Here is a 230686-nt window from a genome sequence, read left to right on the forward strand (position 1 = left end):
TAATAATGAGTTTAATGACAATTTTATCCTTGTTGGTTAGTTCAATGTTGATTTACGCAACACCTCTCATTTTGACAAGTATCGGTGGAACTTTCTCTGAACGTTCTGGTGTTGTCAATGTTGGTTTGGAAGGTATCATGGTAATGGGTGCTTTCTCTGGTATTGTATTTAATCTAGGATTTGCCGATGTTTTTGGAAAAGCAACTCCTTGGGTTGCAACAATTGTAGGTGGTCTGGTTGGGATTTTATTCTCATTGATTCACGCGGTTGCAACTGTTCATTTCCGAGCTGACCATATTGTTAGTGGTACGGTACTTAACTTAATGGCTCCAGCCTTATCAGTTTTCCTTGTCAAAGTATTTTATGGTAAAGGACAAACAGACAATATCGCACAAGCGTTCGGTAAATTTGACTTTCCAGTTTTAGCTCATTTTCCTATCATTGGAGAAATCTTTTTCAAACGAACGAGCCTTGTTGCTTATGTTGCCATTTTGATATCATTGATTTCATGGTATATTCTTTACAAAACCAAGTTTGGACTTCGTTTGCGTTCAGTAGGGGAACATCCTCAAGCAGCAGATACCTTAGGAATTAATGTATACCGAATGAAATACTATGGTGTCATGATCTCAGGTTTTCTTGGAGGAATGGGTGGAGCTGTATATGCCCAATCTATTTCGGTTAACTTTGCTGGAACAACCATTCTTGGCCCAGGGTTTATCGCTCTAGCAGCTATGATTTTTGGTAAATGGAACCCAGTAGGGGCGATGTTATCGAGTCTCTTCTTTGGTGTTTCTCAAAGTTTAGCTGTTATTGGTAATCAGTTACCATTCTTATCAAAAATTCCGACTGTTTACCTTCAAATTGCGCCATATGTTCTTACCATTATTGTTTTAGCAGCCTTCTTTGGACAAGCAGTTGGTCCAAAAGCTGGTGGTAAAAACTACATTAAGTCAAAATAAAGTAACTAAGAGAGAAAGATTTCTCTATCAGGTTGAAGAAAAAGTCTATTTGGACGTATTTTCTTCAGCCTTTTTAATTCGATTTCGCTCTCAACTGTAATGGGAAGTAAAAAGTGCTCAAAAAGATAGTAAATCAGTATCGTCAACGGCTAGTGTTATTGATATTCAATTTTTATCTTCTCAATGTCTCTAGCATTTAGATGAAAGTCTGAGGTCTGAAGATCTTAATGATGTTTATTTTAATTTGACAGTGAACAGTGGTCAAAGACGGTATTTTTTGGTAAAATAGTAACCGTTATCATACAAGTGGTTATATGCTTTCTGTGTGGTTTAACGAGCAAATAAATTGGTGTATAATACGCTTTGTGTTATACTTAACAAGTAAAAAAATATATTGGAGATTTTTATATGTCTAAAATTGTTGTTGTAGGCACTAACCACGCTGGTACAGCTGCCATTAAAACAATGTTGTCAAACTATGGTTCTGAAAATGAAATCGTAACCTTTGACCAAAACTCAAACATTTCTTTCCTAGGATGTGGAATGGCTTTATGGATCGGTGAGCAAATCGATGGTCCTGAAGGTCTTTTCTATTCTGACAAAGAAGAACTTGAAAGCATGGGGGCAACTGTATACATGGAATCACCTGTCACTCATATTGATTATGCTAAAAAAGAAGTGACAGCCATCGTTGACGGTAAAGAACATGTTGAATCTTATGATAAATTACTTTTAGCAACTGGTTCTCAACCAATCGTACCACCAATCAAAGGTGTTGAAATCAAAGAAGGTTCAACTGATTTTGAAGCAACGCTTGAAAATCTTCAATTTGTTAAACTTTATCAAAATGCTGAAGATGTTATTAATCGACTTGAAAAACCTGAAATCAACCGAGTAGCAGTTGTTGGTGGTGGTTACATTGGTGTCGAACTTGCTGAGAGCTTCAAACGTAAAGGTAAAGAAGTTGTTCTTGTCGATATTGCAGAAACTGTTATGGGTGCTTACTATGACCGTGACTTTACTGCAATGATGAATCAAAACCTTGAGGAAAATGGTATTAAACTTGCCCTTGGTCAAGCTGTTCAAGCCGTTGAAGGTGACGGAAAAGTTGAACGTCTTGTAACGGATAAAGAAACCTTTGACGTTGATATGGTTATCATGTGTGTTGGTTTCCGCCCTAACACAGCACTTGGAAATGGCGAACTTGAAACTTTCCGTAACGGTGCTTGGTTGGTCGATAAAAAACAAGAAACTAGCATGAAAGATGTTTATGCGATCGGTGACTGTGCAACTATCTACGATAATGCTCGTGATGATAACAGTTATATCGCTTTGGCATCAAATGCTGTTCGTACAGGTATTGTAGCTGCTCATAATCTTGCAGGGCATGAACTTGAAGGAGTTGGTGTGCAAGGTTCAAATGGTATTTCCATCTTTGGACTTAACATGGTTTCAACTGGCTTGACTGAAGAACGTGCTAAAGAAGCTGGATTCAACGCTGCAGTGGCATCTTTCAATGATAAACAAAAACCTGAATTTATCAAACACAACAATCATGATGTAGCTATTAAGATCGTATATGATAAAGACACGCGTGTTGTTCTTGGTTGCCAAATGGTTTCCCGTGAAGATATGTCAATGGGTATCCATATGTTCTCACTTGCTATCATGAAAAACGTGACTATTGAAGAACTATCACTCATGGATATCTTCTTCTTGCCACACTTTAATAAACCATACAACTACATTACAATGGCTGCTCTTGGTGCAGAATAACCATCAAAAATCGAAGATTGTTATAATCTTCGATTTTTTCTTAATTATTTTAACTTGACAAAAGATGAAATCCCTTGCATAATAAATGTAAGCAATGAAAATGCATTGAAAGGGGACCTCTTATGCAAATTATCAAACGTGATGGACAAGTTGCAGAATTTGATCCTGAGAAAATCTACCAAGCTATTGTGAAAGCAGCCCAAACGGTCTATGTCATCGATGAAACTTGGCGATCAAATCTTGCCCAAGTAACAAAGAAGGTTGTTCTTGATTTGGAAGAAGCGCAGGTTGAGCGTCCAACGATTAACATGATTCAATCTTTGGTAGAAAATCGTCTAATGGATGCAGGCTTTATTAACATTGCAGAGCATTATATCGCTTACCGTTTACAACGTGATTTGGAGCGTAACGGCTATGACGATAGAGTGATTGTGCACCTTCATTTTGAACAAATTAAGTAAATATCAAAAAAGTTGGAATGGCTTCCAACTTTTTTTAATAAAGACTTTGAAACTTAGGTTTTAAGCTCTTAGAGATGGCAATACGATGATCTTGTGTGATAATAATCCCTTCAATGCCAGGGGTTGATTCAATTACCATCATGGCTTCAACTATTGGAAGTCCAAAGAGCTTTGTTGTCCAAATTTCGCAATCAACAGATAAGTCAGCGACGATGGTTATACTGGCCATTTCAGTTTCAATGGGGTAACCAGTATTAGAATCAAAAATATGGTGATAGGTACGGCCATTATGAACTAGTTTTCGTTCATAAATGCCAGAGGTGACTACTGATTGGTTCTCAATTTTGATAATACCGAGATTCTCTCCCCGTTTTAATTCTGGATTTTGAATGCCAATATACCATTTAGAATCAGGTCTTTTTTGATTTGGACCATAAACCAAGACATTGCCACCAAGATTAATCATAGCAGAATTAACCTTTTGTGATTTGAGATAATCTATAATACGGTCTGCAATGTAGCCTTTGGCTATCGCACCTAAATCGATCCGCATCCCTTTTTTTACCAAGAATACGGTGCCGTCATGAGGGTTAATTTGGATGTGCTGAGGATCGATTAAGGCTAAAGCATCTTGAATGGCAGAAGGGTCTGGAACATGAGCATCAGAAAAGCCAATTCTCCAAGTATTAATTAGGGGACCGATGGCAATATTGAGATGGCTAGGTTGCGTTAAACTATGCTTTTTACCTAAAGTGATTAAATCAAGCAACTCAGGATGTAGCTTCATCGGTTTAATGCCAGCATTTAAGTTAAGAGCCATCAATTCAGAAGTGTCATCGTTGGCGCTAAATCTTTTATTGTAGAGGTGTAGAAGGTCAACACAGTCATTAATAAGCTTTTCAGCATTGTCACTATCAATAAGAAGATCAATCGTCGTTCCCATTAGTCGTAAAGAGTGGGATGTTATAGTCATGATAATTAGTTTTTCTTTTTGATATCACCATGAGGGAAGTAAGTTCCTTCTGGCATGTCATTAATAAAAACGTGAATAGCCTCTTTGGGAGCTTTGGCAACTCGAGAAACAACTTCCGTTACTTCACGTGCAAGTTGAGCTTTTTGTTCATCCGAACGACCTTCAAATAAATCAATTTTGACAAATGGCATAAGATGTCTCCTTAAAATTAGTTTATAGTATTAGGGTAAATGACTAACTCAATCAAGAGCTTTGTTTGCCAATATTCTAGCATAAATATGGACAATTGTCAGATTTTTAGAGGTGCTTTTTTTAGCATATCTTCAGTCGCCATAGCCTTTGTTTTGTGGTAAAATAGATAGGATATTGAAGGAAGAGGTCGGTATTTTTGGCACAGTTATATTATCGCTATGGCACTATGAATTCAGGGAAATCCATTGAGATTTTAAAGGTTGCCTATAACTACGAAGAGCAGGGAAAACCCATTGTTCTAATGACTAGCTCTCTTGATAATCGTGATGGATTTGGGTTCGTTTCAAGTCGTATTGGGGTGAAGCGACAAGCAGAAGTGATTACGCCTGAGACTGATATATATGGCTTCATTCAAAAACAGGCCATTAAACCTTATTGTGTGCTGATCGATGAATGTCAATTTTTGACTAAGGCTAATGTCTATGATTTGGCACGAGTCGTTGATGAATTGGATATTCCAGTCATGGCTTTTGGGCTGAAAAATGATTTTCGAAATGAATTATTTGAAGGATCAAAGTATTTTCTGTTATTAGCAGATAAGATTGATGAAATCAAAACGATTTGCCATTATTGTTCCAAAAAAGCCACAATGGTTTTGCGAATCGAAAATGGAAAACCTGTTTACGATGGGGATCAAATTCAAATTGGCGGGAATGAAACCTATACCTCAGTTTGTCGAAAACATTATTTCAATCCCAATTTAAATCAATAAGAAGCGTAGCTATTTAACAAAGGAGAAAGAAAATCAATGAACATCTATGATCAATTACAAGCCGTTGAAGATCGATATGAAGAACTAGGCGAACTTCTCTCAGACCCGGCTGTGGTGTCTGATACCAAACGTTTTATGGAATTGTCAAAAGAAGAAGCTAGTACACGTGACACGGTAACTGTCTATCGAGAGTATAAACAAATCATTCAAAACATTTCTGATGCGGAAGAAATGATTAAAGATGCTGCTGGAGACGCTGACTTGGAAGAAATGGCCAAAGACGAATTGAAAGAGTCTAAAGCATCCAAAGAGGAGTATGAAGAAAAATTAAAAATCTTGCTCCTACCAAAAGATCCTAATGATGATAAAAATATCCTTTTGGAAATCCGTGGAGCAGCTGGTGGTGATGAAGCAGCGCTTTTTGCTGGAGACCTATTACAGATGTACCAAAAATATGCTGAGACTCAAGGCTGGCGATTTGAAGTCATGGAGGCTTCTTATAATGGTGTTGGGGGTATCAAAGAGGTAGTTGCCATGGTTTCAGGGCAATCCGTTTACTCTAAATTAAAATACGAATCTGGTGCTCACCGTGTGCAACGTGTCCCTGTAACCGAAAGTCAAGGGCGTGTCCACACCTCAACAGCGACGGTCTTAGTTATGCCTGAAGTAGAAGAAGTGGAGTACGAGATTGATCCAAAAGATCTTCGCGTTGATATTTACCACGCTTCTGGTGCTGGTGGTCAGAACGTCAATAAGGTTGCGACTGCTGTTCGTATGGTTCACATTCCAACGGGAATCAAGGTTGAAATGCAAGAAGAACGTACTCAGCAAAAAAATCGTGATAAAGCTATGAAAATTATTCGTGCACGTGTGGCAGACCATTTTGCTCAAATCGCACAAGATGAACAGGATGCTGAACGTAAATCAACTGTTGGTACAGGTGATCGTTCAGAACGTATTCGTACTTATAACTTCCCTCAAAACCGGGTGACAGACCATCGTATCGGATTGACACTTCAAAAATTGGATACTATCTTATCAGGAAAAATGGATGAGGTAATCGATGCTTTGATTATGTATGATCAAACTCAAAAACTGGAAGCCTTAAATAACTAATGACTTATAGACAGTTGATTAATGAACTTGGCGATATTCTTGACCATTTTGGAGAAGAAAAAGACGCTTTGATTTTCGCCTTTAAGGAAAAAAAAGGCTGGTCTACAACAGATTTTGCCTTAAAGCAAGCTAAGGAAGTCACGCTAGAAGATCAGACCCTCTTAGAGGATATTTTTGAACACTTAAAAGCGCACAAACCTGTCCAACATTATCTTGGTTATGCTTACTTTAAAGAATTAACCTTGGCCGTTTCTGCAAATGTTTTGATTCCGCGTCCTGAAACAGAAGAACTAGTAGACCTTATCCTCTCTGAAAATGATTCTCAACCTTTGAGGGTGTTAGACATCGGAACAGGGAGTGGGGCCATCGCTTTAGCCCTCAAAGCCGAACGCCCTGAGTGGGATATCACGGGAGTTGATATTTCAGAAGCAGCTTTAGAGATTGCTCGGTTTAATGGCAAAAAACTAGGACTCACCATTGACTGGCTTCGATCTGACGTCTTCTGTCAAGTTTCAGGAAAATTCGATGTTATCGTCTCAAATCCGCCATATATTTCTGAGAAAGACTGTGATGAAGTGGGGATTAACGTGCTTTCACATGAACCGCATCAGGCTCTTTTTGCGGATAACGATGGTTATGCTATTTATCAGCAAATTATTCAAGGGGCGCCAGATTTTCTTGTTGAAACGGGACAAATATACTTTGAAATCGGCTATAAACAAGGCCAAAAAGTTAAAGAAATGTTAGAGAAAAGATTCCCTAAGCGTCAAGTATCTGTCCTAAAAGATATTTTTGGTAAAGATAGAATGGTGGTATTAGATAAATGACAAGTATAGAAAAGCTGTCGCAACAATTGAATAAAGGACAAGCTGTAGTTCTACCAACGGAAACAGTTTATGGTCTTTTTGCCAAAGCTTTGGAAAAGCCATCGGTGGATTTGGTTTATGACTTAAAAAAGCGTCCAAGGGACAAGGCTATGAATCTTAATGTGACTTCTTATGAAGATATTTTGCATTTTTCAAAAAATCAGCCTATCTATCTCGAAAATTTAGTTAACCATTTCTTACCAGGACCTCTGACCATTATTTTACAGGCCAATGAAAAGGTACCAGTATGGATTAATTCTGGGCTTGATAGTGTGGGGTTTCGCTTACCAGATCATCCTGTTACACAGAAATTGATTGCAACACATGGACCGCTTATCGGACCTTCTGCCAATAAATCCGGAGAAGAAAGCGGAAAGTTTTTCAAGACTATCATGCAATCTTTCGATAACCAAGTTTTGGGATATGAAGATGATTCTTTCTTAACTGGGATGGACTCCACTATTCTTGATTTATCATCTGACAGGGCTAAGATTCTAAGACAAGGAGCTATTTCAAAAGAAGACTTACTAGCAAAAGTTCCAGAACTTAACTTTTAAAAGGAGAGTGTTTATGCTTCGTTCTTTAACTATGGCAGACATGCCAGCCATTCGTGAGCTTAATGCTATCTCATTGGGCTATCCAGTGACATTAGAAATGGCACAAAAGCAATTTAAAAAGATTTCAAAGAATCCTGAACATCTTTTGATTGGTTTTGAAGACCATTTGTCGCATCAACTTGTTGGTTATGTACATGCTGAAGTTTACGAGAGTCTGTATTCTAAGCCTGGGTTAAATATTTTAGCTTTGGCTGTATTACCAGATTTTCAAGGACAAGGAATCGGCAAAGAATTACTATTGGCACTAGAAAAACAGGCTAAAGAACAAGGATTTTCCTTTATCCGCTTGAATTCAGCTAGTCATCGGGAAGAAGCACATGCGTTTTACCGTAAAATGGATTACAGGGGTGATAAGACCCAATTACGCTTTATTAAAGAATTGTGAGGTAATGATATGATATTTGATCAAAAGGATTTTAAGGCATATGATGCTGAGTTATGGGAGGCTATCCAAGCTGAATCTGATCGTCAGGAAAATAATATTGAACTAATTGCTTCTGAGAATGTGGTTTCAAAAGCTGTTATGGCTGCGCAAGGCTCCTTATTGACTAACAAATATGCCGAAGGTTACCCTGGAAATCGTTATTATGGTGGAACGCAGGCAGTTGATGTGGTTGAAAAGTTAGCCATTGAACGGGCCAAAACATTATTTGGTGCCAAGTTTGCTAATGTTCAACCTCATTCTGGAAGTCAAGCTAATGCAGCTGCCTATATGGCCTTGCTTGAATCGGGTGATACTGTTTTGGGGATGGACTTATCAGCTGGAGGGCACTTGACGCATGGGTCTCCAGTTAACTTCTCTGGTAAGACTTACCACTTCGAAGCCTATGGGCTTAATGCCGACACAGAAGAATTGGATTACGAGGCTATTTTAGAAAAGGCTAAAGCCGTAAAACCTCAGTTAATTGTTGCAGGAGCATCAGCCTATTCAAAGCTTATTGACTTTAAGAAATTTCGTGACATTGCTGATCAAGTTGGTGCTAAACTTATGGTTGATATGGCACATATCGCCGGTTTAGTGGCAAGTGGACTTCACGATAATCCTGTGGCTTATGCTGATGTTGTAACCTCAACAACCCACAAAACACTTCGTGGTCCACGTGGGGGCTTGGTTTTGACGAATGATGAAGCTTTGGCTAAAAAAATCAATTCAGCCGTTTTCCCTGGACTACAAGGGGGACCTTTAGAGCATGTTATTGCTGCGAAAGCTGTTGCTTTTAAAGAAGCACTTGACCCAGCCTTCAAAGATTATAGTCAACAGGTCATCGCCAATGCTAAAGCAATGGTAGCTGTTTTTCAAGAAGATCCAGACTTTCGTATCATCTCAGGTGGCACAGATAATCACCTCTTTTTAGTGGATGTGACAAAAGTTGTTGAAAATGGTAAAGTAGCGCAAAATCTATTGGACGACGTCAATATCACTCTCAACAAAAACGCCATTCCAAACGAACAATTATCTCCGTTTAAAACATCTGGTATCCGTATTGGAACTCCTGCCATTACCAGCCGTGGCATGAAAGAAGAGGAAGCAAGAACGATTGCTGAATGGATTATCAAAGCCCTAAAGAATACTGATAATGAAGCCGTTTTAGATGAGATTAGAAATGATGTTAAAGCATTGACAGATGCTTTTCCTCTATATGAGAAGTAGCAATCATGTTAGATTTATATTTAAAACAATTAGTTATTCATCAGTTCAGTCCCAATGATACTGAACTGGTTTTGGCGAAAGCTCCCGTTCCATTGACACCACGCTTAGACGACTATTTTCGTAAGAAAATTGCTAAGGTTTTCTCTGATGATGCCAAACGTGGACAGTTTACTGAGGATCATCCTTTTTTGGGCAATCTGACTAATGATTTATTAGAATCATCTATTAAGATAGCCCAACTTTGGAAGGAAGAATTTGTCATTGCTGAGGATCAAAAGACGAATGACCTTGTCTTTATTGAGTTTGATAAGGATGGTCAAGCCTATTTTGCTTTCTTAAGAATTACTCTCCGTGAGAATTTGGCACACCTGGCTGATGGAGACACTCCGATTTCTTTGACACAGAACAACCTACCAAGTGCTGCTCAGACACCTGATGAAGCTTTGATTATCAATCGGGAAAGTAATCGTTATTATTTGATTGAAAAGCGAATTAAGCATAATGGTTCATTTGCCAATTATTTCTCAGAAAATCTCCTTCAAATTGAACCCGAACAATCGGTTAAAAAATCTATCAAAATGATGGAAAATACAGCTCAAAAGATTGCAGAACAGTTTAATAAAGATGATTTCCAATTTCAATCAAAAATGAAGGCAGCAATTCATAAAAATATTGAAGAAGAGCAACAGTTATCACCAGAAAAATTGGCAGATCAGCTTTTTGATGATAATCTAACAGCTCGGTTAACTTTTGTTGATCAATTAAAAGAAACGGTGCCAGAACCGATTTCGGTAGCCGATATTGACCATAGCCGTCAGTCTAAAAAATTAGAGACCCAAAAATTATCTTTATCTAACGGTATCGAACTGTTAGTACCAAATAATGTTTATCAGGATGCTGAATCGGTTGAATTCATCCAAAATCCAGATGGAACTTACTCAATCTTAATCAAAAATATTCAGGATATTATCAATAAATAATGTTTAAATTTATTAAGAGAGCGATTATAATCATTGTAATCCTCATTCTTTCCTTTCAACTTTTTAAAATACATCGGGACGTTTCTCATGTCCTGTCCTACCGTCCAATGATTGAGGAGATTTTGGCTGAACACGACTCGACAACAAATGAGGACTTGATTTTAGCCATGATTTATACCGAAACCAAGGGACAAGAAGTCGATTTAATGCAGTCCAGTGAGAGTTCAACAGGCGTTGCTAATTCTATCACAGATAGTCGAGAGAGCGTTAAGCAGGGTGTTACTGTCTTGTCTGCGAATTTAGAGAAGGCTTACGATTATGATACGGATGCTTGGACGGCTGTGCAGGCTTATAATTTCGGGAATTCCTATATTCATTATGTTGCCAAACATGGAGGGGAGAACTCCATCGATTTAGCCAAAAACTATTCTAAAACAGTAGTAGCGCCAAGTCTTGGAAATAAATCAGGTGAAACGTATCGCTATTACAATCCTGTTGCCCTTTTTTATGGTGGCGGGAAATTGTACAAAGACGGTGGTAATATTTATTACGCTAAACAAGTTCAATTTAACTTGTTCTTGATTAAACTTATGAGTCAATTCTAGAAAGAGTATTATGTCGGCCTTATTTTACTATTTTAAAGGGTATCTTAAAGAGACCATATTGGGACCCTTATTCAAATTATTAGAAGCTTCTTTTGAATTACTGGTCCCCCTCATTATCGCCCGAATTGTTGATCATATTATCCCACAAAGCAATGAAAATCATCTACTTATGATGATTTTTCTGCTATTTGGGCTTGCTTTTGTAGGAGTAGTCGTGGCTATTTCGGCTCAGTATTTTTCGGCTAAAGCAGCTATTGGATACACACAATCACTATCTGATGATCTTTTTGAAAAGATTATGAGTTTGCCCAAGGAGAGACGAGACAAACTTGGAACCTCTAGCTTGGTCACACGAATGATCAGTGATACTTACCAAATGCAAACAGGAATTAATCAATTTCTTCGGCTTTTTTTGAGATCACCTTTTATTGTTTTTGGAGCTGTTATAATGGCCTTTACAATCAGTCCAAAGCTAACGAGTTTTTTTCTGATAATGGTAGCAGCTCTCTTTTTGGTGGTTTTTGTCATGAGTCGCCTGCTTAATCCCATTTACGGAAAAATCCGTCGCTCTATCGATCACCTCGTTGATCTAACCAGGGAACAACTAGAGGGCATTCGTGTTATTAGGGCCTTTGGTAGGATAGATAGTGAATTGAGCTCCTTTCAGAACGAAAATTTGCAATACAAGCACCATCAATTATCAGCCAGTGTATTGTCAAGCTTAGTTGGTCCTGTAACCTTTATCATTGTTAATCTAACCTTGATTGTGGTTATCTGGCAAGGGAATCTTTTAATTAACGACTCTATTTTGACTCAGGGGATGTTGGTTGCCTTAATCAATTATCTTTTACAAATTCTAGTAGAATTGCTGAAGCTGACCATGTTGCTCACCTCACTCAACCAGAGTTTTATCAGTGCCAAACGAGTGCAAGAAGTTTTTGATCAAGTTAGTGAACCACTAGAAGCACCTTTTGAATTTACAACACTAAAAAGCCAAGACAAGGTGTCCATCTTGGCTGAAAATCTTACGTTTACCTATCCCAATGCTGCTAAGCCTGCTTTAGAAAATATTTCTTTTACTCTGCAAAAAGGAGAATGTTTAGGCATCATCGGTGGAACAGGCTCTGGAAAATCAACTTTGGTCAACCTACTGGCTAACCTTTATCAAGCGCAATCAGGACGATTAGCTATTTATGATAACGGCAAAACTCCCAATCATTTAAAAGAATGGCGTGATTGGACAGCAGTTGTTCCACAAAAAGCTCAACTGTTCAAAGGAAGTATTCGCAGTAATTTAAACCTTGGTAGTGACAGTGATTATACTGATGAAGATTTAAAAGAAGCTTTGAACATTGCCCAAGCTAGGGAATTTGTCGAGAATAAGGAAGGACAGTTAGATACTGAAGTCGAGCCTTTCGGTGGTAATTTTTCTGGCGGTCAGCGTCAGCGTTTGACGATTGCACGTGGCCTGATAAAAAAAGCACCATTTCTCATTCTTGATGATTCTAGTTCAGCCTTAGATTTCCTAACGGAAAGTCGCCTTCTAGCTGCCCTCCATGAAGAACGACGTAGAAACAACGGTCAATTAGTTATGGTTTCTCAGAGGACGCGCAGCTTAAGATCTGCTGATAAGATTTTAGTTTTGGATCAAGGACATCTGATTGCCCAAGGGAAGCATGAAGAGCTGCTTGAAACTTGCCAACTCTATCGCGATATTCACTCTTCTCAAGAAAGTCAGGAGGCCAAATGAAAGCAAAAAACCAGCAAACAACTCGCCAACGTTTAGCCTCAGATATGCTAGAGTATCACTGGCTGTTAATCATTATTTTTCTTGGTACTATTCTACAAGTTGGGCTAACGGTCTATCTACCTGTTCTTATCGGTCAAGCAGTGGATGGAGTCATTAGTTCTCAGCGTCTGAGTATTATCCCACCAATTTTGGCTCAAATGGCTTTAATTATCGCCTTAAATGCCTTTGTTCAATGGCTAAATCCCCTTTTAACCAATCGATTGATTTTTTCTTACATTACTGATTTACGTGAAGCAGTGAATCAGCATCTTAATCAGCTATCTATTTCAAATATAGAGTTTTTTGGTGTCGGAGATTTAGTAAGCCGAATGACGGCTGATTCTGAGCAGCTAACTAATGGATTACTGATGGTTTTCAATCAATTTTTAGTTGGCATTTTAACCATAATGGTAACGATTTTAACTATGGCTAAACTGGATTTACTGATGGTTCTGATCGTTTTACTATTAACACCTCTGTCCCTCTTAGTAGCTCGATTTATTGCCAAGAAAAGTTATACTTTTTTTCAAGAACAAACCAAGGCTCGCGGAGCACAAACTCAATTTGTTGAAGAAGCTTTTAATCAAGAAACTTTAGTTCAGGTATTTAATGCCCAGTCTCAGATGGTTGATACCTTCAAAAGTCTCAATCACCATTATGCTCATGTTTCTCAAAAGGCTGTCTTTTACTCTTCTACCGTCAATCCAATCACTCGATTTGTTAACGCTCTCATTTATGCCTTGCTGGCAGGAGTAGGGGCTTTTCGAATCATCAATGGTAATGTTACTGTTGGACAATTGGTAACATTTTTGAATTATGTTAACCAATACACTAAACCTTTCAATGATATTTCTTCAGTGATGTCAGAATTACAAAGTGCCTTAGCCTGTGCTGAGAGACTTTATACCATTTTAGATCTTCCAGTCCAAGAGGAAAATCCGAAACACTCCTTTCATAATCAACTGGCTGGTCAAGTGACTTTTACGCATGTTGCCTTTGGTTATGAGCCAGGTAAACCCTTGATCAAAGATTTACATTTAAGCGTTGAAGCTGGTAGTCAGATTGCCATTGTTGGTCCAACAGGTGCTGGAAAATCAACCCTCATCAATCTTTTGATGCGTTTTTATGATATTGATAAGGGAGAAATTACTATTGACGGCATTCCTATTTCTCAGGTCACACGCCAAGATTTACGTAACCAGATTGGTATGGTTCTTCAAGAAACTTGGTTAAAAACAGCCACTGTTCATGATAATATCGCCTATGGAAAACCAAACGCCTCAAGAGAAGAAGTGATTGTTGCCGCTAAGGCCGCTAACGCTCATTTCTTTATCGAGCAATTACCTAAAGGCTATGACACTTATCTGACGGATGGCGGCTCTTCTTTATCTCAAGGGCAACGACAATTGTTGACGATTGCTCGTGTTTTCTTGAAAAATCCTAAATTATTAATTTTAGACGAAGCAACCTCGTCTATTGATACAAGAACAGAATTACTGGTACAGGATGCTTTTGAGAGTTTGATGGAAGGAAAAACGAGCTTTATCATCGCTCATCGTTTATCAACCATTCGCAATGCCGATATGATTTTGGTGATGGTTCAGGGAGATATTGTCGAATATGGTAATCATAAAGACTTAATGGCTAAAAAAGGCTTCTATTACCAAATGCAGACAGCGCAAGAATAATATAAAACCAGCAATTCGGGACTTTGAATTGCTGGTTTTATGATTGTCGTCATTATCTTTCGGGTCAGGATAGTGAATACAACCAATTAATGATTTTATTTAAAAGGCTCTTTGTCAACTGTAGTGGGTTGACTTATAGCTAACACCGAGAGAGGACCAGTTTGGTCTTCTCTTTTGTTGTGTTCAAAGCAAGATAAATCCGTTTTTTGAAGTTTTCGAAGTTCCTAAAGCCAAAAGCATTTCGCTTAATGACTTTAATAAGGTTGTTGGTGGCCTCTAGTTTGGCATTGGAATAAGGTAGTTTCAGAGCATTAATAATCTTCTCTTTGTCTTTTAGAAAGGTTGACAAGACGGTCTTGAAGATGGGATGGACCTGTTTGATGGTATCAGAAATGAGTTCAAAGAAGTGTTTCTCCTGCTTTTCTTGGAAATGAAAGAGAAGGCATTGGAAGAGTTCATAGTGGTGACGTAGCTCATCAGAGTAGTTCAAAAGACGTTGCACAATCTCTTGATTGGTCAAGTGCATGCGAAAAGTTGGACGATAAAACCGTTTATCGTTTAGGTTACGACTATCTTGTTGGATGAGTTTCCAGTAACGTTTCAAGGCCTTATAGTCGTGAGATTGACGCTCAAATTGGTTCATGATTTGGATACGGAGACGGTTCATAGCACGAGATAACTGTTGAACAATGTGGAACCTATCGAGAACAATCTTCGCCTTAGGAAACAGTTGCTTAGCGATGTCATAATAGGGACTAAACATATCCATGGTGATGACTTTGACACGACTGCGCACCTTGTGAGAATACCGCATGAAATGATTTCTGATGACAGCTTGCGTCCGCCCATCAAGGATAGCGATAATCTTGTTAGCATCGAAATCTTGGGCAATAAAGCTCATCTTTCCCTTCTTGAAAGCATACTCATCCCAGGACATGTTCTCAGGTAACCAGGTTAAATCGGTCTTGCACTCAAAGCGGTTGAGTTGCCGATAGACAGTTGACACAGAGATAGACAGGTCTTCAGCGATTTTTGTCATTGCTTCACGGCTCATGAGTTTGTCGGTGATTTTGTGGTTAATGATGTTGGGAATCTGATGATTTTCTCTGACTAGAGAGGTCTTAGCGACAGCCATTTTCCCACACGCTTGACATTTGAAGCGACGCTTTTTGAGACGAATCAGTACTTTACAACCCGCCATTTCCAGATAGGGAATTTTGCAAGGCTTTTGGAAATCGTACTTTGTCATTTTTCCTTGACAATCAGGGCATTGCGGGGCATCATAATCTAACTTGGCATGATACTCTCTGTGAGTGAAGAACTTGTCAAATGTCTTTTCAAAAGTGATGTTAGGGTCTTTAATGTCAAGCGAATCTTTGATATAATCTAATTGTTCCATATGAGTCTTTCTAATGAGTGGTTTGGTTGCTCTTCATTATAAGTCATATGGGACTTTTTTGCTATATTCAAAAAGACTCCATAATCTCCGAGAAGAATTTACCCACTACAGAAATTATAGAGCCATTTAAAATGGTTCATAATTTATTATTTCTTGTTTTAGAGGAGTAATGGTGTATAAGATTTTAGCTATTGATGATGATCAAGAAATTTTAAAGCTCATGAAGACAGCTTTGGAGTAATCGCTAGAATGGGCACTATTCAGCCAACGGCACATGGCTGACATGCTGTATTTGTCCTTGTTAACAGTGATGACTTCTCTTCTCGGGCCATAATCAGCGAATACCTCGCCCAAACTGCTTCTATATTGATGATAAATGACTCTTCGTCTATACTTAGGGGTAAACACATTGTGGTAGAACACATCCACTTTTTGGCTGATAAACTAGTATGCCTTTTGTGCCATATTATGATCTCCTTTCGCTTTACAGTAGGTTTAAACACCCTTGTTGTATCGCGTTTGGAGATTTTTTGTATAACAGTCGATGCGCACCCGCATAGCGGGTGGTTTATTTGTCTCGCACCTATCGGAGTGAGACTGGGCTTAAAGCCACACAAATAGAAAAGATTCCAAAGTCACTACAGATTTTGGAATCTTTTTTAATATACCTTGTTATTGAACGTCTACCTTTTCATTAGAAGTCATATGGAACTTTTTGATGTTGAAAAAGCCTTATCATTTCTGCGGTGGCATTACCTACTACAGAAATGATAGGGCTAAAAATTCGAATGCCGTAATTTTGTGGTTACTTTATTTTACGAAGTCATTAATTTCTTTTTCGATATTAGCAACTTTTTCGTTGGCTTCATCTAAGGTTTCACCGACAGTTGCGATATAGAATTTGATTTTTGGTTCTGTTCCTGAAGGACGAACGGCAAACCATGAATCATCTGTCAACGTGTATTTAAGAACATCTGACGGAGGAGTTGTCAGCTTCGTTGTTGTGCCATCAAGGGCAACAGCTTTTTGTTCTGCGAAGTCTTCAAAGAGTGCAATGTCAGTTTTATTGAACTGGTCAGGAGCATTGTCACGGAATTTAGACATAATGGCTTTAATCTGTTCAGCACCATCTTTACCAGACAAAGTGACAGAAATGGTTTTTTCTGCAAAGTAGCCGTATTCTTTGAAAATCTCATCAATACCATCGGCGAGAGTCAAACCACGAGAGCGATAGTAAGCAGCGATTTCAGCGACCATAAGAACAGCTTGAATGGCATCCTTATCACGCACGAATGGTTTAATAAGGTAACCAAAGCTTTCTTCAAAACCGAACATGTAAGTGTGGTTGCCAGTTTCTTCAAACTCTTGGATTTTTTCAGCGATAAATTTGAACCCTGTTAAGACGTTAAACATGGTTGCACCGTAACTTTCGGCGATTTTAGTAACCAATTCTGTTGATACGATTGACTTAGCAAGGGCAGCATTAGTAGGAAGTGTGCCAGCTGTTTTGTGAGCTTCAAGCACATACTTGGCTATAAGCGCACCAATTTGGTTTCCAGAAAGATTCCAATAAGAACCGTCGGCTTGACGCACTTCAACCCCAACACGGTCAGCATCTGGGTCTGTCGCAAGGAGAACATCAGCATCAATGCTGCGTCCTAATTCTTCAGCAAGCGCAAAAGCTGCTTGGCTTTCTGGGTTTGGTGAAGCAACAGTTGTGAAATCAGGATCTACAGTTGCTTGGCTTTCGACAATTTGAACGGATTCAAATCCAGCTTCGGCAAGGGATCGACGAGCCAACATTTCTCCAGTTCCATGAAGTGGTGTGTAGACAATTTTCATGTCTTTGCCATATTGTTCAATCAAGTCGCGGTTGATATTGATTGTTTTTAACTCATCAAGATAGAGACGGTCTGTCTCTTCCCCAAGAACAGTGATAAGGCCAGAGGCTTTGCTTTCTTCTAAATCCGCTAATTCAACAGAGAAAGGATCTTCGATACCACGGATGTAATCGGTCAGTGCAGAAGCATCTGCAGGTGGCATTTGACCGCCATCTTCACCATAAACTTTATAGCCGTTAAATTCTTTAGGGTTGTGACTTGCAGTCACCATAATGCCAGCGATGGCATTGTAGTGGCGCACAGCAAAAGATAACTCAGGTGTCGGACGTAAACTCTCAAAGACATATGACTTGATACCATGAGCTGCCAAAACTTGAGCCGACTCAAAAGCAAATTCTGGAGAGAAGTGACGTGTATCGTACGCAATGGCTACACCACGTTTTTTAGCCTCTTCGCCTTTGGATTCGACCAATTTGGCTAAGCCTTCTGTTGCCTGACGAACAACAAAGATATTGATACGATTAGTACCCGCACCAATATAACCGCGCATCCCTGCCGTACCGAATTCCAAATTTGTATAGAAAGCATCTTCTTTTGTAGATTCATCCATTCCTTCTAACTCTTGGCGAAGGTAATCAGGAAGCTGGTCAGAGGCTAGCCATTTGTCGTAAGTGTCTTGATAAGTCATAAGCAACTCCTTTTAATGTTCTTTCAATTGTTTTTAAATTATTCTAAACGCTTTCAATTATACCATGTTTGCAGAAAAAAAACTATGAGATTTACATGGTTCTATCTATTTTTTAAATCGCTCCAGTCTAGGCACCATAACAGAGACAAGAACTGCAGAGATAATCATTTCAGCGATAGCATTTGATGAAACAATAGCAGCAAGTAGTGCCTGAATATTGCCTCCGTAAATCGTTGAGAAAAAGACAAAAATTCCTGAAAGAACGAATACGGTATTGGTTAAGGAACCAACTAGCCCTGAGAGTGCTAAACCAATTCGATTATTGAGGCACTTATAAACGAAAAATGGAGTAATACCGATTAAAATACGGGGAACAAGTGCTATGAGAGCAGACGTTAAATTTCCATTTTCGACAAAGGGCGAGAAAAGATAACTAGTAGGTAGTATGATGATACTATTTGTGACAAGACTCATTAGCCCCATTAAAAACCCTAAACTAGCTCCAACTTTGGGACCGTACAAGATGGCAGCGATAATGACCGGAATCTGTACAAGTGTTGGCTTGATAGGGATAGGCCAAATACTAAAAATCATATTACTTAATAGTTGAATAATAAGCATGACAGCGAAGAAAATAGCAATCGTTGCTGTTTGGCGAGCTTTATTTGTTTTCACAGAGTGTCTCCTCAATGGTTTTTATAATAATATCGATATCAGCAAGAGCACCGCGTCCAATATCACCGCAAGCCAGAATGGCTAATTTTGGTTCTATCTCACGATAGCCGTAAGATTTCAACCGTTTGATATTGGCTTGTGTTGCAGGATGATCATACATCTTAGTATTCATAGCAGGTGCAAACAGTTTTGGAGTGGAAGATGGTAAGGCTAAAGCCGTTGAGGTTACCATATTATTTGCCATCCCATTTGCCAATTGAGCAATCGTGTTAGCAGAAGCTGGCGCAAGAATGAACAAATCAGCTTCCTTACCAAGGTCAATATGGTTAATGCGATCGGCTATTTTTTCCTCCATAACATCCAGATGTACAGGATTTTTAGAAAGAACTTGCAAGGTTAAAGGGGTTATAAATGCTGTGGCAGCTTCAGTCATGATGATATGGACCTTATATCCTAATTTCCCCAATTGACTAGTTATATCAGCTGCTTTGTAAGCTGATATGGAACCTGAAACAGCTAATAAAATGGTTTTAGTCATCTTTGGTTACCTCTTTATAGATTAATTGAGCAATTTCCCTTTTAGTGCTAGCTTCTTGAATAATATCATGGCCAACCAGCCAAGCTTGGTGAGCATCAGCAGTAATCTGACTCAAATCATTAGCTACAATCAAGTCTGCCCTATTTTTTCTAAGACTCTCACGCGCAACCGATACTAACTCTTCCTTAGAAACATCGACTAATAGCTTAAAACCAATCAACTGAATAGATGGATTCCACTGTTTAACCTGCGAAATCAGTTTGGGTGTTTTTTTTAAGAATAACACCTGATAATCAGATTTTGAAGAAATCTTGGTTTCAGTATTGTTTTTTTCTAACAGTTGATCAACATTAGATGTCTGCTTCAATTCTTCTAGGTCAGTCATATAAACTGGCGTATAATCAGATACAGCCATGGCATGGATTAACACATGATGTTTAGGCACCAAGCTTTCTAAAGCTTTCTGTAAACTAGTAACAGAAGAAATGAGGTTAAGTGATAAATGAGGATGGCTATCGGGCTTTAAGGCCTGCTTTGTTGTCACCAAGGTTACTTCGTGACCTTGATTTAGAAACGTTTCGGCAACGACTTTCCCCAATCTTCCAGTTGAATGATTGGTAATGCCACGAACAGAATCGATAGCTTCAGTTGTTCCACCAGATGTAATCAAAATTTTCATAAGCATATTGTACTAAAAAAGCCTTAATTGGTAAACTTTTTGCTTAGTTCACAAAAGATAATGTGTTGAGTTCTTCAATAACTTGATGTATCATAGATAAAGTTAGAAATCGAGAAAAGGAGTCAACTAGTGTCCAAGTCTTTAGAGTTGCTCAGCCCCCTGAAGCTAAATGTGTTTGGTCTTTATGAAGATCCCAGTAAACAAACAGTCCAACCTTTTGCTTGGGCAGACACTTTCTTACGTTACATTAGTCAGCAACCTGACAGTATGATCCTGCACTTTTGGCCAATGGAAAACATTGTCATTTTGGGAATGCTTGATCGACAAGTCCCCCATTTTGAAGATGGTTTGCAAGTTATTAAAACTCTTGGGTATCAACCGATTATTCGAAACATTGGTGGGCTAGGAGTGATTTCAGATGATGGTGTTTTGAATTTTTCATTGATTTTACCCAATGCCAATCAATTATCTATAAACGATGCCTATCTGCTTATGGTAGAGTTAATTCGTGATATGTTTAGTGATTTTGAAGCGATTATTGAACATTTTGAAGTGCCACAATCCTATTGTCCCGGAACTTTTGATTTGAGCATTATGGGAAAAAAATTTGCGGGGATTGCTCAAAGACGCATTAAAGATGCCGTCGTTATTTCGATTTACCTCAGTGTCTACGGAGACCAGGAATTTCGTGGTCATTTGGTGAAATCCTTCTATGAAAGTGGGATTCAAGAAGAGCAGACTACTGTGAAATATCCTGATATTGATCCAGAGTGTATGGCTAATCTCTCAGACCTACTTGATACTTCATTTACGATTGAGGATATTCAAAACAGGGCTATTCAAAGTCTTGAAAAATTAGGCATGATCAAACATCAACTGCATTTAAATCAAGACTTGATGACAACTTATGAAAAATATTTAAAGCAACATTTAAATCGTAACATAAGCACTTTAAGCTGATTTTTAACCTAAATCTTGTTATAATAATATCATTTGAAAGAATAAAAAGAGGCAAGGAGAACTCATGACAAAAGTAGCAAATTCATTACTCATTACAAAAGAAGAAGATCTTTACAGAATTAGTATGACTCCAGAATTACAAGAGGTTCTTGGAGACATTGCCTACATTGACTTTACAGAAGAAGACGCCGTAGAGGTGGATGATAGCCTATTAAATCTTGAAAGCTCAAAAGCTGTGATGGAGCTAGCAAGTCCTCTAGCAGGGACGATTGTTTCTCGCAATGAGGAGGCTGGTGCTAATCCTGATTTATTAAATCAAACGGATGCCTCTAAAAATTGGATTGTCACTTTATCAAATGTTGACGAGGCTGCTTACGAGGCTTTAGAAGATCCTAAAAATTAAGGGAACAGAGATTTCCATCTGTTTCCTTTTTTAATCCAACATAAAAGCGAACGTTTTTCGTTCAAAACATTAACAACATGCATATTATTGATTCGCTGTGATATAATGCCATTATTAACCAGAAAGGGTGTCTCATGAAATCTGATATTGAAATTGCTCAAAGTATTGAACTGAAACCAATTGCGGAAATTGCTGAAAAAGTTGGTATTAGCCCTGATGATATGGAACTGTATGGCAAATACAAGGCGAAATTATCGTTTGACAAAATCAGGGAAGTCCAATCAGATGAACTTGGAAAATTGATCTTGGTGACAGCTATTAACCCTACACCAGCAGGTGAGGGAAAATCAACTATGTCTATTGGTCTTGCAGATGCCCTCAATAAGATTGGTAAACAGACGATGATTGCTCTACGTGAGCCCTCACTTGGTCCGGTTATGGGGATTAAAGGTGGTGCAGCTGGTGGCGGTTATGCGCAAGTTCTTCCTATGGAAGACATCAATCTACATTTTACAGGTGATATGCACGCTATTACAACAGCTAATAACGCCTTATCTGCGCTTTTGGATAACCATCTCCAACAAGGTAATCCCCTTCAGATTGACCAACGTCGTGTTATCTGGAAGCGTGTGGTAGACCTTAATGATCGTGCACTCCGTCAAGTCATTGTTGGTTTGGGGAGCCCAGTTAATGGTATTCCTCGAGAAGATGGTTTTGATATTACTGTTGCCTCAGAAATCATGGCTATTCTCTGCCTAGCGACCGATCTCAAAGACCTCAAAAAACGTCTTTCTAACATTGTGGTAGCTTATGACATCAACCGTAAGCCTGTTTATGTGCGTGACCTCAACATCGAAGGGGCCTTGACGCTCATTTTAAAAGATGCCCTGAAACCAAACCTGGTACAAACCATTTATGGAACACCAGCCTTGGTTCATGGAGGACCATTTGCCAATATTGCTCATGGTTGTAACTCAGTTTTAGCCACAACAACAGCTTTACATTTGGCAGACTATACCGTGACGGAAGCTGGCTTTGGAGCAGACTTGGGGGCTGAAAAATTCCTTGATATTAAGACACCAAATCTTCCTAAATCACCAGATGCCGTTGTTATCGTAGCCACTCTTCGTGCGCTAAAAATGCACGGAGGAGTTGCTAAGTCTGATTTATTGGAAGAAAACGTTGAAGCCGTCCGTGCGGGCTTTGAAAATCTAAAACGACACGTTGAAAACATTCGTCAATACGGCATCCCTGCTATTGTAGCTATCAACGCATTTGTAGCAGATACAGAGGCTGAAGTCACTGCTTTAAAAGAGCTCTGCCACGATCTTAACGTGCCAGTTGAATTGGCAAGTGTTTGGGCTGACGGAGCCGATGGTGGCGTTGAACTGGCTAAAACCCTTGTTGAAACAATTGACAAAGGAGAAGCCAATTACCAACGTCTTTACAACGACGAGGATAACTTGGAAGAAAAAGCTCGTAAAATTGTGACTAAGGTCTACGGAGGAACATCAGTACAATTTGGACCAAAAGCCAAAGCGCAACTCAAACAGTTTGCTGAATTTGGCTGGGATAAACTGCCAATCTGTATGGCTAAAACCCAATACTCTTTCTCAGATAATCCCGCTTTAGTTGGCGCGCCAGAGGGCTTTGACATTACTATTCGTGAATTCGTTCCCAAAACAGGGGCAGGCTTTATTGTTGCTTTGACAGGTGATGTCATGACTATGCCTGGCTTACCTAAACAACCAGCTGCGCTGAATATGGATGTCTTAGAAGATGGAACTGCAATCGGTTTATTCTAATCAAAAAGGAACCTATCTAAAAAGACTGATATGGCATATCTTCAAATCTTTCTAAAAATAGAAGTCGTAAAGACACAAGATCTGAATGCTGTGAATGACACGTTTGATCATTTTGATGGTGTCATCTTTTGCTCCATAATAACCTAGAAAGGTTGATATGCTCCCCTTCTACTGACTTGCAAACGCCAACAGTCACTAGAAACAATAAAAGAGGTTTTTGTATATCTCAGAAACGTCTGCAATTGCTAGACAAACACTCGAGAAGTGTCATCACATCATTAAAAGAATCCCTTTCTTGAGATGTGGCACAGGATGACTCCTCTGTTTCTTCTTTCTTCACTGCCTCATCGGCAGGAAGGAGTACCTTTTACTATCTGCGCTGGGATGACATAACATTTTTTGAGAGTTTTCATTAATATATTAGGACGGAGCTAGCTATGTCTATAAAAATCATTGAAACCAAACGTTTAGTTTTGAGACCTTTTACCCTTGAAGACACAGAGTCTATGTTTCATCACTGGGCTAGTCATCAAGATAATGTCACATACGTTACTTGGCCAGCACACGACAATCAAGAAATCACTAGGAAGATAATATCTTCTTGGATAAAAGAGGAACGTGCTGGATACCATCATTGGGCCATTGTCGAAAAAGACCATCAGACACTGATAGGAAGCATTTCTATTGTGGATCACAACGAAGATACTCAAACAGCTGAAATTGGTTATATTTTAGGTAAAGAATACTGGGGTGCTGGCTTTATGACAGAAGCCCTGAAAGCTGTGATTGCAAGCTTGTTTGAAAAAACGAGCATCAATCGTATTCAAGCGGTATTTGATACGGAAAATCCAGCTTCAGGAAAAGTTATGGCTAAAGCAGGTATGATCTATGAGGGGACACTGCGCCAAGCCTCTATCAATAATAGAGGCCTAGTTGACATTGCTATCTTTGCTATTTTAAAATCAGATTATCTAAAGGAAAAGACAGATGATCATTAGACGTGCGAAAAGTTCTGATGCTGAAGAACTCTTGAACATTTATGCTCCTTATGTAGAGAAAACGGCTATTACCTTCGAGTATACTGTTCCAAGTGTATCCGAATTTAAACATCGCATCCACCAGACTTTGACGAGTTTTCCTTATTTGGTCTTCCAAGAAGATGAAGCGATTTTAGGTTATGCCTATGCCAGCTCTTATAAGGATCGCGCAGCCTATGATTGGGCTTGTGAAGTGTCTATTTATGTTGCAGAAAAAGCGCGTGGTAAGCAGATCGGAACAAGGTTGTATGATGCCTTAGAAAACGAATTAGAAAAAATGGGAATAAAAACCGTTTTAGCTTGTATCACTTATCCTAATGAGGTCAGCATTGGTTTTCATCAAGATCGTGGTTATGAAAAAGTAGGTCATTTTACCAAAATGGGCTATAAATTTGAACGGTGGCACGATATCGTCTGGATGCAAAAACGTTTGGAGGACTAAGATTGGCAAAGCTTTATGAGTATCAATCAAAGATTTATTCTGCTGCACAAAAAGGTGGTGCCTATACCATTTTTCCTTATAATATTCGCACAGAATTCGGTAAGGGACGCGTGAAAGTTCATGTGACTTTTGATGGACATCCTTATGACGGATCTATTGTCAACATGGGCGTCAAAGATGACCAAGGTGACATTGCTTATATTATTGGTATTCGCAAGGACATTCAAAAAGCTATTGATAAAACAATAGGTGATACGGTGACAATAACCGTTCAGGAAAGAGATTAACTCGTTACTAAGGGGTGCAGTTTTCTGAAATATTCCCTTTTAGAAAAAGTGAAAAAGTAATCAATTTAAAATCTCTTTTTGCCTATTTTTCTGCTATAATATTTTATAATTAATTCTAGATTGAGAGGAAAGAAACATTTACGAAAAAGAAAAAATCATAACCTTATTAGATCGTGGTAAACGAGGTTTTTTACGAGGAATCTTTAGTCGGACAACAGTTATTGCTATCTTGCTAATTTTACAGATTCTTTTTTTTGTTGCTTCATATCGTTGGTTCCAAACTTATAAGGTTCAATTTGAGATTTTTGAAATCATTTTATCTATTGTGACAGTTTTGTATCTTATCAATAGTGATATGGATTCAACAGCCGTTATCACTTGGTTGTTGATTTTGGTGCCTTTCCCACTGATCGGTAGTTTATTCTTGCTTTACACTAAACGCGATTTTGGCTTTAAAGCTATGAAAGCGGGAATTCAACGGACAATTGATGCGACCCAACCCTACCTTATCCAAGACGCAGAAGCCGTTTTGGAGTTGAAAAATCGCCATTCTAGCAACTATAATCTCATTTCGTATTTAGAACATTCGAGCGGTCACTTTCCAGTTTATCGCCAAACCGATGTGACCTATTTTGCCTCTGGAGAAGAAAAGTTTACAGCCCTCAAAGAAGAACTCCGCAAAGCTAAAAAATATATTTTCCTCGAATACTTTATCATCGGTGAAGGCCTGATGTGGGGGGAAATACTAGCCATTCTTGAACAGAAAGCAGCAGAAGGAGTTGAAGTTCGTGTCATGTATGATGGAATGATTGAATTTTCAACACTAAGTTTTGATTATACTAAACGTTTAGAAAAAATCGGTATCAAAGCCAAATCGTTTGCACCACTTTCCCCATTTATTTCAACATATTATAACTACCGTGACCATCGTAAAATTTTAGTCATTGACGGTAAGGTAGCTTTCACGGGTGGAATCAATCTATCAGATGAATACATCAATCACGTTGAACGCTTTGGCCATTGGAAAGACACAGCAATCATGCTAAAAGGTCGTGCGGTAGATACCTTTACTATCTTGTTCTTACAGATGTGGAATATCGATCAAGACGACGTTGAAGTTGAACCTTATCTTGCCTTACACGAGCACCGTCATAATAATGGGTTTATCGTGCCTTACGGAGATTCACCTTTAGATGATGACAAAATCGGTGAGAATGTCTACATTGATATTTTAAACCAGGCTAGAGACTACGTTCATATCATGACCCCTTACTTAATACTTGACGGTGAACTAGCTCATGCTTTAAAGTTTGCTGCCCAACGTGGTGTTGATGTGAAAATCATCATGCCAGGTATTGCAGATAAGAAGATTGCCAATGCCCTTGCTAAAACCTACTATGCTTCTTTGATCAAGGCAGGCGTCAAAATCTACGAGTACACCCCTGGTTTTATCCACGCTAAAGTGTTTGTCAGCGATCGCTACAAGGCAGTTGTAGGAACGATTAATTTAGACTATCGCAGTCTTTACCATCATTTTGAATGTGCCACTTACATGTATCAAGTATCATGTATTCCTCAAATCGAGAATGACTTCCAAGCGACACTGCTTCAAAGTCATCTGGTTAGCTTAGAAGAGGTTCAGGATCGACCATTCATCACAAAAGCTGTCGGTACATTAGCCAAAACAATAGCCCCATTGATGTAGATTCAAAATAGTGGGTGTTGTCATATCACTCAAGGGCCTGAGAGCTATACAGATCTTTAAACAGTTTAAAAAGTTCTGTATAGCTCTCTTTTTGATATAATAAAAGATAGTTTATCTGTTAAAGGAGAAGCCATGGCTAAACGTCGTTCTGGTAAGAGACTCCCCATCACGCGACTCTTGCCTAAAAACCACTCGAGTATTGGTCGAGCTATATTCAGCCGAGGGGCTATTATTCTTTTGGCTATTTTATTAGAACTTATCTTCATAGGACTTGGATTTTTATGGTTTAATCGATTGTCTTTAAGAGTTGTTTATCTAGAACATCTTGTCGGGGCTTTAGTGGTTATTTATCTGTTCAACAGTAAAATGGATGCTGTTTCTAAGAATACGTGGCTTATGCTAATGATGCTTTTTCCTATCTTCGGGTCTCTCTTTTTTCTTTACACTAAAACAGACATTGGTGTTAGAGATTTAAAACGTAAAGTGATCCAGTATACAGATGAAGCAGCTAAGCATCTCAATCAAGACACTGAATTGCTCACAACCATTAAAGACAATCATCCCCATACCTATCAATTAGTGACTTATCTCAATAAAAGTCCTGGCCATTTTCCAACCTACGAAGGTAGCCGTATAACCTATTATGCTTTAGGAGATGATTTCTTCCCAGCTTTTAAAGAAGCCCTATTAAAAGCCCAATCTTATATTTTTTTAGAATACTTCATTATTGAAGAAGGCATCATGTGGGGAGAGATTCTGACCATTCTAGAACAAAAAGTTAATGAGGGTGTTGAGGTTCGAGTCCTCTATGATGGTATGATTGAATTAAGTACACTTAGCCACGACTACGCAGATCGAATGAAAGCCTTAGGGATTGACGCGCGTGCTTTTGCTCCAATACGACCATTTTTATCCACTTATTATAACTATCGTGACCATCGTAAAATCACTGTTATTGATGGACAAGTGGCCTTTACAGGAGGCGTTAACTTAGCCGATGAGTACATCAATCAAATTGATCGATTTGGTCGATGGAAGGATAATGCTATTAAAATCGAAGGGCAGGCTGTGCAGACCTTTAAAGCACTCTTTTTAACCATGTGGTCGACAACGAGCGATGAAGATGATTTTGGAAACTTTCTGTTGGATTCCCCTTTGAGTGTTGAGTCTCCTGGTTATGTTGCCCCCTATGGAAATTCTCCAATGAATTACCACCATATTGCTGAAAATGTCTATATTGATATTTTAAATAATGCGAAAGACTACGTTCACATCATGACACCATACCTTGTGATTGATAGTGAGATGATGCATGCTCTTACCTTTGCCGCTGAACGAGGAGTAGAAGTGTCCCTTATCATGCCTGGTATCCCTGATAAGCCTTACGCCTTTATTTTGGGTGAGACCTATTTTAAAGAATTGCTTGATGCCGGCGTTTCTATTTACCGTTATTCTCCTGGATTTGTTCATTCTAAACTCTTTGTTAGCGATGATATCAAAGCCACTGTCGGAACAATTAATCTAGACTATCGGAGCTTGTACCACCATTTTGAGTGTGGTGTCTACATGTATCGTTCTGAAGCTGTTAAGGACGTTGAAAAAGATTTTCAGGAAACGTTAACCAAGTGCCAACGTGTAAATTACCTTAGTCTAAAAGCAAGACCACCTTTACGAAAAATCAGTGGTTATTTACTCAAAACAATAGCACCCCTCTTGTAATATGACACCTTTCATGGTAAGATATGTAGTATGCGATGAGTCGATTGTGGTTTTAACCACTATTGCGCTGGGAGGTCATTAAGGCAGGAAGCCGACCTTGGTAAGTTGTGTGAACCTTCTTACCTCACTATTAAGTGCCCTAGTCCTCTGTCTATAGACAGGGGATTTTTTATTTTCCAAATATTGCAATTTAACTGAAAAATAGTATAATGAAAACTAAGAAATTTTTAGAAAATTAGGACGATAGTTTTCTAAAAGAGAAAAAGAGGTTTACTATGGGATATACAGTTGCAGTCGTCGGTGCCACAGGTGCTGTCGGTACACAGATGATCAAGATGTTAGAAGAATCAACGCTGCCAATCGATAAGATTCTTTACCTCTCGTCTAATCGTTCAGCAGGTACGATACTACCATTCAGGGGACAAAATGTAACTGTCGAATTGACTACCGAAGAGTCTTTTGATGGTGTAGATATTGCACTCTTTTCTGCTGGAGGCTCAACATCTGCTAAGTTTGCGCCATACGCTGTCAAAGCAGGAGCTGTGGTCGTTGATAATACGTCGTATTTTAGACAACACTCTGAGGTTCCTTTAGTGGTTCCAGAAGTCAACGCCCACGCTATGAAGAACCACAAGGGTATTATTGCTTGTCCAAATTGCTCAACTATTCAAATGATGGTTGCTCTTGAGCCTATCCGTCAAAAGTGGGGCCTAAATCGCATCATCGTTTCAACCTATCAAGCTGTTTCAGGAGCAGGGCAATCAGCTATCAATGAAACTGAGAATCAACTACGTCAAGTTTTAAACGATGGTATTGACCCTAAAGATGTGACGGCTACGGTCCTTCCTTCTGGTGGTGATAACAAACATTACCCCATTGCTTTTAATGCACTTCCGCAAATCGATGTTTTCACAGATAATGATTACACCTACGAAGAAATGAAAATGACAATGGAAACTAAGAAAATCATGGAAGATGATACGATTGCAGTTTCAGCAACTTGTGTCCGTATCCCAGTTCTTTCAGCCCATTCTGAGTCAGTCTATATCGAAACAAAAGAAGTAGCAGCCATTGATCAGGTAAAAGAAGCTATCGCCGCCTTTCCTGGTGCTGTTTTAGAAGATGATGTAGCTCACCAAATTTACCCTCAAGCTGTCAATGCGGTTGGCAGTCGTGATACCTTTGTCGGGCGGATTCGTAAAGATTTAGATCAAGAAAATGGTATTCATATGTGGGTTGTTTCCGATAATCTTCTCAAAGGCGCTGCTTGGAATTCTGTCCAAATCGCTGAAACACTGCACAAAGAAGGACTCGTGCGTGCAACTAATGACCTTACATTTGAATTGAAATAAGCACCAGTTCTCATTTGGGCAACCTAGCTATTTAGTGATAAGATATTATCTAAATACTCACCCCCTTAGCCACTATTGAGATAATATCTAGTTTTAAGCTTCCTATGTTAAAGAGAGGGAAAATATGTCAATTGAACAATTGCGAAACGCCAAAATCATCACCGCAATGGTGACACCATTCAAAGAAGATGGTTCGATTCACTATGATGCTCTACCAAAATTAATAGAACACTTACTTGAACATCATACAGAAGGTCTGTTATTAGCCGGAACAACAGCCGAAAGCCCAACCTTAACACATGAAGAAGAGTTAGACTTATTCGCAGCTGTTCAAAAAATTGTCAATGGGCGTGTCCCCTTGATTGCTGGTATTGGGACCAACGACACCCGTGATTCTGTTGAATTTGCTAAAGAAGTGGCAGAATTTGGCGGCTTCGCTGCAGGTTTAGCGATTGTTCCATACTACAATAAGCCTACCCAAGAGGGACTCTATCAACATTTTACAGCGATTGCAGATGCCAGTAACTTGCCAATTATCATTTACAATATCCCAGGTCGTGTCGTTGTCACGCTGGAGCCTGAAACCATGTTACGTCTTGCTCAACATCCCAATATCATCGGTGTTAAAGAGTGCACAAGCCTTGAAAACATTGCCTATCTCGTTGAGCAGTCACCAGAAGATTTCCTAATATATACTGGTGAAGATGGCGAAGCTTTCCATGCCTTAGCTCTAGGAGCAGATGGAGTTATTTCTGTCGCATCTCACACCAATGGCGATGAGATGTATGAGATGCTAGACGCACTTGAGCGAGGTAATCTTAAAAAAGCAGCCCAAATGCAACGTCACTTTATTCCAAAAGTCAATGCTTTGTTCTCGGTTTCCAGTCCAGCGCCAGTCAAAGCCGTCCTAAATCACCAAGGATTTGAAGTAGGACCATTACGTTTGCCGCTAGTTTCTTGTACCAACCAACAAGCCAACGACATTATTCAAGTTGTTTTAAGCCAAGAACCATCACAACCTATTAGAGGCGTGTTAAGACCAACCGAGTACTAGGGGATTAATAGAGCGCTAGCATTGAGCAGCTTACCTCTACGTCGACGGTTCTCATTAAAAAGTAGAGAATAGTCGAGTAAATGGCTACCTCTCAAATAAACAGCAACTTACTAAAAGTTTAGGTTATAATCTTGGCAATGCTCTAAAAAGTCACTCAGATGTTTGCCTTTACTGTTCGAAAGAAGAACGCCTGTAAAGTAATATCCTTTATCATAAACAAAGAACCTACCATGTTAATAGTCATTAAAAGTAGCTAAGTATTGATCGCAATATGAAACAAAAACGTACAATCATGGTAGCTATTGTTTTGGCATGTTTACTAAATTTCCATCAGTGCTTCAAGAACAGTATCGCCATTAAGCAATACTGTTCTCGAGGCACTTTTTATTCAGATGTGGTTTCAGTTCATTATGCTTAGATTCAAATGACAGTACTATATAGTATTTTGAATTAAGGTTGGTACATCATCGCTTTCGTCTTGCCCTACTCAAGTGCTGCCCGTATCTCAGTTCTTTGTCTCAAAGTTAATTCATTCAACTATAACATCACAAAATCAACTTCTGTCAAACTGGAAATTTTAGATTGGACACACCCTTTTCTAAATGACAGAGGGGTGGAGATTAAGAGTTTAATGTTGATTGACTCACTTTTCTGAGCAGTTTCTTTTTTAAATCAAACTAAAAAGGTTGAAGAAAGTTATCCAATATGGATGTTTCTTCAACCTTTTTATTATGGTTTAGTTTTTTGAAGCTTCTTGGAATTCAGGGTTTTTCCAAGCTTCTGTAATGATAGCTTTAAGCTCGTCGGCAGAAGCTTTCATTTTTTGTTGTTCAGCATCATTCAATGGAATGTTAATTGGACGTACAATACCGTGTGCACCGATGACGGCTGGTTGACCGATGAAGACATCTTCAACACCTGGGTATTGACCTTCTTGGAACACTGAAAGTGGTAGTACTGCATTTTCATCATCAAGAATAGCTTTTGTAATACGAGCAAGTGCTACAGCAATACCGTAAAATGTTGCGCCTTTTTTGTTGATGATTGAGTAAGCAGCGTCACGAACACCTTCAAAAAGTTCAACCAATTCAGCTTCATCAACGTTGCGAACATCTTTAAGGAAGTTTTCAAGGTTAACACCAGCAACGTTAGCATGTGACCAAACTGCAAATTCAGAGTCACCGTGTTCACCCATGATATAAGCGTGAACTGAACGAGCATCAAGGTCAAGTTTTTCAGCAAGTGCTTGACGGAAACGAGCTGAGTCAAGTGAAGTACCTGATCCGATAACACGTTCTTTAGGGAAGCCAGAGAATTTCCATGTTGAGTAGGTTAGGACATCAACTGGGTTAGCAGCTACAAGGAAGATACCGTTAAATCCTGATTCAACAACTTGGGTAACGATTGATTTGTTGATTGCAAGGTTTTTACCAACAAGGTCGAGGCGAGTTTCACCTGGTTTTTGTGGTGCACCTGCAGTGATAACTACGAGATCAGCATCAGCACAGTCTGAGTATTGAGCTGCGTAGATTTTTTTAGGTGATGTGAAGGCAAGAGCGTGGCTGAGGTCTTCCGCATCTCCAACAGCTTTATCGAATAATTGTGGGATCTCAATGATACCAAGCTCTTGTGCGATACCTTGGTTAACAAGTGAGAAAGCGTAAGATGAACCTACGGCACCATCGCCGACAAGGATAACTTTTTTATGTTGTTTAGTTGCAGTCATTATCTAAACATCTCCTTAATTTTTTTGGGGCGTCTCCCCATACAATTGTATTTTATCATTTTAGGTGATTGATGTCACGTATTTCTTAAGCATTCTAAGAAAATAGATGAAATATTTCTTGATAAGTTGCTTCGAATTTCTGAAAATATAGTGAAAACTATAATTAACAAACTTTCTAATAACAAGTAAAGTGTCTATGATTCACGAAAATTATGGTATAATAGTAGAGATAAAGACTTATAGAAAGAGATGAAAATGGAAGATAAAAATCTTATTAGTGTCAATCTGACTAGCGAGATGAAAACTAGCTTCATTGACTATGCCATGAGTGTTATCGTGGCGCGTGCCCTTCCAGATGTTAGAGATGGTTTAAAGCCTGTTCATCGTCGTATCCTTTATGGAATGAACGAACTAGGCGTTACACCGGATAAACCACATAAAAAATCAGCTCGTATCACTGGTGATGTCATGGGTAAATACCATCCTCACGGTGATAGTTCTATTTATGATGCCATGGTGCGTATGGCACAGTGGTGGTCATACCGCTATATGCTTGTTGATGGCCATGGTAACTTCGGTTCTATGGATGGTGACGGCGCAGCCGCTCAACGTTATACCGAGGCACGTATGAGCAAAATTGCTCTTGAAATGCTTAGGGACATCAATAAAAATACAGTTGATTTTCAGGACAACTATGATGGCAGTGAGCGTGAGCCATTAGTATTGCCAGCTCGCTTTCCCAATCTGTTAGTTAATGGGGCAACAGGTATCGCTGTGGGAATGGCGACCAATATTCCTCCTCATAATTTAGGAGAAACGATTGATGCTGTTAAATTGGTCATGGATAATCCCGATGTCACGACACGTGATCTTATGGAAGTTCTTCCTGGTCCTGACTTCCCAACAGGTGCTATGGTTATGGGAAAATCAGGTATTCATCGTGCCTACGATACTGGTAAAGGATCCATTGTTCTTCGTTCCAAAACAGAGATTGAAGTCACTAAGACTGGGCGTGAACGCATTGTGGTCACCGAGTTTCCATACATGGTCAATAAAACCAAGGTTCATGAACATATTGTTAAACTAGCTCAAGAAAAGCGTATCGAAGGCATCACAGCTGTCCGTGATGAATCAAGCCGTGAAGGGGTACGCTTTATCATTGAAGTGAAACGAGATGCTTCAGCCAATGTTATCTTGAATAACCTCTTTAAAATGACTAGCTTACAAACTAATTTTAGTTTTAACATGTTGGCCATTGAAAAAGGAGTTCCTAAGATTTTGACACTCCGCCAAATCTTAGATAACTACATTGCTCACCAAAAAGAAGTCATTGTTAGACGTACTGAATTCGACAAGGCCAGGGCTGAAAGCCGTGCTCATATCTTAGAAGGTTTGCTGATTGCGCTTGATCATTTGGATGAAGTCATTGCTATTATCCGTAATAGTCAAACTGACAGCGAAGCCCAAGCTGAATTGATGGCTCGATTTGAATTAAGTGAACGTCAAAGTCAGGCTATTTTAGACATGCGTCTTCGTCGCTTGACAGGATTGGAACGAGATAAAATCCAATCGGAATACGATGAACTCTTGAAGCTTATTGCTGATTTGGCTGATATTTTAGCTAAACCAGAGCGCGTTATTACTATCATCAAGGAAGAGTTAGACGAGGTTAAACGTAAATTTAACGATGACCGTCGTACAGAATTGATGGTTGGTGAAGTTCTATCTCTTGAAGATGAGGACCTAATTGAAGAGGAAGATGTGCTTATCACACTTTCTAATAAAGGCTATATCAAACGTCTTGCTCAAGACGAATTCCGTGCTCAAAAACGTGGTGGTCGTGGCGTCCAAGGAACTGGGGTTAATGATGACGACTTCGTTAGTCAGTTAGTATCAACCAGCACGCACGATACGATCTTATTCTTTACTAACTTGGGCCGTGTCTATAAACTAAAAGGATATGAAATTCCAGAATATGGTCGTACTGCCAAGGGTCTACCTGTTGTCAATCTCTTGAAGCTAGACGATGGTGAGTTTATTCAAACCATGATCAATGCTCGTAAGGATGATATCAAGGATCATTATTTCTTCTTTACAACCTATGCTGGTATCGTCAAACGCGTTTCCACTTCCGAATTTGACAACATTCGTCAAAATGGTCTCAAAGCTCTAACACTTAAAGACAATGACCAATTAATCAATGTTCAGGTAACAACTGGTCATGATGATATTATCATTGGGACAACAGCTGGCTATTCTGTTCGTTTCAATGAGTCGGTTGTTCGTAGTATGGGACGTTCCGCAGCTGGTGTCCGAGGAGTAAAACTTCGTGATGAGGATTATGTTGTAGGTGCTTCAACCATTACTGATGAGCAAGAAGTACTTGTTATTACCGAAAAAGGATACGGCAAACGGACATCTGCTCAAGAATACCCAACCAAGGGACGTGGTGGTAAAGGTATCAAAACAGCTAATATCACTGATAAAAATGGGGCTTTATCCGGTCTTGTTACTGTCTCTGGTGACGAAGATGTCATGTTAATCACCAATAAAGGGGTTGTCATCCGCACTAATGTTTCGAACATTTCTCAAACTGGGCGTTCAACAATGGGCGTTCGACTCATGCGTCTTGAAAAAACATCAACATTAGTAACTTTTGCATTAGTCGATGCCGAAAATGTTGAAGAAACAGCTGAAACCTTAGAAACAGAGGATTAAGATGACTCAAAAAAAGAAACATAAACTAGGTGGTTTCCTAAGAAATCTAATCGTTATCCTACTTATGCTTGTAGGGATTGCTTTAATTTTTAATAAATCAATTCGTAATACTGTTATTGCTTGGAATACTAACAAATATCAAGTTGAACATGTAAGTCGAAAAACGATTAAAAAGAATCAAAAGGCAGAAACTAGCTATGATTTTGATGGTGTAGACTCCATCAGTACCGAGTCAGTCTTATCTGCCCAAATGAATGCTCAACAGCTACCAGTTATTGGAGGCATTGCCATTCCTGAGGTAGGCATCAACTTACCCATTTTCAAAGGTCTGGGCAATACCGAATTAACTTATGGTGCTGGAACGATGAAAGAAAATCAAGTCATGGGGGGCAAGAATAACTATGCGCTTGCCAGTCACCATGTCTTTGGAATGACCGGCTCATCTAATATGCTTTTTTCACCACTTGATCGTGCTAAAAATGGCATGAAGATTTACTTAACAGATAAAGAAAAGGTCTACACCTACAAGATTACTAATGTACATGTTGTAGCGCCTACAGAAGTGGCTGTGATAGATGACCATGCTGGAAAAAGTGAATTAACCCTTGTAACTTGTACAGATGCTGAAGCCACGGAACGCACGATCGTTAATGCTGTTCTTGAAGGAGAAACAAGTTACGGTGATGCTTCTGATGACATTCATAAAGCCTTTAACACGTCTTATAATCAGATTGTGCTCTAAGGTTATTCAAAAAGAACTTTGTTACGACAAGGTTCTTTTTGTTATATAATTGATGCTAATGCTATTTTTTTGAAATCTTATTTTAAGATTAACATGCTATAATGATGATAGCAATTGCTCCTTAACTAATTAACACCATTAACTAGTCAAGGAGCCCATGGAGGAAAGTATGTCTATCAAAAAACACTTAACAAAAGCTGGGATTATCCTTGCTTCACTCTCTTTTTCAGGTAGTGTTCTGGCTGACAGTCAGGTGCAGAATGTCATCGACGAAAGTTATGTGCAACCTGATTATGTCCTTGGTTACTCTTTATCAGACTCTCAAAAACAAGAAACACTTCGTTTGTTGAACTACCAAGAAGGAAAAGATACGGATTTAAAAACCTTGAACACAAGTAGCTACGCCAAAATCATGGACGTTGCTGATGATCCTAGTTTACAACTTTATTCATCTGTTAAAATTAAGAAATTAGGGGCTTCTAAAACTTTAAATGTTAATATTGTAACTCCAGAGAATATTACTAAGGTCACTGAAGACATGTATCGAAATGCTGCCGTTACCTTAGGCATCCAACATGCAGACATTGAAATAGCAGCCCCAATCCCAGTAACGGGAGAGTCAGCTTTAGCAGGCATCTATTATTCCCTAGAAAAAAATGGTGCTCAGGTGCCTGATGAAAGTAAGGATTTGGCACAAGAAGAATTAAACGCTTTATCAGATATTAATCAGGAAAATCAAGGAAAAGAAGGCTTCGACGCTGATAAACTTAATGTTGCTCTGACTGATATCAAAGCAGCAATCGCGCAATCAGGAAAAAATCTAACCAAGGAAGATGTTCAAAAGATTGTTGAAGATACTTTGGACAATTATAATCTTAAATCCAGTATGACTGAGAATCAGATTAATTTAATTGTTAATTTCGCAGTTAACTTATCTAACAGTGGTGTCATCAGCAACGGTGATTTTGTTAAGACCTTATCAGATTTGAAAGATAGTATTATTTCTAAGGCTAATGGCAATTTTAAAGGTATCGATGTTAATTTTGATGCCAATAAAGCGATTGAACAAGGAAAAGGCATTTGGCAACAAATCGTTGATTTCTTTAAAAAATTAATTGGATAAGCAGATCACATCAGGAAGTTGTTGAACAATTTTCTGATGTTTTTATTTTTTTGAAAATTACTTTGATTTCTATTTCTAAATGTCCTATAATGGCAATTACAACTTATCAGAACTATCTGATAATGCTGTAAGAAGCTCGTCTATGGCTGAAAATGTTAATTGGAAAAATTGTTTTAAAGCAATTGGACCTGGTATTTTGTTGCTACCGCTATGGATTAGCGGTTCACCTATCGTATCACCAACCCAAGCAGGTGCTAAATACGGCTGGCAACTGGTGATTGTTATTTTACTAGTCAATTTATTCAAATACCCTTTCTTTCATTTTGGCTCACAATATATCTTGCAAAATAATGAAAGTTTGATTGAGTACTATTCTAAAACAGGAAGAGATCCAAGGTTATAGGGTTAGTTTAACTAGCAAAGAAGCACAGCGGATGTTTGACTTCAAGGAGCCATTTTATGGACAAGAAACGGTGACGCAGTTCATTCAAGGTCCCGCAAGCTTATCGCTATCAGGTTTGTTAGAACCCTTGATTGAGATCGAGTTGGTTTTCGTGCTAAGGCATATTTATCTATTGACGACTCACCAGAAGACCTTCTTGAAAAATGAACTATCGCTCTTGGTATTGAAGTACCAGATGCATGCTTTAAAAACTGGTTTCCTAAACTCAATAAGTATCTGGTTGTTTCTGATTATGCCGTAGATGGCCGAATCATCTATGGACAAGAACAGGATGTCAAAGGCAACTTTACTGTTGAAGAGTTAGCCAATAGCTTAGGTATTTTAAGCAGAAATGAGCAAAAAATTGATCGAGAAACCTCGGTAGAGGTACTAGGAAATCCTTTAAAATCTGTTACTTGGTTGATCAAAAAACTAGCTAGTCATGGAAAAATTTTCAAGAAAGGACAACAAGTATCAAGTGACACCCTTATTATTCCACCACATTTAGAAAAAAGGATTTATCGTGTTGGTTATGGTCGTGGGGTTGATTCTTTGGAGTTAAGAGGTGACTAGTAGCCCAAAGATAGATTAGAGAGTTCTGGTCTCAAAAAGTCGACAGGCTCTCTCGAACATGAAAATATCTAGTAATTGACCTTTACATCTTTAAACAAAAAGAAAAATGATTGAAAAAATGGTTCAAAATAAACTTTTTCTTCAATCTGTGATCAGAGATATTTCAGAGAAGTTCTGGTCTATTTACTTTTTACAAAAGCTTTTGATTGACTTTAGTTCTCATGGGAACTATAATAGATTTCAAATAGTTTTTATGAGAACTATTTGAAATTCAGTTAGTAAAGGAAGTTCACTATGTTTCTAGCTTTAAATGAAATCAAACACGCTAAATTGAGGTACGGTCTTATATTAGGTCTACTTTTTCTAATCGCCTATCTCATGTTTTTTCTGACAGGATTAGCCTTTGGATTGATGCAGGATAATCGTTCTGCTGTCGATAAATGGCAGGCTAACACCATCTTTTTAAATAAAGAGTCCAACGATCTTTTATCCGCGTCTAATATCCCAGCTGACACAGCAGATAAGGTCAAAGCAGACGATATAGCCCCCCTAAGTCAAACGGCCAGTTCAGCATGGACCAAGGAAAATCCCAAAGATGATGATAAAGAAAAAGTTTCACTCTTCGGGATTGAAAGATCTAGCTTTTTAGCACCAAATATTACTGAAGGTCGTCTCTTCAAAAATGATAAGGAAGTAGTCGTTGATCAATCACTAGCCCAAGATGAAGAGTTTAAGATTGGGCAAACCTTACATGTGGCAAGTAGTGACCATACTTTAAAAATCGTAGGTTACACTGACAATGCTATGTTCAGTGTAGCACCGGTACTTTATATGAATCAAAAAGCTTTTAATCAAGTGAAGTTTGGCAAAGATAGTTCTGACGGTCCGATCAATGCACTCGTCGTCAAAGGAGATGTTTCTCAATATCCCAAAGACTTAAAAAAATTAGCCATAGCCGACTTTATCAAAAAATTGCCTGGTTATAATGCTCAAAATCTAACCTTCGGTTTTATGATTGGTTTTTTGATTATCATTGCTTCAGTGGTTATCGGAATCTTTATGTATGTTTTAACCATTCAAAAAGCACCAGTTTTCGGTGTCATGAAGGTTCAAGGGATTTCTAACGGCTATATTGGTAGAGCGGTGATGTCACAAACTGTCTTGTTGAGTATTATCGGGACAGTATTGGGTCTGCTTGGAACATGGCTCAGTTCTCTTATTTTACCAGCTGCAGTTCCTTTTCAGAGCAATTGGCTGTTATATGGTGCCATCGGTCTAGCCTTAGTGCTATTTGCGCTATTAGGCACCTTATTCTCTGTCAGATCTGTATCGAAAATTGATCCTCTTGTTGCCATTAGTTAGAAAGGAAGAGTATGTCAGTATTAACCTTAAAAGGAGTCACCAAGTCTTTTAAAGATGGCTCTAAAACCATAACTGCATTAAAAGAAACAAACATTCAAGTAGAAGCTGGAGAATTTGTTGCTATTATTGGGCCATCTGGCTCTGGAAAATCAACGTTTTTGACCATATCAGGCGGTCTGCAAACACCAAGTAGCGGTGATGTGTTGATTAATAACCATTCTTATTCAGGATTATCTGAAAAAAAACGTTCTAAGAGACGCTTTCAAGATATTGGATTTATTTTACAGGCTTCTAATTTAGTTCCCTTTTTAACCGTTAAACAGCACCTGCAATTGGTTGATCAGATTAATAAGTCAACCCGTCGTGGGGTAGCAGAGGACCTCTTAGAAGACTTGGGTATTTCTCAGCTAGCCGATAAATTGCCTGAAGAACTCTCAGGAGGAGAACGCCAACGCGTGGCTATTGCACGCGCCTTGTACAACGACCCAGCCTTGATCTTAGCCGATGAGCCGACTGCGAGTTTGGACACAGAGCGAGCATATGACGTGGTCAAGTTATTAGCTAAAGAAAGTAAAGAAAAAAATAAAGCTATTATTATGGTAACCCATGATAAGCGTATGATTACGGAATGTGATAAGGTTTATGAGATGCAAGATGGCGTTTTACGAGATGTTAGTGATGCGCATTAAGAAGTGGTTTGACGCCACTTTTTTGAACTGTTTTAAATATAACGTTTGCATAAAAGCAGTTGGCTTTCACAACGTATCCTAGTATCGATAAGACCATACGAAGCAGGCTTATCGATAAGAATGAGGTTTCGCTAAGTATAATCAAGTCAACCTGCCCTGATAAAGTAGTAGGTAATATCCATTAGCTGCTTTATGCTCAAAATTCGCTTTGAGCAGTGTTAGCCACTTAAAAAAAGATATGGAAAAGGCTTTCAAAAAAAGTTAGACAATTCACATGCCCTGTGATATAATTTAGTCATAGAAAGTTTTGGAGGATTTTTTTATGAAAAAGAAATTGGTTTACGGAACATTACTGTTTGGTTCGTTATTAACACTTGCTGCTTGTGGAAGTGATACAGCAAAAGACGCTTCAAAAACAGCTAATACTGCTAAATCTGAAGTAAGTAAAAAAGCTAAAGATACTAAAAAAGCAGTCAATGAAGCTACTTCAGCTGACCTCAAAGATGGTACTTACAAAGCTGAATCAGACTATGATTCACGCGGTTGGAAAGTTGTTCACACGATCACAGTAAAAGATGGTAAAATTACAGAATCAGACTTTGGTTATGAAAATAAAGATGGCATGAAAAAGGCTGATGATGAAGAATACAATAAAAACATGAAAGCCAAATCTGGTGTTTCTTCTAAAGAAGCTACAGAGCAGTTGAACAAAGAACTTGTTGAAAAACAAAATGTTGATGAAGTGGAAGTTGTTTCAGGTGCAACACACACATCAAGTAACTTCGAACTATCAACTAAAGAATTGCTCAAAGCAGCAGAAGAAGGGAATACTGAAACAGTAACAATCGAATTGCCAGCAGAGTAATTGACACAAAAGTCATATCAGTTAGAGTGAGACAAGTCTTCATTTCGGTAAGAAAGACCTTGTTTCACTCTTTTTCTTGTGATATCTTACTATGTAGAAAGGAAAGTAGACATTATGAAACGTAATATCCGGCCATTTCTTACCCTCTTTATCTCAGTATTGACCTTGTTAGGATGTCAGAAAGTTGTAAATGATAAAAACAGTTTACCGATTGTTAAGAATCCTGAAACACGAACAGAGGCACTTTTACACACGGTCGTTCAATTGAGTATCTATCATGAACACCAAGAAAAAGCGATGGATGAAGCCATTGATTATATCAAAGAGATGGAAAAACTATTGTCGACCAATCTAGAAGGTTCTGATATTAATAACATTAATCAAGCAGCCGGAAAAAAAGCAGTCAAGGTAGATCCCAGAACTTTTGAAATCATCGAAGCAGCACAGGCGATGTCCCGAGAAAGCAATGGAAAATTTGATATTTCCATTGGTGCTGTCACCAACCTTTGGCGTATTGGAGATGATGCCGCTAGAGTTCCCAGTGATGACGAAATCAAAAAGGCACTACCGTATATTAACTATAAGGATATCCAGCTAGATAAAGAGAAGAAAACAGTCTATATTAACAAAGGAATGACTCTGGAATTAGGAGCTATTTCAAAAGGCTATATTGCGGATGGCGTCAAAAAACGGTTTAAAAAACGCCACATCACAACAGCTATTATCAATCTAGGCGGCAACGTCTTAACCATGGGGGAATCGCCTAAGAATTCCAAAGGCTGGAATATCGGAGTTCAAAACCCTGATGAAGTTCGTGGAGAGACTGTGGGATCTGTTTACGTTAAAGACAGCTCCGTTGTGACATCAGGCGTCTATGAGCGTTATATTGAAAAAGACGGTCAAAAATACCATCATATCATGGATCCTAAAACAGGTTACCCAGTTGATAATGATATTTCCGGAGTAACGGTGTTTACCAAAACGTCGCTTCAAGGCGATGAATTATCCACCTCCTTATTTCTTCTTGGTATCAAAGACGGCCTTAAGCTAATCGATAGCATGGATGGTGTTGAGGCGGTCTTCATCGACAAGGAAAATGGCATCCATAGTAGTAACGGACTAAAAGATAAATTGACATTAAGAAATGAGGATTACCATCTTGTCACCGAAAAATAAGCCACTAACCTTATCTATCTTTTTTGAATTTGTCGAATTACGGACCAAAGTAGCCAGCGTTTTTCCAATGCTTTTGGGTATCCTATGGTCTATCTACCATTATCAGCAATTTGATCTGATTAATACCCTGTTATTTGTCTTAGCAGTGCTTAGCTTTGACATGTGTACCACGGCTATCAATAACACCATGGACTATAAAAAAGCTATCGATACGGCCTATCAACATGAAGATAATGTTATCGGTAAATACCACTTAGATGATAAACAGATGGTTCGTATCATTTTTTGGCTGCTGCTGTTCGCTTCACTTGTCTCTCTAATGCTTGTCTATCGAACGGATATCCTCCTACTTCCCATCGGTGGCCTGTGCTTTCTAATCGGAATTTTTTACACTTTCGGCCCCCTCCCCTTATCCCGCCTACCCTTGGGAGAGCTTTTTTCCGGCATCACTATGGGATTTGGTATTTTCTTCTTAGCTGTTTTTGTGCAACATCCTGACAGTTTGCTCAGTAGCCATTGGACAGGTGCCATGATGAGTATTGATTGGTTTTGGCTTGAGACTATTATGATATTCTGGCTGAGTTTCCCCCTTGTCTGTCTTATTGCTAATATCATGCTAGCAAATAACCTTTGTGATTTGGAACAAGATCTTAAAAATGAACGCCACACAGTCGTATACTATATTGGTAAAGAAAATGGCATAAGACTTTATAGCTTATTAAGCTTTATGCCATGGGCTGTCTGGTGTTCAGCCCTTTTCCTAGGACAAATGCCACTGGTTGGTGCAGCAGGATTAGCCATCATGCCTTTATACCTTAAACACCTTAAAGCTTTTCAAAGAGAACAAATCAAGCGTCAGACGTTTGTCTTGTCCATTAAAAACTTTGTTCTCTTTTCAATGATGTATCTTCTAACGATACTCATAGCGCTCATTTTCCATATTTAAATAAAAAAGACACTGACTTCAAAAAATCGGTGTCTTTTGATTCTATAAAGGAAGAATGAGATCGTCTTCTGTTTCTTCATGATCTGATGAGTCTCTGGTCGATTGAATTTCAATGATCAAATCATGAGGGAGACAGACAGACAATTGGCCTTCTCGATCAATCCAACCTGTTTTAACAGCAATTTGGTCGGGACTATTATCTTTTCTGACACGAATACGCTCTCCGTCAACTTCCACAATATTATACTGCCCTTTATTGGGGTGGTAGGTCTTTTCAAAATGTGGCCCATTTTCTTTAAGGGCATAATTATCTACAACTTTACCATGAATTTTAACCACAGCAACTAAGGCAGATGATGGAGGTGCTGTCCTTTTTTGATAGATTGTCCAGATAGTTGGCATAAAAGAAATGATAATAGCGAGTGTTATCAACAAATAATCAAATGGCTTAAAGTAAGCTAGAATTTGTCTTGCTTTTGTTTTTTTCGTTTCCACAATCATTATTCTAAAAGAAAATAATAGCTTTGTAAACTGTTTAAAAAATAAAATAGTGTCAGATGATTGGCTTTTGCCTAAGATTGTTTGACAACAACAGTTTAGTAAGAAATGATATACTAATGATAAGGTTATAGAAATATACAGGAGGTTAATCATGTCCTATAAAACTGTTATCAAATCACTGGATTCCATCAAAGATTGGCAAGAAGAGGCTTATCAATTCCTGCATCGAAACCCTGAATTATCAATGCAGGAAACTAAAACGGTAGCCTTTCTTAAAGAGGAACTTATCAAACTTGATTATGATGTTCAAGAAATTGGTGGAGGTCTTGTTGGCGTACTAGCAAATGGAGAAGGTCCAACCATTCTTTTTAGGGCTGATATGGACGCTTTACCAGTCCAAGAAGAGACACATTTAGACTATGCCTCAGAGATTGACGGCGTGATGCATGCTTGTGGTCATGATATGCACATGACTGCTAGTCTAGGTGCTGCCTGGGCGCTTGCCAACAATAAAGAGGCTTGGTCAGGAACATACGTGGCTCTTTTTCAACCAGGCGAAGAGATAGCAGCAGGAGCCAAAGCCATGTTAGAAGATGGTCTTCTTGAAAAAATACCGAAGCCTGATATTGCCTTGGCTCAGCACGTCTTAACAACCCCAGAAGCCGGCCACCTTGGAACTAAAGAAGGACCATTTTTATCAACGGCAGCATCTCTAAAAATAAGGATCAATGGCCGTGGGGCGCACGGATCCATGCCGAATCTTAGCATTGATCCTATTGTTATCGGTTCAGCCATTGTCTCAAAACTTCAAACTATTGTGGCGCGTGAGGTGGATCCTTTCCAATTCGCTGTTGTGACCGTGGGCTCTTTCCAATCAGGAAATCAGGCTAATATTATCCCTGAAACGGCAACATTACGTTTGAATATTCGAGCCTATGATGAAACTGTCAAAAAACAGCTGATTTCAGCTATTAAACGCATCGCTATCGCAGAATGTAAAGCAGGAAATTGTGACAAAGAACCAGATATTGATGTTTACGATAGTTTCCCGTTAACCGATAACGATGCAGAGATTACAAAACATGTTACTAAAGCTTTTAAAGATTACTTTAGTGACGACAAGGTGGTTGATTACAAACCAATGACAGCATCTGAAGATTTCTCCGCTATTCCTAGAGCTTTTGGTACTCCCTATTTATACTGGGGATTTGGTGGTTTCACTGCTGATCAAGATATCTACGCCAACCATAATCCGAAATTTGCGCCAGCAATTCAACCAACTTTGAAAACAGGGACAGAGGCTGCCTTAGTGGCTATCTTAAGTTATCTTGGAAATAAATAATATGGAAGAGAATCAATACAAAATGCTAGTTAAGGTGGCAACCTTAGCTGGTATCATTATGTTAGAATCTAATGCGGAGTCCTATCGTGTTGAAACAACGGTAGAACGTATTTTGTCTGTTAGTCAGCTACCAACAGTTGACGTTTTTGCCAATACCACGGGACTGTTTATCACACTGGATGGGCCTGATTTTCCAGAACCCATTACCTACATCAAGCGAATTTCGCAGCGCTCAACCCATTTGACCAAAATCCATGATGTCAACCAGATTTCAAGGGATATTACTAACGACCAATTATCTCTTGCGGAAGCCTATCAAAAACTTAAGAAGGTTAATCGTAAAACTTATTCTTCCAAAAGTACCTACTTTGCTACTGTGTTGTTGGTTGTAGCCTTCGCACTACTATTAGGAGGAAGTCTAGATACCTTTTTACTATCTGCCATTGCTTCTTTATTACTAATAGCAACTTATCCTGTCCGTGATTGGCTAAATCTCAATGACTTTATCTACGGTGTCTTTGCAACCATGGTAGTAGCCATCTTGATGTCTTTGATAACCCAGTTTGTTGGAGCATCTGAGCGTACCTTAGATATTACTATCATCTCTGTTCTGATGCCACTTTTCCCAGGGACAGCCTTTACCAACGGTTTTCGTGATTCCTTTAAAGGCGATTATGGAGCAGGAGTAGCTAAAATTGTAGAAGCCTTGACCATAGCAATTAGTTTAGGTGTCGGGGTTGCTGTTGGTCTCTTTATTGCGAAAGGAATCTTGTCATGATCTTGAATTTTCTTCTTCAAATTCTAGGAGCCTATGTTGCTACCGTAACAGCAGGAGTCTTGTTAGAAGCCCCTAAACATTTGATTTATCATACAGGATTTATTGGGGCATCTGGCTATGCTGTCTATCTTTTCCTTTTAGATAAAACAGACAAGGCAGTAGCAACGCTTCTAGGCGGTATGGTTATTGCTCTCTTATCGCAGATTTCAGCAAGAAGATTAGCTTCCCCAGTAACTGTTTTTTACATTCCTAGTTTCTTTCCCTTAGTGCCCGGTGTTGGTGTCTATCGAATTGCCTATTATTACATCCAAGATAATCCGCAATTAGCTGGTGAGAACTTAATGGAATCTATTCTTGTTTCCGGCGCCATTGCCTTATCGATTTTTATTGTGGATTCTTTTTTAGAAGTCTACAACCATCTCAAATATCCAAAACCTTAACTGTAACTCACGGAGGAACCCTATTGTTATGAAACTTATGAAATCAATTCCAGGTGGAACCCTTTTGATTCCCATGCTGATTTCGGCCATTATCCATACCTTCTCACCAACCTTTTTCAATATTGGCGGATTAACCCAAGCCATGTTTTCAGGTGATGCCATCAATTTTATTCTGGGAGCTGCTGTCTTTATATCAGGGTGTACCCTGAAATTGCAAACCTTAACCCAAGTCTTTAAACGCTATGGTGTCCTATTAGCTGCTCGTTTCATCATCAGCACTGTAGCCAGTCTTATTTTCATTAAACTCTTTGGACTTGATGGTATCTGGGGTCTTAGTGCCATCGCTTTTATCTGTACACTAACCTCAATGAACCCGACCCTCTTTCTAGCCTTAATGAAGGATTATGGCGACGAGAGTGATCAAGCTGCTTTTGGTTTGGTCGCTGTCATGGCCTTGCCCATTATCCCAATGTTCATTTATGGATTGACTAGCCCAACAAGACTTGATTTTATGCCAATCCTTTCAACCTTGATTCCACTGGTACTTGGTATCATAATCGGTAACCTTGACCATGAGTTGAGCCAACACATGGCGCCTGCCATGGGCTTCATCATCATTATGTTAGGCTGGGGAGTAGGAGCAAATATCAACTTATTTGAAGCTGTGAAAGCAGGATTGCCAGGAATTCTTATGGCCATCTTATATTATCTCATCGGCGCTTTACCACTTATTTTAATTGAAAAATATATTCTAAAAAGAAGTGGGGCATCAGCAACAGCCCTCTCAACTGTTGCTGGCTTATCAGCATCTGTTCCATTATTGATGATAGCAAGCAATCCAGAATTGAGAGCCTATGCTTCACAATCGGCAGCTATCACCTCTTTGGTTGTAATCTGCACAGCTATCATTGCACCAATTTTGTGTCAACAATTAGCTGGCAAACCAAACAAAGAAAATTAACCATAACTCCTCAGAAACTTCTGAGGAGTTTACTTGTTTTTATCGCCTAACAAACTACAAATTAGCCCAAAAAGCGATAATAATCACAAACAACAGCCCACAAATCATTGTTATCATCGATAGCCATATAAGTCTTTGGAGAGAGATTCAAAATAAGCTCTGAATCGATGGCCTTAACAAATTTGAAATGTCTAGGACTCAAGTAGATTATCGGTTTATTAGGGACCAGAAACTTTAATCACAAAGATAGACAAGTCAAAGTGATATAAAAAAGCCAAACTATATCAAGAAAGGTTGATACAACTGTAAAATCTCTAATTTTTGAAAGTTAAAATATAAAGTAAACGTGCATCGATTTGCTTCCTTAGACTAACGAATCTGAGCAGTTTCTGCGACATATTGTTCGTAGTAAACTTTCTTTCCGTTGATTTGTTTAACTTGCCTGACAGTTCCACGCTTGAGTTCACGGTAGATGGTAGAGCGACTCCGGCTCAAACGTTTCGCAATTTCAGCTGGTTTCAATCCTTCTGAAAGATAGGCTTCCATTTTCCCACGTTCTGTTTCAGAAAGATGGTGATAGGTTTGTTTTGTGGTAGAATGATTAGTGGACATGTTCATATTTCCTTTATACTTTGTTTGGCGACTTTAGTATATCAGAGGAACATGTCTTTTCTGTTGCACTTCATTTTACAACGCGAGGATAAATAATATTTCAAAAAACAAATAAAATGAACATTACATTTTGTATTCTGTTATGTATTTTATGTTAGAATATTATAGTTGAAGAACTTCTTATGAGTTAAATATCAATATTGAAATAAATTTTGATACGTGTTCACATTTATAAAACCTCATTTACCATAAAATAAAGTTAGAAAGAGAACATCTTAATGGAAAAATTGAGCGTGGTCATTCCATGTTTTAATGAAGAACAGACCATAAAACCATTTATCAAAGCAATGATGAAGATTGAACAGGTAATGTCAAGGGAACTAATATTTGAGTATCTTTTTGTCAACGATGGTAGTAGCGATAAAACATTAGACGTCTTAAAGTCAGAAGCTAATTCAAAAGATAATATTAATTATTTATCGTTCTCTCGTAATTTTGGAAAAGAGAGCGCCCTATTAGCTGGTTTAGAAAAAGCAACTGGTGATTATATAACGGTTATGGATGTCGATCTCCAAGATCCACCAGAACTGCTTCCTAAAATGTACAACAAAATCAAAGAAGGTTACGATATTGTTGGTACATATAGAAAAGATAGAGTAGGAGAGCCGCCTATTAGGTCATTCTTTAGTAAAATGTTCTATAAACTCATTAATAGCGTCTCAGATACTAAGATGGTTGAGGGTGCTAGAGATTATCGGTTAATGACGAGGCAAGTAGTGGATAGTGTGTTGGAGTTAAAGGAAGTCAATCGCTTTTCAAAAGGTTTATTTTCTTGGGTTGGCTATGATACAACTTATATCAGCTTTGACAATCGTGAGCGTGTTGCTGGTGAAACTTCATGGAGCTTTTGGTCTTTACTAAAATACTCACTTGAAGGATTTATTAATTTTTCTGAAGCACTTTTAAATATAGCGACTGCAAGTGGCATTATATCTTTTATATCATCTATTGTTGGGATTGTATTTATCATCATTCGTAAGCTAACGATTGGTGGTAGTGTTAATGGTTGGGCCAGTATGGTTGTGATGATGTTATTCATTGGAGGTATTCAACTACTTTGTTTAGGAATATTAGGGAAATACATTTCAAAAATCTTTCTTGAAACGAAGAAAAGGCCAAGCTATTTCATCAAGGAGACAAATTTAGATGATTAAAAAAATCGCTACAAATCCTGTACTAAGGTTAATTACTTTTTGTATATTGTCTCTGATTCCATTGCTTCCTTTTATTTCAAAAGGTGTTTTTCACATGGATTGGGATGCTTGGTTTCATTTCTCTAGAATTTATGAAATCGCTCAGAATATACAACATGGTAAGTTAATTCCTGATGTTTCCTATTTTTCGTTTAATAATCATGGTTACGCTGTTAATTTTTTCTATCCTTATTTCGTTAACTATCCTATAGCTTTATTATGGATGATTACAGGAAAGCCCGTAACAGCAGTTTTTATTTTTAATATACTATTTCATCTATTGGGACTTGAGATAGCCTACAAAACATTTTATAAGCTAAGAAAAGATGATATTACTTCGTTTATATTTTCCATCATTTATATTTTTGGAATGAGTTCCTTCAATGTTCGATTGTTAAACATGGGGACTTACAATCAGCAAATTGCCTTCTTATTTTTACCTGTAGCAATTATAAGCATTTACGAAATGATTGCTGGAGACTATAAAAAGTGGGGTAAATCTGTTGTTACGAGTGTCTCTATAATAACGCTTACTCATCTCTTAACAACCTATCTTTTGGTGATTTATACATTACTATTATTACTATTCACTAGTTTATTTAAATATAAAACTTTTAATTTAAAAAGAACGTTTAATTGGCTTATTAGCACTATTATTATAAGTTTACTGACATTATTGTTTATCGTACCTCTAATTGAACAGAAAAAAGCAAATGATTGGTTAGATGTTCCTGCTATGAATTTAGGTTCAAATGGTATTATTAGCAATAGTGCTAGTAAAGTAACTCTTTTTAGTCGTTTAACAGCAGCACTTAATTTTGAAGACATAATCATTTTTGTTTTTATAGTCGTCTTGATTTTTGCGGTTTATAATCGATTGATTGATTCTCAAAGCAAGATCTTACTGTGGGGAATTGCTGGTGTTGCTATTTTACAATCGAATTTGATTCCATATTATTATATTGAAAAATTTAGTTTCATTGATATGATTCAATTCCTGAATCGTTTTGATATTTTTTTCTATACTTTTATTGCCTTATTCATAGCTATAATTTTTCAAAACACATCTATTCACCACACGATTGACCATAAAAAACTAGTCATGTTAACATTGTGTCTATATTTGCTATTTTGTAGTCAAAACTTTAACAAAGAAAAAAATATTTTAAGTGGTGACATTTCTGAGTTTGATAAGATAAGCTATTTTGGAACAAATGATAATGTTCTGAAAGGTCTATCTAATAGTAATTTTGGTTATTTTGACGCTGATGCGGGGAAAGGCTATTATCGTATTAATGGTTTCATGGACTATCGTACAAAGCAACAAATTAAACGCATACCTAGTCCTAACGAAAAACATAAGTTCAATATTGATAGTAGCAGTTATAAAATAAAAAATAAAGACTCATATGCACCTATTATAAATTTTGGAGCTGACTATCTTGTATCTACTAACGATCTCATCGAGAACGCTGTTTATTTTGATGGTAGTAGGAGTTTTAAAAAATTCAATCAAAAGAATCTTAAATTTATTGTCAAAGATATTCCTAGAGATACTAAAATAGTTCGTACTCCAATTACATATTTAAAAGGTTTTAAAGTAGAAGATACCAAAGGGAATAACTTAGTTAGTTATAAAGATCAAGATGGCTGGTTAGCTATTAAAAAACCAAATGACTCTAAAGTAATTATCACTTACGAAAAAACGCTATTGCATAAAATGTCAATTATTATTTCAGGTGCAACATGGTTAGTATTGCTAATTGCAAATTTAAAATTGAAGAGAAAATCAATATATAAAAGAACTCAAAGGGACTAGAGATTAGTGGCTCATTGTCAACTGTAGTGGGTTGACTTATAGCTAACACCGAGAGAGGACCTGTTTGGTCTTCTCTTTTGTTGTGTTCAAAGCAAGATAAATCCTTTTTTTGAAGTTTTCATCTTCCTAAAGCCAAAAGCATTTCGCTTAATGACTTTAATAAGGTTGTTGGTGGCCTCTAGTTTGGCATTGGAATAAGGTAGTTTCAGGGCATTAATAATCTTCTCTTTGTCTTTTAGAAAGGTTGACAAGACGGTCTTATAGATAAGATGGACCTGTTTGATGGTATCAGAAATGAGATCAAAGAAGTATTTCTCTTGCTTTTCTTGGAAATGAAAGAGCAGGCATTGGAAGAGGTCATAGTGGTAGCGTCGTTCATCAGAGTAGCTCAAAAGACGTTGCACAATCTCTTGATTGGTCAAGTGCATGCGAAAAGTCGTAGGTACTGAACATATCCATGGTGATGACTTTGACACGACTGCGCACCTTGTGAGAATACCGCAAAAAATGATTTCTTGAGTGGTTTAGTCGCTTTTCATTATAAATCATATGGGACTTTTTTGCTATATTCAAAAAGACTCCATAATCTCCGAGGGGAATTTACCCACTACAGAAATTATAGAGCCAGATTAGTTTACTCTAAACCCTTTGAGTTCTTTATTTTCAAGACATGTTGAAAGACATTTATATTGTAATAAACGTCTACCTATACCTAATGAATCGGTTACACTAAACTAGACAGAATTTATAAAGTGTTCTATAGTAATCAAAAACAGGAGAAATGTATGTCTAGAAGAGTACGTCGTCAATTCACTTTAAATTTAGTTCTAAAATAAGCGATAGACAAGAAAATGATAATGCTGTCCATAGTTAGTGTTGTCTCTACAAACATCTTTCCGAAAAACTGTAATTTTCTTGAAAAATGTCTAGGAATGTGTTATACTCCTATTTATAGAAATAAAGGAAATAATGCTGTCTATGAAACGTGAATTGTTACTAGAAAAAATTGAAGAACTTAAAAATATCATGCCTTGGTTTGTCTTGGAATATTATCAATCAAAATTAGCGGTGCCTTATAGTTTTACGACTCTATACGAATATCTCAAAGAATACCGTCGGTTTTTCGAGTGGTTAATAGAATCCGGGATTTCGGATGCTGATCAATTGGCTAATATTGAGTTATCTGTTTTAGAGCATTTAACCAAAAAAGATATGGAGTCCTTTGTTCTGTATTTGCGCGAACGTCCCTCTCTTAATACTTATTCAACAAAACAAGGCGTCTCACAGACTACTATAAACCGCACTTTGTCAGCCTTATCCAGCCTTTTTAAATACTTGACTGAGGAAGTTGAAAACGATCACGGAGAACCTTATTTTTATCGAAATGTGATGAAAAAGGTTGCCACAAAGAAGAAAAAAGAAACTTTGGCCTCCAGGGCAGAGAATATTAAACAAAAACTTTTTCTTGGCGATGAAACCATGGCATTTTTAGAATATGTAGATTGTGAATATGAAAACAAACTTTCTAATCGTGCCAAATCATCTTTCCGAAAAAATAAGGAACGAGATTTAGCCATTATAGCACTACTTCTAGCTTCTGGCGTCCGTCTATCAGAAGCTGTTAATCTTGATTTAAAGGATTTGAACCTCAATATGATGGTTATCGAAGTGACCCGAAAAGGCGGTAAACGTGATTCAGTCAATGTCGCTGGATTTGCTAAGCCGTACCTTGATGCTTATCTTAACGTTCGTAAACACCGCTATAAAGCTGAAAAACAAGATACTGCCCTATTTCTGACGGAATATCGGGGCATTCCTAACCGAATCGATGCTTCAAGCATTGAAAAAATGGTCGCCAAATATTCCCAAGACTTTAAAATAAGGGTGACACCTCATAAACTGCGTCATACCCTCGCTACACGATTATACGAGACTACTAAATCACAAGTTTTGGTCAGTCATCAGCTGGGCCATGCCTCGACCCAAGTCACCGATCTTTATACACATATCGTTAATGATGAGCAAAAAAATGCTTTAGACAAATTATAGTGACACAAAATAAAAAACAAACTGACATCTATTTTTTAACAGGCTGTTAGTTTGTTTTTTCAATGAATAATTTTACGTAATTTTATTTATGTAAATTTACTTCAACTGTCACCATTATGAAATACACATTGATATCAAGTTAGCTGCAAACACCACAGAAAGTCAATTTTTTTGACAACTGCTTCTTCTCTTTTCAATACTCAAATAGCCGTTTCAGCAATATTTGTCACCATTGATCATAGCATTTTTAAGAAAGATCAACATCTATTCCTCAAAAATGCTATACCAAACAAGGTCAATGACCTAAAACATTAGCGATAGTCTTATGATTGACTAATGTTTTAAGGACCAATAGATTAGCTAGTAACTGCTGATGCTTCATATTCTTTAACCTTTCATGGCTATAATCTTTCTTTTAAGAACAATGAAATGAAGCGACATTCGCCAAACATGATAGCATTCCTACATACAATATTCACTAAACGGTCGTAATGCAACTCAAAAAAGTAGGAAGTCCTAAAGACCATGATAGAAGCTGATTCTAAGATGCTTAATAGTTTACATAATTATATTTACGTAAACTATTTATTTTTTGTTAGCAACACCGTGGTGCCTTGATCAATTTGACTACTTATCTCGATATCAAAACTTAATTTATCTAAAATCTGCTTGGTCATGTACAGACCTAGCCCAGTAGCTTTTTCATGCTCATGACCATTAAAACCTGTAAACCCCTGTTCGAATAAACGTGGAACATCTTCTGGGAGTATTCCTATACCAAAATCTTGTATTTCAATACTTTGTTCCTTTATAATGATTCTTATTTCAGATTCGGATGTGCTATACTTTATGGCATTATCGATCACTTGAGATAAACAAAAGCCTAACCACTTGATATCAGTGATAACTTCTGAATCACCCATCAGACTAATCTGTATTTTTTTAGCAATACATTGGCTGCTAAATGTCTTAATAACGGAGCTAACACAGGCTTTTAATGATACCTTGGTAAAACGATAATCATCATTTTCTCGCTTATATTTAAGATATGACAAGAGATTATTGAGGTCATTTTCTAAACGAAAAACTTGCTCTTGAAGTTCTTGCTTGTTCATTTGATTGGTTTGAAACATTAAAGACATTGCTGATATAGGGATTTTCATTTGATGTGACCACATCTTAATCAAACCTTCTAAATCATCTTGCTCTCTTTTAATGTCCAGGACTTGCTGCGCTTCTGCGGCTACCATACGATTGACAAGAGCAGTATAAGCTTCATCCAATGGCAATTGAGCTTTTGGTAAATCCTCAACAGCTTTTAAGGTTTCTAAAGTCAATACTTTGCGCTTGAATGACTGATAGCTTATAATTATCCAAGACACTAGAAACACTAAATTAATAGCTAAACTAAGAAGAAAATAAGTCTGGGGTAGATGGTAAAGGTAAAACATGAGGTGGTAGGTAAGAGTTGTCTGAAAATACAGGGCATACCAAGGCCAATACTCTCTAAAATAGCTTAGTATCATTTAAGAAAATACCCCACACCTCTAGCCGTATGAATATGATCAAAACCAATACTCTTTAGCTTTTTACGAAGACGAGTCATATTGACATTTAAGGTATTGTGATCAATAAAACTGTCATCTTGCCAGAGTCTTTCTAGAAAATCTTCCTTAGCGATCACTTGCTGATCATGGGTCATTAGGATTCGTAAAATTTTAGCTTCTGTGGGAGACAGGTCGATACTTTCATGTTGTTCTGACACAACTGTGCCATCTGCCAATAACTCATAGCCAGCGAAGGAGAGCTCTTCTTGGTTGAATTGTTTGCTTCTTCGTAAAAAAGCTGAGATTTTTGCCTCTAAGATGTTTAATGAGAATGGTTTTGAGATAAAATCATCACCTCCCATATTAAGCGCCATGACAGCATCCATATCATCATTACTAGAAGAAATAAAAATAATAGGTACCGTCATGCTTTTACGGATTTCGCTAGTCCAATAAAAACCATTAAAAAATGGCAAAGTGATATCCATCAGAATGACATCCGGCTGTATGCTCTCAACTTCCTGCTTGATATCTCGAAAATTGGTAACTGCATAGACTTGATAATAATTTGAAAAATGCTGTTTGAGAAGAGTGACAATGGTCATGTCATCCTCAATAATATAAAGTTTATCTTGCTTGTCCATAGGATTATTTTAGCAAAAAAGCGGCGAAAAATCGCCACTTTGCCTACCTTTCAATTAAGTGATAATAAGTTCGTCCTGTCAATCGATAAATGAGATAGTAAATGATGATAATTGCCAGAATAACTCCTCCGGAAATTTGATAAATAAGGAGATCATTGACAACACCAAAGAGTAAGAGCATTTGCTTGAGCATGATCATGGCTACAAGAAAATGACAGATTGCCATGATTAAAGGCATAAAGAAGACCATAAGTGTTTGAGAACCAATGATTTTTTTGACCTGTGTCTTGGACATCCCCACTTCTTGTAAGATATGGTAAGATTTTTGATCTTCGACACCTTCTGAATAGCGTTTATAGTAGATAATCAAAGCTGCTGCTAAAAGAAAAGCTGTTCCTAGCAATAGACCGGTGAAGAGAAAACCGCCGGTAAGGGCATAGACTTCATTTTTAAAATGACCTTCTCGTGTTAACTCAACAACTGCTTTTTCCCCCTTGTCATTAGTCCAGATACCTTTTTTATTAGTTAACCTTTGATAGTCTTTTGCTGTTAAATCCGCAAATATCTTATAAGTTTCATGGAAGCCCAAACCATCGGTGTTTTCAAACTGCTTTTTGATAGCTGACAGCTCACTTCGACCACTAACAACCAAGACGCCAGGATTATAGGTATTAACAACATCAGGCACCTTAACAGACTTAAAGTTTTTAATATTGTCATAACGTTTACCAAACATTGTGAGTTTTTCCAATTGGCTATCGCCTTTTTGTTTGAAAAAAGCAGTCTGATTGGCTTTTAATTTGGGTAAGTCGTTACCAAGTTTTCTAAACTCATTCTGTTCGATGAGGTAAACAAATCCTAACTGACTTAATTTTGGTTGATCCAAAGTCTTTTGATTAATGGTTATTTCCTTATCACGCGACATTGGAATAGAAATCAGGGCCGTCTGATAAGCCACAAGAGTTTTATCGTTTTTATGTAATTCTGGAATAATGGTTTTCTTAGCAAATTCTTCAAAACTCATTTTTCCTTCAACTTGATGAATCTGTAACTCAGTATTTTTTGGAAAGAGTTGATTAACCATCGTTTCGGTATTTCCAAAGATCGATGACGTCGTCGCAATCGTAACGAAACTCATGACCGCTAAAATGGTGATATTAGCTAGTCCTACAGCATTCTGCTTCATCCGAAATAGCATTTGAGAAACTGTGATGAAATGCTCCGTTTGATAGTAATATGCCTTATTTTGACGTCTTCGTTTCAAGTACCAGGTCGTAAAGGCTACATAGAATAAATAAGTTCCTAGAATAACCAAAACGACTGCAATCAAAAAACGATAAAGCAAGGCTAAGGCTGCAATCTTAGTCGATGTAAAAGATAAAGCGTAACCAATTCCCAGTAAAACCACAGAGAGGATAGCCATAACAACATTTCCTTTAGGTTCTTGTTCTGCTTTGGCTGATGTTCTAAATAAATCTAGCGGTGATGATTTACGGATAGCAAGTAAGTTAATTATCAATAATAGTATAAAAATACCAGAAAAGATAGCACTAGCTAAGAGGAATGATATTGGAGTAAAGGTCAATAGCAATTTATCATAATGAATGAGATTGACAAAAATAAGATAAAGTAGGTTTGAAAAGATTGCTGAAAGACTGCTTCCGAGAAAAATTAGCCCTAAAAATATGATTAGTATTTCAATACTTGATATCAAGGATACTTTTTTCTTACTCATCCCCAGTACATTATAAAGTCCAAACTCTTTACTACGTTGTTTTAAAACAAAACGATAACTATAAATAACCAAAATAGTTGATAGTAACGTTAAGACACCCACTCCAAATCCTAAAATCATTTTCCCATACGACATGTCATCAGAAATTGGGCTAAAAAGTATCAACAAGGTTGAACATAGAGTAACATAGAGAACTGTACTGGTAAGCAGAAAGGGGCCATAGATGTTTTTGGTTTTTAGCAAATTATTCCAAGCCATTTTAAGATAAAACATGCTCATCACCTCCTAAAAGGGCAGTCATAGCTAATGAAATATCCTTACTAAAGGTTTGAGGATTCTTATTTCCCCTGTAAAGTTGGTGGAAAATCCGACCATCTTTAATGAAAAGAACTCTCTTAGCATGACTAGCAGCCATAGCCGAATGGGTTACCATTAAAATTGTTTGACCAAATGCATTGATTTCTTCAAAGAGTGATAATAGGTCTTCTGAATTTCGAAAATCAAGCGCAGCAGTCGGTTCATCAGCCAAGAGAAGATCAGGTTGATTAATCAAACTTCTAGCTACTGCTACTCTTTGCTTTTGCCCACCAGAAATTTCCATAGGTCGTTTGTCTAACAGGTCTTTAATGTGTAGCTGTTCCGCTAGGGGAAGAAGGGCTTTTTCCATTTTCGAATAGGGTTTTCGGTCTAGAACTAGCGGCAAAAAGATATTATCTTTAACTGTTAAGGTATCTAAAAGATTAAATTCTTGAAAGACAAAACCTAAGTGCTTGAGTCGGAAATCAGCTAATTGATTTTCTTTGATTTTGGTAATATCTTGCCCTTTCAAGTGGACAGAGCCAGAACTTGGTTTTTCCAAAGTGGCTAAGATATTCAAAAGTGTCGTTTTCCCTGAGCCAGATTCTCCCATAATAGCGATAAATTCGCCCTCATTGACCTTGAAGTCAATATCTTGTAGAGCGCGCGTTTCTGTTTTGGCAAAACGTGTGCGAAAAACTTTTTTTAGATGATTAATTTCTAGTAGCATTTGTTATACTCCTTTTTCTATTATAGCTTAATTCATTTTCGATTTTAGCCAATTTTTTGATTCTCTAATTGGATTTTCAGACCAGGTATCTGGTTGTAGCGGATCATTTTCATAACGTTTTCCTTGCCGGTCCATTAAGATTGACGTTGTTAGGTTAACTTGTGTACCGTCATAAAGCCAAAAAACCATATTTCCTGTCGTATAACCTGCTGAATGTTGTCCGAAATAATGGACATTTTCCAATCCTTTAAAAGAGAGTCCGACGACCTCACCAGAAGAAGCCGTTCGGTTGTTCATAATGATAGCAACAGGGACCTTCTTTTTATGAATTGGATCCGTTAGCGCAATGGTTTCTTGATTATCAATTCTATTATTAGTCAAATCAAAGGCCGTTCGTTGATTATATTTATTAATTAACGAAAATAATCTACCATTTGGTAAGATGGAGGATAAACCGATAAGCATCGGTGCCATATTTCCTCCTGTATTATCTGATAAATCTAGAATGACGCCTTGATATTCTTTCTGTGATAAGAAATGGTTCAAGGCATCAGCGTATTTTTTCGATTGCTTTTTATCAACCGAAGTAAACGGCGGTAGTTTAATATAGATAATGCCATTATCAAGCCGTTTAATGTTAGGCGTAGACTGTTTTACTGCACGACTAGAAGTCTCTTTTTGAATAAATTGAGAATGTTTACCTCCTGCTAACTTTAAAACAGGAGTCAGTACATCTCTTGCTTGTCCATAAGAACTGACTTTCTTTAGTTTTTTTTGAGCTTTAATCTTATTTTCTTCCCAAGTTTCACCACTTGCATAAAGACCAAGGTCATCCATTTTTTTCAGAGCTATTTTGCCATACCTTTCAGGACTGGGTGGTATAAGATAAAGGTTAAAGTTAGGTCCATAAATATAAATAATAATACATAGTCCGATTAATAATGGAATGATGGACACTGCTCCTATCATTATCTTTTTCATAGGTTTTCCTCTCTTTCTGATATCAAGTTTACCACTTCTACTTAGTATACTCACTTACATTTTTAACTTACTACCTTACAATTTTGTAAGGCTGGAGGGATAGGTTTTCACCAGTTTTTGGTATAATAAAGTATATTAAAATTAGACCTCTAGGAGCATGAATATGTCAAAAAGAAAACTAAAAATACCCAGAAAATTAGGTTCAGTTGGTCGTTTATTTTCCATTATTCCTGACACAACTGCGATCATCAACAAAACCATTGAAAATGGACGTCCAATTATTGAAAAGCATATGGACCAACGTCACCAACGTCAAATGGCTTTAGTTAAGATTGATAACGTGGTTCATTTAACTCTCGATGAAGCAAGCCAACACTTGAAAAATCAAGGATTTGTAGTTTCTAGTATTCCAGCTAGACCTGCTAAAAAATATGCAAAGGCGCGTGAATACGAAGTTGTACAAATGTCTCCAAAATCTGGCAAGCAACCCAAAGGTTACCTGGTTAAACTCTACTACGTTGATTTAGATATTATCAATGCTAGTCAGGAACTAATCGATGAGGAAACACGACGAACTGTTGAGCGAAATCAAGCAATCTCTGATACATTTGAAAACGTCAAAAATGTGATACCTTTTAATCGTAAAAAAGATTAGCATATAAGAAAAAGGTGATGAATCCACTTGGTTCATCACCTTTTTTGTTTATGTGACTTTAAACCCCGGTTCAAACCACCCGTTAGACGGGTGGTCATGACTTTACCACACTGGTTCATCAAGACCTTCTGAACTTTCTTTGATAATTTTCTTCACTTCATCAGTCTGATACGCGTCTAAAACCGCTTGAATAGCATCAGCGTTTTGAGCTTTTTTCCAGTCTTTCTTAGCTGCAATTAGATTATACCATTGTTTAGCATTATCCCCCTTAGGTTCAATGAAAATAGCTTTACTAGGGTCAATACCAGCTTCTACAACAAAGTCATTGTTGATTACGGCTGCATCTGCGGACTGTAATTGACGCGCTGTTTGCGCTGCATCAACCTCTACAATGTCTAAATTCTTGTCATTTTTAGTCACATCGTCCAGCGTCGCAAAAGTGTCTCCTGAAACACCTAATGTAATTAAGCCAGCTGATTGTAAGAGGTAAAGAGCGCGGCTTTCGTTGACAGTGTCGTTAGGTATAACGATTGTCCCTTTATTGGGGATATCTTTAACATCAGTGTATTTATTCTTACCTCCTTCTGTTCCAGAATAAAGGCGAAAAGCGGTGATATAGGTTTCAGCAATACCTACAAGGTCTGTCTTATGCTTCTTATTCCACTCATTTAAGAAATTATAATGTTGGAAGGCATTAATGTCAATTTCACCATTTTCAAGCGCTTTATTAGGTTGGGAGTAATCCGTAAATTCAGTGTATTTGACCGTTACATGCTTATCTTTAAGTAATTCTTCAACCTTATTCCAACGAGCTTCTTCAGAATCACTTTTTGCCATTGTTCCTACTTTTACTACAACATTATCATCAGCAGCTTTTGAACCACAACCTGTCAGAAGGACGACTGAAGCTAGTGCTATTGTTCCAATGCTTAACCATTTTTTCAATGTCATCATCTCATCTCCTCTAAATTTAAGATATATCTAGTCTAACATGAGAAATGATTTCTGAAAAATTCTTAATATTTAAGCAAATATATAGTTAATAACTATATCAATGACCTTTTTATCTATTTAAAACCATTAGCTCTCTATGGTTTTTTCAAAGAATCTTAAACAGATAAGAATGCTTCAATATCTGTTAACGCACGTTCAGCAATGGCTTCATAGCGTGCTTTCTTATCGCGGATACGTGGACCATCTAATTCTTTAATGATACCAAAGTTAACATTCATCGGTTGGAAATGTTTACTTTCTGTATGCGTAATGTAGTATGGTAAGCTGCCGATAGCTGTTGTGCGTGGAAAAATCACTTCTGCTTCTTCCTTAAAGCGTTTCACTGCATTGATACCAGCTACTAAGCCAGCAGCGGCTGATTCCACATAACCCTCAACACCTGTCATCTGACCAGCGAAGAAAAGGTCTGGATTATGACGAGATTGGAAAGTTTGATTAAGCAAATTTGGAGAATCCATATAGGAATTGCGATGCATAACCCCGTAACGCACAAAGGTAGCATTTTCAAGACCTGGAATCATTTGGAAAACACGCTTTTGCTCGCCCCATTTAAGGTGTGTTTGGAAACCAACTATATTATAAAGGCTACCTGCAGCATTATCTTGACGCAGCTGAACCACAGCATAAGGCGTCTTAAAGTCCCCATCTCGTGGTCCCTCGTAGTCATCAGGGTATTCCAAACCAACGGGCTTCATCGGTCCATAAAGCATCGTTTTGATGCCACGTTTAGCCATAACTTCAATGGGCATACAAGCTTCAAAATATTTTTCTTTTTCAAAAGCATTAAGTGGTGCCTCTTCTGCCGTTGTCAAAGCTTCGTGGAAGGCTAAAAATTCTTCCTTGGTCATGGGACAATTCAGATAAGCAGCTTCACCTTTGTCATAACGTGATTTGAGGTAAACCTTACTCATATCAATAGTTGATTTATCAACGATGGGTGCCGCAGCATCATAGAAGTAAAAACCATCACCGCCATTGAGTTTATGAATTTTCTCAGCTAGCATATCTGAAGTCAAAGGCCCCGTTGCGATAACAGTAATGGCATCATCAGGAATATCAGTGATTTCTCCTCGAATGACTTCGATAAGAGGATGCGCTTCTAATTCAGTAGTGACTGCTTGGGAGAAACCATCACGGTCAACCGCCATAGCTCCTCCAGCCGGTACACGGCTAGCTTCGCCCTTACGCATGATGATAGAATCCAAGCGACGCATTTCTTCCTTGAGAAGCCCTACTGCGTTGGTCAAAGAATCCCCACGAAAGGAATTAGAGCACACTAATTCCGCAAAACCGTCTGTTTTATGTTGAGGCGTTGGCTTAACACCACGCATTTCATAGAGTTTTACGGGAACGCCACGTTTGGCAATTTGATAGGCTGCTTCTGAACCAGCCAAACCAGCTCCGATAACATTGATGTAATTTGCTTTAGATTGAGACAAGAACTAATACCTCTTTGAGAACAATCAAAACATCATTCTCACAAATCTTTCTATATATGATGAAACATTATTATATCATAAGTTTTCTATTGTCTAAACTCTTTTGGTAAATACAACTGGCAGGGTTATAAAAACCATTCTACAAATTTCCCTAGAAACTTTTTTAGGCTAGTAAAAGGGAGCCAATAACGATTGTTAAGCCTAACATTTCTCTGACTGATGCTTTCATAAGAGTTTATCATTGATCCATAAGTGATGAATAGGCTAAGATCGAAACTACTTAAAGGCTAGACTAAAATGTTTTACGTAATATTAATTATGTAAAACATTCGATGTAGCTACTACCTATCCGCATTCCGTAACAACTTTTTCAGTTGTATTCTATTCCTTTCTGATAAGTTTTTTTGACAACTTGATTGTTGCAAGATGCTAGTAGTATAGCAAGCAACTTCTATTCCTTTACTCACAATAGATTCATAATCATCCATTTCAATCACGGTAATTCTATCTTTTTTTAATAGTTATATATCATCAGCAAGTGAGAACACGAAAAACATTGACTGAAATCCCTACTTGAGATGGAACAAAAACTTTATTTTGACCATTTTTATTTATGTTTGAAAACAAATACCCTCTTAGAAACACTGTCATATCAATATTTCTAAGAGGGATATTATTTAAAAATGTAAAGGTCAACTCCTCGATATTTTCATGTTCGTGAGCATTTGCCTACTTTCTCAGATATTGATTGAAAGTTAATGGTTTTATTTATTATTTAACCACTGCTTCTTTGTAGTCACAGTCATCACTGCTACAGATCACCTGTTTGCCTCCGCCACGAACTTTTTTCTCAACTAAGAAATCACCCGATTTAGGGCAAGCACGTCCTACCGGCATATCCCAAGAGGTAAACTCACATTCTGGATAACGATCACATCCATAGAAAATACGGTTGCGTTTCGTTTTACGCTCAATAACTTGACCTTTTTCACAAACAGGACAAGTCACACCAATCTCTTTTGTAATAGCTTTGGTATTACGACATTCTGGGAAATTGCTACAAGCGTAGAATTTACCATAACGCCCTAACTTAATCACCATTGGTGAGCCACAGACGTCACAGTCAAATCCAGCAGGCTCATCTTTAATTTGGATTTTTTCCATTTCGTCTTCGGCCTTAGCTAATTCTTTCTCAAAAGGTTTGTAGAATTGGTCAATGACTTTTTGCCATTGTTCTTTACCGATTTCAACTTCATCCAGACGACCTTCCATTTCTGCTGTAAAAGCAACGTCAACAATATCTGGGAAAAATTCTACAATCAAAGAATTGACAATTTCACCTAACTCAGTTGGTTCAAAACGCTTGGCGGCTAATTTGACATAATATCGTTTTTGAATAGTTTCAAGTGTTGGCGCATAGGTTGACGGACGACCAACGCCATTTTCTTCTAGTGTTTTGATTAAGGTCGCTTCTGAATAACGCGCTGGTGGTTGTGTGAAATGTTGTTCGGGTGTCGTAAGAACTTTCTTAACAGTATCTCCTACTTCCATTTCTGGCAACATTTTGTTCTTGTCAGAGTCATTATAGACAGCCATATAACCATCAAATTTCACTTGGCTACCATTAGCTGTGAACATCACACCATTTTGAGATAAATTAACTTTCACAGTGTCAAATACAGCTGCTGTCATCTGCGAAGCTACAAAACGATTCCAAATCAAAGTATAAAGTTTAAGCTGATCCTTATCAAGGTACTTGGCAATAGCGTCAGGTGTGTGATGAACAGACGATGGACGAATAGCTTCGTGAGCATCTTGAGCACCAGCGGCATTCTTCACTTTAGCACCGTGCTTAGCATATTGACTACCAAAACGTTCCGTAATAAAACCAGCCGCTTCATTTTGGGCTACAGGACTAATACGTGTGGAATCAGTACGCATGTAGGTGATTAACCCTTGGTGTCCTGCTTTACCTAAGCTAATTCCCTCATAAAGCTGTTGGGCAACCATCATAGTCTTACGAGTACGGAAGTTGATTTTGTTAGCCGCATCTTGTTGCATCGATGAGGTTGTATAAGGAAGAGGAGCATTACGACGACGGTTCTTTTTCTCAACCTTATCAACATTAAAATCATCACCATTGATACGAGTTAAAACAGCCTGAACATCATCTTGGGTTGATAATTTTAGCTTTTTACCATCTAATCCATAAAAAGAAGCCTGGAATTTTTTGGTTCCCTTTTTAAAAGCACCATCAATAGTCCAATATTCTTCTGGTTTAAAGGCTTTAATTTCATTTTCACGATCAATGATGAGCTTCAGTGCGACAGACTGAACACGCCCTGCTGACAACCCTTTTTTAACTTTTTTCCATAAAATAGGACTAATAGAATACCCCACAATCCGGTCGAGAACACGACGAGCTTGTTGGGAATCAACCAAGTCCATATCGATTTCTCTTGGCTCCACAAAAGCATTTTTAACAGCATCTTTGGTAATTTCATTAAAGACAACACGATTTTTAGCTTTTGGATCCAAATTAAGAATATGAGCCAAGTGCCAAGAAATAGCTTCTCCTTCTCGGTCCGGGTCACTTGCCAAAAAGACTTCTTTAGCGTTTTTAGCTTCTTTTTTTAGTGAATTAATCAGAGGTCCTTTACCGCGGATGTTGATATATTCGGGTTCATAATTATTATCAAAATCAATGGACATACTGGACTTTTTAAGATCACGAATATGACCAACAGATGCCACAACCTTGTAATTGCGACCCAGATATTTCTCAATAGTCTTCGCCTTAGCAGGCGATTCCACAATGACTAAATTTTTCTTTGGATTTGATTTCTTTTTACTAGTTTTTTTAGTACTAGTTTTCTTTTTTGTTTTTGTTGCCGTAGCAGTTGCCATAAACACACTTCCTATACAAGAATTATCAAGGGTTACATTTTCTGACCCTTTGAAACTTATAACATGATAACCCTCTTTTATCTATGTGTCAATAAAAAACTTTTCCTATAGGAGAACAGCCTCTAAAGTTGATAGTCATTAATGATGTCAAATCCTGATATAATGCACTTGGCACCCTCTTGTATCAAGTGTAAGCAACCAGATGATTTCCCATCTAAAATATTACCAGGAAGGGCAAAAACATCTCTTCCTTCTTCTAATGCACGCTCACAAGTAATCAAACTCCCCGATCGCAATTTGGCCTCGGCCACAACAATGCCTTGGCACAGTCCTGCAATAATACGATTTCTCTCTGGAAAGTGATACTTAAGCGGCTGCTCACCTGGTCCATACTCTGAAAGAACTAAATGATTTTGCATCATGAAATCCTGTAAGCGTTGATTTTCTTTAGGATAATAGACATCTAGCCCCGTTCCTATCACTCCGATGCTAGCGCCACCCATTTTCAAAGCAGATAGATGAGCTGCTGTATCAATGCCACGCGCTAGCCCACTAACAATCACAAAACGATTTTCTAATTCCGTAATAATTTTATGAACAGATTTTGTTCCAATGTCACTGCATTTTCGAGCACCTACCACCGCTAATTTAGCTTTTTCCAGTAGTTCAATATTTCCTTTATAGAATAGAAGAACTGGAGGATTATAGATTTCCTTGAGTTCTAATGGGTATTCATCATCTAGTATAGAAATACTAGGAAATGTTAAAAATTCTTGTCGTAGTGTTTTACTATCTAATGCCTTGTAATGCTCTATAAAGACAACAGGATTCTGACATTTAGAAACCACTGCTCGATCTCTCAGAGACAAGGATTTTTGGTATTTGGCTTCATAGTCTAAGATATTTAAAATGTGCTGGTTCTTTAAGCCAGCTTTTTTTAGTTTGTACAATTCGAAATTATTCATGTTAAGCCTCCACTTACTAATTCGAAAAAAAACATGAAAAAGTCTTAGCCAAACCAAATTTTTCTTACGTTAAATAATCCTATCAGGATTTTATTTGAACACTTTTTTCAGAAAAGGACTTACTCGCAGAGCTACTTGCTCCAGGATCAACATAGTTTACTCAAAAACTCACCAAGTTAAATCATAACACAGCCAGATAGACGAATGGTATCAGGACAGTGGAGTTCCATACCTATCCCTACACATTTATTAGCGTCAAGTGGATACAGCAACATCAAGAGTTAACAATTCGGAGCAATCATCCTATGCCGCTCGATCACTATCATCTCTTAAAAAAGCTATGACAAGCATTGTATCATAGCCCTGTTTTTTATAATAATTTTAGAGTATTTAAGATTTGTCGTAACTCTCCTACTGGAACCTGACCAGGCGCAGACGCTTGTTTAGCAGCTCCAAACGTTGCTGACGAACCGAAGACCTCTCCTGATACACGACTCACCATACCCAAAGCACCCATGGACATTGTAATTAAAGGCTGATCGATTTTTTCCTTAGCCTCTCTTGTAGCATCTAATAAAGTAATAACATCCATGTTAGATTGTGGCATAACGGCAATTTTACAAATATCAGCACCTTTATTTGACATTGTAACAAGTCGTTTAATGATTTCTTCTTTTTCAGGTGTCGCATCAAAATCATGGTTACACATAACAATTTTAACACCTTTTTCATGTGCTAGATCGATTAATTGAGAGACATATTTTTCAGGCATAAATAACTCAACGTCCAACAAATCAAGCTGTCCATTAGTTAGAATATCTTGATAAATTGAAACATAAACATCATCTGAAATCTCAAGTTCACCACCTTCTTTAAAAGAGCGGAAGGTTACTAAAAGAGGTTTTTGAATCGCTTCTTTTACCTTTTTGGACAGAATTGCAACGTCATCTTCTTTTGTGACATTTTCATACCAATCAATTCGCCACTCAACAAGATCACAGTCCAATGTTTTTGCTTCTTCAGCAGCTTTTAAAATTTCTTCTTCGGTTTTTCCTACGATAGGAACAATAATTTTCGGACGACCTTGTCCAATCTTGACATTTCCAACAGTGACAACAGACATATTAACCTCCTGAACAATTATTTAGATGCTTTTGTATCAATCGTTTGGTAATAACGAATGAAGACAATGACCGCAATAATAAAACCAATAACTGCAAAAATTGTATCCATTAACATAACGTTTTGAACCGAGATACGACCACCAATAAATGGAATAGCAAACGATGCAATAGAACCAAAAGTGTAAAAAATACTTGTGATTGTCCCTTTACCAGCAGGGAACATCTCTCCCATAACTGTTAATCCTAATTGCATGACGCCACCGGCTGCAAAGAAACCTACAAGAGCTGAACCAACTTGTAAAACTGTTGGGGATGGGAAAAAGGTCATTGTTCCAATCGTCAACATAGACATAAATGTGTACGGTAACACCAAGTTAACTGGTCGAATTTTTAAACCTACAAGAGCTGTGAATGCCACACAGGCTAAGGTACCTGTAGAGTAAGTAGATAATAGCAATGAAGCTGCACTTTCAGACATTTGAGCAGCGTCTACTGCATAAGCTGAAATAAATTGAGAAATAGTATAGAATGTTGCCTGAGAAATGAAACCATAGATAACAAATGCAATGCCTTCTAGCCACATTTTGGGCTGTGATTTAAATATCGTTGATGTTACCACAGCATCTGATTTTCCATTTGAAACGGCTTCTTTGGCATCAGTATCTGGAAAAGGCATTTTCCACATGTATATAGCATTTAAAACCAATAGGGCTGCCGCTATATAAAAAGATAATTGATAATGGCCCATACTTGAAGCAAAAATTAGAATAAATGGGAAAATAAATTGACCAATTTGCACCGCCGCTTTAATTAAAACGGTTGCAGTTCCAGCTTGTTTTGGGAATGATTCCATCAAAGCTGGATAGGTCCCTGAATCAAGGAATGAATTAGCAATTCCAGCAATTACTGTGAGGATCATTGCTACCGTGGTATTTGGAGCATAAATCAAACCTAGGAAATATAAGACATATGAACACATTCCAAGATAAACAAAAGGTTTGCGCCCGAATTTATCCGATAGATATCCCGAAAATACAATGGCCATCAGACGACCGATTCCTAGCATAGAAACAACCGTCATAACCCCTGTAACATTTGTATTCCACTGGAGAGCCAGAGCATCTTTGTTTTGAGAAATAATGATGACACCAATACCATGAACAATATAGTTAATATACAAGCCAAGCGCCGTAGGCAAATAACTTTTTTTCATTCTTTAACCTCTCTTAATCTAAGCCTAGAACTTCTTTGACATGTTCAATCGGCATCTCTTCACCAGTAATCAAATTGAAAGCTTCCGCTCCTTGATAGAGCATCATGCCTAAACCGTTGTATGCCTTTTTAACACCATGTTCACGAACAAACTTTAATAATTTTGTTTCGGCTGGACTATAGACTACATCAAAGACAACTAAATCCTCTCTAATAAATGATGAGTCAGTAATTAAACTTTGGTCTTCCAAAGGATGCATGCCTACTCCAGTTGCTTCAATAAAGACATCACTATCAGCTAATGATTGTTTAAAAGCTGTTTGATTTTCTAATGGTGTCACAGTAGCAACAGTATCTGTATGCTCATTAATTTTTTGAGCGTTAGCTTCTGCAGTGGCGTAATGTTGATCATCAATATTAAAAATTCGGATTTCTTTTGCACCATCTAGAGCAGCTTGAATAGCGATAGCTGTACCTGCTCCTCCAGCACCTGTCAGCGTAACGACCTTATCTTTAATGTCAACTCCTTCTTCACGAAGAGCCCTCATACATCCCGTACCATCCGTAACATGACCTACTAAATGACCATTTTGATTAACAACAGTATTAACCGCACCTGCTAATTTAGCTGCCGGAGATAACTCATCAAGTAACGGAATAATTTTTTGCTTATTAGGCATTGACACATTGGAACCTTGAATATCCAATGCTCGAATACCTTTTACTGCATCTTCTAATTGTTCATTTCCAACTTCAAATGCAAGGTAGGCATAATCCATTTTATTTTTTGCAAATGATTCATTCCACATAGTAGGTGACAAACTGTGACGGATAGGAGTTGCGATAAGACTTACCAAAAGTGTGTGACCATTTAAACGTTCTGCCATGAGATATGTTCCTCTTTTCTTTTTTAATTGCTATTTGATATAGCATGTTGATAGCGATAATTAACGATTGCAATAACAATCAGACCAATAACAGCCAAACATAACTGATAATAAAAGGTCCATTTTATATCTTGTTCAGCCATAATACCGGTTAAATAGGGAGTAACAGCAACAGAAATAGCTGTCGCTAGTGAATAATAACTTGTTCTAATTCCCCTCTTCTCAGGGAAAAGCTCTAACAACAAAGCTAAGCCAATCTGCCAGATGCCACCAGCAGCAAAAAACCCTATAACTAGACTTGCACATATGACAGTCTGATTTACTGGCAATACTAGCATCAATAAAATAGATAAAATTGTCATTCCTAAACAAATAAGAATGAAACGCGTTGCATTGACCCCTTTTGACATTATAAATGAGGTAAAGAATACAGATATGAAAGATGCAGCGCTATACAGACTTACTAACAGTAAGCTTTGCGATTTTGAAACATGCAAGATTTGCTCTGCGAATGTAGGGATCCATAGTACTAAAATATTAAATAACGATACCGATACAAATGAAAAAATCAATAAACAGGAGCCTTCAATAGAAAATTTTGCGCCTGAGTTAGAAACACCACTAGGAACAGAGACCTTTTTTTTGTGTTTATGACTTACTTCGCCCATCGGAAAATTCATTTGATAGACGAGAAAGGCATTGAGTATTAACAGCGATATACTAAACCATAAGATCCAACTAAAATGCCACTTAACATTTAGTGTCCAACTCGTTAAAATTGGAAAGACAAATTGTCCTATTGAAATAAATGCTTTATTCAAAACACTTAAGGAAGTACTGTATTTTTCCTCTGGGTAAGCTTCGATAACAGTTGGATATGTGCTAGTGTCTAAAAAAGCATTGCCAAGACCAGCAGATAAACTAGTAACAAAAGCCAACCTATAATCAGAAACCAATACAAGACCGCTAAAAAATACAATATAGGATAGAATCCCTAAAATAACAGATTTTTTTCGCCCAAAAACGTCCGAAAAGTAACCAGAAAATGGTAGACTGAGAATCCTTCCTATACCAATGGCACTGATAACTAGAGTAACTTGACTAAGTGAAGCGTGCCATCTTTCCTGGTACAAAGTTAAATTTTGTGAAATAGCTATCGCAGCAATCCCTTGAAAAATAAAATTAGTATACAAAGACAGGACAAGCGGCAAATAGGTTTTATTTTTAGTCAATATATTATCACCTCTACTATCGTGATTTATTTCACGTGATTATTATAACAAAGTTCTGCTTTAAAATCTACAATTTTTAAATAAATAATGGATTATTTATTTATTTTTTTTATGATTAATAAATAAAATGTTATAATCTATTTAAATCTTTTATAGAAGGTGATATGATATGATAAAAAGGAGACAAAATGCAGTTAAAACACTTACAACACTTTATTTGTCTTGCCGAAATCGAACACATGACAAAAGCCGCTCAGTTACTAAATACTTCTCAGCCCAATGTCAGTTATTCTATTAACGAATTGGAAAAAGAATTGCAATTGCCTTTATTTGAAAAAAAAGGCAGAAATATCTCATTAACCAAATATGGTAAAATCTATTATCAATTTGCTAAAGAAGCGGTCAAAGCCCTTGAAAATGGTAAGTTCCATCTTGAGCAAGAATTACAACCCGATAGTGGATTCATCCATTTTGGTTTTCTCTATACTTTAGGTGCCAATATCGTTCCCAAATTAACGAAACAATTCTCAAAAAATTATCCCAAAGTTTCCTTTGAGTTTACTCAAAGCAATACAAAGTCTCTATTAGAGAAAGTCACCAACGGCTCTCTAGACTTGGCCTTGTCAGCCTCTTTGGATGAATTCAATGATTTGGAATTCACTCCTTTTTGTTCTGAATCCCTGGTAGCAGTTCTTCCATATGAACACCCACTTGCAGCTCAAGCGACCGTATCACTCAAGGATCTTTCTAATGAAAATTTTGTTTATTTTGATCAACATTCCGGGTTACGACCATTTTTAGATAAATTATGGCAAAAACAAGGACTTACCATCAATCCTGTTATAGAAGTTGAGGAAGATCATACCATGCTAGGATTCGTCGCCAATGGATATGGAGTGGCTATTATACCTGATATCCCATCAATTGCTGCTTACAATGTGCAGAAACGACCAATTTCTGATGACTTTAAAAAAAGACAACTTTATATTGTTACAAAGAAAAACTCATTCTTACCACCAATTATGAAAACATTTATTCAATTCCTTCAAAATCATAAGAGCTAACATGTCATAACAGCATGTTAGCTTTCTTTATATTTAACTTTTTGTTGCTTCTGCTGCTAATTTTCCTGAGGTTAGCGCCCAAGCATTATTAGCTCCCGATGGTGAGTCTGTTCCCATTACACCACCAACAACCTCGCCAGCAGCGTAAAGACCTTTAATGACTTGACCATCCGTATTGATAACAGATAGGCTATCATTGACAACTAAGCCACCCATGGTTGTTGCAAAGCGTGGCTTTTGTTCAACTAAATAGTACGGTCCTGCACCAATTTCTTTTTGTAAAAACTGGTTTTGTCTATTGAAATCGGCATCACTTCCATCTTTAACAAATTGATTATAACGTGCTACAGTGTCTCTTAAACTATTTTCTGGCATACCTGCCAATTTGGCTAACTCGTCAAGAGTATCAGCATGGAAGAAATAAGGTGTCTCGCTGCCATTTTTCTCTAGCCAAGCCTCAATATCAATCTGAGAAATACCACCTTCAGCCACTTCTTCTTTAAAAATATCAAAATGCTCTTGATCCATTAGGATGTACAGCATTTTTGAATCTTGCGCCATTAAAACTTTTAAAATATCATGATTACTTGCCCGCTCATTGACGACACGTTTACCAACTTTATTCACTAACAACGCGTTTTCTCGAAGAACGGCAATATTACCACCGATGGTTGATTTGGCATTACCGGGAGATACTTCGATACCATTTGGGTAGATTTTTCCATAATTCAACATGCGAGTGGCTGCATTAATACCATTGGCTTGAGCCATCAACAAGCCCTCGCCCATTGAAGATTTTGTTCCATAAAAAAGAACATCCTTGAGTTCATCACCCAGCAGAGCTTTGTTATTACCAAATCCGCCTGTTGTTAAAATAACAGCCTTGCTATAAATACGATGTTTTTTTCCATTTTCTTCGATAGCAATTAATCCTTTGACCTGACCATTTTCTGCAAGCAAACGTGTTACTTTAGTTTGAAGGTAAAGTGTCACTGAACTTTCAGCCATTTTTTGTCTAACAGCCCTTGCAAAGCCATGACCTCCATCGGTATAAGCCAACTCTCTATTTTTAGAATACTCAGCAAGAATATGCAATCCTTCCGTCATGTCATATTCGACGCCAACGTATTCGTGTACCCAATCTGTCGTCTGGCCAACATTTTCTGCTAACAAAGCAAGCAATTCTACAACATTTTCGTTATTTCCATTCTTTAGGAAGTCAGCTGCCATCAATAAAGGACTATCATCAGTAACCCCTGCCTGTTTTTGAAGTTTTGATCCCATGACTACTTGGTTACCACCTGAAACTGAAATAGCCCCACCAATATAACTTTGTTTCTCAATAAGAACGACAGATTGTCCCTGTTCCTCTGCTCTTAAAGCCGCAGCAATTCCAGCAGCACCTCCTCCAACAACAACTAAATCAACAATTTCATCAACAACCTCTTTTGATTTTTCAACAAACGGTTTTGGACGAGCCTTTAATATCTCTAAATCTTCTGTACTACCAGCTAGTCTCACAGCATCAGCAATACCATCAATAACTCCTTTTGAAGTTGTAGATGCACCACTGACTGCATCCACATTTAAAGTTTGCGAGCCAATAATTTGTTGTGGCAATTTTTCAAAGACTAAATCTGATAATCCTTCAGATTCTGATGAACTGTCGATGGCAATATTTTCAATCCGATGTTCAGAGAAAGATACAATCATCGGTAAATTATTATTGTGGCCTTTAGCTTCAACTTTGTAATCACCTGGAGTAAAGTTGAGATTTCTAGAAAGAAGAGCTTCTTGTCTTTCCTTGTATTGTAATTCTTTTTGAGAATCTTTAACCAAATTAAAGGTTGTATCCATGAAATCCCAAAGTGGCTTCGGAATATCCAGTTCTTCTCTTTGATTCAAATCAGCAAAATCTGGGATAAGTTCATTAGATAAAACTTTTTCTACCCAGTTTGGTTCTACCAAAAAGCCTTTACCAACAGCCACTAAATCATAACCTAAGGACAAAGCATTCTCAGCATCCTTACCTTGCAGAATACTTCCGACACCCATTACTGGAATCTTAGCCAGCTCTTCTGAACGTTCTTCCAAATACTTACTAATTAACATCTCTGTATCTAGTGTTTCGACTATCGAACCACGAGTATAGATTCCCATTGAAAAATGAACATAGTCAAGTCCTAATAAAGCAACTTCATTCAAAAAAGCCATTGTATCATCAAAGCGTATACCAGGGACTTCAAGTTCTTCTGGTGAAAAACGATATCCTAAGATAAAATCCTTTTTATTTTCTTCTAAAATAACAGCTTTTACAGCAGAAATAACTTCTTTAGCAAAACGCATACGTTTTACGAGACTCCCTCCCCAAGCGTCTTGACGACGATTGGAATGAGGAGAGAAAAATTGCTGCAGTAAATAAGTGTTTGCTCCATGCAATTCAACACCATCAAACCCTGCTTTAATAGCACGACGCGTTGCCTCAGCAAAAGAAGTAATCATAAATTCTATTTCTTCTTCTGTCATCTCAGTAGGTACAGGTGCATTGGGACGTAAAGCTGCAACAGGACTTGGAGCGATAGGATTTTTTCCTCTATTCATATCTGGAAAGGCCATTCGACCTGCGTGGTAGATTTGCACAACTGCTTTAGACCCTGCTGATTTAATGGTAGAAGCCAATTTTGATAGCCCAAAGATCTTATCGTCAGAATCAATGCCTAATGCACCATCAAATCCTCTTCCATCTGCGTGAACGAAGCAACTTTCAACAATAATCATCCCTGCTTGACCAGAACGTTTTTCATAGTATGAGATAAGTTCTTCAGGAACACTTCCATCATAATAAGCTGATTCAGTCGTCATGGGTGACATTGCGATACGGTTTTTTAAGGTAACACCAGATTCTGGTAAGGAAAGTGTTTTATTAATAAGAGACATAGCCAATTCCTTTCTCGATTCGATAAAAAAATTATATTTATAATATGAATTCTATAAACGAATTATATCACTTATTAATTTGTTTGTGAAGTCACAAACTATAAAAGATTGTAAAATTGTTTATGCTTTTAGTCTTATATAGTCGAATGAATTAGCTTTGAGACAAAGAACTGAAATGTGGGAAGCACTTGAGTAGGGCAAGGCGAAAGTGACGATGTCTCAACCTTAATTCAAAAGACTATATAACAGTTGCTCTATAAAAAACAAAAAACCAAGAATTTAGAGAGCGATTCTAACCTTCTTGGTTTTCAAATTATATTTTTTCAAGCTATTTATTAGCTATATTAAAGATTAAATCCTAGCGATTTTACCGGCTCAAAGGAGCGACGATGGATGGGGGTTATTCCTTGTTGTTTCAACCCTTCTATATGGACTTTCGTTCCATAACCAGCATTTTGAGCAAAGCCATAACCTGGATAAATCTTATCAAAATCAGCCATCATTTGGTCCCTAGTCACTTTAGCTACAATGGACGCAGCCGCGATTGATAGTGAATTGGCATCTCCTTTGATGATAGCTTTTTGTGGAATGTCCAGATTCAATGTCATAGCATCAATCAAAAGATAATCCGGTGTTATAACTGTCGACACGTTTGTAACAGCTTCTATCATAGCTAATTTGGTAGCTTCGTAAATATTGACCTGATCGATCATCTCATTATCCATGATACCGATACCAACAGCTAACGCCTTATCCATCACTTCTTGATAAACCGTCTTATGCTTAGCTTTTGGAATTTTTTTTGAATCGTTAAGACCAGTAATTTTTTCATTGCTTGGCAAAATGACACAAGCAGCGACTACAGGACCTGCAAGAGGACCACGACCAACCTCATCAATTCCTGCAATCATGTTGTAACCTTGGTCATATAAAGCTTTCTCATAAGCCAGCATCATTTCTAGTCGAGCATCCTCATCACGTTTTGCTTGAATAGCTTTCTGTCGTTGTTGAACAGCTTGTTGTACACCACGTCTGCTATCTTCTTTAAAAACTTGCCATTGTGGATCATCTAGGCTATCGATTAATGCAAGTTCTTTTTTGATCTCCTTAATCGTGGCCATGATCTTCCTCAATAAGGTCTAGAGTATAGCGACCCAGGCGACCATCGCGAACTTCCTTAACAAAAAGATTGTAAAAACGATCATAATCTTCTCTAAAGCCAAGCTTTTGTGTCATATCCATGATGATTTCAGGAGCTTCCTCGGACAAATCCATAGTCTTAAAACGTTGTTGCAATCGCTCAGGATAATGTTCTTTAAAGAAATTAAGACCAAAAATAGTGACGTCATCCATAGGCAAAAGTTGATCCTTGATAGCGCCAGTTAAGGCTAATTTCAAGCCAACCTGTTCATCTTCAAATTTAGGCCATAAAATTCCTGGGGTATCTAAAATTTCTAATTCTTTATTAGATTTAAGCCACTGCTGACCCTTGGTTACTCCAGGCTTATTTCCGACAACAGCAATTTTCTTACCAGCTAAGCGGTTCATCAGTGTTGATTTTCCAGCATTTGGAATCCCAACAATCATAGTACGCAAGGTTTCTCTTTGAATACCACGCTCACGCAATTTCTCGATTTTATCCGACATCAACGACTTAGCAGCGTCAGTCACCAATTTAACCGCTGCTTGCTCTTTAGAATTGATTGCTACAGTCTTAATACCTTGAGATTCGAAGTGTTTACGCCATTCTTTGGTACGCGTGCTATCAGCTAAGTCAGCCTTGTTCAAAATCAATAATTTAGGTTTATCACCAACGATTTTCGTTAGCATGGGATTTTGACTAGACAAAGGTAGACGAGCATCCACCAAAATCGTTACAAAATCAACGTGTTTAAGGTTTTCCTGCACCTGTCGGCGAGCTTTGGACATATGCCCTGGAAACCATTGAATAGTAGCCATAGAATAAATTTTCCTTTCATATCAAGGGTTTGACGTTAACAAACCAGCCTAAATTTGTCAGGTCACCAAAAAGTCACCAAATTAGCCTATTTTTACCAAACCATCTTATACCCAATACTTTTTTGCTTACCTTCACGTACACATGTTATTTCAAAATCAGTATGATATTTCTTAATATCTTTTAACAATTTTGGTATGATGCTAACATTAATATATCTTGGAAGGTAACTATCTTTTATTCCAATTATACCTCGGAATTCTTATAAATCCAAATTCATTTCTCTAATACAGTAACCCGTGGTGCTAGTTACATTCAAAATATCTCAGATTATAAGCTAATACAATTTGTTCCATCCTCAATTGTAATCCTTGTAAGCCTCTAGCTAGTGTTTGTTCTATCTCAAAAAGGGCACACAGCTCTGAAAATCGTGTCTCAATAGTTCGTCTCATAGCCATCAACTTCCAGTGATTATGTTGCTTAGCGCCTGCCATATTCTGGCGTAGAGGGGTCCAAAGCTGATAACCTTTCTGTTTCATATGCTCTTGAAGATCCCGACTTAAATAACCCAAGTCTGCCAAAATATAAGGCTGCTGACAGTTTTCCAAAAGGTCATTGACAGCTCTAATATCATGAACAGAAGCGGGTGTCACAACATAATTCAAAATATAACCTGATAAAGTAACCAGCATGTGAACTTTAAATCCGTAAAACCATAGATGCTTGGAGGCGTTGTAACCAATGTCTGCTAATCCTTGAAAAATACGAGTTTTGTAGTTACGGACAGGCTGGCAAAGGGGCAACGGAAAGCTATCTATGATGACAATTGTATCGGGAGAAATTTGAGTGTTCAATGCTTGTCGGATGACCTGGACTAACCAAATTAATTGCCGTGACCACCGATTGAAGCGACTTCTTTCCAGCAATCGACCACAAGGAAATAGGTGGCAGATACGATAGAAATGACGTTGCGATTTAATGCCTAATTCCGCTTGTAATAGTAATAAAACTAGTAACGATTCATCAGAAACTTTAGAGAGGTTGACATTGCGACGATGTTTGAAGGATTGAGGACAATAATCATGATAAAGCTTCGAACAAATCTTTGATAATTGTTTCATATTCCATTGTAAGTGATGAGATTTAGCGGTATAATGTAAGTGGCTCATTTGGACTAACCTCCTGTATGTTTTGTCGCTTACAGTATAGTCCTTTTGGGCTTTTTTGTGTATTTTGAAAGTAACTAGCACCACGGGTAACGTTTACTAATGACATCTTAAAAAGATAAACCAAAATCATGTTATCACAATAGTAAGTCCAAAAACAGTTAGCCTTCGTTTCCCTTTTCACTCTTAATCGCCTGAACTCCTAATCCTTCCTCAAATCACTCCCAATAGCAAGAGAATATAATTAAAAACCGAAATAATAACCAGTAACCCGTTATTCATCATGTGAACAAGGATCGAATCACGAATATTTTCTTCGCGGTTAAAAGCAATGAAGAAAACAATCCCTAATGCAAAATACATGATTATTTCTATTGGCATAACAGCATGCAACAAAGCAAAAATCAAGGAACTCACAAGACACTTGGCCCATTTATTATCCTTTTTAAAGAAATAACGGCTAAAAAATCCTCTAAAGGTCACTTCTTCTAAGACTGGTGCAAAAAAGCCAATCATGACATGAAAAGCCACAAAATATAAAGGAAACATATTCTTCAAATCGCTGGCACTAGCCTGCAAAGCAGCGTCATTGGCTGACATAGGATTTCCAGTAATTTTTTGTAATAACAGTGTTCCTAAAATCGCAACCAAACGTGCAGCTAAGAAAAACAATCCCGCTATACCAAAGTCTTTCCAGTCGAATGGTCTACCAGTGATTTTATAATCTTCTTTTTTAAGATACGTTTTCCAAACCTTACGAATAATTAAAAAGGCAAGTATTAAATAAAGAATACCAAAGACCCACTGTAAGGCTATTGGCGTCTTATCTTGATTTCCAATCAAAATCATAGGTGCCAGATTAATCCCTACCACCAAGAGAATCAAACCAACAAATTTAATAATGCGTTTAAATCGAGACATTTTAAAGCTCCTTTTTCTAAATATAGTCAATACCGTCATAAATGATTAAAGCTAATGCACTTATGAAATGGTTTTAACTTGATGACAGTATAACACACAAAATTGTTAAATGATCATCATTTCCTAAACAGTCATCGAAACGTCCTAAACGGTATTTTTTTGTCACAAATTCGTCAACATTTCTATTTATCAAATTGTGGGAAATGAACTTATAGCAAGAAATCCATAAAAACATTCAAAAACGCTCCATCAACTACTTGTTAATGAAGCGTTAGTCAATAGAGCTACACGATAATCCTATTTATCTTAATCAATAGCGACATAGCGCCTTACACCACTGTAACTCATGTAAGAGAGCCATTGATGACCTGCTACATTCACGACTTTATCGTAGTGAACAGAAGATCCTGCTTTATAATAGGCTAATTCTGGATTAGATGGTTTTGGATCTGCTTTAACAAAAGCGCCTTTACTAAAAGTGTAGGTTCCTTGTGCTGGTAGGGTTGTTTTATTAGTATTGGTACCAGTTTTTGGTTGGATGTTACCGTAATCCCCACCTTGAAAACCATAATACTCTTCAAGTGACAATCCTGAATCATGAATTTCCCTTGCTTCTTTACCAACATAGCGAAGATGCCAAGCTTCTTGCATAAAGCCTGTAATAGCTTCTTTACCCGGTTGATAACGTACAACAAAACCGTACTCATGCGCATGATTTTGAACCCATACGCTTGCGGCCTTATCTTCTAGAAGCCGACCACTTTTATCAGTCAAGTCAAATGCCAACCCTGTCTGATGTTCACTATAACCAGGTCTTGCTGAATAGCGATCTGCTGCAGCTTGTCCATCACGGTTAACATAAGATTGGTACAGTCCCGCCTGAGTATTATAACTTCTAAAACCACTGTAACCATACCCAACATTGTACCCTTTGGCAATCATATCATTACGAAGTTTAACAAAAGCTGCTTTAGCGGTTGGATTTTCTCCTGGGTTATACTGGGCAGATAGTGGGTATTTTTTATTAACCACTAACACTTCTTCATATTTACCAGCCACACTATAATACGAACCATTAAAAGTCAATTTTTGTTGCGGAGTGCTAGGAGCTGCTGGTTTTAGGACAGCGTTACTTGGTAGGGTAACCTTGGTAGATAAAATACCTTTTAATTGACCTTGGCCATAGTCATAATAGAGATGCACATGGTAATCACCGGTACTTCTTTTGTGAGTCTTGCTAGCCACTTTGACTTGATAAGTATCATCAACTTGTTTTTGGGCAGTGTACCATACTAAGTCATCTTGACCTCCTTGGTCTGACCAGACGGGTACTTTAATCGCTTTAATAGAAGTTGGTGAAGAGACTTCTGAAACGGTTATTGTGAAACCTTCATTGGAAATATCTTTTATATCTAGTCGACCATAAAGTTTAACACTACTTGTTGGTTTTACTTCTTGAGCTGGTTTGTTTTCTTCTTTAAGATCACTTAGTTTTACTTTACCTAAATCAACATAACGACGTGTCCCACTATAGCTGATATAAGACAACCAGTGATGACCATCATTTTCAAGAGTTCGGTCGTAATTGACCTTGTCGCCTTTACGATAGACAAACTCGGTCCGGGCAGAAAGTTCAGGTTTATTCTTGATAGCACTGTCTTGTGTAAAGGTATATGTTCCAGATTGAGAAATATGCTTAGCCTCTTCTTTAGGAGATGTATTCTTTGTTGGAGCTGGTTTTGGATTAGTTTTTGGTGATTCGGGAGCAGTCTTAACCTTTGAGAGAGCGACATAACGGCGCGTGCCACTGTAACTCACATAAGAAAGCCATTGAAAATTATCAGCAATCAATGTTTTATCATAGTTGATTGACTCCCCCTTGTTAAAGGTGAATTCCGTCTTTGCAGCAGCTTTAGGGGCGTTTTTAACCGCAACTTCTTCTGTAAAACGATAAGTTCCACTTGTAGCAAGTGTTTGAGGAACTTTTTGAGAATCTTGTTCTCTGTTGGAATTAGAGTTAGGAAGAATATCTCTTACTTTTCCAAGAGGCGCATAACGTCTGACTCCACTATAAGAGAGGTAAGTTAGCCAGTGATGACCATCTTTGGTTACTAGATTATCATAGAAAACCTTATCGCCAGCATTGACATAAAATTGGACAGGTGCAGACAGTTTGGCTTCATTGCGAATCTCAGTCCGTTCTGGATAGATATAAGTCCCTTGTTTGGGAAGCTCGGGTGTTTCGTTTTCTTTTATCATCGTTTTTGAAGCGACCAGACTAGTTGAATTTGATACCATCCTTGGAGCCACTTCAGTATTTTCATCTGTATGTTTTGAAAGGACTTCTGAATGTGCTGTTGCTAAACTAGGCTCCTCACTTGTAGCTTCCATTGACATCTCAGAAATATCTTTAGAAGAAAGTGCAGGGACTATCTCTGAACTAGTCATCATTTGTGGCGTCTCAAGAGATTGATCCACAACACTAGAAGACATAAATTCAGGAGATGATGTTATGACACTACTATCTCTTATAAGATGATAGTTATCAGTCGTATCAGAACTCGGCGTAAGCCCTTCATCAGCCGAAACTTGACTAGCACAAACAAAACTCATCCCAAGAAGGATTGATGTTACACCAAAGGAATACTTTCGAATAGAAAACCGTTGTTTTTCGTTTGCAACAAAAGATTGTTTCATAACCTCGCCCTCATTTCTAACCTTTTCATCTTCATTATAGTCTTTAAAATGTCACTTGTCAAACATAATTGTAATCTTTGTAACACAATAGAAATATATATTTTAAAAATGATATTTTGTTTCCCAACTCTTAAACGAAAATTACCCGTTGCTAAATAACATCGCTATCTGAAACAAGAATAAGACACGAACACTTCAAGAGAGGTACCACAATTAGGCAATGCATCTCTGAAAAATGTTACGACTCTCTAGTAAATCTACTATTTCAATATGATATGATTACCATACTTGTCCCGTTTTTGGTTCATTTAACTTAAAAAAGCCACCTCCTTAAGAAGATGACCTGTTGTGTTTTAAATCATTTCGTTAAAATCCCAAACTTCCGTCCAACCTTGGTAAAAATCTGGTTCATGGCAAACCATAAGGATTGAACCTTTATAGGCTTGTAATGCACGGCTAAGTTCTGCTTTTGCATCGGCATCCAGATGGTTAGTTGGCTCATCCAAAATCAGGACGTTGTTTTCACGATTCATCAGAAGACAGAAACGAACTTTTGCCTGCTCTCCACCTGAGAGAACTTGAATTTGACTTTCGATATGTTTTGAGGTCAAACCACATTTTGCCAAAGCTGCGCGAACTTCTGCTTGATTAAGAGCCGGAAAGGCATCCCAAACAGCTTCAAGCGGGGTTTGACGATTACCGCCAACAACCTCTTGTTCAAAATAGCCAATCTCTAGAAAATCACCCGTTTCTACAATCCCTTCAAGAGGCTTAATTTCCCCCAAAAGACTTTTCAGAAGAGTAGTTTTACCAATACCATTAGCACCTGTAATAGCAACCTTTTGATTTCGTTCAAAAGTCAAATTTAAAGGCTTTCTAGTCAAGGGACGATCGTAACCGATAACCAAATCCTTGGTTTGGAAAATAAAACGGCTGGGTGTACGAGATTCCTTAAAATGAAATTCTGGCTTTGGTTTTTCCTTATCAAGCTCAATCAAGTCCATTTTATCTAGCTTCTTCTGACGAGACATCGCCATATTGCGCGTTGCAACACGCGCCTTATTACGTTGCACGAAATCCTGTAAATCAGCAATTTCCTTTTGTTGACGTTCGTAAGCAGCCTCTTTTTGGGCCTTTTTCATTGCATAAACAGCTTGGAATTGCTCATAGTCACCAGAATAACGAACCAAATCTTGATTTTCAACATGATATACGATATTGATCACATCGTTTAGGAATGGAATATCATGAGAAATAAGAACAAAGGCATTTTCATAATTCTGTAAATAACGTTTCAGCCAGTCGATGTGTTCTGCATCCAAATAGTTGGTCGGCTCATCAAGTAGAAGAATATCTGGTTTCTCAAGCAATAATTTTGCCAAGAGAATTTTGGTACGTTGACCACCTGAAAGCTCCGTCACATCAGTATCCATACCAAAATCCATAACACCTAAAGCACGTGCTACTTCATCAATTTTAGCATCCAAGGTATAAAAATCCCGTGACTCCAAACGATCTTGTAATTCACCAACTTCTTCCATAAGGACATCTACATCAGCACCTTCATCAGCCATAGACATATAAATATCGTTGATACGAACTTCTGTTTTAAAAAGGTCATCAAAAGCCGTACGTAAGACATCACGAACAGATTGCCCTGCTTCAAGAACGGTGTGTTGATCCAAATACCCAGCTGTGACATACTTAGACCACTCAATCTTACCTTCATCAGGTTGCAAATGTCCTGTTACAATACTCATGAAGGTTGATTTCCCCTCGCCGTTAGCTCCAACCAGACCAATATGTTCCCCTTTTAAAAGACGAAACGATACATTTTCAAAAATAGCACGGTCACCAAAACCATGACTAAGGTTCTTAACTTCTAAAATACTCATAATAATCCTTTACAATGACAATTCAATCCCTACCATTATAACGTAAATACCACTAAAAAGAAAATGGCCAGATAAAAAATCTAGCTATGCTAACGGATTAGCAAATGCGGATCTGCCATCTTTAAATCTTGTGATACGCACTAACGATGTCGTCTTAACTCCATGCCTTCAAACAGCAAACAATTGGCTTGAAAAGATTTCTCAATAACAATACCTAGACTTTCAATCTGTACAACAGTGTAGTCAACCATTTCAATTTATCCTTTAACAACTTGTCTCTCGGCTTCGAGACTTTGCCTGAGATGGAAAATAATTGAAGTTACCCGTTTCGTTAGTAACCGCATTTCAGCTGTTAAACTACCCTTCACCATGTTTATATTTTTTACCAAAAATGATTGGTACACTGATTGCTTCTGTAATATAGACTGATAGAGAACCACCTGATGGTTCGATAGTCACTGCCTTGGAAATACTAGATCGCTTATCGGTATTTACAAACATTTGCCCAATAGCTTTCATATATTGTCTACTTATACTTAGTAAAATTTTAAAATACCGGTATCATAATATTCTGACAAAAATAGGCTCTCCTTCCCAGCTAAAATCGATTGTACACAGAGACAGGATATCCGCTATTTTTGAATTCAGATGAGTATTAATGGGTAAAAAAGAAACAGCATTAAGGTTACTATCTCTTAAAACTGTCCCTTCTTGAAAACATGCTCTTTTAATAGTAAATAGTGGTCCCACCATTCTTAAGGGATTTACCTAGAAAAAAGAGCGTTCCAAAACGCTCTTTTTCAATAATCTTAGATAGAGTCACCATTCCAGATTGAATTTTTAACAATGACATAATCTACAAATTTCAAACTTTCGACATCTTTGCCACCTGCATAAGAAATTGATGATTGTAAATCTTGTTGCATTTCAGTCAAAGTGTCTTGAAGATGCCCTTTAGTTGGAAGAAGAATTTTCTTACCTTCAACATTTTTGTGCTCACCCTTTTGGTATTCAGATGCTGAACCATAGTATTCTTTAAAGGTTTCACCATCAACGTCAACGGTTTTTCCTGGACTTTCAATGTGTCCGGCAAAGAGCGAACCAATCATAACCATGCTAGCTCCAAAACGAATTGATTTGGCGATATCACCGTGAGTTCTTACACCTCCATCTGCAATAATTGGCTTACGAGCCGCTTTTGAACACCAACGCAGCGCCGCTAATTGCCAGCCACCCGTACCAAAGCCAGTTTTAACTTTAGTGATGCACACTTTACCAGGACCAATACCGACTTTAGTAGCATCTGCACCAGCATTTTCCAATTCGCGAACGCCCTCAGGTGTTCCCACATTACCTGCGATAACAAATGTTTCAGGAAGTTCCGCTTTAATGTGTTTGATCATCTTGATAACACTATCAGCATGCCCATGGGCAATATCAATCGTGATAAATTCTGGCACATCATCTTTCAATGATGTTACAAAATCGTATTCGTATTCTTTAACACCAACTGAAATTGACGCAATCAACCCCTGATCGTGCATACGTTTGATAAATGGTTTACGGGCCGCTTCATCAAAACGGTGCATGATATAGAAATAACCACCTTTTGCTAATTGCTCAGCCACTTCTTCATCAATAATCGTCTGCATGTTAGCAGGAACGACAGGCATTTTGAAAGTATAGTTACCCAATTTGACAGTTGTATCAGCTTCAGAACGGCTATTGATGATACATTTATTAGGCACTAATTGAATATCTTCATAGTCAAAAACTGGTAAATCGCTAAACATAATCTCCTCATTTCTATTGCAGGCCAGGTCATAACAAGAAATGAAGCAAAGTGTTTACTTTTTTAGTCATTTTTCGTCAAAAAACCGTACATTTTCTCAAACCTACAACGCTTAAAAACTATAATGACCTTCCTATAACTACAAATTCGTAGCATCGCTAGGCAGTTTCTTGCCTTTCCTTTTTATATACTACTAAAGATATAAGTTTTTTACAATTTTTACTTTGTTTTATCAAATATAGTTCGTTTTTTACGAACTATATTCTTGGAGTTGTTTTTTCTTAATCTTAGCCATTGCAGACTTTTCTTGTAAATAGTAAAATAGACCCATGTTATATCCCGTAAAAATAATGGCTTTCTGGTCACAACAAACTGATAAAACCTTTCTTGAGTGGTTACAAGATTCTTTCCACCACCTCTTTGAACTTACTCTATCCAAGAACTTCATGGATCCGCAACAAATCAACTACATCGCCTTTGACAATAACAATCAGCTACTGCTTCATTCAGCAACTTTTGAAAGTTCACTTGAGATTCCAAAAAATTACATTGCTAATCCTTCCTTTATTTTACAATTAAGTCAACAGTTGACACAGTTTTATCAAAAATTGATAGCTTATCCAGATAACTACCCTCTAAAGTTGGTTTATTTTGATGAAAACGGTCAACCCATTTATGACAATAAGGGATTTGATGGCAATTTTTTTGCTTTTAGTCAAGGAACTGAACCTTTGGAAAATTGGATTCAAGATGAAATAAAAGATAATGCCAATCATCAGGTGAGTGTTATGATACCGTCGAGTTCATTTGACCAAATTCTCATTCAAGATTATCGAGGTTTATATGACCAAGAAGGGCATTTTCGTGGGACTTTCTCTCAAGTTATTGATCTCCACCCTCTTCTGGCAACCTATCTTGAGGAATCTGGTCAAGCCTTAGTGGGATGGTCAGATACCACCTCGGGTGCCTCTATTTCAAATCATTTATTTGATGACGATTATCATTCTTAAATACCTTCTTCGTTTATGATACCTTTGATAAACGATATATTAACGAGATGCTTTAACACATTTATTGCTTTTCAACGGACTATGGTATCTTTGTGGTCTTCTATCCACTATTTTTTGGAAATATGTTTTGGGTAAACTACTGGCTCGCACTCACAGCTTTTTGGAAATTTACTTCGAATCTTCAGAGAGACAGCCTAAACGCTCCTCATAAAAAACGAGACAGTTAAAAGTTCTGCCTCGTTTTTTTATTTTGCTATTTGATAACGTTTGTTGCAACGTCTTCGCCAAACCATTTCGTTGAAATGTCTTGGAATTTACCCTCTTTATACAATTTTTTGAACGCTCCGTTAACTTTCTTAACTAAGGTCTTATCTGCTTTACGTGCCCCCACTGCAAAGTCTTCACCTGTGAAGTCACCAGTTACAATATTATACTGGTCAATATCACCTTCCTCTTTAAGGTAATAGTTTGCATAGACACGGTCAATGAGGAGACCATCAATACGGTCATTTTTCAAATCAATCAGAGCTTGTGTAAATGTTTCATATTGAGTGGCATCACCATCTTTGACCAAATCTTTAAGTACTTTAGGATTAGCGGTAAAGGCTTCGTAACCAGATGACCCAGATTGCGCACCTAGAACCTTATCCTTCATATCTTTAAAATCCGTGATATGGTTAGACTTTTTAGACACCAGTACCTGTTCATTTTTCATGTAAGGATTAGTGAAAGCAACTTTTTCCTGACGTTCCTTGGTGATAGAGTAACCGTTCCAAATCATATCGATATTGCCATTTTCGAGTTCTGTTTCTTTCAAGTCCCAGTTAATAGCTTGCCATTTCACCTTGATACCATACTCTTTAAAAACAGCGTTGGCAAGGTCAATATCAAAACCAACATTTTGACCTGATTTATCTTCATACCCCATTGGTACAAATGTGTTATCAAAACCGATGGTAATGCTTTTTTTACTTTGATAGGTTTTCCAATTATCCTTTGTGGTAGTTTCTTTAGCCTTATTTGAACCACAAGCAACTAAAATAAAACTAGCAATAGCAAGTATTAAAACTGTTAAAAACTTCTTTGTCATATGTCTTCCCCTTTGTTATTTGGGATTGACCTTTAAAATATCATCAGCAATACTTTCAGCAAAGGCCATATCGTGCGTCACCACAATTTGGGTGATTCCCGTCTCGCGGTTCTGTAAAATCAAGTTCTCCACTTCTTTTCGAAGCTCAGGATCCAGGGCAGATGTTGGCTCGTCATAACCAATAATCTGTGGATCTATCATCATCGCACGTGCAAGGGCGACCCTTTGTTTTTGACCGCCTGATAGAGAATGGGGATACACCTCAACATGTTCCCCCAGACCTAAACGATTTAGCAAATCAATTGCTTTATCTTTAGCGACTTCTCGTGAGGTACCCATGGTTTTCATAGGTGACAATATTAAATTTTCCAAAACTGTCATATGCGGGAAAAGTTGAAAATCTTGAAATACAAATCCAAGCAAATTTTGCTCTTCAAGATGATCAATAGCAACTTCTTGACCATTGTAAACAATCTGACCTGAATCAACCTTTTCTAAACCAGCAAGCATACGTAGGAGTGTTGTTTTTCCGCCACCGGACGGACCTACCAAAGCTAAAATACGTCCTTGGGAAATGGTCAGATTAAAATTTTCAAAAATAACTTTTGAGCCATAAGCTTTAGAAATATTTTTTAATTCTAACATAAGGCTTCCTTTCTAATACGACCATGGGTCGATAGGCAATAAAACGTTGGCGCTTATCTAAAGACATGGATAACGTTATCGCTTAGCAAGTGTGAGCATCAAACACTTATAGCAACACTGGCATTTCAATGTGGGGTTTCCTCTTTAGAAACACTCTCTACTTACTGATAATAATTGAATTTTTTTTCAACTTGTTTAGAGATAATCGTAACTAAACCAATTAGAATAAGGTAGATAGCTCCTGCGATAAACATAGGTGCCAGAGTCGCATCGCGGTTAGCAGCTGTTTTACTTGCGAGCAACAAATCACCTACACCTAGAACATATACCAAAGAAGAATCTTTGACAAGATTAATAACTTCGTTAAAGACGCTTGGTAAAACAACTTTAAACACTTGAGGTAAGATAATGTAGCGAACCGTTTGGAATTGGCTAAATTTTAAGACCTTTGCAGCTTCGTATTGTCCTTTAGGAATGGCTTCAATTCCTCCGCGGAAGATTTCCGCAAAATAAGCAGCATAATTAAGAGTAAAAGCAAGAATGGCTGCTGGCATACGGTCCATGGTTACACCAACACTCGGTAACACGTAATAGAAAAAAATCAGCTGTAATAAAAGGGGGGTTCCGCGCATGATCCAAATATAGAGCGTGATGAGCCACTCTAACGGTTTTAACTTAACTTGCATCAAGAAAGCAAGTAGAGCTCCGATTGGAATTGATAATATCATAACAATAAAAAATACTTGCAAGGTAACCAGGGCGCCTTGCAGCAAGCTTGGTAATACCTCTGATATATAGGTCATATGTGACTCCAAAAAAAATTATTTCCGTATATTATATCAAAATTTTAGCTATTTTAGAAGAAATCGTTAAAAAATATAGCTTAAAATTTATCAAAAGCCATAAAAAATGCAAAAAGAAGCGATACAAAACTGTTCAGATTAATCACAGTTCTATATAACACTCCATTGCTAGAAAGATTGGGTAATTTAAAGATGCTAAATACTAGCAGAAAAACGGTTGTCAGTAGGTTATCTAAACCCCTTTGCCATATTTTTCTAAGTACCTTGATTACAGTTTTTTAACAAATTCTGATTTAAGTTTCATCGCTCCAAAGCCATCAACTTTACAGTCAATGTTATGATCACCTTCAACTAATCGAATGTTCTTAACTCGTGTGCCTTGTTTAATATCTTTTGGGGCACCTTTTACTTTAAGGTCTTTAATCACAGTAACTGTATCACCGTCTGCTAGACGCGTACCATTACTATCTTTAACGATCAATCCCTCTTCTTCCTCAGCCACTTCGCTTGGCGACCATTCATAAGCACACTCAGGACAAACTAATAACGTTCCATCCTCATAAACATACTCTGAGTTACATTTTGGACAATTTGGTAATGACATCATATCTCCTAAATAATAATAATTCTCTTTATTTTACTTTAGAATACTTGATTTGGCAAGCCTATATTGAATAAAAAAAGATGGAGCAATTCCATCTTTGGTTACGATTATTGATGTTTCAATCCTTCCACACTAGCAAGGATTTCATCCACGAGTGTCTGATCATCAAGACCAGTAACGTCAACGATAACGTCACGAAGTGATTTTTCAGATAACAACTGCTGGAGTTGGACACTTTGCTCATCATTGTCATCTTTATAGTTAAAGACAAATGCAACCGTTTTAAGAAGATTGTCGTATGATAACCCACGATCACGCAATTCACGAATTGGACGAATAAATCGCTCATCAAAACCAAGTTTACGGATTGGTGTGCGAGCTACACGGACAACATCATCAACAATATATGGATTTTCAAAACGGCTGATAATCACCTCATGATAGGCTTTCAAATCCGCTTCATCAAAGCCCCACTTAGCAATCAGCAACGAACGAATTTCACCAAGGACAGCTTCCAGTTGTGCTTTAACATCAGCATTTTGGAGGGCTTCAAGAATCGTTTTGGCACCGTAGTATGCCCCTGTGTAAGCTGATGTGGCATGACCTGAGTTAACAGAGAACAATTTACGTTCAATAAATGGTTCCAAGTCTTCTTCATAGTGCACGCCTTCCAATTTTAAGGCGGTATTCTTCATACGGCTTGTTTCCACTACCCACTCGCTAAATGGTTCTACGACAACAAAAAGTGGGTCCTCGTGATTTTGAGCTGGTACAATGCGATCAACAGCCGCATTTGGGAACCCAACGTACTCTTCAATATAAGCCAACTCTTCGTCTGAAAGGTATTTTTTGACTTCTTCGTATAAAAATTGTGAACCACCAATCATATTTTCACAAGCTAAAACATCAATAGGTTGTGTGTTTCCAGCTTCTTTACGAACTTTCAATCCATTCGCAATTAATTCTGCGATAAATGGTAAGATATTTGGTCCAATGGCTGTTGTAATCAAATCTGCTTCCGCAACTGCTGCCACTACATCAGCTGGATTTTTTGAGTTGTTAATACCTGAAACATTTGAAATGCTAATGTGACGCTTACCATCTTCAGCAATTTCAATATCATAACCATGACGATCATTCAGAGCGTCGATAATCCTTTCGTTAACATCTACAAAGTCAATCGAAAAGTCATTGGCGAATAAAATATCACCAATAAAGCCTCGACCAATATTTCCGGCACCAAAATGTACTGCTTTTTTCATCCTATCCTCCTTTTAGGCAACACTGTTCAACAAACGGATAACTTCTTCTTCTGTTTGAGCATCTGCTAATTTTACCACATTATTAACATCTGCGCAGAAGATAGAAATTTTCTGAATCATATCCAAGTGCTCGTCTCCAATTCCTGCAATACCAAACAAAACTGTTGCGGTTTGTGGGCTTTCGTCCGTTCCAAAATTAACACCTTTAGGTACTTGAACAACAGTGATACCAGATTTCAAAACTTCTTTTTTGGCATTATCTGTGCCATGTGGAATCGCAATAAAATTGCCCATGTAAACAGATAATTCTTCATTACGCGTAATCATGGCATCTACATATGATGGATTAACATAACCTCCATCTTTGAGAAGATTACCACAATAGCGAATGGCCTCTTCCTTGTTATCAAACGATTGATTTAACTTAATGAGTTCTTTTTCGAATTGCATATTAATTCTCCATTTTTTTGATATTTTCTGTGAAAATTTGGTTAAGCAACTGATAGATAATAGCCTTATTACCAGTTTTGTAAATCTCTGTATAGAGATGATTTTCAATAATTGATTGACCAATTGCTGTCATCAACTCCCTAACAGTTTCACTTTCGGAAATGCCCGTCAGCATGACTAATACTCTTGTAATCACTTCGGGCTCTCCATTCATCGAAATAGCTGTTACAGGTTGTTCCAAATCACAAACATAAAAGCCTGATTGTTTGACACTACTTGACTGTGTATGAAGCAGCATTAAGCCCGTTTCGGGAACGGCCATGGGACTTTGCTCAAAGCGTTGGATTAACTTTGCCGATAAATAATCATAATCAGCAATTCCTGGTAAGACGCTAACGACGGTCGCCACTGCCTCTTCGAAAGCTCCAACATTAGCGACTTGATAGACATTAAAATGTTGTAATAAAGACTGGCTGACTACCAGATAATCTTGAACATCAAAGCTAGCCTCAATTGGCAAGTCATCACGAACAACTACCTCACGATTTTCTTGCACACCCTGCAAGAAATCCTGAAGAGCAAGAAGTTCCTTCCCGTCAGGATAAATCGGAATAAAATAGAAATCTTCTGTAGTCGGTTGTGTTGTTAAAACAGCATCATACTGCTGAATGGCGGTTACCTCAATCTGACTCGGTGAGGTAACACTTAGCCGTTCTATAAAAGGTGCCAAATGTTTAATCCGAGTCACTAAGAGCTCTCTAGCCAAGGGTCTTTCATCTGTCAATAACAAGAGACGAATAGGATAGATATCAGGACTTCTTCTTAAACTAGAAGCAAAATGTAAGGTAATCAGTTCGTATTCATTCTCTGTCTGTAAGTATGGTGGGAAAATGTCTTTAACCAACAGACTGACAACGCGATGCAGATAGGAACTGTGTTTCAAAGCACTATGCGCAATAGCATTCTGACTAGACTCACCAAACATTTCTGGAACAGCTAAACTTAACCGAATATGATTAAAAAGAAATTTAAACAAAACCTGATCTTTCGCAAAGTTAATTTTTGTGTAAAGAGATACTTTATCAATTAAATTCGAGATATTGTAGTAAAACTCACTATCCATCTGCTCTTGAAAAAGCGGAATGGGTTGTCGTTTAATGACAAATTCATCCAAACGTTGAGCAAAATATAAAATTTCTTGTAAGTTAAAAAACTGACCAGATTGTTTGGCATAATCATTAAAAAGTGATCGGGTTAAATCAAGAGCTTCTCGACTAACAGGTCGACTTTGTAGGTCCAGCTGATTAGCATTAGCCAAACTCAATAAAACAATCAGAAAGTGCCCCATAATAGTGTCACATTCAGGAAGTTGCTCACTAATTTGTTCAAAAAGTTTTTTTGCAATCTTAAACTGCTTCACATTAAACCACGTCAGTTTTACTTGCTCTAACTTACCAAAGTCAGAAACAGCCTGACTTCGTGTTAAAATAACAGCTGCTAACCATCTTTTTAATCCTTTATCTCCTTCAAGGGAATAACCTCCCTGGCGATGCAGGCGGAGTTCAAACACCTTGAAACGTTCTTCAATGATAGCAATATCTTGGATGATTGTCACATTACTCACTAAAAAGACTTCTTGTAACCATTCATTGGTTAAAGGCTTGCTTTCCATTAATAAAGAGAGGGAAATTTGAGAAAGTCTTTCTCTCTGAGAATACATCTTTTGGTACTGGTAATGCTTTAGTTGATCTAACTCACCAGATAAGTAATATTTCCCAGACTCTCTTAATACCCCGATTTGATGAGTATGTAAACTCTCGGTAAGATCAGCAATCGTCCGATAGGTGGTCCGTTTTGACACTTGTAAAATCTCTGTTAGTTGATTGACGGAAAGCTTCCCATATTTCAGGAAAGCTTTCAGCAATTGTTCTTCTCGTTTTGTCAATAGCATAAACTTATTATACTACTTTTCTATTCTTGCTTTCAATGCCACTATTAGACAGTAACTTCCAAATGACATGATGGAGTTTTCATTTAATTATTTATTCATTCTAGCGACCATTTTGTCATATTCTGGTGTGGTAACAAGACTATCAACGACAAGAAGTTGAGCATTTGGTGCAGCTGATTGGACATCAGTTTGATTAGCAATTGTGGTGACGACAAGAATATTTTTGGCATTAAAACGGTCAAGTTCGACAAAAGCTGCTTTTGATACTGGAATACCAATATTTTGATGCTTAAAGATGGCTTCAAGAGTCGCTTGACCCATTGTTGCTGAACCTTCGGCTTTTCCATAAGCAAATACGACTTCGTCAATTTGGTTCAAATCAACCTTTTCATCTGTTGTAACAGCTTGAGTCTCTTCTATTGGAACAGTCGCTGTTTCTTCTTCTACTAATAGAGATACAATTTCATCATATTTTGGTGTGGCCAAGAAATTATCCACTGAAACGTGTGCGGCACGTGGTGTCCGTTGATAAGCGCGTGCTGCTAACTCTTCTTGAGTCACAATCAAGGTGCGGTCAACATCTGTTAGGTTTGAAATGGCTTTATTAGTAACAGGAATATTAAGACCAGCTTTTTTCACCTTATCACGCAGAATAGAGGCTCCCATAGCTGAACTTCCCATACCAGCATCGCAAGCGAAGATAATTTGATCAATAGAGGTTGCAGAAATATCTTCTGTGATTGGGGCTGATTCTGTTGACGTTGATTGACCTTTTGCTTGAGCTTTCGCCGCGGCTGTCGCTGCTTGAGCTTGGGCCAAATCGTCGCCTGTTGATTTATCAGTTTTAAGGATAATGGATGCTACAAGAAATGATGCTACTGTCGCGGCAAGAACACCTGCAAGAACAACCAAGTGTGGTCCAAATCCTTTAGGTGCCATAGCCATAATAGCGATGATTGACCCTGGTGATGACGGTGACGTTAGACCTGCCCCAAGAAGTTGGAAGGTAAAGGTACCAGTCACACCACCTGCGATTGCTGCTAAGAACATAGCGGGTTTCATCATGACATATGGGAAGTAGATTTCGTGAATACCACCAAGGAAGTGAATGATAGTTGCTCCCCATGAAGAAGCTTTTGCTGAACCTTTACCAAAGATACCATAAGCAAGGAGAATACCAAGACCAGGTCCAGGGTTGGCTTCAAGTAAGTAAAGAATTGATTTACCAGTAGCTGCTGCTTGTTCAGTACCCAGTGGGGTAAAGATGCCATGATTAAGAGCATTATTTAAGAAGAGAACTTTAGCAGGTTCAATAATCAAGTTGGCAATCGGTAAGAGTTTAGCATCAACAATAGCTTGAACACCATCACCAACCCAACCCGTCAATGTGGCAACAACTGGACCAATGGCAAAGAAGGCAATAAGGACAAGACCAAAGCCGATTAAGCCAGCTGAGAAGTTGTTAACCAACATTTCAAATCCAGTTGGAATTTTTGATTGGAATTTTTCATCGAACTTTTTGATTAGCCAACCACCGAGTGGTCCCATAATCATAGCCCCAATAAACATTGGCACTGTGGAACCAGCGATAGCACCAAACGTAGCAATGGCACCAACAACACCTCCACGTTGGGCATAGACGTTGTAACCACCAGTATAACCAATAAGAATGGGAAGCAAGTAAGTCAACATTGGACCTACAATGGTGGCTAATTTTTCGTTTGGTAAGTAACCTGCTTCAATAAAAAGTGCTGTGATTACTCCCCACGCAATAAATGCCCCAATATTGGGCATGACCATATTAGAAAGTGTTGTTCCAAGTTTTTGGATTTTCACTTTTAATGATGATTGTTGTTCCATGAGAACGCCTCCTATTTTTTTTACATATTCATGATATCATTAAAGCGCTTTCTACAACACTCAAACTTTGACACAATTTTTGTGCCAAAAAAGATGCCTGACCTTTGCCTGACATCTTCTCTTTATATTCAAAACTTACTCAACAGTAACGGCTTTAGCAAGGTTACGTGGTTTGTCAACGTCAAGACCACGTTGAAGTGATGCGTAGTAAGCAATCAACTGAGTTGGAATTACCATACCAATGGTTGCTAAGAATGGATGAACTTTATTGACAATAATATCATCCCCATCACGTTCTAATCCTTCTTCTACAACTGTCAAGACATTGGCACCACGAGCAGCTACTTCTTGGATATTACCACGTGTATGAGCGGCTACCAATTCGCTTGAAGAAATCAAACCGATAACTGGAGTCCCATCTTCAATCAATGAAATGGTACCGTGTTTTAATTCACCTGCGGCAAATCCTTCACATTGGATGTATGAAATTTCTTTCAATTTAAGAGATGCTTCCATAGCAACATAGTAGTCATTACCACGGCCAATATAGAAGGCATTACGTGTTGTAGCTAATAACGTCTCAACTTTATCAGCAATCATATCTTTCTCAGAAAGTGTTGCTTCGATAGATTGTGCAACTAATGATAACTCATGCACTAAGTCAAATTCAAGTGCTTCTGTCTTACCATTAGCTTCACCGACCGCTTTTGCCAAGAAAGCAAGCGCAGCTACTTGAGCTGTATAGGCTTTTGTTGACGCAACGGCAATTTCAGGTCCAGCATGAAGAAGCATTGTATAGGTTGCTTCACGTGAAAGCGTAGAACCTGGAACATTGGTTACTGTCAAACTTGGTATTCCCATTTCATTGGCTTTTACAAGCACTTGACGGCTATCGGCTGTTTCACCTGATTGGCTAAGTAAAATAAACATTGGTTTCTCACTAAGCAGTGGCATATTATACCCCCACTCAGAGGCAACACCAAGCTCCACAGGTGTATCAGTTAATTTTTCAAGCATTGCTTTTGAAGCAAAACCAGCATTGTATGATGTTCCAGCAGCAAGAATGTAGATACGATCAGCTTCCTGAACAGATTTAACGATCGCTGGATCGATGTTCATATTTCCTTCGCTGTCAGCGTATGTAGAAATCAATTTACGCATAACAGTTGGTTGCTCATCAATTTCTTTGAGCATGTAGAATGGGTAAGTCCCTTTACCAATGTCTGAAAGGTCAAGCTCTGCTGTATACGAATCACGATCAATTTGATTACCTTCGTAATCAGTAACAGTTGCTGAATCTTTTGTCAAAATAACCAATTCTTTATCATGGATTTCCATAAATTCAGATGTTTCACGAATCATGGCCATTGCATCTGAACAGACCATATTGTAATCATCACCCAAACCAATCAAAAGTGGTGACTTGTTTTTTGCGACATAGATAGTATCTGTATCTTTAGAATCAACCAGTGCAAAAGCATAAGAACCTTCGATGATTGATAAAGCTTTCTTAAAGGCTTCTAAGACAGACAAACCGTCCTCGACAAGTCGACCAATCAAGTGTACCGCAATCTCCGTATCTGTTTGACCTTTTAAGTCATGACCAGAAAGGTACTCTTCTTTTATTTGAAGGTAGTTTTCAATAACACCATTGTGAACCAAAACAAAACGTCCACTTGCTGATGTATGTGGGTGAGCATTATCTTCAGTTGCCTGACCATGAGTAGCCCAACGTGTATGACCAATACCAGTATTTCCAGCAACATCAATACCAATTTTAGCACGAAGATCTGCAATACGACCAACTGATTTGACAAGGCTAGAATGCTCACCATTGGCAACATAAATACCTGCTGAATCATAACCACGGTACTCTAACTTTTCAAGACCTTGCATCAAGATATCTGTTGCATTACGATTTCCTACAACACCAACAATTCCACACATAAATTTTCTTGTAGTTATCTCAAATAGATAACCACTCCTCCTTTTTTATTTCTAAATTGGTATAGTCATTTATACCTCAAAAATAAGACATTGCTAGTATATAATGATATTTAAATTATGTCAACACAAAAATTGGTATAGTCATATTTCTTAAAATAAAAAACCATAGGTAGTCTATGATTTTTTAATAACTATTGATTCTCTAGAAAACCAAACGCATCAAATGGGTACAACTTAAATGTCAATACTCCCTTGATTTGAGATTGGTCAATCAATCCAAATTGACGACTGTCTTGCTCATCACGGCGGTTATCATTTAAGACAAGGAAATGACCTTTACCAATCTTATCTTTTGATGACTTAGTAATGGTTTGCAAGTTAAAATCCTTTGTGAAATTCACTTGATGGTTAGTTTGAGCTAGATAAGCAGCCTTTAGATTTTCAATATAGGGTTCTGGTTTAACAAGGCCATTAATATAAAGCACATCGTCCATAGATGTCACAGTATCACCACCTTCAGCAATGACACGACTAATATACTTTTTGCCATCAATCACATAAACGACAAAGTCATCTGGCTTAGGTTTTTCTTGCTTATTATATACTAAAACATCATTAGCTTTTAAGAAATTATTTTCATTTTTTTCGCTTATCTTGATGGTAGAAATGTAAAACCTACCAATAAAAAAAAGGACTAGTGTTAAAATAATTGCTAAAATAATATTTCGAATTAAATCACGTTTTACCATACTTAACTTCTCCTTGCTTTGAAAACTATTATACCATTTTTCAAAACATAAAAAAAGTAGAGCAACCTTAAGACTAATGTCATTAAGACTACTCTACTTAAATCGAAAGATAATTTCTTATTGAACTGTGCGGATACGCATTGTGTTAGTGCCACCTGAACCAACTGGCACACCAGCAACGATGACAATGTTATCTCCTGATTGAACAAGACCTGTTTCAAGAGCAACTTTTTCAGCTAATACAAACATATCATCAGTTGAACCTGGTTTTGAAGTTACAACTGGGATAACACCCCAATACATCATCAATGAACGTTGTACTTTTTCATCGAAAGTAACTGCCAAGATGTCTGCATCCGGACGGAATTTAGAAATGGCACGTGCAGTATTACCTGATTCTGTGATTGTAACAACAAGCTTGATGTCCATTGAATGTGAAGCATCCTTAACCGCTGAAGCAACAGCATCCGTTTTATTAGTACGTGGGAATGATGATGAATCTAAACGACCATATTCGTTAAGAAGACCTTGTGCATTTTTATCAATGGTAGCCATTGTTTTAACAGCTTCAACTGGGTATTTACCATTTGCTGACTCACCTGAAAGCATTGTTGCGTCAGTACCATCGATAACAGCGTTGAAGACATCAGATACTTCTGAACGAGTTGCACGTGGTTTATCAGTCATTGTTTCAAGCATATTTGTTGCTGTGATAACTGCTTTACCTGCTGCATTAACTTTAGTGATGATCATTTTTTGGAATACAGGAACCATTTCAAATGGAACTTCGATACCCATATCACCACGAGCAATCATGATACCATCAGCTGCTTCGATGATTTCATCAATATTGTCAATACCTTGTTGGTTTTCAATTTTGGCAAATAATTGAACATGTTCATTGCCAGTTTCTTTACAGATAGCACGAACTTCTTCAACATCTTTAGCTGTACGAACAAATGAGATAGCAATAAAGTTAAGACCTTGTTCAAGACCAAAACGAATATCTGCATTATCGCGTTCTGCAAGAGCAGGGAAAGGAATTTTGGTATTAGGGATGTTAACACCTTTTTGCTTAGCAATAACACCGTCATTTTCAACTTCAACGATAAATTCACGTTTTGCAATATCTTTTTCAAGAACACGCAAACCAAGTTTTCCATCATCGATAAGAATAGTATTACCAACTGAAACTTCATCGTAAATGTCGAGGGCACCTGCTACGTTCAATGCAATAACATCACGAGTTGATTTTTGACCTTGAACAGTAGCAACACGAATTTTTTCACCTGTTGTGTACGCAAATTCTTTATCATCACCTTCAAATAGTTCTGTACGCATTTCTGGACCTTTTGTGTCAAGAAGGAAACCAACTTTTTGGCGTGCCAATTCTTCAGCACGACGTACAGTAGCCATACGAGCACCTTGCTCTTCATGATCACCATGTGAGAAGTTGAAACGGAAAACGTTAGCTCCTGCTTCGATCAACTCAGCAATTTTAGCTGCAGACGTTTCAACATCTAGTTGCTCACCCCAATACCCATCGTCTCCGAAACGCTTACCGCCACGGATTTCAACCGCTGGACCAAGTGTTGCAACGATTTTTACACGTTTATTCATCATGATATATAAAAACTCCCTTTATTTTTTGTCGATTATCGACGACTAACTAAACTTAACTAACGACTTTTTAGTTTGCTAAATCTTTGTTCAATTTAGCAAAATCCAAGCGTGCTTTATGTGGGTTGTTAACCACAATTTTGTCACCTTCAAGTGTAAATAAAGCACCTTCTTCAGCCGTTCCAAGAATTGGACTTTCAACTAACTCTTCTTTGTGGATACCTACGGCAACTCCGCCACGACCTTCTTTTAGAAGTGCTACGGCACGAGCACCCATCCATGAAGCGAGAACACGGTCACGAGCAGTTGGTGCTCCCCCACGGAGCAAGTGTCCTAGGTTGGTGACACGAAGGTCAGAATCATCTCCTGCTTCTTTCAATTTAGCAGCAAATGCTTCACCACTCATCACACCTTCAGCAAGAACAATGATGTGGTGTTTTTTGTTTCGGCTATAGCCTTGCTTGATTTTAGCAACAACATCATCAATATCGTAGTCTTCTTCAGGAATAATAATTTGATCGGCACCCGAAGCGATACCAGACCAAAGGGCGATGTCCCCAGCATTGCGACCCATGACCTCAACAACGAAAGTACGGTCGTGTGACGCAGACGTATCACGAATACGGTCAAGTGCTTCAGTAGCTGTGCTTACAGCTGTATCAAACCCAATGGTATAGTCTGTACCAACGATATCATTATCAATGGTTCCTGGAACACCAACTGCTGGGAAGCCATGTTCTGTCAAGCGCATAGCTCCGTGATAAGATCCATCACCACCAATAACAACGACACCTTCAATACCGTGTTTTTTTAATTGTTCAATACCTTTTAATTGACCTTCAAGACCCGCAAATTCAGGATAGCGAGCTGATTGAAGGAAGGTACCACCATTAGAAAGAATATTAGCAACTGTTCCAGCTTCAAGTTGGAAAATATCTCCGTCGACCATTCCAGCATAACCGCGGTTAATGCCGAAAACTTCCATTCCTTCTGTGATTGCCTTACGAGCTACTGCACGAACAGCAGCATTCATACCAGGAGCGTCACCACCACTAGTTAAAACAGCAATACGTTTCATTTTGTACGTTACTCCTTTACATTTTTAACTTCTCCATTATAGCATATTCACCCTTGAAACGGGAGGATTTCTACCATAATTTAGCGAAAAACCGTTTTCATGACATATGGTTTTAAATCTGCATCTAAAGTTTGTGATTTTTCAACAAAATAGGTCTTACTTTGAATGGTTTCATGGCTGTCTTGATAGTGAATCACTACTGGAATATTACCCGAATGCTCTTTCAAAATTCTCGCAATAATCAAATCGTGATCATGGTTTCGAACTTGAATCCAATATTTTTCCGTACTTGCTATTTCAAGTTGATTTAAAATCAGTTGAATGCGGCCATCACGCTCTTGCGTACGACCAGTGAAATAGTAAATCCCTTCTTCTTTTAACTGACTTGACAAATAATGATAAGTTTCTGGAAATACGGTGACGTCCGTCTGTTGCTCAGTATCTGTTACTCTCAAAAATGCCATTTGCTGACCACTTGATTTTGTTCTAATGATTTTGATAGATACAATTTGACCCAAGATAGTTACATTTCGATTAGGTGTCAAATGCGCTATTCTATCTATGGAACGAACATTGTTGGTCATCAATTCTTTCAAAGGATGTGGACTGAGACCAATACCTAATATGGCAACTTCCTGACGATACTTTTCAGCATTGGAATAGTCAGCTTCTTCTACCCAATGATAAGATGATTCGGCAAAAAGACTTCCAAGTTCTTGCACAAAGAGAATTAAATTGTCTAAATTTGCTTCAATTTTATGACGGTTTTTCTCAAATTGATCAAATAAACCAACTTGTATAAGGGGGAGCACTATTTCTGACTTTTGAAAATTCTCTGGTAAGCGTGTTAAGAAATCTTCAACGCCCTGAAAAGGCCTATTTTGGGTAATCCAATAAGCTAATTCTCTTGGTAGCCCTTTAATATTTTTTAACCCTAAGTAAATTTTACCTTTTGAAATGTTATCCTTATAAGGAATATGATTGATTGATAACTTAGATAGGGTGAAACCTGAAGTCAAAGCATCGTTTAAATAATCACTACTCGAATAATTGAGCATGATATCATAAAAAATGGAAGGATAGTGAGCTTTGAAGTAAGCCAGTTGAAAAGCTAAGGCTGAGTATGCAAAGGCATGACTTCTGTTAAATCCGTAACCTGCAAACTTAGCCATCATTTCAAATAGGCGTTTGGCTGTTTCTGAATTTCTGCCTAATTCCTTGGCTCCTGCTAAAAAATCAGCTTCCATCTTGTTCATTTCAGCAGCATTTTTCTTAGACATGGCTCGACGCAGCATATCCGCTTTACCAAGTGTAAACCCCGAAAAGACTTGAGCAATTTGCATGACCTGTTCTTGATAGAGCATGATACCAAAAGTTGGCTCTAAAATCGGTGCTACTACGGGATCAATTAAATCAATGGTTTCCTTGCCATATTTTCGCGAAATGAAATTATCGATATAATCACTTGCACCCGGTCGGTTTAGACTTGTTGTTGCAACAATCTCTTCAAAACGAGCTGGTTTAATACGTTTTAAAAGGTTAATGGCACCTGCTTGCTCAAATTGAAAAATACCTTTAGTCCGTCCAGCTGCAAATAGTTTCAAGGTTTCCTGATCTTCTAAATCAATATCTTCAATAACAATTTGTTCTCCTAGTTCAGAAGCTACCTTCTCTTTCATTTTTTGAACAAAAGTCAAATTGCGTAAGCCAAGAAAATCCATTTTTAGCAAACCGTTAGCTTCTACAGCATCAGCATCATATTGAGTGATCAGCATCTCTTCACCAGATTTTAATGGAATATGATCTGTTAATAAATCATCACTCATCACCACACCAGCAGCATGAATTGAAGTCTGACGCGGTTTTCCCTCGATTCTTTTAGCAATCTCAAAGGCTCTTTGATACTCAGCTTTACTATTGATAATCTGTCTGAAAGACATGTTTTTATCGTAAACACTAGTCAAATTATCGCGAAATGAAATTTTCTTCGTCATATTGGTGAGCTCATACTCCGCAGCTCCAAAACGTTTGAAAACATCTCGAATAGCTTGTTTGGCGCCAAAGGTCGAAAAAGTTACAATTTGAGCAGCATGTTTAGATCCATAACGGTCACGAACGTAATGTAGGAATTCACTGCGGTATATATCCGGTAAGTCGATATCAATATCTGGCATGCTATACCGTTCAGCATTTAAAAAACGTTCAAAGAGTAAGTCATTCTTGACGGGATCAATGCCAGTGATGGAAAGAGCATAGGCAACCAAACTTCCGGCCGCTGACCCTCGTCCCATTCCCATATAATAACCTTGTTGACGTCCAAAGGCTAGTAAATCCCAAACAATCAAAAAGTAATCGTCAAACCCCATCTCATGAATGATAGACAATTCTTTTTCTAGTCTCTCACGGTAGATTGGTGACGTTAGCCCCTTTTCTTTCAAGCCTAAAAACGTACGCTCTCTCAACTCAACATGAGCATCTTTGTCACGATTAAAACGAGGTAACTTTAAATCAGTATCAAACGTATAGGAAATACCTTTGATGATTTCTGTTAATCGCGCTATTATCCCAGGAAAACGACTTTCAAACGCTTCCTCCATTTGCTTTGCATCAGACAAAATAGAAGGCTGGGAACTGATAGTGACTTCTTTCAAAGAGACATTTTCTTTAATGGCTTCAAGCATTTGAAGGGTTTCTTTATCCGCTGAGTCAAAAGCAGTGACTTGATGAAGCGGAAGAATTGGTTTATTAAAGGATTGGATGGGAGTATCTAAACCAACGCCGATCGTGAATGGTAGCGGAATATCTAAAGCATCGATCCCCTCATAATAAGGAATAATAAGCAGAATACTGTCAAAATAGGGTAATAAATCCTCAAATCGTCGATTGCCTGACATAGTCTCAGTTGATAATTTCATCAGGTTTCTGTAGCCTTCCGAATTTAGAGCAACTAAGCGGCATTCTATCTGATTATCTTGATACAGTAGGTTTGTTGAAAGCCCAACAATTGGTTGAATCCCTGCTGATTTAGATTTTTGAATAAAATGATAGGCAGCATATAAATTATCCCTATCCATAATCCCTAAACTCAAGTAACCAAGTTCTTTTCCTCGAGAAATATAGGTATCTATATCTATGAGACTCTCCATAAAGCTATAGACCGTTTTTGTCTCTAATGGCACAAACATTTACTTCTCCCAAAATTCCTATCAAGCCTTAATATCAAAAAAGAACCCCTTTACCATTACTGATAAAGGGGACATTATGGAGCCGGTGGGAGTCGAACCCACGTCCAAACACCTGCCATCATATTCGTCTACAACTATAGGTTATGCCTTCATTTAACTCAGTATCGACACATAACTCAACCCTATACTAAGCGAGTCTATCAATCTCTTTTTAAGCAGCTAGACAATACTTAAACGTAGCTTGCTAAAATAAGACTTGACCTGAAACACAAGCAATTCCAAGTAAGTCACACCCGCTGTTTTTTAGGCAGCTAAAGCGTAAGAAGTGTTATTTTTTGCAGTTATATTTAACTGACGTTTTACATCCGCACGATGAGTCGCAGAATATGCCACATAATGCCTGTCGAATCCGTAACGACCCCAAACAAAAGTGATAACAATAGTATATCAAATCTGGTTTCAAATAGCAAAAAAAATTCCGTTGTGGTATGATTAAGCTATGGAAATGAACTATAGCAAGCGCTACCGATTATTACAAAAAATAATTAGAGGCATCGGATTTCTCTGTTTGATTGCAACAGGTATTCTAATCCTCTGGCTGTATCATATTGGTATATTAAATGATACTAATGTCCTAAAGACGGTTATTCAGCAACACAACATTATAGGACCTCTTATTTTTATTGGTATCCAAATCATCCAAGTCGTCTTTCCAGTTATTCCTGGCGGCTTAACTACCGTGGTAGGATTTTGGGTCTTTGGATGGTGGCAAGGTTTTATATACAATTATCTTGGCATTATCATTGGAAGTGTTATTCTATTTCTTTTAGTGAAACGCTTTGGTAGAAAATTTATTCTCCTTTTCGTCAAAGAAGATAGCTTTTTCAAATACGAACGAAAATTAGAGAGTAAACACTTCGAAAATCTCTTTATATTAAGTATGGTGGCCCCAGTATCCCCTGCTGATATGATGGTTATGATTACTGCCCTCACTAGTATGAGCTTGAAGCGCTTCACTATAATCATTCTTATTGCCAAACCATTCTCTATTATCGGCTACAGTGCTTTATGGATTTACGGTGGAGACTGGGCTAAAAAATTTCTGTAAACTGTTCGCAAGTCTTTGACTGCCGAATAGTTTTTTTGTCTCATAATATTATGTTTTACCTAAAGATATGCTATAATACTCATAATTAATCAAAAAGGAATACATATGATTTTCAAAAAAATTTTACCAGTAGCAACCTTAAGTTTAGCCCTCATTAGTCTTTCAGCATGTTCAACAAACAAAGACACTAATCCTAATGCAAAGAAAAAAGAACTAACCACTATACAATCAAAATCAGAACCTAGACAAGATCCACAAGTGCGCTTAAAGTTCAACGATATTAAAACAGCAACTGCTGCCAATGACTTTAAGGGGGGGACATCACTTGAACAAGTAAAAGCTTTGTATGGTGAACCAAAATCGCACACTACAAAACCTGCCGGAGATGTAACATTAGATGTTTATACCTGGGAAATTGATGGCGCCACAATTAGTGTACAATTATTTGAAGATAGCACTATTGCCAGAGCCATTTCAAATTTCGCCTTTGAACGTAAACAAACCATTACAAAGAAAATCTACGATAACAAATTACCTAATGACTTAACATTCACAGAAGTCACTGAGATTCTCGGGCAACCTGATGTCATGTCTCAAGCTGTCTCGTCCGATGGCGAACAACTGCAAGCTCTATGGTCAAGTAATTTAAAAGGAAAAGACAATACTCGACAAATTGAATTGATCTTTAAAAACGGGAAGCTCAGTAAGAAATCGCAACATGGATTAGAATAAAAATAGTCGCTTAAGTTCTGCTGACTGACGAGAGCATGATCAATTTTCCTATCAAGTGGTGATCGTTTTAAGTTGTGTCACTTGACATGTCAGGACTGCTTTTTCATGGTTATCCAGTTACCTCTTTAGCATGACTATATCGCTTTCTTTCTGACATATTGATAAAAGTGATGACGATTTCTTCACTCAGGTAACGCTTAAACGAATGCTTTTTTATCCAAAGATTTTTAAGCAGTCCTATCGACTTCGCCTACCTTTTCCATTTTAATCTTTTTTATCTATTCACTCCAGTTGCTAGGCCCTTTGTGGCTATTTGTCAACTGTAGTGGATAACGAGTTACGAGAGAGGACCAGATTGGTCTTCTTTTTTTTATTATTGATAGCGATTAAACTCCGTTTTTTGAAGTTGTCATCTTCCTAAAGTCAAAAACATTTCGCTTAATGACTTTGGTGAAATTATTGGTAGCTTCCAGCTTAGCTCTTGAATACGACAAACCAACGTATTTTCAATCTCGCTCCTAATCGTTAACAGCCACATATTGAAAACAGTCTAAAAAAGTAGCTTGATACTAACTAGTTGTTTCTCAATCGAGTCAAAAAAGTAATCTGACTGTTTTTTTGGAAGTAACAGAGCAGGGACTGATAGAGTCGGTAGCGTTTTCCAAGTTCATCAGAGTAGGTTAAAAAGCGTTTGACAAACTTCTGATTGGATCAAAGTTGAACAGTAAAAACGCTTTTTAGTCTACGACTGTCCTGATACCTCAACTTCCAATAGGGCTTTAAAGTCTTATATTCTTAGGAATAGCAGTCTCAACTATCAAACACCGATGATTAAGCGCTTAAACGGTTAACAAAAAACACTTTATAAAAATTGTACAGAAAAGGGTTGCCTTTTCAAGTCCCTAAACTAAATGACTATTATGACCTTTACCAGTTACTTCTCTTTCACCTACAAGAGAAGAATACGGAACAATTCTTTGGCTGCATTCATGAGGCTTTGCCTCACGTCAATCATACCTTTGAAACAGCTCTAGATACCTTTATTCGCTATCAAGATGGGATTACTAATGCCATTGAATTGCCTTATTCTAATGCTAAGTTAGAAGCCACTAACAAACTGATCAAAGTCATTAAGCGCAATGCTTTCGGTTTTCGGGACTTTAACAACTTCAAAAAACGGTTTTTTCTCGCTTTGAACGTATCAAAAGAGAAGACCAAACTGGTCCTCTCTCGGTGTTAGCTGTAAGTCAACCCACTACAGTTGACAAAGAGTCAAAAAAGAGAGAAACCATCTGATTCTCTCTCGTACTTAATGATAAGGCACTCACTACAGTTGATAAAGAGCCTATATATAACGGTTTTTTAGCTATTCTAATCCACCTTGAGGGAATCGAACCCCCATCTCAAGAACCGGAATCTTACGTGATATCCATTACACTAAAGGTGGAGAACTTGAGTCAGGATATAACTCAAGTTAACAAAAAGCTTGCTCAGCAAGCCTCTTGTTTTTTAATTACAATTCAATGTCACCAAATAGGTCAGCCATTGAGAAACCAGTTTGAGTTTCTGGCAATTCGTAATCGCGTTTAGCTTCACGTCTTGGACGACGTGGGCGAGATTGACGTTTTTCACTGTTATCACCTTCAGCTTGTGCTGGACGCTCTTCAAGAGCTTTAATTGAAAGTGATACACGTTCTGCTGAAGAATCAACTTCAAGAACTTTAACAGTCACATCTTGACCTACTGAAAGAACATCTTTTGGATTTTCAACACGTTTGTGTGAAATTTGCGAGATGTGGACAAGTCCGTCAATACCTGGGAGTACTTCTACGAAAGCACCGAAATCTGTAAGACGTTTAACTTTACCTTCGATAACATCACCTTTAGCCAATTTTTGGTCAACACCATCCCATGGTCCAGGTGTAGTAGCTTTAAGTGAAAGTGAAATACGTCCAGCTTCTTCATCAATCGAAAGAACTTTAACTTCTACTTCTTCACCAACTGACACAACAGATTTAGGTGATACGTTACGTTCATGTGACAATTCAGTTACGTGGACAAGTCCATCAACACCACCAAGGTCAATGAAAGCACCGAAGCTTGTCAAACGAGCAACTTTACCAGTCACTACTGAACCTTCTTCAATTTTAGAGAAGATTTCTTTACGTGCTTCTGCAGCTTCTGCTTCAACAACGTCACGACGTGACAAGATGAAACGGTTTTCTGATGGGTCAACTTCTTTGATTTTTGCATCAAATTCTTGACCTACAAATTGCTCAGTATTACGTACGAAACGAGTGTCAATCATTGAAGCTGGGATAAATCCACGAAGACCTTCAAATTCTACTGAAAGGCCACCTTTAACGGCACGAGTGCCTTTAACTGTAACAACTTCATCTTCACGTCCAACAAGTTTGTCCCAAGCTTTGCGAGCTTCCAAGCGTTTTTTAGATACCAAGTAAGTTACTGTATCAGTGTCTTTCCCTACCACTTGACGAAGAACAAGTACTTCAATTGTTTCGTCAGCTTTAACAAGGTCGTTAATATCTGCATCGCGGTCATTTGTCAATTCACGAAGAGTAAGAACGGCTTCAACACCTGTACCTTCGATGACAAGGTTTGCTTGATCGTTATCAACTGTTAAAACTTCTGCAGTGACAACGTCACCAGGGTTAACTTCGCTAACACTGTTTAGCAAATCTTCAAATTCATTCATTCTAAAAAATCCTCCAACAAAAATCAGCCAATTCTGATTTTTGATACCAATATATTTTCTCAAGGTAACTCGCAAGGGCACAACTGATCGCTAAGACAATTAGGCTTTGCCACATACCATGACTGGGGTAGCTGGATTCGAACCAACGCATGAGGGAGTCAAAGTCCCTTGCCTTACCGCTTGGCTATACCCCAAAGAATGGAGAGAGAGGGATTCGAACCCCCGAACCCGAAGGAGCGGATTTACAGTCCGCCGCGTTTAGCCACTTCGCTATCTCTCCAAACAACAAAAACTATTCTACCATAGTTTTTGTTTAGCTGCAAGAGGTTTATCCACTTTTAATTGTTTAAATTATAATTAGCAATAACGACTTGAACAGCACTGTCTAACGTTTTATGGAATTCTGTCACTGTTTCTTTTTCTACGATGGCAAAGCGATTGTCTAATTCAGCAATTTCACCAATCATTTTTTTGCCAACTTGTAGCTGGTAACCAGATACTTTTTGCTTATTTACCGTAATTTGTGCGTCGCTCACTTGAATTTCAATTTTTTTATCTTTTTTACTCATTTTGTCATGACATAGTTCTAAGCCTATCAGCATAAAACTACATTTTCTCCTTATCTTACTAGAAAGTATTTTACCGAAAAACCAAAAAGCTTGCAAGGGTGTAGACAGACAGTTGACGAAAATGTCAATGTTGGGTAATTTTCTGTTAGCCTTTTAAGTTGATTTAGGAAATAAAATCGCTTAGAAAAGGTATTAAATCAGCAGTTCTAAACGTTTTTTCTAGTCAATCTTACAGTTCCAATTTTCTATGTGCAGAAGTTTACAGGACTAGAAGCTTACTTTTTAACAATCAACTTTGACAATCCATCCTTCTGGTGCTTCAACATCGCCAAACTGAATGCCAACAAGCTCATCATATAATTGACGAGTTACTGGACCTACTTCTGTCTCACTGTAAAAGACATGTAGTTTATCTTGATACTGAATACCGCCAATTGGAGATATGACTGCAGCTGTTCCACAGGCCCCCGCTTCTACAAATCGATCTAGTTGATCAATGGGCACGTCTCCTTCAACCGTTTTCATTCCCAGACGAGTTTCAGCTAATTCTAGTAATGAATACTTTGTGATGGATGGCAAAATAGAGGGACTCAATGGTGTGACAAATTCGTTATCTGCTGTAATACCAAAAAAGTTTGCAGCTCCAACTTCTTCAATTTTTGAGTGTGTGGCTGGGTCAAGGTAGATAACGTCAGAAAATCCTGCTGCCTTAGCTTTTTTACCCGGTAGGAGACTAGCGGCATAATTACCACCAACTTTAGCTGCTCCTGTTCCATAAGGAGCAGCACGGTCAAAGTCTTCGGATACAATAAAATTCGTTGGTGTAAGTCCACCTTTAAAGTAGGCCCCTACTGGCATTGCAAACACGGTGAAAATATACTCCTGTGCAGGATAAACACCAATAACATCACCGATCCCGATGATCAATGGACGTAAATAAAGGGTGCCTCCTGTTCCATAAGGAGGAACATACTCATGATTTGCTTTCACGACGGCTTTACAAGCCTCAATAAATTTATCAGTAGGTACTTGTGGCATCAATAGACGTTTTGCAGTATTTTGTAAACGTTCTGCATTTTTATCAGGGCGGAACAATTGAATACTACCGTCCTTAGTGCGATAAGCTTTCAACCCTTCAAAAGCTTGTTGCCCATAGTTGATAGCTGGTGAACTTTCTGGAATGCTCAATGTTGCTTTTTCTGTTAATTCACCATCATCCCATTTTCCATCTTTAAAATGAGAAATATAACGATAGGGTAATTTGTGATATGAAAATCCTAGGTTTTCCCAATCTAATTCTACAACCATAAGTAACCTCTTTTCTTTAAAAGTTGTTGTCTAGTATAGCTCATTTTTTTGATGTTTTCAATACTTTTTTGTAAAATTCTGACAATTTCGAGAAAAAGAAGAATCTGGAAAAATCCAGACTCTTTTTAACATCATCTATTAGTTATCGTCTACACGTCATTTCAACGATAAGTGGCATTAGATAGTTCTGGCAAAAAACACACCTTGCTCTGAGATACTGTCTGAAATAAAGGAGCCGTTACTTGTTCTTTCGGAAAGGCTTAAGGAACCTAAATCAATTTCTTTCGTCTCTCCTGTATTGGATACGATTTCTAACAAAACTTGCTCGCTTTCAGCAGGCGTTGAGAAGAGATCGATTTCATTCCCTAAAGTTTCTTCAATAGCATGAATTGGCCCTGCCTGAAAGACACGGTGTGGTTTGGATTTTAATTCGCGAAGGACTTGTAACCCACGTCCAGCTCGTTTGCTCAAAGGAATATCTGAGATTTTCATCCGTTTGAGACTTCCTCTTTGAGTTAACAGATAAAAACTTGAAGCATTTGTTAAAAAAACACTTTGAACATAGTCATCATTTTTGAGATTGATAGCTTTAACCCCAGCAGCTTTTGGTCCAACTACTGGAACTTCTTCTGCATTGAAATGCAGAGCATACCCTTTATGCGTTACTACCATAATATCTGCGAGATTGATAGGGGTAACGGTCACCACTTTGTCAGTATCACTTTTAAGTTTAGCGAATTTCACAGATTTTGTTCGATAAGTACGCCAAGGTGATAATTCCTTACGCTCAAAACGTTTGATTTGACCTTCTTGAGTAGCAGCCATATAAATTCCTGAGTCAAAATGATCGAGAATTTCCGCATGAAGCACTTCTTCATCATTGTTGATATTGGTGATCGTTTGGGAAAGGTGTTCTCCAATATCTTTCCAACGAATATCTGTTAATTCATGAACCGGTCGATAGATAGCATTTCCCTTATTGGTAAAAATCAATAAATGCTGCGTTGTCTTAGCCTGTGCATAGAAAATCAAATGATCATCATCTCGTTTACCAAGTTCATCAACTGTTGAAGCATTGAATGAGCGCGGACTAGTCCGTTTGATGTAACCGCCACGAGTAACACTGACAAAAGTCTCTTCCTCAACGATAAGACTTGCTGTATCGATTTCAATGGTTGCAGCTTCTGCTTCTAAATCAGAACGACGAGGATTACCAAACTGTTTTTTAATCTCACGAAGTTCACGTTTCATGACATTGTACATGGTTCGTTCGTCACCAATGATTGCCGTCAAAGTCGCAATAAGTTCACGTAATTCTGTTTCCTCATTCTGCAAGGTCACAATATCAGTATTGGTCAAGCGATAAAGTTGTAGAGTGACGATAGCTTCTGCCTGCTCTTCTGAAAAATCATAAGAAACTTTTAGATTTTCTTTAGCATCAGCTTTATTCTCAGAAGCACGAATAAGAGCAATCACTTCATCTAAAATAGACAATACACGAATCAGCCCTTCCACAATGTGAAGGCGTTTTTCAGCTTTTTCTTTGTCAAATTTTGAACGAGCAATGATAACGTCTCGACGGTGGGCGATATAGCTGGCTAAGATTTTTTGAAGACCTACTTGCTTAGGGGTATAATTGTCAATCGCCACCATATTGAAGTTATAATTGACTTGCAAGTCTGTGTATTTAAAGAGGTAATTTAAGATGGTTTTGGTATCTGCATCTTTCTTGAGTTCGATAGCAATACGCAACCCTTCGCGGTCTGACTCATCGCGAACCTCGGAAATACCGGGAACTTTGTTATTAACACGAACATCATCGATTTTCTTGACAAGAACAGCCTTGTTGATTTCATAAGGAATTTCAGTGACAATGATTTGTTCTTTGCCACCGCGAAGCGTTTCGATTTCCGTACGAGAACGAACCACAACTCGTCCTTTTCCTGTCTCGTAAGCCTTGCGAATCTCATCTTTTCCTTGAATAATTGCCCCCGTTGGAAAATCTGGTCCAGGTAACAATTCCAGCAATTTATCTAACTTAGCAGACGGATGGTCAATCATATAAACGACCGCATCAATCACTTCTGCTAAATTATGAGGTGGAATATCCGTGGCATAGCCGGCTGAAATTCCTGTGGCACCATTGACTAAAAGGTTAGGGAAAGCAGCTGGTAAAACAGTCGGCTCTTTTTCAGTATCATCAAAGTTCCAAGCCCAAGGGACTGTTTTTTTCTCAATATCGCGTAAAAGATGACCAGCAATCTCAGATAATCTGGCCTCCGTATAACGCATGGCAGCTGGTGGATCGCCATCCATAGAACCATTGTTACCGTGCATCTCCACAAGGATTTCACGATTTTTCCAATCCTGCGACATGCGTACCATGGCATCATAAATGGAACTATCTCCGTGAGGGTGATAGTTCCCCATGATATTCCCGACAGACTTGGCTGATTTACGAAAACCCTTATCAAAAGTATTGCCATCCTTATTCATAGAATAAAGAATACGACGCTGTACAGGTTTTAAACCATCACGAATATCTGGCAATGCTCTTTCTTGAATAATGTATTTGGAGTAACGACCAAAGCGCTCTCCCATGATGTCCTCGAGGGACATATTTTGAATGTTAGACATAGAATATCACGCTCATAAAAGGCAAAAGAAAGTATGGCATTAGTTTTTTTGAAACTATCTCTTTTTTACAGCCTTTAGTGCGTATTCAACTCCTTTCATAGCATAAAAAGGGACGATTTATTTGTGAAAACAGCATTAAAAACCGGAATCAAATCAAGATGCTCGCTTCTTGAATAACTTTATTTTTCCCAAGTTTCAGTTCCTTATTTTGTTAGCAACTTTAACTAAAATAGACTCTCTTTATTCTCATAAGAAAGCAATAACTGTTTACCTCTTGGTATCAATACTCTTTCTTGTGTCAAGCATCTAGAGTCTGCACTAATTACTGTTCCACAACTTGGTGACGGCGTTCTTTCTGCCACCGACGATAATCTTCAACGTCTTTATTAACCAATTTCCAACAAGCTGCCACAACAAGGGCATCATCCAATTGACCTAAAATAGGAATCCAATCTGGAATAACATCAACGGGTGATAGGAAATAGATAAGAGCGCTAACGATGGCTAGCATGGTTCTGCGAGGAACACGCGTATAATCTTTTTTCCAGTAGCTACGAACCATGCTGATTAAAATTGGAATCATCTTTAATTCCTGACGAATAAATGGAACCCACTTCATCCGCTTTTCTAGCTTTTCAAGAAATGGCTCCATTTTAGCATCATCTCTGAGTAATTCATCTGCTTTTTTATAACGACTTTGCAGTTCCGTCATAGCTTGTTTTTTATCGAAATATGTTTTCATCATGTGACCTCTTGTTCTATCAAGGATGGGACTTTGTGATTAAGTGTTATCAAACAATAATAGACTAATAAGACTGACTTTCAAAGACTAACAACTAACATCATTAGGATGGCTTAAAACAGCATCAATACGTTTGTGGCTTGGTATAGTATCTCAGTTGTTATCGCAGAGGTATCCTTAGAAAACGGTATTTTCCTCTAAGGTAAACTTAACGTTATCTTCAATCCATTGACGGCGTGGTGCAGCTTTGTCTCCCATAAGAACCGAGACGCGGCGCTCTGCGCGCGCAAGATCATCTATGGTTACTTTGATAAGCGTACGCGTGTCTGGATTCATGGTTGTTTCCCAAAGTTGGTCAGCATTCATCTCCCCAAGACCTTTATAGCGTTGCAAGAGTGAGCCTTTACCAAATTTTTGACGAAGTTCTTCCAACTCACCATCGCTCCAAGCATACTCAACGACTTCTTTCTTTCCTTTACCTTTTGACATCTTGTAAAGTGGTGGAAGAGCGATGAAGACGTGACCTGCTTCTACTAGAGGTCGCATGTAACGATAAAAGAAGGTTAAAAGGAGCGTTTGGATATGGGCGCCATCCGTATCGGCATCAGTCATGATAATAATTTTGTCATAATTGATATCGTCCAAACTAAAATCGGCACCAACTCCTGCACCAATGGTATGAATCATGGTATTGATTTCTTCATTTTTGAGAATATCAGTCATTTTAGCTTTTTCGGTATTCAAGACCTTACCTCGAAGCGGTAAAATGGCTTGGAATTTACGATCGCGTCCTTGTTTAGCAGAACCTCCAGCTGAGTCTCCCTCGACTAGATAAAGTTCATTTTTCTTAGCATTTTTAGATTGGGCAGGAGTGAGTTTCCCAGAGAGTAGCCCTTTGTCTTTTTTATTTTTCTTACCATTACGGCTTTCATCACGCGCCTTTCGTGCAGCTTCACGAGCATCCCTAGCACGAATCGCCTTACGGATAAGATTAGACGCTACTTCCCCATTTTCAAGAAGAAAATAGGTCAATTTTTCAGAGACGATGCCATCAACGACCGGTCTTGCTAAAGGAGATCCAAGTTTGTCCTTAGTTTGCCCTTCAAATTGGAGGTGTTCTTCAGGAACTAGGATTGACAAAACGGCTGATAAGCCTTCACGATAATCAGAGCCTTCTAAGTTTTTGTCTTTTTCTTTTAGTAATCCCGTTTTACGAGCATAGTCATTCATAGCCTTGGTAATAGCTGACTTTAGTCCTGTTTCATGTGTTCCACCGTCTTTGGTGCGGACATTATTAACAAATGAAAGGATGTTATCTGAAAAGCCATCGTTGTACTGCATAGCAATATCAACTTGAAAGGCTTGGTCACTCCCTTCAATAGAAATGACTGGTGTCAAGGTTTCTTTATCTTCATTGAGGTAAGTAACAAAATCCTGAACACCATTTTCATAGTGAAACTCTTCGTGTATCTCCTCTTCTTGACGATGATCCGTTAGCGTCATGGTTACATTCTTTAGAAGAAAGGCAGACTCTTTAAGCCGATCAGAAATGGTATTAAAACGGAAATCTGTCGTCGAAAAAATAGTAGCATCTGGCATAAAGGTAACGGTTGTTCCCGTTTTTGACTTAGGTGCTGTGCCAACTTTTTTCAAGCTAGTAGCAGGTTTTCCGCCATCTTCGAATCGTTGCTTGTATACCGCACCATCACGCGTGATCTCAACCTCTAACCAAGACGAGAGAGCATTAACAACCGAAGACCCAACGCCATGCAAGCCGCCTGAAGTTTTGTAACCACCTTGACCAAACTTCCCACCCGCATGGAGAACCGTAAAGATAACCTGGACAGTTGGAATACCCATGGCGTGTTTACCAGTTGGCATACCCCGACCGTTATCAGCGACACTAACCGAACCATCCTTATTGAGGGTTACGGAAATTTTTTCTCCAAATCCTGAGAGAGCCTCGTCGACGGCATTATCAACGATTTCCCAAACCAAATGATGAAGTCCTGTCGCATCCGTTGAGCCGATATACATACCGGGACGTTTGCGAACGGCGTCCAATCCTTCTAAGACTTGAATGGCATCATCGCCGTAATTGTTAATATTAATTTCTTTTTTAGCCAAAATAGCCTCCAAATAGTTTCATCTTTCCTATATTACAAGTTTTCCAAAAAATTTGCAAAAAAATTTAAAGTATTGACCTTAAAATAAACTTGTTCGTTCAGTGTGCTATGCTATAATAGTGACATGAAAATAATTTTACTCGTACTAGTGGCCTATTTGTTAGGCTCAATTCCTACTGGCCTGTGGATTGGTAAGTATATTTACCATATCAATTTACGTCATTTTGGTTCTGGAAATATGGGGACTACCAATACTTTCCGTATTTTAGGCAAAAAAGCTGGCCTAGTAACGCTTGCTGTTGATTTATTTAAAGGGACTCTACCAGTTCTTCTCGCCATTTGGTTAGATAGCTCTGTCTCTCCATTACTTATTGGATTCTTTGCTATCATCGGTCACACCTATCCGATCTTTGCCAATTTTAAAGGCGGTAAAGCGGTTGCCACCAGCGCAGGAGTCTTACTTGGATTTGCACCTGCATTTCTCTTTTACCTTTTTATTATTTTTGTCGTGACACTCCTGCTTTCTAGCATGATTTCCTTCACAAGTATTACAGTGGCTGTCGTTGCTGCAGTTAGCGTCTTGCTCTTTCCTGCTTTCGATTTTATTCTAAAGGAGTATGACCTCTTGTTTACGCTTGTTGTACTAGCAATGGCAGGTGTCATTATCGTTCGTCATCAAGACAATATCCAACGAATCAAGGCTAAGAAAGAAAATCTTGTTCCTTTCGGTCTAAATATCACTAAGCAAAAACCAAAATAAACAATCAACTCCCTGTCAGCGATATACTGACAAGGAGTTTTCTTCTTATTCGGCATTTATCTTAGGTTTTAATCATTCTGATAAACAATATGACCGTCACAGATGGTATAAGCAATTTTTCCTTTAAGTTTCTCACCAACAAAAGGGGAATTAGAGGCTTTGGATTTAAAATCTTCTGTTACAAAACGGTCTTCTTCTGAGAAAATCACTAAGTCAGCTGGGCCATTTTCCGCGACATAACCTGCATCAAAACCATATAGCTGTGCTGGGTTAATCGTCATTTTAGCTAATAGCTCAGAAAGAGATAAGTGACCCGCATCCACCAAATAGGTCAAGCCTAAAGACAAGGATGTTTCTAATCCTGTCATACCGGAAGGAGCTTTTGTAACGTCAGAAACCTTTTTTTCATCCTTATGATGAGGCGCATGGTCAGTCGCAATAATCGAGATAACGCCTGATTTCAATCCTTCAATGACAGCCAATCGGTCTTCTTCTAGACGTAGAGGTGGATTCATCTTGGCATCAGCCCCTTTTTCTAGAAGGAGTGCTTCGGTTTTTGAAAAATGCTGTGGCGAGACTTCTGCGGTCACCTTAGCACCTAAACCTTGAACAAATGAAACAACCTTGACAGATTCAGCTTTGGACAAATGTTGAACATGGAATTTGTTGTCCACCTCATAAGCAATCATGACGTCTCGTGCCATCATAGAATATTCGGCAACGCCTCGCGCACCACTACATCCAAAATGTTCTCGGGCAATGGTTTCATTTAACCCTAAAACACCATTAAGATTCGGATCTTCTTCATGGAGAGCTACGACAGCATCCAATGCCTTAGCTTTTTTGAACACTTGGCGAACAACACCTGCATTTTCTAAAGGAATGCCGTCATCCGAAATCCCAATAGCTCCTGCTTTGAGGAGTTTATCAAAATCGGTCACTGTTTTACCATCAAAATTGAGGGTTGCTGAGACATTGGTTTTAACACGAATCTTTTCTTTAGCGGCCGACTCTAAAACTTCTGTCAAGGTTTCCACAGTTGAAATAGTAGGATTTGTATTAGCCATCATCACAACCGTCGTAAAGCCACCAGCAGCTGCTGCCAGGGCCCCCGTATGAATATCTTCTTTGTGAGTCTGACCTGGTTCTCTAAAATGAACATGAATGTCAACCAACCCAGGAGCAACTATTTTGCCACTAGCGTCGATGATTTGTGCATTTTTTACCTGAATATCTTTGGCTATTTTGACAATTTTCTGACTATCAATCAAGATATCACAAACCTGATCAAATTTGGACTTGGGATCGATAACACGGCCGTTTTTAATGAGTAACATTGGGTCTCCTTCTAAACTACTGCAATCATTACAAATTTGAATGAAGCTTGGACAAAAATGTTTCTAAGTTCTCTTCGTGCTGGTACTTAAGAGCTGCACTTCTATCTTTTTCAATAATGACACTGGTTAAATCAATTTGATTCACCGTAGCAATAGCGACAGCATAGTGGATAAGATCTGCCAACTCTTTGCCAAGCTCTTCTTGCAAGTTTTCAGTACCTGACCTTTTCCGATTAGCCCTTTTATTGAGTACTTCGGCAACTTCCCCCACTTCCTCAACTAACTTCATAAAAAAGCCTTGTTCATCTCGATCATCGCCGTAATGATTAGCTAAATAATTTTGTAAATCTGACAATCTTAGTGACATATCATTTTCTCCTTAATTATGACATTAGACTCTTGGATATTCTCTATCATAACCGCTTTATCATTTTGACCATAATAAGGGCAGGTCATCGCTTCTCAATCAATGGTCCAGTAGGCAATGCCTGATTTAGCCTTATCTTCGCAAAAAGTTGGATATGTAGTCTGACCTGATAGATGAGCTTTCAAATCAGCTTGATCTTATTCCTTGTCTGCTCGAAGTGCAATGAAGATGTGAACTCGGTAGCCCGTTTGTTGAACAGAGGTACCTGCAAAATCTGTATAAGTTACAATCCTTTTTCAAGAGAGACTGTATTTGCTACCATACCCGTTTCCTTAGATGCTTGAATCAACTTTTGAAAATCAGGTCCTGTAAAGGCTTCGTGAGCTTTTTGAATATCAATGAGGTTTGACATAAGATTTCCTTTTTTATTGCAACCAGTTGATAGGCTGTTGGTGATGTTCTTCTAAAAACTGATTGGTTTTAGAGAAAGGCTTACTGCCAAAAAAACCACGGTAGCTGGACAGCGGGCTAGGATGTGGCGCTTCAAGAATAAGATGACGCTGGTGCTTGATTAGCATCTTTTTCTTACGAGCATAGGCACCCCAAAGGATGAAAACTAAGGGTTCTTCTCTTTGATCGAGTAAGGAAATAACAGCATCAGTAAATGGCTCCCAAATAAGACCAGCATGACCATTAGCCTGTCCTGCTGGGACTGTTAAACAAGCATTTAGAAGAAGCACCCCCTGATCAGCCCATGGAGTCAAGTCGTGATGAGTTCTAGGACCAATATCATCCGCTAATTCCCTCAAAATATTTTGCAAGGATGGGGGAGCCGGCATGTCATTAGGTACTGAAAACGATAAGCCTTGAGCTTGCCCTGGTCCGTGATAAGGATCTTGACCAAGAATGAGAACTTTAACCTGATCGTAATCGGTCCTTGCCAAAGCTTTAAACACATTTTCTCGCTTGGGATAGATAGTTTCCTGACCATATGCTGCGTTTAAGAAATGATTGATTTGTGAAAAATAACCCTCTGGTAATTGATTTTTTAATAAGTCATGCCATTTAGAATGTTCCATATCTTACTCCTATGAACGTCCAACGAAATCATGACTAGTTTGGGCTATAATATGTCCTTTCATCGCATGACGAAGCTCATTAAGGAAAAAGCCTTCTGTCAGCTCTAGTTGTTTATCCAGAGCATAGACCGTCAAGGTATAAAGATGGTCTTTGTCAGGTGGACAAGGTCCGATATAAGTTTTTGACAAATCTCCAAAATCTTTAGCCATAAATTTACTCGTTAAACTATTTGAGCCTTTAAGATGGTCTTTATCTTGGCTGGCAAAATCTTCTGCAATATGGGGCTGTGCTGGAGAAACATTGGCGACAACCCAGTGGATGTACTCAAAACCACAGACTGGGATGGCATCAACATCTGTGAAGGTCCAGGCTAAACTGACCGTATTTTCAGGTAAATCGATCAGTTCAAAAGGAAAGGACGTTACAGAAAAACCATCAACTGGCTTATCCGTGTATTTACTATACAAATCTGGAAGGGTATTGTTTTCAAAGCAATGTTGAATTCTCATCAGGACTACCTCAACTTTCTTAATTCTATTTTAGCATAATGATAAAAGAAAAAGGCTTGAAAGGGTATTCAAACCTTGTCCTAATGTCAAAAAGCCAAACGTTTTTCCATTTTTTCTTGTCCAACAGCGTATAGCGTGCAAATACCCCAGTACATGAGGGCGACGACAATGTAAACCGTCATGTAGTCTGATTTGGCACCGCCGATAATTTTAGCCTTATTGAACATCTCCGGTACGGTAATCATCGCTGTTAGGGCTGTACTTTTGACCATATCTAAGAGAACATTACTTAATGGGGGTAAGGCAATTCTGATAGCCTGTGGAATGATGACTTTGCGATAAATAATAGGTGTCCTAAGCCCCAATGAACGTGCTGCTTCCCACTGACCCTTGTCCACTGCAGCAAGTGACGAACGGATAATTTCAGAAATATAGGCACTAGACATCAAAGAAAAGGCTATGATAGTTGCTCCTATAGCATCCAGTTCAATACCCATGAACGGTAGACCAAAGTAAATAAAGAAAAGCAAGACCATCAATGGAATCCCTCGCATAAGAGAGACATGACTCGCTGCCAACCATCTCAATGGCCAAAGACGCGACAGACGACAAAGCGCAACAAAAAATCCTAGAATAGTTCCCAAGAAAAATCCAATCAGAGAAAGAGATAGAGTGTATGGAACCCCTTCTAAAATCACAGGGATAGCTTCTATAGCTAACTCTGGATTGAACAATGCTTGCCAGTTAATTGACATAATTCCTCCCAATTCTTACAAAAAGAGAAGACCGAATTAGGACTCAGTCTTCTAATCACTTGACTTTATTTATCTGAAACATCAATGGTTGGTAGGTCTTCAGTTCCTTCTTCTGGTTTTGTCAAATCTTGACCAGCATAATACTTCCCAGAAATCTTCTTGAGTGTGCCATCTTCTTTCATTTCTTTAATAACACCATCAAGTTTTTTCTTGAGAGTCTTGTCCTTTTTACTCATGACAATCCCTTGTTCTGTCGGATTATACTTGACGTCACCGACTTTAACCTTGATGTCTGGATATTGTTTAGTCACAAACTTAACAGCTACTTTTTGTGTATAGTAATCATTTGGAATGAAATCTGTACGACCCGTGGAGACATCACGAAGGTAAACATCATTAGTCACATTATCATAGATAACTGGTTCTGCACCTTGTTTTTCAGCAATTTTCATGTACTGAGTTCCAGCACCACCACCAGCTTTCTTTCCTTTCCAGTCGGACAGGTCTTTGGCTTTGATATCAGAAGAACCATCTTCTCGGACAATCATACCGCCAACTGAATACTTGTAAGGAATAGAGATATTGTATTTCTTAAGGCGGTCTGGTGTGGTGTCAAAATTATTAACGGCAACATCAACCTTACCACTATCAACTGAAGTAAAGGACTCTGCTACATCGATTTCCTGATAATTAACTTTGATCTTAAGGCGTTTTCCGATTTCATTCATCATGTCGATTTCATAACCGACCAGTTTCTTATTATCGTCATAGTAAGAAGTTGGATAGAGCGTTCCAGGTGTGGCAACTTTCAAAACGCCTGCTTCTTTAACCTTATCCCAACTCGACTCACTTTTAGCTGCCTTGTCATTTGAACAAGCAACCAGAAGGCTAGCAGCCATCCCTAATGACACAAGTGCTGTTGTTTTCTTAATCATCATATCATCCTTTTAATTTTTTTATAAGACTGAAAAGGCTTACTGAAATAGTTTACTGCATTTTTCGACTTCTTTCAAGTTATCATACTTGAAAAATATCACACAAACTGATTCATCTTTTCAAAGACGTCACCAATTTGCAAGAGCAAGTCCTCTCTCCCTTTGGCGGCTGTTACTTGGACACCGAGGGACAAACCAGCTTCTGTGCGATAAACCGGAAAACTGATAGAAGGTTGTCCAGTGAGGTTAGCTTGTTGAGTGAATGGTGTCCAATCCAAACTATGCTGAAACATCTGCCAGATCATATCTTGTTGCTCTGCTTGCTTAAAGTCATCAATATGTCTTAAATGGTCTTTCAATTGTTCTGATAAGTCAAACTGGCCATGCTTAGGAGCAACATCTGCCACTGTCGGTGACAAGAGAATATCATATGCCTCATGAAATTCATGCATCAAACGACTATAGTGATCCCATTGCGATAAAATCTTAGAATAGGTCTTAGCTGAAATCCTTTGACCACTTCGGTAGATAGCCCAAGTCATCAACTCCATATCATCAATCGTCACCTGACGTCCTAAACTAGCTTCGATACCGTCAAACATAGCAGCCGTTTCGACCGAATTCATGATGTAATATGATTTCATAGCTTCAATACCGTCGACTGGCTGTTTATCTAAAAGCAAAACCTCATGCCCTTCTTTTTCTAAAAATTGCGCAGCTTTCATAACAGCACTAATAGCTTCGCCCGACACTTGTCCACCAATAGGGGATTCTAATTGCAAGGCAACTCTCAAGGGTTTTAAGGATTTTCCAAACAAGTCTTCATGATGAAGCCGAGGCAATACAAATGGGCTTTCCATCTGACACACTTGAAAGTGTTCTAAAAGTGTTTTGGTATCTCTAATAGTCTTTGTCAGCGCAAAATTGACAGATGCTCCCTGCCATCCCCGATAAGAACTAGGACCTACGGGGATACGGCCTCGCGTTGGTTTTAAACCAATCAAGCCATTGAAAGAAGCTGGAATGCGAATGGAACCACCTCCATCACTAGCGGCTGCTAAAGGACTAACTCCAGAGGCAACAAGAGCTGCCGCGCCACCAGATGAGCCACCTGCATTGCGCGTGATATCATCTGGAAGGTTGACAGGACCATGCAGCTGACTATCAGAAATATTTTTAAATCCAAACTCTGGAGTATTGGTCCTCCCTAAGACAATAAAACCAAGTGATTCCAGTCTTTTCACATAATGATCAGACTGCTTGGCACGATAGTTTACCAATAACCGTGACCCTGACGTTGATTGTTCATTTGCCTGTTCTTGCCCCAAATCTTTCAAGAAAATGGGGACACCTCCAAATGGTTGATTCGTGAAATCTCTAGTTTCTGACTCTTCCAATGCTTTCTCAAAACGTGTACTAGAAATGGCATTTAGCCTAGGATTTTCCTTTTCAGCTTTGGCTATAGTTTCCAAGACTAACTCCTTGGCTGAAACTTGTCCAGAGCGAACGCCTTTTGCCATATCAGTTGCATCTTTAAACATCCTAATCCCTTTCTTTCCATGAATATGACTTTTCAAATCATATTTTTGATGACTATTATATCAAAAAGAAGCTGACGAAAGCAGCTTCTCAATTGTTTAAGCTTGCCAATTCTCTTGGTCTTCCTTAAATTTTTTCAAGAGCATCAAACCATCAGCGTCAATATAGCCTTGAACTTTAGCGACTTTTATCAATTCACTGTAGTTTGAAAGGGTTACTAATGTAACATTAGCCTCTTCAAAGTTTGCTTGAGCTTGAGGTAATTCATAAGTAAAAATAGCTACTACACCTAAAACATCTACACCTGCATCCTGAGCAGCTTTAACAGCATCCAAAACAGAACCACCGGTTGAAATCAAATCTTCAATGATGACCATTTTTTCGCCCTTGATGACCCGTCCTTCAATCTGATTACCAGCGCCGTGATCTTTAGGTTTTGAACGGATGTATGAAAATGGCAAATTCATCTTATCAGCAATAATGGCTCCGTGTGGAATCCCTGCCGTCGCTGTTCCTGCAATCACTTCCACCTCAGGAAAATGCTCTCGAATCATTGTCACAAAGCTATCTTCAATCAAGCTGCGTGTCTCTGGATAAGACAAGGTGATTCGGTTATCTGTGTAAATCGGTGATTTGATACCAGAGGCCCATGTAAAAGGGTCTTCTGGTTTTAGGTAAACAGCTTTAATGTCTAATAAATCTGAAGCAATTTGTGTAGCAAGTGTCATAGTAATTTCCTTTGTGCCTTTCTGGTAATCCTATTAAATGGAAGCATTCCAATCAGTCTTAATGGCTTGATAAACTTGATAGGGATCAGGGGCTTGTGTGATAGGTCTTCCAACCACAATAAAGTTTGATCCGGCAGCCCTGGCCTGACTGGGTGTCATCACGCGCTTTTGATCTCCCTTGTTCGAACCATTGGGACGAATGCCAGGTGTCAGGCAAACAAAATCTGCCATGGTTGATTCCTTAATCAATGCAACTTCGTGTGCTGAACAAACAACGCCATCTAAACCAGCTTCTGCTGTTTTTTGGGCATAATGTTTGACGGAATCTGCTAAACTGGTTTGAATATTTTGATTGTCTTGCATCTGTTCTTGACTGGTAGACGTTAACTGGGTAACAGCGATTAAGATACCTTGCTGACCAAATCCTCGTTTGGCTGCTGCCATCATCTCTACTCCGCCTGCCGCATGAACATTGGTCATATCAACGCCAAGCTTGGCCAAAACTCTCATGGCTGATTCAACTGTATTAGGAATATCATGTAACTTCAAGTCCAGAAAAATACTGTGTCCCATGGATTTTAAAAAAGAAACGATCTCAGCACCACAGGCATAATATAACTCCATTCCAATCTTGACATAAAGGCTTTCACCTTCTGGAAATTTTTCTAAAAATGCCTTGACACTATCAAAATCAGGAAAATCAAGAGCAATAATTGGTCGCGTATCAAACAAGTCGGTCTCCTTTGCAAAACAAAAGCCTTACCAGAAAAGGCAAGGCTTTACGAAAACAAGGTACAATCCCTTTGTAGACCTATTAGACGATACTAACTGATCATATTATTCCGAAAGAAATCCGCAGATTCCAACCTTCTATGCCTCTCTGGACTTAGTTAAAGGTTATTTAATTTTATTTATTATATCCAATTGTTAGGTCCTTGTCAAAATATAATCCGGCTTTTCCAGCCGTTTGATGAGAATTGTTGTCATTATCTTATCTTTCAGACAGCTTTATGATACAATATGGCTATGCGAATTCAACAATTACAATACATTATTAAAATCGTCGAAACTGGTTCGATGAACGAGGCAGCAAAACAACTCTATATTACGCAACCTAGCCTTTCCAACGCTGTTCGAGATTTGGAACACGAGATGGGCATCACTATCTTTATTCGTAACCCCAAAGGGATCACCCTAACTAAGGATGGCGTTGAGTTTTTGTCTTACGCCCGACAGGTGATTGAACAGACCGACCTTCTTGAAGAGCGTTATAAAAATCCAATAGCCCAACGGGAACTTTTTAGCGTCTCATCACAACACTACGCTTTCGTTGTCAATGCTTTTGTTTCACTATTAAATAAGACAGATATGACAAAGTATGAACTCTTTTTACGTGAAACGAGGACTTATGAAATCATTGATGACGTCAAGAATTTTCGATCTGAAATTGGTGTCTTGTTCCTCAATAGTTACAACAGGGACGTTCTCACCAAAATGTTTGATGATAATCACTTGGTAGCGACCAATCTTTTCTCAACGCAACCACACATTTTTGTCAGCAAGGACAATCCTTTGGCAACCAAAGAGATAATCCAACTAGAAGATTTGGCAGACTTTCCTTACCTCAGTTACGATCAAGGGGTTCATAACTCCTTCTACTTCTCTGAAGAAATTATGGCTCAGATTCCCCATCCCAAATCGATTGTTGTGTCAGACCGTGCCACACTGTTCAATCTGATGATTGGTCTTGATGGTTACACCATCGCAACAGGTGTCCTAAACAGCAAACTTAATGGTGACAATATTGTTTCCATTCCGCTTGATGTTGATGATCAAATAGATATTGTGTATTTAAAACATGAGAAGGCCAATCTTTCAAAAATGGGCGAAAAATTCATCGATTACTTATTGGAAGAAGTCCAATTCAAAACAGATAATTGACAAAGTGTCCGTTATATCAGCTCAAAGGCAAGCATCCATTTGGATGTTTGCCTTTTTCTTTATCCATTTTAACAAGTGATTTCCAAAGCAAGAGCTGTAGAGCTTGTTTCTGTGCTTCAAATAAAAGAAATGTCATGCTATCATCTGAGTGTTTTTAACAGTTAAGCACGCTAAGGTTAGCCAATTCTTATTTACTAGTTGGCAGTTCTCCGCCTTTTAGTATAATGCAAAAATGATACTCCTTGATTTGATTGACCTAGGACAGTCGTTCAAAGATGCTTAATCAGTTTTGGGCATATATGGTAAAGGCTTTCGTTTTTTAGTGATGGATAATCTTAATAAAGGAGAAAGAGCGTTTGATGGCTGTTACCCTCAATACGAATCGTACCGCGGCACAGGTGTTAGGGAGTTACTTTTGTACTCCTGACAGATTTTTCGTGCGCGGTACCATAGGTTATCACCTAATTGTCTGCGTATATGTAATCATCTATTAAGGCTGTCTTTGTGAAAAAAGTGACAGTTATTTGGGACGGTCCATTAAGATAGCGATCTCCTCCCAAACAATACCAAGCTGGTCATTCTAGTCGCCATCTGCTTCTTTGAAAGAAAAAACATCGCCGTTTGAAGCCTTTGGGAAATAGAATCGGTCAGACTCACCATATTCTCTATTAGACTATTTGTTAAAATGCTTTGCTATCGAACACACTTCCTTATACACCAATATAGCGGATGGAAAATATTGGTTTCCTTATATTGTAAAACTGAAACAAAAATAGTACAACTACAAAAGTCTATCGCTAGAGCATATCCACTAGACGTTCTTAAAACAACATTGAAAAGTTTTACCTAATTGCAATGCTTTTTTGTATCATCTTAGTCCTGTTCTTGTTTCAGTTTACGATAGTATTCTGAAATGACCGTCATAAACATGAGCTATCAAGCAAGATCAAAGGTTAAACTGATTTGTCAGTATTTGAAAACATCACTGCTAGGCTAGATTCTGTTCATCAAGAAGCTCAAAAAGTATTGAGAGACTCACCCAACTTTTGCCCCAATACTCTAATTAAAAAAACAGATAAAACATAGATAAGCTTTAGGCCATGATTAGATACATTTGATACACTAAGATTATCCTAAAGGTAAAGGAGGGATTTAATGATACGATGCATTTGATAAATAACTCCCTTTCTGAATATCAATCAGAGCACGGGTTTACCATAAACTTTCAGACATCCCTACTGATGCTTGGCTAGCCCTTTTATCAATTCTATTAAGGGTGAACTTGTCTATATTTTTATTGTTAAGACTGATTGTTTTTTCAACGTTAAACTAATAAAGTCGTCGCTATCAAGCTTGTCCTTACTATAAACTGCTACCATAATGACAAAAAAACCTTCTAACCCCTGACTCATCGCTAAACGAGATATGATACAATAACAATAAATGTGTCTTTTATAAAAACTATAGTCAAAAAGTGAGGAAATAATGTTTAAGATATTAGTCGTTGAAGATGATAAAACCATTAATCAAGTCGTTTGCGAGTTTTTAAAAGCGAATAATTATAGCCCTGATCCTGTTTTTGACGGGGCAGATGCCTTAGAAAAATGGCGAAGCCAGTCTTATGATTTAATTATCCTGGACATTATGCTGCCATCTATTGGTGGCATCGAAATCCTCGAAGAAATTCGAAAGACTTCTGATATCCCCATCATTATGCTAACAGCTCTTGACGATGAGTACACTCAGTTAGTCAGCTTTAACCATTTAATTAGTGACTATGTCACCAAACCCTTCTCACCTTTAATATTAATCAAACGGATTGAAAATGCTTTGAGAGGTGTTACGGGAGGTGAAAAACTAACGATCACTGATTTGGTCATCGATCTTTCTGAGCGGACAGTTTCTTGGAAAAATGTTGCCATAACTCTGACGAAAAAAGAATTCGATATTTTAGAATACCTGGTCCAACACCACCAGAAGTTAGTCACCAGAGACCAAATAATGGATGCCATTTGGGGATACTGTGAGTTGGATAGCCGTGTTTTAGATAATCATATCAAAAATATTCGAAAAAAAATGCCTGGTCTTCCGCTACAAACCATCACTGGAATGGGCTATCTACTGGGTGACCGTGCATGAAATTAATCAAAAAAAACTTTTTGGTCATCAATCTACTCATTTTTGCAGTTGTCACAATCATTCTAGGTCTTCTGTATTTTATCATGCCCATTTATTATGAGCACGTTCAGACACAAGAGATCAAGCATGAATTTAAACAAGTAAGCAAACAAGTAGACGGGAAGTCATTGACACAAGTCAGCAGACTTCTTTCCAAAAGCAATAAATCAAACGTTTGGTATACATTAGTCAATCAAAAAAACCATATGATTTTTCCAAGCTTACAGATTAGTAATGCTAACGGAGATGAGCCTAGTGACATTATCATTTCAAGTGTCGACTCGCAGTCTAAAAATGAAGTGATGAAGCATACATTTGCTTTAGACTCTGGCGAAAAAGTAACGCTATTAGGAGAGCTTTCGCTACAACCAGTCTCTGATGCCAGCAAGATTCTGCTAACCCTGTACCCTTACCTACTTCTCATGTCCTTAACGATTGCTAGTATTGTTGCTTTTCTTTATAGTAAAACCTCCAGTAGCCGCTTGATTAATATTTCAAACACGACTCGAAAGATGGCAAATCTGGAAACCAATCTGTCCTGCGAGATTAAAGGAAAAGATGAGATTGCTGACCTAGCTAGTGATATTAATAGGCTTTACGATAAATTATTTACAACCATTAAATCCTTAAATAAGGAGTATGATAAGCTAGCTGATCTAGAACGAAGTAAATCAGAATTTCTACGAATGACTTCTCATGAGTTAAAAACACCTATTTCTAGTGTTATCGGCATGATTGACGGTATGCTCTACAATGTTGGTGATTTTGCTAATCGAGATAAGTATCTCAGAAAATCTCGTAAAGTCCTAGAGGGACAAGCGCAAGTTATTCAAAGCATTCTATCCCTATCTAAACTGGAAACAGCTGTGGAACAAAATCAAGAAATGTTCTCACTGAAAGCTGCTTTAGAAGAAGAGATGGAAGTGTATCACATCTTATCAGAACTTGATCGCTACCAGGTAACCATCGTCTTAGAAGAACAGTGGGTGAAAGCCAATAAATTATATTTACTAAAAGCTATTAAAAATATCATCGACAATGCCTTTAGGTATACAAAACCCGAAGGTCAGATTGTTATCACACTTAAGGCTAATCAGTTAGTGATAAAAAATGAAGCCGAGCAATTATTGAGCCAAGAACAATTAGAACAACTGTTCCAGCCTTTTTATCGCCCAGATTACAGTCGCTCCCGTAAAGATGGTGGCACAGGCTTAGGTTTGTTTATCGCTCATCAAATATTTGAACGCTACCACTTTGACTATCATATTGATATTCAACACGAACGCTGGGTAATCTTTACAGTCACTTTTCCAGACTTAGAAAAAGAGAGGCAGTCTTGATAAAGTCTTCTGTTAAGAGTTCCAAACAAGGAGACAATAATCTCGTTTAGATAAGCAAAGCCTAGTCATCAACTAGATAGCAACGACTATAACTGCTAGTCGCTATCTGACCCATCGACATCCGTTTTAAGAGATTCTAGAAACTTTAGGAGCAAGACATTGGAGTTTCTCATTGATGGTTTTCTTTAGTCATCAATGAGATTTAGAGAGAGAGGAAATACATAATGAAAAAACTAGTAGCCTGCATTGCCCTTGGTTTTCTCTTAATACTAGGAAACCACTCTACCGTCTTGGCTGATAAAGTCATTGACGGCGAGAAGACACGCACAGAGATTCACAAATGCCAAGAATATCCTTATCAAAGTGTTGTTAGAGTGCAATACTTAAAAGATAAAAAAGAATATGGGACAGGTTTCTTTGTCGGAAGCCATCACTTAGTCACCAACAAACATGTTGTCAATGTGTCAAAAAAACCCTTAAAAGAAATTGTAGTTCGCATTACAGGGAAAGATGGAAAGCATTATGACTATCCCGTTAAGAAAATAATCCCTGCTAAAAAAGATAGCGATGATATGACTATCTTAGAAATTGGAGATAATCCAAAAGATAAGGGAACATTAGCTGCTATTACTCCCTTAAAAATGGCTAGTCCTAACACCATCAAATCCCTAAAAAAAGGAGACAAACTCAGTGCCATTGGCTACCCGGGGGACAAACCCTACGGAACCCTTTGGGAAAGTAAAGGAAAACTGACCGAAATCGAACCAGATGGGAGTTTCTTAACTTTTGCTGCTCTAATCTATAGCGGCAATTCAGGATCACCACTTATCAATGAGAAAAATGAGTTAGTCGGACTCGTTAATGCTTCAACTGACGATAAAAAGAATCCTAAAACATTTGGATTTTTATTACGACCAGAATTACGAGACTTTTTAAAAACCACAATCAAAAAATAGACTAGCTAATACATCAAAAAACAGCAGGAACATGAGATACTCTCGAATGTCTGGCAATGATTTATTATTACTAGCAAATGACAGTTAAGGCAACCAAGCAGTAATCACTGCTGATATAACCATCTTAGAGGCTGAGATATTTATCTAGCCTCTTGTTGATAACCTTGACTTGTCTAGACAAAAAACTTCCTCTGCTAACTATCCAAGACATTAGCTTTTAAACTTTATTTTAACCATTCAATTACTCAATGTCCATCAACGCTATTAGATCACAAAGGAGAGTCTATGAATGCTCTGACACGCGCAAAACTTTATTTAAAACGACATTATATCAAAACAGTCATATTAACGGGCTTGCTTTTGATTGTAAGCCTTTCTTTGACACTGCTCATCTCGCTTAACGCAGCGTTTAGTAAAGATATCCAAACGCTCTCACAAGCGCAATCGAAACGTTTTATGGTCACTAAGATAGACAACAGTCCTGAACATGCCACAAACCCAGCTACTCGCCACACATTCCAAAAGGTCGCATCTCGCTATCACCTAAAAGCTAATCACTTAATCGCTGAAGTCGTAACAGTCACCGATAAACACCACTCAAAGTCAAGGCCTTATAGCTTGATTAATCAGGAATTCTTGACAAAAGCTAAATTATTAAAATCGAAAACATTTTTGGCTACAGGAAGTTATTTAAAGGATACTGATGTCAATAAAGCTCTGGTTAGTCAGCGCTTTGCACAAAAATATCAATTAAAACAAGGAGAACATTTCACGATAAAAGGAGCAAATGGCTCCCAACACACCCTAACTGTAGCTGGAATATTTAAAGTATCCCAATCCCCTGTCACTAATCGGGAAAGTGATTCCCTAGATAACAATATCATCACAACACAAGCAACTCTGACAAAAGTCAACCCAAACTATACTTATCAAACCAGTTACTATGAAGCCTCAACGAAGACAGAGGCTATGCAAGCACAGACTGATCTACAAACTCGAAAAAATGTTGCTAAAGAATATCAATTAAAAAAAGATGCCAGTCTTCAAGCGCAGTTGAAAGGATTGAAAAGCCAACAAAGACTGTTTCAACTAATCTTCTGGGGAACTCTTGTTCTTAGCACCTTAATTCTTGCTTTCTTTCTCAATCTATGGATGAAGAGTAGACAACTTGAAATCGGTATTTTACAATCACTTGGAAAAAGTCGAGGCGACATCTTGCTACAATATATTCTAGAAATCTTCATTGTAGCTACGATCTCAATAGTGGTTGCCTTACTAATCAACGGTCTCCTACTGCCCTCCATAAGTGATAGCTTACGCCATGATCTGTTAAGCGCTAGCTATGAAAATACCGATAATGCTGAACTCATGCCTATCGCTTTTCTAGCGAATCATCTCAATCTGGAGCAGCTGGTTCAGCATACCACTAGCTTAACAGTGACCGATATTAGCTATAGTATTGTTACCAACTTATCCTTAGCTGTTGGAGCTGTCTTCCTAGCTTGTTCTTCACTGCTAAGATATTCACCAAAGAAACTCTTTGCCATGATGTCTTAAACATCACATCACCCATTAAAACGAAGGAGTAATCATGTCATTTTTTACCAGAGCTATTTATTATTTGTATCGAAAAAGAGCAAAAACACTGATCAACTTTTTACTTTTTAGCGTTATTGCCAGTTTTCTAATCGCCATCTTTAGCTTGTCATCATCGATGTCAGGAGCAGTCGTCAAAAAGCATAACCTCACTCAGACCATAACCCTATCAGCTAGTAATATTTTTGTCGGAGATGGTTATGGTTCCGGAGAACTTTCTGAAAAAGCTATTCAAAAAATAGCCAGTTATCCTGAAGTCAAAAGTTTTGTGCCGTCTGTATCATCCTTTGCTAGTTTAGAAGATGCTAAACTAGTCCCTATCGGAACCACCGAAGGCGATTATCGAAGAAAGGATATTGCGACTGCCTTAACCGTCGAAGGTATTTCAAATAGCCATAAAGATAATCGTTTTACAACAAGTATGTTGAAACTCAAAAGCGGACGCCATCTAAAACCTAATGATCACTATAAGGTCTTAGTTCATGAAGACTTTGCCAAACACAATAATCTTAAAGTTGGTGATCATCTAACTTTGGGACGTGATCCCGTTCGCTATATCGGCAAAGATAAAACACCTTTAAAAGCTGAAATTGTCGGTATTTTTAGTGGGAAAACCTTCAATAAACCCAATTATAATGATGAGCTAGTTTCTAACACCTTACTATCTGACACCAGTCTAGCCAGTGACTTATTCGGCTTCCCTAAAGGAAAAACACTTTATAGTGAAGCAACTTATAGCTTAAAAAAATCAGTCAATGCTAAAGAATTTATCGCTAAGGTGAAACAGGATGTTGACGACGTCAATTGGCAAAACTACCAACTGACTGAGCAAAACCCTGCTTTAAAATCTTACAATCGTAGTATCAGCCTCCTTCAAAAAACGGTAAAACGTTTAGTGATTGTAACCATTATTGCCAGTGCTATATTGGTTATCCTACTACTAACCTTTAATGTACATAATCGTTTACGTGAATGCGGTGTCTTATTAGCTCTTGGAAAATCTAAGGTCGATATTGTTAGCCAATATATCGTTGAAAACCTTCTGCTTGCCATTCCATCATTTATCGTTGCTAGTCTTGTTGGAAAAACATTAGGACAATTATTAGCTAACCAGACCGTGGACTCTGTTGCTCATACCGTCAGAGAAGAAGTTATGAAGCAATTAGGCGGTTATACCTTGGGTGCTGACAGTCAGACTGACCTTATCATGCAAACTGTCAAGCACTTCCAAGTCCATCTAAGCTCTAATGAGCTAATCAGTATGATGGCTATCAGCAGTGGCTTGATTGTTATCGGTATTATCGTAGCAAGCTTACCAGTTATCCTACTAAAACCAAAAGATATTTTAACTAAGATTTCATAAGGAGACAGACATGCTAACCATTAACCATTTATCCTATACTTATGACGGTATCAACCAGCAACAGGTATTCAAAGATTTAAATTACGATTTTGAAAAAGGCACCTTTTATTCTATTGTTGGCCATTCAGGCACAGGTAAGACGACCCTACTCTCACTCTTAGCAGGACTAGATAAACCAACTTCAGGTCAAGTCTTGATAGAAGGAAAAGATTTAAAGGACATCGGCTACGCTAACTACCGTCGTCATCATGTCTCCTTAGTCTTTCAAAATTATAATCTCCTAGATTATCTAACCCCTTTGGAAAATATCAGACTCGTTAATAAAAAAGCAAAGGCTGAAGTTTTACTTGATTTAGGTCTGTCGAAAGAACAAATTAATCGAAATATCTTACAGCTCTCTGGGGGTCAACAACAACGTGTCGCCATTGCCCGATCTCTTGTTTCAGGAGCTAAGGTCATGCTGTTAGATGAACCTACTGGTAACTTGGATGAAGAAATTGCCATTGACATCGTTCAAAACCTCAAAGACATCGCTCATCATGAAGACAAATGTGTCATCATGGTTACACATAGCAAGGCACTAGCCAAAATGGCTGACGTTCAACTAACCTTGAGAAATGGTCATTTAGAACAGCTTCGCTAAATAGGATATTATATTTAGCAACATTCAGAAATAGCCTTATCCTAGTGTTGGGACAAAAGACTCACTCCTTGCCAACTAAAATCGTTTGTACACAGAGACTGGGTGCCCGCTAGTTTTGAATTTGAGTGAGTATTAAACTAATTTAGACAAACAGTGCTGACATCTGTCATCAAGTCCCCAAGGAGTAAACCATTACTTTCTTGGTTATAGAGAACCATCATGACAGAGCTGTTGAGCATATTCTAATATGAATAAAGGTTAAGCGCTATCGACTTAAAAAGACAGCTTTTGGCTATGGCGCATAATTTTCAAGTTGGAAATCTATGGTTATCTATTAACAAATAACAAAAAAATCCATCAAAGTAGTAGAAAGATCGTAACTACTTTGATGGATTTTCTAATTATCACTGTCTGAAAACACATTTCTTATAAGCATCTGTGTCAATCTACTTGACTAAGTAAAACTCCAACTTCTATCCAATTCTGGATAAGTATCAGTCATCTTCCGATTCCAATCGATTAGTTTTGGAAATTCTTCTTGTAAAGAAATATCAAGGTAGTTCTGTCGCAATATCCACCAATCAATAACTGCTACAGCTGTTATTGTCCCAATATTTAAAGAGAAAGGTTGAGAAAAGATAATCTCTTCTAATTGTTGAAAACTTGCTCTACAACGGTCAGTATATTGTTTATGGCGTTCATTCCACCAGTATTCTGAAGGACGATTTAGACGTTCAACTAACATAGGCATAGCATTTTCCAAAATACCATCTGCAAGACTATGCAACGCTAGAATCTCATAACGATGAAAATCTGTCGGAATGAATTTATCTTTGTCACTCAAACTATCTAAATAATCAACTATCGTGTAGGATCCATAAAGCCAAATCCCCTCCTTGGTCCTCAGAGCAGGAACACGCCCCAATGGATTATCTTGGTTATGTGGTGCTTGTGCATCAAAAGCTACTGTCGTTAAGGCGAATTCTATTTGTTCTTCTAAATGATGATGATAGATAGTAACCAGCACTTTTCGAGAAAATGGACTAGTTTTCGAATACCATAATTTCATTTTGGACTCCTTCACTTGAAAAATTTTTTAATAATCAGATATTACTTTAAAAATAATCTTTTTGGCATTAACATTATATTATTTGTTCTTTGATAAAAATATTTGTAGTCCTTTTGTCATAAGGATTAGACCGACAAATCCAATAGCTGAAATACGCATAATGCTATCTGGTTGACCATCTGTAAGAAGAGTCCCTAAGCCATTCATTACTACTGGAGATAGGAAAACGCCCATGTTTATACTCAACAAAGCTACTGTTGTTGCTAAATTGACGGAATCTCTATCTGCAACTTCACTAATCCAGTTATACCCAAAAGGAACTGCTAAACCAAAACCAATGCCATTGATAATTCCTGCGACATAAATCAAAGCTAAGCTATTAGTAAACGACATGGTACCAAAGCCGAAAGCTAAGCATAATAAACTAAGTGGATACAAATTTTGTCCAATTTTATTTTTCAAAAAACCATATCCAAGTGAAACTGGGATTCCAATCAAGGTAAATATACCATAAATGGTTGAAGCATCACCTGCAGTTCCTATTCCTTTACTAACAACAAGTTGTGGCATCTTATAGCTCATTGGCACTAGGATGACAAAGAAACAGAATAATATTACAGCAATTAGTAAAACAGGTAAGCTTAGTTTTTGCTTCGTTGCTACTTTTTCTTTTTGAAACTCTTGTTTTACCACTTGTTTTGTATCAGATGGAACAAATAAGCCAAATAGAACAATAGCGGGTATCGCAAGGAAGTAGATTGAAAAGGCCGCTTGCCAACCAAATGTCAATAAATAGCCAAGTGCAAGTGAGCACACACCGCTACCAACACTTCCCATAGCATTCTGAAAACCAAGCATGGTTGACAACTCATTGCCTTCAAAGTAATCAGCAATCATACTTACTGCTAAAGAGGCAAATAAACCTATTCCAATTCCCAACAATACCCTAGATATCAGAATCGGAAAATAGCTTGTAGCAAACATTGGAAAGACACCACTAACCAGAGCCAATATCAGACCAATCATAACAGTGGTTTTCTTATTCGTCATTCGAATGAGCAAGGGACTTACTAAAAGACCAAATAGCATACCAAAATTGGGAATCGTCCCCAAGGTTTCAATAGCTGCTGAACTTTCATTTGGAAATGATTCATACATAGCTGGAAAAGCTGCAGAAACTGCTTGGGCTAAAGCAGATAATAAAGAGATTGAAAGAAGTGATATTTTAAATAATGAAGAGTTCTTTTTCATTGTTTTTTCTCCTAGTAATTATTGAAAGATTGTTCGATAAATGTTTCGTCTAAGAATCGGTTCAGCTGCATGTAAATCCTGCATCATAAATACAACAGAAATATTGTCAATTGGATCAATCACTACAAAGTTTCCGCCAGCACCATCCCAACCAAATTCTCCAACATTTCCATCAACACCAAGTACTTTAGCTTCATCTGGATGAGTCAGAATTCTTAATAAGTTATGATAGGAATAACCTGGAATTCCGTTGCCGACCGCCTTTTCGTGTACCGCTGAATAGAATGCACCTTCAGTTGGCAATTGAGTCATTTCTTTAATGGTATCTTCCTGAAGTAGTTGACCTTCAGCGTATCTACCAAAATTCAGCAGACATTGGGCTAATTGACTAAAATCTTGAGTTGTCGAATACAAACCGCCTCCACCAGATAAGAATTGAGGCTCTACGGTATTAACATCATACACAAAGGGCAATGTTAAATAGTCAGTCACATCTGTCTCGAGCGCTTTTCTGTCAAATGTATCAACATATTGGAACTCAGGATGACGTCTAGTAATCGCGCTTATTCGGTCTAATTTTTTCTCAGGAACGAAAAATCCTGTGTCATACATACCTAACGGTTGAAAAATGTGTTCTTCAAAAAACTGACTTAATGTTTGACCAGTGACAACTTCAATGACTCCACCTAGAATATCTGCTGAGATACCATAGCTCCACTCTGTCCCTGCTTCGAATTCCCCAGGAACAGCTGCTACCAAATTCATGAGTTCTTTGGTTGAATACCTTGTTCCATTCCTCATTTTTAACACTATTTCTTGTTCAAATTCTTTCATTCTAATAGCACTTTGTGAATCTTCCCCAGGATAAGGCATACCAGACGTCATATTCAATAAATCTTTGATTGTAATCTTTCTACCAAGAGCTAACTCTCCATTCTTATTGTAAAAAACATGGTTTTCAAATGCAGGTAAATAGTCTGCTAGACAATCTGTTATCCGCAATCTTCCTTCCTCAATGAGCTTGTAAATAGCTACAGCTGTCACTACCTTGGTCATAGAATAGATCCGATAGATACTATCTCGTTTATCTTGACCGAAACCTGCATTTAGAACCGTTTCCCCATCTTTTACAATATGAATGGCTGCGCCTGTGATAACCTGATTATCAACCGCATCTTGAATATGTCGTTGAATAATTTCCCATTTTGTCATCTATAAGACTCCTTCTGTAAACGTTTTTATATTCTATATTGTAAGCGTTTAATGTTTTGAATACAGGGCGTTTTCACAGGAAAATTGGGCGCGCAGTCCGATATAGGTATTAGAAATAATAAAAAATCACCTTTTCTCTAAGAAAAGATGATTGAACTTTACATTAATGATGGTAGACTAGTTTCTCTTCCTTTAACTATGATTAGGTTAGCCCAGTGAGTAATTCACCGCCAACATAGTTTTCTAAACATGCGAAAAAGAGATTGGATAAAAGTCTCATAAAAGTCATTCACGCAATTGCCCAACCATTGACAAAAATGCTAATGAAAAAGAGACAAAATTCGCAATAACATGTCCAAATCCCAAGAAAGCAAAAACGTAGATGTTAAAAATAATGACAGGAACTTTTCCGCCATCATCTTTCATCTGAAGACAGACAATCATAGCTCGCTGTATTGTTAAAACTTCTAGCTCTGCATCATATAAAATATCATTATAAGGTAATCGCTAAACATAAATGCATAAAAGAATTTACCACATATTTGCCTGCACTATTTCGAGATAGGTCTTCTTTTATTCAATAGGATGATGTACTAACTTTTCAATGAGCGTACTTGTCAATGCCATAAAATGTCCTAGAGTTTTTCTATGCTCCAGAGCACAGCCCTCTAATGTTTCTGCCATAGATACTGTCGTCATTATTTGAGATACTCAATCCGATACTTTGCTAAATGCTCGAAATTCTTTCGCTGTCAAACCAAAATGCTGGACAAGTTGTCTGTTCATTGTTCTCAATCCAGAGAAACCATGTCGTTGAGCAATTTCTGTCTGCGTTAGAGAAAGATTGAGTAAATCTTTTCTAGCTTTTTGACAACGGATAAATGAAACATATTCCCCCAAGGTCATCCCTAAATTTTCTTTTAGCATTTGAGCAGTATATCCTCTGGAGAGATGCAACAGCCGAGCAATATCTTCAAGCGAGATGTCACTATTATAATAACTATCTACATAATCTATAACAGCGTGAATTCGTTCAACCATCTCATTACTTAACGCAATTTTTGACAAGGGAATCTTTGTTGTGAAGAAATTTTTTAAGAGAATATGTAAAATTTCTAAGATAATGATATGAACGTCTAATCGATAGAGTTCGCCGTTGTCCTTATGAAGAGAATACAGTTTTTCCATACGTGGAAAGAGTTCTATTTGATAAACATCCCATTGCTCTTTCGTAAAACTTTCTTGAGCATTCAGGATAAAACTTCCTTTTTCAATATCAGGATATAAGCTTTTAACAAAATGAAAGGGATATTGTATAGATACAGCGCGTCTTTTTCCAATTGAAGTTAGACTTTGATTGAAATGAGGAGACATACTATTCGCCATCCAAATTCGTCCCGTTTTCGCTTCAAACGTCTCTCCAGCAACTCCTATCTTACTCAAAGGCCACTCGAGCATGGCATTTACTTCTATTGATCTATGCCAGTGAGGGGGAGTATTCGCTGGCATCTGTTCGTTATGAATAATGATCTTAACTGGTAGAAAATCATCTGCCATGATTGCTTCGTGCTTCATCTTTCCTCCTTCGTTTCGAAATTTCCATATTCAAAATTATATATCCTGATATAATAGACAGTATCGCCATAATTTATGCAAACAAGCTATTTTCATGACTAATCCTACCACAATTCACCTCGAAGAGTTATCTCTTAAATCATCCTATTGAGTCTTACATTACGAACTAACCTATCCCAGCCATAAATAACACATCAAGTTATGGGCTTTTGAGGTTTGAAAACTAAAATATCGTGAGATGAACCATAAACAGTGTAACTGTGATTTAGTATTAGCATGGTATGTTCACTAAATTTTTGTAACAACAGCCCAGAAAAACAGTGCTAATTGGTAATACTATTCTTAACGTCATTTTGTCTTCCTCTTGTTTCATCACTCTATGTGCATCGCTTTAAATACAAAAAGAACCTGAGACAGACGCTCATGATGGAAGTGCCTTTACTATCAAAAATATAGCAAACATCCTGTATCTCCTATCGGTTTTCCTACAAATCAGATAAACCGACCGAAGCCATTAAGTGGGACGGTCATCATCAGCAAGTCTCTTTTCTAAAAGAGATGTTAAGTATTCTAGGATTAACACCTGAAAGAACCAAACTTTCACTTTAGCCAATCTGGTTTACAATAGCTGGTCATCGTTATCTTTTTTTCCAAGCGACGTGGTTTTAGACTTCCTAAAAAAATAATCATGTGGGGCATAAGAACTTTCCTTTTCGCATTTCTAATAACAAAATGTCAGAAAAGGTCAGTTTGGATTACAGATACCTTGCTATCGGACGCTCACCGTATAAGCAGTGAAGATTAGGGTTAACAATTCGACACAAAACATAAAAAGCAAACCAGTGACATTCTGTCTAACAGAAATTGTCACTGGTTCGCTTTTTTATCATCTTAGCAACTTCATGAATCTAGATGGTGACGAATCTCTAATCTCTTAAATAAAAATCTTGTTATTCCTGACTCGTACGCTTAGCTGTAACATACCTGCTCGTAAGATTTTGCTTCGTGCATTTATGAGATGGTCAGCCTCAAAAATCTACTATAAGTTATTTTTCGGTTTTTGATGAATGTAGTTCTCTCAATATTAAGTGGTTCATTTGGTCGAAGTAGAAATTATCTCGATCATAGACAACATCACAGTACAAAGCTAAATCAATAATCTTTGCTAAAAAAGCTTGTGATGAGAAGCCAGTCGTTCGATGTAATTCTTCTTCATCAAAAGATTGAATCAAATGCGCTAACGGATTGCGAACTGACTTTTCAAATTCACGCAAATCTGAAACAGTTTTTTTAATCGTTTCATCTAAATCAGTATGTTGAATCAATTCTGATAAACTGCTGGAAGTTACTTTACCATCTCTTTTTTGAGAAACATAAGATATTATTGCCTTATTATCAGAAGCGTGCATTTTGTGAAAATTCCAAGTATCATATTGAGATGACTTAGCATTATGAATATAGTCATCTAATTCAGGCACTTGATCTTCAAGGACTTCTAAAAATAAGCGGTATAAGATAGGACTAACAGCTCTGACAAAATCAATAATCTTGCCATTTCGTAACTTAGCTTCTAAGTCGAAGATATAATTGGCCAACAACTCCTTCTCATAAGGATTGGATACCAAATCATGATTAAAATAAGCTTCGCACTGCTTTCTGTCATATTCTTTTTTGAAAAGATAGGCAACATTCAATTCCCTACGTTCCTTTAAACTTTCTAAAAGAAAATAGGTATGAGCATTTATCTTATCGTCAAGGATTTCTGATAAATGGTGGTAAGCGTACAAGTCTAAAAGAACAGCTATTTTATCAGTATCTATCGTCATATTATTCTGCAATCAATGTTTCCAGTCCTACCTTCATCATATCAGTGAAGGTATTTTGACGCTCCTCTGCTGTTGTGTCTTCTTCAGCATTTACCAAACTATCAGAAATGGTCATGATGGCTAAAGTATCAACACCATGTTGTGCCCCAAGATAATAAAGAGCTGCCGCTTCCATTTCAATCGCCTTAACACCAAGCTTACCTAAGGTTATATTGCGTTCCGGCATGTTTGAATAAAAGACATCAGAAGACAGAACATTCCCAACATGTGTTGTTAAACCAAGGTCTTTAGCAATATGATAGGCTTTATCAAGCAATTGGAAATTAGCAATTTGTGGAAAATCAAACTCTGGAAAATCATTGCGAATGATACTAGAGTTTGTAGCCGCAGCTTGAGCTAAAACCAATTCACGTACATGAACGCTTGGATCAATGGAACCAGCGGTCCCAACACGAATAAGTTTTTTGACACCGTAATCAACAATCAACTCGCGCGCGTAGATCGAGATAGATGGCATCCCCATCCCGGTTCCCATAACAGAAACACGTTGTCCCTTATAGGTACCAGTATAACCGAACATATTACGTACTTCATTGAAGCAAACAGCATCTTCTAAGAAATTCTCTGCGATGAATTTCGCTCGAAGAGGATCTCCAGGAAGAAGAATTTTATCAGCAATATCGCCTTTTTTAGCGGAAATATGAATAGACATAACAATAATATAAAGAGCAACCAAAAAACAAACGAAACATAAGTAAACTAACCAAGAACGCCTAATGCCTTGCCTAGCACACCTTTTCCCAAGTTTTCATCGAGTTCAACTCATATAGAACTTGCTCTCTTTCCTTTCTTATTTTTAATGTTAGAGGCTATTTTTCAATCAATATATGAATTATCAAGCACTCTAACTATTGCGAAATGAGAGTCAGTAAACCATAGGTTAAACACACCAACAGGTTGAACAATACTCCCTAAAACTAAGCCACTTGTGGCTATGGCTTTCTTTCATCATCTCTTTCTTTTTAGGCCTTTGTCACATTGATGTGACCAGAATTGCACTAATAATAAACTAACAAACAAATGCGGGTAAACTTGGTAACTAATACCCGTAAAACCAACAACTAAGAAGAAAGCTGCCAAAGGGGCCTCTAAGCAAGTTGTTAAAAATACTAGAGAGCCCGTTGTCATCAGTGTTAGTAAAAAACCACTTTCAAAACTGAATGGCGCCACCAGCAAGTAGGCTAAGCCCATTCCTAAAGCAAAGGATGGCGTCAACGTTCCACCGAAAGCACCAGCCTTTAACGTTGTTAAAACGAAAATCGTTTTAAGTAAAAGCAAAGCTACCACTGTATAACGATCTGGCAACTTGAGAAATGTGATAACCATTTCAGATCCATTCCCCATTATTTGAGGGTAATAAAAGGCTACTAGAGCAAGCACAGAGAATAACAAAGGGAGGAGGATCATCATACTTACAGACTTTATTTTCTGACTTTCAACCCTTATAATCAAACGCTTAAATAGTTTAGCAAAGGGTATTAAGACAAATGTGATGATGATAATACCTAATAAACTTTGCCAAGACGCTTCCACATGATTCACTGGAAACAAGGGGTCTGTTGAAATGACCAGACTAGCCGTCCAAGCTGATAAATAGGTGACCAGTGAAACTTCTATAAAACGGTTGATGGAGTAATCTAATCTAAGGGTTTCAAATACAAAGAAGACTGATCCTAAGGGAACCTGGTAAATGGCCGATAAACCTGCTCCAACCCCTGCTGCTGCAAGAAATGTCCTATCAGTTTGTGTTAAGCCTAACTTCTTTCCTAGTGGCTGAGCCATTAAGGCACCTAATTCACGTGGTGCTGCTTCTTTTCCAATAGGAGAACCCAAACCGACAGTGATAATTTGGATTAAGACATGCCAAATCTGTCGTTGATAATTTAGTTGATCAAGCTTTTTATTAAAAACCAGATCGTGAATACGATATAACACATTTGGTGGTCTTTGAAGGAAATACCAAGAAAAGCCAGCTGCAAAACCAGACAGGATTAACAAAAAAGCATGTCCGATAGTCATCGATTCGTTACCAAAAAGACTGGCAACTTCTATAGTAGCTTCAAGGATAGCATGTAGAACTATTCCTAACAATCCGACTGTAACACCTAGTAATATTAGCGCAAAATAGAATCTTTTCCTCGTCCTCAGAACGCTCATCGCTGAGGAGAATGTTGTTTTTATACTAGTAAACACGATTAGTATCGATAAAATAAACTCCTTTGAATCAATGTCAGTTTTTCGTTGATGTCTGTTTTTAAAAAGTCGTCAAAATCAACAATCGAATCCATTAGTATCGTTATACTAATGGATTGATCAATCATTGTATGGCTATACTATTTTCTACAATTCTGTTAAAATCGCTTTTACTAACCCTTTAAAGTCTTCTTTAATATGGGTTGTCACTTCCACTACTTCTTCGTGGTTAAGTTCTGATTGGAAGCCAGCTGCAAAGTTAGTAATAGCTGAAATCCCCAAGACCTTCATGCCTGAATGAGCTGCCACAATAACTTCTGGAACAGTTGACATACCAACAGCATCTGCTCCTAATGTTTTATAAGCGCGAATTTCTGCGGGTGTTTCATAAGTAGGTCCCGCTACACCCAAATAAACGCCTTCTTCTAAGTTAATCCCTTGTTTTTTAGCTACAAGGTGAGCTACTTCTCGATAGGCCTTAGTGTAGGCATCTGACATATCTGGGAAACGTGGTCCAAACTCTTCAAGATTTTCACCAATGAGTGGATTAGTTCCTGTCATGTTAATATGGTCATTGATGGCCATTAGGGTTCCTGGACCATAACTAACCCCTCCGGCTGCATTAGTCACCAGAAGTCCATCACAACCTAGTGCTTTCATCACACGAACAGGGAAAGTGACTGTTTCCATAGGATTACCTTCATAAAAATGGAAACGACCTTGAAGTGCTAATACTTTACGACCTGCTAAGTCACCAAAGACTAATTTGCCGGCATGACCGACAACAGTTGATTGCCCCCAATTTGGAATATCAGCATAATCAACTACGATTGCATTTTCGATTTCTTCAGCTAATTCCCCTAGGCCAGAACCCAAAATTAAACCGAATTCTGGTGACTCAATTCCTTTACTTTCTAGAAAAGACTGGGTAACTCTAATTTTTTCTAACAATGTCATGTGATCTCCTTTTTAAGATATGGGATAGACGATTTCGCCATCCTCTTTAGTGTATGGGCTTGGTAACGAAACTGGGAGGATTTCTAATAACGTCTCTGATGGACGACATAGCTTCGCTCCCTTACTTGTTACGACAATGGGTCTATTGATTAAAATGGCGTCTGCCATCATAGCATCAAGTATCTTCTCATCTGATAACGATTCATCTGATAAGTGATGCTTCTCATATTCAGGTACATTTGTTCTAAGTAATTCCCTTGGACTTATCTGCATTTGGTCTAATAAGTCGACTAGCTGGTCACGACTAGGTGGGGTTTTTAGATACTCAATAACTTTTGGCTCGATACCGGCATGTTTAAGCATGGCTAGTACGTTCCGAGAGGTACCACAATTTGGATTGTGGTAAATAATGACTTCTTCCATCTAACTCACCTTATTTCAATTCAGCTAAGAAACTTTCCCCTATCATGGCTGTGTCAACACCAAAATTGTCAGCAACGGTTGCTGAAATATCAGCAAAATGTCCTTGTGGAATCACACCGCTACCTGTAAAGGATGGGCTATAAGCCAAAAGAGGAATATATTCACGAGTATGGTCTGTTCCAGCGTAGGTAGGATCATTACCATGGTCAGCTGTAATGAGAAGTAAGTCTTTATCGCCTAACAATGCTGTCAGCTCTGGTAAACGAGCATCGAATTCTTCCAGACAATCACGGTAACCATGCGCATCACGGCGGTGACCGTAAAGCGCATCGAAATCTACTAAATTGGTAAATGAAAAACCTTTAGTAAATTCTGGGTCTTGAAGGGTTTTAAGTAGCGTATCAACACCATGATTATTTGACTTGTTATGACCTTGGTCATGGGTAATACCTGAACCATTAAAGATGTCATTAATTTTTCCGACACCATATGTTGGAATACCAGCGTCAGCCAATTTGTTCAAAACCGTATCTTCAAAAGGTGAAACAGCCAAATCACGACGATTTGAAGTGCGAGTAAAGTTCCCTGGCTCACCGACATACGGACGGGCAATAATGCGTCCTAGAAGGGCTGGGCGCTCAAGTGTAATCGAACGCGCATACTCACAAATACGATAGAGTTCTTCAAGTGGAATGATGTCTTCGTGAGCAGCGATTTGAAGCACTGGGTCAGCAGATGTGTAAATGATGAGTTCTCCAGTTTCCATTTGACGTGGGCCAAAATCATCAATAACAGCTGTTCCAGAATATGGCTTGTTGGCTTCACGAATCACTTTACGTCCAGAAAACGCTTCAATTTTTGTCAAAATGTCCTCAGGAAATCCGTCCCAGAATGTGTCAAAAGGCTCGGTAATATTAAGACCCATAATTTCCCAGTGACCAGTCATTGTATCTTTTCCGAGAGACACTTCTTCTAATTTAGTCACATAACCAGTTGGCTGACTTTCAGCAGGTACAGTTTTAAGCGGTGTTTCGCGAGGGATATTTCCGAGACCCATTTTAGCCATATTTGGCAGGCTGAGACCTACTGTTTTTGAGATATGGCCGAGGGTATCAGAAGCACCATCAGGAACTCCTGCATTGACAAAGTTATTAGCATCTGGAGCGGCACCAATACCAACAGAGTCAAGTACCACTAAGTGAATACGATCAAAAGTAGACATAATTCTCCAATCTAGGGTGGTTACGGTTAGCACCCAAATACCTGTATAACTGATTGTTATAAAATAATGATTTTAATATAACCAAAACACTATTAAGCTTCTAAGACTCGAACACCATCTTGACCAGCAACAATAACTTTATTGACCATCCCTGTAAAGAGACCATGCTCAACAACGCCAACCATAGCCTTCAATTGCTGCCCAAATGCAACAGGATCCTCAATTTTACCCAAATCTAAGTCAATAATGTAATTTTGCATATCTGTCACAAAACGACGCCCATCTTTTAGCCGGTAAGAAGGTTTATAACCTTCTTTTTCAAAGTAACGCAAGAGCCGGTCAGCTCCATATTGAACGACCTCAACCGGCAATTTAAAGGCGCCAAGTTGTTCAACCATCTTAGACTCGTCAACAACCCAAATGTATTCTTTTGTTGGCGTTGCGACAATTTTTTCCATAAGAAGAGCTCCACCGCCACCTTTGATGCCATTGAAGTGTGGGTCAACTTCATCTGAACCATCAACGGTAACATCGATGACATCAATATCATCAACAGCTTTCAATGGAATACCCAAACTTTCTGCCTGCTTAGAAGTCTGACTTGATGTGGTTACTCCAATAATTGAAAGTCCTTCTTCATTGACACGACGCCCTAATTCTTCAACAAAATAATAGGCCGTTGATCCAGTCCCAAGTCCGACGATCATCCCATCAGAGACATATTCCGCAGCTTTAAGACCAGCTTGTTTTTTTAATGCTTCCATGAAAAACTCCTTATAGAATAGTTACACCTCATTATAACATGAAAGCGAATCCTTGTTAAAGAATTATTGTTGATATTTTGGACTTGTTCTTTTTTGAGAACGATGCTATAATAAGCGAGCACTAATTGAGGAGATATCATGAACACTAATAATGAGATTATCGCTATCATCAATCAGAGAAAGTCGGAATTAAATTTATCCTTAAGCCAACTCGCTAGGCAGGTAGGTATGGCAAAATCTGCTGTCTCTTGTTATCTCAATAAAACTAGAGAGTTTCCCTTAAATCGCATACCACAGTTCGCTAAAGCGCTGGATTTATCACCAGAGATACTCTTAGGCATTTCAGAAGATGATTATCAAATGGTTTTCCAAAAACTAGATCGTAATCGTCAGGAACAAGTTTTAGATTTTCTCAACCATCAATTGGCACAGCAGGAAGCTGAAAAACAAGTCTTAGACCAACCGGTTTATCCCGTAAAAACTGTTACCCAACTTGCTGCTGGACTGGGTTATGCGTTTAACGACTATGATTTTGAGACTGTCCATGTGCCTTCGCAACCACCGCGCTATGACCTAGCCTCTATTGTTAACGGGGATTCTATGTATCCGACCTATCGTAACGGTGACGTCGTTTACTTAGTTGACCGTGGATTTACATCGTACAATGGAGAAGTCTGTGCGATTGCCGTTAACGATCGCACCTATTTAAAGCAACTTTATTTAGAAAAGGAACAACTTCGACTGGTATCCATTAATCCAGATTATGATGATATTCTTCTTCCATTTCCACCAGATGAAGATACCCATATCAAAATTTATCAAGTTGTTGGTCGTGACACAACCATTGCCATTTAAAGATTTGTTACATAAAGGCATCAAGTTGTTAACCATCTCACATCTCATTGGACATAGAGATATGACAGTCATAATACAGACATATTCTCACTTACTCCAAGAAAAAGAAAAGCCTGATTTTGATACAATCAAAAAAATATTTGGGGTAGAACAGAGGCAAAACGCATAAAAACGGCGCTATGAAAGGATATTTATGATTACAAAAGAGTTTGATACTATTGCGGCTATTTCAACACCACTTGGTGAAGGGGCTATTGGTATCGTACGCCTATCAGGAAGTCAGGCTATAGACATTGCTCAAAAGGTTTTTAAAGGAAAAAATCTCAAGGAGGTTGCCAGTCACACCCTTAATTACGGTCATATTATTGAAAATAACGATATTATTGATGAAGTTATGGTTGGTGTTATGAGAGAGCCTAAGACCTTTACTCGTGAAGATGTCGTCGAAATCAACACACACGGTGGCGTTGCTGTCACCAATGAAATTCTTCAACTCTTGATCCGCTCCGGGGCACGTATGGCTGAACCCGGCGAATTCACAAAGCGAGCATTCCTTAATGGACGAGTTGACTTGACCCAAGCTGAAGCTGTGATGGATTTGATTCGTGCCAAAACGGATAAGGCTATGGCTGTTGCCGTCCAACAGTTGGATGGTTCCTTGAAAACGCTGATTGATAACACACGCCAAGAAATTTTAAACACTTTAGCGCAGGTTGAAGTTAATATCGACTATCCAGAATACGATGATGTCGAAGAAATGACTACTGCCCTCATGCGTGAAAAAACGCAAGAATTCCAAACACTCTTAGAGCATCTGCTACAAACTGCCAAACGTGGAAAAATTTTACGTGAAGGCTTGTCCACTGCTATTATTGGTCGCCCAAATGTTGGGAAATCCAGTCTACTCAATAACCTTTTACGTGAAGAAAAAGCTATCGTCACTGATATTGAAGGAACGACTCGCGATGTCATTGAAGAATATGTCAACATCAAAGGTGTCCCATTAAAACTCATCGATACTGCAGGTATTCGTGATACCGATGATATTGTTGAACGTATTGGTGTTGAGCGTTCCAAAAAAGCACTCAACGAAGCTGATTTAGTACTTCTCGTGCTAAACGCATCTGAGCCATTGACCGAACAAGACCAAACACTTCTTGCTATTAGTAAAGACAGTAATCGGATTATACTCTTGAATAAAACTGACTTGGAAGAAAAGATTGAGCGTACACAGCTACCAGATGATGTCATCGCCATTTCTGTATTGAAAAATGAAAATATTGACCAGATTGAAGAACGTATCAACCAACTTTTCTTTGAAAATGCAGGGTTAGTTGAAAAAGATGCTACTTATCTTTCCAATGCACGCCATATTTCCTTAATCGAGAAAGCTGTTGACAGTTTAAAAGCTGTCAACGAAGGGCTCGAACTAGGTATGCCTGTCGACTTACTACAAGTTGATATGACGAGAACCTGGGAGATTCTGGGAGAAATTACAGGAGATGCTGCTCCAGATGAACTGATCACACAGCTTTTCAGTCAGTTTTGTCTTGGTAAATAAAGATTTCATGTCTTATCTGCACTTATGGCTAACTTTGACTTTAGATACAAAAATCCTCTTGTTGTTCACTCAACAAGGGGATTCTTTTCATTATTCGACAGCTTTTCCTGTTAATTTTGCTGCGTCAGAAATGTACTGTTTGTAAGTTCCTTCTTTTTCCATTTTGGCAATAATGTTATTAACCGTTTTTTGGAGTTCTTTACTTTCTTTACCCTTTGGCATCGCAACTGCTTTGGCGTCACCCTCCCCAACTTTCAAGGCTATCGTTGCTAAAGCAATATCTTTGTTTTGAGCGATATAGCCTTCTGCAACAGGTTTTTCTAAGTCAACCGCATCTACAACACCTGATTTCAATTCGTTGATAGCTTCTCCCATGGCTGTTAGTGGAACGACTTGAGAATCTTTCAATTGCTCTTTAGAAAGATTTTCTTCGATACTCCCTTTTTGAACAGCAACTTTTTTACCAGATAATTGACCCAAGCTGGTGTATTTACCTTCATCCTCTTTACGTATCAAAATAGCATTCTCTGTTTCATAATAGGCATCAGAGAAAGTATAAGCATTCTTACGCTCTTCAGTTACTGAAAGTCCTGAAATAGCAATATCTGCTTTACCAGTCTTCAAACTAGCCAGAACATTATCAAAACTCATCGTTGAAACTTCTAATTTAACTCCCAACTCATCAGCAATAGCTTGAGCCAAGTCAATATCGGCACCAACGACCTTATCTTTACCATTGACAAGAGCTTTAAATTCAAATGGTGGATAGTCTGGACTAACCGCAACCACTAACTTACCATCTTTTTTGATTTCTTTCTGTAAATCAGCTGATTCAGATGAACCACAGGCTGCTAGTGTTACAGCAGAAACTAGGAAAACTGCTCCTAAAACAAACTTTTTCAATTTCATTATTGCCCCTCCAATTTTTATAATAACAATATTATACATCACATCGGCCGTAAGTCAAGGATTAATTGTATTTTTATTCAATTTCATATAAAAACTTGGATATTTTTTGGAGCGGTATGCAGCACTTGTTTATCTACGCAGCTTCCTAATATCGTATCATTTCCCAAATCAAAGCGATTTTCTTGCAACAATAGCTTACAAAAACTTTCAAGGAATGTACTTGATCCTTTATGGAAAGCATACCCTCTGCTAATCACCTACTCTTCTGAAACTGTTTTAATGATCTATCAGAAGAAATTCTTTTTATTCAAGCCCATCGGCTACTAAGCATTCCTTAAAAACGCCTACTGGACATCTCAAAATAGCTGCTACTTCTACCCAACCTATGCCAATGACAGCTAAGGATAAACGTTTAGAGTAACCTAGTGTCCAAATACTTTTGGCATAAAGGTTAGTAATCGTTATAATCCCCAAAAATAGTTACAAGATGAGACATATACCGCTTATCGTGTAACATATCCGAATGACAAAATCATCATCAACAAGAGGGGGCTATAAGCTTGTTTGCCATGATCAGAAATCGTCCAAGAACACTGTAATGGACAAGACTTCCAGACTTACCAAGTTTGGGGATTACTCTGAAACCTTCGCAACGCAATGTCGTACTAGGCGCTTACTATAATAAAATAGAGAAAGAAAAGAACTCACTTCCCTCAAAGTAAGACAATGCCTTTCTAGATTCCTTTACGCAAGTAATATGGCTACCCTAGCTATAACTACACTTAGTTGTACTGCTTTATTTGATGTTATGCTATTGATACTCAGTGCAAATCAAAAGAGGACTAGGCGACACCGATGCAGATGGAACTGAAGGTCATCAAATCAACAACGTCTGCTTGTGATTTTCAAAGAGGATTAGCTTGTTTATCATGAGTAATCGCCTTCCCTCAACGCAGGAACTTAAAATTGTTGATTGTCTAGCGTTTTTGTATTTTGAATGCAATTAAAAAGGCTGAAGAAAACTACCCAAAATGGACTTTTTCTTCAACCTATTAGTTGGTCTCCCAACTCATTTATTAATAAATGATATGTTAGCTATGCCAAATATCATCATTATATTGTGCAATCGTACGATCTGATGAGAAGAAGCCAGCTTTAGCAATATTTTTAACAACTTTGCTGTTCCAAGCTTTGCGATCTTCGTAATCAGCTAACATTCTTTCTTTGACATCAATGTATTCAGCCAAATCGATCAAGGTCATAAACCAGTCTTTATTGAGCAATTCATGATAGAGGCGATTCAAACGTTCATGATTACCAACTGCCAGCAATTCTTCAGAAACGATAAAGTCAACAGCTTCTTTAATCTTATCGTTACCTTGGTAGTAATCACGTGAAACATAGCCTTGGCTTTCGTAAAGATTGATAATTGTATCAGAATCTTTCCCAAAAGTATAAATATTATCCATACCAGCCAAGTCAGCAATCTCAACGTTAGCACCATCCATAGTTCCCAATGTCAACGCGCCGTTAAGCATAAATTTCATATTACCAGTTCCTGAAGCTTCTTTAGAGGCAAGTGAAATTTGCTCAGAAATATCAGTTGCGGGAATGAGGTGTTCTGCAACCGTAACATTGTAGTTTTCAACTAGGTGAACATTGAGATATTGGTTAACGTCTGGATCGTTGTTAATCAATTCTGACAAGCTAAGAATGAGATGAATAACATCTTGCGCAATAATGTAAGCTGGTGCAGCTTTTCCACCAAAAATAACAGTTAGTTTGCGTTCAGGAAGATTACCACGTTTGATTTCCAAGTATTTGTGAATGACATAAAGAGCATTCATTTGCTGACGCTTGTATTCGTGGAAACGCTTGATCTGAGTATCAATGATTGAATTCTCATCTAAGTCGATCCCTTTATTATCCTTCAAATAACGTTTTAGGTTTAACTTATTGTGATGTTTAATGGCATCCAATTGAGCATGGACAGACTCATCATCAGCAAAAGCTAACAACTTTTCAAGCTTTGTGGCATCCGTTAGATACTCATCACCAATCAATTCTTTCAAATAAGCAGCCAAGTCTTGGTTAGCAAATTCTAACCAGCGACGGAAAGTAATACCATTCGTTTTGTTGTTGAATTTCTCTGGGTATAACTCATAGAAACCTTTCAACTCACTATTTTTCAAGATTTCTGTGTGAAGCGCTGCTACACCGTTGACGCTGGTTGCAAAATGAATATCCATGTGCGCCATGTGCACACGTCCTGCCTCATCAATGATATGCAATCCTACATTTGGAACTTCTTGAGCAATCATCGCATCTAATTTTTCAATGATAGTTACCAAGTGAGGCACGACTTCATTAAGATAGTCTAATGGCCACTTCTCAAGAGCTTCTGCCAAAATGGTGTGGTTAGTATAGCCAACCATCTGTTTAACAATTGCTACAGCTTCTTCAAAATCCAAGCCATGTTTTTCAGTCAGAAGACGAATCAGCTCTGGAATGACCATAGATGGATGGGTATCATTGATTTGAACATAGGCATAATCTGCTAAATCGTGGATATTTGATCCGCGCTCAATAGCCTCATCGATCAATAATTGTGCAGCATTTGACACCATGAAATATTGTTGATAAATGCGGAGCAATTCTCCTGCTTTATCAGAATCATCTGGGTAAAGAAAGAGGGTCAGGTTTTCTTTGATTTTCGTCTTATCAAAAGTAATACCATCCTCAATCAAATCATAGTTAAGACCATCAATATCAAACAAGTTGAGATAATTTTTACTATCACGGTGATAACCAAGAATATCTAAACGATCCAGACGAGAACGTAAGGTGAAATCTTTGAAAGGCACATCATAATGAACGTCTGTTGGGACCAACCATGAATCATCTTGAATCCAATCATTTGGCTCAGCGCCTTGTTGATTATCTTTAAAGACTTGTTTAAAAAGACCAAAATGATAGTTTAAGCCGACACCTTCTCCGTTGATGCCAAGGGTTGACATAGAATCGATAAAGCATGAAGCTAAACGACCTAGACCGCCATTTCCTAATGATGGTTCTGGTTCAATATCTTCAATTTCACTTAGATTTTTGCCTGCTGTAGCTAGTGCATCTTTAACCTCTTGATAAACCCCAAGATTAATCAAGTTATTAGACAATAACTTACCAATTAAAAACTCAGCTGAAATATAGTATACTTTACGTTTTGCAGTATTTTTAGGCATCTCAACTGCTAGTTCTTTAACATAGTGAAGTAACTCTTTATAGATGGCTTCATTGCTTAATGAGGCTAATGCTTGCCCTTTGTCATTTAGATAAGCTGTAAATGCTTTAGTCATTTTCTGTTTAATCTCCCGTCTCCTCTATCTTTGTAATGATTTATTCTCACGAGCGTAGAGCTCAGTAATATCAGTCAAGAAATCTTTTTTATCTTGAGTTAAATCTTCTGCCAGCATACGCCACTGCCAGTTACCACCAAGTGTGTTTGGTGTATTCATCCGAGAATTAGCGTCTTTGTCAAGCAAATCCTGCATAGTAGCTATGGCGATATGGCTAACACTTGCATACAGGCTACGAAGCATTGCTTTTGAAATAGCTTCATCTTGACCACGATGGATGTAGGCATTAAGAAAATCTTGTTGTTCAGTAGTAAGATTATCATACCAGCCGTTGACCACTTCATTATCATGGGTGCCAGTGTAAGCTACTGTGTCAGGCGTGTAGTTATGAGGGATATCGATACTTTGTCCCTCTACATCATAAAAACCAAATTCCATGATTTTCATACCAGGAAAGGCTGTGTCTGCTAAGAGTTTTTCAGCCTTTTCATCGATGTAACCTAAGTTCTCAGCAATGATTGGTAATTCCCCAAGTTCATTTTTGACTGCCTCAAATAACTTGTAGCCTGGTCCTTCTGACCAGTGACCATTGATGGCTGTATCGTCTCCACCAGGGATTTCCCAGAAGTCTGAAAATCCTTTGAAATGGTCGATACGCAGTTTATCATAAAGTTTGAAACTTTCTTTGATGCGGTAAATCCACCAAGCATAGCCAGTTTCTTCATGCAATTCCCAATTGTAAATAGGGTTTCCCCAGAGTTGTCCCGTATCACTAAATTCATCTGCAGGAACACCTGCGATGGTAATTGGATTACGGTCTTCATCCAATTTGAAGAGTTCAGGCATAGTCCAAGCTTCAACACTATCAGCTGACACATAGATAGGCATATCACCAATGATTTGAATACCATTGTTATTAGCATATGCTTTTAAATCTAACCATTGTGAGTAGAAGAAATATTGCGTCACTTTATGGTAAAGGATAGCATCTGCTAGTTTTTCACGGTAAGAGGCTAATGCTAGCTCGTCGCGCTGAACAATAGACTTATCATCCCATTCTTGAAGTGCTTTACCACCAAAGTATTCTTTAACGGCCATAAATTCTGCAAAATCAGACACCCAGTTGTTTTCTGATTCAAAAGTCTCTAGTAACGATTTTCCTTCATGACTAGCTAAAAATCCTTCAACAGCCTTTTCAAGAACTGGACGACGACTTTCATAGATGAGTGCATAATCAACTTCTTCTGGATTATGACTAAAAGAAATCCCTTGGAAATCATCTAATGCTAAGTAACCTGATTCGGCTAAAAACGCAAAGTCAATAAAGTGCGTGTTTCCTGCAATGGCAGAAAAAGATTGATAGGGCGAATCTCCGTAACTAGTCGTTGTTAATGGAAGGATTTGCCAGTATGTTTGTTTTGTTTCGACAAGAAAATCCACGAAATCATAAGCTTCTTTACCGAATGAGCCAATACCAAATTGACCAGGCAAAGAAGAAATATGCATAAGGATACCACTTTCACGTTGGGTCATTTCACTTTCCCCTTCTTATTTTGTTTTGATATAAAAATTATAACGCAAGCGCTTGCGCAAGTCAATCATTTTTTGAACTTTTTGGCTTTCTCTTTTCGAAAAATGAAAAAATGTGAAATCAAGGCCTTAAAAGATAGCTAATTCCTCTAGACAGTCAAAAACGAGGTATATCATACCCGATGACAGCTATTAAAACTCTCTAGAACTGTTGATCTAGTCCCTTTTTGAGTGATTCCTGTTCACAATAACATTAAAAAATTGAAGAAAAATGTTTAAAATGAATGCTTCAAATTGAAAATAATGTTCATTTCGGACAATTTTCTCCAGCTTTTTTCTTTACATTTGAACACAAAAAACTCTTAGAAATACTGTTGCATCAATACTTCTAAAAGTTTCATTGTTTAATAATATAAAGGTTGATTTCTCGATGTTTTCATGTTCGAGAGGGCTTGTCTATCTTCTGACTTGCTTCAACCTGAAGCCTTAACATCAAGAATTTATCGGTTAACAGACAAAATCTTTTGACCGTTACTGCTCTTTCTTTAAATTTCTAACGGATTCTCTTTCTTTTAGGGTAAAAGGCACAATAATCTGTTCACTTTTTTCTTCTTGTTTTGATTGAATAATAGTTAATAGGCGCTTGAAACTACTTTCTCCCAGATGATCCACATGGATATCAAAAGTCGTTAAATAAGGGTGGATTAGCTTTGAAAAAATAGAATTATTGAACGTAATGATAGAAATGTCATCTGGAACTTTCAACCCATAATAGGACAGTAGCTGCATTAACCGTATCGTAACACGATCCGAAATAACAACTAAAGCTGTGGGTTTTCCAGTTTGAATAGCAGTCATTAAGACATCCACTTTTTTAGCATCCGATGGGTCAAATAAAAACATAGGGTGATAGGTTAAATCTTGTCGCATCATTCCTTTGACATATCCCATAAAACGCTCTGAAGCAACCTCAGATTTTAAATCATCTGTTACGAAATAAATAGTCTCATGCCCTTTATTCAAGAGATATTCAACAGCATGTTTTCCCATGAGCTGATTATCATTATTGATATAGGTAATCTGCCTTTCATTTCCCTCAGGGGCTCCAACAATCACAAAGGGAAGTTTATTTTCCAACAAGTAGTTTCTAATCGGATCGTTTTGATCTGAATAGAGAATAATAAACCCATCGACCCTTTTTTGTTGGTGCATCAAGGTGACTTGCTCTACTAAGTCATCCAAGGAAGTTCCAGTCGCAATCGAAATAGTAAAATCCTTCAACTTGGCTTCATGGGTAATGGTTGATAAGATACGCATAAAAAAAGGCTCACTTAAACGGTCTGGCGTTGCTAATGGCGGAAAAACCAGTCCAATGTTATGCGTCAAACCACTGGCTAGCATTTGTGCAGCAACATTAGGCACATAGCCCAGCTCATCCATGGCTTTTCTAACCTTATCTTTTGTTTTTTGCGAAATAGAGTGATTATCTTTAAGTACTCGGCTAACGGTTGATGGGTTTACACCAGCTCTTTTTGCGACATCCTTTATGGTAGCCATGGCCTAAACTCCTTTATCTAATCTTTTGATTGTTCTAGTTTACAACACTTCACAAGCGTTTTCAATAACTTTTGCCATTTTTTGCAATACTGAAACTATTTTCTCAAAAAATATCAGGCTTAAAAGCTGATATAATAAGCTTCTTGTTTCTGGCAAACGGTTGCTTTTTTATTAACTAAAAACCATTCTTTAAAACTTCAATTTGGTAGTTTATCCTAACTTCAAACAAAATCTCCAGCAACTTCTCCCTATCATGTATTAACTTTTTGCGACTCGCATGTTTACTATCGTAATTCTGAGAAGCAAGTTGTATTTGACCAAAGAATACAACGCTAAATCTTATCCCTTTTTCCATGGTATTCAATGATAAATGACGATATCTGAACTACCACTGAACCCTATCCCATTGCCATAATAAAGGCTGAACTGGGGCCCTGTATTCGAAAAAGACAAAAACAAATCTTTGTTTCATCAATGAGGTCACGACGTACAAGGAGCACTTATATCCTTGGACACAGTATCATTAGATAAGAGCAATAAAAGGTCTGCTGTTCAGCCAACTTAATCATCCATTTCTTATCAGTTAAGCTTACCTTAAGACAGTAAGATCAGGTAGTACCCATTGTATCCTCCGTCACAGCAACAACAAACAAATCGTCTTATTCAAATTTAAGAGGACTGATCATTGCTACTTTGAATACTATCATGGTCACGCTTTGAAATCTGGCAAACCTTACGAAGGACTTTCTAATAATAAGAATGGTTAAAGCTATATCCAACTTTTTATTTTCTAGTTAATCAGGCTTAGTTATCGTGAAGCGCAAGCGATTGTTCAAATGAGTAGATTTTTAACACTAAGAAAAGCTTAATTAAAGGGGATTTAAAAAATTTTTTATTTTTTGTTAAATAACACTTGACAATTCTTGCAAGCGATTGCATAATAAAGACATAAAGAATTTTCTTAGGAGGAAAGCGCTATGAAATCATGGCAAAAAGTCGCATTATTTGGAGCAACTCTCTCACTTGTTGGTGGAGCTGCTATTGCTAGCACAACTGAAGTAAGTGCTGCTTCAAAAGGTACCATCAAACTCTGGGTTCCAACTGGATCTAAAAAATCTTACAAAGACATTGTTAAAGAGTTTGAAAAAGATTCAGGTTACAAAGTAAAAGTCGTTGAATCTGAAGATCCAAAAGCACAAGAAAAAATCAAAAAAGATCCTAGCGCTGCTGCTGATGTCTTTTCACTTCCTCACGACCAACTTGGTCAATTAGTAGAATCTGGTGCTATCCAAGCTCTACCCAAAAAATACGCTAAAGAAGTTAAATCAGAGTCAACAGAACAAGCTCTTGCGGGTGCTCAATACAAAGGCAAAACCTATGCTTTCCCATTTGGTATCGAGTCTCAAGTACTCTACTACAATAAAGAAAAACTTTCTGAAGACCAAGTAAAATCATACGAAAGCATTACAGAAAATGCTACTTTTGGAGCTAACTTGAAAGAAGTTAATGCCTACCACATCGCACCACTATTCATGTCAGTTGGTGACACACTCTTTGGTAAAAATGGTGAAGATGTCAAAGGAACAAACTGGGGTAACGAAGCAGGCGTTAACGTTCTAAAATGGATTGCTAGCCAAAAAGACAATAAAGGATTTGTTAACGCAGATGCCAATAATACCATGTCTAAATTCGGCGATGGCTCAATTGCAGCCTTTGAATCAGGCCCATGGGATTATGATACAGCTAAAGAATCTGTTGGAGAAGATAAACTTGGCGTTGCTGCTTATCCAACCGTAAAAATCGGTGATAAAGATGTCCAACAAAAAGCTTTCTTGGGTGTTAAACTCTACGCTGTTAACCAAGCACCAGCTGACGGTGATGCCAAACGCATCGCAGCTAGTTACCAATTGGCTTCTTACCTAACTAACGAAGATAGCCAAGAAAATCAATTCGAAAAACGTTCTATCGTGCCTTCAAATAAAGAAGTCCAAGAATCAGACGACGTTCAAAATAATGAATTGGCTAAAACCGTTATCACAATGGGTTCTTCAGATAAGTACACTGTCGTAATGCCTAAACTTAGCCAAATGACAGCCTTCTGGACTGAAAGTGCTGCTATCCTCTCTGACACTTATAATGGTAAAATCAAAGAAACTGATTACCTTAAAAAATTAAAACAACTTGATAAAGACTTAGCTGATGCCAAATAATCCTTATTAAATTGTATTTATAGTCAACATAGGAGGTGGAGGTTGATTCCAACATACGTGTTGTGAGAACACTCCACCTTTTATTTTTTTAAGATTTTCTATTCGCTAAATTGACTAAATCTTTCATTTAGCTGATTTAGCCAGTAGAAATTCAATCATTTTTAAAGGAGATAAACCTATGACTAAGTCACTCTTTTATGAAGACGTCAGTGTTCCTGAAGCCCTTTCCAAAGGCGGATGGGATATTAAGTTATCAGCCCTAATTATGGGTTTCGCCAATTTGGCCAATAAACAAATTATCAAGGGTCTTTTGTTCTTAGCAACTGAAATTGTGTTTCTTATTTCCTTTGTAACTCAGGTTATTCCAGCATTTGGAAATTTAATAACACTCGGTACTAAAGAACAAGGCATGACGACAAAGACAATCAATGGTATCGAAATCGCTGTTGCTGTCGAAGGTGACAATTCCATGCTCATGTTGATCTTTGGCTTAGCTTCTATCATTTTTTGTTTGGTCTTCGCCTATATTTACTGGTGTAACCTAAAAAGCGCCCGAAACTTGTATGTTATCAAACGTGATAAGGCAAAGATTCCAACATTTAAAGAAGATATTGAGACACTGTCCAACGGTCGGTTCCACATGACCTTAATGGCCATTCCTATGATTGGTGTTCTTCTATTTACCATTTTGCCATTGATTTACATGATCTCATTGGCTTTCACCAACTATGACCATAACCACTTACCGCCAAAATCACTCTTTGATTGGGTCGGTTTTACAAACTTTGGTAATATCCTAAGCGGTCGTATGGCTGGCACCTTCTTCCCTGTCCTATCTTGGACCTTAATCTGGGCAGTCTTTGCTACGGTAACGAACTTCTTCTTTGGTATTCTCCTTGCTCTTTTAATTAATACTAAAGGCCTCAAATTCAAAAAAATGTGGCGTACCATCTTTGTTATCACTATGGCCGTGCCACAATTCATTTCACTACTTATCATGAAAAACCTATTGAATGATGAGGGACCTTTGAATGTCTTGCTTCAAAAAATTGGTTTGATTAGTAATGGTCTACCCTTCCTATCAGATCCTCTTTGGGCTAAGTTTTCAATCATCTTTGTTAACATGTGGGTTGGTATTCCTGTTACCATGCTGGTTGCAACGGGGATCATCATGAACTTACCGCAGGAGCAAATCGAAGCTGCAGAAATCGATGGCGCTAGCAAATTCCAAGTCTTTAAATCCATCACTTTCCCACAAATTCTCTTAATCATGACACCGACCTTGATCCAACAATTCATTGGTAATATCAATAACTTTAACGTTATTTACCTTCTCACTGCTGGTGGTCCCGTTAACTCAAAATTCTATCAAGCAGGCTCAACCGATCTCTTGGTAACCTGGCTCTATAAATTAACAGTTACAGCTGCGGACTACAACTTGGCTTCGGTTATCGGTATCTTGATCTTTGTTCTCTCAGCTGCATTTAGTCTATTAGCCTACACGCGCACCGCATCTTACAAGGAAGGAGCTGTTAAATAATGAAATCAAAACGTCGTATGCAATTAGGGTTTGTCTATACTCTGCTTATCGTCCTTTCTATTATCTGGCTCTTTCCTATCGCTTGGGTAATCCTCACAAGCTTGCGCGGCGAAGGAACAGCTTATGTTAATTACTTTATTCCAAAAACTTGGACTTTAGAAAATTACATCAAACTCTTTACGAATGATTCCTTTCCATTTGGACAATGGTTTCTGAATACGCTCTTTGTGGCTTTGGCAACCTGCATCATTTCAACGTTTATCACAGTAGCCATGGCTTACTCTCTCAGTCGTATTAAGTTTAAGTTCCGCAATGGCTTCTTAAAATTGGCACTTGTCCTTAACATGTTCCCAGGATTCATGAGCATGATTGCCGTTTACTATATTTTAAAAGCACTTAATTTAACACAATCGTTGATAGCCTTAGTCTTGGTTTATTCATCTGGGGCAGCACTTGGCTTTTATATTGCCAAAGGATTCTTTGATACTATTCCATACTCTTTGGATGAATCCGCTATGATTGATGGGGCTACTCGTAAAGATATTTTCTTTAAGATTACCTTGCCACTTTCAAAACCTATCATCGTTTATACAGCTTTGATGGCTTTCATCGGGCCATGGATGGACTTCATCTTTGCTCAGGTTATTCTTGGTGACGCTACCAGCAAGTACACTGTGGCTATTGGACTCTTCTCCATGTTACAACCCGACACCATTAACAAGTGGTTCATGTCATTTACAGCAGGATCTGTTCTCATTGCTGTACCAATCACCCTCCTCTTTATGTTCATGCAAAAATACTATGTTGAAGGTATTACAGGTGGGTCCGTTAAATAACACGACTATATCAAAAAAGCATGTCAGATTTGAGCTGACATGCTTTTTAATCGTCAACATATTCATAATGTAGGACCTTACTTAGTCGATTTTTCTTTTTCTAAGCTTTCTTTGAGGAATTGAGCTAAGTGCTCGTGAGCAAAAATGTTAGCTTTTTCTTCTGCTGTTGGATTGTAGTTCGTATTGGTATTCACATCATAAACGTAAATCTGACCAAATTCTGATTGAACCCATTCAACAGCTGCAACATCAATGCCAGCTAATCTCAAAAAACGCTCATAGGTCTCACGTTGTTGATCTGGGAGTGGTTGGGTAATCTCAAATTTTTCTGAACTTTCCAGTTGTTGGGGTCTTTGATCAATTTGGCATTCATCGGCTGGGCATAATTGGAAGCCATCCGATGAATCAATCGACACAGTATATAGGAATTTCTGATTGATAAATTCTGATCGTCTAATATGGCCATCGTTGGGTTTGATATATTCTTGAAGTAGGGTAATGCCATCTACTGACGGTTCGAACGCTGAACTGTTTAAGTATCCTTCCAATTCAGCTTCGTTGTTGAATAATTGCACCCCCAAGCCTTTTCCGGCACGATTATGCTTGGTGATCAATGGGTAACTGTTTAGTTGCCGTGCTCCCTCAAGAATGTGTTCTTTCCCTAAAACGGCTACCGTCTTAGGTGTTGCAATACCTGCTTGATTTAATTTAAGGTATTGCTTAATCTTGCTGATTTCTAAGTTAATCGCATCCGCACCATTAATGACAGTGCGGCCATGCGCTTCCAACCAGGTTAAAACCTGTTCTGTATATTCTGGAGCATAGCGATGACCTCTGGTATGAGATGAAGCTGACATACGATTGTAAAAGATTCCTTTAGGAGGCTCATTTTGCAAATTCAAAATTCCGCTGGATAAATCCCACAATTCATAAGGGACTTCTTTTTCTTCAAGCCATTTGACCAGATGGTTAGTCCACTCTAAATTTTCATGAATCACATAAACTTTTTCTGACATACTTTTCTCCTTCGTTTTTAAGCTAACAGGTTATTAAGATTACGACGGTAGCACATAGTTTGATTCTATTTCTGGAACAGCCACAATTGCTCTTTCATTTTTTTCTATAACAGAAACAGCTAAGGCTTGACCTACAACATTCAGAGCTGTTCTGCCTGCATTAACAAAGAAATCAACTGCAAAAATAAGTCCAACACCTTCTTCTGGTAAACCCAGTTGTGGAGCGGCTGCTAAAAGAACAACGATAGCTCCTGATGGAACCGTTGCCACCGTTTTACCAATAAGGGTTAAGACAAGAACCGTAAAGACTAATTGTCCGAAGCTCCACTCGATGCCATAGGCATTGGCAATAAAAACAGTGGCCATCGCAGAGTAAGCCGCTGCTCCTTCAAGGTTGAAAGAGTAACCAAGCGGAACGACAAAATCTGTGACAGCTTCATTATGTCCTCTGTCTTTTAACTTTTGTAACAAAGGTGGTAACACAATACTGGAACTGCCTGATATGAAGGCAAGCGTTAAAAGCTCCCAAATTTCCTTAATCATACTAGTATATGAAACCCTAAAAACTAAGGCAATAAACGGGAAAATAATCAAAAATAATACAGCATAAGCAGCGTATGTCCCAAACACAAATTGACCTAACCCAAACAACTTCTCCAAGCCAGTTGTGGCAACATCATGAGCGATGAAACCAAAAATCCCAATCGGCGATAGCTTGATAACAGCACCGACAATATGATAAATGGCCTCAATCCAAGTATTTAAAGCATCGATTAAAAACTGGCTTTTCTCCGTTTCTAACTTTCCAATTCCATAACCTAAGAATATAGCAAAAACAATACTGGGCAGCAAAGCACCTTCCGATAAGACTTTAATGATGTTAGAAGGAATGAAACCTAAGAAAAAAGTGTCCCATTCGATAGAAGATGTTAACCCTTCTAAGCTTGAACCTGCCTGTCCGATATTGGTATCATTGCCAAATCCTAGATTATAGGCAGCAAAGACAAAAATAGTCGTAATCAAGGTCGTGACAAGGAAAAAATACACTAACGATCGAGTCAATAATTTCCCAAACGACTCTTTTCCAATGACACCGGCTACAGCAACCACTACTAGAGGAACGACGAGGGGAATAATCACCATATTGATGAGATTCAGAAAGGCTTGCCCCAAAAATTGGTATCCATCTGCCCAAGAAGGTTGCAAGCAACCCACTAGAGCACCAAGTACCGATGCTATCAACAATTGCACGCCAAGAGATAACCGCGACGTAATACTTTTAATTGTTACCATAAACGACTCCTAACTATGATTGATGAACGTTATTCTAACATAAACGGAGAAATCCAGCTAATAGCGATTTTTAAAGGATTGATAGGCACACATTATCGTTTTTAATATCCATAATCCTATGATATTGATTGGCTATCACCTTTATCATTTGACCATTTCATAGCAAGGAAAATAATCTATAAAAAAAGAACTCATTGAGTTCTTTCAGACTGGAGACAAATCCTCTAAACAGTAAAGCAATTGAAATACAAGAGTCGACTGTAACGAAACTAAATTTGGGCAGTGACACAAGGAAAAAACAAAGGATTTCGCTACTTGTAGCATGTGAACGACATGTTTTACCTACTAGTAAGGACAATAGACAAATCAGTCCCCTAAGCTATTCTGCAGTTGTTTTTATCCTCTTTATTCCTAATCCATAGCTTTTAATTCCAAGACCATATCGCGGATTTGGGCCGCTAATTCGAAATCAAGCAATTCTGCTGCTTCTTGCATTTGTTTTTGCAGTTTCTTAATGGCTTCTTGACGCTCGGATTTAGTCATTGCTGTGTAATCAACCGCTTCCTCTGCTACATCGCTATCAGAAGCCTTGGAAATAGCAATTAAATCACGAATATCTTTCTTGATGGTTTGTGGCACAATGCCATGCTCTTCATTGTAGCGAATCTGGATCTCACGACGACGAGCAGTTTCATCCATGGCCCGTTGCATTGATTCAGTTATCTTGTCTGCATACATGATGACATGTCCTTCTGAGTTACGAGCAGCACGTCCAATAGTCTGGATAAGACCACGTTCATTTCGAAGAAATCCTTCTTTGTCAGCATCTAAAATCGCTACCAGACTAACTTCTGGAACATCGATCCCCTCACGGAGCAAGTTAATCCCGATAAGAACATCAAAAATACCCAAGCGAAGATCACGGATGATTTCAGTTCGTTCAAGCGTTTTAATATCTGAATGCATGTATTTAACCTTGACACCCATTTCTTTCAGATAATCTGTCAAATCCTCCGCCATTTTCTTAGTCAGCGTGGTAATAAAGGTACGCTCACCTTTTTCAGATCGTATCGTAATTTCTTCTAGCAAGTCGTCCATTTGTCCCATGGTTGGGCGAACTTCTACTTCTGGATCTAGAAGGCCTGTTGGACGGATGATTTGTTCAATGACAGTATCAGTTTGTTCGTTCTCATAGTCGCCAGGTGTCGCAGATACATAAACGATCTGATGAACATGGCTTTCAAATTCTTCGCGACGAAGCGGACGGTTATCCAAGGCTGATGGTAAACGAAATCCATAATCAACCAACATCTGTTTGCGAGAACGGTCACCATTATACATGCCCTTGATTTGCCCCATGGTCATGTGGCTCTCATCAATCATAATCATGAAATCCTCAGGGAAGAAATCCAGAAGTGTATAAGGTGGCTCGCCTTCACTCCGCCCATCCATATGGCGTGAATAGTTTTCGACACCGTTGGTATAGCCCATCTCGCGTAACATCTCAATGTCATATTCCGTTCGTTGTTTGAGGCGTTGGGCTTCTAGGAGTTTGCCTTCTGATTCAAAGACCTTTAGTTGCTCCTCTAACTCGGCTTGAATTTTGGCAATGGATTGCTCCATGTGCTCATCATTTGTCACAAAGTGAGTGGCAGGAAAGAGCACCAAATGCTCTACCTCTCCTAGGTTTTTACCTGTCAAACTTTCGATTTCACGAATGCGGTCAATTTCATCACCGAAAAATTCGACACGAAAGGCATGCTCATCACGAGAAGCTGGGAAAATTTCCACAACATCCCCGCGAACACGAAAACGTCCACGTTGGAAGTCAATATCATTACGTTCAAACTGAATATCTACCAATTGATTTAGCAATTGATCACGGGAGATTTCTTGACCTGGGCGCAGAGAAACGGCTGAATCAGCATATTCTTTGGGTGATCCTAAACCATAGATACAAGATACGGAAGCAACAACAATCACATCATTTCGCTCCAGAAGCGCTGATGTCGCTGAATGCCTTAATTTATCAATCTCATCATTAACCGAAGAATCCTTCTCAATATAAGTATCAGATGAGGGGACATAGGCCTCGGGCTGGTAATAATCATAATAGGAAACAAAATATTCCACCGCATTGTCCGGGAAAAACTCTTTAAACTCACCATAGAGCTGACCCGCCAAGGTTTTATTATGAGCAATAACCAAGGTTGGCTTGTTCACCTTGCTAATGACTTGACTCATGGTATAAGTCTTGCCGGTACCTGTGGCACCAAGTAAAATTTGAGATTTTTCGCCACCTTCGATATTATCAACTAGCTGCTCAATGGCTTGCGGTTGATCTCCTGAGGGTTGATATTTTGATACTAATTTAAATACATTATTTTCTTGTCTATCTATCATGCTTCTATTTTATCATAGCCCTTCCTTTTAAGAAGAGAAAAAGATTGTGAACTCAAGCAATTCTTTCCCCAACCATGCTGATACTGCTAGTTTTGCTTGTCTTTTTAATGGATGACGACTGTTCAATATCAAGCCAGTTTCGTCCGATGTTATTATCATTTTAATAAGTTTTACGAAAACTTAATCTTGTCATGTTAGGTTTTATCACACAACACCCTTCAAATCTTGCTATCTTGTTAATATTTTGCTATAATGAGCTATAATTTTTTTATATAAGGAGATGAACATGAAGACGAAATTTAAAGCATTTCTATTAACGCTTGTTTCTGTTTTCTTTGTGTTCGGTGCTCGTGTCGCCGCTGATACGATTGACGTTGTCTCTGACACCGCTTATGCACCATTTGAATTCAAAGATTCCGACCAAATTTACAAAGGGATTGATGTTGATATTATCAACGAGGTCGCCAAACGTAAGAATTGGGATGTTAATATGACTTTTCCTGGCTTTGATGCCGCAGTAAATGCTGTACAAGCTGGCCAAGCAGATGCCTTGATGGCTGGTACAACAGTTACTGAACCTCGTAAAAAAGTCTTTACATTCTCTGACACTTACTATGATACTGCTGTTGTCCTATATACTAAAAAAGGGAAAACTATTTCAAAATATAGCCAATTAAAAGGCAAAACAGTTGGTGTCAAAAATGGTACTGCTTCCCAAACTTTCTTAGATAAAATCCATAAAAAATATCACTTTAAAGTTAAAACATTTGACACTAGTGATCTTATGAATAACAGTCTTGATTCTGGTTCTGTTGATGCCGCTATGGATGATGAACCTGTTGTTCAATTTGCTATTAAACAAGGCAAGGATTACGCTATCAAAATGGATGGCGAGAAAGTCGGTAGTTTTGCTTTTGGCGTCAAAAAAGGAAGTCAGTATGAGTACCTTGTCAAGGATTTCAATGAAGCGTTTGCTGAAATGAAAAAAGATGGTACCTATGATGACATCATGACTAAATGGCTCGGTAAAGCTGCAACCATTGCTAAGCTAAGTTCCACTGGTGATGCGAACGCTAAGGCAGAGCCCCAAAAAGAACAATATGTGATCGCATCGGATACTTCTTTTGCACCATTTGAATACCAAGATGACGCTGGTAAATACACTGGTTTTGACATGGACTTAATCAAAGCCATCGCTAAGCAGCAAGGCTTTAAAATCAAAATTAACAATGTTGGCTTCGATGCTGCTCTTAACGCCGTGCAATCTAGCCAAGCTGATGGTGCTATCGCTGGTATGACTATTACCGAAGAGCGTAAAGGAACGTTTGATTTCTCAGATCCTTACTACACGACTAATATCATTCTTGCCATCAAAAAAGGAACTGATATTTCTTCCTATAAAGATTTAAAAGGGAAAACAGTCGGTGCCAAGAACGGAACGTCTTCTTACGATTTCCTCGCTAATAAAAAAGAGAAATACGGCTACAAACTAAAAGCATTTGACGAAGCGTCCACCATGTATGACAGCTTGAACTCAGGTTCTATCGATGCGCTTATGGATGATGAACCAGTCTTAGCATATGCCATTCAACAAGGTCGTCAGTTCGAAACGCCTATCAAAGGAGAGCCTTCTGGTCAGGTTGGATTTGCCGTTAAAAAGGGAACTGACACAGAACTCATTGAAATGTTTAATAATGGTATGGCTGCTCTTAAAGAAGATGGCACTTACGACAAACTTGTTAAAAAATACCTTGCTACTTCAACAACCTCTAACAATAAAGAGGAAAAAACTATTGATGAAACAACGATTCTTGGTCTCATCAAAAACAATTACAAACAACTTCTTTCTGGCCTTGGAACGACCGTTAGCCTAACGCTGATTTCATTTGCCATTGCTATGGTTATCGGAATTATCTTTGGCATGATGGCTGTCGCTCCAAATAAAACACTACGTGTCATTTCAACTGTTTTCGTTGACGTGGTGCGTGGTATCCCACTTATGATTGTAGCTGCCTTCATTTTCTGGGGAATCCCTAATCTTATCGAAAGCATTACAGGCCAACAATCACCTATCAATGACTTTGTTGCCGCAACGATTGCCCTTTCTTTAAATGGTGGTGCTTATATTGCTGAAATTGTACGTGGTGGTATTGAAGCTGTTCCTATTGGACAGATGGAAGCTAGCCGAAGTCTCGGTGTCTCTTACAAAACAACTATGCGTAAGGTTATTCTACCCCAAGCTGTTAAACTAATGCTTCCAAACTTCATCAACCAATTTGTTATTTCTTTGAAGGATACCACCATCGTATCAGCTATTGGTTTAGTGGAACTTTTCCAAACAGGTAAGATTATCATTGCTCGTAACTACCAATCTTTCCGGATGTATGCAATCCTTGCAATCATTTATCTAGTCATCATTACTCTATTGACTAAGTTGGCAAAACGTTTAGAAAAGAGGCTTAAATAATGGCAGAATTAAAAATCGATGTCCAAGATTTACACAAATCCTATGGCGATAACGAAGTTTTAAAAGGAATTAATGCTAAATTTTACGAAGGTGATGTGGTTTGTATCATCGGTCCTTCTGGATCAGGAAAATCAACCTTCCTTCGCACTCTTAATCTATTAGAAACCATTACAAGTGGTAATGTTGTCGTTGATGGCTTTGAGCTTTCCGACCCCAAAACAAATATTGATAAAGCTCGTGAAAACATCGGCATGGTGTTCCAACACTTCAACTTATTCCCCCACATGACTGTTCTTGAAAATATCATGTTTGGACCAATTGAACTTGGTAAATTAGGAAAAGCTGAGGCTGAAAAACAAGGAATGGACCTCCTTGAAAAAGTTGGGCTGGCTGAAAAACGGGATGCTCTTCCAGATAGTTTGTCTGGCGGGCAGAAACAACGTGTAGCCATTGCTCGTTCATTAGCAATGAATCCTGATATCATGCTCTTTGATGAACCCACTTCTGCCCTTGACCCTGAAATGGTTGGGGATGTTCTTAACGTTATGAAAGATCTAGCAGAGCAAGGCATGACCATGTTAATTGTGACCCATGAGATGGGATTTGCCCGTCAAGTTGCCAATCGTGTTATCTTTACCGATGGTGGTCAATTTATCGAGGATGGTACACCAGAACAAATCTTTGATAACCCACAACACCCACGACTTAAAGACTTCCTTGATAAGGTTCTCAGTCATTAAGAAAAAAGCTTTCAAGTTTCATAACTTGAAGGCTTTTTTGATGTTTTGTAAAAATGCTTCTGACTCTTCTCTGCTTATAAGATGATACACTTTTTTCTGGGGAAATCTATCCATTAAAGCTAAAATGTTAGGACGGCTCTTCTCAGGAAATTGTTTGATAAAGTCTAAAAACTCTAAATCGATTTCTGTCTCAACCCAAGGCATATCCGGTCTAACAGTCCCGATTCTCTTCGTCACTCCTTCTATACAGGTGTCCAATGGGAAATCGAGAAAGATAATCGTATCGCACGCTTCAAAGCGCAAATCTAATGTGCTGCCATAATTACCGTCAATAATCCAAGAATCTTGCTTTAAAACCGTTTTTTGACGTTCTAGAAAAACGTCAGGTTCAACAGTGGTTTTGTCAGCATTCCAATTCATTAAATCCAAATGATGTAAGGGAAGTTTGGTTAGCTCTGCTAATCTTCTGGCTAAGGTGGACTTGCCCGAACCAGGACACCCAATAATGATAATTTTCTTCATCATTCTATCATACCAAAATTGACACCGTTTGCAAAATATGCTATAGTCAATTCAATAAGATTTGGAGGTAAGGAGCACATGATTCACTAAGTTTCAAAATACGATAGCTTTATCAAGTTTTGTCTTTTAGTGTGCCCTTTTGTACCTGTTTTCAAATGCTAATCTTTCGTACTCTTCTAAAGTCAATGGAGACCTTGCTGACTTGATTGAATGACCTTCAGTTCTATCGACAGCAGCATTTTCTGGTCTTAATTTGATTTTCGTTGACTATCAGGTCTCTTTGCATACTCAAACTCTCTACTTGATAAAGTAGGGAGTTTTTAGCTTGTTTAAAAGGAGGCATTTATGTTACAAACGCAACATCTTACCCTAACCCATCAAAAAGACTTGCAGGATTTAGTTAATAATCTTGATTTGGTGGTTAACGAGGGTGATAAACTAGCCATTATCGGTGAAGAAGGGACTGGTAAATCCAGCCTTATCAAAGCGCTCATAGACCCTGCTGCTGTGTCCGACTACATCAATGTAGAAGGAAACATCATAAATCAATTTCATCGTATCGGTTACTTACCACAAAGTCTAACTTCAGATCAACTGAAACAAAGGGTAACTGATTTTCTTTATGGGAACATAGACTACAGCACTTTCGACTTCTCTTTATTTTACAGAATGGCTGAGCGTTTTCATCTTGATGTAGAGCGATTCGAGGATAATGATCAGACTCTATCTAGTTTATCAGGCGGGGAAAAATTAAAGATCCAATTATTAAAAATTTTAGCACAGGATCCTGATTTGCTAATCTTAGATGAGCCATCTAGTGACTTGGATCAAGATAGTATTGCTTGGTTAGAACACTTTATTGCTCAATCGAATAAGACGATTATTTTTATTTCTCACGACGAAGCCTTTTTAGAACAGACAGCTACTGCTGTTCTTCATTTAGAGTTGCTAAAAAAGCGTTCCGAACCGCGCGCTAGCTATTTCAAAGGTGGCTATAGTGACTATACAGAAAATCGGAGAGAGACTTTTGAACGCCAACTGCAACGAGCCAACAAGGAAAGAGAGGAACATCAAGATCGTATGGCTCGCAGTCACCGTATTCATCAAAGCGTAGAGCACCAACTTCGTCATACTAAAAATGATGTCGCAGGTCGTTTATTAGCTAAAAAACTAAACACCATTCTTTCCCAAGAAAAACGTTACGCCAAGGAGGCCGAAAAGTTTACGGAAATTCCGCAAGATATGGATGCTATCGACCTCTTCTTTTCAGAAATCTCTCCCCTTTCCACAAACAAAATCCTGATCAATTGGGCAGAACAACCCCTTGAAACCGGTCAAACGATTAACTTACTGATTAAAGGACAAGACAAGATAGTTATCACTGGTCCCAATGGCGTTGGTAAAACTGGCCTTCTCAAACAAATCTTGAACGAACTATCTTCTAGATCAGATGTATCCCTGGGCTACATGCCCCAACATTATGATGAGTTTTTAAACCACAATCTTTCTACTCTTGACTTTCTAACTGACGTTACTGAGCCAGAAAAAGCAAGAACGCTACTAGCAAGCCTTCAATTCACAAGAGATGAAATCTCGCATTCCTTAATAGACTTATCTGGCGGTCAAAAGGCCAAACTCTTCTTAGCTAAAATGGTTTTAGCGGGTAATAATGTGCTAGTCTTAGATGAGCCAACTCGACATTTTTCTCCGACCAGTCAGCCCATTATCCGAGAAATACTCCGAGACTTTCCAGGTGCCATCATTAGCGCTTCACATGACAGAAACTATATTAAAGAAATTGCTCGAACTAGCTATCAGCTAACTCCCAAAAAACTCGAACAAATAAGACAATGACATTTCCCAAATACGGCCAATCTGATAAAATAGAATAATCCTATCAACAGAAAGTATCCTATGATTATCAAACTTCTTGCTGTCTTACATGACATCTACAAACATGTTATCGTATACAGTCTTCGCACGGCTTTTTTACAGGTAACTATAACCATTGGTGGCTCTTATTTACTTTCCTGGCTTTTCCGTGGCATTTTAGTAACCTCGGGGTTTCCTGGCTTATCTATGGATAATATCCATAGCTTTTTGGCTAATCCATTGACGTTTTTACTCCTACTGATTTATTTACTTGTACTAGCCTTTCTTGTTTTTATAGAATTCTCTTTTCTTGTTGAAATACTACGTTACAAAGATACTCCTTTAGAATTGGGATTTGACTACTTTAAAACCGATTGTAAAAACTTTATTAACAGCATCAGGGGACGACATTTCTTTGCCTTTCTGTCGTATCTGCTGATGACCATTCCAGTGCTTCGTTTTTTCTTCTCATCCGCTCTTATTGAAAGACTCTATATTCCTGAATTTATCATTGGAGAATTGCAAAAATCTCAATCTGGTCAAGTAGGGCTCTTTATCGTCTACGCTCTACTCTTTTATATCAATAGTCGATTAGTCTACACACTCCCTTTAACCGTTACTCGCAAGGAGAGTTCTTTCACTGATAACCTCAAAACCAGTTGGCAAATGACTGCGGGGCGATCCTTACTAACCCTCATTGGATTGGCAGTTATTGCCGGAACCATTACACTGCTATCCATGATAGCAGCAGGTCTTTTGCTGGGGAGCCTTTCTCTTCTTTTTAGGGGAAATAGCGGTACAGAGGTATTAGCTCAAACTATTTTAGTCAGTCTGACTTGGTTAATCCTATTTGCTGCAAGTCTTTTGATTAAGCTAGCTTCCTTGGCTTATCTCATTCTAGAACTTGAACAAAATGATATTCTTGACGTCAAACCAAGTCCCCAACGTCGAAAAAGCCGTTGGGTGCGACTGCTTCTTTTAAATATCATCGTTGCTTTTGGAGCTTTCTTTTACTATGCCAATCGACTTGGCAATGGGGACCCAGAAAAGGTTAACATTATCGCTCATCGTGGCTATGTTGACAAGGCCGTTGAAAATTCGATGGAGGGTCTGAAAGCTTCTAAAAAAGCAGGGGCAGATATGGTTGAGATTGATGTTCTAATGACAAAGGATAAACAATTTATCATTAATCATGATGATGACCTTAGGCGTCTTTCTGGCCAAGCCAAGCGAGTCAGTCAATCCAAAGCAAAGGATATCATCGGTCAAACTCTTAGACAAAATGAACACACTAGCCAAATCGTCTCTTTCCAAAGATTTTTAGAAGAAGCTCAGAAGTTAAACTTACCTCTGTTGATTGAATTAAAACCTACGAAACATCAACCAGACTATGCCGAATATTTCCTAAAAGAATTAAGCAAGGTTTCACCCCATCCCCAAAATCAATTCATGTCTTTGGATTTAAAGCTTATCGAAACGATTGAGAAAAAACGCCCTGATCTTAAAACCGGGCATGTGATCACTTTTCAATTTGGAGACTTTATCAGTGATAAGGTTGACTTCTATGCTCTTGAAGAATTTTCATACACTAATCACATCGCTAAATTAGCTCGCAATAAACACAAGGATTTATACATTTGGACTATCAATGACCAAAAGCAATTAGCAAGATACTTAAAAACACCTATTGATGGGATTATCACAGACTACCCTAATAAAGCTCGCTACGAACAGAAGCATATGACAAATAAGCCACAAGATTATTTAACGTTTTTGATGAGATTATACCATTTAGACTAAATGTAAAAAAGCACTATCATTTCTATAATGGGACAAACCCACTCTGTAGAGATAATAGGGCTTTTTAGCTTGGGCATAAACTTCCATCTGACTTTTCATATAAAGCAAGTAAACGTATCGTTAGAACTAAAAGAGTCCAATATCAAAATATCGTTTGTTTTACAGTAGCCTACGGTTATCAACATAAGGCGTTGTTCAGATTTCCGACTGTTCTCATTGCCAAGGAAATATGATATTAGGAACCACGACAATCTTCATTCTGAACATTCAAAGAATGGTAACCCTTCTTTGAAATCATAAAGAGGTATACGGTATTAAAGAAGACAAAAACAGGGAGAATGATGGGAAAATATTACCCTCAGGACATCCACCATTATAATATGAAGCATTGTCAAATCACCCCTTCAAAAGGGGGGTGTTCTCAAGAAGGGACTAATGCTATAACCCTTAACAGTAATCAGCACCTCTTTCAGAAGAAGTATTAGGAAATGCTGTATGTTAAAGAAAAGGCCAAATACCGCTACAAGATAGCGATCAAAAATGTAGCATTTAAACACAGATATGGTCTTGATGTTTTCAAGGGCATCGGATCTTTTCAACATAGCACTGTGCTTAACATGAAAAGGATTATGACTCCAATAACCCCAAAATAAGCAAAAAAAGGAATCTACCCAAGTATGAGTACAATTCCTCTTTTTTATGTAAACAGCAGAACTTACTTTTCCAGTAGGGCCACTTCTCGTCTTCTCTTTTGTTTAGCCATCAGTTATCCATTATCGTCTACAGTAGGCTGGTTTTCGGAACTCTAGTGACTTCAAAAAACGGATTTTTCTTGCTTTGAACATATCACAAAAGAAAAGACCAAACTAGTCCTCTCTCGTTGTTTATGATAAGTCACCCACTGCAGTTAACAATGAGCCTTTGTTATTGATTTAATTCTGTTTCTTTGGCTTTTCGCTCACGCTCTAAGCGTAATTTTCGATTTGGATTAAGTTGGTTGAACAGTTCTTCTAGTTTAGCAGCATTCCAAACATCGGCCGCCGAAACAAAATGACCATCCTTATCTTTAAAAGATATGGGTTTATCTCCCATGACAACCTCCCGTAAATGATTTTTTGAGTTCTAGTTTTGAGACGATAGACCATTTAGCTACATTTCCTTGATCATCGCATATACATTACAGAAATTCCCATAACTTCGACTGCCTACATTGCTGTTTCCAGATAGTCCAGGGTGCGATACGAAAAAAGCTATCTATGTTATCGTCTCCAAGCTAGGGAGTATTTACAACTGACCTCGGCAACAAAACCTCTAAGAAAGCTAACCTAGTGTAACATCTTAGTGGGCATTTTTCTTAGAATGTCAATTTCGAATTGTCACAGCTGTAAGTGACGATGAACAGTTAACGGTCTTTGTTTTCTAATCTACAAATTCAAATTCAAAGTTACCGATACGGACAATATCACCATCTTTAGCGCCACGTTGGCGAAGAGCATCGTCGACACCCATACCACGCAGTTGACGTGCAAATTTCATAAGGGATTCGTCGCGTTCCAAATTCGTCATGGCAAAGAGTTTTTCCAATTTCTCACCAGATAATACCCAGGTGGCATCATCATCACGTGAAATATCAAATGGACGTTCATCTGGATTGAAGCCGTAGTAAACTTCGTCATCTTGCATATCGGATTCATCATAAAGCAAGAAGTCATCTGTATGATCCAATAACTCAGAGGTTGCTTCAAGAAGATTCTCTAAACCTTGATGAGCAATACTTGAAATTGGGAAAATCATTGGTAAATCGTCAAATTCATCATATTCTTTTGCCAATTTCTCTTTGAATACTTTAAGATTATCTTCGGATTCTGGCATGTCCATCTTATTAGCTACAATAACTTGCGGGCGTTCCATCAAACGAAGATTGTAAGATTCCAACTCATTATTAATCGTTTGATAATCTTCAAATGGATCACGACCTTCGCTAGCGGACATGTCAATAACATGCAGAATCACTCGCGTACGCTCAATATGACGTAAGAATTGTGTTCCTAAGCCGACGCCTTGATGAGCTCCCTCGATCAGTCCTGGAAGGTCTGCCATGACGAAACTCTCACCTGACTTAGTGCGTACCATACCGATGTTAGGGACAATAGTTGTGAAGTGGTAAGCACCAATCTTAGGTTTAGCTGCTGAAACCACACTTAAAAGTGTTGACTTACCAACAGACGGGAAGCCAACTAAACCAACATCAGCCAAAATTTTCAATTCAAGCTCAAGTTGACGATCTTCTCCAGGCTCCCCATTTTCAGCAATTTCAGGTGCAGGGTTTCTAGGGGTTGCAAATCGAATATTACCACGTCCGCCACGTCCGCCGCGTGCAACAACGAATTCTTGACCGTTTTCAATTAAATCGGTTAGAACTTTCCCAGTCTCTGCATCACGGACGGTTGTTCCTTGGGGGACTTTGACATAAAGGTCTTGAGCACCTTTTCCGTGCATGCCTTTCGTCATTCCTTTTTCCCCAGCTTGAGCGTTAAATTTACGGTTGTATCGAAAATCCATCAAGGTACGAAGACCTTCATCTACGACAAAAATGACATTACCGCCACGTCCGCCGTCACCTCCCCAAGGTCCTCCGTCTGGAACATACTTTTCTCGACGGAAGGCAACCATGCCATCACCGCCACGACCAGCTTTCACTGAAACCTTGGCTGTGTCTAAAAACATACTCATATTTTCCTCTTTTCTTAGCAGAAAAAAACGCTTTACAGCGTTTCCTTACCAGCCTAATGAACCTAGTGCTGACACGACAAGACCAGCAACGGTTATGATAACCATCAAAAAGACGACTACAATAGTTAATTTTTGAAATGCTGTTTTCTTACGTGGTCCGTTATCTCCAAAAGCCAAAAGTAATACCTCTTATTCTGAATTTATCTCTTAAAATGATACCATTATTTAGATTATATAGCAACTGAAACCAGTCACTTCCTAAGATTTAGAAGCGTCGAGAAATTGTGATTTTAAAGCGTTTTTATGATAAAATAAACTTACTATGTAAAAAGGAGATAGTTATGGTTTTACCTAATTTTCAAGCTAATTTAGCAAAATATGCTGAATTGCTAATCGCCAAAGGGGTTAACGTCCAAAAAGGACACACACTTATCATTTCAATTGGCGTTGATCAAGTTGATTTCGCTCGTTTATTAACCAAATTTGCCTACCAATATGGGGCTGCTGAAGTGGTTGTTGACTACATTGATGATCAAATTACACGTGACCGCTTCTTACACGCTGATGAAGAACGTGTCACAAGCGTTGCTGACTATCTTGTGGCTAAATCAAATTATTTCTTAGAGAAAAAAGCTAGTCGCTTAGTGATCCGGTCATCCGATCCAAATGTTTTCTCTGCTGTTGATCAAGAACGTTTGTCAAAAGCTACTCAAGCTCAAGCAATTGCACTTGCTGCACAGCGTGAGGCAACACAATCAAATAAAATTAGCTGGAATTTAGCAGCTGCATCTGGGAAAGAGTGGGCCGCTCTTGTCTTCCCTGATTTAGCGACTGAAGAAGAGCAAGTCGATGCCCTTTGGGATACTATCTTCAAACTTAACCGTGTTTATGAAGAAAACCCAATTAAAGCTTGGGATCAACATCAAGCGAACCTAGTTTCAAAAGCTGATATTTTAAATAAATACCAATTTGATGCCCTTCATTATACAGCTCCTGGGACTGACTTGACGCTTGGTATGCCTAAAAATCACCTTTGGGAAGCTGCTGGTAGCATTAATGCTCAAGGCGAGGAATTTATCGCCAATATGCCAACCGAGGAAGTCTTCACAGCTCCTGATTACCGTCGCGCCGATGGTTATGTGTCTTCTACCAAACCATTAAGCTATGCTGGGGTTATCATCGAAGACATGAAGTTCACGTTTGAAAATGGGCGCATTGTTGATGTTACTGCCAAAAAAGGCGAAGACACCATCAAACGTCTAGTCGAAGAAAGTTCTGGCGCTCGCTCTCTGGGTGAAGTCGCTCTTGTCCCACATAAAACACCTATTTCATTATCAGGATTGACTTTCTTCAATACTCTCTTTGATGAAAATGCCTCAAACCACTTGGCTATCGGTCAAGCTTATGCCTTTAGCATTCAAGGTGGTACTGAGATGTCCAATGAAGAACTCGAAGCTGCTGGACTTAATCGTTCAACCGCACACGTTGACTTCATGATTGGCTCTGATCAAATGGATATTGATGGTATCACTGCAGATGGGCAAGTTGTTCCGATTTTCCGTAAGGGAGAATGGGCAATCTAAAGGTAATCATATCAAAAAGAATCTCGCTTGGTTAAACGAGATTCTTTTTATAATGTCACATCGAATGACTCTAGACTTGAGAGCTCTTTTTCAGTAAGGCGACGCCAATCACCTTTTTTTAAACGACTATCAAGCAATAGCGGTCCCATGGATAGACGTTTTAGATGGATAACTTCCTTGCCACAAGCTTTCACCATACGTTTGACCTGGTGGAATTTACCTTCTTGAATCGTAATATGAACAAGACTTTTTTGATTTTCCATGTCCACTGATACAATAGCTAACTGAGCGGGTAGGCAAACATGATCACTTAAGGCAATGCCTTTTTGAAACATAAGCTGATCTTCCTTGGTCATGATACCTGCCACTTCTGCTTGATAGACCTTATCAACATGTTTCTTAGGAGATAGCATAGCATGAGCTAAATGTCCGTTGTTGGTCAATAAAAGCAAACCTTCTGTGTCAATATCTAAACGACCAACTGGAAAAACACCTTTCTTTTTAGCCAGATCATCCAAACAATCCACAACTGTTTTATGGTGAGCATCCTCTGTCGCTGAAACCACTCCTGCTGGCTTATGTAACATGTAGTAAAGAAATGTCTCATAAACCAATAATTGACCATTATAAAACACTTGATCCACCAACGGATCGATATGACATTTGGGTGATGTTTCTACTTCTCCGTTTACTGCTACCTGCTTCTTCTTGAGAATAGCTTTAACTTCGGTACGAGAACCAATGCCATTTTCAACTAAAAATTTATCAAGTCTCATCTCTTTCTCCATATTGTTGTAGTTGCCATAGACAAATAGTCTTAATGGTTTCCTTTGGAAGTTCCTGATCATAGGGCAACTGAAAACCACGTTTGGTAAATGATAGTTCAGGGTATTTATCTTCCCAATAAGACACAGCTTCAAGCCCAACATAAACATTGACATGCTTTTTAAAGGCTTGAAAGTGGATAATGTAAGTATTTTGCCAATAAGAAGGCATGGACCAGGCTAAACCTTCTAAAGCATTTGGCAAGATGGTCTTAATCATCTCTCTTAGTTCTTTCAACAGAGGCTGATGTGTTTCATCCTCCTTGGCAATATAATTATCTACGGCCTTACTGTCTGCAAGCATTGGCATAGCTTTAACCTCACTATTATTTTCATCTCTTCAATCATACCAAAAAAGCCGTCAATTGACGACTTTATGGTTCTAATCGATACCAATTTCTGCTCGTACAACATCAGCGATAGTATCAACATAATAGTCTACTTCTTCATCTGTTGGAGCTTCTGCCATTACTCGAAGAAGAGGTTCTGTTCCACTTGGACGAACGAGAATACGACCATTACCAGCCATTTCAGCTTCCATCTTAGCAATGATATCAGCGATAGCTGGAACTTCCATACTCTTATCTTTCATGCCATTTTCAACGCGAATATTGACCAGCTTTTGTGGGTAAATAGTGACTTCCGATGACAACTCAGACAGGGACTTCCCTGTTTCCTGCATGACTTTTGTCAATTGGATCGCTGTCAATTGACCATCACCGGTCGTGTTGTAATCCATAATAATGACATGTCCAGACTGTTCACCACCAAGATTATAACCTGATTGACGCATTTCTTCGACAACATAGCGGTCACCAACTGATGTCACTACCTTTTCAATTCCTTCTCTATCCAGAGCTTTATGGAAACCTAGGTTGGACATAACAGTCGTTACAATCGTATTTTTAGCTAATTGACCATGTTGAGCCATGTGTTTACCGATGATGTACATGATTTTATCACCATCTACAATCTCACCATTCTCATCTACTGCAATTAAACGATCGCTATCACCATCAAAAGCCAAGCCAATCGCTGAACCAGTTTCTTTAACCAAGTCTTGAAGAGCTTCTGGGTGTGTTGATCCAACCCCTGCATTGATGTTCAAGCCATCTGGCTGATCCCCAATGACTGAAATATTAGCATCCAAATCTAGGAAGACATGACGTGCTGAACGATGGGCAGCACCGTTGGCTCCGTCAAGGGCAACTTTCATACCATCAAGGGTAACACCTGTAGAAACCAAGAAGGCTTCATATTTACGAAGGCCTTCTGGATAATCCACTAAACTGCCAAGACCTTCAGCTGATGGACGAGGTAAGTTATCGTCATCAGCATCTAAAAGTGCTTCAATCTCGGCTTCTAAGGCATCACTGAGTTTGAAACCATCATTAGCGAAGAATTTGATTCCATTATCTTGGGCAGGATTATGACTAGCTGAAATCATCACACCAGCGCTAGCATTTTCAGTTCTGACAAGATAGGAAACGCCTGGTGTTGCCAGCACACCAAGTCGGTAGACTTCAATGCCAACAGATAAGAGTCCTGCTACCAAAGCAGCTTCTAGCATTTCACCAGAAATACGAGTATCACGTGCTACAAAGACTTTAGGACGTTCGTTTTCATGCTGACTAAGAACATAGCCACCAAAACGCCCCAATTTAAATGCTAGTTCTGGTGTTAACTCTGTGTTTGCTTCTCCACGAACACCATCTGTTCCAAAATATTTTCCCATAGTTTTTAGCGCTTAATGCGCTCCTCCATTTTTCTTAAAGTTATTATGTCTTATTTCTTAGTTGCTGTCAACTTAACCGTAACGGTTTGCGGGATGATTGTTACATTCGACGCAGACAATGAAACCGTCTTTGACACGTCTTTGGAAACCCCTGTAATATCTACGGTCCCTTTAACACTATCAATAGCATCAAGTTCCTCTTGTGTTCCAGACACGGTTACTGTTTCCTGACTCAACTTATAGCCAATGTTTATCAAGTTATCTGACAGCACACCTGTCACTGATAAATTAATGGGTACTTCTTTAGTTAATTTTTTTACCGAAACTTTCAATTGAGTTTTAGCAGGATCAACAATTGAGGGCAAAATAGTGCCATCTGAAGAAACAGCTTGTAAATTAACAGTGCCACTGTAATCACTACTTAAAACCTTATCAGATGCCAAGACCGCCTCAACATGATCAATTTGTTGTAAGGTGGATTCATTGCTAGTGACGGTGACCTCAGAAATTCCAGTCTCTATGTTTTCAATCTTATAGCCGTCTGCTACCTGCTCTGGGGGAATCGTTGATTTTACCTTAAAGGTTTTTTTAGCTTTTTTGCCAATTGTAATCGCGACACTTTTCGGATTAACCGTAGCATTCACATCCCTAGGTAAGCCAACGACTTTTAATTTGGCGTTAGCCGTTCCAGCTTTGACATTGGATAAATCCGCTACAACCTTAAAACGACGAGTATCTTCATTAATCTCAGAATCAAGCTTGATACGATTGGTAGAGGTTAGGTAAACTTCCGCTTCGTAAGAATAACCACTGATAAAATACTTTTCAGTATCATACTTAATATCAATGGGAACACTTTCAATGGTATGGCTATAAGTCTCTGTGACACGAGATAATTGTGTTCCAGAAGCATTATAAGCCGTCGATTTAGCTAAAAAGAATAGAACTAAGGCAAAGAAAACAGAAACAATAATGTAGAAAATGGGTTGGTTAAAAAATTTCTTAATCATTTCTTCTGCCTCCCAAACAAGCGTTCCTTCCAACCAAGTGGTTTATCTAAATCTGCCATGAGAATGTCTTTTAAAACCAGCTCAAAACTTTCGTTGCTCAGATCGTGTTGAAAACGTCCGTTATGTGTAATCGAGATACCACCTGTTTCTTCTGATACAATAATCGTTAGGGCATCAGAATTCTCGGATAAGCCAATCGCTGCTCTGTGCCTTGTTCCAAATTCTTTTGAGATGGCTGTTGATTCCGTCAAAGGGAGATAACAACACGCAGCTGCAATTTTTTTACCTTTTATAATGACTGCACCATCATGTAAAGGCGTATTTGGAATAAAGGTATTAATCAACAACTGACTGGAGACATCTGCATTTAAGGGAATTCCTGTACTGATATATTCCTGCAAGGTCTGTGTCCCTTGAATGGAAATGAGGGCACCGATTTTACGAGGGCTCATGTAAGCTACCGATTTAACCAGAGCTTCTATCAGTCTTTCCTCATCAGTCGTTACAGAAGAACCTGGTGCAAATAGCTGTGTGGTTTTACCGAATTTCTCTAACCCTAGACGAATTTCAGGTGCAAAGATAACAACACCTGCAATAACGCCATACGTAATAATTTGATTCATCAAATAGGTTATGGTTGTTAAACCGATAAATTCTGCTAATAATTTTAAGAGAATAAATAAGATAATCCCTTGAACTAAAGACATGACTTTAGTCCCAGCCAATGCTTTAATAAAGCGATAAATAAGATAGGCAACAAGACTGACGTCTAAAATATTAACTAATATGGTCCAAGGGCTGTCAAACAGTGATTGCCAGAACCTAGCATCAAACTGTGAAAAAAAACTCATGTTGGTACGCTCCTTCTTATCTGTACCTTCTAAATAGACACTGTTTTCATTATAGCATTTTCTCTAGCTAGTTTGTAGTATTTTTGTTAGAATAAAACCATGACTATGAAAACACAAATGGGAATTTTTGCCGGTAAAACAGCTCATTTTTTTCTTTCTAAAATGGGACGTGGCTCAACTCTACCTGGAAAAGTTGCCCTTAAATTCGATACTAATATTTTAGATAATCTGGCTAAAGATTATGAAATTGTTGTTGTCACTGGTACCAATGGCAAAACCCTCACAACTGCTCTCACAGTTGGAATTCTCAAAGAGGCTTTTGGCGACATCGTAACCAATCCCAGCGGTGCCAATATGATAACTGGAATCACTTCCACCTTCTTAACAGCTAAACCGAATAAATCTGGAAAGAAAATTGCGGTGCTTGAAATTGATGAGGCCAGTCTCCCCAAAATTACGGAGTACATCACCCCTAGTCTTTTTGTTTTCACCAATATTTTCCGAGATCAAATGGACCGCTACGGTGAGATTTATACCACTTATGATATGATCTTAGCAGGTGCTGCTAAGGCGCCTCAGGCAACTATTCTAGCTAACGGAGACAGTCCTCTGTTCCATTCGCGACAAGTGATTAACCCTGTCCAATTTTATGGTTTTGAAACAGAGTCCCACGAACCACAGTTAACCCACTACAATACAGAAGGTATTGTCTGTCCAAAATGTGAGCACATTTTACAGTATAAGATGAACACTTACGCTAATCTTGGTGATTATGTCTGCCTCAACTGTGACTTCAAGCGTCCGCAACTAGACTACAAACTGACAGCCTTAACCAACATTACCAATACAACATCTGAGTTTGTCATTGATGGACAGGATTACAAAATCAATGTTGGCGGCTTGTACAACATCTATAACGCTCTTGCTGCCGTCTCAGTTGCCGAGTACTTTGGCGTTTCACCTGAGAACATTAAGGCTGGTTTTGAGAAGAGTCGCGCGGTCTTTGGACGACAAGAAACATTCAAAATCGGTGATAAATCATGTACCTTAGTCCTCATTAAAAATCCTGTGGGAGCTAGTCAAGCTCTCGAGATGATTAAATTAGCAGATTATTCATTCTCCTTATCCGTTCTTTTAAATGCCAACTACGCAGATGGTATTGACACATCTTGGATCTGGGATGCCAACTTTGAAGCCATTAACGACATGGATATCACAGAAATTAATGCCGGTGGCGTACGCCAAACTGAAATTGCTCGACGTTTACGAGTGACCGGTTATCCAGAAGATAAGATTCATCAAGCCGAAACCTTGGATGACATCATATCCAAGATTGAACATCAAACAGCTGATCACGCATACATCTTAGCAACTTATACAGCAATGCTTGAGTTCCGAGACATCCTAGCCACTAAAAAAGCTGTTGGAAAGGAGATGAACTAATGGTTTATACCTCTTTACAATCTCCCCAAAATCAAAATTATGATTATGATTTAACGATTGCTCATCTCTACGGCAATCTTCTAAATACCTACGGAGATAACGGTAATATCCTTATGATGAAATATGTTGGAGAGAAATTAGGTGCCAAAATGACCTTCGACATCGTATCCATAGGGGATGATTTTGATCATCATGATTACGATATGATCTTCTTTGGTGGTGGTCAGGATTACGAACAATCCATTGTAGCCAAAGATTTACCAAGCAAACGCCAAAGTATTGACCAATTCATCCAAGAGGATAAAGTTATCTTGGCCATCTGTGGGGGGTTCCAACTGTTGGGACAATATTATGTTCAAGCTAATGGTGTCAAAATTGATGGTATTGGTGTAATGGGACACTATACGCTCAATCAAGAAAATAACCGTTACATTGGTGATATCAAAATTCATAATGAAGAATTTAACGAAACCTATTATGGTTTTGAAAATCATCAAGGCCGCACCTTCCTTTCAGACGATGAAAAACCATTAGGAAAGGTTATCTACGGCAATGGTAATAATAAAGAAGATGGTAGCGAAGGCGTTCATTATAAAAATGTTTATGGGTCCTACTTCCATGGTCCAATCTTATCCAGAAATACCAACTTGGCTTACCGATTAGTGACCACAGCCCTGCGCAATAAATATGGTCAAGACCTTGCCTTACCAAGCTATGAAGCTATTTTAGGACGGGAAGTTCCTGAAGAGTACGGTGATGTTAAGTCAAGAGTAGCATTTGAACAATAAATACAAAAAATCAAAATCTCAAGAACGAGATTTTGATTTTTTGTTTTCTTTTAAACTTAACGAATTCCTTTCATCAACTCTTCAACAATTCGTTCCAATTTTTTAAATCAGACTAGGTAATGCCGATCTAGCCTAGACATGAACACATCAAGTCAACGCGGGAGCTCAGTCTCTGTATACAATCGATTTTAGTTGAGAAGGAGTGAGTTTTTTGTCATAACATCACGAAACCGTTATTTCTGAATTTTGCTAAGCATGAATACAATCCTATCCGTAAAACCCAAGTTCACATCAAAGAGATACTTCTAAAAAGTATTACCAATTGGTGGTACTTTTCTGGAGGGGCTTTTGTTTTTCTCTTGTTTCAATTTGGTATATTTTTCTCAAAAAAAGAATCTGGATTTTTCATCCAAATTCTTCTTACCACTATTGAAAACAGTTCAGGAGTTATGAAAGCTTCTCGAGTAACTGTGAGAGTTCTTCCCACTCTTCCATCAATTGGATTTGATTTTCTTGGATCGCATCCAGCTCCTTTTGCAAATCTGCTAATGCCATGGCATCATTGCTCTGTGTCATCTGCTCGGTAATATCTGCTTCTTGATGATCAATCATTTCCAATTGCGTTTCAATAGCTTCAACGCGGCGAGCGATCTTACGAACTTCTTTTTGATTAGCCTTTTGTTGTTGGTAATCTGTAGAACCCTGTGATGTACTTACTACCTCTTGTTCAAAGTCTCCAACAGCCTCTTGAGCTAAAAATGCTAACTCTGCCTTTTTCTCGACATAATAATCGTAATCACCGAGATAAAGCGTTGCCCCTTCTTCGGAAATTTCTAAAACCTTGGTAGCGATACGATTGATAAAATAGCGATCGTGACTAACAAACAGTAAACTCCCGTCAAAGTCTATCAACGCTTCTTCAAGCACTTCTTTGCTATCAATATCCAAGTGGTTGGTAGGCTCATCCAATATCAAGAAATTGTTATTTTCCATAGATAATTTCGCCAAAAGTAGCCGAGCTCTTTCCCCACCTGACAACATGCTAACTGACTTTTTAACATCATCTCCTGAGAAAAGAAAGGCACCGAGACGATTACGAATGTCGAGTTCTGGTGTGGTTGAAAAATCATTCCAAAGTTCATCAAGCACAGTATTAGAATTCGTCAAATGCGATTGAGTTTGATCGTAATAACCTGTCTCTACATTAGCACCAAACCGAGCCTGTCCTTTGATAAAAGGAAGTTGACCAATGACTGATTTGATAAAAGTCGTTTTACCAATACCATTTGGACCAACTATCGCAACGGCATCCAATTTATTAAGTTCAAGAGAGATGGGTTCTGACAAGACATGATCATGATAACCAATAGCCGCCTCTTCCACTGTCAGAACAACATTGCCAGAAACTTTGTCTGAATGGAAGGTCATGTTGGCTGACTTTTGACCTACTGTCGGTTTATCCAAACGGTCCATTTTTGCTAACTGCTTGCGACGAGCTTGGGCACGTTTGGTGGTTGAGGCACGCACAATATTCTTCTGAACAAATTCTTCTAATTTGGCAATTTCTTTTTGTTGTTTCTCAAAATGTTTAGTTTCCGTGGCTAATTTCTCAGCCTTGAGATCCATAAATTTAGAATAATTGCCTGAATAACGGTCCAGAGAATGTTTGTTCAAATCGACTGTTACCGTCGCCACCTTATCTAGGAAGTAACGGTCATGACTGACAATAAGGAGAGCACCCTGGTAGTTGACCAAATAATTTTCCAACCAGGCAATCGTATCAATATCCAAGTGGTTGGTAGGCTCGTCTAGAACCAAAAGCTCTGGTTTCTGTAAGAGCATTCGAGCCAAAGCCAAACGTGTGTTTTGACCGCCAGATAATTCAGAGATTCTCATCCCCCACATGCTTTGATCAAACTTAAACCCATTCAGAATGGCACGGATGTCGCTGTCATAGGTAAAACCACCAGCTAAACGAAAACGTTCAGACAGTCGGTCATAATCATTCATCAGTTTATCGAGACTTTCACCTGATAAGGTCCCCATCTGACTTTCCATTTGTCGTAACTGTTGCTCATCGCGTCGTAAGTCAGAGAAAACGGCTAACATTTCATCGTAAATCGTATTTTCAGATTCAAAACGGCTATCTTGCGCTAAGTAGGCTATTTGCAAATCACGCTTGGTATTGATGTCTCCGCTTGTAGGGGCTTCCTCACCAACTAAAATTTTTAAAAGGGTTGATTTACCAGCACCATTGCGGCCAACCAGAGCAATCCTGTCCTTTTCATCGATTTGTAGGTTAATATTATCAAATAAAACATCCCCAGAGAAGGAACGCTCAATTTTGTTTGCTTGTAAAATAATCATAATTATATTATAGCAAAAAGACCTTGTTCCTAAAAGAAAGCAAGGTCTTTTTTAGTTTTATGATTGGTTGAATATTTAGTTGACGTGTTAAGCAGAATAACAACACAATAGCAAGTCTTAGGACGCCTTATGTTTAGAAGCATAGAGTTGTCTCACTGCTGCAATGTCAACTTCTTGTATGCCATAATAAGAACCTGCCGATTGCATCACAGAGTCATGGTCGTCATCGTGCTCTAAACCGATAGCATGTCCAAGCTCATGAATCGCAGTATTCACGATCCTCTCTTGACTGTAGCCATAGTCAGGATCAGAAAGATAATAGGCATTGAGTAATACTTCAACAGATACCAAACGATTGGTTAAAGCATTGGTTTTAGTATTAGCCAAACCAGCCGCTTGGGTTGATGGATCTGAATACTCTTTAGCAATAATCTTAGCTTGATCTGGTTGATCTACTAATTTGAAATGAAAAGCACCTGTCTGATTCCATGCTGCAATGGCTTCTTGATAGGCCGAACGAAAGGTTTCATTTTTAGTTTCAATATAAATCGTCGCTGAATTAGTTGACCAGCGAGCACCACCTAGATGATGATGTGAGTCAGTCTTTAGATGAGTTAATTGCTTGCCCAATTCGCTGGGATTTTCAAACTGTGAACTGTCAAACACTGTCGTTACCGTCTCAAAGAAGTTAGACAGTTGATTAGCCACTGGTGAGCTACTATGGTTGGCATAGTACATCAGAGCGAATATCACTAAGGCCAAGAAAAGGATAGTTTTAACAATACTAAAAATTAAATGCCAAACAAAAGAAATAATTAATTTTGGTATAGCAATCAGGGTTTTCAAAAGAAATTTCATATTCTTATACTTTCTGTTACGTCAATTTCCTAAAACAGTGTCTCCTAGTATAGCAGGCTCTTTCGGACAATTCAACTCAAAACCAGACTATCACCTTCTTTTTAAATGGTCATCCAACCATCTCTTATGACAAACGTTCTTCCTTGACATAATCAATCGGTAACATCTCCAAAAAGACTTCTACCTGTTTTTCCCAATAATACCAGTCATGAGTGCCATGGTCGTTGCGATAGTCAACATCTAATCCTGCTTCTTTGAATTCAGCAACGGCTGTTTCATTGTTCTGGTAGAGAAAATCTTCATAACCGCACCAAGCGTAAAACTTCGTACTACCATCAACGTGTTTAGCGGCTACTTGTAGATTATTTTCACTTTTTGTAAACTCTTCAACACTTCCAAATAAGCCTGTCCAATAGTCGGCTTCTGCATCAACCATGTCTTTATCATCAAAATCAAATCCTAGTGCTCCTGAAAATGATCCGGCAAAAGCATAGTTATTGGTCAACATAGCAAGTTTAAAAGCCCCATAGCCTCCCATAGAAAGGCCAGCGATAAAGGTCTTTTCGCGTTTATCAGTCATATTAGGGAAAAAACGTTTCATGACCTGAGGCAATTCCTCCGCAATAGCATCGAAATAACGTGATCCATATTTGGTGTTGGTATAAAAGCCATTGTCCCCATTTGGCATAACGACAATAAGATTGGTTTTACGCACCAAGCGCTCTAAGTTTGTTCGAGATGTCCAAGAACGATGATTTCCTCCCATACCGTGCAGGAGATAAAGCACAGGGATATCCTTATCATCACGATAGTCTTCCTTAATCTGGTCAGCATCTGGATACAAGACATCGACTTGTCGATACAAACCTAAAACTTCCGAACTGTATTCTATTTGAAAAAATGCCATGTGTCTCCTCTTTCTATAAAAAGAAGTTGAAACTAGCTCAACTTCTATCATTATCTTTATTAAACCTTAGCGAACTTCCATAATAACCGGTAAAATGGCTGGACGGCGTTTGGTTTGATCAAATAAGAACTTGCTAATCTCATCACGAACCTGTCCTTTGAGTTCGCCCCAATCAAAGCCATCTTCTGCAAGATAATTTTCAACAGTTGTGTTGACCAAATCAGCCGATTCCCGTAAAATGTCACGACTCTTCTTAACGTAAACAAAACCACGCGTATTGATTTTTGCACGTGAGACAATCTTGCGTTCTTTTTTGTTAACAGTCATGGCAACGATAAAGATGCCATCTTCTGATAATACTTTACGGTCACGCAGAACGATATTCCCAACATCACCAATAGCATTTCCATCAATCATGACATCGCCTGCAGGTACTGCTCCTTCATGTAAAAAGCCTTGATCAGAAAGGTGCATGATGTCACCTCGTTTCATGATGTAGATGTTTTCTGGGAACATCCCAGTTTCTTCAGCCATGTCTGCATGTGCTGCTAGATCACGGTATTCTCCTTGAATTGGGAAGAGGTATTTTGGTTTGATGAGGTTTAGCATCAACTGCAAATCACGACCATTAGCATGTCCGGACACGCGCAGGTTTTGCGTAATCAATTTCACAGAACCTCCGGCCTTGTAAATCATGTTCTCCATCCGCGCTACAACAGCTTCTTTCGCAATACTTGGTGTCGTTACAATGTATACCAAATCACCATCTTTAATATTGACATAACGATGTCGGCCAATAGCCATTTTCTCTAGACTATTGATTGGCTCACCCATGCGCCCAGTTTCTAAGATAACCAATTCATGGTCTTCAAACTTAACCATTTCTTTTGGCTTCACCATAATACGCTCATCAGCGATACTCAATTTTTTAAGACGGATAGCTGTTCGAACAATGTTTTCCACATCAAACCCTGTCAAAACAACACGGCGTCCATAATTAGCTGCTGCATCAAAAACCTGTTGAATTCGAGCTAAGTTACTTGAAACAGCTGCTACGATAACACGACCTTGCGCATCGCCAATAACTTGGTCGATTTCAAGACCAACTTCAGATTCACTAGCCACTTGTTCTGTACTCGTCGCATTAGCAGAATCTGCCAAAAGAGCCAAGACACCCTCTCGACCAATTTCAGTCAAACGAGCAAAATCCGTACGGTATTCATCACGTGCAGCCTGGTCAAACTTGAAGTCACCAGTGTAGACAATATTGCCTTCTTTAGTACCAACAACAATCCCTAAACTTTCTGGAATGGAGTGAGTGGTCTTAAAGAAAGATACGACTGCATCTTCAAATTCAATCTCAGTGTCACTATCGACCACATGGAAATTATTGAATTTTTTAACAGATGAATTGTTTTTGACCATCAACTTAGCCAACTCAATAGTCAACTCCGACCCAAAAACTGGAACGTTCATTTCCGAAATCACATAAGGAAGCGCACCAATAGCATCCGCATGTCCATGCGTTAAAAAGACACCTTGAACACGATCCTTATGATCAACGAGGTAATCGAGATTAGGAATGACCACATCAACCCCTAACTGCTCGTTTTCCGGGTATTTTAACCCAGCATCTAATACAAAAATGGCATCATTGACTTCAGCGATATAAAGGTTCTTTCCATTTTCTCGAACCCCACCCAAAGCCATAATTTTAATATCGCTCATTTGTTCTCCTTAAAATGTTATTAGTTATCAGTCATGGAAAACAAATCCCATGATTATACTCTATCAGAGTATTTTCATCAAACGGTCCTTAGCAAGCTAAGTCGAATTACAGATAGTAGCAAAAAAAGTTGCATACTCACCTCCAGTATACAACTTTATGGCTCATTTTTCAATTTTGCAAGCCATTTTCAAACGACACACAAATGACAAAAATGCTTGAAATCATTTTCTGATGACAGGCATTTTTAAACGATTTTCGCAAAACTAGCATTCTCACAAAGGTATTCCCACATTGTCATTATAACAAAACGCCATCGTAAGAAATACCATTTTTATGAAAATACTTTATCTGAAATAGTGACTATCTTTATACGTTCGTCCTGCTGCTTCCATCACTCAAACACTTGGTAATAATCAGCGATCGACAGCCCTGCTTTTTCTTCAGCTGTCCTATCTTGCACGATTTTGCCATCTTTCATGACAATGAGACGGTTTCCGTATTTGAGTGCATCTTCCATACGGTGAGTAATCATAAGGGCGGTTAACTTATCCTTTTGGATAAAAGCTTCTGTCAAGTTCATGAGTGATACACTAGTTTTGGGATCTAAAGCCGCCGTATGCTCATCTAATAGCAACAAATTGGGACGTTTAATGGTAGCCATTAGTAAACTAAGTGCCTGACGTTGACCGCCTGACAAAAAACCGGTTGGCGTTTCCAAATGGTTCTCAATGCCATTACCAATTTTGCTAATCAGTTCTTGGAATTCATCCTTAAACTGGTGGATGCGTCTTGGTATCAATCCACGTTTTTCGCCGCGGTATTTGGCTACTAAAAGGTTTTCAGCTACAGTCATGCGGGGAGCTGTTCCCATTTTAGGATCCTGAAAAACGCGAGCAAGATATTTAGCCCGTTTCTCAGCCGTCCAGTTGGTCACGTCCTCACCCATAATGAAAATGCTACCGCTGGTTAACATTAGTGTCCCTGCTATCACATTAAAAAGGGTGGACTTTCCGGCACCATTCCCCCCTAAAATGGTAATAAAATCATGTTCGTAGATAGTCAAATCCACTTCATCCAAAATCGTTTTGTAATCATTTGAACCATTGTGAACTCGGACAGTTGCTTTTTGCAATTCAACTATTTTTGTCATCGTGTTACTTTAGCCCCCTTGAATACTTTATTCTTTAAAACTGGTACGATTAAGCAAATAGAAAGGACAATAGCACTGAAGAGTTTTAGGTAATTAGTGTTAAAACCAAGTGCTATCACTGCTGTTATCAAGAATTGATAGAAAATAGCCCCTATAACAATCGTCACCAAGCGTTCCAAGAAGGTCAAATCGCTAGCATAAACGACCTCACCGATAATGATACTCGCTAAGCCGATAACGATAACCCCAATCCCTTTAGAAACATCCGCATACCCATCTTGTTGACTGATTAACGCTCCGGATAGAGCGATAATACCATTGGACACGACCAAGCCCATGACTTCCATACGGTCAGTGTTAATGCCGAAACTCTTTGCCATATCACGATTATCTCCAGTCGCAATATAGGCTTGCCCCAAACGAGTGTTGAGAAACACAATCAAAAAGATAATGACTGTAATGGTAGCTATAAGACCAAGTACTAAGAGATTGTAACTAGTGCCAAATGGCAGTAAGTCCTGGACAGGTTTGATATCGAGAAGACCAAGATTGGCCCGTCCCATAATCATAAGCATGACTGAGTTGATAGAGGTCATGACCAATATTCCCGCTAAGATTGTCGGAATGCTCCCCTTCGTATAAAGGAGCCCCGTTACCAAGCCAGCCAAACACCCAGCCAAAATAGCAACTAGTGTTGCCAAAAGCGGATGCCATCCCATATTGAGGAGAGTGACAGCAACTGCACCGCCCAGCGGAAATGATCCTTCTGTAGTTAAATCGGGAAAATCTAGGATTCGAAAGGTCAGGTAAATCCCCAAACCAAGAATCCCATATAAAAGACCTTGTGAAATTGACGAAATAATCATTGTGTTATCCTTCTATATTCTTTTTAGTCATCACTGCTTACTGATCAGCTTTAACCGAAATCTCTGCCACATCCATAATCTCTTTTGGAATAGTGATACCAAGCTCTTTAGCCACTTTCAAATTAAGCGTAGGTGTTCCAGTATTAATAACATTAACTGGGATATCTTTGACGGCTTTGCCATCAAGTAACTGGGCAACCATTTTCCCTGTTTCAACGCCTAAAGCAAATTGATTTTGCCCTACAGCTGCAAAACCACCATTTTTAACCATACTATCATCGACAACGTAAACTGGTAATTTTGCCTTATTAGCAGAAGCTGCGACTGTTTTCATCGCACTAGCAATAGTATTATCTTGCGGGATGAAAATGGCATCTACTTTTCCTGTCATGACAGACATGGTTGAAGTGATTTCATTGGTGGATGGGACGGCGTAGCTTTTAACTGTTAATCCTTTTTCTTTGGCCAATGTTTCAAATTGATCGACTTGACTTTGTGAATTATCTTCACTGCTGGCATAGAGAACACCAATCGTTTTAGCTTTAGGTGTTAATTGAGTGATTAAATCAACTTCTTGAGCTACTGGTACTTGATTTGAGACACCTGTAACATTGGCTGATGGGTGTTTTAAATTAGAAACCAATTTGGCACCAACCGGATCAGAAATAGCTCCCATGACAACTGGTATCTCCTTAGTCGCATTAGCCAGGCCTTGAGCAGCTGGCGTGGCAACCCCAACAAGCACATCATTTCCGTTTGCCACAAGCTGTTTACTCATGGTTTGGATTTTTGATTGGTCTGCTTCAGCATTGACATAATCAATCACCACTTTGTCCTTATCATAACCTGACTCTTCGAGACCTTTCGAAATGCCAGCACTGATGGCATCTAGAGCATCATGGGTCACAAACTGTAAAATACCAACTTTAACTTTTTCGCCCTTAGCCTGATCAGCATTGGTATTAGCTTGACCTAAGTCATAACAGATGGAACCAAGGACCATCAATACCAAAACGGCTAATGTTCCGATGACTGCTTTATTTTTCATACGATTTCTCCTCTTTACTCGGTGTGACCATTTTTTCCAAAAAGAAAAGCACCTAGTCTAAAACTACGCACCTTGTTCTTATCATAATCACTGATAGAGCTGTGCATAGATACCGTCCTTTTTGAAGTACATCAAAAGTCGTATCTATGCCAATTCACACAAACACAACTTTTATCTACGCCAGCTTTGCCAAAGTGTGATTGGTGTTGTCATATCAGTACTTCCTTCCATCTATTTTGTATCATTATACTATAAATGCTGACAATTGCAAACGTTTTTCCAAAAATTCTTAAAAACTTATCTACCTCTGACTTATGGTATAATAAACTGACTCACTGAAACGGTAGTAAAACGAGTGACTATTTAATAATACACTGATATTAGGAGATTGATAACCATGTCTTTCGACGGCTTTTTTTTACATCATTTAACCAAAGAATTACAAGAATCCATCTTACACGGACGGATTCAAAAAGTTAACCAGCCTTTTGACCGTGAGTTGGTCCTAACGATTCGCAACAATCGTCAAAATTACAAGTTGCTCCTGTCCGCCCATCCCGTTTTTGGACGGGTTCAGACCACAAAGGCAGATTTTCAAAATCCGCAAAATCCAAATACTTATACGATGATTATGCGTAAGTATCTGCAAGGAGCTGTCATTGAAGCGGTTACTCAGATTGAAAATGACCGGATTTTAGAAATCGCTGTTTCTAATAAAAATGAAATCGGAGATCACGTTAAAGTAACTCTGGTCATCGAAATCATGGGCAAACACAGCAACATCATCTTAATTGATAAAAATGAAAGCAAAATCATCGAGTCTATCAAACACGTTGGCTTTTCGCAAAACTCTTATCGCACCATTTTACCAGGATCAAGCTACATTGCCCCTCCAAAGACAGACGCCTTGAATCCTTTCACCGTTGAAGATAGCAAGTTGTTTGAAATTCTCCAAACAACTGACTTATCTGTCAAAAACTTGCAGCAAGCCTTTCAAGGTCTAGGTCGTGATACGGCAAAAGCATTATCCGAAAAACTCACTAACGCTGACCAGAAACTTAAGACCTTCCGTACCTTTTTTGCTCAAGAATGTCAGCCAAACTTAACCCAAAAATCATTCTCAGCGGTAGCTTTTTCCGATTCGAGCCAATTTTTTGATAGTTTATCAGAATTGATGGACCACTTCTACCAAGAAAAGGCAGAACAAGATCGTATCAGCCAGCAAGCCAGCGATTTAATCCATCGCGTACAAAATGAATTGGAAAAAAATCGTAAAAAACTCGTTAAACAAGAAGCTGAATTAGCAGCAACTGAATCTGCGGAAGATTTCCGCCAAAAAGGAGAGCTTCTAACCACTTATATGGCCATGGTTCCTAATGATAAAGATTCGGTGACCCTAGATAATTACTACACAGGTGAACCCATTACCATCGCTCTAGACCTTACCCTAAGTCCTAATCAAAATGCTCAACGATATTTTAAAAAATATCAAAAACTCAAGGAGGCTGTAAAACACCTCAAAGGTTTGATTGAAGAGACCAAACAAAGTATTGCTTATTTTGAAAGTGTCGATGTCAATCTATCTCAGGCGACCATGGATGACATTGGTGATATTCGTGAAGAGTTGATTGAGTTTGGTTTTATGAGACGTCGTTCTACTGACAAACGTCATAAGCGTAAAAAACCCGAGCAATACCTGGCTTCTGATGGACAAACCATCATTATGGTTGGTCGAAATAATCTCCAAAATGAAGAATTGACCTTTAAAATGGCTAAAAAAGGGGAACTGTGGTTCCACGCTAAAGACATTCCAGGTAGTCATGTTTTAATTAAGGATAACCTTGACCCAAGTGATGATGTCAAAACAGATGCTGCTGAGTTAGCCGCTTATTATTCCAAGGCTCGTTTGTCTAATTTAGTACAGGTAGACATGATTGAAGCCAAAAAATTGCATAAACCAACAGCTGCCAAACCAGGATTTGTAACCTATACCGGACAAAAAACACTTAGGGTAACCCCAACTGAAGAGAAAATCCAAAGCATGAAAATGCCGAGACAATCGTAACCTTTCATCAAATGGGTAATTTGAACATAGGGAATATACTCAAAATACCAGCCAGTGTCTAAAGATGCTGGCTTTTTCCTTGTCCAAGCTCTTTCTCTTGACTCGTCACATACCTCTTAAAGAGAGGTTGGTAACTACGTAAGCCTCTAGCTCCTTAATCTTAGTCCATCTTCTCCTATGCTTCTATTAGAAAACAGAAAAGATAGGATTTTTATGCCTCATCCTAACGTCACTTTAGGAAGACCAAAAGCACGTCATTTTGAAAACAAAAGCATCAATGATCTACCATTGACAATAGGCTCGATCAAGTTGAAGTCATACTTAACAAAATGTTGTAACAAAATAAGTCATTCTTTCCTGACAAAATCGATTGTACACAGAAACCGGATTTCCACTATTTTTAATTTTAAATTAGTATCCGTTTCTTTCAGGTATTAAACCAGAAGCACTTGCTTATGTTCATCCAACTAAGTGAGACGCAGCAGGATTATCTGTTTTACCACAAACAAGGCAAACCTTTCCTAAATCACTGAGATGAATCGACATAGAGCAATACCTTATCTAAAATAGTTTCCAGTGTTTCTTGATGAAGCGATTGGAACAAGCTTAGTTCAACTTTTCCAATACGCATTTTCAGCATTATCTCGTTTTTCTTTTTCTTCTCAAAGCGACGAGTTTGTGGCGTTTCCAAAGGAACGATAGGTTGTGTCATCACAATAGCCTCCAGTATTCTGTTTTCTACTGACAGTATACTGGAGGAGTGAGAGGATGACTAGATACCTTGTTATGGAGCGCTTACGGCGCTTACAAAAAATTAGCTTTACATCTTCGAAACGCCAAAAGACCCCAACCATTAGTACCTCTAGCGGTTGGGGTCTCTTTGGTCCTTAGACTTAATCAACTCATCGTTGACAATCGTACGTAACGATTCAGGACATGTCTTGACAAAAACTTAATCAGTAGTCGTGCGATAATTAGTCTTCGCTATCTCTTTTACGCTTCTTAGAAGCTAGTAAGGCAGCTAGACCGATTGCCATACTACCGTAAGCAGCTGCTAGGTAGTTGCTTGTCTCACCTGTATTTGGTAAGTTTTCAACGCCTTTAGCCATGTACTTATCAGAATCGTTGCGACGTGTTGACGCTGTCGGAGTCACTGGAGACTCGGGTGATTCTGGAGTCTTAGGAGTATCCGGTGTGTCAGGCATGTCTGGAGTACCTGGTTTCTCAGGATCTTCTGGTGTGTTTGGTACATCAGGAGTATCTGGTTTCTCAGGATCTTCTGGTGTGTTTGGTACATCAGGAGTATCTGGTTTCTCAGGATCTTCTGGCGTATTTGGCACATCAGGAGTCTCTGGTTTCTCAGGATCTTCTGGTGTGTTTGGCACGTAAGGGATATGTGTATCTTCACCAGGGTTTGATGGTACTGGTGGGATGTATCCCTTAGTAGGATCGTTAGGATCCACTGGTTTCAATGGATTGCCATCTGGATCGTTTGGTGTGTAACCTGGCACATGAGGAATTGGTGGTGTGCTTGGATCGTTTGGATTTACCGGCTCATTTGGATTTTCAGGGTCAAATGGGTAAGGTATTTCTGGACGTTCTTCATTTGGCACACCAGGGATTTCAGGAATCCAGTTACCAACTTTTTGGTAGACGTAAGTGACAACCGTTTCACCTTTAACGACTTTACCAGTTTCTTCACCTTCTGTCTTACTTGGTACAAGAACGTACTTGTCACCCTTGTAAGTAATTTCTTTTGGTTTGTTATCTGTTGTGTCGTAAGGAGTATCCACGTCAGCTGTTTCAGTGTCTGTCACTTGTTCCTTAATCACGTTACCATCAGTATCTTTGTAACGAACCACAACGCTTCCGACTGGTGTGTAAGGCACAGGAGTGTTCTTCGTAGGATCGTTTGGATCTGTGATGGTTGGTGGGATGTAACCTTTTGTTGGATCGTTTGGATCGACTGGTTTGAGCGGTGTCTTACCAGTTGGATCGTTAGGATCTTTAGGCTCATATCCTGGAACGTGTGGAAGTGGTGGGTTATTACTTGGATCTTCCGGTGTGTCATCATAAGGGACCCTTGGAATCTCGATAGAACTATCTGGATCATTTGGATCTGGGTTCTTAGGATCTTTCGGTACATAAGGGATGTAACTTCCTGGTTCTTCAGTGTCAGGAGTCTCAGGCACATCAGGAGTCTCTGGTTTCTCAGGATCTTCAGGCGTATTTGGCACATCAGGAGTATCTGGTTTCTCAGGATCTTCTGGTGTGTTTGGCACGTAAGGGATATGTGTATCTTCACCAGGGTTTGATGGTACTGGTGGGATGTATCCCTTAGTAGGATCGTTAGGGTCCACTGGTTTCAATGGATTGCCATCTGGATCGTTTGGTGTGTAACCTGGCACATGAGGAATTGGTGGTGTGCTTGGATCGTTTGGATTTACCGGCTCATTTGGATTTTCAGGGTCAAATGGATAAGGTATTTCTGGACGTTCTTCATTTGGCACACCAGGGATTTCAGGAATCCAGTTACCAACTTTTTGGTAGACGTAAGTAACAACCGTTTCACCTTTAACGACTTTACCAGTTTCTTCACCTTCTGTCTTACTTGGTACAAGAACGTACTTGTCACCCTTGTAAGTAATTTCTTTTGGTTTGTAATCAGTTGTGTCGTAAGGAGTATCCACGTCAGCTGTTTCAGTGTCTGTCACTTGTTCCTTGATCACGTTACCATCAGTATCTTTGTAACGAACCACAACGCTTCCGACTGGTGTGTAAGGCACAGGAGTGTTCTTCGTAGGGTCGTTAGGATCAGTGATGCTTGGTGGGATGTAACCTTTTGTTGGATCATTAGGATCTACTGGTTTGAGCGGTGTCTTACCAGTTGGATCGTTAGGATCTTTAGGCTCATATCCTGGCACGTGTGGAAGTGGTGGGTTATTACTTGGATCTTCCGGTGTGTCATCGTAAGGGACCCTTGGAATCTCGATAGAACTATCTGGATCATTTGGATCTGGGTTCTTAGGATCTTTCGGTACATAAGGGATGTAACTTCCTGGCTCTTCAGTGTCAGGAGTCTCAGGCACATCAGGCGTATCTGGATTTTCCGGATCTTTTGGTGCTGGCACGTAAGGGATATGTGTGTCTTCACCTGGATTTTCTGGCACTGGTGGCACATAACCTTTTGTAGGATCTTCTGGATCCACTGGTTTCAATGGATTGCCATCTGGATCATTTGGAATATATCCTGGTACGTGCGGAATAACAGGTGGTTGACCTGGTTTGTCAGGATCGTTTGGTTTCGTTGGATCCACTGGAGAATCTGGGTTCTCTGGATCAAACGGATATGGAACTTCTGGACGATCTTTACCTGGCACACCAGGGATTTCAGGAATCCAGTTACCAACTTTTTGGTAGACGTAAGTAACAACCGTTTCACCTTTGACGACTTTACCAGATTCTTCACCTTCTGTCTTACTTGGTACAAGAACGTACTTGTCACCCTTGTAAGTAATTTCTTTTGGTTTGTAATCAGTTGTGTCGTAAGGAGTATCCACGTCAGCTGTTTCAGTGTCTGTCACTTGTTCCTTAATCACGTTACCATCAGTGTCTTTGTAACGAACGACAACGCTTCCGACTGGTGTGTAAGGCACAGGAGTGTTCTTCGTAGGATCGTTTGGATCTGTGATGGTTGGTGGGATGTAACCTTTTGTTGGATCATTAGGATCGACTGGTTTGAGCGGTGTCTTACCAGTTGGATCGTTAGGATCTTTAGGCTCATATCCTGGAACGTGTGGAAGTGGTGGGTTATTACTTGGATCTTCCGGTGTGTCATCGTAAGGGACCCTTGGAATCTCGATAGAACTATCTGGATCATTTGGATCTGGGTTCTTAGGATCTTTCGGTACATAAGGGATGTAACTTCCTGGTTCTTCAGTGTCAGGAGTCTCAGGCACATCAGGCGTATCTGGATTTTCCGGATCTTTTGGTGCTGGCACGTATGGAATATGTGTGTCTTCACCTGGATTTTCTGGCACTGGTGGCACATAACCTTTTGTAGGATCTTCTGGATCCACTGGTTTCAATGGATTGCCATCTGGATCATTTGGAATATATCCTGGTACGTGCGGAATAACAGGTGGTTGACCTGGTTTGTCAGGATCGTTTGGTTTCGTTGGATCAACTGGAGAATCTGGGTTCTCTGGATCAAACGGATATGGAACTTCTGGACGATCTTTACCTGGCACACCAGGGATTTCAGGAATCCAGTTACCAACTTTTTGGTAGACGTAAGTAACAACCGTTTCACCTTTGACGACTTTACCAGATTCTTGACCTTCTGTCTTACTTGGTACAAGAACGTACTTGTCACCCTTGTAAGTAATTTCTTTTGGTTTGTAATCAGTTGTGTCGTAAGGAGTATCCACGTCAGCTGTTTCAGTGTCTGTCACTTGTTCCTTGATCACGTTACCATCAGTATCTTTGTAACGAACGACAACGCTTCCGACTGGTGTGTAAGGCACAGGAGTGTTCTTCGTAGGATCGTTTGGATCAGTGATGGTTGGTGGGATGTAACCTTTTGTTGGATCATTAGGATCTACTGGTTTGAGCGGTGTCTTACCAGTTGGGTCGTTTGGATCTTTAGGTTGATATCCTGGAACGTGAGGAAGTGGTGGGTTATTACTTGGATCTTCCGGTGTGTCATCGTAGTCCACTGGATCAACTGGATCACCATTAGGATTTGTTGGTGGTGTCAATGGATCGTTAGGATCTTTAGGATTTGACGGATCTTGAGGGACATACGGAATATACTTACCAGGTTTTTCTTCTGGAACTTCAGGCGTTGTTGGTTCTTCAACTTTCTTATAGACATAAGTTACTTTCGTTGTACCTTCAACAACTTTACCAGTTTCGTTACCTTGTGTAAGATGTGGCACTAATTCATACTTCACACCATCTTTAGTAATGGTTTGAGGTTTTTCAGTGTCGTTTTCGCCAGTATTGTAAGGCGTACCAGTTGATGACTCTGGTGTATCTATACGTGGATCTTGAAGGACATTACCATCAGTGTCAATGTAATGCACTTCAACATCACCTTTGACTTCTTTGTACACGTATGTGACTTCTGTCGTACCTTCAGTAACTGTACCTTTTTCCTCACCTTCAACTTTTGGTGTACGCTCATACGTTTTACCATCAGGAGTAGTGATTTTCTCTTGACGATTATCAGTAGTATCGTAAGGGGTACCTTCTTTGCTATCTTGTGTATCTACTTTGTCTTCAGCAATAGTATTGCCTTCTTCGTCTTTGTAGTGAACGATAACAGAACCATACTTAGGTGCTTCAGGTGGAGTAGGCGTTTCTTCCTTAACCTCTTCGTACACGTAAACAACGTGAGTTGTTCCTGCAAGCACTTTATCAGCCTCAGGGCCTATGAAATCAGTATCACTCTTAGGAACGATTACTTTGTTATTTACAACACCTGAATTTGTAACTTCTTTGAACTGATACGTTTTACCACCAAAGCGAATTTCTTTAGGTTTTTCTAAGTCACCTTCAGCAGCGTTGTATGGACTGTCAACTGGAGCATCTACAGTATCTTTATAGGCGGATTGGATTACCTCACCATCAGTATTGACATAGTGAACGACAACAGAACCTGTCTTAGGTGCTTCTGGCGGCGTTGGAACCTCTTCTCTGAGTTTGTAGACATAAGTGATTGACTTAGTCTTACCAGCTTCAACTTGACCATTTACAGCATCTGTAGTTGTTAAACGACCGTTTTCATCTACTGTACCTACAGTATAATCGTCTGCTGAAACAAGTTCGTAGACTTTACCATCTGTACCAGTAATTTTTGATGGACGAAGTGTAGTAGTTGTTGTGTCATAGTCGCTACCTGGCTTAGCATCTTTAACTGCTTCTACAGTTGCTTTGATTTCTTTACCAGTTTCGTCGACGTACTTAACTTCAACAGCACCTGCTTTTTCGTAGACGTAAGTAACAACTTTATCGCCTTCTTCAACTTCACCTTTTTCAGGATCTGAACCATCTTTAACTGCTTTTTCAGTGATATAGTAAGTTGAACCGTCGTCACCTTTGACTTTATCATGTTTGTTATCGGTTGTTTCATACTTGGTACCAACAGGCTCATTATCAGTATCTTTTACAGGATCCTTGATTTGGTTACCTTCAGTATCTTCGTATTTAACCGTGACAGAACCTTTTTTCACTTCTTCAGGCGGAGTAGGAACTTCCTCCTTCACTTCTCTGTAGACGTAAGTGATTGATTTAGTTTTACCAGCTTCGACTTGACCATTTACAGCATCTGTAGTTGTTAAACGTCCGTCTTCATCTACTTTACCTACAGTATAATCGCCTAATGGAACAAGTTCGTATTTTTTATCACCATTAGTGATGGTTTGTGGACGAAGGTCTGTTGTTGTCACATTGTAATCACTACCAGGTTTAGCATCTTTAACTGCTTCTACAGTTGTTTTGATTTCTGTACCGTTTTCGTCAACGTACTTAACTTCAACAGCGCCTGCTTTTTCGTAGACGTAAGTAACAACTTTTTCACGCTCTTCAACTAAACCTTTTTCCTCATCTGAACCATCTTTAACAGCTTTTTCAGTGATATAGTAAGTTGAACCGTCGCCACCTTTGACTTTATCATGCTTGTTATCGGTTGTTTCATACCTAGTACCAACAGGTTCGTTATCAGTGTCTTTAACAGGTTCCTTGATTTGGTTACCTTCAGTATCTTCGTATTTAACCGTGACAGATCCTTTTTTCACTTCTTCAGGCGGAGTTTGTGGTTCTTCTTTAAGTTTGTAAACGTATGTTACTCGCTTAGTTTCTCCACCTGTTACAGTGCCTTCTTCTGAATCTGTTCCAAATCCTTGTCCTTCAGCTGCATGGGTTAAGACACCATTCTCATTTACTTGACCAACCGGGTACTCGGCGCTTTGTTTTACAATTTCGTAAACTTTACCGTCATCCCCAACAATGGCTTTTGGACGATGGTCATCAGCAGTATTATATGGTGTTCCGTCTGGTTGATTCTTCTCGTCAAATGCAATGTCTCTAATTGTTTTACCATTAACATCTACGTATTCAACTGCAACTGAACCAACTTTAGTTTCTTCAGGCGGAGTTGGAACTTCCTCCTTCACTTCTCTGTAGACGTAAGTGATTGACTTAGTCTTACCAGCTTCGACTTGACCATTTACAGCATCTGTAGTTGTCAAACGTCCGTTTTCATCTACTTTACCTACAGTATAATCGCCTACTGGAACAAGTTCGTATTTTTTATCACCATTAGTGATGGTTTGTGGACGAAGGTCTGTTGTTGTCACATTATAATCACTACCAGGTTTAGCATCTTTAACTGCTTCTACAGTTGTTTTGATTTCTGTACCGTTCTCGTCAACGTACTTAACTTCAACAGCGCCTGCTTTTTCGTAGACGTAAGTAACAACTTTTTCACGTTCTTCAACTTCACCTTTTTCAGGATCTGAACCATCTTTAACAGCTTTTTCAGTGATATAGTAAGTTGAACCGTCGTTACCTTTGACTTTCTCGTCTCTGTTATCGGTTGTTTCATACTTAGTACCAACAGGCTCATTATCAGTATCTTTTACAGGATCCTTGATTTGGTTACCTTCAGTATCTTCGTATTTAACCGTGACAGACCCTTTTTTCACTTCTTCAGGCGGAGTTGGAACAGGCACTTCTTGCTCATAGACATAGATGACATGTGTTGTACCAGGAACGATGCTACCTGTTTGTTTACCGACGACGTTTGTCTCATTGGTTGGTACGACGGTTGTGGTACCAACAATGTTTGAATTAGCCACTTCTTTGAAGTGGTATAGTACACCATCTTTAACGATTGTTTGTGGTTTTTCTTCGCCAGTTTCTTTAGTTTCTGTGGCGTCGTAAGCTGTATCAAGGTCGCCTTCAGTGATGTCTTTCACGACTTCTTTGATAACTTGACCCTTGGTGTTCACGTAGTGAATCAGAACAGAACCAACTGGCTTGTAGACATAAACGATGTTTTTAGTTCCGTCGGTAACCTTACCAGATTCTTCAGTCGTTACATTTTCACTAGCAACGATTTTATCACCAACTTTTCCAGTTTTTGATACTTCAACTTTTTTATAAGTTACTCCATCTTTTTCAATGGTTTCTGGTTTTTCAGAAGCTGTAACAGTGTAGTCTGTATTGACTGGCTTGTCGTCAGTATTATGGTGATTTGGTAGAAGTTCGTTTCCGTTGGTATCTACGTAATGAAGAACAACATCACCTGTTTTTTGAGTTGGTACTTCACGGTAGACGTAAGTTACTTCCTTCGTCGTACCTGGCTCCACTTTACCTGTTGTTTCATCAGATGAAGTTAAATGGCCATTATCATCTACCTCACCGACTTCGTACTCACCGGCAGTAACGAGTTCATAAGTTTTACCATCTTTTCCTTTAATAAGGTCTAACTTACGATCTACGTCCGTGTTGTAAGGTGTACCTGCATCTGCATTCTTTTCGTCTTCAATAGGATCTTTAATGGTATTACCGTTAACGTCAACATATTTAACGACAACATCACCTGTAATAGCTACAGGTTCATACTCATATTTAACAGTTTGATCTTCTTTTTTAACTATTCCAGTTTCTTGATCAGAACCTGCCTTCATACCTACGTAGCGGTAGACAGTGCCGTCAGCTGCTCTGATAACCTCTGGGCGTCCAGATTTTGCATCATACTCATGGTAAAGCGCTTGGTCTTTCTCAATAGTATCTTTACCAGCTGTTGTTTGAAGGGATGGTACAAATTTGAAATTTTCGATTGTACCGATGGTGCCTGATAGGATAGTGTCAGTACCTTTAATGTAATATTCACGATAAACATTACCAGTACCTACAGTACCACGGATACTTGCAGCATCTCCCCATGTTGCTGTATTAGCAGGGGCTTTAACCGTTGGAATAAGGCCACCGACAGATGAACCGTTTAAAATCTTTCCGACCTTACCTTGACGGCTATGGAAGAAGAGGTCACCATTGGCATCAACTGCGAGACCTCCTGTAGTTGCACCATTTTCTCGTTGCGCTGCTTCATTGTCACCATGCTTGATTTCTGAAACATCAGTGTAGATTGGGATAGTTTCTGACAAGGTACCATTATGTTTAGCATATTTATCATTTTTACCAGCTGCTGCATCAAAATCGGCTTGTTTGATAGAATAAGTATAATAATTTGAAGTATTAAACTGGTTCATGATCATCTTCATATTACCTTCAGTGTCAAAGGCAATATCGTTACCAACTACATAACTTTCTTGACCATCCACTTTTCCAGTGTTGACAAAGTAAGACTCTTTTTTATCAAATTTACCTGACTTCACTAATCCAGTATCAAAATACCCAGCATGAGCTACTTTACCTGTTGCGGGGTCAAATGACCACATACGGAAATAGAGATCAAATTCACCAGCGTCACGTTTTTTCAAGTAATCAGCTTGATCACGTGGTGCAACCTGAGAGAAGGACGGGTCATCTCTCAGAGTAAGAGTACCGAAATAATACTTACCGTCTTTAGGATTTACTGCCCCCGCTGTCCAGGCGTTGGTTTTCATAAGACCAATGCCTTCTGGCCATTCACTAGCATTACTTGCGATACTCCATTTCTGCGTTTGCATATCGTAGCGATAAATGGCATTGATAGTTGTTCTATCGTTAACATTAATGTCAGAGGAGAATCCTAGAGCATAAGCGTAACGACCATCGTTAGAAAGACCTAGAGCGTTGATTGATTTATAGGTATAATCAAAACCTTGCTCTTTAGCCAATTGTTCGAGGTTTTCGTAAAGAGTACCGCCTTTTTCGAAATCATCCTTAGATACTGCTACAATATTTCCAGTATTAGTATCTACCTCATAGATGGTTGTTACTTTATCTGTAGAAGTATTACCATTGACGGTACCAGATTTTTGAACGTAAAAAATTCCAGGTTTATTGCTAAAGCGTCCAAGTTTTTCCCATCCATCTTTGTCTAAAACTTCTTCAGCTGTTGGTGCTACCAAGGCTGCAGGTTGTGGCTGTGTGATAGCACGGAAACCGGTCATAGGTGTGGCAGATTGGCCTTGTTCAGGGAAGGCTTCCGCACGTTTTTGTGCTTTTTTAGCTTCTTTTGCCAACAACTCTAAAACGGCTAAGTCAGTCGTTTCTTTCAAGCGTGCCACGTAGCTCGCTTTGACAGCGTCTGAAAGTAGATCGTAGCTTGAGATAGCAGCTTCTGTTTTCACCTTTAGGGCTTCAAGTTCTGCGGCTAGTGTTTGGCTATCCTTGTCTGCTGGTGCTGCTTCAGTAGCAGATGGAGCAGACGTTGGTTCAGTTGTTGGCGCAGAACTTGGTGCTACAGGTGCTGCTGGTGTGACAACTTCTGGACTAGCTGGGGCAGCTGGGGCTGCAGGCTCTGCAGTTGCTACAGGTGCCTTTGCTTCTTCAGCAGTAGCTGTATCTGCTAAAGCAGCTTCTTCTTCAGTAGTAGCTTCTTCAGTTGTAGCAGTATCAGTAGCCGTAGTGTCTGCAGTGGCTTCAGTATCACTTTGCTCTGCTGTTTGGGCATCAGGTGCCGCTACTTCTGTTTCAGTCGCGTCTGCTTCTGATTGGCCCACAGGGTCTTTCTCTGGTGTCGGTGCGCTGACAGCAGAAGTTGTTTGTTCATCCTTAGTTAGCGTGTTAGCAGACGCATCTGGTCCTGCCAAACCTAAAAGGACAGTCCCTAAAAGGACGGACGCAGCTCCAAACGAATACTTACGAATAGAGAAGCGCTGTTTTTGTTTAAAAAACATAATAACCTCCTGGTCTCTTCTTAAAAAATTTTATGACCTCTAATTAACGTCTAAAAGTCAACTCTATACTATACTTATTAGGGTTAAAAATCAAGTATTATAACCACTTGTTTTAAGAGTTTTATGATAAATTGTAACAAATTCTTTTTTAAATATTATTTTTTAATCTCAGTCATTTAAAAGTTTTATTTTTTATTATTTTATTGTAATCAGGAAATAATGAAACTGATATTTTAAGAAACTAATCTGTCATGAAATACCCTCTTTTTTGCCATCTATTTTTGAATTGTCAGTTATTTGATACCACCCTGTAAAGGGATGGCTAATGTTATACCTACCACTCAACTACAAGGCTATTTTAAACACTTTGAGAGCCTGTTTTATGCCAAAATGGCATAACAGTCACTAATAAGAAAAGAAGCTGGACAATAATCTCCAGCTTCTATATATATCGCTAATTAATTTCAAATGCCACGATTGGCTAACCTCTCCTTTTTCCTACTTTCCTACCAAACGTCTCTTAGGCAGTTTAAAGGGATGACGGTAAGACATTGACATCACAGGATTAGCATTACCGATAATAGCTAGTCACCTTTCCCTTATTCTGCTGCTGTAATATCTGATCTCATTTGGTCCAAATTAAAGTCAGACTTGAGGTATTTTTCATCTGAAACTGGAAAACGTTGGTCCAGTTGGTCTATATCTCCAATTTCGATGCGACCATTTGTCATGACATAATCCATGATATGCCCACCAAAACTATGGTCATCTGATAGAAAATGCAAGTGATAACCTGCTACACCGATACCATGAAAAAGATCTGGCGTCCAGATACCAACAATTGTTCCACTGACATTTTCTGCCGTGTGTTCGGGTTGATTTGCCGCCACTGTTACGAATGATTCGCCTGTTTTAGCAGTTGGAATCATGCGCACATGCATTTTTTGGAAATTTCCATGCATTTTAAAGGATTTAAAAAGATTTTTCCCCTCAAAATAAGTCTCTATTTTAGCCTGTAAATCGTTATCTGAAATCACTTGATTTTGTGTAAAGGAGTGAGACGCTCTGTGCGGGACAACTGCTGCATAGGGCACCTTCATCTCAGAAGAAACCTCTAAAACTTCAAGCCGACCATCTGTCGATTTGGCCTGATAGGCCTTACCGTCTAGAACAATCAACTCACCATCAATTTGATCAAGTGTTCCAATCCCAATATCTCCATGTTCTAGCAGCTCACCGATAGTCATGGTGCCATCATAAAGCCCTGTCATCAAAGCACCCAAGGTGCCATATTGAAAGAGTTTGGTTATTTGTTTCATAGGTCACTCCTTAATAGAATTCGTCAGGAAGAATGGTTTCACCAAGCTTGATATTATCTTTGTAGTCCACTGGCACATCAATCAAGACAGGGCCATTAGCTGCTTCAGCAAGTGCTTTTTCCAAAATAGTAGAAAACTCTTCCTTGCTAGTTGCACGGTAACCTTTTGCGCCAAAGCTTTCAGCGTATCTGACATAGTCAACTGGACCGAATGCGACGCCTGAAGAACGGCCGTATTTCATTTCTTCTTGGAATTCCACCATGTTATACTTGCCGTCATTCCAGATGATATGAACGATTGGCAATTTAAGACGAACGGCTGTTTCTAACTCTTGTCCTGAGAAAAGGAAGCCCCCATCACCAGATACAGAAACAACTTTCGTATTGGGACGAATTAAAGCTGCAGAGATTGCCCAAGGAAGTGCTACACCAAGCGTCTGCATACCATTTGAGAACAGAAGGTGACGTGCTTCGTATGACTTGAAGTAACGTGCCATCCAAATGTAGTGACTACCAACATCAACCGTAACGGTCATATCATCAGTCACCTGGTCTTGCAAGCGATCAATCAAGTCTAGTGGGTGCAAGCGACCTTCTTGGGTTTGGCTACGGTCAAATTTAACATCTTTATTGGTTATATCACGCAGACATGCCAAGTATTCACGAGAGCCTTCTGGTAATTGGTAACCTTTAATGGCAGGCAAGAGCAAATCAAGTGTGCCAGCAATATCACCGATCAATTCACGCTCAGGTTGGAAGTAAGTATCGATTTCCGCTTGATCCACATCGATAACCACGATCCGTGCTGAAATTTCAGCATTCCAGTTACGTGCTTCGTATTCGATAGGGTCATAACCAATGGCAATAACAAGGTCAGATTTTTTAAGTAACATGTCACCAGGCTGGTTACGGAAAAGACCGACCCGTCCGAAGAATGTTTCATCTTCAAGCTCGCGTGAGACAATTCCCGCACCTTGGAAAGTTTCCACAACTGGAAGATTAGTCGACTCTAACAGACGGCGGATGCTGGCTGTGACTTTAGCTGAAGAGGCACCGTTACCTAGTAGCAATACTGGTAATACAGCGTTTTTGATCGCTTGGGCTAAATAGTTAATATCTTCAACGGATGCCGACCCTAATTTGGGTTCTGTTAATGGTTTAATAGCCTTAACAGAAACCTTGCTATCGGTAACGTCTTGAGGGATTGAGATGAAACTAGCTCCTGGTTTACCTTCTTTGGCTAAACGATAAGCATTGGCAATGGTTTCAGAAAGCGTATCTGGATCATGCACTTCTGCTGAATACTTGGTAATAGGGTCAAGCATGGCTACATTATTCATTGATTGGTGAGCACGTTTGAGAAGATCAGCACGCTTAACCTGACCACCGAGGGCTAAAACGGCATCTCCTTCATCAGTCGCTGTGACAAGTCCTGTTGCTAAGTTAGAGACACCTGGTCCACTTGTTACTAAGACAACTCCTGGTTCACCAGTAATACGGCCAACCGCCTGTGCCATAAAAGCAGCGTTTTGCTCGTGACGAGCCACGATTAATTCTGGTCCTTTATCTTCAAGAGTGTCAAAAACACGGTCGATTTTAGCTCCGGGAATTCCAAACACATAATCAACTTTATGGTTAATCAAACTATCTACTACTAAATCAGCACCAAAAGCTTGTTTTTCTTCAGTCATGACTTTTTCTCCAATCTTTTTTATCGATTTTATTATAGCACTTTTTAGAAAAGTTTGTGAAATTTTCATTTGTGAAATCATTATTTTAATTACAAAAAAGAATTTGAGTACTCTCAAATCCTTTAAAAGTCTAATTCTTCCAAGAAGTTTTGCATGTTTAAATCATCTGGCACCAAGGTTAAGTAAGCTTTGGCTGTTGCCTCTGCCTGTTTAACTTGACCGAATTCTCTTAAGATATAAGCATAATCGTGAAGAAACTCTGGATTTTGGTTGAGGTCTTTTGCGATGTCTTGGTAAATTGTAAAAGCCTCCTCCTCTTGATCTAGTGCCTGATAAGCTTTGGCAATATTCCATTTGGTCAAAAGGTTATCAACATCTTCTTCTGCCAAGCTTACAACCTCCTCATAACGCTCTTCTTCTATGTAGAGATTGGTTAAACGTAGTGTGACTTCTTCCATATCTTCTGCCATTTCTTTAGCTGATAAGAGATAGGATTCAGACAATTTAGTTTCGTGATTCTCATAGGCTAATTGTGAAGCAAGTAACAATAGCTGACTGTCATATTCATTTTTGGACAAGCCCTGTTGGCTTAATGTCAAGGCTTCTTTTATCCTGTGTTCCTCGTGAAGGGACTGCGCATAGTAGTACTCATACCCAGCAAAATCAGGATTCATGGTATCCAATTGCTTAAAGTAAAGGTTAGCTCTCTGATATTCTTCCTGTTCAAATAGCAGTATCGCCAATTCGAAGACAGTCCTGTCATCATACTCAATAGCAACTGCTTTTTCTAAAAACTCAATAGCAGCTTCAAATTTTCCCATATCCGCATAGGCTCGCCCGATACGCTCATAGGTAGAAATACCTGTTTCCTCTAAAATGTCGCGGTTATCAAGAGCGGCATAGTTAGCGATGGCTTCTTTAAACTCACCCACTTCCAGTTGCATCTCAGCTAGTCCGAAACGAATTAGAGGCTGGTCTGATAAGGAAAGGGCTTGTTCTAGCTTGTCTCTTGCCACATCTGCTAGACCTTCCATTTGATAAAGGTCTGCCATGATAATCAAAGCATTGACGTAGTCTTCAGATGCTGAATCAATAGCATCTAAATAGAGAAAGGCTGCTTCAATATCCCCATCTTCCGCAACAATTTGGGCCAAATTAAGATTAACCTCTGGATATCGCTCGCGTAACTGATCATAAATTCGTTTCGCTTGTGGGAGAAAGCCAATACTCTCTAAATAAGCCCCCAAGTCAAGCAAGATTTGCTCATCATCTTCTTTTAGCGCACGCTCAAAATACTTATCTGCATGTTGTAGGTCCTGACTTTGAATGGACGCCACCATTTTTTCACTATTCCACATCTTCAGCATTCTCCTCTAAAAAATCAGCCTTGTATAGACCACTAACCACTTTATACCATTCAAAAACTTCAATAGCCACCACTTTGACTGAAGCATAGATAGGGATGGCCAAGAAAACGCCCAAAACACCAAATAAGGTACCTGCTGTTAACAGGACAAATAAAATCGTAATCGGATGGATTTGCAACTTACTACCAATCACTAGCGGAGTGACAAAACGCCCCTCGATCGTTTGTTCAATGGTAAAAACAATGATACACTTGACCACCATGGCAGGACCAGCTACAAAGGCTAGTATAAAAACTGGAATCATGGCTACAAAACTTCCTAAATAAGGAATAAGGTTTAAGAAACCAGCAATAATCCCCAACGTCACGCCAAAATTAAGCCCGATAATGCTGAACATAATGGAAAAAAGAATGGCTACGACAATGGAAACCAGTACTTGTCCTTGAACATAACTTGATAATTGTTGGTTGACTTTTGTCATCACACGCCGTGTCGGTACTCGTAATTTTGGAGGTAAAAACTGTGACACATAATATTTTAAACGATCACCATCTCTTAGTAAATAAAAGAGAATAAACGGTGAAATCATAATGGCCACAGCTACTCGAGCCACGGTAGAGGCAAAATCACCTGCCCATGTGACTGCTGACTTGGACAAAGATTGAGCATAATTGATAGCACTATCAGAAAAATTATTGATTATTTTCTGTAATTCAATATTGTAATGATTTAATTGACGATCAGTTAGAAGATTAGTCATCTGTCTTTCGATGTCTTCTATATAGTCAGGTAAATTATTGGCAAAGTTAGTCAGTTGGGTTTCAATAGATGGCACCAGCACTGCCACTCCCCAAATTAAAAGTGCAATAACAATCACAAAAACAAGAGCAATAGCTAGCGTTCGCTTCAGATGCAGCTTATACTCGAAGAAATCTACAAAAGGCTTTAACAGGTAATACAGCAGTGCTGAAATAATAATGGGTAACATGATGACTGTTAAAAAAGCAACTACTGGCTCAAATAAATGTGCTATCTTAGTAAAGACAAACACATTTAAAAACAGTAAAAGGCTTATCAATAGGACCATGGCACCCTTATTGTTTAAGAACCATTTAAAAAACCAACTTAGGCTTATTTTTTTCTCTTCAGAGTGATTCATCTTGCCTCCTTTAGGTTGTTTTGTCATAAAAGGTTACATCTTGGTCAATCAAAACATTATTTTCATAGGTGAACTTGGCTGAGAAAAAAGGAACGTCTTCTAGAATCCACTTGAACATGAGATAATCTCCTTCCCATGTTGGCTTGTCTAGAACTTTATCGTAAGGCACCCACTCCAAGGTCCCTTCTCTTGACGCTTCATCTGAGATAAGCTGTCCTTCAAAATCTGTGATTTTATAAACGTAGGTATACCAATCATGGCCAGGGGTAAAGTTTGGAAAGGTAATTATTCCACGAAAATCCATTTCCTTAACGGTTAAATGGGTTTCTTCTAAAATTTCACGAATAGCACATTCTTCAGGAGATTCCCCAGCTTCTAATTTCCCTCCCACAGAAATCCACTTGCCTTCGTGAACGTCATTTTCTTTTTTATTTCGGTGCATGAGCAAGAGCTCTTGACCGTTATCAATGTAGCAAATAGTTGCCAACTTAGTCATTTAACCACCTCTTTCATTTATCTAACTATTATATCAAGTTATCTTCTAAAATGTGCTATAATTTCTTCAAGAACTAAAAAATCACAGAGGACCTTTTTCATATGCTCCATTCACTCTATTTTGGAACTTATACCAACCGACTTTCATGTCCCCGAATGTATGTGTCTCTTATTCAAATAATTGCTAAATCTACTATAAAATGGTTTAATGAACATAGAAAAGAGGTATTTATTTATGAAACCACAAGAATTATTTGACCAAGTAAAAGAAATGATCGCCAAAAAAGATTTTTCAGAAGCAAAAAACTTTATCGAAGATCATAAAGACGATTTAGGACAATATTTCGATAAAGCTAAAGCACTAGTTGAAAACTCTGACGCCGTTAGTGGTGTCGTTGACAAAGTGAAAAATATCTTTGGCAAATAAAAAGGTTGGAACACTGAATGATTCCTAAAGGTAGATAGCTATATCTAATCTTACAGGGGTCGCTCAAAGTGTTCCTCCTCTTTTTTTTTATAATTACCATTATCTTCCTGACAAAGTTATTCATCAGTTATAATCCCAGATATCCGTTACAAAAGGAAGCCTAGTCAAGCTTCGTCCTTTGTAAACATCGTAGCTTAAATGCCGAGACATATATCACTTTATTTTCTATAACATCTTCCCAACGAGGAATCTCTTGTAAAAAATGAAGTTCTAGTGGCGTATTTGCTATAGACTAAAAACATTCAGAATACGTGCAAGTATAGTCTTTTGAATTAAGATTATGACATCTTTGCTTTCGCCTTACCCTACTCAATTGCTGCCCGTATCTCAGTTCTTTGTCTCAAAGTTAATTCATTCGACTATAGTAAAACGTTCCAGAGTCAGCTTGACCCTGGAACGTTTTTAATATGCTCCGTTATTGGGCGCTTACGATAAGTCATCTATTTTTGCACTAAAAAAGTTCTATAACCTCTGCGGTGGTTTACCCACCACAGAAATGATAGAACTCTAGTTTTTTTGCAGTTATTTTAAGACTTTTTGTGTCGCAGCATATTTGGCTTCAACGGCTTCTTTTTCTGCTTTCCACCAATCTTGATTATCGGTGTACCACTTAATCGTATCTTCCAAACCTTCTGTAAAGTTTGTAAATTGTGGTTCCCAACCAAGTTCTTCGCGAAGCTTGCTAGAATCAATAGCGTATCTCAAATCATGACCAGCACGATCTGTCACATGATCATAGGCATCTTTAGGTTGTCCCATTTTTTCTAAGATTAATTCCAAGACTTCCTTGTTGTTCTTTTCGCCATCAGCACCAATCAAGTAAGTTTCACCCATGCGACCTTTTGTCAAGATAGCCCACACACCTGTTGAATGGTCATTGGTATGAATCCAGTCACGGACGTTCTTACCTTCACCATATAGTTTTGGTTTAATGCCAGCTAAAATATTAGTAATTTGACGTGGAATAAATTTTTCAATGTGTTGGTAAGGTCCATAGTTATTTGAACAGTTAGAAATGGTTGCTTTGACACCAAATGAACGCACCCAAGCTTTCACAATCAAATCAGAAGCTGCCTTGGTTGATGAATAAGGTGAACTTGGATTGTAGTTGGTCTCAGCAGTGAATTTCTCACCTGGTCCCTCGCCATGACCCGGCAAATCCTCACGAAGCGGCAAATCACCATAAACTTCATCTGTTGAGACATGGTGGAAACGAATATCATATTTACGGGCTGCCTCTAAAAGGGTATAAGTTCCGATAAAGTTAGTGTGAACGAAAGGACTTGGATCATTCAATGAGTTGTCATTATGGCTCTCAGCTGCATAGTGAACAATAGCATCTGCTTTCGCTGCCAACTGATCCACTAATTTATTATCAGCAATATCGCCAACCACAAGCTCAACGCGATCACCTAGAATTTCAGCTAAGTTAGCGCGATTTCCAGCATAGGTCAACTTATCCAAGACAGTCACATGGACCTCTGGATGATTGTTATAAACATAATGCACAAAGTTTGAACCGATAAAACCGGCTCCTCCTGTGACGATAATATTCTTAAATTCAGACATGATTTCTCCGATAAATGTTATGTTATGATGACCAAGCCAAGCTTATTTCTTTAAAACTGCTTTCAAATAAGCGATTTTAGCAAAGTCTTTTTGATGATTCTTATCATTACGATAACTGTATTTAGAAATGCTTAGTAGATGTTCAAGTATTGGTCTAAAGTAGGCAAATAAAGCGGACATCGCCATCTTTTACCTCCTCTAATGCTTCTAGTGGAACACCTGCAAAAGCCGGAAGTGAATGAAGACCACCGAATTCGACTGAACAACCTTCCTTTTGGAATTCATGATCGTGACGCTCTACCAAGGTATAATCTAGTTGTTCCATCATCGCAATCGATTCCGTTGCCCGATAAATTCGCTCTTCGTCGGGGGCTTTCCAGCCTCTAGAGTCACTGGGAACGTGACTATCCAAATCATGAGCCTCCCAGCTTCTCCCTGTTTGCTGCTCTAGACCAACTGACCCCATTAAAAGAGGAATAATTCCTAATTCATTTAAGGCTTGCGCAATCTCTAAAAAACGCTAATACATCTTATAAATCTTCTTTTTTCAATGGCTTAACATCCTTGAGCATTGGGTGATTCTTATCAGCCTCAGATACTTCTGCTGCCTCAAGATTTTCCCATTTGATGCCCAAACTTGGATCGGCATAGTTGACAAAAGCGTATTTTGGTTTTAATTCCAAGGCCCAGTAGTCATTTACCAAGTAACTGTAAGACACCTTGTCTGACAAAACTTGAAAGCCGTTTGCCACACCGCGAGGAACAAAGATTCCTTTTGAAGCATCAATAATCGTTTGGTAGACGTTACCAAAAGTCTCGCCCTCACGCAAATCAACCCAAGAACCTAATACTTTTCCTTCATCTGCAACAGAAATGTACTTATCCCATGGCTCTGCATGAAGACCACGAAGAACATTTTTGCGCGAAAAAGAAACATTATTTTGGAGTTTTCCTTCCGCAAAGAAACTTTCTGGAAATCCTAAGGGCAGCATCTTTTCTTTTTGAAAATTCTCCTTAAACCAGCCACGATTGTCACCATGAACAGGAATGTCAAATTCTAACATGCCAGGGATTGCATCAATCTTTCTAGCTGATAAGGTTTTACCAAAAAAATTCTCTGTCATTATGCCTCTCCAATCAGACGGAGCAAGTATTGCCCGTATTCATTTTTCTTCAAAGGTTGAGCAAGCTCATAGACTTGTTCCTTACTGATATAACCCATGCGATAGGCAATTTCTTCAAGATTGGCTACTTGAACATTTTGCAGCCGCTGAACGGTCTCAATATACTGACTTGCTTCAAGAAGCGACTCATGTGTACCAGTATCCAACCATGCGAAACCACGGCCCATCAACTCGACTGATAGGTCCCCGCGATCAAGGTAAGCTTTGTTAACATCAGTAATTTCTAATTCACCACGAGGTGAGGGTTTGATATTTTTAGCGATGTCAACAACATCGTTGTCATAAAAGTAAAGTCCTGTAACCGCAAAGTTTGACTTTGGCTCCTCAGGCTTTTCTTCGATGGAAACGGCATTCATATCCTCATCGAACTCAACAACTCCAAAACGTTCTGGGTCTTTAACTTGGTAACCAAATACGGTTGCTCCTGATTTTTTGGCAGCAGCTCGTTGAAGCATTTTGGTTAAACCATTTCCGTGATAGATATTGTCTCCCAATACTAAGGCAACATTGTCATCACCAATAAACTCTTCTCCAATGATAAAGGCTTGGGCCAAGCCATCTGGACTTGGTTGTTCAGCATATTCTAAACGAATTCCTAACTCTGAACCATCGCCTAGAAGCTCACGAAAACGTGGCAAATCTTGCGGAGTTGAAATCACCAAAATATCTTTAATTCCAGCCAACATCAAGGTTGATAAGGGATAAAAAATCATTGGCTTGTCATAAATGGGCATGAGCTGTTTTGAAGCAGCACGCGTTAAAGGATACAAACGTGTTCCTGAACCGCCAGCAAGAATAATACCTTTCATATTGAAGGACTCCTTTTTTATTAGGAAATTGCTTTTCCTTTATTAGTAATCGCTTTATTGTATCATATTTTTATGTTATTTGTCAGTTTTGACAGGATAGCCAATATAGTTAGAGGCTTTGTAATCATCTGCACGCAACCAAAACTCTTGATTTTTCAGCATAGCGACAAGTTCTCTGGCAATTAGAGGACCTGTGGTTAAACCAGATGAACCTAACCCACTGGCGACATAGACCCCTTCTAAATCAGGGACTTGACCATAAAAAGGTGAAAAATCACTGGTATAAGCTCTGATGCCGATACGGTCACTTTTAGACACAGCCTCATCCACCTTAGGAAAGAAAACGCGGGCTTCTGCTTCTAAGCGATCCAGCACCTCTTTATCCACTGTTAAATCAAAGCCCTTATCATTCTCATGACTGGCTCCAACAGAAACCTTACCATTAACAAATGGAATCACATCCAGTTCACCTTCAGGCATAAAGACAGGAAGGTTTTCCGTTTGATAATTTTCAAACTGGTAATCTAATAACTGACCTTTTTGTGGACGCACATCAACTTCATAGCCAAGCGGTTCCAACAGTTTCCCTAACCAGGCTCCCGTAGCAAGAATGACTCTATCAAACAGCTGGTCATCAATTTCATAGCCATTAGCTACCTTTGTCAAGGTAACTTCTTTACGGATAACTGGGCAAGCTGAGGCTTGTAATAAGGTTTGTGTCAAAGCCGCACCATCCAATCGAGCCGCACCTGAAGCATAAAGCATTTGACCTTTAGTCTGTAAATCTGGAAAGGCTGCTTTAACATCTTCTTCAGAAAGAATAGTCAGCTCACCAATTAAGGGTGACTCTTCGATACGACTATGCGCCAATTCATATAAATCTTGAAAATGTTCCGGTGTCTTTTTGTGAAGAAAAATACCAACTCGCTTATAAAAGGACGTATCAAACCCATCCTTTTCTAAATCAGAAACCATTTGCGGGTAAAAATCAGCTCCTAAGCGAGCCATTTTATACCAGGCCTTATTACGACGGCGTGAAAACCAAGGGCTAATAATCCCTGCAGCAGCCTTTGTCGCTTGACCCAGACCATGATCAAAAACAGTAAGTTCGATATCCTCTTCTTTTGATAAATAGTAGGCAGCAGTTGACCCCACTATGCCTGCACCGATAATAGCAACTTTCATTTTTTGTCCTTTCTAAGTGACTCAACCCAGGGCCACATCCATAACCATCATGATCACAAAGCCCATCATCAAGCCGAGAGTGGCAATGTCAGTGTTGCCATTGGTTTGAGATTCTGGAATCAACTCTTCTACTACAACAAAAATCATCGCCCCTGCCGCAAAAGACAAAGCATAAGGCAAAATGGGCATCATGGCAAGAACCAGTGCTGCACCAAGGACAGCACCAATAGGTTCTACGATGGCTGACATAGAGCCTAAAAAAAAGGCACTTTTGCGACTTTTACCATCCGCTCGGATCGGGATAGAGAGAGCAGCTCCCTCAGGAATATTTTGCAGGCCAATCCCAACAGCTAGGCTGATAGCACCAACTAGAGCTGGGATGGTAAAATTACCCTGTCCCAAGGCGCCAAAAGTAACACCCACAGCTAAACCTTCTGGAATATTGTGTATGGTGATTGCTAAAAATAAGAGAGCTGTTTTGGATAATTTTTTTTCGGGCTGTAAGCCTTCGACATCTTCCATCTCTTTATCCAGATGCAAATGCGGTACCAAGGCATCAATTAAGCGGATAAAATAGCCACCTAAGAGAAAACCGACTGCCGCGGGAACAAAAGCCCACTTGCCATAGGAACTTTCAGCATAGGAAATTGAGGGCTCTAATAGCGACCAAAAAGAAGCCGCAATCATAACCCCTGCCGCAAATCCCATCATCACATCTAAGAGTTTACGACTGATACGTTTGAAGAAAAAAACGATGGCTGAACCCACAATAGTACAAAACCAAGTAAATAAACCAGCTAAGAAGGCCAGAAGAACGACATTTTGCGATGACATCCATTCAATCATAAGCCACCTCTACAAATGCGAGAAGGGATTGGTCGATGACTGACTTTCAAGCACTTCCACATCCCAGTTTTCTTCCTGTTTCCACTGATTAAGCCGTTTAGCTATTTCAGAAATAAACAGCACTTCAATATGATGACCAGGATCAATCGCATAGAGCCCATCTGTCAGCATTTCTTGTGCCGTATGATAATATATATCACCAGTCACATACACATCTGCTCCTTTAGACAAGGCTTCTTGATAAAAAGATTGTCCTGAACCACCACAGATAGCGACTTTTGAAATTCTTGGATTTTGATGATCATAACGCACCAAACGAACACTATCTAATTCAAAAGTATTTTTGATTTTTTCGGCAAAATCCTCCAAAGATTGCTCGGATATATCACCAATCCTGCCAATGCCTACTGAATCTTCGGTTAATAGCAGAGGTTCCGTATTTTCAATCCCTAACAGCTGACAAAACCAATCATTCAAGCCATCTGGAACAATATCGATATTAGTATGACTCACATAGACAGCAATATCATGTTTTACCAAATCCAAAAGAATATCGCGTTGAGGGGATGAGACCAAGTCCTTGAGTCCTTTAAAAATAGGCGCGTGTTTGGTGATGATCAAATCAACCTCTTTAGCAATAGCTTCCGCCACTGTATTTTCACGCACATCAAGAGTCACCATAACTTTCTTGATTTCCCTATCCAAACTACCTATTTGAAGTCCAACTACATCACCTTCCATTGAAAGTTTAGGTGAACAATAAATGTCGTATCGATCTATTAATGTTTTAGCTAGCATTTTCAATGACCTCCTTAATCTCTTTCATTTTAGTCATGAGAATCTCACGTTCTATCTTTTTGTCTTCTGGTACAGAAGAATGAGCATAAGCTAACTTATCCCATTCTCTTTGCCACTTTTGCTTGAAAATAGTTGTTTTTTCTTTCAACAGATGTGGTCCAAATCTTAATTCACGACTAGTCAAGGTCATGCTGCCATGCTCTGCCACTATAATTTCATAGTATTTGTTATTTTCCGTCATGATGATTTCAGAGACAATTTGAAAATCATTTTCCTGTAACCAATGTCGTAAATCATCTTCTCGGTTGTTTGGTTGTAAAATTAAGCGCTCAATGGCACGGAGTTTTTCTTTGCCCTCTTCTAAAATATCTGAAATCAGACGCCCACCCATTCCACAGATAGTGATAGTTGTGACCTGATCACTTGATTCAAACGCAGCTAAGCCATTGGCCAAACGAACTTCAATCTTGTCTGATAAGTTGGATGACTGCACATTTTTGATAGCTGATTGATAAGGACCTTCTACCACCTCACCAGCAATAGCACGATTAATGACGTTTTGTTCTAATAATGCTATGGGGAGATAGGCATGATCACTACCGACATCCAGTAAAACAGCGTCTTTAGGGACAAACTTAGCCACTTCTGCTAGTCGTTTTGATAATTGTATTTCCATTTGTTACATCGTCCCTCTTTCATTCTTACAATACTTCCATTATACCAAAAAACCACCCAAGCGTGGGCAGAGAATTGAGAGAATAATAGGCTTTCTAATGACGATTTTTTAGTTTAACATAAGTCTTTCCATATGCCATTGTTATTAGAATATATAGCAGAACGATTAAGGGTGTTCTCAATAAGGCGAAAGGAGTTTCGAAAAGAAAATGACCCCAGAACAACCAACCTGAAAGTTCCCATAAACCAGGGGTGAGATACCATGATTTAGGATCAAAAAGAGAATAATAACTTCCATTTTGAACGTTTTGCATTAGCACCAAACTCAACATTGCAAATAAAACAAATAGAAATAACAGATGATGCAGCAATCTCTTCCTCATGTCAGAAATAGAGATGGCATCTGAAAAAATCTCAGTTGATACATTGGGGGATTTCTGACGGAAATATTGTTCACCCGACCATAACGAACCACCAACATGCTCCCAACCATAGTCATTGAAGAGTTGTTTATACTCATGATAGTCTTCATTTTTCTTAAAAGACCTAAAATCAATTTTGACAATTGGAAGACGTCCCGTTTGAGATCGTCTGAAGCGATAAATAGGAAAATAGGCACTTGTACCTTCAAAAACATAACCCTTGTCTTGAATAGTATTAATCCAGACTTCTTCTTTGTCAATATCACCAAAAAATAATTTGAATTTCCGCATCACTCTTCTCCCTTACAATCCATTTTTTTAGCAACCCATAACAGTTTTTCTAATCTATTCATTTCAGAAGATAAGATTTCTCTACCTTTAGCTGTTGTCTGATACACTTTTCTGCGTTTGTCATCACTAGGAACAGATGCAATCCACTTTTGTTTTAAAAGATTTTCAATGGCCCCATACATGGTTCCTGCAGCAATTTTCACATCACCTTGACTCATCTCATATACTTTTTCCATGATTAAATAACCGTGCCCTGGTTCTAATAAAGCCAACAAAATATAATATGTTGTCTCCGTCAAAGGCAATTCTTTCAAACGTTTCACGACCTTTTTCCTCCAAAACGTGATTATACAGTCAAACTTTATAACATCATTATATACAGTTAAACTATACATGTCAACTGTATAGTAAAAAGATCAGGACATTAACCTAATCTTTTGATTTACTATTAAGTCTCATTCCCCCATATATTCATGGCATTAAGGAAATCATCTGACACAGTGACTTTGTTGGGGTCTGCTTCTTCACGCTGGCGCCGTCTTTCTTCTACTTGACGGACGGTCGTGATGCCATCTCGTTTCCAATTGCGCAGAATGGCATTGATATAATTCCAGCTGGTCTTGTTATTGAAAACAGCCTCACGGAGAGCTTGCCGAACCAGATCTGGATCAACGTCATCTTCTTTAACTGTCTTAGTTAAATCTTCTAACTCAAAGGGGCTCAACAATCTACCCAATTCGTTTTCAAAATCTTGAACCAACTCCTTAAAGGCATTTCCTGATGTTTTGGGAGTTTCATTTTTGACATCCAGCAGTTCATCTAATTTAACCAAAGCTGGCGTGGTATCAAAAATCATCTCAATTTCACCATCAAGTTCAATCGTCTTCATATCCAACAGATCTTGATCAGTCAAACGCGAGATAATGCGATTGACATCTGTGACTGTTTTACCAATACTTTCGGAAATTTCACTAGAAGCCATTTCTTCCTTGTGGCTAGTATTTTGAAAATAAAAGAATTGCCAAACCAAAAAATCTTCAGCTGACTCAAAAATCTTGTGATAATGAAATAATAAAGCAGCAGGTAAGACTAAATGTCCCTGCTTCATGGCTTGGGTATAGGTCATCAAAATCCTCTAATTATATTTTTTTAAATCTTCCAAATGGTAGGGTGTTTCTTGGTAAACTGCATAGTTAATCCAATTACTGAAAAAGGTTGCTGCTGCCAAACTCCAGCGCATTTGAATTCCGTCTTCTGGCTGATCATTTTGATAATAAGATACAGGAAGTTTGGGATTCTTGCCGGCTTTTTGGTCTCTCAAATACTCATTTTGCAAGGTATCACGATCATACTCTAAATGGCCAAAGCTATAAACTTCTCGCAAATCATCAGAGGCCAGTATCGATAAGCCTACTTCCTGTCCTTTGGCTAAAACTGTTAACCTTGTTTTTTCTTTAACATCTTTTTCTAGAATGCCAGTATAACGAGAATGGGGTGCCTTGAAGGTATCATCAAAGCCACGGAACAAGAGATTGGTGGGATCTTCAACCTTCTGATCATAAACACCTGACAACTTCTCTTTTAGCGATATCTTATTAATGCCATAGCGATGATAAAGCGAAGCTTGCGCTCCCCAACAAAGGTGCAGGGTTGAATAGACATGAACCTTTGACCAGTCAAAGATGCCAATCAACTCTTGCCAATAATCAACCTCTTCAAAAGGGATGGTTTCAACTGGAGCACCTGTGATAATCATGCCATCATAATAGCGATGTTGAATATCCTCAAAAGTCTTGTAAAACATTTCTAAATACTGAACTTCTGTATTTTTTGACTTGTGACTTTCCATGTAAAGAAAGTCCACATTGATTTGCAAAGGTGTATTTGCCAGTAATCGCAAGAGTTGTACCTCTGTCGCTTCTTTGGTCGGCATGAGGTTCACAATCAACATTTCCAATGGACGAATATTTTGATGCCTAGCACGTTCACTATCCATGATAAAAACATTTTCTGAACGTAATAGGCTTAAAGTGGGTAATTGAGTGTCTAATTTTATTGGCATAAAAACTCCCTTTTCTACCTAGTGATTGATACTATTATAGCCAAGGGAGTTATAGGTTTCAAATTTGGAAAAACTAGCTTTAGATATAGTTTTTATCTATATCTATTATCCTGGGAAATTCATCAGTACTTTAGTATCGTAATCGCCGATTGTCTCGCGGCCATTAAGTCCATCAAGTTCAATCATGAACGCACAACCAGCAACGATACCACCAAGTTTTTCAATCAACTCTATGGTTGCTTTAACAGTACCACCCGTTGCCAAAAGATCATCAACAATAAGGACACGTTGTCCTGGTTTAATCGCATCAGCATGCATAGTCAGTGTATCTACGCCATACTCTTTTTCATAGTCGGCTGAGATCACCTCACGAGGTAGTTTTCCAGGTTTACGAACGGGTGCGAAACCGATACCAAGTTCAACCGCGACCGGACAACCAATAATGAAACCACGCGCTTCAGGGCCAACAATCATGTCGATGTCATGATCACAAGCATACTGCGCAATTTCACGGACAGCGTAGCTATATGCTTTTCCATCCGCCATCAAAGGTGAAATATCACGGAAAGTGATGCCTTCTTGTGGGTAGTTCTCGATTGAAGCGATGTATTTTGTTAAATCCATAGTATTACTGCGATCTATTATTATTCCAATAAAATCGCATATCCTCCCTATTCTTGTTCTTGAGTGTTCTCAAAAAAATTTTTTACACATTATTATATCACTATTTTCCATAAGTTGGAAAGCTCAAATGACAGAAAGCTTATGAAATGACTTTTTGCCATTTAGCAACTCAGCACGTTTTTGGCTAACCCTTACAAAAAGTCCTGCGCAAAGACTGTTGCATCAATGCATCGTCAAAAGCTTACAGTAGTAGGCTTGCTTTGCCGTTGTACATTAGAATACCCATCAGGTTTAGAGCTACGTTCTTCTATTTTGTCATAATGAACCAAACAAAGATAGACCAAATAATTAAAAGCAGCTAGGCTTCACATAACGATTTTTCCAACCAAGACAGACGACTAGCAATCTGTCCCAAGGCCTGCTAGCACAGCTGGCTTACCACTTAATCCTAGCGCCACAGTCTTACAGGTTTTCGCCTACTGCGATGAGCAAAGAGCCATCCTCAAGCAAACCTGACTTTTGTAGACTATTTGCTCCAAAGTCGTCGCTAAGATAAGGCAACTCATAAATGTTCAATTGTCCCATCTGATCAAGCATCGAAATAGACTCAATCGTTCTTCCCAAAACTGCCTGTTCAAGAAGGTAACCTTGATCTGGAAATTCTCTTCGTTCTTGCCAGAATTCCGCTTTAAAATGGAGCTGTAAAGCAGCCAGTCGGTCATCTGTTTGCTTCAACAATTTTATATGAAGCAAATAAAAGGCATTAATCGTTACAATATCATCAGATAAGTGGAGATTTATTCTAGCTAAATGTGTCATCAATTATCCCGCTAACCAATCATAGATTTCTTTTGGCGTTCCTAGAGCCATGAGTTCCTGGTATTTAACAGTTCTTTTCAATTCTTGATATATCTGGCTACTCTCAATCTCTTTTTTTTCAGCTCCCTTATTAACAGTCATGATCCCATCTTTGATGCTAACAAAACCTAATTCTTCAAAAATTTGAATCATCTTGACCAAGAGATAATCTTCAATCTTGAGGTATTGACTAAGTTCTTTTAACTTAAAGCGAATGTCGAATTCTGGAAATTGGTAGATCGTCTTATATAATTTTGCAAACTGCTGACGTGTGCCAAACCCTGACAAGTAATAAGGTGTTTTGATCCTATTTTTAAAATAAATCACTTCTAACGCGTTAGCAGCGAACCAGCTTTTTAGAGCTTCAGGATTTTCAGGCAAATCCACTAAAACTGCTGACTGACTATGAACTAAATCAGATGTTAGAGCTGGCACATCAAAAGGCAGGTGAGCATTCTTAGCCCGAATATCAAAAAGTTGAACTCCTTCAACACGAGCATCTACTAACATGAGTTGCAAGGTCGTTTGGCCATTCCAGACATTTACAGAAAGGGTCACAGCTAACTCTAATGGCTGAGCTTGCTGAAACTCTTGTGCCATGGCTCCCTGATTAAAAGCGACCACATCAAATGTCGCACCATCTTGGCTAACTTTTAGTTTCAAGTGGGCATTATTTTGCCCCATGGTTCTCGCTTGAAGAATCTTAAAATCCTTGAGCCAGAAAACAGGTTTTTTATGGTCCATACCAAAAGGCGCCAGACGCTCCAAACTCTTGAGTGACGCTAAGCTTAAATCTGGCAAGGATAGGGTTTCGTCCAGTATCAATGTATTTTTGACACTGGTATCAATCTGCTTATCTTCAACATACTGACAAAGAATAGCAGACAAGGTTTCTAGATTTTCAACTGGCAAAGTCATCCCTGCTGCACCAGCATGACCTCCGAATGCTGTAAATATCTCACGGTGAGGATCTAAAGCATCAAAAATGTTTAACACGTCAAGAGAGCGGGCTGATCCTTTAGCAAGTCCACTTTCAATAGTGAGAACAATGACCGTTTGAGAGATATTTTCCAAGATTCGCCCGGCAACAATTCCTAGGACACCTGGATGCCAGTCTTCTTTTGCTAACACTTGGACTGGTTTCGTCAAATCAACCATGGTCATGGCTTCATCATAAATGGTCTGCACCAGTTCTTTACGCTCTTCATTTTTGGCTTTAATCTCTAAGGCGATGGCTTGCGCTTCTTCATCATCAAAACCTGTTAAGAGTTCGACGGCTGGATTAGGATCATCCAAACGTCCTAGAGCATTCAGTTGGGGTGCAATGGTGAAGCCAACAGTCTCTTCATTGATGGTTTCTGGGGCAACATCTGACAGTTGCAAGAGTTCTTGTAGACCAATACGTTCCGTTTGTTTGAGCATTTCAAGACCGACCTTAACCATAATACGATTTTCGTCGGTGAGACTAACCATATCAGCAATGGTCCCAATAGCCACCAAATCCAGAAAGTCACTAGGGATAGCTTCTAAAAGTGCACAGGATAATTTAAAAGCAACACCCACGCCTGCCAAATGCTTGAAAGGATAGTTTGACTCTGGATGTTCTGGATGAACAATGGCAAAAGCATCTGGCAAATCAACTGGCAAGCTATGATGGTCTGTCACAATCACGTCAACCCCATGCTCTTGCGCATAGGCAATAGCCTCATGGCCAGCAACACCATTATCCACTGTCACAATCAGCGAAATATCTTGTTGCTCAATATAATACTTGTAGACACTTAGGTTGGGACCATACCCATCAGTGAAACGGTTAGGCAAATAGACCTGAACTTCAGCTCCCATCATCTCCAAGGCTTCCTTGACAACACTAGCACTGGTCATACCATCGGCATCATAATCACCGTAAACCAAAATGTGTTCATCATTTTCAATAGCCTGACGAATCCGATTGACGGATTTTTCCATATCGTGTAATAAAAAGGGATCGTGAAGTTTAGCTAAATCCGCATTGATAAAGTCATCCAATGCCTCTTCTGTGGTAATCCCGCGATCTACTAAAAGCTTGGCGGCGATAGCATCCAATCCTCTTTTTTTAGCTAATTTCAAAAAGCTGTCATCTACTTCGTTAGCTTCTATTTTCCAATTGTATTTGGACCTTATCATGTCTCTTTTTTACTCTTTTCTATTCCGAAATCAATCTTTACCAGTATATCAAAAAAAGGCCTAAGAATCACCCTTAGACCATGAGTTACCACGGCATACGCCTGAAGAAAAGGTATATCACTTCTTTTTAGAGACATCTGTGTTTTCAAAAACATTTCCTAGCAGTTGCACAATGACAGGAGTGATGCCTCATTTTCAGAACATTATATAGTCAAATGGATCAACTTTGAGACAAAGAACTGAGATGCGGGTAGCACTTGAGTAGGGCAAGGCGAAAGCGGTGACATCTCAACCTTAATTCAAAAGACTATAAACCGTTTTCTAATTCAAAAATAGCTTTTAAAATGAAAAACTGTTTTTCTGAAAACGAGAGCTTCTTCAGACATTTGACGTGCATGAGTTACTGACAGATTAAGCGTTTGTTTTTAGTAGTCCCCACGAATATAATCATGAACGTCTTTCCAGTAAAAATCACTCAGTTTTGCCAACTCTGCATCTGAAAAATCTTTAACAGATGCCGCAGCGATGTTACTGGCTACTTGCTCTGGATTTTTAAAGCCTGGAATGACCGTTGAAATACCTTCTTGCTGCAAGAGCCATTTAAGAGAAGTTTGCGCCAAGCTGTTACGATCTTGCGCAATCCAACGTACCTGTTCAACCAAATCAATGGCTTTTTCAAATGGTAGACCGCCAAAAGTTTCACCGACGTTAAACGCTTTTCCATCTTTGTTAAAATGACGGTGATCATTTTCAGGAAATACTGTCTCTTTACTGTATTTTCCTGACAACAGTCCACTTGCTAATGGGACACGCGCTAAAACGCCAACGTCTTGTTTTTTTTGCTTGTGAAATCATTTGACTAACTGGTTTTTGACGTAATAGGTTAACAATAACTTGCAAGCTACTAGCATCAGAGTGGTCTAAAACAAATTTGCCTTGTGCATCTGTCTCCACCGAAACGCCATAGTAACGGATAAGTCCTTCTTGTTTTAATTGCTCCAGAACGCTAAAGATAGACAGGTCAGATAGACAGGTCCTCAAGAACTTCTGTTGAGGGGCAATGAATTTGGTACAAATCAAGACTTGATACGCCAAGGTTTTGCAAACTATTTTCACAGTAAGCACGTACCTTATCATAAGTGTAGTTATCTAGGTTGGCAAAATCGTCTTTACGACCGAACTTAGTTGCTACAAAAATACGCTCGCTGCGTTCTTTAAGCAATTGCCCAAGTAAACGTTCGCTACGACCACTACCGTAGACATCTGCTGTATCAAAAAAATTGACACCTTGGTCTACTGCAGAATGCAGGCTTTCTAGCGCTAGTTCCTCAGACGTGTCACCCCAATCACCGCCAATAGCCCAAGTCCCTAAACTAACTTCACTGATTTCCATATCAGTCTTTCCTAAACGATTGTATTTCATAAAGGTCTCCTTTTAACAATGATTATGCTACATCATAACTGATTTTCGTTGGTTTCTCCCAATAATCCTAAACACAACCTTCTTTACCCTGTAGCTCTATACCTAAAATCATAATCGAGGAATTTTATTTATAATTAAAAACTTTTCTAGCCATAACGTCGCTAAGGCGTGGAAAGAGGGTATAAATTTTATGGGTTGCAGCTAAACTAAAGGGCATGTTAAGTTCACGTTTGTTTTTTCCCATCACTTTAACAATTCTTTTGGCCACATAGTCAGGTTTGAGCGTAAATCTTTCAACACTTTTGAGGTAGTCGCCTGACGGGTCCGCTTTGTCAAAGAACTTGGTTGCAATCGGCCCCGGATTAACGGTTGTTACGTAGACGTTCCTGTCAGCTAGTTCTAAGCGTAAGGCATTTGAAAATCCGATGACTGCAAATTTTGTCGCTGAATAAATGGTTGATTTAGCAGAGGCTATTAAACCAGCCATTGAAGCGATATTGATGATATGCCCACGGCCTTGCTCAGCCATACGTTTTCCAACAAGTCGTGAGAAATGGATACTTGCCAAGGTATTAACATCAAACATTTCTTCAATCTCATCAAATGCATAGTCATCAAAGGTTTTGAATTCTCCAAAACCAGCATTATTGACTAAAATGTCAATACGACCATACTGGAGGTAAATCTGATCAATTACGGAAGTCACAGCCTCACTGTCTGTGATATCAAGGCCGATGCAGGTCTTATTTTCCACATGTCGGTACATCGCTTCCAATTTTTCTTGACTTCGACCCAAGAGAATCAAGCCATCTTCATTTGGAAGTCGCTTGATCATTTCTTCGGCAATACCACCTGAAGCACCAGTTATGACAATAATGCGTTGACTCACAGTATCTCCTCCTCATCTAAATCAAAAACAACTTTTACATTTTCAAAGACTTTGGCAGCCTCTCGTTCTAGTTGACGACAATCTCTTGATAGAAATCGTGGACTAATATGATTAAGCAGCAAGCGTTTAGCACCTGCTTCTTTTGCTACTTGTGCTGCCTGCATATTGGTCGAGTGCCCATGAGACTTAGCTAACTTGTCGTCGCCTTTTCCATAGGTTGATTCATGGACCAAAACATCAGCACCCAACCCCAGACGAACACTGGCATTCGTTTTTCGAGTGTCGCCTAAGATAGTCACTACCTTGCCTTTTTTAGGTTCTGAGATAAAGTCATTAGCAATGATTTTAGTACCGTCGTCCAAAACAATATCTTGGCCATTTTTGACTTTACCAAATAATGGACCAAATGGAACACCCGCTGCGATAAGCGCATCAGCATCTAGACGGCCTTCTAAGTCTTTTTGAACCACACGATAGCCCACACAGAAGATACTGTGATTGAGTTCTTCTGCGTAGACTTGGAATTTATCCGTTTCCATGATTTTACCAAGACTGTCTGCTTCAAATTCGTGAAAATGAATGCGATAAGGCAAACGAGAGCCTGTCACACGAAGACTAGACATGACAAAAGATTTGATTCCCTTGGGACCATAAATATCAATATCAGTCTGCTCCTCACTAGATTGGAAAGCACGGCTTGACAAAAAACCTGGTAGACCCAAGACATGATCGCCATGAAGATGCGTGATAAAGATCTTGGTGACCTTACGAGGTTTGATCGTCGTTTCTAAAATTTGACGTTGGGTACCTTCGCCACAGTCAAACATCCACACTTCGTTAATTTCATCTAATAATTTTAAAACTAAACTGGAGACATTACGCCCTTTAGCGGGCTGGCCAGCACCTGTTCCTAAAAATTGTAATTGCATTGTTTCTCTTCTAATTTTCAGTGATATAAGCTATGTATTGACGTTGTTCAAACCCATAGTAAACCTTACCTTGGTAGGTTTGGAGCAATTCTAAGAGCTCGTCTTGGTTAAAACTAGTGATTTTGGTCATATTAGCTTTGAGTTGATAAACCTGACTGAGTAGGGCTGACGCTGGCGTCACATCTTTCCTATCTGACTCATCAAAGGTCATAGGGGACATTTTGAGGCGATTATTTTCTTGGTAAATTTTATAATCTGGAAAAATCTCTGCCAAGTCAAAGAAAATCTTGGCATAGATAGGCTCATTTGCTTCAGAAAACACTTGAGCGACCTGATCCTCATTTTCAAAGGCGAAGCCATAGGATTTTCCAGAGAGATTGAGTCGGACAAAAGGTTTTTCTTCAGCAAAACTAGGATTTTGTTGAAATAAATCAAGTGCTTTTGAAATCTCAAAATAATAATCCGTCGCTGCTGTTTGACCTTGTTTTTGATAGAGTTCAGCAAAATAAGCATTGATAACACTAGGTGGCGGTGTGATAAAAGTCAATTTTTGTTGGTCATCCAGTGTCTCTAATTGTTTCTCCAAATAAACCTTATCAAGACTGGTAAATCCACCAAACTTGAGGGCTAAATCAATATAATCAGTCATAAAATTCTTCTAACTTCCATTTATTTCGGCTAGCGATATAACCCGAAATCTCTTCTGTTTCTTTCGAAAAATCATAATGGTCTAAAAGTGCCAATTTTTCAAGTTCATAGAGTTTATAAACATCTTTTTGGTCAACCTTGATCGAAAAAGGCACAAATAAATCACGAATTTCATCAATAATCAGGTTGCGAATAGACTGTCTAGCCTCTTTATCTCGCGCTGAAATACGGACATTTGGAAAGGCGGTTGCTGTAAAACTTTCCACCTTATCCATTTTATTGTAGATAGCCAAACGTGGAATATCCAACATGTCCAAATCTTTGAGAATATCTAGCACTACCTTTTCATGCTCGCTATGATTTGGGTCACTAGCATCAATAACATGTAACAACAAATCCACATGACGACTCTCTTCCAGAGTTGACTTAAAGGCGGCTACAAGTTCTGTTGGTAAATCTTGAATGAAACCAACGGTATCGGTCAAAGTTGCCTGAAATTGACCTTTGAGATAGAGTTGCTTGGTTGTAGCATCCAAGGTCGCAAAGAGTTCATCAGCTTCATATTGCTTCTTGTCTGTCAAGGTATTCATGATGGTTGATTTGCCTGCGTTAGTATAGCCAATCAAGCCGATTTTAAAGGTTTCAGAGTCCACGCGCTTATCACGGATGGTCTGACGGTTTTTCTCAACCACTTTTAGCTGACGCTCAATATCATTGATTTGGTTGCGGATAGAACGACGGTTAAGTTCCAGTTGACTTTCACCCGGACCACGGCTACCAATACCACCCGCCTGACGGCTGAGCATGATACCTTGACCAGCCAAGCGTGGCAATAGGTACTTGAGTTGGGCAAGATGGACTTGTAGTTTCCCTTCATGGCTACGAGCACGCATGGCAAAGATATCTAAAATCAACTGCATGCGGTCGATGACTTTGACGCCAAGTTCTATCTCTAGGTTAGTATTCTGACGCGGTGTCAAGCGATTATTGACAATGACGGTATCAATCTCATCAGCTTCGACCATTTGGCGGATCTCCTCTAACTTCCCTGAACCGACAAATGTCTTACTATCATAGCGCTCACGTTTTTGGCTGTAGGCATTAACAACATGAGCACCAGCTGTTTTAGCCAAACTAGCCAACTCTTCCATCGACATGTCAAAGTGTTCTGTCTCTTGCAATTCTACACCAATGATAATCACACGTTCTTGCTTTTCCTGTGTTTCATGCATGGGATCACCTCCTTAGGTTAGCTTCTTATCATGAAAAAATAGCCCAGAATGGACTATCAAAACTGTCTCTTATTATAGCATATTTTTGACGCAGTCACATTAGACAAGATTTTTAGGCTTTTTCTAAAAAATGCTTAACCTTTGCAGCGATCTTCTCTTGAACGTTTTCTTCAGAAATCTGATAAAAATCGACTGTCATCCGATTTCTAAACCAAGTCAACTGTCGTTTGGCGAAACGTCGGGTATTTTGTTTCAAGCGAGCGACGGATTTCTCCAAATCCTCCTGACCTTCGAAATAAGGAAAAAGTTCCTTGTAACCTATACCACGAGCAGCTTGGGAGTGAGGATAGTGGTCATAAAGCCACCTGGCCTCTTCTAGTAAACCATTTTGCAACATCACATCCACGCGGGCATTGATCCGATCATAAAGTAACTGTCGATCATCCGTTAGTCCAATAACCAAGGCATCCAAATCACTATCTTGATTGACCAAATCTTGTCCGAATTTGGCCAACTCTAAGGCACGAATAGCACGACGACGATTGAGTTGGGGAATGGTTATTT

The 230686-nt window shown here is 38.6% G+C and carries 192 protein-coding genes, 3 tRNA genes, 1 other RNA gene and 7 pseudogenes (2 of these 203 running past the window's edge); 70 read left to right on the forward strand and 133 right to left on the reverse strand.

From position 1 onward, the window contains the following. The 4 genes from A2G56_RS02375 to A2G56_RS02390 form a co-directional block, all read left to right on the forward strand. Positions 1-3, forward strand: partial view of an ABC transporter permease gene (locus A2G56_RS02375; RefSeq protein WP_062708496.1) — the final stretch only. The gene continues 1059 nt to the left of window position 1, outside the view; 3 of the gene's 1062 nt are visible here — the last part of the coding sequence; its start codon lies beyond the left edge, outside the window; the stop codon is at positions 1-3. A 2-nt stretch (positions 4-5) separates the two neighbouring features. Then, positions 6-962, forward strand: coding sequence for an ABC transporter permease (locus A2G56_RS02380; protein WP_062708498.1), 957 nt, complete (start codon positions 6-8; stop codon positions 960-962). 408 nt (positions 963-1370) lie between these two features. Next, complete coding sequence (gene nox, locus A2G56_RS02385; RefSeq protein WP_062708500.1) at positions 1371-2738, forward strand: H2O-forming NADH oxidase; 1368 nt, start codon at positions 1371-1373, stop codon at positions 2736-2738. A gap of 122 nt (positions 2739-2860) precedes the next feature. Further along, on the forward strand, positions 2861-3199 hold the full coding sequence (locus A2G56_RS02390; RefSeq protein WP_062708503.1) for an ATP cone domain-containing protein: 339 nt from the start codon (positions 2861-2863) through the stop codon (positions 3197-3199). 34 nt (positions 3200-3233) lie between these two features. Here the strand turns inward: A2G56_RS02390 and A2G56_RS02395 are convergent, their stop codons facing one another. Next, complete coding sequence (locus tag A2G56_RS02395) at positions 3234-4172, reverse strand: FAD:protein FMN transferase (RefSeq protein WP_062708506.1); 939 nt, start codon at positions 4170-4172, stop codon at positions 3234-3236. 5 nt (positions 4173-4177) lie between these two features. Next, positions 4178-4363, reverse strand: coding sequence for a 4-oxalocrotonate tautomerase (locus tag A2G56_RS02400; RefSeq protein WP_062708508.1), 186 nt, complete (start codon positions 4361-4363; stop codon positions 4178-4180). Positions 4364-4560: 197 nt separating this feature from the next. Here A2G56_RS02400 and A2G56_RS02405 point away from each other — a divergent pair, with 197 nt between their 5' ends. Genes A2G56_RS02405 through A2G56_RS02450 form a run of 10 tightly spaced genes read left to right on the forward strand, consistent with a single transcriptional unit; the run spans position 4561 to position 14448 of the window. After that, on the forward strand, positions 4561-5136 hold the full coding sequence (locus A2G56_RS02405) for a thymidine kinase (RefSeq protein ID WP_062708511.1): 576 nt from the start codon (positions 4561-4563) through the stop codon (positions 5134-5136). Positions 5137-5172: 36 nt separating this feature from the next. Further along, positions 5173-6252, forward strand: coding sequence for a peptide chain release factor 1 (prfA, locus tag A2G56_RS02410; protein ID WP_062708514.1), 1080 nt, complete (start codon positions 5173-5175; stop codon positions 6250-6252). Beyond that, complete coding sequence (gene prmC / locus A2G56_RS02415) at positions 6252-7079, forward strand: peptide chain release factor N(5)-glutamine methyltransferase (RefSeq protein WP_062708517.1); 828 nt, start codon at positions 6252-6254, stop codon at positions 7077-7079. The genes prfA and prmC overlap by 1 nt, the downstream gene beginning before the upstream one ends. Next, complete coding sequence (locus tag A2G56_RS02420; protein WP_062708520.1) at positions 7076-7675, forward strand: L-threonylcarbamoyladenylate synthase; 600 nt, start codon at positions 7076-7078, stop codon at positions 7673-7675. Before prmC ends, A2G56_RS02420 begins: the two co-directional genes overlap by 4 nt. A 13-nt stretch (positions 7676-7688) precedes the next feature. Beyond that, the gene (locus tag A2G56_RS02425) at positions 7689-8120 is read left to right on the forward strand and encodes a GNAT family N-acetyltransferase (protein WP_062708523.1); all 432 of its coding nucleotides are present in this window, start codon (positions 7689-7691) and stop codon (positions 8118-8120) included. Between the two features lie 9 nt (positions 8121-8129). Then, on the forward strand, positions 8130-9386 hold the full coding sequence (gene glyA / locus A2G56_RS02430; protein ID WP_062708527.1) for a serine hydroxymethyltransferase: 1257 nt from the start codon (positions 8130-8132) through the stop codon (positions 9384-9386). A 5-nt stretch (positions 9387-9391) separates the two neighbouring features. Then, positions 9392-10366 (forward strand): nucleoid-associated protein, encoded by a 975-nt coding sequence (locus tag A2G56_RS02435; protein ID WP_062708529.1) that lies wholly within the window; start codon positions 9392-9394, stop codon positions 10364-10366. Beyond that, positions 10366-10971: a lysozyme family protein gene (locus A2G56_RS02440; protein ID WP_062708532.1), complete on the forward strand. Its 606-nt coding sequence runs from the start codon at positions 10366-10368 to the stop codon at positions 10969-10971. Before A2G56_RS02435 ends, A2G56_RS02440 begins: the two co-directional genes overlap by 1 nt. A 10-nt stretch (positions 10972-10981) precedes the next feature. Continuing rightward, complete coding sequence (locus A2G56_RS02445; RefSeq protein WP_062708547.1) at positions 10982-12721, forward strand: ABC transporter ATP-binding protein; 1740 nt, start codon at positions 10982-10984, stop codon at positions 12719-12721. Continuing rightward, positions 12718-14448: an ABC transporter ATP-binding protein gene (locus A2G56_RS02450; protein WP_062708548.1), complete on the forward strand. Its 1731-nt coding sequence runs from the start codon at positions 12718-12720 to the stop codon at positions 14446-14448. The genes A2G56_RS02445 and A2G56_RS02450 overlap by 4 nt, the downstream gene beginning before the upstream one ends. Positions 14449-14587: 139 nt before the next feature. Here the strand turns inward: A2G56_RS02450 and A2G56_RS02455 are convergent, their stop codons facing one another. The 6 genes and pseudogenes from A2G56_RS02455 to A2G56_RS02475 form a co-directional block, all read right to left on the reverse strand. Further along, the gene (locus A2G56_RS02455; RefSeq protein WP_062708466.1) at positions 14588-15847 is read right to left on the reverse strand and encodes an ISL3 family transposase; all 1260 of its coding nucleotides are present in this window, start codon (positions 15845-15847) and stop codon (positions 14588-14590) included. 339 nt (positions 15848-16186) lie between these two features. Next, positions 16187-16312 (reverse strand): annotated as a pseudogene (locus tag A2G56_RS11130) (IS200/IS605 family transposase); the annotation flags it as partial. Between the two features lie 345 nt (positions 16313-16657). Further along, positions 16658-18376: a phospho-sugar mutase gene (locus A2G56_RS02460; RefSeq protein ID WP_062708551.1), complete on the reverse strand. Its 1719-nt coding sequence runs from the start codon at positions 18374-18376 to the stop codon at positions 16658-16660. 105 nt (positions 18377-18481) lie between these two features. Next, on the reverse strand, positions 18482-19051 hold the full coding sequence (locus A2G56_RS02465; RefSeq protein WP_082785092.1) for an ECF transporter S component: 570 nt from the start codon (positions 19049-19051) through the stop codon (positions 18482-18484). Further along, positions 19038-19589 (reverse strand): phosphopantothenoylcysteine decarboxylase, encoded by a 552-nt coding sequence (gene coaC, locus A2G56_RS02470; RefSeq protein WP_062708554.1) that lies wholly within the window; start codon positions 19587-19589, stop codon positions 19038-19040. The genes A2G56_RS02465 and coaC overlap by 14 nt, the downstream gene beginning before the upstream one ends. Next, on the reverse strand, positions 19582-20268 hold the full coding sequence (locus A2G56_RS02475; protein WP_172793779.1) for a phosphopantothenate--cysteine ligase: 687 nt from the start codon (positions 20266-20268) through the stop codon (positions 19582-19584). Before A2G56_RS02475 ends, coaC begins: the two co-directional genes overlap by 8 nt. Before the next feature lie 129 nt (positions 20269-20397). Here A2G56_RS02475 and A2G56_RS02480 point away from each other — a divergent pair, with 129 nt between their 5' ends. The 10 genes from A2G56_RS02480 to dapA all read left to right on the forward strand — a co-directional run bounded on the left by A2G56_RS02480 (position 20398) and on the right by dapA (position 31032). Continuing rightward, complete coding sequence (locus A2G56_RS02480; RefSeq protein WP_082785093.1) at positions 20398-21228, forward strand: lipoate--protein ligase family protein; 831 nt, start codon at positions 20398-20400, stop codon at positions 21226-21228. 64 nt (positions 21229-21292) lie between these two features. Beyond that, positions 21293-21631, forward strand: coding sequence for a glycine cleavage system H family protein (locus tag A2G56_RS02485; protein WP_062708560.1), 339 nt, complete (start codon positions 21293-21295; stop codon positions 21629-21631). A gap of 134 nt (positions 21632-21765) precedes the next feature. After that, positions 21766-23436 (forward strand): formate--tetrahydrofolate ligase, encoded by a 1671-nt coding sequence (locus A2G56_RS02490; protein WP_062708563.1) that lies wholly within the window; start codon positions 21766-21768, stop codon positions 23434-23436. 437 nt (positions 23437-23873) lie between these two features. Next, positions 23874-24434, forward strand: coding sequence for a GNAT family N-acetyltransferase (locus tag A2G56_RS02495; RefSeq protein ID WP_062708566.1), 561 nt, complete (start codon positions 23874-23876; stop codon positions 24432-24434). Further along, positions 24424-24915, forward strand: coding sequence for a GNAT family N-acetyltransferase (locus A2G56_RS02500; protein WP_062708569.1), 492 nt, complete (start codon positions 24424-24426; stop codon positions 24913-24915). Before A2G56_RS02495 ends, A2G56_RS02500 begins: the two co-directional genes overlap by 11 nt. A gap of 2 nt (positions 24916-24917) precedes the next feature. Next, positions 24918-25202: a DUF1905 domain-containing protein gene (locus tag A2G56_RS02505; protein WP_062708572.1), complete on the forward strand. Its 285-nt coding sequence runs from the start codon at positions 24918-24920 to the stop codon at positions 25200-25202. Between the two features lie 136 nt (positions 25203-25338). Then, on the forward strand, positions 25339-26907 hold the full coding sequence (gene cls, locus A2G56_RS02510) for a cardiolipin synthase (RefSeq protein WP_082785094.1): 1569 nt from the start codon (positions 25339-25341) through the stop codon (positions 26905-26907). 132 nt (positions 26908-27039) lie between these two features. After that, a complete protein-coding gene (gene cls / locus A2G56_RS02515; RefSeq protein WP_062708578.1) occupies positions 27040-28626 on the forward strand; it encodes a cardiolipin synthase in 1587 nt (528 codons plus the stop codon). A gap of 275 nt (positions 28627-28901) precedes the next feature. Continuing rightward, positions 28902-29978 carry an aspartate-semialdehyde dehydrogenase gene (locus A2G56_RS02520; RefSeq protein WP_062708581.1) on the forward strand — a complete coding sequence of 359 codons (1077 nt, stop codon included), beginning with the start codon at positions 28902-28904 and terminating at the stop codon, positions 29976-29978. Between the two features lie 124 nt (positions 29979-30102). After that, positions 30103-31032: a 4-hydroxy-tetrahydrodipicolinate synthase gene (gene dapA / locus A2G56_RS02525; RefSeq protein WP_062708584.1), complete on the forward strand. Its 930-nt coding sequence runs from the start codon at positions 30103-30105 to the stop codon at positions 31030-31032. A 736-nt stretch (positions 31033-31768) separates the two neighbouring features. On the opposite strand, the gene A2G56_RS02530 is transcribed toward dapA, so the two are convergent. Continuing rightward, on the reverse strand, positions 31769-32758 hold the full coding sequence (locus A2G56_RS02530) for an L-lactate dehydrogenase (RefSeq protein ID WP_062708586.1): 990 nt from the start codon (positions 32756-32758) through the stop codon (positions 31769-31771). A 255-nt stretch (positions 32759-33013) separates the two neighbouring features. Here A2G56_RS02530 and gyrA point away from each other — a divergent pair, with 255 nt between their 5' ends. The 10 genes and pseudogenes from gyrA to A2G56_RS02580 all read left to right on the forward strand — a co-directional run bounded on the left by gyrA (position 33014) and on the right by A2G56_RS02580 (position 43394). Next, complete coding sequence (gyrA, locus tag A2G56_RS02535) at positions 33014-35476, forward strand: DNA gyrase subunit A (protein ID WP_062708589.1); 2463 nt, start codon at positions 33014-33016, stop codon at positions 35474-35476. 1 nt (position 35477) lies between these two features. Next, positions 35478-36218 carry a class A sortase gene (locus A2G56_RS02540; RefSeq protein ID WP_062708592.1) on the forward strand — a complete coding sequence of 247 codons (741 nt, stop codon included), beginning with the start codon at positions 35478-35480 and terminating at the stop codon, positions 36216-36218. 169 nt (positions 36219-36387) lie between these two features. Beyond that, entirely contained in the window at positions 36388-37341 is a 954-nt protein-coding gene (locus A2G56_RS02545) for a DUF1002 domain-containing protein (RefSeq protein ID WP_062712385.1), read from the forward strand. Positions 37342-37483: 142 nt separating this feature from the next. Then, positions 37484-37729, forward strand: a pseudogene (locus A2G56_RS02550) (divalent metal cation transporter); the annotation flags it as partial. Beyond that, the gene (locus A2G56_RS10740) at positions 37704-38045 is read left to right on the forward strand and encodes a hypothetical protein (RefSeq protein WP_172793776.1); all 342 of its coding nucleotides are present in this window, start codon (positions 37704-37706) and stop codon (positions 38043-38045) included. The pseudogene A2G56_RS02550 and the gene A2G56_RS10740, both read left to right, overlap by 26 nt. A 605-nt stretch (positions 38046-38650) precedes the next feature. After that, on the forward strand, positions 38651-39718 hold the full coding sequence (locus tag A2G56_RS02560) for an ABC transporter permease (protein WP_062708599.1): 1068 nt from the start codon (positions 38651-38653) through the stop codon (positions 39716-39718). 11 nt (positions 39719-39729) lie between these two features. Then, a complete protein-coding gene (locus tag A2G56_RS02565) occupies positions 39730-40407 on the forward strand; it encodes an ABC transporter ATP-binding protein (protein ID WP_062708602.1) in 678 nt (225 codons plus the stop codon). A 322-nt stretch (positions 40408-40729) separates the two neighbouring features. After that, on the forward strand, positions 40730-41272 hold the full coding sequence (locus A2G56_RS02570; protein ID WP_062708604.1) for an FMN-binding protein: 543 nt from the start codon (positions 40730-40732) through the stop codon (positions 41270-41272). 114 nt (positions 41273-41386) lie between these two features. Beyond that, entirely contained in the window at positions 41387-42448 is a 1062-nt protein-coding gene (locus tag A2G56_RS02575; RefSeq protein ID WP_062708607.1) for an FAD:protein FMN transferase, read from the forward strand. Continuing rightward, complete coding sequence (locus A2G56_RS02580; RefSeq protein ID WP_099091452.1) at positions 42432-43394, forward strand: 1,4-dihydroxy-2-naphthoate polyprenyltransferase; 963 nt, start codon at positions 42432-42434, stop codon at positions 43392-43394. The genes A2G56_RS02575 and A2G56_RS02580 overlap by 17 nt, the downstream gene beginning before the upstream one ends. A 42-nt stretch (positions 43395-43436) precedes the next feature. Here the strand turns inward: A2G56_RS02580 and A2G56_RS02585 are convergent, their stop codons facing one another. Continuing rightward, positions 43437-43889: a NusG domain II-containing protein gene (locus tag A2G56_RS02585; protein ID WP_237334432.1), complete on the reverse strand. Its 453-nt coding sequence runs from the start codon at positions 43887-43889 to the stop codon at positions 43437-43439. A gap of 157 nt (positions 43890-44046) precedes the next feature. Here A2G56_RS02585 and A2G56_RS02590 point away from each other — a divergent pair, with 157 nt between their 5' ends. Genes A2G56_RS02590 through A2G56_RS02605 form a run of 4 tightly spaced genes read left to right on the forward strand, consistent with a single transcriptional unit; the run spans position 44047 to position 47416 of the window. Continuing rightward, positions 44047-45237, forward strand: a complete 1191-nt coding sequence (locus tag A2G56_RS02590; protein WP_062708616.1) for an amidohydrolase — start codon at positions 44047-44049, stop codon at positions 45235-45237. Between the two features lies 1 nt (position 45238). Continuing rightward, positions 45239-46015 carry a threonine/serine exporter family protein gene (locus A2G56_RS02595; RefSeq protein ID WP_062708619.1) on the forward strand — a complete coding sequence of 259 codons (777 nt, stop codon included), beginning with the start codon at positions 45239-45241 and terminating at the stop codon, positions 46013-46015. A gap of 2 nt (positions 46016-46017) precedes the next feature. Continuing rightward, a complete protein-coding gene (locus A2G56_RS02600) occupies positions 46018-46455 on the forward strand; it encodes a threonine/serine exporter family protein (protein WP_099091493.1) in 438 nt (145 codons plus the stop codon). Positions 46456-46483: 28 nt separating this feature from the next. Continuing rightward, positions 46484-47416 (forward strand): 2-keto-3-deoxygluconate permease, encoded by a 933-nt coding sequence (locus tag A2G56_RS02605; protein ID WP_062708625.1) that lies wholly within the window; start codon positions 46484-46486, stop codon positions 47414-47416. A 372-nt stretch (positions 47417-47788) separates the two neighbouring features. Here the strand turns inward: A2G56_RS02605 and A2G56_RS02610 are convergent. Further along, positions 47789-48034 (reverse strand): annotated as a pseudogene (locus tag A2G56_RS02610) (helix-turn-helix domain-containing protein); the annotation flags it as partial. 272 nt (positions 48035-48306) lie between these two features. Here A2G56_RS02610 and A2G56_RS02615 point away from each other — a divergent pair. Both A2G56_RS02615 and A2G56_RS02620 read left to right on the forward strand, forming a co-directional pair. Continuing rightward, on the forward strand, positions 48307-49242 hold the full coding sequence (locus A2G56_RS02615; RefSeq protein ID WP_062708632.1) for a glycosyltransferase family 2 protein: 936 nt from the start codon (positions 48307-48309) through the stop codon (positions 49240-49242). After that, positions 49235-51100, forward strand: coding sequence for a hypothetical protein (locus tag A2G56_RS02620; protein WP_062708635.1), 1866 nt, complete (start codon positions 49235-49237; stop codon positions 51098-51100). The genes A2G56_RS02615 and A2G56_RS02620 overlap by 8 nt, the downstream gene beginning before the upstream one ends. 42 nt (positions 51101-51142) lie before the next feature. Here the strand turns inward: A2G56_RS02620 and A2G56_RS02625 are convergent. Beyond that, positions 51143-51537 (reverse strand): annotated as a pseudogene (locus tag A2G56_RS02625) (transposase); the annotation flags it as partial. 541 nt (positions 51538-52078) lie between these two features. Between A2G56_RS02625 and xerS the strand changes: the two are divergent. After that, complete coding sequence (xerS, locus tag A2G56_RS02630) at positions 52079-53149, forward strand: tyrosine recombinase XerS (RefSeq protein ID WP_062708642.1); 1071 nt, start codon at positions 52079-52081, stop codon at positions 53147-53149. A gap of 581 nt (positions 53150-53730) precedes the next feature. On the opposite strand, the gene A2G56_RS02635 is transcribed toward xerS, so the two are convergent. The 5 genes from A2G56_RS02635 to A2G56_RS02655 form a co-directional block, all read right to left on the reverse strand. Then, complete coding sequence (locus A2G56_RS02635; RefSeq protein WP_237334433.1) at positions 53731-54486, reverse strand: sensor histidine kinase; 756 nt, start codon at positions 54484-54486, stop codon at positions 53731-53733. A gap of 185 nt (positions 54487-54671) precedes the next feature. Beyond that, the gene (locus A2G56_RS02640) at positions 54672-55340 is read right to left on the reverse strand and encodes a response regulator transcription factor (protein ID WP_062708649.1); all 669 of its coding nucleotides are present in this window, start codon (positions 55338-55340) and stop codon (positions 54672-54674) included. 43 nt (positions 55341-55383) lie between these two features. Next, the gene (locus tag A2G56_RS02645) at positions 55384-57348 is read right to left on the reverse strand and encodes an FtsX-like permease family protein (RefSeq protein WP_062708652.1); all 1965 of its coding nucleotides are present in this window, start codon (positions 57346-57348) and stop codon (positions 55384-55386) included. Continuing rightward, the gene (locus A2G56_RS02650) at positions 57335-58102 is read right to left on the reverse strand and encodes an ABC transporter ATP-binding protein (RefSeq protein WP_062708654.1); all 768 of its coding nucleotides are present in this window, start codon (positions 58100-58102) and stop codon (positions 57335-57337) included. Before A2G56_RS02650 ends, A2G56_RS02645 begins: the two co-directional genes overlap by 14 nt. Positions 58103-58129: 27 nt before the next feature. After that, on the reverse strand, positions 58130-59083 hold the full coding sequence (locus A2G56_RS02655) for a S41 family peptidase (protein WP_062708657.1): 954 nt from the start codon (positions 59081-59083) through the stop codon (positions 58130-58132). 163 nt (positions 59084-59246) lie between these two features. Here A2G56_RS02655 and A2G56_RS02660 point away from each other — a divergent pair, with 163 nt between their 5' ends. Continuing rightward, positions 59247-59738 carry a PASTA domain-containing protein gene (locus tag A2G56_RS02660; protein ID WP_062708659.1) on the forward strand — a complete coding sequence of 164 codons (492 nt, stop codon included), beginning with the start codon at positions 59247-59249 and terminating at the stop codon, positions 59736-59738. Between the two features lie 102 nt (positions 59739-59840). Here A2G56_RS02660 and A2G56_RS02665 read toward each other — a convergent pair whose 3' ends face one another. The 8 genes from A2G56_RS02665 to A2G56_RS02700 form a co-directional block, all read right to left on the reverse strand. Beyond that, on the reverse strand, positions 59841-60692 hold the full coding sequence (locus A2G56_RS02665) for a MetQ/NlpA family ABC transporter substrate-binding protein (RefSeq protein ID WP_099091453.1): 852 nt from the start codon (positions 60690-60692) through the stop codon (positions 59841-59843). Between the two features lie 155 nt (positions 60693-60847). After that, positions 60848-62191 carry a methylenetetrahydrofolate--tRNA-(uracil(54)-C(5))-methyltransferase (FADH(2)-oxidizing) TrmFO gene (gene trmFO / locus A2G56_RS02670; protein ID WP_062708662.1) on the reverse strand — a complete coding sequence of 448 codons (1344 nt, stop codon included), beginning with the start codon at positions 62189-62191 and terminating at the stop codon, positions 60848-60850. 771 nt (positions 62192-62962) lie between these two features. After that, the gene (gene topA, locus A2G56_RS02675) at positions 62963-65098 is read right to left on the reverse strand and encodes a type I DNA topoisomerase (RefSeq protein ID WP_062708665.1); all 2136 of its coding nucleotides are present in this window, start codon (positions 65096-65098) and stop codon (positions 62963-62965) included. Positions 65099-65220: 122 nt separating this feature from the next. Beyond that, positions 65221-66063 carry a DNA-processing protein DprA gene (gene dprA, locus A2G56_RS02680; RefSeq protein WP_062708668.1) on the reverse strand — a complete coding sequence of 281 codons (843 nt, stop codon included), beginning with the start codon at positions 66061-66063 and terminating at the stop codon, positions 65221-65223. A gap of 370 nt (positions 66064-66433) precedes the next feature. Beyond that, positions 66434-67186: a type I 3-dehydroquinate dehydratase gene (gene aroD, locus A2G56_RS02685; protein ID WP_062708671.1), complete on the reverse strand. Its 753-nt coding sequence runs from the start codon at positions 67184-67186 to the stop codon at positions 66434-66436. Between the two features lie 17 nt (positions 67187-67203). Further along, on the reverse strand, positions 67204-68400 hold the full coding sequence (locus A2G56_RS02690) for an MFS transporter (RefSeq protein WP_062708674.1): 1197 nt from the start codon (positions 68398-68400) through the stop codon (positions 67204-67206). Between the two features lie 13 nt (positions 68401-68413). Beyond that, complete coding sequence (locus A2G56_RS02695) at positions 68414-69286, reverse strand: shikimate dehydrogenase (RefSeq protein WP_062708675.1); 873 nt, start codon at positions 69284-69286, stop codon at positions 68414-68416. Between the two features lie 23 nt (positions 69287-69309). Beyond that, on the reverse strand, positions 69310-70518 hold the full coding sequence (locus A2G56_RS02700) for an MFS transporter (RefSeq protein WP_062708678.1): 1209 nt from the start codon (positions 70516-70518) through the stop codon (positions 69310-69312). Positions 70519-70706: 188 nt separating this feature from the next. On the opposite strand from A2G56_RS02700, the gene A2G56_RS02705 reads away from it, so the two are divergent. After that, a complete protein-coding gene (locus tag A2G56_RS02705; RefSeq protein WP_062708680.1) occupies positions 70707-71582 on the forward strand; it encodes a LysR family transcriptional regulator in 876 nt (291 codons plus the stop codon). 33 nt (positions 71583-71615) lie between these two features. On the opposite strand, the gene A2G56_RS02710 is transcribed toward A2G56_RS02705, so the two are convergent. The 9 genes from A2G56_RS02710 to guaC form a co-directional block, all read right to left on the reverse strand. Then, entirely contained in the window at positions 71616-74519 is a 2904-nt protein-coding gene (locus A2G56_RS02710; protein WP_062708683.1) for an FAD-dependent oxidoreductase, read from the reverse strand. Between the two features lie 344 nt (positions 74520-74863). Further along, on the reverse strand, positions 74864-75643 hold the full coding sequence (locus A2G56_RS02715; RefSeq protein WP_269465486.1) for a ribonuclease HII: 780 nt from the start codon (positions 75641-75643) through the stop codon (positions 74864-74866). Then, positions 75627-76478: a ribosome biogenesis GTPase YlqF gene (ylqF, locus tag A2G56_RS02720; RefSeq protein WP_062708689.1), complete on the reverse strand. Its 852-nt coding sequence runs from the start codon at positions 76476-76478 to the stop codon at positions 75627-75629. The genes A2G56_RS02715 and ylqF overlap by 17 nt, the downstream gene beginning before the upstream one ends. Positions 76479-76781: 303 nt before the next feature. Further along, complete coding sequence (locus A2G56_RS02725) at positions 76782-77645, reverse strand: IS982 family transposase (RefSeq protein WP_062708692.1); 864 nt, start codon at positions 77643-77645, stop codon at positions 76782-76784. Between the two features lie 210 nt (positions 77646-77855). Then, a complete protein-coding gene (locus A2G56_RS02730) occupies positions 77856-78563 on the reverse strand; it encodes a CPBP family intramembrane glutamic endopeptidase (protein WP_062708694.1) in 708 nt (235 codons plus the stop codon). A gap of 306 nt (positions 78564-78869) precedes the next feature. Next, entirely contained in the window at positions 78870-81260 is a 2391-nt protein-coding gene (gene ldcB, locus A2G56_RS02735; RefSeq protein WP_062708697.1) for an LD-carboxypeptidase LdcB/DacB, read from the reverse strand. 353 nt (positions 81261-81613) lie between these two features. Beyond that, positions 81614-83155: an ABC-F family ATP-binding cassette domain-containing protein gene (locus tag A2G56_RS02740; RefSeq protein WP_062708700.1), complete on the reverse strand. Its 1542-nt coding sequence runs from the start codon at positions 83153-83155 to the stop codon at positions 81614-81616. Between the two features lie 357 nt (positions 83156-83512). Continuing rightward, positions 83513-83674, reverse strand: a complete 162-nt coding sequence (locus A2G56_RS10565) for a type I phosphoribosyltransferase (RefSeq protein ID WP_157761188.1) — start codon at positions 83672-83674, stop codon at positions 83513-83515. Between the two features lie 290 nt (positions 83675-83964). Further along, on the reverse strand, positions 83965-84948 hold the full coding sequence (guaC, locus tag A2G56_RS02745) for a GMP reductase (protein WP_062708703.1): 984 nt from the start codon (positions 84946-84948) through the stop codon (positions 83965-83967). A 328-nt stretch (positions 84949-85276) separates the two neighbouring features. Between guaC and A2G56_RS02750 the strand changes: the two genes are divergently transcribed. Then, entirely contained in the window at positions 85277-85957 is a 681-nt protein-coding gene (locus tag A2G56_RS02750) for a hypothetical protein (RefSeq protein ID WP_157761189.1), read from the forward strand. A gap of 253 nt (positions 85958-86210) precedes the next feature. On the opposite strand, the gene A2G56_RS02755 is transcribed toward A2G56_RS02750, so the two are convergent. From A2G56_RS02755 to ssrA, 14 genes are all read right to left on the reverse strand, one after another. Further along, a complete protein-coding gene (locus tag A2G56_RS02755) occupies positions 86211-87047 on the reverse strand; it encodes an amino acid ABC transporter substrate-binding protein (RefSeq protein WP_062708711.1) in 837 nt (278 codons plus the stop codon). Between the two features lie 15 nt (positions 87048-87062). Further along, complete coding sequence (locus A2G56_RS02760; RefSeq protein ID WP_062708714.1) at positions 87063-87692, reverse strand: amino acid ABC transporter ATP-binding protein; 630 nt, start codon at positions 87690-87692, stop codon at positions 87063-87065. Between the two features lie 161 nt (positions 87693-87853). Then, the gene (locus A2G56_RS02765) at positions 87854-88495 is read right to left on the reverse strand and encodes an amino acid ABC transporter permease (protein WP_062708718.1); all 642 of its coding nucleotides are present in this window, start codon (positions 88493-88495) and stop codon (positions 87854-87856) included. Between the two features lie 268 nt (positions 88496-88763). Next, complete coding sequence (locus A2G56_RS02770; RefSeq protein WP_062708720.1) at positions 88764-89099, reverse strand: zinc ribbon domain-containing protein YjdM; 336 nt, start codon at positions 89097-89099, stop codon at positions 88764-88766. 107 nt (positions 89100-89206) lie between these two features. Further along, the gene (locus tag A2G56_RS02775; RefSeq protein ID WP_062708722.1) at positions 89207-90361 is read right to left on the reverse strand and encodes a mannitol-1-phosphate 5-dehydrogenase; all 1155 of its coding nucleotides are present in this window, start codon (positions 90359-90361) and stop codon (positions 89207-89209) included. A 12-nt stretch (positions 90362-90373) separates the two neighbouring features. Next, positions 90374-90811 (reverse strand): PTS mannitol transporter subunit IIA, encoded by a 438-nt coding sequence (locus A2G56_RS02780; protein ID WP_062708725.1) that lies wholly within the window; start codon positions 90809-90811, stop codon positions 90374-90376. Between the two features lies 1 nt (position 90812). Then, positions 90813-92762, reverse strand: coding sequence for a BglG family transcription antiterminator (locus tag A2G56_RS02785; RefSeq protein WP_062708729.1), 1950 nt, complete (start codon positions 92760-92762; stop codon positions 90813-90815). 87 nt (positions 92763-92849) lie between these two features. After that, positions 92850-94622: a PTS mannitol transporter subunit IIBC gene (locus tag A2G56_RS02790; RefSeq protein WP_062708732.1), complete on the reverse strand. Its 1773-nt coding sequence runs from the start codon at positions 94620-94622 to the stop codon at positions 92850-92852. Positions 94623-94757: 135 nt separating this feature from the next. Beyond that, on the reverse strand, positions 94758-96569 hold the full coding sequence (gene glmS / locus A2G56_RS02795; protein ID WP_062708735.1) for a glutamine--fructose-6-phosphate transaminase (isomerizing): 1812 nt from the start codon (positions 96567-96569) through the stop codon (positions 94758-94760). A 191-nt stretch (positions 96570-96760) separates the two neighbouring features. After that, positions 96761-97318 (reverse strand): signal peptidase I, encoded by a 558-nt coding sequence (lepB, locus tag A2G56_RS02800; RefSeq protein ID WP_062708739.1) that lies wholly within the window; start codon positions 97316-97318, stop codon positions 96761-96763. A gap of 117 nt (positions 97319-97435) precedes the next feature. After that, positions 97436-98938 (reverse strand): pyruvate kinase, encoded by a 1503-nt coding sequence (gene pyk / locus A2G56_RS02805; RefSeq protein WP_062712391.1) that lies wholly within the window; start codon positions 98936-98938, stop codon positions 97436-97438. Positions 98939-99008: 70 nt separating this feature from the next. Then, positions 99009-100016, reverse strand: a complete 1008-nt coding sequence (gene pfkA, locus A2G56_RS02810) for a 6-phosphofructokinase (RefSeq protein ID WP_062708741.1) — start codon at positions 100014-100016, stop codon at positions 99009-99011. An 80-nt stretch (positions 100017-100096) separates the two neighbouring features. Further along, on the reverse strand, positions 100097-103201 hold the full coding sequence (locus tag A2G56_RS02815) for a DNA polymerase III subunit alpha (protein WP_062708744.1): 3105 nt from the start codon (positions 103199-103201) through the stop codon (positions 100097-100099). A gap of 74 nt (positions 103202-103275) precedes the next feature. After that, positions 103276-103623, reverse strand: a transfer-messenger RNA (tmRNA) gene (gene ssrA, locus A2G56_RS02820). A 77-nt stretch (positions 103624-103700) separates the two neighbouring features. On the opposite strand from ssrA, the gene A2G56_RS02825 reads away from it, so the two are divergent. Both A2G56_RS02825 and A2G56_RS02830 read left to right on the forward strand, forming a co-directional pair. Then, positions 103701-104309, forward strand: a complete 609-nt coding sequence (locus A2G56_RS02825; RefSeq protein ID WP_062708747.1) for a TVP38/TMEM64 family protein — start codon at positions 103701-103703, stop codon at positions 104307-104309. A 105-nt stretch (positions 104310-104414) separates the two neighbouring features. Further along, positions 104415-105041, forward strand: a complete 627-nt coding sequence (locus A2G56_RS02830) for a DUF3862 domain-containing protein (RefSeq protein ID WP_062708748.1) — start codon at positions 104415-104417, stop codon at positions 105039-105041. A 309-nt stretch (positions 105042-105350) separates the two neighbouring features. Here the strand turns inward: A2G56_RS02830 and A2G56_RS11135 are convergent. Further along, positions 105351-105737: pseudogene (locus A2G56_RS11135) on the reverse strand (transposase); the annotation flags it as partial. Positions 105738-105939: 202 nt separating this feature from the next. Between A2G56_RS11135 and A2G56_RS02835 the strand changes: the two are divergent. After that, positions 105940-106281 (forward strand): annotated as a pseudogene (locus A2G56_RS02835) (transposase); the annotation flags it as partial. Between the two features lie 135 nt (positions 106282-106416). Here A2G56_RS02835 and A2G56_RS02840 read toward each other — a convergent pair. The 9 genes from A2G56_RS02840 to parE all read right to left on the reverse strand — a co-directional run bounded on the left by A2G56_RS02840 (position 106417) and on the right by parE (position 115140). Then, positions 106417-106488, reverse strand: a tRNA-Arg gene (locus tag A2G56_RS02840). Positions 106489-106554: 66 nt separating this feature from the next. After that, a complete protein-coding gene (gene rpsA / locus A2G56_RS02845) occupies positions 106555-107757 on the reverse strand; it encodes a 30S ribosomal protein S1 (protein ID WP_062708756.1) in 1203 nt (400 codons plus the stop codon). A 122-nt stretch (positions 107758-107879) separates the two neighbouring features. Further along, positions 107880-107951 (reverse strand) — tRNA-Gln (locus A2G56_RS02850). Between the two features lie 5 nt (positions 107952-107956). Further along, positions 107957-108037, reverse strand: a tRNA-Tyr gene (locus A2G56_RS02855). Between the two features lie 58 nt (positions 108038-108095). Further along, positions 108096-108326: a DUF2969 domain-containing protein gene (locus A2G56_RS02860; RefSeq protein ID WP_062712394.1), complete on the reverse strand. Its 231-nt coding sequence runs from the start codon at positions 108324-108326 to the stop codon at positions 108096-108098. A 282-nt stretch (positions 108327-108608) separates the two neighbouring features. Beyond that, complete coding sequence (locus A2G56_RS02865) at positions 108609-109634, reverse strand: branched-chain amino acid aminotransferase (protein ID WP_062708758.1); 1026 nt, start codon at positions 109632-109634, stop codon at positions 108609-108611. Between the two features lie 177 nt (positions 109635-109811). Beyond that, on the reverse strand, positions 109812-112271 hold the full coding sequence (gene parC / locus A2G56_RS02870) for a DNA topoisomerase IV subunit A (protein WP_062708761.1): 2460 nt from the start codon (positions 112269-112271) through the stop codon (positions 109812-109814). A gap of 322 nt (positions 112272-112593) precedes the next feature. Continuing rightward, a complete protein-coding gene (locus A2G56_RS02875) occupies positions 112594-113013 on the reverse strand; it encodes a YkvA family protein (RefSeq protein ID WP_062712397.1) in 420 nt (139 codons plus the stop codon). A 177-nt stretch (positions 113014-113190) separates the two neighbouring features. Continuing rightward, positions 113191-115140: a DNA topoisomerase IV subunit B gene (gene parE / locus A2G56_RS02880; protein WP_062712400.1), complete on the reverse strand. Its 1950-nt coding sequence runs from the start codon at positions 115138-115140 to the stop codon at positions 113191-113193. Positions 115141-115263: 123 nt separating this feature from the next. Here parE and plsY point away from each other — a divergent pair, with 123 nt between their 5' ends. After that, positions 115264-115899: a glycerol-3-phosphate 1-O-acyltransferase PlsY gene (plsY, locus tag A2G56_RS02885; RefSeq protein WP_062708764.1), complete on the forward strand. Its 636-nt coding sequence runs from the start codon at positions 115264-115266 to the stop codon at positions 115897-115899. 68 nt (positions 115900-115967) lie between these two features. Here plsY and A2G56_RS02890 read toward each other — a convergent pair whose 3' ends face one another. The 11 genes from A2G56_RS02890 to pyrF all read right to left on the reverse strand — a co-directional run bounded on the left by A2G56_RS02890 (position 115968) and on the right by pyrF (position 123881). Beyond that, positions 115968-117236 (reverse strand): dihydroorotase, encoded by a 1269-nt coding sequence (locus A2G56_RS02890; protein WP_062708767.1) that lies wholly within the window; start codon positions 117234-117236, stop codon positions 115968-115970. Between the two features lie 28 nt (positions 117237-117264). Beyond that, positions 117265-117603: a MazG nucleotide pyrophosphohydrolase domain-containing protein gene (locus tag A2G56_RS02895; RefSeq protein ID WP_062708769.1), complete on the reverse strand. Its 339-nt coding sequence runs from the start codon at positions 117601-117603 to the stop codon at positions 117265-117267. 95 nt (positions 117604-117698) lie between these two features. Next, the gene (locus tag A2G56_RS11140) at positions 117699-117788 is read right to left on the reverse strand and encodes a DUF1398 family protein (protein ID WP_082785096.1); all 90 of its coding nucleotides are present in this window, start codon (positions 117786-117788) and stop codon (positions 117699-117701) included. 98 nt (positions 117789-117886) lie between these two features. Continuing rightward, positions 117887-118015, reverse strand: a complete 129-nt coding sequence (locus A2G56_RS11050; protein ID WP_257721918.1) for a hypothetical protein — start codon at positions 118013-118015, stop codon at positions 117887-117889. 13 nt (positions 118016-118028) lie between these two features. Continuing rightward, on the reverse strand, positions 118029-118682 hold the full coding sequence (locus A2G56_RS02900) for a uracil-DNA glycosylase (protein WP_062708772.1): 654 nt from the start codon (positions 118680-118682) through the stop codon (positions 118029-118031). Between the two features lie 9 nt (positions 118683-118691). Then, on the reverse strand, positions 118692-119192 hold the full coding sequence (locus tag A2G56_RS02905; protein WP_062708775.1) for a YbhB/YbcL family Raf kinase inhibitor-like protein: 501 nt from the start codon (positions 119190-119192) through the stop codon (positions 118692-118694). Between the two features lie 86 nt (positions 119193-119278). Further along, positions 119279-119947, reverse strand: coding sequence for an amino acid ABC transporter permease (locus A2G56_RS02910; protein ID WP_062708778.1), 669 nt, complete (start codon positions 119945-119947; stop codon positions 119279-119281). A gap of 65 nt (positions 119948-120012) precedes the next feature. Further along, positions 120013-120879 carry a transporter substrate-binding domain-containing protein gene (locus A2G56_RS02915; RefSeq protein ID WP_062712403.1) on the reverse strand — a complete coding sequence of 289 codons (867 nt, stop codon included), beginning with the start codon at positions 120877-120879 and terminating at the stop codon, positions 120013-120015. A 101-nt stretch (positions 120880-120980) separates the two neighbouring features. Further along, entirely contained in the window at positions 120981-122423 is a 1443-nt protein-coding gene (locus A2G56_RS02920; protein WP_062708781.1) for an amidase, read from the reverse strand. A gap of 96 nt (positions 122424-122519) precedes the next feature. Further along, positions 122520-123149, reverse strand: a complete 630-nt coding sequence (gene pyrE / locus A2G56_RS02925) for an orotate phosphoribosyltransferase (RefSeq protein WP_062708784.1) — start codon at positions 123147-123149, stop codon at positions 122520-122522. Between the two features lie 33 nt (positions 123150-123182). Beyond that, the gene (pyrF, locus tag A2G56_RS02930; RefSeq protein WP_062708788.1) at positions 123183-123881 is read right to left on the reverse strand and encodes an orotidine-5'-phosphate decarboxylase; all 699 of its coding nucleotides are present in this window, start codon (positions 123879-123881) and stop codon (positions 123183-123185) included. A gap of 294 nt (positions 123882-124175) precedes the next feature. On the opposite strand from pyrF, the gene A2G56_RS02935 reads away from it, so the two are divergent. The 7 genes from A2G56_RS02935 to A2G56_RS02965 all read left to right on the forward strand — a co-directional run bounded on the left by A2G56_RS02935 (position 124176) and on the right by A2G56_RS02965 (position 133166). Then, positions 124176-125090 (forward strand): LysR family transcriptional regulator, encoded by a 915-nt coding sequence (locus tag A2G56_RS02935; RefSeq protein WP_062712406.1) that lies wholly within the window; start codon positions 124176-124178, stop codon positions 125088-125090. Positions 125091-126575: 1485 nt separating this feature from the next. Further along, positions 126576-127229, forward strand: coding sequence for a response regulator transcription factor (locus A2G56_RS02940; protein ID WP_062708791.1), 654 nt, complete (start codon positions 126576-126578; stop codon positions 127227-127229). After that, positions 127226-128608, forward strand: a complete 1383-nt coding sequence (locus A2G56_RS02945; protein ID WP_062708793.1) for a HAMP domain-containing sensor histidine kinase — start codon at positions 127226-127228, stop codon at positions 128606-128608. The genes A2G56_RS02940 and A2G56_RS02945 overlap by 4 nt, the downstream gene beginning before the upstream one ends. A gap of 224 nt (positions 128609-128832) precedes the next feature. Further along, positions 128833-129564, forward strand: a complete 732-nt coding sequence (locus A2G56_RS02950; protein ID WP_062708795.1) for a S1 family peptidase — start codon at positions 128833-128835, stop codon at positions 129562-129564. A gap of 285 nt (positions 129565-129849) precedes the next feature. After that, the gene (locus tag A2G56_RS02955) at positions 129850-131121 is read left to right on the forward strand and encodes an ABC transporter permease (protein ID WP_062708798.1); all 1272 of its coding nucleotides are present in this window, start codon (positions 129850-129852) and stop codon (positions 131119-131121) included. Positions 131122-131155: 34 nt separating this feature from the next. Beyond that, on the forward strand, positions 131156-132523 hold the full coding sequence (locus A2G56_RS02960) for an ABC transporter permease (protein WP_062708801.1): 1368 nt from the start codon (positions 131156-131158) through the stop codon (positions 132521-132523). A 10-nt stretch (positions 132524-132533) separates the two neighbouring features. Further along, the gene (locus tag A2G56_RS02965) at positions 132534-133166 is read left to right on the forward strand and encodes an ABC transporter ATP-binding protein (RefSeq protein WP_062708804.1); all 633 of its coding nucleotides are present in this window, start codon (positions 132534-132536) and stop codon (positions 133164-133166) included. Between the two features lie 454 nt (positions 133167-133620). Here A2G56_RS02965 and A2G56_RS02970 read toward each other — a convergent pair whose 3' ends face one another. The 12 genes from A2G56_RS02970 to rpiA form a co-directional block, all read right to left on the reverse strand. Next, entirely contained in the window at positions 133621-134235 is a 615-nt protein-coding gene (locus A2G56_RS02970) for a glutathione S-transferase family protein (RefSeq protein ID WP_062708807.1), read from the reverse strand. 78 nt (positions 134236-134313) lie between these two features. Further along, a complete protein-coding gene (locus A2G56_RS02975) occupies positions 134314-135486 on the reverse strand; it encodes an MFS transporter (protein ID WP_062708810.1) in 1173 nt (390 codons plus the stop codon). Positions 135487-135504: 18 nt separating this feature from the next. After that, positions 135505-136698, reverse strand: coding sequence for a serine hydrolase domain-containing protein (locus A2G56_RS02980; RefSeq protein ID WP_062708813.1), 1194 nt, complete (start codon positions 136696-136698; stop codon positions 135505-135507). A gap of 285 nt (positions 136699-136983) precedes the next feature. Next, on the reverse strand, positions 136984-137142 hold the full coding sequence (locus A2G56_RS10570) for a hypothetical protein (RefSeq protein ID WP_157761190.1): 159 nt from the start codon (positions 137140-137142) through the stop codon (positions 136984-136986). A gap of 267 nt (positions 137143-137409) precedes the next feature. Then, positions 137410-138273, reverse strand: a complete 864-nt coding sequence (locus tag A2G56_RS02985; protein WP_062708816.1) for an AraC family transcriptional regulator — start codon at positions 138271-138273, stop codon at positions 137410-137412. A 1046-nt stretch (positions 138274-139319) separates the two neighbouring features. Further along, positions 139320-140099 (reverse strand): LytR family transcriptional regulator, encoded by a 780-nt coding sequence (locus A2G56_RS02990; RefSeq protein ID WP_062708819.1) that lies wholly within the window; start codon positions 140097-140099, stop codon positions 139320-139322. Position 140100: 1 nt separating this feature from the next. Then, positions 140101-140811, reverse strand: a complete 711-nt coding sequence (gene deoD, locus A2G56_RS02995; RefSeq protein ID WP_062712409.1) for a purine-nucleoside phosphorylase — start codon at positions 140809-140811, stop codon at positions 140101-140103. A gap of 296 nt (positions 140812-141107) precedes the next feature. Next, positions 141108-142250: a chloride channel protein gene (locus A2G56_RS03000; protein WP_062708823.1), complete on the reverse strand. Its 1143-nt coding sequence runs from the start codon at positions 142248-142250 to the stop codon at positions 141108-141110. A 249-nt stretch (positions 142251-142499) separates the two neighbouring features. Beyond that, positions 142500-143309, reverse strand: a complete 810-nt coding sequence (locus tag A2G56_RS03005; RefSeq protein WP_062708827.1) for a purine-nucleoside phosphorylase — start codon at positions 143307-143309, stop codon at positions 142500-142502. Positions 143310-143321: 12 nt separating this feature from the next. Next, positions 143322-143732, reverse strand: coding sequence for an arsenate reductase (glutaredoxin) (gene arsC, locus A2G56_RS03010; protein WP_062708831.1), 411 nt, complete (start codon positions 143730-143732; stop codon positions 143322-143324). A 10-nt stretch (positions 143733-143742) separates the two neighbouring features. Next, positions 143743-144954, reverse strand: a complete 1212-nt coding sequence (locus A2G56_RS03015; protein WP_062708834.1) for a phosphopentomutase — start codon at positions 144952-144954, stop codon at positions 143743-143745. Between the two features lie 92 nt (positions 144955-145046). Then, positions 145047-145718, reverse strand: a complete 672-nt coding sequence (gene rpiA, locus A2G56_RS03020; RefSeq protein WP_062708836.1) for a ribose-5-phosphate isomerase RpiA — start codon at positions 145716-145718, stop codon at positions 145047-145049. Positions 145719-145856: 138 nt separating this feature from the next. Between rpiA and A2G56_RS03025 the strand changes: the two genes are divergently transcribed. Further along, complete coding sequence (locus tag A2G56_RS03025) at positions 145857-146573, forward strand: XRE family transcriptional regulator (protein ID WP_062708839.1); 717 nt, start codon at positions 145857-145859, stop codon at positions 146571-146573. 193 nt (positions 146574-146766) lie between these two features. After that, positions 146767-148134: a tRNA uridine-5-carboxymethylaminomethyl(34) synthesis GTPase MnmE gene (gene mnmE / locus A2G56_RS03030; RefSeq protein ID WP_062708842.1), complete on the forward strand. Its 1368-nt coding sequence runs from the start codon at positions 146767-146769 to the stop codon at positions 148132-148134. A gap of 90 nt (positions 148135-148224) precedes the next feature. Here the strand turns inward: mnmE and A2G56_RS03035 are convergent, their stop codons facing one another. From A2G56_RS03035 to A2G56_RS03050, 4 genes are all read right to left on the reverse strand, one after another. Continuing rightward, positions 148225-149043: a transporter substrate-binding domain-containing protein gene (locus A2G56_RS03035; RefSeq protein WP_062708845.1), complete on the reverse strand. Its 819-nt coding sequence runs from the start codon at positions 149041-149043 to the stop codon at positions 148225-148227. Positions 149044-150134: 1091 nt separating this feature from the next. Then, complete coding sequence (glgP, locus tag A2G56_RS03040) at positions 150135-152396, reverse strand: glycogen/starch/alpha-glucan family phosphorylase (protein ID WP_062708847.1); 2262 nt, start codon at positions 152394-152396, stop codon at positions 150135-150137. Between the two features lie 24 nt (positions 152397-152420). Further along, positions 152421-153929, reverse strand: coding sequence for a 4-alpha-glucanotransferase (malQ, locus tag A2G56_RS03045; protein WP_062708850.1), 1509 nt, complete (start codon positions 153927-153929; stop codon positions 152421-152423). Between the two features lie 528 nt (positions 153930-154457). Further along, positions 154458-155483, reverse strand: a complete 1026-nt coding sequence (locus A2G56_RS03050; protein WP_062708853.1) for a LacI family DNA-binding transcriptional regulator — start codon at positions 155481-155483, stop codon at positions 154458-154460. A 977-nt stretch (positions 155484-156460) separates the two neighbouring features. Between A2G56_RS03050 and A2G56_RS03060 the strand changes: the two genes are divergently transcribed. From A2G56_RS03060 to A2G56_RS03070, 3 genes are all read left to right on the forward strand, one after another. Further along, entirely contained in the window at positions 156461-157693 is a 1233-nt protein-coding gene (locus A2G56_RS03060; RefSeq protein ID WP_062708859.1) for an extracellular solute-binding protein, read from the forward strand. A gap of 178 nt (positions 157694-157871) precedes the next feature. Next, positions 157872-159233 carry a carbohydrate ABC transporter permease gene (locus tag A2G56_RS03065; RefSeq protein WP_062708861.1) on the forward strand — a complete coding sequence of 454 codons (1362 nt, stop codon included), beginning with the start codon at positions 157872-157874 and terminating at the stop codon, positions 159231-159233. Then, on the forward strand, positions 159233-160069 hold the full coding sequence (locus tag A2G56_RS03070; protein ID WP_062708864.1) for a sugar ABC transporter permease: 837 nt from the start codon (positions 159233-159235) through the stop codon (positions 160067-160069). The genes A2G56_RS03065 and A2G56_RS03070 overlap by 1 nt, the downstream gene beginning before the upstream one ends. 77 nt (positions 160070-160146) lie before the next feature. On the opposite strand, the gene A2G56_RS03075 is transcribed toward A2G56_RS03070, so the two are convergent. The 3 genes from A2G56_RS03075 to uvrB form a co-directional block, all read right to left on the reverse strand. Beyond that, a complete protein-coding gene (locus A2G56_RS03075) occupies positions 160147-161085 on the reverse strand; it encodes an ATP-grasp domain-containing protein (protein WP_062708867.1) in 939 nt (312 codons plus the stop codon). A gap of 39 nt (positions 161086-161124) precedes the next feature. Beyond that, positions 161125-162378, reverse strand: a complete 1254-nt coding sequence (locus A2G56_RS03080; RefSeq protein WP_062708870.1) for a dicarboxylate/amino acid:cation symporter — start codon at positions 162376-162378, stop codon at positions 161125-161127. Positions 162379-162789: 411 nt separating this feature from the next. Then, positions 162790-164781 carry an excinuclease ABC subunit UvrB gene (uvrB, locus tag A2G56_RS03085; protein ID WP_062708873.1) on the reverse strand — a complete coding sequence of 664 codons (1992 nt, stop codon included), beginning with the start codon at positions 164779-164781 and terminating at the stop codon, positions 162790-162792. A 286-nt stretch (positions 164782-165067) separates the two neighbouring features. Between uvrB and A2G56_RS03090 the strand changes: the two genes are divergently transcribed. Beyond that, the gene (locus A2G56_RS03090; RefSeq protein WP_062708876.1) at positions 165068-167248 is read left to right on the forward strand and encodes an ABC transporter substrate-binding protein/permease; all 2181 of its coding nucleotides are present in this window, start codon (positions 165068-165070) and stop codon (positions 167246-167248) included. Further along, on the forward strand, positions 167248-167988 hold the full coding sequence (locus tag A2G56_RS03095; RefSeq protein ID WP_062708879.1) for an amino acid ABC transporter ATP-binding protein: 741 nt from the start codon (positions 167248-167250) through the stop codon (positions 167986-167988). The genes A2G56_RS03090 and A2G56_RS03095 overlap by 1 nt, the downstream gene beginning before the upstream one ends. A gap of 18 nt (positions 167989-168006) precedes the next feature. Here the strand turns inward: A2G56_RS03095 and A2G56_RS03100 are convergent, their stop codons facing one another. After that, the gene (locus A2G56_RS03100) at positions 168007-168513 is read right to left on the reverse strand and encodes a P-loop NTPase family protein (RefSeq protein WP_237334434.1); all 507 of its coding nucleotides are present in this window, start codon (positions 168511-168513) and stop codon (positions 168007-168009) included. 342 nt (positions 168514-168855) lie between these two features. Here A2G56_RS03100 and A2G56_RS03105 point away from each other — a divergent pair, with 342 nt between their 5' ends. Further along, entirely contained in the window at positions 168856-170364 is a 1509-nt protein-coding gene (locus tag A2G56_RS03105; protein WP_062708882.1) for an ATP-binding cassette domain-containing protein, read from the forward strand. Between the two features lie 60 nt (positions 170365-170424). Then, on the forward strand, positions 170425-172182 hold the full coding sequence (locus tag A2G56_RS03110; RefSeq protein ID WP_062708885.1) for a glycerophosphodiester phosphodiesterase: 1758 nt from the start codon (positions 170425-170427) through the stop codon (positions 172180-172182). A gap of 924 nt (positions 172183-173106) precedes the next feature. On the opposite strand, the gene A2G56_RS10430 is transcribed toward A2G56_RS03110, so the two are convergent. The 3 genes from A2G56_RS10430 to A2G56_RS10080 all read right to left on the reverse strand — a co-directional run bounded on the left by A2G56_RS10430 (position 173107) and on the right by A2G56_RS10080 (position 175092). Then, entirely contained in the window at positions 173107-173274 is a 168-nt protein-coding gene (locus tag A2G56_RS10430; RefSeq protein WP_099091455.1) for a hypothetical protein, read from the reverse strand. Between the two features lie 327 nt (positions 173275-173601). Continuing rightward, positions 173602-174915, reverse strand: coding sequence for a GTPase ObgE (obgE, locus tag A2G56_RS03115; protein ID WP_062708888.1), 1314 nt, complete (start codon positions 174913-174915; stop codon positions 173602-173604). A 45-nt stretch (positions 174916-174960) separates the two neighbouring features. Next, positions 174961-175092 (reverse strand): DUF4044 domain-containing protein, encoded by a 132-nt coding sequence (locus tag A2G56_RS10080; protein WP_018379768.1) that lies wholly within the window; start codon positions 175090-175092, stop codon positions 174961-174963. A gap of 164 nt (positions 175093-175256) precedes the next feature. Between A2G56_RS10080 and A2G56_RS03120 the strand changes: the two genes are divergently transcribed. Next, entirely contained in the window at positions 175257-176498 is a 1242-nt protein-coding gene (locus tag A2G56_RS03120; protein ID WP_062708891.1) for an aminopeptidase, read from the forward strand. Between the two features lie 47 nt (positions 176499-176545). On the opposite strand, the gene A2G56_RS03125 is transcribed toward A2G56_RS03120, so the two are convergent. From A2G56_RS03125 to cdaA, 5 genes are all read right to left on the reverse strand, one after another. Further along, positions 176546-177274 carry a pseudouridine synthase gene (locus tag A2G56_RS03125; RefSeq protein WP_062708894.1) on the reverse strand — a complete coding sequence of 243 codons (729 nt, stop codon included), beginning with the start codon at positions 177272-177274 and terminating at the stop codon, positions 176546-176548. Next, positions 177264-177632 (reverse strand): iron chaperone, encoded by a 369-nt coding sequence (locus A2G56_RS03130; RefSeq protein WP_062708897.1) that lies wholly within the window; start codon positions 177630-177632, stop codon positions 177264-177266. Before A2G56_RS03130 ends, A2G56_RS03125 begins: the two co-directional genes overlap by 11 nt. A gap of 72 nt (positions 177633-177704) precedes the next feature. Next, on the reverse strand, positions 177705-179057 hold the full coding sequence (gene glmM, locus A2G56_RS03135) for a phosphoglucosamine mutase (RefSeq protein WP_062708900.1): 1353 nt from the start codon (positions 179055-179057) through the stop codon (positions 177705-177707). A 50-nt stretch (positions 179058-179107) separates the two neighbouring features. After that, entirely contained in the window at positions 179108-180067 is a 960-nt protein-coding gene (locus A2G56_RS03140) for a CdaR family protein (RefSeq protein ID WP_062708903.1), read from the reverse strand. Continuing rightward, positions 180064-180918, reverse strand: coding sequence for a diadenylate cyclase CdaA (gene cdaA / locus A2G56_RS03145; protein WP_062708906.1), 855 nt, complete (start codon positions 180916-180918; stop codon positions 180064-180066). Before cdaA ends, A2G56_RS03140 begins: the two co-directional genes overlap by 4 nt. Positions 180919-181017: 99 nt before the next feature. Here cdaA and murT point away from each other — a divergent pair, with 99 nt between their 5' ends. Then, positions 181018-182361: a lipid II isoglutaminyl synthase subunit MurT gene (gene murT / locus A2G56_RS03150; RefSeq protein ID WP_062708910.1), complete on the forward strand. Its 1344-nt coding sequence runs from the start codon at positions 181018-181020 to the stop codon at positions 182359-182361. Then, positions 182361-183149, forward strand: coding sequence for a lipid II isoglutaminyl synthase subunit GatD (gene gatD / locus A2G56_RS03155; RefSeq protein ID WP_062708912.1), 789 nt, complete (start codon positions 182361-182363; stop codon positions 183147-183149). The genes murT and gatD overlap by 1 nt, the downstream gene beginning before the upstream one ends. 447 nt (positions 183150-183596) lie before the next feature. On the opposite strand, the gene A2G56_RS03160 is transcribed toward gatD, so the two are convergent. The 7 genes from A2G56_RS03160 to trpX all read right to left on the reverse strand — a co-directional run bounded on the left by A2G56_RS03160 (position 183597) and on the right by trpX (position 192074). Then, positions 183597-185516 carry an ABC-F family ATP-binding cassette domain-containing protein gene (locus A2G56_RS03160; RefSeq protein WP_062708915.1) on the reverse strand — a complete coding sequence of 640 codons (1920 nt, stop codon included), beginning with the start codon at positions 185514-185516 and terminating at the stop codon, positions 183597-183599. A 117-nt stretch (positions 185517-185633) separates the two neighbouring features. Continuing rightward, complete coding sequence (locus tag A2G56_RS03165) at positions 185634-186374, reverse strand: matrixin family metalloprotease (protein ID WP_062708918.1); 741 nt, start codon at positions 186372-186374, stop codon at positions 185634-185636. A gap of 124 nt (positions 186375-186498) precedes the next feature. Beyond that, complete coding sequence (locus A2G56_RS03170; protein ID WP_062708921.1) at positions 186499-187281, reverse strand: alpha/beta hydrolase; 783 nt, start codon at positions 187279-187281, stop codon at positions 186499-186501. Positions 187282-187347: 66 nt separating this feature from the next. Then, positions 187348-189009 carry a ribonuclease J gene (locus tag A2G56_RS03175; RefSeq protein WP_062708924.1) on the reverse strand — a complete coding sequence of 554 codons (1662 nt, stop codon included), beginning with the start codon at positions 189007-189009 and terminating at the stop codon, positions 187348-187350. Positions 189010-189401: 392 nt separating this feature from the next. Next, positions 189402-190160 carry an ABC transporter ATP-binding protein gene (locus A2G56_RS03180; protein ID WP_062708927.1) on the reverse strand — a complete coding sequence of 253 codons (759 nt, stop codon included), beginning with the start codon at positions 190158-190160 and terminating at the stop codon, positions 189402-189404. After that, a complete protein-coding gene (locus tag A2G56_RS03185; protein WP_062708930.1) occupies positions 190157-191026 on the reverse strand; it encodes an ABC transporter permease in 870 nt (289 codons plus the stop codon). The genes A2G56_RS03180 and A2G56_RS03185 overlap by 4 nt, the downstream gene beginning before the upstream one ends. Before the next feature lie 37 nt (positions 191027-191063). Then, positions 191064-192074, reverse strand: coding sequence for a tryptophan ABC transporter substrate-binding protein (gene trpX / locus A2G56_RS03190; protein ID WP_062708934.1), 1011 nt, complete (start codon positions 192072-192074; stop codon positions 191064-191066). 397 nt (positions 192075-192471) lie between these two features. Between trpX and A2G56_RS03195 the strand changes: the two genes are divergently transcribed. After that, positions 192472-194139: an Rqc2 family fibronectin-binding protein gene (locus A2G56_RS03195; RefSeq protein ID WP_062708937.1), complete on the forward strand. Its 1668-nt coding sequence runs from the start codon at positions 192472-192474 to the stop codon at positions 194137-194139. Between the two features lie 526 nt (positions 194140-194665). Here the strand turns inward: A2G56_RS03195 and A2G56_RS03200 are convergent. Next, complete coding sequence (locus tag A2G56_RS03200; protein WP_062708940.1) at positions 194666-194851, reverse strand: hypothetical protein; 186 nt, start codon at positions 194849-194851, stop codon at positions 194666-194668. 56 nt (positions 194852-194907) lie between these two features. On the opposite strand from A2G56_RS03200, the gene A2G56_RS11055 reads away from it, so the two are divergent. Beyond that, positions 194908-195030 (forward strand): hypothetical protein, encoded by a 123-nt coding sequence (locus A2G56_RS11055; RefSeq protein ID WP_257721919.1) that lies wholly within the window; start codon positions 194908-194910, stop codon positions 195028-195030. Positions 195031-195113: 83 nt separating this feature from the next. Here the strand turns inward: A2G56_RS11055 and A2G56_RS10905 are convergent, their stop codons facing one another. The 6 genes from A2G56_RS10905 to A2G56_RS03230 form a co-directional block, all read right to left on the reverse strand. Beyond that, positions 195114-204995: a MucBP domain-containing protein gene (locus A2G56_RS10905; protein WP_062708942.1), complete on the reverse strand. Its 9882-nt coding sequence runs from the start codon at positions 204993-204995 to the stop codon at positions 195114-195116. 599 nt (positions 204996-205594) lie between these two features. After that, positions 205595-206314 (reverse strand): acetolactate decarboxylase, encoded by a 720-nt coding sequence (gene budA / locus A2G56_RS03210; RefSeq protein ID WP_062708945.1) that lies wholly within the window; start codon positions 206312-206314, stop codon positions 205595-205597. Between the two features lie 10 nt (positions 206315-206324). Further along, on the reverse strand, positions 206325-208004 hold the full coding sequence (alsS, locus tag A2G56_RS03215) for an acetolactate synthase AlsS (RefSeq protein ID WP_062708948.1): 1680 nt from the start codon (positions 208002-208004) through the stop codon (positions 206325-206327). A 122-nt stretch (positions 208005-208126) separates the two neighbouring features. Continuing rightward, on the reverse strand, positions 208127-209362 hold the full coding sequence (locus A2G56_RS03220) for a tetratricopeptide repeat protein (protein ID WP_062708950.1): 1236 nt from the start codon (positions 209360-209362) through the stop codon (positions 208127-208129). Further along, positions 209352-210530 (reverse strand): AI-2E family transporter, encoded by a 1179-nt coding sequence (locus A2G56_RS03225; RefSeq protein ID WP_062708954.1) that lies wholly within the window; start codon positions 210528-210530, stop codon positions 209352-209354. The genes A2G56_RS03220 and A2G56_RS03225 overlap by 11 nt, the downstream gene beginning before the upstream one ends. A gap of 10 nt (positions 210531-210540) precedes the next feature. Next, complete coding sequence (locus A2G56_RS03230; protein WP_062708957.1) at positions 210541-211026, reverse strand: NUDIX hydrolase; 486 nt, start codon at positions 211024-211026, stop codon at positions 210541-210543. A gap of 234 nt (positions 211027-211260) precedes the next feature. Here A2G56_RS03230 and A2G56_RS03235 point away from each other — a divergent pair, with 234 nt between their 5' ends. After that, complete coding sequence (locus A2G56_RS03235) at positions 211261-211452, forward strand: hypothetical protein (RefSeq protein ID WP_062708960.1); 192 nt, start codon at positions 211261-211263, stop codon at positions 211450-211452. Between the two features lie 582 nt (positions 211453-212034). Here the strand turns inward: A2G56_RS03235 and rfbB are convergent. From rfbB to miaA, 22 genes and pseudogenes are all read right to left on the reverse strand, one after another. Next, positions 212035-213081: a dTDP-glucose 4,6-dehydratase gene (gene rfbB, locus A2G56_RS03240; RefSeq protein WP_062708963.1), complete on the reverse strand. Its 1047-nt coding sequence runs from the start codon at positions 213079-213081 to the stop codon at positions 212035-212037. Between the two features lie 42 nt (positions 213082-213123). Then, a pseudogene (locus tag A2G56_RS03245) lies at positions 213124-213589 on the reverse strand (phosphoribosylanthranilate isomerase). A 22-nt stretch (positions 213590-213611) separates the two neighbouring features. After that, positions 213612-214205 carry a dTDP-4-dehydrorhamnose 3,5-epimerase family protein gene (locus A2G56_RS03250; RefSeq protein ID WP_062708966.1) on the reverse strand — a complete coding sequence of 198 codons (594 nt, stop codon included), beginning with the start codon at positions 214203-214205 and terminating at the stop codon, positions 213612-213614. Then, positions 214205-215074, reverse strand: coding sequence for a glucose-1-phosphate thymidylyltransferase RfbA (rfbA, locus tag A2G56_RS03255; protein WP_062708969.1), 870 nt, complete (start codon positions 215072-215074; stop codon positions 214205-214207). Before rfbA ends, A2G56_RS03250 begins: the two co-directional genes overlap by 1 nt. 75 nt (positions 215075-215149) lie before the next feature. Next, on the reverse strand, positions 215150-216259 hold the full coding sequence (locus tag A2G56_RS03260; protein WP_062708972.1) for an NAD(P)/FAD-dependent oxidoreductase: 1110 nt from the start codon (positions 216257-216259) through the stop codon (positions 215150-215152). Between the two features lie 21 nt (positions 216260-216280). After that, on the reverse strand, positions 216281-217105 hold the full coding sequence (locus tag A2G56_RS03265) for a ZIP family metal transporter (protein ID WP_172793780.1): 825 nt from the start codon (positions 217103-217105) through the stop codon (positions 216281-216283). 9 nt (positions 217106-217114) lie between these two features. After that, a complete protein-coding gene (locus A2G56_RS03270) occupies positions 217115-217903 on the reverse strand; it encodes a Nif3-like dinuclear metal center hexameric protein (RefSeq protein ID WP_062708975.1) in 789 nt (262 codons plus the stop codon). After that, complete coding sequence (locus A2G56_RS03275) at positions 217893-218579, reverse strand: tRNA (adenine(22)-N(1))-methyltransferase (protein ID WP_062708977.1); 687 nt, start codon at positions 218577-218579, stop codon at positions 217893-217895. Before A2G56_RS03275 ends, A2G56_RS03270 begins: the two co-directional genes overlap by 11 nt. Positions 218580-218673: 94 nt before the next feature. After that, positions 218674-219291: a DUF2812 domain-containing protein gene (locus A2G56_RS03280; RefSeq protein ID WP_062708980.1), complete on the reverse strand. Its 618-nt coding sequence runs from the start codon at positions 219289-219291 to the stop codon at positions 218674-218676. Next, complete coding sequence (locus A2G56_RS03285) at positions 219291-219614, reverse strand: PadR family transcriptional regulator (protein WP_062708983.1); 324 nt, start codon at positions 219612-219614, stop codon at positions 219291-219293. The genes A2G56_RS03280 and A2G56_RS03285 overlap by 1 nt, the downstream gene beginning before the upstream one ends. 125 nt (positions 219615-219739) lie before the next feature. Beyond that, positions 219740-220417 (reverse strand): DnaD domain-containing protein, encoded by a 678-nt coding sequence (locus A2G56_RS03290; protein ID WP_062708986.1) that lies wholly within the window; start codon positions 220415-220417, stop codon positions 219740-219742. A 9-nt stretch (positions 220418-220426) separates the two neighbouring features. Continuing rightward, positions 220427-221353 (reverse strand): homoserine O-succinyltransferase, encoded by a 927-nt coding sequence (locus A2G56_RS03295; RefSeq protein WP_062708988.1) that lies wholly within the window; start codon positions 221351-221353, stop codon positions 220427-220429. A gap of 105 nt (positions 221354-221458) precedes the next feature. Beyond that, a complete protein-coding gene (locus A2G56_RS03300; RefSeq protein WP_062708990.1) occupies positions 221459-221977 on the reverse strand; it encodes an adenine phosphoribosyltransferase in 519 nt (172 codons plus the stop codon). A 462-nt stretch (positions 221978-222439) separates the two neighbouring features. Further along, a complete protein-coding gene (locus A2G56_RS03305) occupies positions 222440-222796 on the reverse strand; it encodes a hypothetical protein (RefSeq protein ID WP_062708992.1) in 357 nt (118 codons plus the stop codon). Between the two features lie 3 nt (positions 222797-222799). Beyond that, positions 222800-225001 carry a single-stranded-DNA-specific exonuclease RecJ gene (gene recJ / locus A2G56_RS03310; protein ID WP_062708995.1) on the reverse strand — a complete coding sequence of 734 codons (2202 nt, stop codon included), beginning with the start codon at positions 224999-225001 and terminating at the stop codon, positions 222800-222802. A gap of 425 nt (positions 225002-225426) precedes the next feature. Next, positions 225427-225789: an aldo/keto reductase gene (locus A2G56_RS10825; protein ID WP_237334435.1), complete on the reverse strand. Its 363-nt coding sequence runs from the start codon at positions 225787-225789 to the stop codon at positions 225427-225429. 233 nt (positions 225790-226022) lie between these two features. After that, positions 226023-226424, reverse strand: coding sequence for an aldo/keto reductase (locus tag A2G56_RS10830; RefSeq protein ID WP_216634354.1), 402 nt, complete (start codon positions 226422-226424; stop codon positions 226023-226025). Between the two features lie 124 nt (positions 226425-226548). Next, entirely contained in the window at positions 226549-227313 is a 765-nt protein-coding gene (locus tag A2G56_RS03320; protein ID WP_062708998.1) for an SDR family NAD(P)-dependent oxidoreductase, read from the reverse strand. Continuing rightward, on the reverse strand, positions 227310-228242 hold the full coding sequence (gene rnz, locus A2G56_RS03325) for a ribonuclease Z (RefSeq protein ID WP_062709001.1): 933 nt from the start codon (positions 228240-228242) through the stop codon (positions 227310-227312). The genes A2G56_RS03320 and rnz overlap by 4 nt, the downstream gene beginning before the upstream one ends. Positions 228243-228252: 10 nt before the next feature. Beyond that, positions 228253-228891, reverse strand: coding sequence for a hypothetical protein (locus A2G56_RS03330; protein ID WP_062709004.1), 639 nt, complete (start codon positions 228889-228891; stop codon positions 228253-228255). Beyond that, positions 228884-230122, reverse strand: a complete 1239-nt coding sequence (hflX, locus tag A2G56_RS03335; RefSeq protein WP_062709007.1) for a GTPase HflX — start codon at positions 230120-230122, stop codon at positions 228884-228886. Before hflX ends, A2G56_RS03330 begins: the two co-directional genes overlap by 8 nt. A 112-nt stretch (positions 230123-230234) precedes the next feature. Continuing rightward, positions 230235-230686, reverse strand: partial view of a tRNA (adenosine(37)-N6)-dimethylallyltransferase MiaA gene (miaA, locus tag A2G56_RS03340; protein ID WP_062709010.1) — the 3' portion only. The gene runs 436 nt beyond the window's last position; the window shows 452 of its 888 coding nt (coding positions 437-888); the start codon falls outside the window, past its right edge; its stop codon occupies positions 230235-230237.

The sequence above is a fragment of the Streptococcus halotolerans genome, from assembly GCF_001598035.1.
Taxonomy (GTDB): Bacteria; Bacillota; Bacilli; order Lactobacillales; family Streptococcaceae; genus Streptococcus; species Streptococcus halotolerans.

Bases quoted from the DNA above. Each gene is read 5' to 3' on its own strand.
- A2G56_RS02380 (WP_062708498.1), top strand. From the start codon at position 6: ATGAGTTTAATGACAATTTTATCCTTGTTGGTTAGTTCAATGTTGATT.
- nox (WP_062708500.1), top strand. From the start codon at position 1,371: ATGTCTAAAATTGTTGTTGTAGGCACTAACCACGCTGGTACAGCTGCC.
- A2G56_RS02390 (WP_062708503.1), top strand. From the start codon at position 2,861: ATGCAAATTATCAAACGTGATGGACAAGTTGCAGAATTTGATCCTGAG.
- A2G56_RS02395 (WP_062708506.1), bottom strand. From the start codon at position 4,172: ATGACTATAACATCCCACTCTTTACGACTAATGGGAACGACGATTGAT.
- A2G56_RS02400 (WP_062708508.1), bottom strand. From the start codon at position 4,363: ATGCCATTTGTCAAAATTGATTTATTTGAAGGTCGTTCGGATGAACAA.
- prfA (WP_062708514.1), top strand. From the start codon at position 5,173: ATGAACATCTATGATCAATTACAAGCCGTTGAAGATCGATATGAAGAA.
- prmC (WP_062708517.1), top strand. From the start codon at position 6,252: ATGACTTATAGACAGTTGATTAATGAACTTGGCGATATTCTTGACCAT.
- A2G56_RS02420 (WP_062708520.1), top strand. From the start codon at position 7,076: ATGACAAGTATAGAAAAGCTGTCGCAACAATTGAATAAAGGACAAGCT.
- A2G56_RS02425 (WP_062708523.1), top strand. From the start codon at position 7,689: ATGCTTCGTTCTTTAACTATGGCAGACATGCCAGCCATTCGTGAGCTT.
- glyA (WP_062708527.1), top strand. From the start codon at position 8,130: ATGATATTTGATCAAAAGGATTTTAAGGCATATGATGCTGAGTTATGG.
- A2G56_RS02435 (WP_062708529.1), top strand. From the start codon at position 9,392: ATGTTAGATTTATATTTAAAACAATTAGTTATTCATCAGTTCAGTCCC.
- A2G56_RS02440 (WP_062708532.1), top strand. From the start codon at position 10,366: ATGTTTAAATTTATTAAGAGAGCGATTATAATCATTGTAATCCTCATT.
- A2G56_RS02445 (WP_062708547.1), top strand. From the start codon at position 10,982: ATGTCGGCCTTATTTTACTATTTTAAAGGGTATCTTAAAGAGACCATA.
- A2G56_RS02450 (WP_062708548.1), top strand. From the start codon at position 12,718: ATGAAAGCAAAAAACCAGCAAACAACTCGCCAACGTTTAGCCTCAGAT.
- A2G56_RS02455 (WP_062708466.1), bottom strand. From the start codon at position 15,847: ATGGAACAATTAGATTATATCAAAGATTCGCTTGACATTAAAGACCCT.
- A2G56_RS02460 (WP_062708551.1), bottom strand. From the start codon at position 18,376: ATGACTTATCAAGACACTTACGACAAATGGCTAGCCTCTGACCAGCTT.
- coaC (WP_062708554.1), bottom strand. From the start codon at position 19,589: ATGACTAAAACCATTTTATTAGCTGTTTCAGGTTCCATATCAGCTTAC.
- A2G56_RS02475 (WP_172793779.1), bottom strand. From the start codon at position 20,268: ATGAAAATTTTGATTACATCTGGTGGAACAACTGAAGCTATCGATTCT.
- A2G56_RS02485 (WP_062708560.1), top strand. From the start codon at position 21,293: ATGACAAAAGTAGCAAATTCATTACTCATTACAAAAGAAGAAGATCTT.
- A2G56_RS02490 (WP_062708563.1), top strand. From the start codon at position 21,766: ATGAAATCTGATATTGAAATTGCTCAAAGTATTGAACTGAAACCAATT.
- A2G56_RS02495 (WP_062708566.1), top strand. From the start codon at position 23,874: ATGTCTATAAAAATCATTGAAACCAAACGTTTAGTTTTGAGACCTTTT.
- A2G56_RS02500 (WP_062708569.1), top strand. From the start codon at position 24,424: ATGATCATTAGACGTGCGAAAAGTTCTGATGCTGAAGAACTCTTGAAC.
- cls (WP_062708578.1), top strand. From the start codon at position 27,040: ATGGCTAAACGTCGTTCTGGTAAGAGACTCCCCATCACGCGACTCTTG.
- A2G56_RS02520 (WP_062708581.1), top strand. From the start codon at position 28,902: ATGGGATATACAGTTGCAGTCGTCGGTGCCACAGGTGCTGTCGGTACA.
- dapA (WP_062708584.1), top strand. From the start codon at position 30,103: ATGTCAATTGAACAATTGCGAAACGCCAAAATCATCACCGCAATGGTG.
- A2G56_RS02530 (WP_062708586.1), bottom strand. From the start codon at position 32,758: ATGACTGCAACTAAACAACATAAAAAAGTTATCCTTGTCGGCGATGGT.
- gyrA (WP_062708589.1), top strand. From the start codon at position 33,014: ATGGAAGATAAAAATCTTATTAGTGTCAATCTGACTAGCGAGATGAAA.
- A2G56_RS02540 (WP_062708592.1), top strand. From the start codon at position 35,478: ATGACTCAAAAAAAGAAACATAAACTAGGTGGTTTCCTAAGAAATCTA.
- A2G56_RS02545 (WP_062712385.1), top strand. From the start codon at position 36,388: ATGTCTATCAAAAAACACTTAACAAAAGCTGGGATTATCCTTGCTTCA.
- A2G56_RS02560 (WP_062708599.1), top strand. From the start codon at position 38,651: ATGTTTCTAGCTTTAAATGAAATCAAACACGCTAAATTGAGGTACGGT.
- A2G56_RS02565 (WP_062708602.1), top strand. From the start codon at position 39,730: ATGTCAGTATTAACCTTAAAAGGAGTCACCAAGTCTTTTAAAGATGGC.
- A2G56_RS02570 (WP_062708604.1), top strand. From the start codon at position 40,730: ATGAAAAAGAAATTGGTTTACGGAACATTACTGTTTGGTTCGTTATTA.
- A2G56_RS02575 (WP_062708607.1), top strand. From the start codon at position 41,387: ATGAAACGTAATATCCGGCCATTTCTTACCCTCTTTATCTCAGTATTG.
- A2G56_RS02590 (WP_062708616.1), top strand. From the start codon at position 44,047: ATGTCCTATAAAACTGTTATCAAATCACTGGATTCCATCAAAGATTGG.
- A2G56_RS02595 (WP_062708619.1), top strand. From the start codon at position 45,239: ATGGAAGAGAATCAATACAAAATGCTAGTTAAGGTGGCAACCTTAGCT.
- A2G56_RS02605 (WP_062708625.1), top strand. From the start codon at position 46,484: ATGAAACTTATGAAATCAATTCCAGGTGGAACCCTTTTGATTCCCATG.
- A2G56_RS02615 (WP_062708632.1), top strand. From the start codon at position 48,307: ATGGAAAAATTGAGCGTGGTCATTCCATGTTTTAATGAAGAACAGACC.
- A2G56_RS02620 (WP_062708635.1), top strand. From the start codon at position 49,235: ATGATTAAAAAAATCGCTACAAATCCTGTACTAAGGTTAATTACTTTT.
- xerS (WP_062708642.1), top strand. From the start codon at position 52,079: ATGAAACGTGAATTGTTACTAGAAAAAATTGAAGAACTTAAAAATATC.
- A2G56_RS02640 (WP_062708649.1), bottom strand. From the start codon at position 55,340: ATGGACAAGCAAGATAAACTTTATATTATTGAGGATGACATGACCATT.
- A2G56_RS02645 (WP_062708652.1), bottom strand. From the start codon at position 57,348: ATGTTTTATCTTAAAATGGCTTGGAATAATTTGCTAAAAACCAAAAAC.
- A2G56_RS02650 (WP_062708654.1), bottom strand. From the start codon at position 58,102: ATGCTACTAGAAATTAATCATCTAAAAAAAGTTTTTCGCACACGTTTT.
- A2G56_RS02655 (WP_062708657.1), bottom strand. From the start codon at position 59,083: ATGAAAAAGATAATGATAGGAGCAGTGTCCATCATTCCATTATTAATC.
- A2G56_RS02660 (WP_062708659.1), top strand. From the start codon at position 59,247: ATGTCAAAAAGAAAACTAAAAATACCCAGAAAATTAGGTTCAGTTGGT.
- A2G56_RS02665 (WP_099091453.1), bottom strand. From the start codon at position 60,692: ATGATGACATTGAAAAAATGGTTAAGCATTGGAACAATAGCACTAGCT.
- topA (WP_062708665.1), bottom strand. From the start codon at position 65,098: ATGGCAACTGCTACGGCAACAAAAACAAAAAAGAAAACTAGTACTAAA.
- dprA (WP_062708668.1), bottom strand. From the start codon at position 66,063: ATGAATAATTTCGAATTGTACAAACTAAAAAAAGCTGGCTTAAAGAAC.
- aroD (WP_062708671.1), bottom strand. From the start codon at position 67,186: ATGTCTGTTGTCACTGTTGGAAATGTCAAGATTGGACAAGGTCGTCCG.
- A2G56_RS02690 (WP_062708674.1), bottom strand. From the start codon at position 68,400: ATGAAAAAAAGTTATTTGCCTACGGCGCTTGGCTTGTATATTAACTAT.
- A2G56_RS02695 (WP_062708675.1), bottom strand. From the start codon at position 69,286: ATGGCAGAACGTTTAAATGGTCACACACTTTTGGTAAGTCTTATCGCA.
- A2G56_RS02705 (WP_062708680.1), top strand. From the start codon at position 70,707: ATGCAGTTAAAACACTTACAACACTTTATTTGTCTTGCCGAAATCGAA.
- A2G56_RS02710 (WP_062708683.1), bottom strand. From the start codon at position 74,519: ATGTCTCTTATTAATAAAACACTTTCCTTACCAGAATCTGGTGTTACC.
- ylqF (WP_062708689.1), bottom strand. From the start codon at position 76,478: ATGGCTACTATTCAATGGTTTCCAGGGCATATGTCCAAAGCTCGCCGA.
- A2G56_RS02725 (WP_062708692.1), bottom strand. From the start codon at position 77,645: ATGAGCCACTTACATTATACCGCTAAATCTCATCACTTACAATGGAAT.
- A2G56_RS02730 (WP_062708694.1), bottom strand. From the start codon at position 78,563: ATGTCTCGATTTAAACGCATTATTAAATTTGTTGGTTTGATTCTCTTG.
- ldcB (WP_062708697.1), bottom strand. From the start codon at position 81,260: ATGAAACAATCTTTTGTTGCAAACGAAAAACAACGGTTTTCTATTCGA.
- A2G56_RS02740 (WP_062708700.1), bottom strand. From the start codon at position 83,155: ATGAGTATTTTAGAAGTTAAGAACCTTAGTCATGGTTTTGGTGACCGT.
- A2G56_RS10565 (WP_157761188.1), bottom strand. From the start codon at position 83,674: ATGAAAGCTATTGGGCAAATGTTTGTAAATACCGATAAGCGATCTAGT.
- guaC (WP_062708703.1), bottom strand. From the start codon at position 84,948: ATGTTTAGCGATTTACCAGTTTTTGACTATGAAGATATTCAATTAGTG.
- A2G56_RS02750 (WP_157761189.1), top strand. From the start codon at position 85,277: ATGTTATATCCCGTAAAAATAATGGCTTTCTGGTCACAACAAACTGAT.
- A2G56_RS02755 (WP_062708711.1), bottom strand. From the start codon at position 87,047: ATGACAAAGAAGTTTTTAACAGTTTTAATACTTGCTATTGCTAGTTTT.
- A2G56_RS02760 (WP_062708714.1), bottom strand. From the start codon at position 87,692: ATGTTAGAATTAAAAAATATTTCTAAAGCTTATGGCTCAAAAGTTATT.
- A2G56_RS02765 (WP_062708718.1), bottom strand. From the start codon at position 88,495: ATGACCTATATATCAGAGGTATTACCAAGCTTGCTGCAAGGCGCCCTG.
- A2G56_RS02770 (WP_062708720.1), bottom strand. From the start codon at position 89,099: ATGTCATTACCAAATTGTCCAAAATGTAACTCAGAGTATGTTTATGAG.
- A2G56_RS02775 (WP_062708722.1), bottom strand. From the start codon at position 90,361: ATGAAAAAAGCAGTACATTTTGGTGCCGGAAATATTGGTCGAGGCTTT.
- A2G56_RS02780 (WP_062708725.1), bottom strand. From the start codon at position 90,811: ATGCAATTCGAAAAAGAACTCATTAAGTTAAATCAATCGTTTGATAAC.
- A2G56_RS02785 (WP_062708729.1), bottom strand. From the start codon at position 92,762: ATGCTATTGACAAAACGAGAAGAACAATTGCTGAAAGCTTTCCTGAAA.
- A2G56_RS02790 (WP_062708732.1), bottom strand. From the start codon at position 94,622: ATGGAACAACAATCATCATTAAAAGTGAAAATCCAAAAACTTGGAACA.
- glmS (WP_062708735.1), bottom strand. From the start codon at position 96,569: ATGTGTGGAATTGTTGGTGTTGTAGGAAATCGTAATGCAACAGATATC.
- lepB (WP_062708739.1), bottom strand. From the start codon at position 97,318: ATGGTAAAACGTGATTTAATTCGAAATATTATTTTAGCAATTATTTTA.
- pyk (WP_062712391.1), bottom strand. From the start codon at position 98,938: ATGAATAAACGTGTAAAAATCGTTGCAACACTTGGTCCAGCGGTTGAA.
- pfkA (WP_062708741.1), bottom strand. From the start codon at position 100,016: ATGAAACGTATTGCTGTTTTAACTAGTGGTGGTGACGCTCCTGGTATG.
- A2G56_RS02815 (WP_062708744.1), bottom strand. From the start codon at position 103,201: ATGTTTGTGCCATTAGAGACAAAAACGGTCTATAGCTTTATGGAGAGT.
- A2G56_RS02825 (WP_062708747.1), top strand. From the start codon at position 103,701: ATGGAAATGAACTATAGCAAGCGCTACCGATTATTACAAAAAATAATT.
- A2G56_RS02830 (WP_062708748.1), top strand. From the start codon at position 104,415: ATGATTTTCAAAAAAATTTTACCAGTAGCAACCTTAAGTTTAGCCCTC.
- rpsA (WP_062708756.1), bottom strand. From the start codon at position 107,757: ATGAATGAATTTGAAGATTTGCTAAACAGTGTTAGCGAAGTTAACCCT.
- A2G56_RS02860 (WP_062712394.1), bottom strand. From the start codon at position 108,326: ATGAGTAAAAAAGATAAAAAAATTGAAATTCAAGTGAGCGACGCACAA.
- A2G56_RS02865 (WP_062708758.1), bottom strand. From the start codon at position 109,634: ATGGTTGTAGAATTAGATTGGGAAAACCTAGGATTTTCATATCACAAA.
- parC (WP_062708761.1), bottom strand. From the start codon at position 112,271: ATGTCTAACATTCAAAATATGTCCCTCGAGGACATCATGGGAGAGCGC.
- A2G56_RS02875 (WP_062712397.1), bottom strand. From the start codon at position 113,013: ATGAAAACATATTTCGATAAAAAACAAGCTATGACGGAACTGCAAAGT.
- plsY (WP_062708764.1), top strand. From the start codon at position 115,264: ATGAAAATAATTTTACTCGTACTAGTGGCCTATTTGTTAGGCTCAATT.
- A2G56_RS02890 (WP_062708767.1), bottom strand. From the start codon at position 117,236: ATGTTACTCATTAAAAACGGCCGTGTTATCGATCCCAAGTCCAAATTT.
- A2G56_RS02895 (WP_062708769.1), bottom strand. From the start codon at position 117,603: ATGTCACTAAGATTGTCAGATTTACAAAATTATTTAGCTAATCATTAC.
- A2G56_RS11050 (WP_257721918.1), bottom strand. From the start codon at position 118,015: ATGTCAAACCTCATTGATATTCAAAAAGCTCACGAAGCCTTTACAGGA.
- A2G56_RS02900 (WP_062708772.1), bottom strand. From the start codon at position 118,682: ATGGAACATTCTAAATGGCATGACTTATTAAAAAATCAATTACCAGAG.
- A2G56_RS02905 (WP_062708775.1), bottom strand. From the start codon at position 119,192: ATGAGAATTCAACATTGCTTTGAAAACAATACCCTTCCAGATTTGTAT.
- A2G56_RS02910 (WP_062708778.1), bottom strand. From the start codon at position 119,947: ATGTCAATTAACTGGCAAGCATTGTTCAATCCAGAGTTAGCTATAGAA.
- A2G56_RS02920 (WP_062708781.1), bottom strand. From the start codon at position 122,423: ATGTTTAAAGATGCAACTGATATGGCAAAAGGCGTTCGCTCTGGACAA.
- pyrE (WP_062708784.1), bottom strand. From the start codon at position 123,149: ATGACACTTGCTACACAAATTGCTTCAGATTTATTAGACATTAAAGCT.
- A2G56_RS02935 (WP_062712406.1), top strand. From the start codon at position 124,176: ATGCGAATTCAACAATTACAATACATTATTAAAATCGTCGAAACTGGT.
- A2G56_RS02940 (WP_062708791.1), top strand. From the start codon at position 126,576: ATGTTTAAGATATTAGTCGTTGAAGATGATAAAACCATTAATCAAGTC.
- A2G56_RS02945 (WP_062708793.1), top strand. From the start codon at position 127,226: ATGAAATTAATCAAAAAAAACTTTTTGGTCATCAATCTACTCATTTTT.
- A2G56_RS02950 (WP_062708795.1), top strand. From the start codon at position 128,833: ATGAAAAAACTAGTAGCCTGCATTGCCCTTGGTTTTCTCTTAATACTA.
- A2G56_RS02955 (WP_062708798.1), top strand. From the start codon at position 129,850: ATGAATGCTCTGACACGCGCAAAACTTTATTTAAAACGACATTATATC.
- A2G56_RS02960 (WP_062708801.1), top strand. From the start codon at position 131,156: ATGTCATTTTTTACCAGAGCTATTTATTATTTGTATCGAAAAAGAGCA.
- A2G56_RS02965 (WP_062708804.1), top strand. From the start codon at position 132,534: ATGCTAACCATTAACCATTTATCCTATACTTATGACGGTATCAACCAG.
- A2G56_RS02970 (WP_062708807.1), bottom strand. From the start codon at position 134,235: ATGAAATTATGGTATTCGAAAACTAGTCCATTTTCTCGAAAAGTGCTG.
- A2G56_RS02975 (WP_062708810.1), bottom strand. From the start codon at position 135,486: ATGAAAAAGAACTCTTCATTATTTAAAATATCACTTCTTTCAATCTCT.
- A2G56_RS02980 (WP_062708813.1), bottom strand. From the start codon at position 136,698: ATGACAAAATGGGAAATTATTCAACGACATATTCAAGATGCGGTTGAT.
- A2G56_RS10570 (WP_157761190.1), bottom strand. From the start codon at position 137,142: ATGATTGTCTGTCTTCAGATGAAAGATGATGGCGGAAAAGTTCCTGTC.
- A2G56_RS02985 (WP_062708816.1), bottom strand. From the start codon at position 138,273: ATGAAGCACGAAGCAATCATGGCAGATGATTTTCTACCAGTTAAGATC.
- A2G56_RS02990 (WP_062708819.1), bottom strand. From the start codon at position 140,099: ATGACGATAGATACTGATAAAATAGCTGTTCTTTTAGACTTGTACGCT.
- deoD (WP_062712409.1), bottom strand. From the start codon at position 140,811: ATGTCTATTCATATTTCCGCTAAAAAAGGCGATATTGCTGATAAAATT.
- A2G56_RS03005 (WP_062708827.1), bottom strand. From the start codon at position 143,309: ATGACATTGTTAGAAAAAATTAGAGTTACCCAGTCTTTTCTAGAAAGT.
- arsC (WP_062708831.1), bottom strand. From the start codon at position 143,732: ATGGAAGAAGTCATTATTTACCACAATCCAAATTGTGGTACCTCTCGG.
- A2G56_RS03015 (WP_062708834.1), bottom strand. From the start codon at position 144,954: ATGTCTACTTTTGATCGTATTCACTTAGTGGTACTTGACTCTGTTGGT.
- rpiA (WP_062708836.1), bottom strand. From the start codon at position 145,718: ATGGAAGCATTAAAAAAACAAGCTGGTCTTAAAGCTGCGGAATATGTC.
- A2G56_RS03025 (WP_062708839.1), top strand. From the start codon at position 145,857: ATGAACACTAATAATGAGATTATCGCTATCATCAATCAGAGAAAGTCG.
- mnmE (WP_062708842.1), top strand. From the start codon at position 146,767: ATGATTACAAAAGAGTTTGATACTATTGCGGCTATTTCAACACCACTT.
- A2G56_RS03035 (WP_062708845.1), bottom strand. From the start codon at position 149,043: ATGAAATTGAAAAAGTTTGTTTTAGGAGCAGTTTTCCTAGTTTCTGCT.
- glgP (WP_062708847.1), bottom strand. From the start codon at position 152,396: ATGACTAAAGCATTTACAGCTTATCTAAATGACAAAGGGCAAGCATTA.
- malQ (WP_062708850.1), bottom strand. From the start codon at position 153,929: ATGACCCAACGTGAAAGTGGTATCCTTATGCATATTTCTTCTTTGCCT.
- A2G56_RS03050 (WP_062708853.1), bottom strand. From the start codon at position 155,483: ATGGCTACCATAAAGGATGTCGCAAAAAGAGCTGGTGTAAACCCATCA.
- A2G56_RS03060 (WP_062708859.1), top strand. From the start codon at position 156,461: ATGAAATCATGGCAAAAAGTCGCATTATTTGGAGCAACTCTCTCACTT.
- A2G56_RS03065 (WP_062708861.1), top strand. From the start codon at position 157,872: ATGACTAAGTCACTCTTTTATGAAGACGTCAGTGTTCCTGAAGCCCTT.
- A2G56_RS03070 (WP_062708864.1), top strand. From the start codon at position 159,233: ATGAAATCAAAACGTCGTATGCAATTAGGGTTTGTCTATACTCTGCTT.
- A2G56_RS03075 (WP_062708867.1), bottom strand. From the start codon at position 161,085: ATGTCAGAAAAAGTTTATGTGATTCATGAAAATTTAGAGTGGACTAAC.
- A2G56_RS03080 (WP_062708870.1), bottom strand. From the start codon at position 162,378: ATGGTAACAATTAAAAGTATTACGTCGCGGTTATCTCTTGGCGTGCAA.
- uvrB (WP_062708873.1), bottom strand. From the start codon at position 164,781: ATGATAGATAGACAAGAAAATAATGTATTTAAATTAGTATCAAAATAT.
- A2G56_RS03090 (WP_062708876.1), top strand. From the start codon at position 165,068: ATGAAGACGAAATTTAAAGCATTTCTATTAACGCTTGTTTCTGTTTTC.
- A2G56_RS03095 (WP_062708879.1), top strand. From the start codon at position 167,248: ATGGCAGAATTAAAAATCGATGTCCAAGATTTACACAAATCCTATGGC.
- A2G56_RS03100 (WP_237334434.1), bottom strand. From the start codon at position 168,513: ATGATGAAGAAAATTATCATTATTGGGTGTCCTGGTTCGGGCAAGTCC.
- A2G56_RS03105 (WP_062708882.1), top strand. From the start codon at position 168,856: ATGTTACAAACGCAACATCTTACCCTAACCCATCAAAAAGACTTGCAG.
- A2G56_RS03110 (WP_062708885.1), top strand. From the start codon at position 170,425: ATGATTATCAAACTTCTTGCTGTCTTACATGACATCTACAAACATGTT.
- A2G56_RS10430 (WP_099091455.1), bottom strand. From the start codon at position 173,274: ATGGGAGATAAACCCATATCTTTTAAAGATAAGGATGGTCATTTTGTT.
- obgE (WP_062708888.1), bottom strand. From the start codon at position 174,915: ATGAGTATGTTTTTAGACACAGCCAAGGTTTCAGTGAAAGCTGGTCGT.
- A2G56_RS03120 (WP_062708891.1), top strand. From the start codon at position 175,257: ATGGTTTTACCTAATTTTCAAGCTAATTTAGCAAAATATGCTGAATTG.
- A2G56_RS03125 (WP_062708894.1), bottom strand. From the start codon at position 177,274: ATGAGACTTGATAAATTTTTAGTTGAAAATGGCATTGGTTCTCGTACC.
- A2G56_RS03130 (WP_062708897.1), bottom strand. From the start codon at position 177,632: ATGCCAATGCTTGCAGACAGTAAGGCCGTAGATAATTATATTGCCAAG.
- glmM (WP_062708900.1), bottom strand. From the start codon at position 179,057: ATGGGAAAATATTTTGGAACAGATGGTGTTCGTGGAGAAGCAAACACA.
- A2G56_RS03140 (WP_062708903.1), bottom strand. From the start codon at position 180,067: ATGATTAAGAAATTTTTTAACCAACCCATTTTCTACATTATTGTTTCT.
- cdaA (WP_062708906.1), bottom strand. From the start codon at position 180,918: ATGAGTTTTTTTTCACAGTTTGATGCTAGGTTCTGGCAATCACTGTTT.
- murT (WP_062708910.1), top strand. From the start codon at position 181,018: ATGACTATGAAAACACAAATGGGAATTTTTGCCGGTAAAACAGCTCAT.
- gatD (WP_062708912.1), top strand. From the start codon at position 182,361: ATGGTTTATACCTCTTTACAATCTCCCCAAAATCAAAATTATGATTAT.
- A2G56_RS03160 (WP_062708915.1), bottom strand. From the start codon at position 185,516: ATGATTATTTTACAAGCAAACAAAATTGAGCGTTCCTTCTCTGGGGAT.
- A2G56_RS03165 (WP_062708918.1), bottom strand. From the start codon at position 186,374: ATGAAATTTCTTTTGAAAACCCTGATTGCTATACCAAAATTAATTATT.
- A2G56_RS03170 (WP_062708921.1), bottom strand. From the start codon at position 187,281: ATGGCATTTTTTCAAATAGAATACAGTTCGGAAGTTTTAGGTTTGTAT.
- A2G56_RS03175 (WP_062708924.1), bottom strand. From the start codon at position 189,009: ATGAGCGATATTAAAATTATGGCTTTGGGTGGGGTTCGAGAAAATGGA.
- A2G56_RS03180 (WP_062708927.1), bottom strand. From the start codon at position 190,160: ATGACAAAAATAGTTGAATTGCAAAAAGCAACTGTCCGAGTTCACAAT.
- A2G56_RS03185 (WP_062708930.1), bottom strand. From the start codon at position 191,026: ATGATTATTTCGTCAATTTCACAAGGTCTTTTATATGGGATTCTTGGT.
- trpX (WP_062708934.1), bottom strand. From the start codon at position 192,074: ATGAAAAATAAAGCAGTCATCGGAACATTAGCCGTTTTGGTATTGATG.
- A2G56_RS03195 (WP_062708937.1), top strand. From the start codon at position 192,472: ATGTCTTTCGACGGCTTTTTTTTACATCATTTAACCAAAGAATTACAA.
- A2G56_RS03200 (WP_062708940.1), bottom strand. From the start codon at position 194,851: ATGACACAACCTATCGTTCCTTTGGAAACGCCACAAACTCGTCGCTTT.
- A2G56_RS11055 (WP_257721919.1), top strand. From the start codon at position 194,908: ATGACTAGATACCTTGTTATGGAGCGCTTACGGCGCTTACAAAAAATT.
- A2G56_RS10905 (WP_062708942.1), bottom strand. From the start codon at position 204,995: ATGTTTTTTAAACAAAAACAGCGCTTCTCTATTCGTAAGTATTCGTTT.
- budA (WP_062708945.1), bottom strand. From the start codon at position 206,314: ATGAAACAAATAACCAAACTCTTTCAATATGGCACCTTGGGTGCTTTG.
- alsS (WP_062708948.1), bottom strand. From the start codon at position 208,004: ATGACTGAAGAAAAACAAGCTTTTGGTGCTGATTTAGTAGTAGATAGT.
- A2G56_RS03220 (WP_062708950.1), bottom strand. From the start codon at position 209,362: ATGTGGAATAGTGAAAAAATGGTGGCGTCCATTCAAAGTCAGGACCTA.
- A2G56_RS03225 (WP_062708954.1), bottom strand. From the start codon at position 210,530: ATGAATCACTCTGAAGAGAAAAAAATAAGCCTAAGTTGGTTTTTTAAA.
- A2G56_RS03230 (WP_062708957.1), bottom strand. From the start codon at position 211,026: ATGACTAAGTTGGCAACTATTTGCTACATTGATAACGGTCAAGAGCTC.
- A2G56_RS03235 (WP_062708960.1), top strand. From the start codon at position 211,261: ATGAAACCACAAGAATTATTTGACCAAGTAAAAGAAATGATCGCCAAA.
- rfbB (WP_062708963.1), bottom strand. From the start codon at position 213,081: ATGTCTGAATTTAAGAATATTATCGTCACAGGAGGAGCCGGTTTTATC.
- A2G56_RS03250 (WP_062708966.1), bottom strand. From the start codon at position 214,205: ATGACAGAGAATTTTTTTGGTAAAACCTTATCAGCTAGAAAGATTGAT.
- rfbA (WP_062708969.1), bottom strand. From the start codon at position 215,074: ATGAAAGGTATTATTCTTGCTGGCGGTTCAGGAACACGTTTGTATCCT.
- A2G56_RS03260 (WP_062708972.1), bottom strand. From the start codon at position 216,259: ATGAAAGTTGCTATTATCGGTGCAGGCATAGTGGGGTCAACTGCTGCC.
- A2G56_RS03265 (WP_172793780.1), bottom strand. From the start codon at position 217,105: ATGATTGAATGGATGTCATCGCAAAATGTCGTTCTTCTGGCCTTCTTA.
- A2G56_RS03270 (WP_062708975.1), bottom strand. From the start codon at position 217,903: ATGCTAGCTAAAACATTAATAGATCGATACGACATTTATTGTTCACCT.
- A2G56_RS03275 (WP_062708977.1), bottom strand. From the start codon at position 218,579: ATGGAAATACAATTATCAAAACGACTAGCAGAAGTGGCTAAGTTTGTC.
- A2G56_RS03280 (WP_062708980.1), bottom strand. From the start codon at position 219,291: ATGCGGAAATTCAAATTATTTTTTGGTGATATTGACAAAGAAGAAGTC.
- A2G56_RS03290 (WP_062708986.1), bottom strand. From the start codon at position 220,417: ATGACCTATACCCAAGCCATGAAGCAGGGACATTTAGTCTTACCTGCT.
- A2G56_RS03295 (WP_062708988.1), bottom strand. From the start codon at position 221,353: ATGCCAATAAAATTAGACACTCAATTACCCACTTTAAGCCTATTACGT.
- A2G56_RS03300 (WP_062708990.1), bottom strand. From the start codon at position 221,977: ATGGATTTAACAAAATACATCGCTTCAATCGAGAACTACCCACAAGAA.
- A2G56_RS03305 (WP_062708992.1), bottom strand. From the start codon at position 222,796: ATGACACATTTAGCTAGAATAAATCTCCACTTATCTGATGATATTGTA.
- recJ (WP_062708995.1), bottom strand. From the start codon at position 225,001: ATGATAAGGTCCAAATACAATTGGAAAATAGAAGCTAACGAAGTAGAT.
- A2G56_RS10830 (WP_216634354.1), bottom strand. From the start codon at position 226,424: ATGAAATACAATCGTTTAGGAAAGACTGATATGGAAATCAGTGAAGTT.
- rnz (WP_062709001.1), bottom strand. From the start codon at position 228,242: ATGCAATTACAATTTTTAGGAACAGGTGCTGGCCAGCCCGCTAAAGGG.
- A2G56_RS03330 (WP_062709004.1), bottom strand. From the start codon at position 228,891: ATGACTGATTATATTGATTTAGCCCTCAAGTTTGGTGGATTTACCAGT.
- hflX (WP_062709007.1), bottom strand. From the start codon at position 230,122: ATGCATGAAACACAGGAAAAGCAAGAACGTGTGATTATCATTGGTGTA.